The sequence below is a fragment of the Isoptericola jiangsuensis genome (assembly GCF_048320105.1).
GTDB lineage: Bacteria > Actinomycetota > Actinomycetes > Actinomycetales > Cellulomonadaceae > Isoptericola > Isoptericola jiangsuensis_A.
The window spans coordinates 624,216-851,651 of record NZ_CP182942.1 but is presented as its reverse complement, the minus strand read 5'-3'; the positions used below and the strand labels follow the sequence as shown (position 1 = coordinate 851,651).

Sequence of the window (227,436 nt, the reverse complement as noted above, 5' to 3'; positions counted from 1 at the left end):
GGTGGCACCGGGGTCACCTCCCACGTCACCAGGTGACCGGGCTCGAGCTCGCTGCCGAACAGCGTGATCCGTGGCACGACGGCCCACGAACCGGCGGACGTCGTGACCAGCACGCACTCGCCGGCCTCGGTGGCCGAGGCGGCCGACGGCGCCGGGACCCCGGAGGGGTCGCCCGGCGAGGGCAGGACGGCGCAGACCTCGCGCGGTCCCGCCGTGAACAGGGAGACCAGGTCCGCCAGCGCGCTCGCCTCCGGCAGCCCGACGACGGAGTGGGGCTCGTCGTCGTCCGTCACCGAACGCACCGCGAGACCGTGCGAGGCGCCGGTGGCCTGCAGCCACAGGGCCAGCACGACGCTGCGTGGCAGTGCGCTGATCTGGCTCATCACGTGCACGATAGACGCCGTGGCGTCCTGGGCGCGCGCCGGACCGATGCGTGAACGGGTGCCGTCGGCCCCGTCGGGCTCCGGTAGGGTCGGGCACCATGAGCGCGGTTCTCGACCTGCAGGGTGTCACCGTCCGTCGTGGACGGTCGACCATCGTCGAATCGATCGACTGGACGGTGTCGGAGGGGGAGCGCTGGATCGTCCTCGGTCCCAACGGGGCGGGCAAGACGACGCTCCTGAACATCCTCGCGGGACGCTCGTTCCCGTCGGACGGCACCGTCGACCTGCTGGGCGAGCGGCTCGGCAAGGTGAACGTCTTCGAGCTGCGTCCGCGCATCGGGTTCTCGTCGGCGGCGCTCGCGGACAACATCCCCGCCGGTGAGAGCGTCCTCGACGTCGTGCTCACGGCCGCGTACGGCGTGACGGGCCGGTGGCGCGAGGAGTACGAGCTCCTCGACGAGCAGCAGGCGCGCAACCTCCTGGCGGCGTTCGACGTCGCGGACCTCGCCGACCGGCACTACCGCACCCTGAGCGAGGGGGAGCGCAAGCGCGTCCAGATCGCCCGTGCACTCATGACCGACCCCGAGGTGCTGCTCCTGGACGAGCCCGCCGCGGGCCTGGACGTGGGCGGGCGCGAGGACCTGGTCGGCGCGCTGGCCGAGCTGGCGGGCGACCCCGCCTCGCCGGTCCTCGTGGTGGTCACCCACCACGTCGAGGAGATCCCGCCGGGCTTCACCCACCTGCTCCTGCTGGGTGACGGCAAGGTCGAGGCGGCCGGTCCGATCGAGGAGGTCCTCACCGCGGAGAACCTGTCGCGGGCGTTCGGCATCGACCTGCTCGTGGCCCACGGCGGCGGGCGGTGGCTCGCCCGCGCGGCACGTCCCTCCGCCCGCTGACGGACCGCGGAACGGCCGACGGGCGACGCCTGTGCGGCTGCCGGGCGGCATCTGGGTGACCGGGTGAGCGAGCGCAGCGCGCACGGCGGGACGGTATCCCCGAGGTGTGTTCTTTGGTAGTTTTTGACCGAAGAGCAGACGGCGTTGTCGAAGGGGGACCATGGACGGCTGGTTGTGGTGGATCGGCGGGGCTCTCGTCCTCGCCGTCATCGAGATGCTCACCCTCGACCTCGTCTTCATCATGCTCGCCGGCGGCGCTGTCGCCGGGGGTGTCACGGCCGCCGCGGGCGGTCCCGTCTGGCTCCAGATCGTCGTCGCCTGCGTCGTGGCCGTCCTCCTGCTGGCGGGGCTGCGCCCCTGGCTGCTGGCCAACCTGCGCCGGCGTGAGCCGCTGGTCGAGACCAACGCCGCCGCCCAGGTGGGTCGCCTCGCGGTCGTCCTCGCCGAGGTGACCGAGACCGGTGGCCGCGTGAAGTTGGCCGGCGAGGTCTGGTCGGCCCGGCTGCCGGACGACGGCGTCGTCAACAGCTCGGGCCGCGTACCCGTCGGCGCGGAGGTACGGGTCGTCGCGATCGACGGTGCCACGGCCGTGGTCCAGCCTGCGGCCGCTCCGGACACCACGACCACCGACGACGGCGGTCGCGTGGTCTGACGACCCGTCCGCCCCCTCCCGACCGACAACAGGAAGAGCACCTCGCTGTGGAACTGGAACCAGGAACGATCGTCCTCTGGATCGTCCTCATCGCCTTCGTCATCTTCGTGGTCACGGCCCTGTTCAAGATGGTGCGGGTCGTGCCGCAGGCCACCGCGCTCATCATCGAGCGGCTCGGCCGGTACCAGAAGACGTTCGACCCCGGCCTGCACTGGCTGGTCCCCTTCATCGACAAGGTGCGCGCCGGGGTGGACCTGCGCGAGCAGGTCGTCTCGTTCCCGCCGCAGCCCGTGATCACCTCGGACAACCTCGTGGTGAGCATCGACACCGTCATCTACTTCCAGGTGACCGAGCCCAAGTCCGCGGTCTACGAGATCGCGAACTACATCACCGGTATCGAGCAGCTCACCGTCACCACGCTGCGCAACGTGGTGGGTTCGATGGACCTCGAGCAGACGCTGACCAGCCGTGACCAGATCAACGGCCAGCTCCGCGGTGTGCTGGACGAGGCGACGGGCCGGTGGGGCGTACGCGTCAACCGGGTCGAGCTGAAGTCGATCGAGCCGCCGGCATCGGTGCAGGGCGCGATGGAGCAGCAGATGCGCGCCGAGCGGGACCGTCGCGCCACCATCCTCACGGCCGAGGGTGTCAAGCAGTCGCAGATCCTCACCGCCGAGGGTGAGAAGCAGTCCCAGATCCTGCGGGCCGAGGGCGACGCCCAGGCGGCGATCCTCACCGCCGAGGGCGAGGCGCGCGCGATCCTCCAGGTCTTCGGCGCCATCCACGAGGGCAACCCCGACCCCAAGCTGCTGGCCTACCAGTACCTGCAGATGCTGCCGCAGATTGCCAACGGCAACTCGTCCAAGCTGTGGGTCGTGCCCACGGAGTTCACCGCGGCCCTCGGCTCCATCGCGAAGGGCTTCGGCGGCACGCCGGGGACGCCGGGCATCCCGGCCGACCCGACCGACGACGACCCGAGCGACAGCACCGGCGCCCGGTCCGCGCTGGCGGAGGCGCTGCGGGGCTCGGGTCTGCAGGACCCGGGCGAGGCGCTCGCCGAGGCGCGTCGTCAGGCCGAGGCGGCCACTGCCGACGCCACGAGCTCGGGCACCCGTTCGGGCGCGCCGTTCAACCCGTCGGTCGAGCAGGGCCAGCGCCCGGCGGGGAGCAGCCGCCGGCGCCCCCGGCCACGCCGCAGCCGCGCACCTTCGGCGAGGACGACGTCCCGCCGGCTCCGCTGCAGCAGTAGGCGGGCGCGCCGTCGTCGCGCACCGCACCACGCGGGGATCTGAGTACGCGGGGATCTGAGTACGCGGGGATCCCGGTGCGCGGGATCTCGGCGCCTCACACGACGCAGGACGCTCAGCACGCAGGGCCGTCACCTCCGGTGGCGGCCCTGCGTCGTGCCCGCGCCGCCCCGGTCGTGCCCTCGCGGCCCGCGTCGGTGGCCCGACGTGCCCTCCGGTTGCGGAGTGAGTGCTCACTCACTTAGTGTGCGACCGTGCCCGTCGACATCGCGGCCCCCGGCCGCGCCGCGCCCCTGAGTCCCGACGACCGCCGCGCCGCGATCGTGGAGGCCGTGCTGCCGCTCGTCGCCGAGCGAGGCACCGAGGTGACCACGCGCCAGCTCGCCGACGCCGCCGGCGTGGCCGAGGGCACGCTCTTCCGTGCCTTCGGCGACAAGCCCTCGCTGGTCGGCGCCGTCGCGATGGAGGGTCTGCATCGCGCCTCGGGCCCGGACGAGACCCGCGCGGAGCTCGCCGCCATCGATCGGTCGCTGCCCCTGGAGGTGCGGCTCGCCGCCGTCATCGAGCTCGGCCGGCACCGGATGGCGGACGTGGTGCGCTGGATGACCGTCCTGCGCCACCTGCACCCGCACACCGGTCCGGGGGACCTCTCCGGTCCCGGCCAGACCCTGCGCGTGAAGCTCCTGCAGCAGCGGGACGAGCAGCGGGCGGCCACCATAGAAGGCCTCACCGACGTGCTCCGCCCGGACGCGGACCGCCTGCGGGTCCCGCTCGACGTCGCCGTCGCGCTCGTGGAGTCCGCGATCGCCGGCACCCACGGACGTATCGACCACCTGCTGCCCGCTCCCTCGGCGACCGTGGTGGCGGACGTCCTCGTCCACGGGCTGGCCGGCGACGCGCCGCCACCACCGACCGACGACCCGCGCCCCTGACCTGCGTACCTCGTCCCGACCCCGACCCCGACCCCGACCCGGCACCGAACCCGGACCGACACCGACCACCGCTCGAACCTCCCGGACCCTGACCCGGCACCCCGCAAGGAGCCCAAGATGCTCGTCTCCCTGGCGCGGAGATACCTGCGCCCCTACCACGTGCCCGTCGCGCTGCTGCTCGTGCTGCAGGTCGTCGCCACCCTCGGCTCGCTCTACCTGCCGTCCCTCAACGCCGACATCATCAACGACGGCGTCACCCAGGGCGACACCGCCTACGTCATGCGCGTCGGCGGCTGGATGCTCGCCGTCAGCCTCGTCCAGGTGGTGTGCGCCGTCGGAGCCGTGTTCCTGGGCGCGCGCGTGGCCACCGCGCTCGGGCGCGACCTGCGCCGGGACCTCTTCGACTCCGTGCAGGGCTTCTCCGCCCGCGAGATCGGCTCGTTCGGCGCCCCCACCCTCATCACCCGCACCACCAACGACGTGCAGCAGGTCATGATGGTGGTGCTCATGACCTTCACCATCCTGGTCGTGGCGCCGATCATGATGATCGGTGGGTTGTTCATGGCGCTGCGCGAGGACCCGTCGCTGTCGATGCTCCTGCTCGTCGTGGTGCCCGTGCTCGGTGTCGCCGTCGGGCTGCTGATGTGGCGCATGGTGCCGTACTTCCGCGACATGCAGCGACGCATCGACTCCGTCAACGGGGTGCTGCGCGAGCAGATCACCGGCCTGCGGGTCGTGCGCGCGTTCGTCCGTGAGCGCCGCGAGGCCGAACGCTTCGACGTCGCCAACACGCGCCTCTACGACGTCTCGCTCGGTGCCGGCAAGCTCATGGCCCTCGCCTTCCCCCTCGTCATGCTGATCATGAGCCTGTCCCAGGTCGCGGTGCTCTGGTTCGGGGCCGGGGAGGTCTCGGCCGGGGAGTTGCAGGTCGGGTCCCTCATCGCCTTCCTGTCCTACCTGATGTTCATCCTCATGGCCGTGATGATGTCGACCATGATGGTGATGATGATCCCGCGCGCCTCCGTGGCGGCGGGGCGCATCGACGAGGTCCTCCGGACCGAGACGTCCGTGGTGGAGCCCGCCGCGCCCGTCTCGCTCGTCGCCCTGTCCGACGGCGCCGGCCCGCGCGGACGCATCGAGCTGCGCTCGGTCGAGTTCGGCTACCCCGGAGCCGACGAACCCGTGCTGCACGACCTGTCGTTCGTCGCCGAACCGGGCAAGGTGACCGCCGTCGTCGGCTCCACCGGGTCCGGCAAGACGACCCTGCTGAACCTCGTGCCCCGCCTCTTCGACGCCACCGGTGGGCAGGTCCTCGTCGACGGCGTCGACGTGCGTGACCTGCGCACCGGCGACCTCGGCTCGCTCCTCGGGCTCGTGCCGCAGAAGGCCTTCCTCTTCTCCGGCACCGTGGCCGACAACCTGCGCTACGGCAAGGCGGACGCCACCGAGGCCGAGATGTGGGAGGCCCTGGAGGTGGCGCAGGCGCGCGAGTTCGTCGAGGCGCTCCCCGACGGGCTGCAGGCACCGGTCGCCCAGGGCGGCACCACCTTCTCCGGTGGACAGCGCCAACGGCTCGCGATCGCTCGCGCCGTCGTCCGCCGTCCGCGGGTGTACCTCTTCGACGACTCGTTCTCCGCCCTGGACTACGCCACGGACGCCCGGCTGCGTGCCGCCCTGCGACCGCGGACCGCGGACGCCGCCGTCATCGTCGTCGCCCAACGGGTGGCGACCATCCGCGACGCCGACCAGATCCTCGTCCTGGAGCACGGCCGGATCGTCGGACGCGGCACCCACGCCGAGCTGCTCGAGAACAACGAGACCTACGCCGAGATCGTCACGTCCCAGATGTCGCTGGAGGAAGCCGCATGAGCGCGCGCCAGGCCCCGCCCCGCCCCGCCGGACCCCGTCCGGGCGGCCCCGGCGGCGGCACGGGCATGCCCGTCGCCAAGCCGATGGACTTCGCGGGATCGCTCAAGCGGTTCGCCACGACCATGCGGCCCGAACGCGCCCGGGTGGTGGTCCTCACCCTGTGCGGGATCGTCTCCGTGGCGCTGACCGTCATCGGCCCGAAGATCCTCGGCCAGGCGACCGACGTCATCTTCACCGGGGCCGCCGGCATCATGCTCGGCGGGCTCCTCCCGCCGGGCACCACCGCCGAGCAGGCGATCGACGGCCTGCGCGCCGCGGGGGAGGTCGAGCAGGCCAACCTGCTCAGCACCCTCGACGGGCTCGTGCCGGGCCAGGGCGTCGACACCGGCCAGCTCGCGCAGGTGCTCGGCCTCGCCGTGGCCGTGTACCTCGGGGCCTTCCTGTTCGGGTGGCTGCAGTCGCGGATCATGACCATCGCCGTGCAGAACACCGTGCGGCGCCTGCGCGACGACGTCGAGGAGAAGCTGCACCGCATCCCCCTCAGCCACGTCGACAAGCAGGCGCGAGGAGACATCCTCTCCCGCGTCACCAACGACATCGACAACGTCGCCCAGAGCACCACCCAGACCCTCGCCCAGCTCATCACCTCTCTGCTGACCGTCGTGGGCGTGCTCGGGATGATGTTCTGGATCTCCTGGGTGCTCGCCCTCGTGGCCCTGGTGACCGTGCCGCTGTCGATCATCGTCACGATGGCGATCGCCAAGCGCTCCCAGCCCCAGTTCGTCGCCCAGTGGGCGGCCACCGGACGGCTCAACGCGCACGTCGAGGAGATGTTCACCGGGCACGCCCTGGTGAAGGTCTACGGACGCCAGGCCGACGCCGCCGAGACGTTCGCACGCGAGAACGACGCCCTCTACGACGCCTCCCGGCGCTCGCAGTTCATCTCGGGCACCATCCAGCCCTCGATGGGGTTCCTCGCGAACCTCAACTACGTGCTGGTCGCCGTCATCGGTGGCCTGCGCGTGGCGTCGGGGCAGATGTCCATCGGTGACGTGCAGGCGTTCATCCAGTACTCGCGCCAGTTCACCCAGCCGCTGACGCAGATCGCCTCGATGATGAACCTGCTGCAGTCCGGCGTGGCCTCCGCCGAGCGCGTGTTCGAGCTGCTCGACGCTCCCGAGCAGGAGCCGGACCCCGTGCCGGGGCGCCGGCCCGAGCACACCGACGGTCGCGTGGAGTTCGCCGACGTGTCGTTCTCCTACGTCGCCGACGAGCCGCTGATCGAGCACCTGGACCTCGTCGCCCAGCCCGGTCAGACCATCGCGATCGTCGGCCCGACAGGGGCGGGCAAGACCACGCTGGTGAACCTGCTCATGCGCTTCTACGAGATCGACGGCGGGCGGATCCTGCTCGACGGGCTGGACACCCGGGAGATGACGCGGGACGCGCTGCGCTCGCGCATCGGCATGGTCCTGCAGGACACCTGGTTGTTCGAGGGCACCATCGCCGAGAACCTGCGCTACGGCGTGCCCGACGGCGTCGTGGTGAGCGACGAGCAGTTCCTCGCCGCGACCCGCGCGACGTCGGTGGACCCGTTCGTCCGCACCCTCCCGGACGGCTACGACACGATGCTCGACGACGGCGCCGAGGCGCTGTCCGCCGGGGAGAAGCAGCTCCTGACGATCGCCCGGGCGTTCCTCGCCGACCCGGACATCCTCGTCCTGGACGAGGCGACCAGCTCCGTGGACACCCGCACGGAGGTGCTCGTCCAGGAGGCGATGAACGCCCTGCGCTCGGGGCGCACGTCCTTCGTCATCGCGCACCGGCTCTCCACGATCCGCGACGCGGACGTCATCGTGGTGATGGAACAGGGGCGGATCGTCGAGCAGGGCGACCACGAGACGCTCCTCGCGGCGGGCGGCGCCTACGCCCGTCTCTACGCGAGCCAGTTCGCGGCACCGATCCAGGACCCGGACGACCAGCCCGTGGGTGCGTGAGCGACGTGGTGCGTGCCACAGTGTCCCGGTGAACGCGCACCCGCCCCACCACGCCGCGGTCCCGGCCGAGAGAGTACCCGGGCCGGTGCGGGACGCGGGCGGTCGTCGCAGCGTCACGGTCGGCGTCCTCGTCGGCCTGGCCGCGGTCCTGCTCCTTCTCGCCGTGGGCATGGTGGCCACGCAGGTGCCCGGGCTCGGGCAGGCCGGGGCGTACGTGTCGGCGTGGGCGGTGTGGGTGGTGGTCGCCGGGTTCGCCGTGGCCGCGGCGGGCAGCGTCGCGCTGCTGCGTCGCGGCACTCTCACCCGGCTGGCCGTCACGGCGGTGGGGCTCGTCGTCGTGGCGATCTCCTTCACGGTGCTCACCCAGCAGCTGCGGGTCGCCCAGGAGCACGGGGTCGGCGTGCGCATCGCCGAGCTGTTCCGCGTCGGCCGGGGCGACGTCGCCCCCGACCAGGACGACACCTACGGCGACCACGACGGCGAGGCCCAGGGGATGTCGATCTGGCTGCCCGACGGTGCGGACCGGGGGTCGCAGGACGGTGCACCGGTGGTCGTCCTCGTGCACGGTGGTGGCTGGGTGGCGGGGGAGCGGTCCCAGACGACGACGGCGTCGCACGCGGCCTGGTTCGCGTCCCAGGGCTACCTGGCCCTCAGCGTCGACTACCCGCTGTCGACCACGACGGAGCACCGCTGGGACGTCGTCGAGCCGCAGGTGGCGTGCGCACTGGCGTGGGCCGGCGCGCACGCCGCCGACCACGGCGGAGACGCGAGCCACGTCTTCCTCGTGGGCGACTCGGCGGGCGGGAACATCGCGCTCGACGTCGCCTACCGGACGGCGTCGGGCACGCTGGAGGCGGCGTGCGGCGGCGAGGTGCCCCCGGTGGCGGCCGTGAGCACCCTCTACCCGGTGGCCAACCCGATCGACTTCCACGACAACCCCGACCTCCTGCTCGGCGACCGGTCCCGCTCCATGATCGAGCGGTACACGGGCGGCACCCCCGACGAGGTCCCGGAACGCTATGCGGCGGTCTGGCCGGCGGAGCACGTCAGCGCCGCCGCGCCGCCGACCCTGATGGTGCTCGGGACGGCCGACCACATGGTCCCCACCACCGGCGCGGACGACCTCGTGGACGTGCTGCGCGCCAACGCGGTGACCCACGACCTGGTGCGGATCCCGCACGGTGAGCACGTCTTCGACGCCGCACCGGGAGGGGTGGGCACCCAGGTCTGGCGCGAGCTGACGCTGCGGCTCTTCACCGCGGCCGGCTGAGAGAATCCCCGGATGAGTCCTTCGTCCGTCGTTCGCGTGACCGACCCCACCGACCCGCGCCTGCACGACTACACCGGCCTGACCGACATGAAGCTGCGTGCCGTCCGGGAGCCCGCGGAGGGGCTGTTCATGGCGGAGTCGTCGAACGTGATCCGCCGTGCGCTGGAGGCCGGTCACCGGCCGCGCTCGTTCCTCATGGCGGAACGATGGCTCGAGTCGATGGCGGAGGCGCTGGCCGCGCACCCCGACGCCCCGGTCTTCGTGGCCGACGAGGTGGTCCTGCAGCAGATCACCGGGTTCCACCTGCACCGTGGTGCGCTGGCCGCGATGCACCGCCCGCAGGCGGCGGACGTCCACGAGCTGCTGGCGGGCGCCCGGGACGGGGCCGGCGCGCGGCGGGTCGCCGTGCTGGAGGACCTCGTCGACCACACCAACATCGGGGCGGTCTTCCGGTCCGCCGCGGCGCTGGGGGTCGACGCGGTGCTGGTCACGCCGCGGTGCGCGGACCCCCTCTACCGGCGCAGCGTGCGGGTCTCCATGGGCACGGTCTTCCAGGTGCCGTGGACCCGGATCGACGACTGGCCGCGGGCCGCCGCGCCGACGGGCCGCACCGGCGGGGTGGACCTGCTGCGCGAGCTCGGGTTCACGGTGGCGGCGCTCGCGCTGAGCGACGACGCCGTGAGCCTCGACGACCTCGCCGCCGACCCGCCCGAACGTCTCGCCCTGGTGCTGGGCACGGAGGGCGACGGGTTGAAGCCCCGCACCGTGGCCGCCGCCGACGTCGTGGTGAAGATCCCCATGGCCGGCCAGGTCGACTCGCTCAACGTGGCCGCGGCGTCGGCCGTGGCCTTCTGGGCGACGCGGACGGCGTGACCCGGACGCGCGATCAGGCGCGGACGCGGATCCAGGAGCACCCGTGCGCCGACACGACGGTCCCGCCGGGCCGTTCGACCACCACGACCAGCACGCCGGCGCACCTGGAGCACCGCACGACGGTTCCCATCGCGGAGCGGAAGACGGAGGCTGTCGCGAGGACGGCGGCGACGCCGCACCCGGAGCAGCAGGCGACCGCGAGGGTGGCGTCGCCCGTCAGCACGGCGGACAGAGGGCCGGCCGCGGCGTTCCCGTCGAGCGGGGCGGGTCCTGGTGCGGGAGTCATCGTGCTGTCCCTCCGAAGCGTTCCGTGCGTATCCGCGCCGCCGGGTGGCCGAGCCCGGTGAGCAGGGACGAGGCGTGCTCGACGAAGCCGGTGGGTCCGCACACGAACACGTCGGGTGCGTCGTCCGGCCCGAATCCGGGGGCGGCGAGGTCGGCGGCCGCCAGGCGTCCGGCCGGTCGGGCGCCCGCGGCCTCGCGGGTGAGGACCCGGTGCACCGTGACGCCGTCGCCAGGAGCCGCGAGCTCGTCGGAGAACATCACGTCGGCCGCGGTGCGAACGGACAGCACCAGCCGGAACGGGGCGGCGACGTCGGCGGCCGCCCGGGCGCGCAGCATCGCGACGAGCGGCACGACGCCCGATCCGCCTGCGACGAGGAGCACCGGCGCAGGGGAGGCCGGGTCCCAGACGAAGTGGCCGCCGAGCGGCCCGCGGACCTCCATCGCGTCTCCCGGGCGCGCGACCTCGACGAGATACGGCGAGACCTCGCCGTCAGGCACGACCGCGACGGCGAGCTCGACCCGTTCGTCCTGTCCGGTCGCCGCCAGGGAGTAGGACCGCGACGCCTGGTATCCGTCGGGTGCGGTGAGCCGGACGTCGACGTGCTGGCCGGGCCGTGCCCCGGAGAAGCCCGGGACGGCCAGCACGAGGGTGCGCGACGCGGGGGTGAGGTCCTTGGTTCCCACGACCGTGCCCACGTGCCAGGGGGTCATGCGTACCGCTGCTCGAGCCAGGGGTCCCCGTACGCGTGGTACCCGTTGACCTCCCAGAACCCGAGGTCCTCCTGGACCGTCAGCTCGAGCTCGCGCACCCACTTCGCGCTCTTCCAGAAGTACAGGTGCGGCACGAGGAGCCGGGCCGGACCGCCGTGCACGGGGTCCAGGGGCTCGCCCTCGAACTCGTAGGCGATCCACGCCCGGCCGTCGGTGAGGTCCTCCAGCGGTACGTTCGTCGTGTACCCGCCGAAGGAGTGCGCCACGACGAAGTCGGCGGACGTCTCGACGTCGCCCAGCAGCGTGTCGACGGACACGCCGCGCCACGTCGTGCCGAGCTTGGACCAGTGCGTCACGCAGTGGATGTCGGTGGTGACGTCCTCGGCGGGCAGCGCCGTCAGCCCGGCCCAGTCCCAGTGGTGGACGACGCCCGTCTCGGTGCGGACCTCGAGCGTCCAGCTCGTCTCGTCGACGTTCGGGGTCGGCCCGGTGGAGAGGACGGGGAAGTCCTCGGTGACGTACTGGCCGGGCGGGACGTGCGGGTCCGCCTGGCGGCGTCCGCCGAAACCGCGTGTGACGATCCCCATCGCGCACCCCTGTCCGTCGTGGTGCTCCGATCAGATCAGGTAGCCCGCGGGGTCGCCAGCGCAAGGGCGTCGGACCTGGCCTCGTCGTGCCCGGCCGGCGACGCGGGCAGCGCACAGACGTCGCCCTCGCACAGGGCTGCCGTGTCACCGACGAGGGTGAACGGTGACCGGGCGCCGTCCCCCGATGCCGCGGCCCGGCCGTCGAGCGGGGCGCTCACGCGGCGTCCTCCTCGCCGGCCGCCTGGGCGAGCGCCTGGGCGAACACCTCCGGGGGCTGCGCGCCGGAGACGGCGAGCCGGGCGTCGAGGACGAAGAACGGCACGCCACGGATCCCGTACGCCGCCGCCCGGGCCACGTCCTGGGCGACGTCGTCGGCGTACGCACCGGAGTCGAGGGCCTCACGCACGACGTCGGGGTCGAGCCCGACCTCGCCGGCGATCTCGACGAGCTCCTCGGTGCGCCCCACGTGGCGACCGTCGGCGAAGTAGGCGGCCATGAGCCGCTCCTTCATCTCGCCCTGCCTGCCGTGCGCCTTGGCCAGATGAAGCAGCCGGTGGGCGGCCAGCGTGTTGGCCGGGTGGACGGCGTCGTAGTCGAAGTCGAGACCGACCTGCTCGGCGAGGCCGGCGGTCCGGGCCTCCATGCCGCGGGCCTCCTCGACGCCGACGCCCATCTTGGCGGCGAGCATCTCGGCGTGGCTGCCGGCGGCGTCGTCGGGCATGTCGGGGGAGAGCTGGAACGAGCGGTAGGTGACCTCGACGTCGAGGTCGCTCGCGGCGACGGCCGACTCGAAGTTGCGCTTGCCGATGTAGCAGAACGGGCAGGCGATGTCGGACCAGATGTCGACGTGGACGGTAGTCATGATCGTGCCAACCCGGCCTCGGGGGCCGGTGTTCCGCCGTCGGCGGAGGCTCTGCTGTGAGCCGGGTCACGGTGCTTGCGAACCACCCGGCAGGGAAGGTTAGGCTGGCCTGCATGAGTGTGACCGCGACCCGGACCACGACGCCCTTCCGCATGTTCGACGTGCAGGTCCGGCGCGTGGTGCGACTGTGCCCCTCGTTCGTGCGGGTCACGTTCACCGGCGCCGACCTCGACCAGTTCGCCGACAACGGCCGCGACCAGCGCATCAAGTTCCTGCTCCCCGCCCCGTGCGGTGGCTGGGAGTACCTGGACCGGCAGAACCCGGACTGGTACACCGCCTGGCGCGAGCTGCCGGAGGAGCGTCGCAACCCGCTGCGCACCTACACGGTGCGGTCCGTGCGCCACGACCTGCGCGAGGTCGACGTCGACATCGTGCTCCACGGCGACACCGGGCCGGCCTCGCGGTGGGCGAACGGCGCGAAGCCGGGCAGCCCGCTGGTCATCCTCGGCCCGAACGCCGCGCACGAGGGTCCGCACCGTGGGCTGGAGTTCGCCCCGCCCGCCACCAGCCACGCGCTGCTCCTGGCAGGCGACGAGACCGCCGTGCCGGCGATCGCCTCCATCTGCGAGAGCCTGCCCGCGGACGCCGTCGGCGAGGTGTTCCTCGAGGTGCCGCACCGCGAGGACCGCTGGACGCTCGCCGCACCCGCCGGGGTGCGCATCACCTGGCTGGCCCGTGAGGACCGCGAGCACGGGGACCTGCTGGTCCCCGCGGTCCAGGACGCCGCCGACCGCATGCTCGCGCTGGGCGTGCGCGCGTCGGCGCAGGACTCCGCCGTGGCGGTCGACCCGCTGCCCGAGCTCGCCGACGTCGACATCGACACGGAGACCCTCTGGGAGGTGCCGGTCGACGTGGACGGGCGCCCCCTGGTCCAGGACGCCGTGCTGTACGCGTGGCTCGCCGGCGAGGCCGGCGTCATCAAGACGCTGCGCCGTCACCTCGTGACGCACCGCGGCGTCGACCGCAAGGCCGTGGCCTTCATGGGCTACTGGCGCCGCGGCCGCTCGGAGTGCTGAGGCACCTCAGACGCGGTCGACGCCCAGGCCCTCGACCACCTCGACCCCGGGCATCGCGCAGAGCAGCGGTCCCGGCATCAGCAGCTTGGACCGCCGCAGCCCGGACCCCATGAGGGCCAGGCTGCCCGGCGCGGCGAAGCGGGCGTCGACGAGCACCCGCCAGTCGGCGGGCAGCCCGACGGGCGTGATGCCGCCGTACTGCATGCCCGACTCCGTGGTGGCGCGGTCCGTCGGCAGGAACGACGCCTTGCGGGCGTCGAGCATCCTGCGCACCAGGGAGTTGACGTCGGCCTGGGTCGTGGCCGGGACCACGCAGGCGGCCACCCGCTCGGCCTGGCCGCGGCGGCCGGCGACGAGCACGCAGTTCGCCGAGGCTGCCGCCGGTAGCCCGTGCACCTCGTTGAGGGTCGCGGTGTCCGCGTGGTCGGGGTCGATCTCGGCGACGGCGATGCTCGTCGTGGCACGCTCGTCGACCCCGGACCAGGCCGTCAGCGCGGCCGCGACCGGGTCGGCGAGCAGGTCGGACCGCCCGAGCGCCGGCTCCCACGCGAGGTCGCCGAGGGTGGGCAGCAGCGGTGCGGCGGCGTCGTTCACCGCTGGTACGTCCCGGTGAGCGTGGCGCGGGCCAGGGTGTGGAAGTAGACGTTGAACGCCGCGTGCACGTTCGTGTTGTCGGTGGTCAGGTCCAGGGACTCCACGTCGAGCGCGTGCACGGCGAACACGTACCGGTGGGCGTGGTCGCCCGGGGGCGGACCCGCACCCTCGAAGCCGACCTGACCGCCGTCGGAGGCGAGCTGGAAGGCGCCGGCGGGCAGGCCGGAGCCGTCGGCGGCGCCTGCGCCTCGCTCCAGGTGGTCCACGGAGGCGGGCAGGTCGAGCACGTGCCAGTGCCAGTACCCGGACGGCGTGGGCGCGTCGGGGTCGAAGCAGCTCACGACGAACGACCGGGTCGCCTCCGGGTAGCCGGACCAGGCGAGCGCCGGCGACGTGTTCCCGCCGTCGACGGCGTGGTCGGCGCTCATCGGCTCCCCCGCGGTGACGTCGGGGCTCGTCAGGGTGAACGTCGCGGGGACCGGGAGCAGGGAGTACGGGTCGGGGGGCAGCGGTCGCGTGAAGTCCATGCCCCCACTCTGTCGCGGACGGCGACGTCGGGCAACGGCGAGGGGTGAGACGGCGTCCGCGACGGGACCGCGGCGCGGGTCGGACGGCCGGTGCTAGGGTGAGAAGAACAAACCGACCATCCGGTACGTCGTCACGACGGGCCGGCTCGACGACGTGCGGGGGACAGGTGCGCAGGTTCGAGGACAGGGTTGCGGTGATCACCGGCGGGAGCCGAGGGATCGGCCTCGCGATCGCCCGGCGGATCGTGGACGAGGGCGGCCGGGTGGTCGTCACGGGACGCAACGCCGACGCGCTCGCCGAGGCCGTCGACACGCTCGGGCCCGAGCAGGCCCTGGGCGTGGCCGGACGGGCGGACGACGCCGAGCACCGGGCCGCGGTGCTGAGCGCCACCGCGGAGCGCTTCGGCCGGATCGACCACCTGGTGAACAACGCGGGCATCAACCCCGCCTGGGGGCCGGCGCTCGAGGTCGAGCCGTCGATGATCCGCAAGATCATCGACGTCAACCTCGTCGCCGCACTGGAGTGGACGCGCGACGCCGTGGCCGCGGGCCTGAGCAGCTCCGTGGTGAACCTCGCCTCCGTCGCGGGGACCACCGCCAGCCCGCACATCGCCTTCTACGGGGTGTCCAAGGCCGCGCTCATCAACCTCACCGTCCAGCTCGCCCACGAGCTCGCGCCCGCCTTGCGCGTCAACGCGGTCGCGCCCGCCGTGGTCAAGACGCGCTTCGCCGAGGCGCTGTACGCCGACGACGAGGCCGCGGCCGCCGCCGGATACCCCCTGCGCCGCCTCGGCGAGCCGGCCGACGTCGCCGGGCCGGTGGCCTTCCTGCTGTCGGACGACGCCGCCTGGGTGACGGGGCAGACACTCCGGATCGACGGTGGCGCGTCGATCGCGCCCGTCGGGTGAAGGATGGTGCCATGAAGACCACCAACGTCGCCGACGCCGTGCTGAAGGCCGCCCTGGACCTGTTCTCGACCCAGGGCTACGCCACGACGAGCGTCCAGCAGATCGTCGAGTCCGCCGGCGTCACCAAGGGCGCCATGTACCACTACTTCCAGTCCAAGGACGACCTGCTCTTCGCGATCTACGACCGGATGCTGACGCTGCAGAAGCGCCGCCTGGACGAGATCGTGACGCAGGGCGGAGCGACCATCGACGTGGTCCGCGCCGTCTGCGTGGACGTCGTGGAGACCTCGATCGACCTGCTGCCCGAGGGCACGGTGTTCTTCCGCAGCATGCACATGCTCACCCCTGACCGGCACCAGGAGGTCACGAGCCGTCGCCGGGAGTACCACGACGAGTTCGCGGCCCTGATCGCCCAGGGTCAGGCCGAGGGTGTCGTGCGCACCGACGTCCCGCGCTCGGTGCTGATCGCGCACTTCTACTCCGACGTGCACTACCTGTCGTACTGGTACTCGCCGTCGGGTCCCGAGACCAAGTCCGAGGTCGCGAACCAGCTCGCGGACCTCTTCCTGAGAAGCATCACCGTGGAGGACAGATGACGGCCACCCTGCGCGCCTGGCGCGTGCACCGCAACGGCGAACCGACCGAGGTCATGAGCCTCGACGACGTCGAGGTACCCCGGGTGGGGCCGGGCGAGGCGCTGGTCCGGGTGCGTGCCGTGGCGGTGAACTTCCCCGACGTGCTGCTGGCCCGTGGCCAGTACCAGGTGCGGCCGGAGCCGCCCTTCGTGCCCGGCATCGAGCTGTGCGCCGACGTCGTCGAGGTCGGCGAGGGAGTGGAGCGCGTGCGCGTCGGCGACCGGGTCGTCGGGTCGCACATCGGTGTGCTGGCGGAGCAGGTCGTGCTCCCGGCGGCGCTGCTGCACCGCGCACCCGACTCGCTCGACGACGCCCGGGCGGCTGCCCTCACGGTCGCCTACCAGACCGCCTGGTTCGGGCTGCACCGCCGTGCCGGGCTGCGTGCCGGGGAGACCCTCCTCGTGCACGCCGCGGCGGGAGGCGTCGGCACGGCCGCGTGCCAGCTGGGCGCTGCCGCCGGAGCGAGGGTCATCGGGGTGGTCGGCAGCGAGGCCAAGGCGGAGGTCGCCCGTGCCGCCGGCGCGGAGCACGTGCTGCTGCGGTCCGACGACGTCGCCGCGCGGGTCAAGGAGATCACCGGCGGCGCCGGCGCGGACGTCGTGTTCGACCCCGTGGGAGGGCCGTCCTTCGAGGCCTCGACCAAGTGCATCGCCTTCGAGGGGCGCATCGTCGTCGTCGGCTTCGCCAGCGGGGAGATCCCGCCGGTGCGCGCCAACCACGCGCTGGTCAAGAACTACAGCGTCGTCGGCCTGCACTGGGGTCTGTACGCCCAGAAGGACCCCGACCTCGTCGACGCCGCCCACGCCGAGCTCGTCCGGCTCGCCGACGCCGGCGTGCTGCGCCCGGTGGTGGCCGACGCGGTCCCGTTCGAGAAGGCACCCGAGGCGATCGAGCTGCTGGCCACCGGGACCACGACGGGCCGGCTCGTCGTCCAGGTGGCGTCGTGACCGCCGACTCGTCCACCGGTCTCTTCGACCTCACGGGCCGCGTCGCCGTCGTCACCGGGGGCGCCCGCGGCATCGGTGCGGCGTACGCCCGGGCGCTGCACGACGCCGGTGCCCACGTCGTCGTCGCCGACCTGATGGAGGCCGAGGGGCGGGCCGTCGCGGCCGAGCTGGGTGGACGGGCCCGGTTCGTGCCCCTCGACGTGACGGACGAGGAGGCCTGGGCGGCTCTCGTGACGGACACCGTCGAGACCTGGGGGGCGCTCGACGTCCTGGTCAACAACGCCGGGATCGCGAACGCCGGTCCCATCGAGCACTACCCGCGGGCCAAGTGGGACGCCGTCATCGCGGTGAACCTCACGGGCGTCTACCTCGGGTGCCGCGCCGTCGCGGCGACCATGCGGACGCAGGGTCGCGGGTCGATCGTGAACATCTCGTCCGTCGAGGGCATGCGGGGGAGCACCCACCTGCACGGCTACGTGGCCTCCAAGTTCGGCGTGCGCGGTCTCACCAAGTCCCTGGCCGTGGAGCTCGGGCAGCACGGTGTGCGGGTGAACTCGGTCCACCCCGGCTGGATCGCCACCGACATGACCGCCAGGATCGACCCGTCCGGTCTGCCGATCCCGCTGCGTCGCGGCGGCGTGCCCGGTGACCTCACGGGCACGGTGGTCTACCTGGCGAGCGATGCGTCGGCCTACGTCACCGGCGCGGAGCTGGTGGTCGACGGCGGCATGATCAACGGCGTCGGGCACCTCTGAGACATCGGGCGACCAGCCCCGCCCCCCTGCATCGTCACAACCGTGCAACATCTACGAATATGACATACCAACTAGTCGGTTTACCCGCTAGAGTGTGACCATCCGACACGAAGAGGTGCCGATGTCCAGCACAGCCCCACGACTCGAGGTCGACGGGCTCACCGTCAGGTTCGGTGGGCTCACCGCCCTCGACGACGTCAGCTTCACCGTCGGCGACGGCCAGACCGTCGCCCTGATCGGCCCCAACGGGGCCGGCAAGACCACGGTGTTCAACGCCGTCTGCTCCCTGGTCCGACCGACCGCCGGGACGATCCGCATCGCCGGGCACCGCGCGCCGGCCTCACCCACCGGCCTCGTGGCGGCCGGGGTGTCCCGCACGCTGCAGGGCCTCGGTCTCTTCGACGCGATGAGCGTCGTCGAGAACGTGCTCGTCCCCCTCACCGGCCGCAAGGGCGGGACCGACGCGCACGTCGCGGCCGCCATGGCCGTGCTCGACAGGCTCGGACTCGCCCAGCACGCCACGACCCTCGTCGCGGCACTGCCCTACCCCGAGCGCAAGCGCGTCGCGCTCGCCCGCGCGCTCGTCACCACGCCGCGCCTGCTGCTCCTCGACGAACCCGCCGGCGGCCTCGGCACCGAGGACATCGGCGAGCTCTCCCTCGTGGTGCGCGAGCTCGCCGACGAGGGCTGCTCGGTGCTCCTGGTCGAGCACCACGTCGACTTCGTCATGGGGCTCGCCGACCAGGTCGTCGTCCTGGACTTCGGCAGGAAGGTCGCCGGCGGCACCCCGGACGAGGTCCGCGCCGACCCGGCGGTCGAGGCCGCCTACCTCGGGCTGGAGGTCGCGGCATGACCACCTCCACCGACCCCGTCACCACCACCCGGACGATGCTCGCCGTCGACGGCCTCACCGTCGGCTACGCCGGCGCGCCCGTCCTCGACGGCCTCGTCCTGGACATCGCGCCCGGCGCCGTCGTCGCGCTGCTCGGCGCCAACGGTGCGGGCAAGACCACCCTGCTGCGCTCGATCTCCGGGCTGGTCGCCCCCCGCTCCGGCACGATCCTGCTCGACGGCCAGGACCTCACGGGCATCAGCGTCGAGGACCGCGCCCGTCGCGGCCTGGCCCAGGTGCCCGAAGGGCGCAGCGTCGTCGCCGAGCTCACCGTGGAGGAGAACCTGCACCTCGGCGCGCTCTGGAAGATCCCCGGACGCCGGGCCCGCCGCACCGCCGTCGCCGAGCTCTACGACCAGTTCGAACCGCTCGCGCGCCGACGCCGGTCCCTCGGCCACCAGCTCTCCGGCGGGGAGCGGCAGATGCTCGCCCTCGCCCGGGCGCTCGTCGCCCGCCCGCGCGTCCTGCTGCTGGACGAGCCCTCCCTGGGCCTCGCCCCGCGTGTCGTCGCACAGCTCATGACCACCCTGCGCGACACCGCGCAACGGACCGGGCTCACCGTCCTGCTCGCCGAGCAGAACGTCACCAGCGCCCTGTCGATCGCCGACCGCGGCGTCGTCCTCGGACTCGGGGAGGTCGTCGCCGACGCCCCCGCCGCCGCGATCGCCGCCGACCCCGCCCTCCGGCACGCCTACCTGGGGTTCTGATGGACCGTCTCGCCTTCCTCCTCGCCACCGGTGTCGCCCGTGGCCTCGTCATCGCACTCTTCGCGCTCTCGCTGGTCATCATCTGGCGGGCAGCACGCATCGTGAACTTCGCGCAGGCCGCCATGGCGGTCGTCGCCGCCTACCTCGCCTTCGCCGTCACCGGACTGACCGGGTCGTTCTGGCTCGGCCTCGTCGTCGCGGTCGTCACCGGCGCGCTCGTCGGGTTCGCCGTCGAGCGGTGGCTCATCCGGCTGGTGCCCGCCACCAACCCCCTGCCCGGGATGATCGTCGCGATCGGGCTGGTCATGGTGCTGCAGTCCGCCATCGGGATCGCCTTCGGCCCCCAGCACCGGCCCCTGCCCGCGCCTCTGTCGAAACAGCCGTTCGTCATCGGGTCCGTGCCCGTGCTCTCGCCCTACGACCTGTTCGTCCTGGTCGTGGCGCTCGCCGTCGTCGTCGGGCTCGCCGTGCTCTTCAACGCCACCACCCTCGGGCTGCAGATGCGGGCCTCGGCGATGGCGCCGGAAGTCTCCCGGCTGCTCGGTGTCCGCGTACCGCGCATGGTCACCCTCGGCTGGATGCTCTCCGCCGGCGTCGCCGCGCTCGCCGTCATGCTGCTCATCCCGACCGAGCTCGGTCTGAACGCCCACACCGGCGACATCCTGTTCGTCCACGCGTTCACCGTGGCCGTGCTCGGCGGGCTCGACTCGCCGGTCGGCGCGCTCGTCGGCGGGATCGTCGTGGGCGTCCTCATCAGTCTCGTCACCGGGTTCCTCGGCGCCGGCTTCGCACCCCTGGCGGTGCTCGCCCTGCTCACCCTCGTCCTGCTGGTGCGACCCGGCGGGATCTTCGCGGTCAAGGAGGCCCGGACAGCATGACCACCGATCGACAGCGGGTCCGCGCCATCGTGCTGCGCGCCCTGCTGTTCACGCTCCTGGCCGTCGGCGCGACCTTCGTGCTGGACGACTACCGCAACTACCAGCTCGCCGTCGTCGCCGCCACGTTCTGCGCCACCGCCGGCCTCACGCTGCTGGTCGGCCTGTCCGGCCAGCTGTCCCTCGGGCACGCCGTGCTGATGGCCGCGGGCGGCTACGGCTACGCCCTCACCGCAGCCCCCGCCGCCGAGGCCGGACTGGGCGGACCGGCACGGTTCGGTCTCGGCATCGCCGGTGCGCTCGTCCTGGCGGGTGCCGTCGGCGTGCTGCTCGGCCTCGCCGGCGCCCGCCTCAAGGGGCCCTACCTCGCGGGCCTCACCCTCGCGCTCGTGATCGCCCTGCCGGCCATCACCACCGAGGTCCCCGGCCTCGGCGGGGGACAGGGGGTCGGCGTGCCGTTCGAAGGCGTGCCCGACGCCCTGCGCGGCGTCGTCGGCGTCGAGCAGTGGCACGCCTGGATCGCCGTGGTGATCGCCGCCGTCGCCGTCACCCCCCTGGCGCTCATGCGCTCCGGGCGCTCCGGCACCCGGATGCGGGCCGTGCACGGCGACGAGACCGCCGCGCGGCTCGCCGGGATCTCCCCGGCGCGGGTCAAGACGAAGGCGTTCGTCGCCGGAGCGCTCTCCGCCGGGCTCGGTGGCGCCGTCCTGGCGATCGTCACGCAGAACGTCAGCCACGGCGCCTACGACCTCGCCTTCTCCCTGCTTCTGCTCGTCGCCGTCGTCCTGGGCGGCCTCGGCAGCATCGGCGGCGCCGCCGTCGGTGCGGTGCTCGTGGTCCTGCTGCCCTGGCTCATCGACACCGTCGTCGCCGGCGTGGGCCTGCCCGCGGACCTCGAGCAGCGCCTCGCCGGCAACGTCGCCGTCCTCGTCTTCGGTGTGCTGCTCGTCGCGGTCACCGTCGCGTGGCCAGGAGGGCTCTCACACGCCCTCGGTGGTCGCGTCAGCTCCCTCACCCACCGGCTCCGGCCGACCCGGCAAGCCCCGCAATCGCTCACAGAGAGGTGACCTCCATGCGGACCACCACCACCACCCGGCGCACCCGTGCACGCGCCACCGTCGCCGCGCTCGGCGCCACGACCCTCACCCTGACGCTCGCCGCCTGCGGCGGTGCCGACGAGGCGGTGCCCGGCGTCACCGCCGACACCATCACCATCGGCACCCACCAGCCCCTCACGGGACCTGCCGCCGCCGGGTACTCCTCGATCTCCGCGGCGACGAAGGCCTACTTCGACCACGTCAACGCCGACGGAGGCGTCCACGGGCGTCAGATCGAGTACCTCGTCAAGGACGACGGCTACAACCCGGCCAACACCCAGACGGTGGTGCGCGAGCTCGTCCAGCAGGACGACGTCTTCGCGATCGTCAACGGTCTGGGCACCCCGACCCACTCGTCCGTCCTGGACTTCCTCAACCAGAACGAGGTGCCGGACTTGTTCGTGTCGTCCGGATCGACCGCCTGGAACGACCCGGAGGAGTATCCCTACACCTTCGGCTACAACGCGGACTACCACGTCGAGGGCTCCGCGCTCGGGCAGTACGCCGCCGACGAGCACGCCGGCAAGAAGGTGTGCGTCCTCGGGCAGAACGACGACTACGGCGAGACGTTCCTCGAGGGGGCCGAGATCGCCCTCGGCGAGGACGGCATCACCGCCTACGAGACGTACGAGACCTCCAACCAGGACGTGACCGCCCAGATCGGCGCCCTCCAGGCCGCCGGGTGCGAGGTCGTCATGCTCGGCACCGTCAACGGATTCACCGCGCTCGCGGTGGGCACCGCCGCGCAGATGGGCTTCATGCCGACCTGGATGGCCGCCTCTGCGGGCGGCGACTACCCGACCCTGGTCGGATACCTCGGCGAGGACGTCGCACCGCAGCTCCTGCAGAGCTTCGTGTCCGTCAACTACCTGCCGTTCAACCCGGACAGCGACTGGGTGGAGCTCTTCACGACCATCAACGAGGAGCACAACGGCGGTGCGCCGTTCGACGGGAACACCGTGTTCGGCATGAGCGTCGGCTACACGTTCGTCGAGGCCCTGACCAAGGCGGGCGAGGACCCCACGCGCGAGTCGATCGTGGAAGCGCTGGAGTCCGGTGACGTGACGGGCAACGGTCTCGCACCGCTCGGCTACTCGGCGGACAACCACGCCGGCTACACGACCGCCGGCATCACGATCGTCGACGACGGGGTGCAGGACTTCGTCGGCACCACCTACGTGCTCGAGGGCGACGCCGTGGCACCCGCCGAGCCGGCGGCGCCCGCGGTGGAGAACGAGGGCATCCCCGCCGAGTGATCGACCGCCGGCCGGGCGATCCCGGCCGGCCCGCAGACCGACCGGACCCGGCGCGCCCCCCACGCGCCGGGTCCCGTCGTGCGTGCCCGGGCATCCCGCTGTCGCGTGGTGGACGGGGGAGAGCCGCCGGGGGTCGCCCGGGGCTGCCCGGGCAGGTCGGACGAGCCCGCCGGTGCGCGCGGGACGGGGGCCTCAGCGGACCTGACGGACCGAGACGATGCCGTGGCCGGCGTCGACGTGGCGTGGGCAGTCGGGCAGGAACCCCGTTGCGCTGGTAGAAGCGTGGGGCTCGCCGGCTTCCCTCGGCGACGGTCACCGCCGCACCGTCGACGGGTCGGGACCGCCAACGGTTCGTGCGTCCGTCGAGGGTGTCCCGCTCCCAGGCGCAGCAGCGGTACCACCCCGCGGGAGCGGAAGGGTCAGCGGCGCAGCTGGGCGCGCCCGAGGGACGCGAGGTGAACCTCGTCCGGGCCGTCCGCGATGCGCAGCGAGCGGATGCCGGCGAACATCTCCGCCAGGGGCTGGTCGCCGGAGACGCCGGCTGCCCCGAAGAGCTGGATGACACGGTCCAGGATGCGTTGCACGGCTCGCGGCACCGCGATCTTGATCGACTGGATCTCGGTCATCGCCGCACGGTTGCCGACGGTGTCCATGAGCCAGGCGGTCTTGAGCACGAGCAGTCGCAGCGCCTCGATCTCGACGCGAGCCTCGGCGACCCACTGGCGGATCACGCCCTGCTGCGACAGGGGCACCCCGAACGTGGACCGGTCGTGCGCGCGCTCGACGGCGAGCGACAGCGCGCGCTCGGCCGTGCCGAGGGCGCGCATGCAGTGGTGGATGCGTCCCGGGCCGAGCCGCGCCTGGGCCATGGCGAAACCGCCGCCCTCGGTGCCGAGCAGGTTCGTCGCCGGCACGCGGACGTCGTCGAACACGATCTCGGCGTGTCCGCCGTGGTCACGGTCGTCGTAGCCGAACACCGTCAGCGGGCGTAGGACCCGCACCCCCGGGGTGTCGCGAGGCACCAGGATCATCGACTGCTGGTGGTGCCGGTCGGCGTCCGGGTCCGTCTTGCCCATGACGATCAGCAGCGTGCAGTCGGGGCTCATCGCCCCGGTGGACCACCACTTGCGCCCGGAGACGACGTACTCGTCGCCGTCGCGGCGGATGCGGGTGCCGATCTGGGAGGCGTCCGAGGACGCGACGTCGGGCTCGGTCATGGAGAAGGCGGACCGGATGCGTGCGTCCAGCAGCGGCTCCAGCCAGCGTTCCTGCTGCTCGGGTGTGCCGAACTCGGCGAGGAGCTCCATGTTGCCGGTGTCGGGCGCGGCACAGTTCATCGCCACCGGGGCGAGGCGGACGCTCCAGCCCGTCGCCTCGGCGAGCGGCGCGTACTGCAGGTTGGTGAGCCCTGCCCCGCGCTCTGACGGCAGGAAGAGGTTCCACAGTCCTGCGGCGCGGGCCTCGGCCCGCAGCTCGTCGACGACGGGGCGGAAGCTCCAGTCCTCGGGTGCGGCGGCGAGCTGCTCGTCCAGGACGGGTTCGGCAGGCAGGACGTGGTCGTGCACGAAGGCCCGCACCGACGAGGTGAGCTCGGTGGTGCGGGCGTCGGGGGCGAAGTCCATGTCAGGCGCTCCTGGGTCGGGCGGCCGCGCGGGCGAGCCCGTCGGCCGCGAGGGGGGCGACGAGGTCGCCGATGGTGTCGAACCCGTCGCCGACGGTCTCGCCGGCGCGGTAGCGGAAGTGGATCCCCTCGAGGATCACGGCCAGCTTGTACGCGGCGAAGGCGCGGTACCACCACAGGTCCGGCACGCTCGTGCCGGACCGCGCGGCGTAGGCGTCGACGATCTCGTCGAACGCCGGGTACCCGGCATCGGGCACGACGGCGGAGACGACGGGGCCGCTGCCGGTGAGCTCGCGGATGTCCCAGTAGAGGCCGAGCAGCCCGAGGTCGACCAGAGGGTCCCCGAGGGTGGCCATCTCCCAGTCGAGCACGGCCTCGACGGTGGGCCGGTCCGCGGTGCCGCCCACGAGGGCGTTGTCCAGGCGGTAGTCGCCGTGCACGATGCCGGTGCTCAGGGTGGCAGGCACGCTCGCGCCGAGGCGGTCCTGCAGCTCGTCCAGCTCGGGCAGGTCGCGGGAGCGGGACGCGTCGTACTGGCGCCGCCAGGTGGTGAGCTGGCGTTCCAGGTAGCCGTCGGGGCGCCCGAAGTCGGCGAGGCCGACGTCGTCCGGGCGCACGGCGTGCAGGTCGGCGAGCGTCGTGGCCAGGCTGATCCCGAGGCGGTGCAGCCCGGTCGCGCTGTAGTCGCCGTTCTGCTCGGGCCGGGCGAGCACGGTCCCGCTGACGCGTTCCATGACGAAGAACGTGGTGCCCGTGACCTCCTGCGCGGCGCCGTCGTCGACCACGTCGACGGCCTCGGGCACCGGTACGCGGCTGGGGCCGAGGGCGGAGATGACGCGGTGCTCGCGCTGCATGTCGTGGGCGCTGGAGAGCACGTGGCCCAGGGGTGGGCGCCGGAGCACCAGGGGGCGTCGAGCGCCGTCCACCCGGTAGGTGAGGTTGCTGCGGCCGCCGGCGATGACCTGCGCGGTGAGCGTCGTCCCGTCCTGCGGGGCGAGCTCGGGGTGCTCGCGGGCCAGCCAGCGGGTCAGGCCGGCGCAGTCCAGTCCGGGCACGTCGGTCATCGATGACCTCACCTTCTTCCTCGGGACCGGCGTCGGTGCCGGGCCCCAGGAGCATACCGCGCGGTCGGTATGTGGAGCGAATCGTGCAGCCCGACACACTGCCTCAGCTCACCCGGTGGTGTCCGGGTTCGTGCGCCCGCACCTGCGCCCCTCACCAGCGCCGGCGCCGGCGTGCGTGCCGGGAGCAGCGGGCCGCGGGCGGGGGACGTCAGGCGACCGGCGTGCCGAGCTGCTGCTCGACGGCGGAGCGGATCGGGTCCGGGACCGCGACCGGCCGTTGCGTGGTCGCGTCGACGAAGACGTGCGTGAAGCGGCCGACGGCGACCGGCTCGTCGGTGCCGGTACGCACGATGGGCAGGTCCCAGGTGATGCTCGTGGTGCCCACACGGTGCACACCGATGACGACCTCGAGGTCGTCGGCGGGGTAGGAGACGGGGGCGTGGAACTCGCAGGAGGACGCGACGCAGTAGCCGCGCACCGCGCCGGCGGGGTCGAGCCCGGCCTCGCGGATCATCCACGTGTTCACGGCGGTGTCCATCGCCTGGTAGTAGACGGTGTTGTTGACGTGGCCGTACTGGTCGTTGTCGTTCCAGCGCAGGGCGAACGGGTGGCGGGGCCTGGTCATGGTGTCCTCTCGGTGCGCTCAGACGCGCAGCAGGTGCCGGAACGCGGAGCGCGCCGTGTCGGGGCTGGGGGTCTCGCCGGCGATGAGGTCGGCGTAGGTGAACGACTCCGACACGCGCACCAGGAGGTAGGCCAGGGCGTGCGGGTCGATGGCGCCGTCGAACGGCGTCGGTCCCAGGTGGGTGCGGACGAGGTGCTCGACCGTCGCGACGTAGCGGTGCTGGATCGGGCCGGCGGTCGTGGTGAGCAGCCGCAGGGCGCGCGCGGGTTCGCGCGCGAGGAAGGTGCGGAAGTAGTCGGCCCGGATGAGGTCGGCGGCGAAGTGGGTGAGCAGGGTGGCGACGTGCTCGGCGCCGTCCTGGCCGGCGTCGACCGCAGCCCGGCGGGCCTGGACCAGGGTCGGCACCGCGAGGGACCACAGCACCTCCGCCAGGAGCGCGTCACGGTTGCCGACCCAGCGGAAGACGGACGTCCGGTCGACGCCGAGGTCGGCGGCCAGCGCCCCCATGTCGATCCGTCGACCTGAGACGAAGGTCTCACGTGCGGTCTCGAACGCCCGCAGGGCGTCCGGATGGACGCCGGGTGCCAGGCGGGCTGAGAGCCTGGTCGGTACGGCCCGCAGGCCGATGTCGGCGATCTCGCCGGTCACGGTGAGCATGGGGGCAGCCTAGCCGTGATCGTCCCGACGGGTGCAACAAATACAAAAATGATGCAACACTGGGATCACGAGATCGACGAGGATCGGAGCGAACATGACTCTCACCACCCCGGCGGCGCCTGCCGCCCCTGCGGTACCCGACCGGCTGGACGCCGACTTCTACGGCTTCCAGGACCTCCTCACGCCCGTGGAGCAGGAGGCCGTCGGGCGCGTCCGTGACTTCATGGAGCGCGAGGTGCGCCCCCTGGCGGACGACTACTGGGAGCGGGCCGAGTGCCCCGTGCACCTCTTCAAGCCCTTCGCCGAGCTCGGCTCCGTCGGGGCCGCCTGGGACGAGACCGCGAAGTTCGAGAACTCCGCGGTGTTCCGGGGATGGGTCGGCATGGAGCTCGCCCGCGTGGACTCCTCCTTCTGCACGTTCATCGGGGTGTCCAGCGGGCTCGCGATGAGCTCGATCGGCCTCGGGGGCTCGCCCGAGCAGCGCGCCCAGTGGCTCCCCGCCATGGCCTCCGGCGACCTCATCGGGGCGTTCGGGCTCACCGAGCCGCTGTCCGGGTCGGACACTGCCCGCGGCCTGCGCACCACCGCCACCCGCACCGGGGACACCTGGGTCCTCAACGGCGCCAAGCGCTGGATCGGCAACGCCACGTTCGCCGACCTCGTCGTCATCTGGGCCAAGGACACCGCGGACGACCAGGTCAAGGGTTTCATCGTGCGCCAGGGCGCGCCCGGTTTCACCGCCACGAAGATCGAGCGCAAGCAGTCGCTGCGGATCGTGCAGAACGCCGACATCACCCTGACCGACGTCGAGGTCGCCGAGTCCGACCGGTTGCAGAACATCAACAGCTTCCGCGACCTGGCGAACGTCCTGCGCGTCACCCGCGACGGCGTCTCCTGGCAGGCGCTCGGCACCATGATCGGTGCCTACGAGGCTGCCGTGAAGTACACCAGGGAGCGCGAGCAGTTCGGCAACCCGATCGCCTCGTACCAGCTCGTCCAGGACAAGCTCGCCACCGCGCTCGGCAACGTCACCGCCAGCGTCGGCATGTGCGTCCGCGTGGCGCAGATGCAGGACGCCGGGACCCAGCGTGACCAGCACGCCGCGCTGGCCAAGGCGTTCGTCACGACCCGGATGCGCGAGACCGTCGCGCTCGCCCGCGAGGTCTGCGGGGGCAACGGCATCACCCTCGACACCGGGGTGGCGCGCTACTTCGCCGACGCCGAGGCCGTCTACACCTTCGAGGGCACCCGTGACATGAACCACCTCATCGTCGGTCGGACCATCACGGGCCACGCGGCCTTCGTGTGACCCGCCCCTACACCTCAGGAGGACTTTCATGACCGAGGCCTACATCGTGGCCATGGCGCGCTCGCCGATCGGGCGCGCGTACAAGGGGTCGCTGCGCGGCCTGCGTGCCGACGACCTCGCCGCCCGGATGGTGCGCGCGGCGCTCGACAAGGTGCCGTCGCTGGATCCCGAGCGGATCGACGACCTGATCCTCGGCTGCGGCCTGCCCGGCGGCGAGCAGGGGATGAACATGGGCCGCGTCGTGGCGGTCGCCCTCGGGCTCGACCCGGTCCCGGGGACCACCGTGACCCGCTACTGCTCGTCCAGCGTGCAGTCCACCCGGATGGCCTTCCACGCCATCAAGGCCGGCGAGGGCGACGTCTTCGTCTCGGCCGGTGCCGAGTCCGTGAGCCGCATGGTCAAGGGCTCGTCGGACTACATCGAGGGCCAGGACCTCGAGAACCCGCGTTTCGCCGGGGCGACCGAGCGCACCGCCAAGCGCGCCGTCGGCGGCGCGCCGGTGTGGACCGACCCGCGCGCCGACGGCCACGTGCCCGACCCGTACATCGCCATGGGGCAGACGGCGGAGAACCTGGCGTCGGTCTTCGGGATCACGCGCGACGAGCAGGACGCGTTCGCCGCCCGCTCCCAGCAGCGCGCCGTGCAGGCGATCGAGGACGGCTTCTGGGCCCGGGAGATCACGCCGGTCGTGCTCGACGATGGCACGGTGGTCTCCGCCGACGACGGCCCGCGCGCCGGGACCACCGTCGAGAAGCTCGCCGGCCTCGACCCCGTGTTCCGCCCGGACGGTACGGTCACCGCCGGCAACGCCTGCCCGCTGAACGACGGTGCCGCGGCACTGGTGATCGTCTCGGGCCGCGTGGTCGAGGAGCTCGGCCTGCAGCCGATCGCGCGGATCGTGTCCACGGGCGTCACCGGGCTGTCCCCGGAGATCATGGGCCTCGGTCCGGTCGGGGCCAGCAGACAGGCCCTGGACCGAGCCGGCCTGACGATCGACGACATGGACCTGGTGGAGATCAACGAGGCCTTCGCCGCGCAGGTCATCCCGTCGGCGCGCGAGCTGGGCATCGACGAGGACAGGCTCAACGTGCACGGCGGGGCCATCGCCGTCGGGCATCCCTTCGGCATGACCGGGGCGCGCATCACCACCACGCTGCTCAACGGCCTGGAGACGACCGGCGGTCGCTACGGGCTCGAGACGATGTGCGTGGGCGGTGGCCAGGGGATGGCGATGGTGCTCGAGCGCCTCTGAGCCCCACCTCTCGAACCACCGGACGACGACGGATCAGGTCGGCACCTCGGGATCTGGTCGGCAGTTCAGACTGCCGACCAGATCCCGAGGTGCCGACCTGATCGAGTCCGCGGCTAGGCCGCGGGGACGTAGAGCGCCAGCGTCTGCGCGACGAGCGCCGGCTTCTCGGCTCCCTCCAGCTCGACGGTGACCGTGGAGGCCAGCCGCACGCCCTGACCGGCGGGTTCGGCGCCGGTGATCTCCACCGTGGCACGCACCCGCCCGCCGGCGGGCACCGGGGTGAGGAACCGGACCTTGTCGAGCCCGTAGTTGACGGCCATCGCGGTGCGCCCGACCTCGACGAGCTCGCCGGTGAGCCTCGGCAGCAGCGACAGCGTGAGATACCCGTGGGCGATGGTGCCGCCGAACGGGCCGTGGGCGGCCCGGTCGGCGTCCAGGTGGATCCACTGGTGATCCTCGGTGGCGTCCGCGAACGCGGTGATGCGCGGCTGCTCGACGGCGAACCACTCGCCGGTGGCCCGCTGGCCGACGGCGTCTGCCAGCTCTGCGGGGCTCTCGACGACGATCCGCTCACCCGTCCTCGCGCTCATGCGCGCGGCCCGCCCGCCACGTAGAGGACCTGGCCGCTGGTGAAGCCGGCCTCCTCGGAGCAGAAGAACGACGCCGCCGCGGCGATGTCCTCCGGCTGCCCGACGCGGCCCACCGGCACCTCCTTGGCCATGTGGGCCAGGAAGTCCTCCAGCGGCACACCGACCCGCCGGGCTGTCTCGGCGATCATGTCGGTGGCGATCACCCCGGGGGCGATCGCGTTGGCGGTGACGCCGAACTTGCCGAGCTCGATCGCCAAGGTCTTGGTGAAGCCCTGCATACCGGCCTTGGCCGCGGAGTAGTTGGCCTGGCCGCGGTTGCCGAGCGCCGAGGTGCTGGACAGGTTGACGATGCGGCCCCACGTGGCGTCGATCATGTGCTTCTGCACCGCCCGGGTCACCAGGAACGCGCCGCGCAGGTGGACGCCGAGCACGGCGTCCCAGTCGTCCGTGGACATCTTGAACAGCAGGTTGTCGCGCAGGATGCCGGCGTTGTTGACCAGGATGGTCGGCGCGCCGAGCTCGGCGACCACGCGTTCGACGGCGGCTGCCACTGACTCCTCGTCGGCGACGTCGACGCCGACGCCGATCGCGCGGTGGCCGTCGGCGGTGAGCTTCGCGGCGGTCTCGGCGGCGCCGTCCTCGAGCAGGTCGAGGACGGCGACGGCGTGGCCGTCGGCGGCGAGGCGGGCGGCGACGGCGGCGCCGATGCCGCGGGCGCCTCCGGTGACGATCGCGACGCGGCTGGTGGAGGCTGTCATGCGGGGTTCCTCTCGTCGAAGGTGATGAGCTGGCGCAGCTCCTCGCCGGCGGCGAGGCGGTCCAGCGCGCGGGGCAGCTCGTCCAGCCCGATGCGGGCCGAGACGAGTCGTTCCAGCGGCAGTCGTCCTGCACGCCAGAGTTCCACGTAGCGGGGGATGTCGCGGCTCGGGACGGCCGAGCCGAGGTAGGAGCCGACGACGGTACGAGCCTCGGCGGTGAGGCTCAGCGGGGAGATGCTCGCCCGTGCGTCCGGGCCGGGCAGCCCGACGGTGACGGTGCTGCCGCCGGGTGCGGTCAGGGCGTAGGCGGTCTCGAAGGCGCGGGCGTTCCCGGCGGCCTCGATGACGACGGGGGCGCGGACACCGGCATCGGTCGCCCCGGCGGGGGTGAGTGCCCGCACGGCGCCCAGCTCGCGGGCCAGGTCCAGTTTGCTCGGCACGGTGTCGACGCCGATCACCTCGTGCCCGAGCGCGATCGCCACGAGCAGCGCGGCCATCCCGACGCCACCGAGGCCGACGACGGCGACGGTGTCGCCGGTGGCCGGGCGGCCGGCGTTGAGCACGGCGCCCCCACCGGTGAGCACGGCGCAGCCGAGCAGGGCGGCGACGTCCGCGGGGACGTCGTCGGGCACGGGCACGACGGACGTGGCCGAGACGACGGCGTGGGTGGCGAAGGCGCTCACGCCGAGGTGGTGGTGGACGTCGTGGCCGTCGCGGTGCAGGCGCCGGGCGCCGCCGACGAGCTCGCCGACGGCGTTCGCCGCCGAGCCGGGGCTGCACGGCAGGCGACCGTCGGTGGCGCAGGCGGCGCACTGCCCGCAGCGGGGCAGGAACGTCATGACGACGCGGGCTCCGACGGGGATCTCGACGCCCGCGCCGGCGGTCTCGACGATGCCGGCGGCTTCGTGACCGAGCAGCATCGGGGTGGGGCGCACCCGGTTGCCGTCGACGACGGACAGGTCGGAGTGGCACAGCCCGGCGGTCTCGATCCGCACGGCGATCTCGCCGGGGCCGGGCGCGTCGAGCTCGAGCGGGCCGATGGTCAGCGGGCGGGACTCGCTCCAGGGCGCGGGTGCGCCGCAGCGTTCCAGCACGGCACCGGTGATCTGCACGGGTACGACCTCCTCGTCGTCGGACTGTGCGATCAGCATACCGACCACGCGGTATGCCGGGAAGCCGGACGCCGTCGCAACCGTCGGGGCGTCCGTCCGGCAGGGGTGGGCCCAGGGCGGTCGCGCGCCGGTCGCGAGGGTCGATCAGGGGGTGTCGCGAGGCGCAGGAGGCGGTCGCCGCGCCCCTGAGCAGCCCGGTTGACAGCCGATGACGGCGGGCGTGTACTAGAGGTGTTCGAACAGGTGTTCGAACAGTAGCGCCGGTCAGCCCGACCGACAGCACCACCGCCGGGAGGAGGGCCGTGTGAGCGTCGTCCCCGAGGTCCCGACCCGGACCGCCCGGACCGGCCGCGCGGAACGGCACGCGCAGGCGCTCGCGGCACTGCGCAGCGCCGAGCACGGGTACCGCCGCGGTCCGCTCCCGGACCGAGGTGCTGCCGAGCCCCCCGATGCGGTCCGGGTGGCGCCGCCGCGGACGGAGGCACCGGCGCCCCGGCCGCGTCGCTCCGTCGCCGAGTCGTCCCGGGACGGGACGGTGGCGCGTCCGGTCCATCCCGCGCTGGCGTCCCTCCTGCCCGGCGGGGTGCTGCCGGTCGGGGGAGTCCTCGCCGTCCAGGGATCCACCAGCCTGCTGCTCGGCCTGCTCGCCACGCCCTCGCACGAGGGCGCCTGGACCGCCCTGGTCGGCGCGCCCGCCGTCGGGCTGCTCGCCGCCGCCGACGCCGGTATGGCGCTCGGGCGCACCGTCGTCGTCCCGGCGCCCGGCCCGGATGCTCCCGTCGCGCTCGCGGCGCTGCTGGACGGCATGGACGTCGTCGTCGTCGGTCCGGCCGCCGTGCTCGACGACGTCGACCGGCGCCGGCTCTCCGCCCGCGCCCGTCAGCGTGACGCCGTCCTCGTCTCGACCGTGCGCTGGCCCGGCGCGCACGTCACGCTCGACGCCCGCGGCGGGAGCTGGTCCGGCGCGGACGCCGGGGCCGGCTGGCTGCGCCGGCGGACGCTCAGCGTGCTGCGCACCGGGCGGGGTGCGGCAGCACGACCCGTCGAGATCGACGTCGAGGTGCCGCTCACGGTGTCCCGCACCACGGTCGCCAGCACGGTCGCCAGCACGGGTGCGGCAGCCCCTGCCCGGGCGAAGCCGACCGGACAGCACCTGAGGATCGCATGAACGGCCGTGCGCCACGGAGCGTCCCCGCCGCGACCCGCACCGCGGTGCTGTGGGTCCCCGACTGGCCGGTGGTCGCCGGCCTCGCCGAGGCAGGGCTCGACGCCCACGTCCCCGCCGCCGTCCTCGGCGCACCCTCCGGCGGCGGGACGCGCGCCGGACGCAGCGTCGTGGCCACCTCCGCCGTCGCCCGCACCGCCGGGGTGCGCCGCGGCATGCGACGGCGCCAGGCCCAGGAGACGTGCCCCGACCTGGTGCTCCTCGAGGTGGACGACGCCCGGGACGCCCGGACCTTCGAACCGGTGGCCCTCGCCGCCGAGACCGTCGTCGCCGGGCTGGAGATCGCCCGCCCCGGCCTGCTGCTCCTGCCCGCCGACGGCGCCACGCGCTACCACGGCTCCGAGAGGGCCCTCGCCGAACGGCTCGTCACGGCCGTCGCCGACGCCGGGCACGAGTGCCAGGTGGGCGTCGCGGACGGTCTGCTCGCCGCCGTCCTGGCCGCACGGGAGGACGCCGTCGTACCGCCGGGCGGCTCCGCGGCCCGGCTCGCCGGACGTCCCGTCGCCGACCTCGTGCACGCCGTCTGCGACCCCGGTGTCGTCACCGCCGTCCGCGAGGCCGTCGGCCTGTGGGGGCGTCTCGGGCTGCACACCCTCGGCGACCTCGCCGCGCTGCCCGCCCCGAGCGTGACCGCACGCTTCGGGGACCTGGGCACGTGGGCGCACCGGCTGGCGCGCGGCCAGGACGAGCGCCCGCCCGCCCGACGGCGCATCGACGCCGACCTCGCCGTGGCCACCGACCTGGACCCGCCCGCCGACCGGGTCGACGTCGCCGCCTTCGCCGCCCGGCGTCTCGCCGAGGAGCTCCACACCCTGCTGGTCGCCCACGGCCTGGCCTGCGCACGCCTGCGCATCACCGCCCGCACGGCCTCCGGCGAGCTGGAGCGCCTGTGGCGCACCGACGCCGCGACCGGTGGGCTCGACGCCGGGCGCATCACCGACCGGGTGCGCTGGCAGCTCGAGGGCTGGCTCACCGACGCCGCGCTGCGCCGCACCGGCACCGGCGTCTCCCCGCACGTCGAACCGGTGGTGCACCTGGCCCTCGCCGCCGAGGACGTCGCTCCGGCAGGGACGCACCAGCCGAGCCTGTGGGGGCCGGACGCCGGCGGGGACACCCGTGCGCGCCAGGCGCTGGACCGCGTGCAAGGACTCCTGGGCGGCGACGGCGTGCTCGCCGTCCGACTCCAGGGCGGGCGCGACGCCCGCTCCCGCGTCCGGCTCGCGCCCTACGGCGAGGAGGACGTCCTCGCCCGGGACCCCGACCTGCCGTGGCCGGGCGCGCTGCCCAGCCCCGCACCCGCCGTCGTCCTGCCGGACCCGAGCCCGGCCGTCGTGGTCGCCGCGGACGGACGCGCCGTCGTCGTCGACGCCCGGCTCGCCCTGAGCGGCGCCCCCGACCGCGTGCGCTGGGGCGAGGGGGAGCGCGCGGTGGTCGGCTGGGCCGGTCCGTGGCCGCTCGCCGAGCGCTGGTGGACGCCGGACCCGGTGCGTCGTGTCCACCTGCAGGTGGTGCTCGACGACGGCCGCGGGCTGCTGCTCGCCCAGGTCGGCGGCGTGTGGCAGGTGGAGGCGCTCTATGACTGAGACGCCGCGGTACGCCGAGCTGCACGCCCACTCGGCGTTCAGCTTCCTCGACGGCGCGTCCCACCCCGCCGAGCTCGCCGCGGAGGCGGACCGGCTCGGGCTGGAGGCGCTCGCCCTGACCGACCACGACGGGCTCTACGGCGTGGTCCGGTTCGCCGAGGCGGCGCGCGCCGTCGGGCTGCCCACCGTGTTCGGCGCGGAGCTGCACCTGCCCGCCCCGACACCCGGGGGACTGCCCGTGCTCGACGAGCCCACCGGCGTCCCCGACCCGCGCGCCACCCACCTGCTCGTCCTGGCCCGCGGCGCCGACGGCTACCGGAACCTGTCCCGTGCCATCGCCACCGCCCACCTCGAGGCGGGGGTCAAGGGCAAGGCGCGCTACGACCTCGACCGGCTGGGCGAGGAGGCCGGCGGGCAGTGGCTCGTCCTGACCGGCTGCCGCAAGGGGGCGGTGCGGCGCGCGCTCGACGGCCCCGGACCCGATCCGTGGCGTGCGGCGCGCACCGAGCTGGACCGGTTGACCGACGTCTTCGGCCCGGACAACGTCGCCGTGGAGATCACCGCCACCGCCGACCCGCGCGACGCCGGACGGCACGACGCCCTGGCCGACCTGGCCCGCCAGGCCGGCCTGCCGCTCGTGGCCACCACCGCCGCGCACTACGCCCGTCCTCGCGACGCCGACCTGGCCGGTGCGCTCGCCGCCGTGCGGGCGCGTTCCTCGCTGGACGACCACGACGGCTGGCTGCCCGGAGCGCCGACGGCGCACCTGCGTTCGGCCGGCGAGATGGCGCGGCTGCACCACCGGCATCCGCAGGCCGTGCCCACCGCGGCGGACCTGGCCGCCGAGTGCGCGTTCGACCTGCACCTCGTGGCCCCGAACCTGCCGCCCTACCCGGTGCCCGGCGGGCACGACGAGGCGAGCTGGCTGGCCGAGCTGGTGCGCCGCGGCGCCACCGAACGGTACGGCCCGCGGCCCGGTCCGGGACAGGCGGAACGGGTGCCCGGCGCGTGGGCGCAGATCGACCACGAGCTGCGCGTCATCACCCAGCTCGGGTTCCCGGGGTACTTCCTGGTCGTCTACGACCTGGTGGAGTTCTGCCGTCGCGAGGGCATCCTGTGCCAGGGACGGGGGAGCGCGGCCAACTCGGCGGTCTGCTACGCGCTCGGCATCACCGCCGTCGACGCCGTGACCCACGGGCTGCTCTTCGAGCGGTTCCTGGCGCCGGAGCGGGACGGGCCGCCCGACATCGACGTCGACATCGAGTCGGTGCGCCGTGAGGAGGTCATCCAGCACGTCTATGCGCGGTTCGGCCGCACCCATGCCGCACAGGTCGCCAACGTCATCTCCTACCGACCACGCTCGGCGGTGCGCGACGCCGCCCGGGCGCTCGGGTACGACGTCGGGCAGGCGGACGCGTGGAGCAAGTCGATCGAACGGTGGGGGTCGCTGCGCGGGCCGGACCCGGCGAGCCCGGCCGCGGACCGTGCGGTCGGGGCTGCGCGCGCCGTCGGAGGAGCCCCGGAGCCCGTGACGCGCCGGTCCCTCAAGGAGGCGCACGTCGCGGAGCTCTGGGAGGGGCAGCCGGTGGACGGCCGCGTCGTCGACCCCCTGGCCGCCGACGCGGAGGGGCGAGACGCGCCACGGCGTGCCGACGACGCGCACGACGTCGTCCCCGCCCGGACCCCGCCGTCGGCCGAGCAGGAGGGCACGATCCCCGCCGCGGTGGTGGACCTGGCCGACCGGTTCCTGCGGCTCCCGCGGCACCTGGGCATCCACTCGGGCGGCATGGTGATGTGCGACCGGCCGGTGATCGAGGTCTGCCCCGTGGAGTGGGCGCGGATGGAGGGCCGCACGGTGCTGCAGTGGGACAAGGAGGACTGTGCGGACGCCGGTCTGGTGAAGTTCGACCTGCTGGGGCTCGGGATGCTCACGGCGATCCGGTACGCGTTCGAGGCCGTCGAGGCCCGTGGCGGCCGGCGCCTGGAGCTGCACACGCTGCCGCCCGAGGACCCGCGCGTGTACGACCTGCTGTGCGCCGCCGACACCGTGGGGGTGTTCCAGGTGGAGTCCCGCGCCCAGATGGCGACGCTGCCGCGGCTGCGGCCCCGCACCTTCTACGACGTCGTGGTGGAGGTCGCGCTCATCCGCCCCGGTCCGATCCAGGGACAGTCGGTGCACCCGTACATCGAGCGTTCCCGTGGCCGTGAGCCGGTCACCTACCTGCACCCGCTGCTGGAGCGGTCGCTGAAGCGCACCCTCGGCGTGCCGTTGTTCCAGGAGCAGCTCATGCAGATGGCGATCGACGTCGCCGGGTTCAGTCCGGCCGAGTCGGACCAGCTCCGCCGGGCGATGGGTTCCAAGCGGTCCGTGGAGCGCATGGAGGCGTTGCGCGAGCGGCTCTACGCCGGGATGGCCGAGCGGGGGGTCCCGCCGCGGACCCAGGAGCAGATCTACGACAAGCTCAAGGCGTTCGCCGACTTCGGGTTCCCGGAGTCGCACGCCTACTCGTTCGCGTTCCTGGTCTATGCGAGCTCGTGGCTCAAGGTGCACGCGCCGGAGGCGTTCTACGCGGGGCTGCTCGCGGCGCAGCCGATGGGGTTCTACTCCCCGGCGTCGTTGGTGGCCGACGCCCGCCGGCACGGCGTGCGGGTGCTGCGCCCGGACGTCAACGCCTCGGGTCCGCTGGCCGGTGTCGAACGGCTCGACGGCGCGGACGGTGTGGACGGTGCGGTGCCTGGTGCAGCGCCCAGAGCGGGCGGGGACGAGGGCGGGAGAGAGGAGGATCACGGCGGGGTGGGGTTGGTGGGCCTCGACGTCGACACGTCCCTGGCGGTGCGGCTCGGGCTGGGCGCGGTCCGCGGGCTCGGGTCAGACGTCGCCGAGGCGATGGCGGCCGAACGGGAGGCGAACGGTCCGTTCGGCGACCTGCACGACCTGGTCCGCCGGGTCGACCTGTCCACCGCACGGTTGGAGGCGCTGGCCACGGCGGGCGCGCTGGAGTCCTTGGGGGTGAGTCGCCGTGCGGGCCTGTGGGCGGCCGGCGCGCTCGGTCAGGAAGGCCCGGACACGTTGGCGGGCGTCAGCGTCGGCGTCGAGGCCCCGCCGCTGCCGGACATGGACCCGCTCGAGATCGACGTCGCCGACGCCTGGGCCACCGGCATCACGCCGGGCTCGACCTCCCCGCTGGAGCACGTGCGTGCCGGGCTCGACCGGCAGGGCGTGCTCACCGTCGACGCCGCGATGCGTACCGAGTCGGGGCGGCGGGTCGCCGTCGGGGGAGTCGTCACCCACCGGCAGCGGCCCGGCACCGCGGGCGGTGTGACGTTCCTGTCCCTGGAGGACGAGACCGGCCTGCTCAACGTCATCTGTTCGCCCGGGCTGTGGCGCCGGTTCCGCACGGTGGCGCGCGGTGCGCCCGCGCTCGTGGTGCGGGGGCGGGTCGAGCAGGCCGACGGTTCGGTCAACCTGCTCGCCGAGCACCTCGCCGTGCTGCGCCTGCCGGTGACGACCCGGTCGCGGGACTTCCGCTGACCGCGCCGTGCGCGGCCCGACGGCGTTCGCGCCGGCCGCGGGCGAGCTCGGTCGCCAGGGCGTCGGGCGGTTGGGCGAACGGGTCCTCGAAGGTCGCGAGCCAGCCACGCACGACGTCGAGCCCGCCGTCGTCGACGGCGTACAGACGGCGCGTCCCCTCGGCGCGCACCCGGACGAGCCCCGCCTCGCGCAGGACCCGCAGGTGCTGGGAGACGGCGGGCTGGGAGATGGGGGTGGTGGCCTGGACGGCGGCCACCAGGGTCCCCGCGCTCGCCTCGCCCCGGCCGTGCAGCAGCAGGAGCAGCCGACGGCGCACGGGGTCGCCGAGCGCGGCGAACACCCGGTCCGACGCCGGCAGGTCCGTCTCCCGGTCCGCCGTCACCCCGGTCATCTCACGCCTCGGGCGCGGTGGTGTAGAACGCGACGGTCCGCTCGGCGGCTGCCGTCGCCGCCTCGTGGTCGTCGCCGTCCGCCGTCGCCGCCGCAGCCCAGCCGTGCGCCGCGGCGCGCACGAACGCGACGCCGTCGGGCGACAGCGTCCAGGCCTCGGCGGCGGCCGGATCCGTCGGTTCGCCGGAGCCCAGGTGCATGCCGAGGCCCATGATCGCCAGGTCCCAGCCCACGCCGACGGCTCCCGGACCGTACTGCTCGGCGAACTCCGGCAACACCGGTGACTCGTGGACGAGCTCGAGGGTCGTGCCGCCGTCGTGCGGGCGAAGCGCGATGCTCACCCACGACGTCCCGCCGCCGAACTCCCACGTGACGGCGAAGGCCTCGGGTGCCTGGCAGTGCAGCACGGTGCCGCCCGCGTTGCCCTCCAGCTGGTAGCTGCCGCCTTCGACGAGGTCGCCGGTGACGGGCATGAACCAGCGAGAGATCCGCTCCGGATCGGTCACGGCCGCCCAGACGTCCCCGCGGCTCGCGGCGTAGGAGCGTCGGGCGACGGCGATCCTCGTGGGTTCGCCGTCGCGTTCGCCGCTGCGCACCTCGCGCGTGACCAGGCCGGCGGTGGCGACGGGGTCGATGTCGATGCTCATGGGTCTCCTTAAGTAGATACTTATATATAACCACACCGGGTGGCCTCCGACTTGCGCGAAGGTGCCTTCCCGCGTTCGGATGTGGGACGTGCGCGTGCCCGGTCCGGCAGGACCGGTACCGAGCACGCCGCGACCATGAGACGCCGCGATCCCGGGACGAACCGGGAGAAGGGATGGCCCATGACCGCCACGACCGACACCACCACGGACCTGTATCCGACCCGGCTCACCGCAGCCGGCGACGTCGTCGAACGACAGCACCCCACCGTGTGGGGCACGGCCGCCGACGGGCCGTTCGGCGCCGCAGCGCTGGACGACCACGCCGCACGAGGGTTCTCGATCCTGCCGGACTTCATCACCCCTGGCGAGGTCACGCAGTACACCGCCGAGCTGGACCGGCTCGCCACCGACACCTCGCTGCGGGGCGACCCGCGCGTCGTCACCGAGAAGTCCTCGGGCGAGGTGCGCTCGATCTTCGAGGTGACCAGGCTCAGCGAGCAGATCGACCGGCTCAGCCGTGACCCGCGGCTGCTGGACCGGGCCCGCCAGCTCCTCGGCTCGGACGTCTACCTGCACCAGACCCGTGTCAACTACATGCCCGGCTACAAGGGCGCCGGGTTCTACTGGCACTCCGACTTCGAGACCTGGCACGCCGAGGACGGCATGCCCGCCCCGCGGGCGGTGAGCTGCTCCATCGCGCTCACGCCGAACTACCCCTACAACGGCGGTCTCATGGTCATGCCGGGCTCCCACCGCAGCTACGTGCCGTGCGTGGGCGAGACGCCGGAGAACTACCACGAGGCCTCGCTCAAGGAGCAGAAGATCGGTGTGCCCAGCGAGGAGGCGATCACCGAGCTCGCCTGGAAGCACGGCGTCGACCAGTTCACCGGACCCGCCGGGTCCGCGCTGTGGTTCGACTGCAACATCATGCACGGGTCGGGCAACAACATCACCCCGTTCCCGCGCTCGAACATCTTCCTGGTGTTCAACAGCGTCGAGAACACGCTGACCGACCCGTACAGCGCGCCGGCGCCGCGCCCGGAGCACATCGGCAGCCGCGACTTCACGCCGCTGCGGTAGCCCGGGAGCCGGGCTGGACCGGGCACGGCGTGCCCGGTCCAGGTCGGCCGCCGGACCACCTGGCAGGTGTGCCGCACGCCGGGCACCTGCATGCCGCGCACGACGCCGGCACGTCGGTACGGACGTGCCGGCGTCGTCGTGCCACGGAACCTCACCACGCCTGGGCGAACACCTCCGCGAACAGCTCGTCGGCGTCGACCTCGAGACCTCGGGAGGAGAACCAGGCGCAGATGTTGCGGCAGTCCCGGTGCAGCAGGTCCGCGCCGAACGGGTTGGCGACCAGGTCGACGACCTGCGGCAGGTCGATCACCACGAGGCGCTCGCCGTCGGCGAGGACGTTGTACGGCGACAGGTCGCCGTGCGCCCAGCCCAGACGGGCCAGGACGCCCATCGCGGTCCGGAGCTGGCTGAACCAGTCCGCCAGCAGCTCCGGCGCCGGCCGGGTCTGGGCGAGCCGCGGTGCGGCGACGGCCGCGCCGTCGTCGGCGACGTGACCGACGAACTCCAGCAGCAGCTCCGTGCCGTCGATCTGGACCGGGTAGGGGACCGCTGCGCCGGCCTCCCACAGCGCGCACAGCGTGGCGAACTCGGCGTCGGCCCACTGTGTCGCCCGGACCGACCGTCCCCACGCGGAGTGCCGGTCGGCCGCGGCGCGCTGGTCGCGGCTGCGGCGCTCGCGACGGCCCGCGGTGTAGGTGTCGGCCCGGTGGAACTGGCGGTGCTCGGTGTCGCGGTACCGCTTGGCGGCGAGCAGCACCGACCGGGAGGGGTCGTCCGGCACGGCGCGCTCGACGAGGAAGACGTCCGCCTCCTTGCCGGTCTTGAGCACGCCGAGCTCGGTGTCGAGGGCTGCCGCGGCGGTGACGACCCATGCCGGGCGGGGTTCCGGGCCGCGCAGGCCCTTGGCGACGCTCGGCCAGGTCGACCACCGCGGGTCGGGTCCCGGGCCGACCGCGTCGCTGCCGGCGTCGAGGGTGAGGATCTGGCGGGAAGGGGTGTGCTGAGGCACGATCAGGCTCCAAGGAAGGACGAGGAGCCGTCGCGGCCCCTCAGATCGGGGTGGTCGTGGCCCGTCCCGTGGGGAGGGCTCGGTCGACGAAGACGTCCATCTCGCGTGCTCCCTTCCTCGTGCCGACCCGCCCGGTGCGCGTCCTCGGGACGATCCTGCGTCGTCGCCCTCCGCGAGGTCCAGGGATTATTCGCCAGGCGCCGTCGTACGGTGGTCGCGTGAGTCTCGAGACCGTCGCCGACGGCGTCCTGGTCGCCACGAGCCGACGGCTCGCCACCACGACGACGCTGGTCGTCGGCGGCGCGGGCCCGACCGGGCGGGCGGGACTGCTGGTCGATCCCGGGTGGGAGCCGCACGAGCTGGTCGCACTGGCGGACGACGTGCGCGACCTCGGCGTCGAGGTGGTGGCAGGCTTCGCGACCCACGCCCACCACGACCATCTCCTGTGGCATCCGCTGCTGGGTGACGGGCTGCGGTGGGCGACGGCGACGACGGCGGCGACCGCCGTCCGGGACCGGGAGGGCCTGCTCGGCGAGGCGCGGCTCGACGCCGCACGGTACGGCGGTGCCGAGCACCCGCCCGAGGTGCTGGCGCTGCTGGGCCGAGTGCGTCCGCTCGGACCCGGATCGGTGCGGATCCCCGACGACCAGGGCCTGCTGCCCGAGGTGGAGGTGGTCGAGCACGACGCGCACGCACCGGGCCACGCGGCGCTCTGGCTGCCGGGGCCACGGGTGCTGCTCGCCGGTGACCTGCTCAGCGACGCGGAGCCCCCGCTGCCGTTCGACGAGATCACCGGCACCGGTGACGTGGCGGGTTACCGGGCCGGCCTGGAGCGGCTCGCTCCCTTCGTCGCCAGGGCCGAGGTGCTGGTGCCGGGGCACGGTGCGCCGACGCGGCGGCCCGCCGACAGGTTGGCCGCCGACCTGCGCTACCTGGACGCCGTCGCGGCCGGTCGCGTGCCCGACGACCCGCGGGTCAGCCCGTGATGCCCTCGACGGCTCCCGCGACGAGTGCCGTGGCACCGTCCCAGACGCTCAACGTGTCGAATCCCATCTGGTCGAGCACAGCCCAGGCGACACCGACCAGGGCGTAGATGCTGACGGGCGTCATCAGGGCCCACTCGCGCCACGACCCGGCGTCGCCCAGGAGCGGCACCGAGAGGTTGCCCTTCGGGCTCCACATGTCGTCGAACGGCAGCCAGCGGTGGCGGCGCACCCAGCGCGGGGAGCGGAACCGCAACGGCCACAGCAGCGGAACGCCGCGGGTGGTGAGGAAATCGCCCAGGATGTGCACCGCGCAGCCGAGCCCTACGCAGAACGGCATCCAGTACCACTCCTCGGGTGCGAAGACGGCGACGAACACCGCCAGGGAGACCGACAGGGTCCAGGTCCACCAGCGGCGCTGTCCCGTGATCTTCAGCGCCCGCACCGCGAACGCGATGAGCAGCACGGCCATGATGCCCGGGCCCACGAGGACGTCGCCGAAGGTCTCGGTGTGGAACGACAGCCTGCCCGCGAGCCAGGCGATCGCGGTGAACACGGCGACACCGATGATCGAGTGGGTGCCGTTGCGGTGCCCCCCGGACACCGCCGAGACGGCCTTGGTGAGGGCCTCCGAGACGGGGGGCAACGAGTGGGAGATGGTGCCGTTGTGGTGGTCGGCGTCCGGAAGCAGCGCGGCGCCCGCACAGACCAGCGCGCCCGTCATGATGCCCACGTCGGAGACGGGGTACCAGCCGAAGGCGATCGGGGTCGAGGCGGTGACGGCCACCCAGGCGGCAGCTCCGGAGGCGGCGTGGTGCCCACCCATCATCGGCGTTCGAGCTCCTTCGTGCGGTCCCTGACCTGACCGTTTGGTCCGGTTCGCACCGAACGCTACACGTCGGTGCCGACGTCCCGGGTGCGTGCCCGCGCGAGGACGCCGGCCACGTCGGGCGGCCGCCACCCGGCGGGCTTGAGCACCTTGCCGTCCGGACGTCGCAACGCCACGCCGTCCGGACCGAGCTTGGCCATGTTGGACGCGTGGATCTCGGTGAAGACCTCGTCGCCGGGGATGCCGCACTCGAGCTCGAGACCGAGCAGGACGTACCGCAGGTCCCCGGTGGCGTCCGCGGTCTCGACGAGGTCCGCGTCGTCCAGCGGTCCGTCGACGACGTCCTCGATCGCCTGCTCGACCACCAGCCGCGCCTGCGCGCCCAGGAGCGCCCCGGTGAGCTCGGCGAACTCCTCGGCGACGAGGCGGTAGCGCATGCGCAACCGGTCGTCCGGCAGCGCCAGGTCGGGTGGTCCGTCGCCCACCCGGACGTCGAACGCCGCGTGGAACTGCCGGACCAGCTCTCGTTCGTCCACCATGGCGCCGACGTCAGCCGATCTCGACGACGACCTTGACGTCGTCGGGCCGTGCCTCGAAGGCCTCGGCTGCCCGTTCGAGGGGGACGCGGCGGGTGATGATCCGAGCGAGCCAGTCCGTGTCCGCCCGGGCGAGGACGTCCGCGCCCGCCTCGTAGTGGCTCATGTTGGCGTTGACCGACCCGACGATGACGTCGTTCTCCAGCACGACCGAGCGGTTCGTCGCGCCGGCGTCGACGGGGATGTGGCGGCCCGACGACGACACCCCCGTGAGCACGGTGATGCCGTACGGCTTGGTGGAGGTGAAGGTGTCGACCACGACCGCCGGAGCGCCGGTGCACTCGATGATGATGCCGGGGTGGACCTCGTCGGCGACCTGGGTCAGAGGGTCGGCGTGGTACGTCGCGCCGAGGTCGCGCACCAGACCCGGCTTGGGACCGTCGGTCACCCGGTCGAGCACGTGCACGTCCAGTCCCCGCTGGACGCCGATGAGCGCCGCGAGCAGGCCGATCGGTCCCGCGCCGGTGACCACCACCGTCTGCGGGTCGAACCAGCCGCGGGCGCCGATCTTGTCGACCTGGTCCCAGGCCTTCGCCACGACCGTCGTCGGCTCAAGCAGCACCCCGACCTGCGCGAGCGCCGGGTCCAGGCGCACCACACGGTCGGGCTCGATCGTGTGGTGCTCGGAGGCGAACCCGTCGACCTCCTTGATCCCGTGCTCCGTGAACCGGCCGTTGCGGCACATGTCCCACTCGCCGTGTGCGCACGCGCCGCATGGCACGGGGTCGGGGCGGCGCACGACCCCGACGACGAGGTCGCCGGCCGAGAAGCCGGACCCTGCGGGCGCCGTCCGGACGCGCCCGAGGGACTCGTGGCCGATGACGAGGCGTTCGTGCCCGGGCGGGGCGGCGCCGTACTCGCCCGCGGCGATCTCCTTGTCGGTGCCGCACACGCCGACGGCGACGCCGTCGACCAGCAGCTCGCCGGGACCGGCGACGCGGTCCTTGACGTCGGTGACGGCCAGCGACCCGGCCTGCTCGGGGACGACTGTCAGTGCGCGCACGATGGTTCCCTCATTCCTCGGGGTGCTCCTTCATGCCGGCGGTCCGCGTACCGGGGCCGCGGATGCCGGACAGGATGCGGGCGGAGTTGACGAGCCCGACGTGGCTGAACGCCTGCGGGACGTTGCCGAGCTGGCGCCCGGCGGTGACGTCGTACTCCTCGGCCAGCAGGCCGAGGTCGTTGCGCAGGCCGAGCAGCCGCTCGAACAGGGCTCGTGCCTCGTCGTCGCGCCCGATGCCGTGCAGCGCGTCCACGAGCCAGAAGCTGCAGATGAGGAAGGTGCCCTCCTCGCCGGGCAGCCCGTCCACGCGGTCGTCGGCGTGGGTGTGGTATCGCAGCAGGAGACCGTCCTGGCTCAGCTCGCGCTGGACCGCCTCGACGGTCCCGACGACGCGGTGGTCGTTCCAGGGCAGGAACCCGACCCGGGGGATCAGCAGCAGCGAGGCGTCCAGCCCGTCGGACCCGTAGAACTGGGTGAACGTGTTCCGCTCGGCGTCGTAGCCGCGGGTCAGGACGTCGGTGCGGATGGTCTCGCGCAGCGATCGCCACCGGTCGACGGGTCCTTCGAGGCCGAACTTCTCGGAGGCCCGGATCATCGCCGCGACCCCGGCCCAGGCCATCACCCGTGAGTGCACGAACGGCTGGCGTGGCCCGCGCACCTCCCACAGCCCGTTGTCGACGTCGTCCCAGTGACCCTCGAGGAAGTCGAGCATCGCCCGCTGCAGGTTCCAGGTGTCGACGTCCTCCTGCACCCCGTTGGACCGTGCGAGGTGCAGGGCGACGAGGGTCTCGCCCCACACGTCGAGCTGGAGCTGGTCGGCGGCGCCGTTGCCGATGCGTACCGGCGCGCTGCCCTCGTAGCCCGGCAGCCAGTCGAGGGTGGTCTCGGGCAGGCGCCGTCGGCCGTCGAGCCCGTACATGATGCGCAGCTGCGACGGGTCGCCCGCCACGGTGCGCAGCAGCCACTCGCGCCAGGCGCGCGCCTCGCTCGTGTGGCCAGTGCCCAGCAGGGCCAGCAGCGTGAACGAGGCGTCCCGCAGCCAGCAGTACCGGTAGTCCCAGTTGCGGACTCCGCCGACGAGCTCGGGAAGCGACGTCGTGGCCGCGGCCGCGATGCCCCCGGTGGGGGCGGAGGTGAGGGACTTGAGAGTGATCAGCGAGCGGCGCACCGCCTCCGGCCAGTCACCGTCGTAGGCGGTCTGGCCGACCCAGTCGCTCCAGAAGTCGAGCGTGTCGGCCAGGGTGCGGTCGGGGTCGACGGGAGGCGGCTCGGGCTCGTTCGAGGGGTGGTGCGACAGCACGAAGGCCACGCGGTCCCCCGCAGCGACCTCGAACCGGGAGCGGACGATGCCCTCGGTGGCGGACACCTCCTGCGGCACCGACGTGGACAGGCTCAACGCGTCGGGGCCCCCGACGGCGCCGACGGTGTCGCTGCGGCGGCTGCCGAGGAGCGTGTCGGCCCGCGTGATCCAGGGCACGACGTGGCCGTAGTCGAAACGGGGCACGAACTCGCTGAGCATCGACACCCGACCCCGTAGGCCGTCGACGATGCGCACGAGGTCCGGGGTGCGTCCGCGGGGCGGCATGAGGTCCGTGACGCGCACGTGCCCCTCGGGCGTCTCCCACTCGGTCTCCAGCACGAGGGTCTCGCCCCGGTAGCTGCGGCGAGTGCAGCCCCCGCCCGACGACGGCGCCACGCGCCAGTGGCCGTGGCTCTCGTCGCCGAGCAGGGCGGCGAAGCACGCCGGGTCGTCGATGTCGGGCAGGCACAGCCAGTCGACCGAGCCGTCGCGCCCGATCAGAGCAACGGTCTGCAGGTCACCGACGATGCCGTAGTCCTCGATACGCAGTGTCATCGCCCCTCACGCTAGGTCAGGGCCGTGACCTGCGCCACGGCGCAGCGGTTTGCAGGTCGGGGGCCCTGGCGTGCTATGTTTTTCCCCGCACCCCAGCGAGGAACTACGCCTTGCGAGGGTCCACCTGTCCGGGTGGCGGAATGGCAGACGCGCTAGCTTGAGGTGCTAGTGCCCTTTATCGGGCGTGGGGGTTCAAGTCCCCCTCCGGACACTCGTTGAGACAGCGACGACGAAGACCTCCTGGGTCCACAACCAGGGGGTCTTCTGTCGTTCCCGGCTGGAACCTCGGTGCGAGATGTTCCCGTGGTGCTCCCACGGGGAACGCTTCCAGTTCCCGCGGGTGTTCTCATCGGCGTTCGCGTTGGCCCGGCGGGCGTCGTTCACCCAGGTGGGAGGCGCGTCCGGAGGGGGACAGGTGCCCCGGTGCAGATGTCTGGCGCCGAAGCCTGCGATTGGCCGCAACATCGAGCAGCACCCAGGTCGACGACGAGCACACGACCGTGCGACGAGGCGTGCCGCGGAGGTGCGTCCCGACTCACCTACAGCGAGTAGCTGGCACCGGTCGGACTCCCTTGCGGGTGACGATCGGGCGCATGACCGAGGAGTACTACCGTCGCGACGGCGCTCCGACCACAGTCGAAGCGTCAGTTCCGAACCGCCACGGAACTCCGGTGCGCAACACCTCGCCCTCGGGGGCATCACCGGTGCCGTGCGTTTCGAACACGACGAGCCCCTTGCTCGGGCCGGGGCGTGCAGGGGACATCTTGGGGTGGCGCGGGCTGGCCACTCGCTGCGACAAGCATGCCGTCGTCTACCGTGCTGGCGCCGTCCTCGCCGCGATCATCACTTGGCTGCGGAGGTCCTAAGCAAGGAATTCTGTGACCCCCTAGACCCCGGCCGAGTACGCACCGTCCGCGTCCTGGAACTCGTGACAGAAGGTGTAGACCTCGAGACCGACCAGATACCCGACGTCGGCCCAGCCGCCCGCGTCGACGGCGAGCATCCTAATTCGATCGCCGCCGGCGGACTACGGCGCAACAATCCGGGGCAGGTGCTCCGCGACAGTGCTGGCAGCCTCGTCGTCCACCGGAATCTCGACTCTCTGCGGCAGTTCGAGGACCGACGCGGCGGCCTCATCGAGCTCGAGGCTGAGCATGCCGCCCTCAAGGGAGAACCGTGCCAGGCCGCCGTAGTGGACGGGGCCGCCTCGCACGATGGCGTAGGAGTCCATGCCCACCTGCACGTCTTGCGCATAGTGGATCAACGCCCGCTGGAACTCGATCGAGTCCGCTGAGGGTTCATCCAGCAGAACAAGCGCCTCGTAGTTGTCTTCAACGCTGCGACAGAAGCCGACCCTGATCACGCGCCCGATCCTCTCGTGCCCCGCGGCTCAAGTCGCCCCGACTTGGGAGACACGCCTAGCCGTCTTGGGCAGCTGCCCCAATCACGTCGCCAAGAACGATGGTGATCGCACGGACGGCCTCCCGGGTCGCCGCATCGACCCAGACCTGGATTGGATAGTCGCCGCTCTGCAAGGCGACCTCGACGCACAGTCTGGGCGCCTCGGGGTCGTACGGCCCCGTTCGTTGTCCCATCGCTGCGTAGATGCCGTCGTACACGTACAAGACCGATTCGAGGACGAGGCGCCAGTGGACGCCGGGCGGAGCCTCATGCCCTACGTCCACCCTCGCGGACTCACCCTTTGGAATATCCAACCAGACCTTCACGGACGGGTACGGCGGGTCAGCCGGGTCGCCGATGTAGAAGTCTGGATTCCAGACGGTGGTCCAGTAGTTGTCGGGGTGCCACTCCGGACCGATCTGGACAGTGCGGTCTTCGATGACGAACTCGCCGACCGGGCCGCGGAGTTCAAGAACAGCCGGGAGGTCGCTGAGAGGTGGTGTTCTCACGTGACCCCATCGTGCCACCCTCGACACGCCTGTTCACACCCCGCCACCGTGGCACGTTGGAGACCGGCACACCGCCGCGCCCGCGACATCCGCCCTTGGCAGCGGGCGCGCGACCGCCCGCACGTTGGCGCTGCTGGTGCTGCGCTGGTTTCGGGACGGCGCGCCTGCGCCTGCGGGGATTTCGACCGCGACGTCACTCTGAACCGTCCGGGGTTCTGTTCCTCCCGGAATTCTTGACCGGCGTGGTGTTCCCGTCGGGAACGGTGGCGTACCACTGGGGACCCGCGGAGGACCAGCGGCCACGGGGTCTGCGCAGGTCAACGACTGTTCCTGCTGGTCAGGGGGATGTCGGGGCGGGTTTCAAGTCCCCCTCCGGACACTCGTTGAGACAGCGACGACGAAGGCCTCCTGGGTCCACAACCAGGGGGTCTTCTGTCGTATCCGGCCAATGCGCCGGTCCGAGATGTTCCCGAGAGTGTTCCCACGGCTGTGCCCCCGCGTTCCCTTGGGTGTTCCCAGGCGCCGTCGGCGGTCGGCGTTGGCCCAGGTGGGAATTGTGTCCGGAGGGGGACTGGCACCCCTACGGGAAGGGGTTCAGCGCCTGCGTCCTCAGGCCGGCGCGCCGCTGCGAGGCGAGGAAGTCTCGCCGACTGTGTCCGAGCTGGTCGGTCCCGCCGGCAGCACGCAGGTCGAGGCGGACTGCCGGTCGACGCACCCGAGGGTCGTGAGCTCGACGCCCCAGGGGCCCGCCACGGCTCTGACTCCGCGGGCTCGCGGACCAGTTGGGAGTACCGTGGCTGCACCCCGAGGGGCACCACACGTCGGGAGTCACCTATCCGTGCAGCAGTCCCTTACTATTCATCAACGAAATGGGGTGGTCTCCGATTGCTCGGGGCGCCTCAATGAGTGTGTGCAGTGAAGTATGTGCTCCGCTCATACGGGCGGGCGGTGGTCGCAAAACTGGCCGCATCTTCCAGAGCAAATCGGGGACCAAGGTTAGGACTTTCGAATGGTAAGAATCGAGACATCGATCCACGAGTTCTCGAAGAGTGCGAGCCCAGGCCAAGTAGCAATGTTTGTCGCCTCGTGCGCAGAGCGAATGGCTCAACTCTTCACTGGACTGGTATGCGGAAGCGCCGAGCGAACTCAGGATATCGAGTTCACTATTCGCAGCATGGATCTACTCTGGCAAGCCGACACCCAGACTTCTTGGGATGAAATCGCCGCGCGTTTCAGGTCTTTGCCAGAGCTGACGGGTGACGAGGAACCGCCTGGCTTGCTGGCGTACGCCTACGACGCGGCCGCCACGTTGTACTACGCCGCACTGTATCGGGCCACTGGGAGTCTGACGGATGTGACTAGTTGCTCAAACCGTGCACTCAACTCGACCGGGTTTATTTCGGACAAACTTGGCGATGATGTGAATAGGTATGAAATCGAACTTCAGAACCAGATAGCCGATATCGCACTGCTGTCGCGGGTCGGCAACTCTGCTAGATGCGACGTCATTGAAGCTATGAGGGCTCATGCACAAAGCCTTGGACGCGCAAGATTGGCCGAACTGACTTCACGGTGACTGGGGCGGCCGTGTAATTCGGATCAGACATTGCTCCTTCTCGCCGGAAGGACGGGTTGGCGCCATAGGGTGTTGGCAACAACCTGGTCCGAGGGCCGACGAGGTCGTCCACCCGCTTCGGGAGCGGCCCGATCTGAATCGCCCTGAGTTTCGTTCCTATGCGTTCCCTTGGCCAGCGAGGGCTGGCCGGGGTGATTCTTGGGCAGCGTAGTACGCCGCCTCGACCTCGAGCGGGGTGCGCATGTCGAGCTCGCCGTGGAGGCGCTGGTTGTTCCACCACCACACGTACTCCAGGGTGGCGAGCTCGACCTGCTCGATCGTGCGCCACGTCCCGCGTCGGCGGATCAATTCGGTCTTGTAGCGCCCCTTGACGGCCTCGGCGAGGGCGTTGTCGTAGCTGTCACCGACGGTCCCGGTGGACGGCTTCGCGCCGAGCTCGCCGATGCGGTCGGTGTAGACGATCGAGAGGTAGTTCGACCCGTGGTCGGCGTGGTGGACCAGCCCGGTCAGATCGACCGCGCCCTCACGTCGGGCGTCCCAGGCAGCCATGTCGAGTGCCTGCAGCGGCAGGATGTCGGCCGGCAACGTCGCTGCGACGTTCCAGCCCACGATCCGCCGGGAGTGCACGTCGGTCACGAACGCGACGTAGGCGAAGCCGGACCACGTCGCGACGTAGGTGATGTCCGCGACCCACAGCCGGCGCGGCGCGGACGCGTGGAAGCGTCGTTGCACCAGGTCGGCCGGCTTCACGGCGCCCGGGTCGGGCCTGGTGGTGAACACCTTCTTCGAGCGTTTCACCCCGCGGACGTCGGCGATCTTCATCAACCGGGCGGTCTGGTCGCGGCCGACGTCCCAGCCCTGACGTCGCAGCAGGGCGTGCATCTTCCGCACGCCGTAGACGCCGTAGTTCTGCGCGTGCAGGCGGACGATCTCGGGCACCAGCAGACCGTCCTTCAACGATCGCGCCGACCGCGGTCTGGTCTTCGCGGCACGGTAGCCGCGAGAGGTGATGAACCCACGAACTCCCCGGGCGCAGCACCCGGCAGATGGCCTCGACCCCGAAACGATCCTTGTGCTCGTCGATGAACCGGATCATTTCGTCGTGGGGCGGTCGAGCTCCTTGGCGAAAAACACGCTCGCCGCCTTGAGAATCTCGTTCGCACGCCGCAGCTCGGCGACCTCGCTCTTGAGACGCTTGATCTCCGCGGCGGCTTCGGTCGTCACTCCGGGCCGCTGCCCGGAGTCGACCTGTGCGCGCCGCTGCCACAACCGCAGCGTCTCCGGACTCATCCCGAGCAGGCCCGCGACATGCCTCGCCGCCGCGGTCGGGTTCGGGTGGTCACCACGGGCCTCGGCGAGCATCCGCAACGCCCGCTCCCGCATCTCAGGTGTGTACTTGGCCATCAGGTTCCATCCTTACAGTTCGGACGGAACGAAACCCAGGGCGATTCACAGTCGCGGTTGACCACACGTACTATGTTCTCGCGGGGAACTACCCCGTCCTCGTCCACAACGACAGTTGCCCGACCGCGTACGCGCTGTCGCTAAAGACTGGTTCGCCGAAGGGAACTGGCGCGAGTCAGTCTTATCAAATCAGCCAGGTGGGCTCGACAGAGTATCTTGCGACAGGCGGGGGAAGCAAGTCTGGGCTGACGGTCTCGATTTTGCGACGTCTGAGCTTCTGGACGCAAAGTTCGTCGCTTCAGCCGGACGAAGCCCTTTTGTTGCTGGCGGGCAGGTTCCGGACTTCATCCAGGCGAAGATCGACGCAAAGATTGGTGATGAGTTTGCGAGATACTCCGCAGTTATCGGTGACTCAGGAAATCCTCTTAGAGGTCTCCGTGTAATCACAAACGAGCCAGGAGCCGTCCCATACTTTAAAGCCATGATGGAAAAATATGGAGTCCCCGGCGTTGCAACCTTAGGAAATTAGGAGGCTGAAACATGACATTCATGTTGCTGTTTGACGACGACCGTTACACTTTGAGCGTCGATCAAATGGCAGAGGTGCTGATCCGGGACTGGCCTACTGTTGATTTGCACAAAAGCGCGGATGATCTGTACCAGCAGACACGCGCCCTGGTTTGGTCGGACGTCGTCGCCAGAGAGGAGGTGGAGGGCTCCTTTCATGTCGATGGGACCTGCGTGTATTTGGAATCTACGTCGTCTGCGGCGGCCAACTTCGCAGCGTGGTACCGAGGCCTTTTTCCGGCCGAGGTGGATTTGGTAATGTGCGACGACATCTATAGCTTTTCCATTCACATAACCTCGGGAGCTTCAGCTTCAGAGATCTATCGCAATATCGAAGGGGCCTAGCCTCGATCTTTGATCGGCCTGGTGATCGCGCTCGAGGCGGCGTCGTTGCCGTTGTTCGGGCGTGATTCTGACATGTGGGTGTGACAGGGTGCCGCAGGTCGTTGCCGGCCCAGCCTGGAGCTTTCGTTCGGTGAAATAATCGACCGGCCGAATGAAGGGGTGATTGAATCCGCGGTCCGGGGGATGATGGCAGACGAATGGTACGTGATACTTGAGATTGCTGGCGGATGCTTTATTCAGGCCAGTAAAGGGGTTGAGGCTGGCGTCTTGTCTGGTCAGTTTGCAGTGGAGTACAGAAAGGCGCGCGAGAGCGGGCAGTATCGTTTGGTCTTTGAATCAATCGAAGGCGTGATAGAAGCGTTCGCTGAGTTCTTTAGGGACTCGAACGAATGGCAGCCTTCCGGAACCGCCGTGCGAGTGCAACTTTGATAGCTGTAGTAGTACTACAGGGCGGAGCTAAAGAGGCTCTTCGCCGATCCGGTGGGGAGTGACGATCCCGTCCCGCCAGCAGAAGGCCATCGTGCCCTGGCACTCGTTGCCGTCGCCGACGGTCTGGAGCTCCAGGGGCCGGTGAGCCCCGAGAGTGTCGCCATGGGAGCCCGGACCGGTGCATTCTGGTCGGTCCTGGAGGCAGGACGTCGCTCGTCTCGGAGCGTCTGATGCGGGGGACTGCCACACCGGCGAACGACGCCGAGGCAGCGGTGGTGGGTCACTGTCGACGTGGCGAGTCGTCAGTGATCTGGTGTTCCCGTCGGGAACGGTGGCGTACCACTGAGGGCCCGCGCAGAACCGGTGGGCACGGGGTCTGTGCAGGTCATCGGTTGTTCCTGCTGGTCGAGGAGGTGTCGGGTCGGGTTTCAAGTCCCCCTCCGGACACTCGTTGAGACAGCGACGACGAAGGCCTCCTGGGTCCACAACCAGGGGGTCTTCTGTCGTATCCGGGTGCTTCCTCGGTTCGAAATGATCCCGAGAGTGTTCCCACGGTCGTGCCTCCGCGTTCCCCTGGATGTTCCCAGGAGCGGTCAAGCCCCTGGAAGTGGTGTAGCGCGTCGTGATCCGTCGTTGGTTAAGCGCTGAGTTCGAGGACGGGGTCGGTGGGCACCTCCGTTCCGGGGTTGGTGACCGGGGTGAGGCGGCATCGGGTCAGGAGGTCGAGGCCGAGGTAGCGGCGTCCTTCGGCCCACTCGTCGGTCTGTTCTGCCAGCACTGCACCGACGAGGCGCACGATCGCGTCGCGGTTGGGGAAGATGCCGACGGAGTCGGTGCGGCGGCGGATCTCCTTGTTCAGTCGTTCGGCGGGGTTGTTCGACCAGATCTGGGTCCAGACGTCCTTCGGGAAGCCGGTGAACGCCAGGATGTCGGCGCGGGCGGCGTCGAGGTGTTCGGCCACCGCGGGGAGCTTGCCCGCGACGTAGTCCAGCAGGCGGTCGAACTGGGCGTTCACGGCGGTGGCGTCGGGCTGGTCGTAGACCGAGTGCAGCATCGCCTTCACGGCGGGCCACAGGCTCTTCGGCGTGATGGCCATGAGGTTCGCGGCGTAGTGGGTGCGGCATCGCTGCCAGGTGGCGCCGGGCAGGTTCGCCGCGACGGCCTCGACCAGCCCGGCGTGCGCATCGGAGGTGACGAGCCGGACTCCCCGCAAGGCCGCGGGCGACCAGGTCGGCGAAGAACTCGTTCCACGCGGTCCTGGTCTCGGCGGTCGCGACGCGCATGCCCAGGACCTCGCGGTGCCCATCACCGTTGACCCCGGTGGCGACCAGCACGACGGCGTTGATCACCCGGCCTGCCTCGCGGACCTTCATCGTCAGGGCGTCGGCGGCGACGAACGTGAACGGGCCGGCGTCGTCCAGGGGGCGGTGGCGGAACGCTTCGACCTGCTCGTCCAGGTCGGCGGCCATGCGCGAGACCTGCGACTTACTCAGCGAGTTGATGCCGAGGGTCTTGACGAGCTTGTCCATCCTCCGGGTGGACACACCGGCCAGATAGCAGTCCGCGATGACCGTGATCAGCGCGGACTCGGCCCGCTTACGGCGCTCCAGCAGCCAGTCGGGGAAGTAGGTTCCCGTGCGCAGCTTCGGGACCGCGACGTCGATCGTGCCGGCTCGGGTGTCCAGGTCGCGGTGCCGGTAGCCGTTGCGCTGCGCAGTCCGGGACGCGGACCGCTGGCCCCACTCGGCGCCCACGACCGCGTCCGCATCGGCGCTGAGGAGGGCGTTGATCACCGTCTGCAACAGCGATCGCATCAGATCGGGCGAGGCCTCGCTCAGGGCCTCGCCAAGCAGGCCGGCAGGGTCGACAATGTGTGGTGCGGTCATCGTGATGCTCCGTTCGAGGGTGCTGTGAAGGGTTCACTCGAAGGATCACGCGGTGGCCGCACTACGTCTCGCCGAAGATCTCGACAACGACCCTGGCGACCGCGCTACACCACTATCAGGGACTCAACTCCAGGAGCCTCGGTGGGTGGCGTTCTCCCAGGTGGGGGCGGTGTTCGGAGGGGGACGGGCGATCCGGTGCAGATGTCTGCCGCCGACGCCTGCACCCGGCGCGAACCATCGAGCAGCACCAGGACTGCCGCGACCGTCACGACGCCGCTGCGACGAGCGAAGCGGCGGTTCCGAACGCCACGGGACCGGGGCGCGACAGTGCGGTCCCGCGCAGGGGGTCGCCCTGCAGGTCGGCGACCTCTTCGTGTCGCCCGACCGGCGCGGCCGAGGCCGCCGGTCTTCCGGGTCACGCGGTGAAGCCGGTGTCCCGGATACGTCGAGCGGGCACTCCGGCGACGATGGTGTCGGCGGGGACGTCCCGCGTGACGACGGCGCCGGCCCCGATGACGGCTCCGTCGCCGACGGTGACGCCGGGTAGGACGGTGGCGGACGCGCCGATCCAGACCTTGCGTCCGATGGTGACGGGGGCGGGGATCATGTCGCCGCGTCGGGTGGGTTCGAGGTCGTGGTTGAGGGTGACGATGGTGCAGCCGTGTCCGATGAGGGTGCCGTCGCCGATGGTGATGCCGCCGGTGTCCTGGATGCGGCACCCCATGTTGATGAACACGCCGCGGCCGAGTGAGAGGTTCTTGCCGAATTCGCAGTGGAACGGCGGGAAGAGGGTGACTGATTCGTCGATCGCGCGACCGGTGAGGCGGGTCAGTAGCGCACGGACGTCCTCGGGGGTCCGGTAGCCGGTGTTGAGCTCGGTGGTGGTGCGCAGCGCGTCCTGCGCGGCGCGGTGCATGACGGCGTGTGCCGGAGAACCGGCCCGGATGCGCTCACCTCGGTGGACGTGGTCGAGGAACTCCGGCAGGTCCATCACTGCTCCATCGGTGCGGTGGAGGCCGGGTCGGCCTCGGCGGCCCACGACGCGAGCAGGTTCAGTCGCACGGCGGACGGCGAGCCGGGTTCGGCGGTGTAGACCATGAGGATCTGGCCCGGTTCGGCGGTGATCGCGAGCTCCTCGTAGGCCAGGGTGAGCTCGCCGACGACCGGGTGACGGAACCGCTTCGTGCCGGAGCCGTGGGTGCGGACGTCGTGCGCGGCCCACAGCCGACGGAACACCTCGCTGCGGGTCGAGAGCTCGCCGACGAGGTCCTGCAGGCCCTTGTCGTGCGGGTCGCGGCCGGCCTCGGCGCGCATGATTGCCACGCACATCTCGGCGAACAGGTCCCAGTCGGGGTAGAAGTCGTGGGCGGCGGGGTCGAGGAACTGGAAGCGGGCGAGGTTGGGGGTGCGGCCGCCGTCCCCGATGACGGGGGAGTAGAAGGCACGGCCGAGCGCGTTGGTCGCGAGCAGGTCCTGGTGCTGGTCGCGGACGAACGCGACGCCGTCGGTGAGGGCAGCCAGGGTCCACTCGAGACTGGCCCGGGGCGCCCCGGGGCGGGTCGAGCGGCGGCGGCTGCGTCCCGACGTCGGTACCCCGTCGGCCGCCCTCGCCAGGTCGAACAGGTGGGCACGCTCGGTGTCGTCGAGGTGCAGGGCGCCCGCGACGGCGTCGAGCACGGAGGCGGATGCGCCGCCGATGGCGCCGCGCTCGAGCTTGGCGTAGTACTCCACGCTCACCCCCGCCAGAGCCGCGACCTCACTGCGTCGCAGGCCCGGCACCCTGCGGTTGCTCCCGCCGACGACGCCTGCGGCCTCCGGTGTGACCTTGCCGCGCCGCGTCATGAGGAACTCGCGTACCTCTGCTCGGTTGTCCATGCCTCCACGGTAGGCCGCTCGTCCCCGCGAGGGAGTCCGTGACGAGAGGTGTACTGCTGGTACACCCCTTCACGAGGACTCCCGCGCAGGGGGAACGAGAACGATGCTGGAAGGACCAACAACGAAGGAGAGCACGATGCGTGGAGTGATCATGCACGGCCCCGGCGATGTCCGGGTGGAAGAGCGCGAGGACCCGCGGATCGTCGACCCGACCGACGCAGTGATCAGCCTGGCAGCGACCTGCATCTGCGGGTCGGACCTGTGGCCGTATCGCGGGGCAGACCAGGTGGACCACGCCACGATGGGGCACGAGTACGTCGGGGTCGTGGAGGAGGTCGGGGCCGAGGTCACGACCGTCAAGCCGGGGGACTTCGTCGTCGGCTCGTTCGTCATCTCGGACGGCACGTGCGAGATCTGCCGGGCCGGTTTCCCGTCGAGCTGCGTGCACCGGATCTTCGTCGACGGCGCCATCGGCACCCAGGCGGAGAAGGCGCGCATCCCTTACGCCGACGGCACCCTCGTCGCAACACCGGGACCGCCCGACCCGGACCTGATCCCGCACCTGCTGGCCGCCTCCGACGTGCTGGGCACCGGCTGGTTCGCTGCCGTAGCCGCTCAGGCAGGCCCGGGTAAGACCGTGGCCGTGGTGGGCGACGGTGCCGTGGGTCTCATGGGCGTCCTTGCCGCCAAGCAGCTCGGCGCCGAGCGCATCATCGCCATGTCGCGTCATGCGGACCGTCAAGAGCTCGCGCGGCACTTCGGCGCCACCGACATCGTCTCCGAGCGCGGCGAGGCAGGAGTCGCGCGGGTCAAGGAGCTCACCGACGGTCTCGGCGCCCACTCCGTCATCGAGGCCGTCGGGACCCAGGAGTCCATGGTCCAGGCCATCAGCTCGGCCCGCCCCGGCGGCAACGTCGGGTTCGTCGGCGTCACCCATGACGTCCAGCTGCCCGGCGAGCTGCTGTTCTTCTCCCAGGTCCAGGTCCTCGGCGGGCCAGCGCCGGTGCGCCGGTTCCTGCCCGAGCTCATCCAGCTCATCTGGGACCGCAAGATCGACCCGGGCAAGGTCTTCGACCTCACCCTGCCGCTCGAGCAGGCCGCCGACGGCTATCGGGCCATGGACGAGCGCCGCGCCACCAAGGTGCTCCTCACACTCTGACTCATCGACCGAGGAGAAAGGCCGAATCATGAAGCTAACTCGAAGCGGCGGCCGGACGGCCGCGGGCCCGGCGGACTGGTTCACCGGAACCGTCTACATCGACCCCATCCGCGATCCGGACGACCAGTCCGCCGTCGGATGCGCCCATGTGCGCTTCGCCCCGGGGGCGCGCACCGCCTGGCACCACCACCCCAAGGGGCAGACGCTCTACGTCACCGACGGCATCGGCTACGTGGCCCGGCGTGGCGGCGAGGTGCAGGAGATCCGTCCCGGTGACGTCGTCTACATCGAGCCGGGCGAGGAGCACTGGCACGGCGCCACCGCCGACCGGTTCATGGCCCACGTCGCGATCCAGGAAGCCGACGAGAACGGCCAGGTCGTCACCTGGCTCGAACACGTGACCGACGACGACCAGACCTGACCGCGGCTGACCGGACACCGGTGATGACCCACCGTCGAAGCCCCAGGCGTCGTCGAGACGCCTGGGGCTTCGTCGTTTCCGGTCATGCTTCGGTCCGTCTCGACGAACCCGCGTCCAGGCGCCGTGCCCCTGGACGAGCGCGCCGCCGCTGGGCCAGGCACGACGTGAGACGCCACACCCGCGGACGCAAGCTGATCGAGCATCCCGAGGTAGGGCGGCTCGACCTGGAGTACAACGACTTCGCCTTGCCCAGGGACCCGCACATCACCATTCCCACGTACACGGCCGCGCCGGCCAGCTCGAGCGCCGACGGCCTGGCTCTTCTGGCGGCCTGGGCGGGAACCGAGGCGAACGAAGCGCACCCGATCGATCAGCCCTCCGCCGACCGTGGAGGTCGCTGAGGAGGACTCACGCGCTTACGGGAGCACCTCGACCGCGATCTCGCCCTCGAGACGGTCGAGATGATCGCGCGCGGCGTCATAGGTGCCCAGGTGCAGGGTGTCGTCGGAGTACCCGGTTCCTTCGGTGTCGTAGTAGAAACCGAGATTGCCCCACGGCACGTAGTAGATGAGGTCGCCGTCCTCCGGGTCCGACCCGGGCGAACCGTCATGCTCCAGCTCGCGCGGCAGGTAGGCGATCTTCTCCCGGTCGTTGAACTCCTCGAGGTCCAGGGTCAGCGGCAGCATGCTCAAGAAGTCGCGGGTGGCGGGGGAGTCCTCGCCGATCGTGACCTCGACCGACTCGCCGTCGCCCGAGAATCGGACGACCGTGCCCACGACGTCGTCGCCGCTGTCGTCGCTCGCGTCCGCGCTCTCGGTGTGGGGCGTCGACGGGGAAGGGGGAGGAACGGATCCGGAGGTTCGCAGGCCGCCCCTCTGGACCTCGTCGGCGGCCGGCCCGCACGCGGCGAGGGCGAGGGACAGCGCGACGGCTGTCGCAGCGGATGCACCGGTGGGCGAGAGTCTCATCGTGCGCGATCCTGTCGTTCGGGAGGGGTCGTGGCCGTTCGTCAGGCCATCACATCCCAGTTCAGCGCGACGGGGGACACCCCATCGATACACGCCTTCTGAGGGACCCCGTCGGCGCAGCTTCGAGGTAGAGCGCGTGACCCCGTCCACTGGACGCACGGGGCGTCCGGGGGACAGGGTCACGGCGCTCAGGCGAACACTGGCAGCGTCACTCCGCCCGTGGTCAGGCGTTCGCGGAAGCCGACTGCTCGAGCCCGGTACGGCGGGCGCTCTCGGCCCACAGAGCCGTCGCGAGGGCGGCGTCGTTCTGCTGCGGGTTGGGACGCTTGGGGAGCTTGCGGTGCTCGTCGTAGTACTCCCCGGACTGCCAGGTGGCACCCGGGGTACCGTCCATCGCCCAGAGGAGGTTGTCGGCGCCGGACTCGGGCGTCGACAGCATGCGGGCCAGGGGGCTCTTGTAGATGAACTTCATCATCCCGTTGCCGGTCTCCTTGCCGAAGTTCGACGCGATGTTGCCGGGGTGCAGCGCGACGGCGCTCAGGCCCTGGTCGTGATAGCGGGCGTGCAGGCCCTTGGCGAACAGGATGTTGGCGAGCTTGGAGTCGCCGTAGGCCTTCATGGTCTTGTATTTCTTCGTGGCGTCGAGGTCGGCGAGGTCGATCTTGCCGAACGCGTGCGCACCGACGCTGGAGGTGTTGACGACCTTCGCGTCGCTGGCGAGCAGGACGTCGATCAGCAGGTTGGTCAGCAGGAACCCTGCGTAGTGGTTGACCTGCATGGTGCGCTCGTTGCCGTCCGCGGTGACGACGCGCTCGGCGAAGACGCCACCGGCGTTGTTCGCCAGGACGTCGATACGGTCCGTGCGCTCGCGGATCTGCTGGGCGAGAGTGCGTACGTCGGACAGGCGCTCGAAGTCCGCGACGAAGGTCTCGGCGCCCAGCGGTCGGGCGACGGCGTCGAGCTTGTCCCGTCGTCGGCCGACGAGCAGGAGGCGTTCGCCCTGCTCGGCGAGCTTCTTCGCGGCGGCCGCGCCGATGCCGTCCGAGGCGCCGGTGATGACGATGGTGCGCTGGCTCATGTGCTGGTGCTCCTTCTGCCCGAGGGCGGTTCAGTGGCCGTCGGCCTCGATGGACAGCGGCTCCCACTGCTTCCACTCGTCGAGGCGCTGCTGGTAGACGTGCGGGGCGATCTGGGTGGGGGCTGTGCCGAAGAACACGCGCAGCGGCGGCTGCTCGGCGTCGACGACCTTGAGGATGGCTGCGCCGGCGGCGACCGGGTCACCCATCGAGGTGCCGCTGTCGGCGATCATGGCGGACATCTGCTCACGCAGGGGGTCGTACTGCGGCTGCGGGGTCGCGTGGACCGCGCTGCTACCGCCCCAGTCGGTGCTGAACCCGCCGGGCTCGACGAGGGTGACCTTGATGCCGAACCCGGCGACCTCCTGCGCGAGCGCGTCGGAGAGACCCTCCAGAGCCCACTTGGAGGCGTGGTAGCCGCCGAGGTTGGGGAACGCGGTGATGCCCCCGATGGTCGAGATCTGGATGATGTGCCCCGAGCTTTGGGCGCGCAGGATCGGCAGCACGGCCTGGGTGACGTGCAGGACGCCGAACAGGTTGACCTCGATCTGGTCTCGCAGCTGTTGCACGGTCAGCTCTTCGACCGCTCCGAAGAGCCCGTACCCGGCGTTGTTCACCACGACGTCGAGGCGACCGAAGCGCTCCTCGGCCGCCGCGACCGCGGCGAAGACGCCGTCACGGTCGGTCACGTCCAGCTTCAGCGGGAGCACGTCGTCACCGAACTGCTCCGCCAGTTCTGTCAGTGCGGCGGTGTCACGGGCGGTGGCGGCGACCTTGTCGCCGCGACCCAGCGCATTCTTGGCGAACTCCTTGCCGAAGCCGCGTCCCGCGCCGGTGATGAACCAGACCTTGCTCATTGCTCTGCTCCTCGTGTCGATGGCTTCGACAACACCATACGCCTTTCGTGGCACTGAGTGTCAAGCATGACGCTCGTGGGCTACTCTGAGGACATGACCTCGACCACCGACCGCGAGACACTGCGCGACCGCACCCGTCGAGCCGTGCGCTCGGAACTGATCGACGCCGCCCAGAAGCTGTTCTCCGAGCTGGGCTTCGAGGCCGTGACCGTCGACCAGATCGCCGCCGCGGCCGGCATGTCCAGACGCAGCTTCTTCCGCTACTTCTCCAGCAAGGAGGAGGTCGTGCTGGGCAAGGTCGACCGGCATGGGGAGGCGTTCGTCCGCGCGCTGTCCGAGCGCCCAGACGACGAACCGGCGTGGGTCGCGTTGCGGCGCATGTTCGACGACGCCGTCGCCTATGGCAGCGACCCCGCTCTGGGACAGCACGCAGCCGAGATGGACCGTGTGATCCAGAGCTCTGAGACCCTGCGGACCGGCTACCTGCAGCGCATGCAGCACGCGCAAGATCTCGTGGCCGAGGAGCTGCGTCGACGCGAGGAGCGCCGCGGCACCACCGGCTGGGGTGACGTCGACGCCGCCGCCCTCGTCGCTGCGGCGTTCGCCGCGCTCCTGACCTCTCACGCGCATTCCCAGGCGAGCGGGGCAGCATTCGCGACCACACTCGACGAGGCTCTGGCGGCCATCGCACGGGAGAGCAACGCCAACGGCGAGGCTTGATCCGCCCGGACTTCACAGAAGACCTGGCACACGACCGAGCGCCCGGCGATGGTGGGTGTCGTCAGTCGGTCTGCAGGAGTCTCGAGATGCGCCAGAGCGTCCAGGCGTTGGCGGCGCGCAGGCGACCTTCGGGAGTGCGAAGTGCGAACCCCGCCTGCGCTTCGAGCCATTCGAGGCGGTCCTGCAGCGTGGAGTGGTGGATCTGCAGGGCCTGCGCGGCCTGACGCAACGTGGCGCCGGAGGCCAGGTGGTAGAAGGTCTCCGGGACCCATGGTCGTCGTGCACGCAGGGTCTCGAGCATGACGATCTCAGGGTCCGCGGCGGCGGCCTGCGGGGTGAGCCGTTCGCTGATCAACCGTGCCGCACCGAGCTCCTCGAACCGCACGACGGTCGGTCCACCGTGGGCTGGTGCGACGGCCAGGTTCAGCGCCGCCACCGCTCGGTCGCACGCGCCGGGGACATCGCCACCGTGCGAGCGAGCCAAGCCGGTACGGACGGTGGGCGCACGGCGCTCCGGCGTCACTGCCTCGTCGTCGGGCAGGAGCCCGATCCACCCGCCCGCGACGTGGGCACGTGCAGCGACCTCGGGAGGCACGTCCGGGGGAGTCGCCATGACGACGGGGTCTGCCGGCAGGCCGAGCACGGTCAGCGCCGCGCCGCGTTCGGCAGCCGGCGCGGTCGGATCGCAGGCGGTGTACGCGAGCTCCTCGGGCGTCAGGGGGCCGGTGACCGGGCGGATCCTGACACGCAGGGCCTGCGCGCAGCGCTCGAGGATAAGTTCGTCGAGCGGACCCGTGGAACCGTCACGCTCGAGCCATACCGACGTCGCCCGGCTCCGGTCGACCACGACCGACGTACCGGGCGAGGCCGCTGGCGGACCTCCGACGGTGTTTCCCGCCGGGTCCACACGCATCGTGATTCCGGACGCACTGTCGCGGAATCCCGCCGCAACGCCAGCCAAGGCCGCGGCCGCGCGCAGGATGGCCTCGCGCGGCGCAGCGCCCTCCACGAGGTTGTCAAAGTGTGCGATCACACGCAGTGCAGACGCCGCATCGGCATCCGTGACCGTCAATCGGCCGATGAGTTCACGCATCCAGACTCCCCTTCGAGCTCCCCGCCAGCCTAAGCCCCCGCCAGGTGGCGGGTGCCGCCCTGAGATGGCCGCCGATCTGCGGATACCGGCAGCGCTCCCGGGCCGCCAGGATGGCTCCACCTTCCAAGGATGCGAGGAGTAGCTCATGACTGAAGACCCTGTCGCCCAGCCGTTCCAGGCCGAGCTGGCGGCCGTGCTCGCCGCCGGCCCCCTGGCCCCGACGGTCAGTGCCGAGACCCTCGACGGGCTGCGCACCATGATGCGCGAGCAAGCCGACGCCAACCCCGTCGACCTGACCCTCGGAGGCACCGTTCGTGTCGAGGCGCTCACCGTGCCCGGCCCGGACGGCGCGCCCGACATCACTCTGCATCTCTTCCGACCGGCCACGGGGCACGGTCCGTGGCCCGTGCTCTACAACACCCACGGCGGCGGGATGATCTCCGGCAGCGCGCTGGGAGAGGTGGCGCTGTACCTCCCGTACGTCGCCGAGGGGCTCGCCGCGGTGGTCTCGGTGGAGTACCGGCTCGCGCCCGAGCACCCCGATCCCGCCCCGATCGAGGACTGCTACGCCGGTCTGGCCTGGACGGCCCGGCACGCCCACGAGTACGACCTCGACGCCGACCGGCTGATGCTGATCGGCGCGAGCGCCGGCGGCGGCCTTGCGGCCGGGCTCGGCCTGCTCGCACGGGATCGTGGGTTCCCGTCGATCACCCACCAGATCCTCATCTGCCCGATGATCGACGACCGCGAGGTCACGCCCAGCAGCCGCATGCTCGACGGGAAGGGCGTGTGGGATCGCAACAGCAACCACTTCGGCTGGACCTCGCTGCTGGGAGATCGCCGCGGCGGTCCCGATGTCAGCATCTACGCCGCACCCGCACGTGCAACGGACCTGTCCGGGCTGCCGCAGACCTACGTCGACGCCGGCGGCGCGGAGACCTTCCGCGACGAGGCCGTCGACTACGCCCAGCGACTGGCCCAGGCCGGCGTCCTGGTCGACCTCCACGTGTGGGGTGGCGGATTCCACGGCTTCGACATGCTCGTCCCGCAGGCCGCGATCTCCCGCGCCGCCATCGCCGTACGCGACGAATACATCCGCCGGGCGCTGGCCCGCTGATCCGTTCCGGGGCCGTAGCCCCGGGTGCGCTACCCAAGGAGCAACAGGCATGACTGACAAGAACATCTCGATCGTCGAGCACGACGTCCGGGACAAGGTGATCCTCCTGGCCGGCGCCGGAGGTCTCGCGACCGCCACGGCAGCTCGACTCGGGGCCGCTGGAGCGCGGCTGGTGATCGGCGACCTCAGCATCGCCGCGGCGGAGAGCGCGGCGGACGCCGCACGCGCGCACGGAGGCGAAGCGATTGCCCAGGAGCTGGACATCTCTGACGAAACTGCCGTCAACGCATTCGTCGCGCACGCCATCGCAGAGCTCGGCCGCATCGACGGCCTGCTCAACATCGCCGCGGACATCCGCCCACAGAACATGGGCCGGGACACCGACGCGGTCGAGATCCCGCTCGAGATCTGGCAGCACACGCTCGAGGTGAACCTCACGGGCTACCTGCTCACAAGCCGCGCCGTCATCCCGCACATGCTGGAGGCCGGCGGCGGATCGATCGTCAACGTGATCTCGGGCGCCGTCTACATCGGCGAGCCGCTGCGCCTGGCCTACGCCGTCAGCAAGGCCGGGGTCACTGCGCTGACCCGGCACATCGCCAACCGATGGGGTCGCGAGGGGATCCGCGCGAACTCCCTCGGGCCCGGCGGGGTCCTCACCGACACCATGCAGGCCAACGTCGACCCCGCACAGCGCGAGAAGTCCCTCTCCGTGCTTCCCCACACCCGCCTCGGCAAGCCGGACGACATCGCAGCCATGGCGATCCACCTGCTCTCCGACGACGGCGCCTGGATCCAGGGGCAGACGATCATGGTCGACGGCGGCCTCACCATGCGTCCCTGACGGGGTCGACGACGTTGGCGTGTCCCTGACTCACTGCCTGTCGGAGATTGCGCCAGCGTGTTTGCGTCTCGACTTCACCAGCTGGCGGTGACCCTCTTGGGGCCGGAAGAGGCGCCGCTGCACGGCGGCGATCACGGCTGCGCGACGTTGTTCCCGTCGGGAACGGTGGAGGACCACTGAGAACCAGGTAGGAGTTGTCAGCCACCGGGTTCGGGTCCACCCGGGTTCAACAGGCACCGGAAGAACGCGGCGCTGGCCCCGCCGAAGCAGGGCTGCTCAGAGTGTTCCCGTCGGGAACGGTGGTGGACCACTGGGGGCCCGCAGGGAACCAGCGGCCACCGGGTCTGTGCAGGTCAGCGGCTGTTCCTGCTGGTCACGGGGAGGTCGGGGCGGGTTTCAAGTCCCCCTCCGGACACCACGCTGACCAGCGGAAACGCTGGTTCTCGGTTCCCTTGGGAACACTCCATGGGAACATCAGCGCACAAGACAGCACGCAAAAGCCCCTCTCCACGGTTCGTGGAGAGGGGCTCTTGTCACATCCAGGGGCGGCCTGGCCGCCTGTCACCGCCTAGTTCTCGTCCCCGCGCGGGCACGCCGCGCGGAGAGCGAGGTCGGCACCATCAGGTCACCGCTGGACCGGGGGGCTTGGATCGGCGACACCGGATGGAACGTCTGCTCGCGGTACAGGTCGACGCAGTGGTCGTCGTAGCGGACGGACTCGCCGATCGTGTGGTGCGGCAGCCCAGTGCGGTGCTTGCGACACCACTGCGCCGACTTCCCGATTTGCTGGGCGAACCACTCCTCGTCGCGGAGCGGGTTGAATCGCCCTGGGTTTCGTTCCGTCCGAACTGTAAGGATGGAACCTGATGGCCAAGTACACACCTGAGATGCGGGAGCGGGCGTTGCGGATGCTCGCCGAGGCCCGTGGTGACCACCCGAACCCGACCGCGGCGGCGAGGCATGTCGCGGGCCTGCTCGGGATGAGTCCGGAGACGCTGCGGTTGTGGCAGCGGCGCGCACAGGTCGACTCCGGGCAGCGGCCCGGAGTGACGACCGAAGCCGCCGCGGAGATCAAGCGTCTCAAGAGCGAGGTCGCCGAGCTGCGGCGTGCGAACGAGATTCTCAAGGCGGCGAGCGTGTTTTTCGCCAAGGAGCTCGACCGCCCCACGACGAAATGATCCGGTTCATCGACGAGCACAAGGATCGTTTCGGGGTCGAGGCCATCTGCCGGGTGCTGCGCCCGGGGAGTTCGTGGGTTCATCACCTCTCGCGGCTACCGTGCCGCGAAGACCAGACCGCGGTCGGCGCGATCGTTGAGGGACGGTCTGCTGGTGCCCGAGATCGTCCGCCTGCACGCGGAGAACTACGGCGTCTACGGCGTGCGGAAGATGCACGCCCTGCTACGACGTCAGGGCTGGGACGTCGGCCGCGACCAGACCGCCCGGTTGATGAAGATCGCCGACGTCCGCGGGGTGAAACGCTCGAAGAAGGTGTTCACCACCAGGCCCGACCCGGGCGCCGTGAAGCCGGCCGACCTGGTGCAACGACGCTTCCACGCGTCCGCGCCGCGCCGGCTGTGGGTCGCGGACATCACCTACGTCGCGACGTGGTCCGGCTTCGCCTACGTCGCGTTCGTGACCGACGTGCACTCCCGGCGGATCGTGGGCTGGAACGTCGCAGCGACGTTGCCGGCCGACATCCTGCCGCTGCAGGCACTCGACATGGCTGCCTGGGACGCCCGACGCGAGGGCGCGGTCGATCTGACCGGGCTGGTCCACCACGCCGACCACGGGTCGAACGGCGGGTTCAACCGGTCGAAGCAACACCGGGTTGTTGGAGCGAGAGTAGCTGCTCGGCGAAGACCTCGGCGGGGGTCTTCCAGCCGAGAACCTTGCGGGGCCGGTTGTTGACCGCCAGGGCGACGGCTTCGAGATCGTCGGCCGACCACCGCGACAGATCGGTGCCCTTGGGGAAGTACTGGCGCAGCAGCCCGTTGGTGTTCTCGTTCGTGGGCCGCTGCCACGGCGAGTGCGGGTCGGCGAAGAACACCTTCGTCCCGGTCTCGAGAGCGAACAGCGCGTGCCCGGCCAGTTCCTTGCCACGGTCCCAGGTCAGCGTCTTGCGCAGCTGCTCAGGCAGTGTCGTCATCGACGCGGTCAGTGCGGCGTTCATCGCAACGGCGCCGTAGCCGCCGAGCGAGGGACCATTCTTCACCGCGGGCTGCTCACCCCATCCCTCCAGCCGGGGCAGATGCACCAAGATCGTGGAGCGGCTCGAGCGTTCGACCAGCGTGCCGATCGCGGACCGACCGGTCCCGATGATCAGGTCTCCTTCCCAGTGCCCCGGGACGGCGCGGTCCGCGGCCTCGGCGGGCCGCTCGGCCAGCACGACATCGGCGGTGACGTGTCCCTGGGGCTTGTTGCGTGACCGGGAGCGAGGTTCTCGCAGTGCCCTGCCGGTGCGCAGGCAGGTCACCAGTTCACGCTTGAGCGCGCCACGGCCTTGGATGAACAGCGATTGGTAGATCGCCTCGTGGCTGATGCGCATGGACTCATCATCGGGGAAGTCGATCTTCAGCCGGTGCGAGATCTGCTCCGGGCTCCACGCTGTCGCCCACCGTCTGTCACGTCGGCGGGGTGTGTTGAGACCCTTCCACGCCGGCGGGCGGGGACCCGGCACCACGGCCCCGTCGGGACGACGAATCTCACCTGCCAGTCGTTGCTGGACGTAGTCGTGCAAGCGCTTGTCCTGGACCAGCTTCGCGGTCTTCGGGCGGCGGGCGATCAACTCGGCCTTCCACTGGGCCACTGACGCTCGGTACTCGAGCTTCCCGCCTCGGGTGGCTGCGTTGCGACGTAGTTCGCGAGAGACGGTCGACGGTGATCGCCCGATCGATCGGGCGATCGCGCGAGGACCGTGTCCCTGCGCCTTCAACAGGGCGATCTCTTCACGCTCGGCGAAGGAGAGGTAGCGTCCCGACGACGGGCCGAGGCTGAACGGCGGCATGCCGCCACCCTGACGGAACCAGCGTGATCCAACGGCCTGCGATACACCGACGGCGATTCCAGCCTCCTCACTGGACAGCCCATCGGCGATCCGCGACCAGAACGCGCGGCCGACCTCCCGACGTATCGGGGGCCGCCCAGGAGAACGCATCGCTGGCCGGCCTGTCTGCGTCACCATCCAGTCCGGATGACGTCCCATCAACACCTCCGAGATCGGGGTGTTGCTTCGACCGGTTGAACCCGCCAACTACCTCTCGATCGTCTACACCGACCGCATCGGCGAGCTCGGCGCGAAGCCGTCCACCGGGACCGTCGGTGACAGCTACGACAACGCCCTCGCCGAGGCCGTCAACGGGCTCTACAAGACCGAATTGATCCGCCGACGCGGGCCGTGGCGCACGATCGAGCAGGTCGAGCTCGCCACCCTGGAGTACGTGTGGTGGTGGAACAACCAGCACCTCCACGGCGAGCTCGACATGCGCACCCCGCTCGAGGTCGAGGCGGCGTACTACGCTGCCCAAGAATCACCCCGGCCAGCCCTCGCTGGCCAAGGGAACGCATAGGAACGAAACTCAGGGCGATTCAGTTTCGTTCCTGGCACGCTCGTTCTATTGGCGGACGGGTCGACTAGACCGATCGAAGATGTCCAGCTTGGCGACCGGGTTCTCGCTGCAGGTGAGGACTCTGGTGTAGTCACTGAAGGGCGCGAGGTCACCCGGCTCATCACTGGCTCCGGAGACAAGACACTCGTGGCAATCTCCGTGACTAACGCCGACGGAGATGTCTAGCCGATTGTCGCGACCGCAGAACACCCGTTCTGGGTGCCTGAGCGAAGGGAGTGGGTCGACGCCATTGACCTGCGCGCGGGGGAGTGGCTTCAGACAGCTGCCGGTACCTGGGTACAGGTCGGAGCCGTCGACGTGCAGCGTCGAGCGGCGACGGTGCACAACCTCACAGTCGCGGTCGACCACACGTACTATGTCCTCGCGGGGAACCAACCCGTACTCGTCCACAACGACAGCTGCCCGACGGGCAGGGCACCACGGACTCCGGATGGCAAGTTCTCGAAGTGAAATGGCGAGGCAGGAAATGATGGGGCACTCGACGAACGAACGGTACTTGATCAACTTGAGATCGACGGGGCGCAAGTAATTCGTGGCCAAGTCGGCGTACGAGTACCAGGTTTTCCGTTGCGAAAGTACGATGGCGCGGTCAAGTTGGACGGCGTGTGGCTGGGTATCGAGACCAAGGGTGGATCCTCCCCGTTGACGGGCCAGCAGCGGGTATTCGACAATTGGCTCAATACCGCAGGAAACGCGGTAATAACCAAGTTCGGGGTGAAGCTTGAAGGGACCTTTCGTGCATGGGTGCCACGATAGCCCGGTATAGCGGTGAAGAAATACGAAACGGTCTGGATGGAGACGTTGTCTGGTGAGCTTTGACATCGGATTCTGGAGAAGTGGATCGGTCATTCGTTCGGATGGCCTACTCGATACGTACGGAACTATCGCTGATTCAGAGCCGGCTTCCATCACTGCCCTCCCCGTCGAACTGCGCGTATTCTATGATCTCGTGGTTTCGGAATATCCGGACCTAACGGAAGAGAACTTTGAATCGTCGCCGTGGTCGGCACCAATTCATCTTTGCGCGGAAGGCATCGTGGTTTCAGTTGAGTTCGCCCAATCGGACGAAGTGGCCAGGTCGCTTCTCGGCTACGCAAGCCAGTGCGGCCTGGACATGTTCGACCCGCAGTCTGGGGCACTTTACTCGGCGACCAATGGGCCCAGTCTGGAGTTTTCGTCCGGTGAAATAGTTGAATGGCCGAATGAAGAGTCGATTGAATCCGCGATCCGAGGGATGACGGCAGACGAATGGTATGTGATACTTGAGATTGCCAGTGGGTGCTTTATTCAAGCCGGTAAAGGGGTTGAGGCTGGCGTTTTGTCTGGTCAATTTGCAGTGGAGTACAGAAAGTCGCGCGAGAGCGGGCAGTATCGTTTGGTCTTTGAATCAATCGAAGGCGTGATAGAGGCGTTCGCTGCGTTCTTTAGGGACTCGAACGAATGGCAGCCTCCGGGAACTGCCGTGCGGGTGCAACTTTGATATCTGTGTAGCACTACAGGGCGGAGCTAAAGAGGTTCTTCGCCGATCCTGTGGGGAGTGACGATCCTGTCCCGCCAGCAGAAGACCAGGATCGTGCCTTCGATTCTGGCGCTTGTCGCCGTCGCCGACGGTCTGCAACTCCAGGGGCTGTTGAGCCCAGGGAGTGTCACCTTGGGATCCTGGACCGGCGCATTCTGGTCAATCCTGAAGGCAGGACGTCGCCGGTCCGAGAGTGTTTGATGCGGGGACTGCCACACCGGTTAACGACGCTGAGGCGGCAGTGGGCGGTCGCTGTCAACCGGGGTGAGTTGATCTGTCGCTGATGCTCCCGTCGGGAACGGAGGCGTACCACTGAGGGTCTGCGGAGAACCTGCATGAACTGCGTTTGTGCAGGTCAGCGGTTGTTCCTGCTGGTCGAGGGGGTGTCGGGGCGGGTTTCAAGCCCCCCTCCGGACACTCGTTGAGACAGCGACGACGAAGACCTCTTGGGTCCACAACCAGGGGGTCTTCTGTCTTATCCGGATGCTTCCGCGGTTCGAGATGTTCCCGAGAGTGTTCCCACGGCTGTGCCTCTGCGTTCCCCTGGGTGTTCCCAGGTGCCTCAGCGGGCGGCGTTTGCAAAGGTGGGAGCGGTGTCCGGAGGGGGACTGGCGCCCCTACGGGAAGAGGTTCAGCGCCTGCGTCCTCAGGTCGGCGCGCCGCTGCGAGGCTCGGAGGTCTCGCCGACTGTGTCCGAGCGGCTCGGTCCCGCCGGCAGCACGCAGGTCGAGGCGGACTGCCGGTCGACACACCCGAGGGTCGTGAGCTCGACGCCCCAGGGGCCCGCCACGGCTCTGACTCCGCGGGCTCGCGGGCCAGTTGGGAGTACCGTGGCTGCACCCCGAGGGGCACCACACGTCGGGAGTCACCTATCCGTGCAGCAGTCCCTTACTATTCATCAACGAAATGGGGTGGTCTCCGATTGCTCGGGGCGCCTCAATGAGTGTGTGCAGTGAAGTATGTGCTCCGCTCATACGAGCTCATACGGGCGGGCGGTGGTCGCAAAACTGGCCGCATCTTCCAGAGCGAATCGGGGACCAAGGTTAGGACTTTCGAATGGTAAGAATCGAGACATCGATCCACGAGTTCTCGAAGAGTGCGAGCCCAGGCCAAGTAGCAATGTTTGTCGCCTCGTGCGCAGAGCGAATGGCTCAACTCTTCACTGGACTGGTATGCGGAAGCGCCGAGAGAACTCAGGATATCGAGTTCACTATTCGCAGCATGGATCTACTCTGGCAAGCCGACACCCAGACTTCTTGGGATGAAATCGCCGCGCGTTTCAGGTCTTTGCCAGAGCTGAGGGGTGACGAGGAGCCGCCTGGCTTGCTGGCGTACGCCCACGACGCGGCCGCCGCGTTGTACTACGCCGCACTGTATCGGGCCACTGGGAGTCTGGTGGATGTGACTAGTTGTTCAAACCGTGCACTCAACTCGACTGGTTTTATTTCGGACAAACTTGACGATAATGTGAATAGGTATGAAATCGAACTTCAGAACCAGATAGCCGATATCGCACTGCTGTCGCGGGTCGGCAACTCTGATAGATGCGACGTCATTGAAGCTATGAGGGCTCGTGCACAAAGCCTTGGGCGCGCAAGATTGGCCGAACTGACTTCACGGTGACTGGGGCGGCGGTGTAATTCGGATCAGACATTGCTCCTTCTCACCGGAAGGACGGTTTGGCGCCATAGGGTGTTGGCAACACCCTGGTCCGAGGGCCGACGAGGTCGTCCACCCGCTTCGGGAGCGGCCCGATCCGTGACCCGCGAGCTCGGGGCCGGGTGGCTCGGCCTGTGCCTGCGGGTCGCGGCGTGCGCGGTGGCATGCTGGTGGGCCCGCGCGATCGTGGTGACGATGGTCAGATCCCACCCGATGAATCCGGCACTGTCCGCGATCGTGCGCAACCCGTCGCAGACAGCGACCCACGTTCCGTCGCGCTGCCACTCCCCGAACCGGCGATACATACTGGACCACGGTCCGTACTGATCCTGCGGCAAGTCCCCCCAAGAGCAGGACGTAGATCCTGTCACGCGCGAAGTGAATCGGCCTGGGTTCTGTTCCTGTCGAATTCTGAGCCGGCGGGGTGTTCCCGTCGGGAACGGTGGCGCACCACTGGGGGCCCGCCGAGGACCAGTGAGCACGAGGTTTGTGCAGGTCAGCGGCTGTTCCTGCTGGTCGAGGGGAGGTCGGGGCGGATTTCAAGTCCCGCTCCGGACACTCGTTGAGACAGCGACGACGAAGACCTCCCGGGTCCACAATCGGGGGGTCTCTTGTCGTTCCCGGGGCGGGTGTCGTGGCCTGGCCAGGTAGTGCTCGGTTCACTTCTCGGCGTGCGCCTGCTGTCGTTCGGTACTGCCGCCGGCCGCGACGAGGTGTCCATCGTCTCCGAGGTGCCGCTCAAGACCACCTGACTCAGTGACGAAGACCCCCAGGGGACTACACCCATCGAGGCGTTTTCGCTGCCGCCTGACAAGGTGGGAGAGTTTCCCCGTGGATTCTCGGAAGATCATCGCGACCGCTCGGCACTGGGCCCTCAGCTACTCGCAGGTGGAGGCGCGCCGCACCGTGGTGCGCCTCGACGCCGAGCACGCACTCGACGCGCTGAAGGGGAATCTTGTTGCGGTGAGCCTCGGGGGTGAGGTCGTGTGGCGCGTGCTCCCTCTCGGCGCGAACGACGTTTCGGCGCTGTGTGCCGTGTCCCGTGCTGTGACGCTCGCGCCGATCGAGGCGGAAGACCGCGAGGCAGTGCGGCAGCTCGCCGACGAGGTGCCCGAGGCGCTGGCCGAGGCGGACGCGGTGTCCGGCGCGCGCCGGCTGCTGGCGACACCAGCGGTGCGGCAGGCTGGCGCAGAAGCCCTGGAGTTCCTCACCGAGTACGTCACCTGGGGGCTGGAGTCCGGGCTGCCCAGTGTTCTGCGTCGCCTGGAGCCTGGCGCCGAACCGGAGGACATCACGGTCACCGACGCGCTGTCCCCGCGGGTGGGACTGGGGTCGATCTGGCACGGCCTGGGCGCCGCCGAGCTGATCGATGCGAGCGCGCTCCCTGCTGCGAGCGGCGCGACGGTGTCGGCCGCCGGTGCTGACCTCTCCCGGCTGCTCCCGGTGCTCGTCAGCGGTACCGCGACCCATCTCGTCGTCTTCAGCACCGCGCCGCACCGCGCGGCCGATCTGATCGCGGCCCTGCAGCCCTGATGTAGGGGCAGACCCTGTCGTGGTACCGGATCTTGACGTCCATGTACCTGCGCATCCAACGTGCGGCGGCGTGATGGATGTCGTCCTCGTCAGGTCATGACGGATCCCCTCCGTAGGCGTGCAGGGTCCGAGTGTCCAGCGAGTGGCGGGTGCGAGCAAGAAGATCCGACGTCGCTCGGGATCGAGGCGTGAGAGCAGCATGGTTCGACGTAGTCGCGATGAATCCTCGATCCTCGACTGCGCACTCGACTACTGTCGCGGCCCCGTGTCGACTGTTGTCGACGCGTGAGTTTCGAGTCTTCACCCACCCCGGGGCACCAGCGCGCACGTCATCCGGTGAGAGCGGCGAGCGCGGCGCGCGTCTTCGTCTCCTGGGGCGCGCCCAGGTCGATGCCGTGGGAGGCGAGAAGCACCTTGGTCTCGGCGGCCGCCTGGAATGCCTGGGCGGGTGGCGCCTTGGTGGACAGCTCCAGGATGCGCGAGCCGTCCGGCAGGAACCACAGCTCCGCGGTCATGGCCCGGGCGCCGTCGGGGGCGAACTTGGCCTTCAGCAGGGTGACCGGGCCGAGGGCGGCCACGTCGTCGAGCCTGGTGCCGGCCGGCAGGTGGTCGTCGACGACGGCCCGCTGGGCGGATCCCAGGAGCTTGCGCAGCAGGCCGGACTCGCCGCCGATCAGTGCACGGACCTTGCGGTCGGCCACCTGGGTGGTCAGGGAGCACGAGCAGGTGAACCCGGCGGGGGAGGCGTCGAGCTCGACCTTGGAACCTTCCCGCCCACGCATCGCGGCCGGCCCGTCGGCGGGCATCATCGGCCGGAGCTTGACCGTGACGTCGCCGTCGCGGCCCTGGGTGCGGCGCGCACGGATCACCAGCCCCGCGGCCGACAGCCGCAGGTCGGTGGTGTCGAGGAACACGACCTGACGGATCCTCGCGGTGAGCACGTCGATACCGAGCGCTGCGACGACACGGTGGTGGTCGGCGCCGGGAACCGTCAGCTTGAGCTCCACGGAGTCCACGTCGGGCAGCATCCCGAGCACCTGTGCGAGCTGGTCGGCGTCGTAGGTCGGCAGTGCGGTCATGGCGTCCTCCCCGGAGGTCTTGGTCCGATGATGGGGCAGGCCAGGGCCGCACACCCGCCGGAGCGGTCGCCTCGGTCGTGATCCGCCTCTCAGGCGAGGACGACGAGCTCGGCGGTGGCCCGCGTCATCGCGACGTAGCGGTCGACGGCTCCGGTGACCCCGTCGCCGAACGACTCCGGGTCGACGAGCACCACGAGGTCGAACTCGAGGCCCTTGGTGCGCGCGGGAGGCAGGGACCGCACACGAGGATCCGCCACGGGGGCGGGCGCGCCGACGACGCACACGGTGCCGGTCCGGTGAGCGGCGAGCCACGCCGTCACCACGGCCGCCAGGTCGGCGACGGCGCCGTGCCGCACGGCGGTCCCGGTGCTGCGGACCGACGTGGGGACGTTGGCGTCGGGCAGGGCCGCACGGATGACGGGCGTCGCCTCGGCCATGATCTCCGCGGGGGTCCGGTAGCTGATGGACAGCTGCGACCGGCGTACGCGCGACACCCCGACCCGCGCCAACCTCTCCTCCCACGTCTCGGTGAACCCGAGTCGCGCCTGGGCGCGGTCGCCGACGATCGTCAGGCTGCCCGAGGGGCACCGCGCCAGGATCGTGCGCCACGTCGCGTCCGACAGCTCCTGGGCCTCGTCGACGACGACGTGGGAGAACGGTCCGACCAGCTCGTCGACCTCGGCCGCCGGCACGTCGACCTCGGTGTCCAGCGCAGAGCGCAGGTCCTGACCACGGAGCATCGACATCACGCCCAGATCGGAGTCGTCCGTGGCGAGCAGGTGCTCGACGACGTCGTCCATGCGGTCCCTGGCCGCGGTCCGTGCCGCGGCGCGACGCCGGCGCCGTCGTGCCGCCTCCGGGTCGCCGGTCCGACGTCGGACGGCGTCCAGGATCGGCAGGTCGGCGACCGTCCAGCGCTGCGGCTCGTCGCGCTGGAGCAGGTCGACCTCGTCCGGCGTGAGCCACGGCGCGCACCGGCGCAGATAGGCGGGAACGGTCCACAGGTCGCCGACGACGTCCCGCGGATCCAGCAGCGGCCACGCCCGTCCGAACGTGCCCACCAGCTCCTCGCTCGTCTCCAGCGCCCGGCGCAGGTCCCCGGTCGGGTCGGCGCTCGCGGTGCCGTACGCGTCGAAGTCGTCGTCGGGACCGACCGGTCCGCCCTCGCCGTCGAGGTCGTCGCCCTCACGACCGACGACGTCGAGGTCGTCGTCAGACCACGTGCCGGGCTCTCGGCCCCAGCCCTCCTCGTCGGCCGCGGGGACCGCACCGCCGTCGAGGTCCACCTTGTCGACCAGCAGGTCGAGCAGCGCGGACCAGATCTCCTGGCGGGCGTCGTCGTGCGGGGTGCCCGGGTCGGGCGCGGCGAAGGCCTCGGCCCAGTCGCCCGGCGTCACCGTCACGTCGGCCCACGGCGTGGACACGGCCAGCGTGGTCGTGGGCGGGTTCTCGTGGAGCGCGACCGCGGGCTCCACCGCGTCGATCATCCGGGCGTCACCCTTGAGCGCCGCGACCCGCGGGTCCGCCTCCGGCACGGCGCCGGCTCCCTCGGGGACCAGGGCCGTCGGCGTCGCGAGGCGCACACCGTCCTCGCCGAGGCCGGGCAGCACGTCGGCCACGTAGGCGAGGTACTGCTCCGTCGGTCCGACGACGAGCACCCCGCCGTGCCGGCCGCCCACGGCGGGGTCCACGGCCAGCAGGTACGCGGCCCGGTGCAGGGCGACCACCGTCTTGCCGGTGCCCGGCCCGCCGTCGACCACCAGGGCGTCGCGCGCGCCGGCGCGCACGATCGCGTCCTGGTCCGCGGCGAGCGTGCCGAGCACGTCCCGCATCCGTTCCGAGCGGCTGGTCGCGAGACTCGTGACGAAGGCGGAGTCGTCGTCCGGGACCAGGCCGTCGGTCGGGTCGCCGAGGGTCAGCACCTCGTCCCAGTAGTCGACGACGCGGCGGTCCTGCCAGCGGTACCGGCGTCGGCTCGACAGACCTCGGGGGTCGGCGTGCGTGGCGGCGAAGAAGGGTTCGGCGGCGGGCGAGCGCCAGTCGACCAGGAGCGTCGACCCGTGCCCGTCCACCAGGCCCAGGCGACCCACGTACACCGGGGCGGAGCCGTCGGCCGGGACCATGCGGCCCAGGCACAGGTCGACGCCGAACCGGTCGAGCAGACGCAGACGACCGCTGAGGCGATGGACCTCCTGGTCCCGGTCGAACGCGGCCTGTCCACGGCCACCGGGTCGCCGTCGGGCCTCGGCGAGGCGCTCGCGGACGTCGGCGGTGGCGGCGACCAGGTGGGCGGAGACGGCGGTGAGGTGCGTGTCGTCGGCGGCGACGAGGCGTCGGTCGCCCTTGGCTGCGCGGTCGCCGACCAGGTCGAAGACGCTGGGGATGTGCTGGGGCAAGGGGCGCTCCGTCCTCGGGAACGGCGAGCCGGGGTGGGTCTGCTCGTCCTGACGAGGATCGATGATGCGCTCCCCGGGGGCCCTTGCCGCAAGACCCCCCGTGCGCTATATGTTGAGAGTGGCAGGGAGCGAGCGCTCCGTGCCTTTCGCCTGTCCCGTGTCCGGCCCTTGCCGACGACGTCGTCAGGCGGCGGGCCCCACCAGCGGGTCGATCGTCCCGAGGGGGACCTCCCGGGTGCAGCGACGCACCCGGCTCACGGCCATCCGGGAGCCTGCGACCAGCCCGTACTCGCGCACGGCGTCCAGCCCGTAGCCGCTGCACGTCGGTACATACCGGCAGCGGGCCGGACGGCGGGCCGAGACCAGCCGCTGGTAGGTGCGGATCGCCGCGATCCCGAGGTGGCGCGGCAGCGCCCACCGGTGCAGCGGACGCGCGGCCGGGCGAGCCGCCACGGTCGCCGCGAAGGACGCACTCTCCGGCCTCGCCGCATCCGGCCCCGATCCCTGGGGCCCGGACCCCTCCGGCCCCGCCACACCGTTCGCCGGTGCCGAGGTGGGCGACCCGTCGACATCGTGTCCGCCTCCGCGGCGCGAGGGGCGGTGCTTCTTCGCGCGTCGCCGGTCCGGCCAGTCGCAGCCGGGGACCTCCAGGCAGGCCGCGCCCGTCCGGCAGGCGGAGCCCCCGCCGCGGCCGTTCCCGCCGTCGCCGCACCCGTTCATGTCGCACCCGTCGCACCCGTCGATCACGGCGGCACTGTAGCGTCCGGCGGACCGGGCCCGTCGCGCTGTCCTAGGCTGCACCGATGGGCTATCTCGACGACCTGTTCTCCCTGGCCGGACGCACCGCGGTGGTGACGGGCGGCAGCTCCGGGATCGGCCGTGGGATCGCCACGGCGCTCGCCCGGGCGGGCGCCGCCGTCGTGCTGGTGGCCAGGGGCCGCGAAGCGTTGGACGACACCGCGCGCGAGCTGGCCGCCCTCGGCTGTCGCACCGCCGTCGTCGTCGGTGACCTGTCCACCCGTGCCGGCGCGCGGCAGGCCGCCGACGACGCGGCCGGGCCGTTCGGCGAGCCCGACGTCGTCGTCTCCAGCGCGGGGGTCAACCTGCGCCCGCCCCTGGGGAGCGTCGACGCGGAGGTGTGGGACACGACGATGGCGGTCAACCTGGAGGCCCCGTTCTGGTTCGGGCAGCGGTTCGGCCCCGGCATGGCCGAACGCGGCCACGGACGGCTCATCCACGTCAGCTCCCAGCAGGCCCACCGCGCGTTCGTCTCCAGCGGCGTCTACGGCGTGTCCAAGGGCGGTCTGGAGTCCCTGGCACGCTCCCAGGCCGAGGCGTGGTCGCCGCACGGCGTCACCGCCAACACGCTGGTCCCGGGCTTCGTGCTCACCCCGCTGAACCGACGCCTCCAGGACGATCCCGCGCGGGTGGCCGCGCTCGCCGACCGCACGCTCGTGGGCCGCAACGGCCTGCCCGACGACTTCGCCGGGGCGGCGGTGTTCCTCGCCGGGCCCGCGTCCGGGTACGTCACCGGACAGGCGATCCACGTCGACGGCGGGTTCTCCGTGCACTGAGGCCCTCCCGGCAGCACACTGGCAGCACCGGGACGGAAGGAGCGGCCGTGGTCGAGGCGAGGGAGAACGTCCCGCAGTGGTTGCGCACGTCCGCGGGCTGGTCGTGGCGCCTGGTGGCCCTGGTGGTCGGCCTGTCCCTGGTCGTCTACGCCACCGCTCAGGTGGAGCTCGTGTTCGTCGCCGTCTTCCTCGCGCTGGTGCTCACCTCGGTGTTCCGGCCCCTGGCGGACGTCTACGACCGGATCATGCCGCGACCGATGGCGACGGTGCTGTCGCTGCTGACCGGCGTCGTGGTCTTCGGCGGGCTGATGACGTTCGTGGTGGCGTCCGTGGCCGGGCAGTGGACCGAGCTGGCGGGCCAGTTCGACACCGGGCTGCAGCAGATCCTCGACTCCTTGCAGAACCTGCCCTTCGGGCTGTCGGTGTCGGGGGAGCAGCTCAACCAGTGGATCGACAACGGCCGCCAGTGGATCTCCGACAACTCGGAGAACCTCGCCGGGCAGGCTGCGGAGTCCGCCGGGTCGGTGTTCGAGGGGTTCATGGTGATCGCGCTGGCGATCTTCTGCACCATCTTCTTCGTCAACTCGGGCGACCGGATGTGGCGCTGGTTCACCCGGCAGGTCCCCACCCGCAACCGGGGTCGCCTGCGCGACGCCGCGGCCGCCGGCTGGTACACGTTCTCCGGCTTCGCCCGCGGCACCGTCATCATCGCGTTCATCGACGGCATCCTCGCGTTCGTGCTGCTGAGCATCCTCGGCGTCCCCCTGGCCGCGCCCCTGGCGGTGCTGGTCCTGATCGGCGCGTTCATCCCGATCATCGGTGCGCCGCTGGCGATGATCGTCGCGGCGGTCGTCGCGCTCGCCGCCCAGGGCATCGTCACGGCGCTGATCGTCACGATCGGCATCGCGCTCATCGGCCAGCTCGAGGGCCACGTCCTGCAGCCGCTCATCATGGGCAAGCAGGTCTCCCTGCACCCCGTGGTGGTGGCCGTCGCGGTGTTCTCCGGCACGGTGCTGTCGGGGATCCTGGGCGCGGTCGTCGCCGTGCCGCTCGTCGCCGTCGTCTGGACGGTGTTCTCCACGCTCCGGGGCGAGGTTCCGGTCCCGTTGCGGCACGGGGCGCAGGACAGCCCGTCCGGCCCCGACGGCGAGCGGGCCGACGGCGGGGGTCCTGACGGCGGGGGTCCTGACGGCGGTGACTCCCACGGGCGCGGGGCCGACGGTGCGGGAACCGGCCGGGCGGTGGCGTCCGACGACAGCGGTGCGGGGCCGGGGGACGGGCGCGGAGTGACGACGCCGCAGAAGTCCTGACCCGCGCACGGCACCCTGGCAGGATCGGCCCATGGAGCCGTTCGTCCTGCGCAGCAGCGCCGTCACCCTGTCGGTCCCGACCCTCGCCGACGTCGAGCAGGTCGCCGAGATCTGCAGCGACCCGGCGATCCAGGAGTGGACCGTCGTGCCGTCCCCCTACGCGGTCGAGGACGCGCAGGGCTTCGTGGAGGAGTTCGTCGCCCCCGGGTGGGCCGCCGAGCACCGCTTCACCTGGGCGGTGCGCGCGCCGGGCGAGGTCGACGGGAGGGTGCTCGGCATGGTCGGCATGTCGTGCGAGGGCGAGCCGGGCACGCAGCGGCGTGGCGAGGTCGGCTACTGGACCGCTCCCGTCGCGCGCGGCCGCGGTCTGACGACCCAGGCGGCACGGCTCGTCGTGGACTGGGCGCTCGACCCCGACGGCCTCGGCCTGACCCGGGTGCAGTGGCAGGCGTTCGTGGGCAACTGGGCCTCGCGGCGCGTCGCGTGGAAGCTCGGCTTCCGGTTCGAGGGCACCCTGCGCGCCTACGGTCAGCAGCGGGGCGCGCTGCGCGACGCGTGGATGGCGTCGCTTCTGCCCGGCGACCCACGTGAGCCGACCGAGCCCTGGCCCGCCGAGGCGCCTGGCGCGGGAAGTGCTGTGGCGCCTGGCGCGGGCAGCGCGGTCTGACGTCGTGCCGACCGGCGCGTCCGTGACGTGCGCCATATCTGTTGCACGGTCCGTTCGGCCGGTGCGAGGGTGGACGTCGTCCCCGCGGGCAGGCCGCAGGTGAGAGGGGACGGACGAAGGGAGCAGCAGGTGACGGACACGACGGTCGGTCCGACCCTGCGCTGACCCTGCCCACCCGCACCCGGACCGGTGCACCCCTGGTGGACGGACGTCGTCGGCGCACCGACCTCGTTCCCCGGAGCACCATGCCTGCCCCCACCCCTTCCTCTCCCGCGGTCGTGCTGCGCGACCTCACGTTCTCCTGGCCCGACGGCGCCACACCGATCGCCGGCGTGTCCGGCACGTTCGGCGCCGGGCGCACCGGTCTCGTCGGCGACAACGGCACCGGCAAGTCGACCCTGCTCCGCCTCGTCGCGGGGCACCTGGCGCCCACGGCGGGCAGCGTGTCCGTCGCGGGTGCCGTCGCCGTCGTCCCCCAGCGGCTCACCCTCGACGTCGGCGCCACCGTCGCGGACCTCCTCGGGGTGCGGGCCCCGCTCGACGCCGTGCGCGCCATCGCCGACGGCGACGTCCGGCCCGAGCTGTTCGACGTCGTCGGTGCCGACTGGGACGTCGAGGAGCGTGCCGTCGCGGCGCTGGCTGCCACGGGCCTGCCCAGCACGCCGGGGATCCTCGACCGCACCGTCGGCACGCTGTCCGGTGGAGAGGCCGTGCTGACGGCCGTCACCGGAGTCCGGCTGGGTCGTGCCGACGTCGCGCTCCTGGACGAACCCACCAACAACCTCGACGGCGCCGCGCGCGAGCGCCTGACCGAGCTGGTGCGCACCTGGCGCGGCGCCCTGGTGGTGGTGTCCCACGACCGGGCGCTCCTGGAGCTCGTCGACGCGACGGCCGAGCTGCGCACCGGCTCCCTGACCACCCACGGCGGACCGTACTCGGTGTACGAGGAGTGGCTCGCCGTGCAGCAGGAGGCTGCGCAGCGCGCCGTGCGTGACGCGGAGCAGACCTGGCGCCGGGAGCGGCGCGAACGCCTCCGGACCGCCGAACGGATCGCGCACTCGCAACGTCGGGGACGCACCGACGCGGCGAACAGCAGGTACGTCAAGGCCGTGGTCGACGACCGACGCAACTCGGCCGAGAAGTCCCAGGGCAGCCGGCGTGGTGCTGCCGACGCGGCGGAGGCCGCCGCCCGCGCCGCGGTGGACTCCGCGCAGCGCGCGGTGCGCGACGACGACCGGATCGTGGTCGACCTGCCCGACGCCGACGTCCCCGCCGGACGGCGGATCGCCGTGCTGCACGGGGCGGACGGGCGCGAGGTGATCCTCGCCGGGCCGCAGCGGGTCGCCCTCACCGGCGCGAACGGCGCCGGCAAGACGACGCTGCTGGAGCGGCTGCTGGCCGGGCCGTCGGCGGCGGGCGAGCTGTGCACCGACCGGGTCGGGTACCTGCCCCAGCGCCTGGACGACCTCGACGACGACGCCACGGTGCTCGACGCGGTCCGCGCCGGGGCGCCGCAGGTGGCACCGGGCGAGCTGCGGAACCGGCTCGCGCGGTTCCTGGTGCGCGGCGACCAGGTCGACCGGCCGGTGTCGACGCTGTCCGGCGGCGAGCGGCTGCGGGTCCACCTGGCACGGATGCTGCTGGCGGACCCGCCCGCCCAGCTCCTCGTGCTGGACGAGCCCACGAACAACCTGGACCTGACGAGCACCGACCGGCTCGTGGAAGCGCTGCGCGCCTATCGCGGGGCGGTGCTGGTCGTGAGCCACGACCGCGAGTTCCTGGCACGGATCGGCGTCGACACCGTCCTCGCGCTCGGTCCGGCGGGCGTGCGGCCCGCGGGCTGACGACCCTCGGACGCGCCGCGGGGCGCCGACCGGGTCTCCCCGGCCGGCGCCCCGTGGCCCTCGTGGGAACGGCTCAGGCGCAGGTCGCGCCGTTGAGCGTGAACGAGGTGGGCTCCGGGTGCCCGGAGCCCGTCGTCGCCCCGTTGAATCCGAAGGTCGCCGACTGTCCCGCCGCGATGGTCGAGGACCATCCCGGGTGGGTGGCCGTCACGGTGGTGCCCGACTGTGTCAGGGCCGCGCTCCAGCCCGGGACGTCGACCCGCTGACCGCCCGGGTACTCGAACTGCAGGACCCAGCTCGTCACGGGGGCGTCCGAGGTGTTCGTCACCGTCACGCTGGCCGTGTACCCGGCGTTGCCGCCGCCCCAGTGCGAGGCCCGGTAGTCGACCTCGCACGCCCCGGCCGGCTCGGCGGTCGGGGTCGGTGTGGGCGTCGGGCCGGGATCGACGTCGTCCGCCAGCGTCGTGAAGGTCAGCACGGCGGTCTCGGCCGACACCTCGCCGGTGTTGTCGTTGCGGGCGCGGACCGTGACCGCGTACTCGGTCTCCGGCTGGAGCCCGGTGAGGTCGACCATCGGTGAGCCGTCGGTGGACGCGAGCACCTCGCCGTCGGCGGCGTCGAGGACGTCGTACCCCGTCACGCAGCCCGAGCGCGACGGTGCCCACATGACGTGCGCCGAGGTGGCCTTCACCGCCGAGGCCATCGCGGGGTCGGGCGTTCCGGGAGCCTCGTCGGGGCACACCGGGTCGGCGGTCGGGGTGGGGCTCGGGTCCGGGCCGTCACCGCCCAGGCCGGTCACCTCACCGTTCCCGCCGTCGAACACCACGTCGGAGCAGGAGTAGAAGTTCTCGTTGCTGTCCGAGCGCACCCAGTGCGTGAACACGATGTGCCGTCCGGTGCGGTCCGCCGGCAGGGTCACGTCCCAGTAGTAGTAGTTCAGGTCGCCGGGACCTCCGGTGTCCGGCGGGTTCACCACGGAGTCGATCAGCTCCAGGTCGTCCCAGCCGAGCTCGGCGGTGGGGTCGAACCCCTCGGTGGTGACGTAGACGTCGAACCGGCCGGGGTGCTGGGCCCAGTTGTTGTGCTGGAACTCGTAGGTCTCGCCCGCGGTCAGGTGCGTCGTCGGCCAGTCGGTGCGCGGCGCGTTGTACGGCTCGAAGTCGTACGGGCCGTTGCCGCCGCCGTCGCAGATGCGCCCGTCGGGGACGTAGCCGACGGTGCGGCCGGCACCGTTGGAGTCGAGGTTCCCGAACCAGTTGTACAGCGGCGACTTGCCGCTGGCTGCGACCGCGTCGGCGCAGGCCGGGTTGTTCGGGACGATGTCGCCGCCGGCCGAGGTGCCGTCGAGCCAGCAGAAGTACTGGCGGCTCCCCGGGAAGACCTCGGCGCCGTGGGCCTCGGCCGGTGCCGGCGCCGTCGCCACCACCAGGCCCGTCGCGCCCAGGACAACGGCGGCGGCCAGTGCTGCAAGTCGTCGCATGTCGAACTCCTTCGTTCGTGGACAGTTCCCTCAACAGTGGGCCGTGGCACGGTGGTGGTGCGACCGTGCGAAACGTTTCGTGCAGCACCCCGGGGATGCGGTTGGATGGCGTCATGACCCTCGACCTCGCCCCGGACAACCCGCTCCGCGCGCCCTCGACACTGCCGTACGGGCTGCCCGACTTCACCGCGCTCACGGTCGAGCACCTCGAACCGGCGCTGCTCGCCGGCATCGAGCAGCAGCGCGCCGAGATCGAGGCGATCGCGACCGCGACCACGCCCGTCACGGTCGAGAGCACCCTCCACGCGCTGGAGCGGTCCGGGCAGCTGCTCGACCGTGCGGCCACGGTGCTGTTCACCCTGGTGAGCGCGGACGCCACCGCCCAGGTCGAGGACGCCCACGCCCGCGTCGCGCCGGTGCTGGCCGCCCACCACGACGCCGTCCACCAGGACGCGCGCCTGCACGCGCGCCTCACGACGCTCCACGAGCGTGCCGCCGGCGGGGAGATCACCCTGCGGCCCGACGAGACGTGGCTGCTGCGCACCTGGCTCGACGCGCTGCGCCGCAACGGGGTCACCCTGCCCGGCCCGGAGCAGGAACGGCTGCGCGAGCTCAACGCCCGCCTGTCGGAGCTGTCCGCCGAGTTCGGGCGCCGCCTCCTCGCAGGGGAGAAGGCCTCCGGCGTGCTCCTCACCGACCCCGCCGACCTCGACGGCCTCGCCGCCGACGAGATCGCCGCCGCCGCCCGCGCAGCCACCGACGCCGGCCACCCCGGCGCGTGGCTGCTGGTGCTCCAGCTCCCGACCCGCCAGGACGTCGTGGCGTCCCTCGCCCGCCCCGCGGTGCGAGAACGGGTCCAGCGGGCCAGCGAGACGCGCGGCACCCACGGCGACGACCACGACACGCGTGCCGTGCTGCTGCAGATCGCCCGCCTGCGGGCCGAGCGCGCCCAGCTCCTCGGCTACCCCCACCACGCCGCGTACGTCGCCGAGGACTCCACCGCCCACGACGCCGACGTCGTCGGAAGGATGCTCGCCCGCCTCGCACCGCCCGCCGCCGCGAACGCCCGCGCCGAGGCGGACGAACTCGCGGCGCACCTGCACCGCACCGCTCCCGGTGCCGAGCTGCGGGCCGCCGACTGGGCGCACCTCGCCCAGCAGGTGCGCGGCGAGCGCCGCGCCCTGGACGCCGCCGACCTGCGGCCCTACCTCGAGCTCGAGCGCGTCGTGCACGACGGCGTCTTCGAGGCCGCCCGGCGGCTCTACGGGCTGTCGTTCGCCGAACGTCACGACCTGATCGGCTACCACGAGGACGTCCGCGTCTTCGAGGTGTTCGACGCACCGGAACCCGGCACGCCCGGCGACGGGCTCGGCCTGTTCCTCGCCGACTGGTACACCCGGCCCACCAAGCGGGGCGGCGCCTGGATGAACAGCCTCGTCGAGCAGAACCACCTGCTCGGGCGGCGACCCGTCGTGCTCAACAACCTCAACGTCGTCAGACCGGAGGACGGCCGCCCCACGCTGCTGTCCTGGGACCAGGTCATCACCCTGTTCCACGAGTTCGGGCACGCCCTGCACGCACTGCTCTCCGACGTCAGGTTCCCCTCGCAGTCCGGCACCAACGTGCCGCGCGACTTCGTGGAGTTCCCCTCCCAGGTCAACGAGATGTGGGCGTGGGAACCGCAGATCCTGCGGTCCTACGCCGTCCATCACCTCACCGGCGAACCGATGCCCGACGCATGGGTGGACACCCTGCTCGCCGCCCGCGCCGACGGCGAAGGGTTCGCCACCACCGAGTACCTCGGCGCGGCCCTGCTCGACCAGGCGTGGCACCGACTGGCACCCGCGGACGTCCCGACCCGCGTCGAGGACGTGGCGACCTTCGAGACGACGGCGCTCGCGGACGCCGGGATCGACCTCGCGGCGGTCCCGCCCCGCTACCGCACGACGTACTTCAACCACGTGTGGGGCTCGGGGTACGCCGCCGCCTACTACAGCTACGTCTGGTCGGAGGTGCTCGACGCCGACACCGTCGAGTGGTTCCGCGAGAACGGTGGCCTCACCCGCGCGAACGGGGACACGTTCCGCCGGCTCCTGCTGGCACGCGGCGGCTCGCAGGACCCGCTGGTCTCGTTCCGCGACCTGCGGGGGCGTGACGCCGAGATCGGTCCGCTCCTGGCACGCCGCGGCCTGGGTACGGTGGCGTCGTGAGCATCCCCACCGACCCGCGCCCCGAGACCACCGCCGCCGACGAGGTCGTCGGCATCTGCCGCGACCTGCTGAGGATCGACACCTCGAACTTCGGTGACGACTCCGGACCGGGGGAGCGCAAGGCCGCCGAGCACGTGGCGGCGCTGCTCGCCGAGGTCGGACTGGAACCGCAGGTCTTCGAGTCCGCGCCCGGGCGCACCTCCGTCGTGGCCCGGTGGGAGGGCACCGACCCCTCCCGGGGTGCGCTGGTGCTGCACGGGCACACCGACGTCGTGCCCGCCCAGGCGGCGGACTGGACCGTGGACCCCTTCGCCGCCGAGGAGATCGACGGCATGCTGTGGGGCCGCGGCGCCGTCGACATGAAGGACATGGACGCGATGATCCTGGCGGTCGTGCGCCAGATGGTGAGGGAGGGTCGCCGGCCTGCGCGAGACGTCGTCATCGGGATGTTCGCGGACGAGGAGGCCGGGGGAGTGCTGGGCGCCCGGTGGCTCGTGGACCACCACCCCGAGCTCTTCGACGGGGCCACGGAGGCGGTGAGCGAGGTCGGCGGCTTCTCCGTCGAGGTCGCAGGGCGGCGCGCCTACCTGGTCCAGACGGCCGAGAAGGGCCTGGCGTGGTTGCGCCTGGTCGCCGACGGACGTGCCGGGCACGGCTCGCAGGTCAACGCCGAGAACGCGGTGACCGAGCTGGCCGCCGCGGTCGCGCGGGTCGGGCGGCACGCGTGGCCCTACACCCTGACGCCCACCGTCGAGCGGCTCCTGCGCGGCGTCGCGGACCTCACCGGACTGCCGTTCGACCCCGACGGCGGTGCGGACCCCGGCCAGGTGGACGCCCTGGTGGCGGCCCTCGGACCGGCCGCGAAGTTCGTCGGCGCCACCGTGCGCCACACCACCAACCCCACCCAGCTCGCGGCGGGCTACAAGGCCAACGTCATTCCCGGCACGGCGTCGGCGACGCTGGACGTGCGGACCCTGCCGGGCCACGAGGACGAGGCGCACCGCACGCTCGCCGAGCTCGTCGGACCGGAGGTGCGGATCGAGACGATCCACGCCGACCAGGCCCTCGAGGTGCCCTTCTCCGGCGGTCTGGTCGACGCGATGGTCGACGCCCTGCACGCCGAGGACCCGGGCGCCGCCGTGCTGCCGTACACGCTGTCCGGCGGCACGGACAACAAGTCGCTCGCACGCCTGGGCATCACCGGCTACGGGTTCGCGCCGCTGCAGCTGCCCGCGGACCTCGACTTCGCGGGCATGTTCCACGGCGTCGACGAGCGGGTGCCCACCGACGCCCTGAAGTTCGGCACCCGGGTGCTGGACCGCCTGCTGTCGACCTGCTGAGACAGGTGCGGGCTGCGGCGCCCGCTCAGCGGTGCGCCAGGGACTCCAGGAGCCGGCGGACCTGGTCCACGTAGCCGCCGCCGAACAGCACCGCGTGCACCGCCAGCGGGTAGAGCTGGTGCAGGTCAACGCGGTCTCGCCAGCCGGGCGCCAGCGGGTGGGTCTCGTCGTAGGCCGCCAGGATCACCTCGAGGTGCGGGGCGCCGAACAGTGCCAGCATCGCCAGGTCGGCCTCGCGGTGCCCGCCGTGCGCCGCCGGGTCCACCAGCACCGCGGCGACGCCGTCGGGCTCGTCCCCGCCGTCGTCCCCTGCGCTCCCACCGGCGTCCGGGGCCGCCGCGCGCGTCCACATCACGTTGCCCGACCACAGGTCCCCGTGCAGCCGCGACGGCGGCTCGGCGGGGCCGGCGAGAGCGCCGAGCCGTGCGCACACCGCGTCCACGGCCGCGGCGTCGTCGCGGTCGAGGACGCCGCGGTCACGCCCCTGCTCGACGACGGGCCGCAGCCTGGCCTGCGCGTAGAAGGTGGGCCAGTCGTCGAACGCCCCGTCGACGAGGACCAGGGGGTCGTCGAGCGGGCCGAAGAAGCCGCGCCGGGCGCCCGGAGCGAGGACCCCGAACGCCGGGGCCCCGGCGTCGTGCATGGTGGCGAGACGGCGTCCGAGGTCGCGCGCAGCGGCGCGGGTCGGTGCCGCGGAGCCGATCCGCTCCAGGTCGAGGTGCGTGGGCCCGGTGCCGAGCACCCGGGCCACCCGCGGGCCGCCGACGACGTCGAGCCAGCGCAGCCCGGCCGCCTCGGTCTCGAAGAACCCGGCGGGGGCGTCGGCGCGGGCCTTGCGGAAGGTGCCCACTCAGAGGGTGGACCGTGCCTTGATGATCTTGCGGCGCAGCCACACCCGCCGCTCACCGCCGAGGTAGAGCCGGCTGCGGGCCAGCTCCCAGCGGCCGTACTCGGCCTCCTCGGTGAGCATCTTGCGGGCGTCCGGGACGGAGACGTCCCGGTCGATCGTGACCACCCGGTACTCGTACTGCCCGTGCCTGCGCCAGCTGGATGCCATCGACTCGCCTCCTGGTGCCCCAGTTCACCATTTTCGTGTGCCCATTGTGCCCCTCTTGGCGCTAACGTCAGAGCATGACCGCTGACCCGCGCGCCGCGTTGGACCGCTTCGTCGCCGCACTCGAGGGACACCTCCACGCCGTGGCGACCCGGCGGGGCGACGACGACCCTGCCGTCGACGACGCCTACGAGGTGCTCGCCGACGCCTTCGAGGTCTACGAGGACTCGCTCGCCCAGGTGTACACCGAGGTGACGCCGTTCTACCTCGACGACGACGGAGACGACGACGAGGACGACGAGGACGACCTCGACGACGAGCTGGACGACGTGGAGGTCAGTGCGAGCTGACCCTCACCAGCGCTCGGGGTAGCCGACCTCGACCGCGGAGACGTCGTCCAGGGCGGCGTGCACCTCGCCGGGCAGCACCAGGTCCGCGGCCGCGAGCGCTCCCTTGAGCTGCAGCGGCGTGCGGGCCCCGACCACCGCGCAGGCGACGGCCGGGCGGGCGAGCAGCCAGGCCAGCGCCACCTCCAGGGGCGCGCGTCCGAGCCCTTCGGCGGCAGTGGCGACCGCCTCCACGATCGCCGCCGACGCGGCGTCCTCCAGGTACTGCCCGACGAAGCCCGCCAGGTGGTCCGACGCCGCCCGGGAGTCCACGGGGACCGAACGGCGGTACTTGCCGGTCAGGACGCCGCGTCCGAGCGGTGACCAGGCGAGGACGCCGAGCCCGAGGTCGAGGGCGGCAGGCACGATCTCCCGTTCCAGGCCCCGTTGCAGCAGCGAGTACTCGAGCTCCAGGGCCGCGAGCCCGGTGCCGTCGGACTCCAGCAGCGTCGCCGCGCGGGCCGAGGCCCAGGCAGGGTGGTTCGACAGCCCCACGTACCTCGCCCGACCCGAGGAGACCGCCAGGCGCAGCGCCGAGACCGTCTCCTCGAGCGGCGTCGTCGGGTCGGGACAGGCGACGAGGAAGAGGTCGACGTGGTCGGTGCCGAGCCGACGCAGCGAGGCGTCGAGCTCGCCGAGCAGCCCCCCGCGCGAGGCGTCCCGGCGAGGACCGGCCGGACCGTTGCGCACGCCCGCCTTCGTGACGAGCACCACGTCGTCGCGGGACACCTGCCCGTCCAGCGCCTCCCCGAGCACCTGCTCGGCGTCACCGTCGCCGTAGGAGGCCGCGGTGTCGACCAGCGTGCCGCCCCCGTCCAGGAAGGTGCGCAGGATGTCCGCCGCGTCGGCCCTGTCGGTGTCGCGTCCCCAGGACATCGTGCCCAGCCCCAGCGCCGAGACGCGCAGTCCCGCCGAGCCCACCTGCCGTCTTTCCATGCGCCGGAGCCTACCGGCGGCGCGTGGGCCGACGACGGTACCGCGCCGGGTAGTGTGACCGATCGTGAGTTCCTGGGAAGCGATCCTCCTCGGCCTGGTGCAAGGCCTCACCGAGTTCCTGCCGATCTCGTCGAGCGCGCACCTGCGCATCGTCGGGGAGCTGATCGGTGGCCAGGACCCGGGGGCGCTGTTCACCGCGGTCTCCCAGATCGGCACCGAGACGGCCGTGCTGCTCTACTACCGCCGCACCATCAAGGCCGTGTGCATCGGGTGGTGGACCTCGCTGCGCGGCGACCACGGCGCCGACTGGCGCTCCCGGATGGGCGCGCACGACTCGGATGCGCGCATGGCCTGGTACATCGCGCTCGGGTCCATCCCGATCGTCGTGCTGGGCCTGCTGTTCCAGGACGCCATCGAGACGTCGCTGCGCAACCTGTGGATCACCGTCGTCATGCTCGTCGTCTTCGCCGTCCTGCTGGACGTCGCCGACCGCTACGGCGCACGCGTGCGGCACATCGCCGAGCTCAACCCGAAGCGCGCGATCGGCTTCGGGCTCGCGCAGTCGCTCGCCCTCGTGCCCGGCGTGTCGCGCTCGGGCGGCACCATCACGGCCGGCCTGGCGATGGGCTTCACCCGCAAGGCGGCCGCCGACTACTCGTTCCTGCTCGCGGTGCCCGCCGTTCTCGGCTCGGGGTTCTACCAGATCGCCAAGGCGGCCGCGGGCGACGCGGCACCCGGGTCCGCGGACGCCGTGGACATCGTGCTGGCCACCCTGATGGCGTTCGTCGTCGGCTACGTCGTCCTCATCGGATTCCTCAAGATCGTCTCGACCTATTCCTACCGCCCGTTCGTCTACTACCGGTACGGACTGGCCGCCGTCGTGGTCGTGCTCCTCCTGACGAACGTGATCGACGCGAGCTGAGGACCCGCGGCGCCGGTACCCTGAGGCCGTGCGTTCCTGGCCCTCCCCGCAGATTCCCGAGCTCCCCGCCCCCCTCGACGGCCGCCGTCCGACCGTGCTGGTGCACGACACCACCACCGGCAGCCTCCTCGACGCGGCGCCCGGCGACACCGCCCGCACCTACGTGTGCGGCATCACCCCCTACGACGCGACCCACCTCGGCCACGCCGCGACGTACATCACGTTCGACCTGCTGCACCGGGCCTGGATCGACGCCGGCAAGCAGGTGACCTACTGCTCCAACGTCACCGACGTCGACGACCCGCTCCTGGAGCGGGCCACCGCCACCGGGGTGCGGTGGCGCGACCTCGCCGCCGACCAGATCGCGCTGTTCGCCGAGGACATGACGGCCCTCGGCGTCGTCCCGCCCCAGCCGTGGACGGGCGTCGTGGAGCACATGGAGCCGATCGTGGCGGCCGTGACGCAGATGCTCGCGGACGGGACCGCCTACCGGGTCCCGGTCGAGCCCGGCGCCGGCGGCGCCGATCCCGACCTCGGTGACGTCTACGCCGACCTCGGCGCCGACGAGGCGTTCGGCACCGTCTGCGGGTACGACGGCGACACGATGGCCGCGCTGTTCGCCGAGCGCGGGGGCGACCCGGACCGCGAGGGCAAGAAGAACCCCCTCGACCCGCTGCTGTGGCGCCGCGAGCGGCCGGGAGAGCCCACCTGGGACGCCGGCGAGCTGGGCACCGGACGGCCGGGCTGGCACGTCGAGTGCGCCGTCATCGCCCAGGACGGGATCGGTCTGCCCTTCGACCTGCAGGGCGGGGGAGCAGACCTCGTGTTCCCCCACCACGAGATGTCCGTGTCGCACGGGCGGATGCTCGCCGGTCCCACCAGCGCACCGCGCGCCCACACCCACGCCGCGCTCGTGTCCTACGAGGGGCACAAGATGAGCAAGTCGCGCGGCAACCTCGTGCTCGTCTCCGCACTGCGCCGCGACGGCGTCGACCCGATGGCGATCCGCCTCGGGGTGCTCGCGAACCACTACCGCACCGAGTGGGAGTGGACCGACGCCACGCTGCACGACGGCGTCGCCCGCCTCGAGCGGTGGCGTGCGGCAGTCTCCGGCAACGGCGGCCCCGCTGTCGACGCGCTCCTGGCAGAGCTGCGTGCGGCGCTCGCCGACGACCTCGACGCGCCGCGGGCGCTCGCCGCGGTGGACGGGTGGGCCGACGTCGCCCTCCGTGACGGACGGGACACGTCGGACGACACCGAGGGCGCCCCGGGTGTGGTCGCGCGTGCCGTGAACGCCCTGCTCGGCGTCCGACTGTAGGGCTCAGCCCTTCTCGGGGCTGCCCGCCGGTCCCGGTCCGCCGCGACCGGTGCCCGGGTCACGTCGGCGCAGGTAGCGCTCGAACTCGCGGGCGATCGCCTCCCCGGAGGCCTCCGGCAGCTCGGCGGCGTCCTTGGCCTCCTCCAGCTGGTGCACGTACTCGGCGATCTCGGCGTCCTCGCCGGCGAGCTCGTCGACGCCCAGCTGCCAGGCCTCGGCGTCCTCGGCGAGGTCCCCCAGGGGGACGGCGGCGGACACCAGCTCCTCCACCCGCGCCAGGATCGCGAGCGTGGCCTTCGGCGACGGCGGGTTGGCGACGTAGTGCGGCACCGCCGCCCACAGGGACACGGACTGGAACCCGCGTGCGGCGGCCTCGTGCTGCAGGACGCCGACGATGCCCGTCGGCCCCTCGTAGGTGCTGGGCTCGACGTCCAGGACGGCCTGCAGGCCCTCGGACTCCGTGGTCGCGGAGATCGGGATCGGACGGGTGTGGGGCACGTCGGCGAGCAGCGCACCGAGCGTGACGACGGTGCGCACCTCCATCTCGTCCGCCAGCTCCAGGAGCTCCTCGCAGAACGACCGCCAGCGGAACGACGGTTCGATGCCGTGCACCAGGACGATGCGGCGGTCCGGCAGGTCCGCGACCGAGACGGTGGTGGTGGGCCACGCGACGACCCGACGGCCGTCCTCGCCCGGCGTGATGGTGGGGCGGTTCACCTGGAAGTCGTGGTAGTCCTCCGGGTCGAGCTCGCGCACGAGAGAGGCCTCCCAGACCTCGGTCAGGTGCTCGAGCGCCCCGCTCGCGGCTCCGCCGGCATCGTTCCACCCCTCGAAGGCAGCGATCATGACGGTCTGACGTGCGGCGTGACGGCCGACCGAGGGATCCATGCTCATCTGGTCACCCTATACAGCGCCGAGGGATCGGCCAGGGCGTCGGCCCCCCGTCCGCGGCGGGGTGGGAGGCACTGATCGGGGGACGCGCGTCACGATCACCCCCTGGTTGACACGCCTTCTCGGACTCGCCCGATCAGGAACGCGTCGCGAGTGGCTTCGTCCAGGTCCTCCCGGTGGTGTCGAACCCGGCGTCGGCCGGTCCGGAGTTCCCGGTCGAGGTGTCCGAAGGGCTGGAGGCGGCCGCGACGGCAGTGGTCAGGCGGCCCACGCCATGTCACCCGACGCTGGCCACGGCCGAGGGGTAGTCCGGTCAGGGGTGGACCGGTCCGATCGACGATGTCGCGGCGGGTAGCCTCGAGGTGCCCGAACCCCGCACACGCCACGCCTGGAGTACCCGCTGAACACCGCCGCTTCCCACGCATCAGGCCCGGACGTCCCGGCCGCCGCCGACCACCTGCCCGCCGCCGTCCTGTGGGACATGGACGGCACCCTGGTGGACACCGAGCCGTACTGGATCCGCGCGGAGTTCGACCTGGTCGCCGCCCACGGCGGGGAGTGGTCCCACGAGCAGGCGCTGCAGCTCGTGGGCAACGAGCTGACCGTCTCGGCCGGGCGGTTGCAGGAGGCGGGTGTCGACCTGCCGGTGCCGCGCATCGTCGACCACCTGCTCGGCAAGGTGCGCGCCCAGGTCGCCCACGAGGTGCCGTGGCGTCCAGGTGCGCTCGACCTGCTCGACGCCGTCGTCGCCGCCGGTGTCCCGTGCGCGATGGTGACGATGAGCTACTCCGTGCTGGCCGACGCCGTCGCCGCCCAGGTGCCCGGAGCGTTCACCACGCTCGTCACCGGGGACCAGGTCAGCCGCGGCAAGCCGGACCCCGAGCCCTACCTCGTCGCCGCCGCCCGCCTCGGCGTGCCGATCGGGGACTGCGTCGCCATCGAGGACTCGGCCACCGGGATCACGTCCGCCCTGGCGTCCGGAGCGCGGACGCTCGGCGTCGAGGCGGTGCTCCCCGTCGAGCCCCGCCCGGGCCTCAGCCGTGCGCGCAGCCTCACCGACGTCGACCTCGGGGTGCTGCGACGCCTCGCCGGCGGCGAGGTCGTCGACCTCCTGCGGTGACGTCGCTCAGACGTCGACTCCCAGACGCTCGCGCAGCTGCTCCGGCGTGACCACCGGGGGAGTGCCGCCGAACTCCGGGCAGACGGCCTGGTGGGCGCACCAGCCGCACAGCTTGCTGCGCCTCGGGGCGAACTCACCGCGCCGCGCCGAGGTGGTGATCGCGTCCCAGATGCCGCGCACCTTGGTCTCCGTGACCTCGAGCTCGCGCTCGGTCGGCTGGGCGCGCAGCACCTGGCCGTCGCCCAGGTAGACGAGCTGCAGCATCGCGGGCAGCACACCACGCTCACGCCACACCACGAGCCCGTAGAAGCGCATCTGGAACAGTGCGGACGCCTCGAACCCGGGACGCGGGGACCGACCCGACTTGTAGTCGACAACCCGCACCATGCCGTTCGGGGCGACGTCGATCCGGTCGATGATCCCGCGCAGCAGCGGGCCGCCCTCGAGCTGGCTCTCCATGCGCAGCTCACGTGCCTGCGGCTCCAGACGGTTCGGGTCCTCCAGCGTGAAGTAGGTGCCGAGCAGCTTGCCCGCGGTGCCCAGCCAGTCCTCGACGGAGGTGCCCGCGGCGTCTCCACCCGAGGTGAAGAGCTGGGCGTAGCGCGGCTCGGTCTCCACCAGCCGCTCCCACTCGCCCGGCAGCAGGTCGAGCGCAGCCTGCGGCGTCCGCTCGCCCAGCGGCGCGTCGTAGAGGCGTTCCAGCACGGAGTGCACCAGGGTGCCGCGGGCCGCGGCCGACGACGGCGGTTCGGGAAGCCGGTCAACGGTCCGGAACCGGAACAGCAGCGGGCACTGCAGGAAGTCGTTCGCACGCGAGGGAGAGATCGCCGGACGCCGCGGCGCATCCGCAGCCACCGGCGAGGGGAGGGTGCCGGGCCGGCTCCTCGCGTCGGGGGTCGCCCCAGCCATCTCCTCAGCCGTCGTGATCATGGGCGTCACCCTACGGTCCGCCGCCGACACCCCGCGGTTGCGCACCGGGCCACCGCCCCGCCCGGATAGCCTGGTCGGGTGCCCCCACGCTCTCGCGGATGGACCATCGGCCGGCTCGCCGGCGCCCCGGTGATCCTCACCCGCTCCTGGTTCCTCGCAGCGCTCGTGCTGACCCTGCTGTTCGCGCCGACGGTGCGATCCGTCGCGCCGCTGCTCGAGATGGCCGGCGTCCTGGTGGTGTCCTTCTCCTTCGTGCTGCTGCTGTTCGGCTCCGTGTTCTGCCACGAGGCCGCCCACGCCCTGGTGGCGCGCGCCCGGGGGTACCGCGTCGACGAGCTGGCGCTCACGCTCTGGGGCGGGCACACGGCCTACTCGGGCAGCGACCGGCGTCCTGGTGACAGCGCGCTGGTCGCCGTCGTCGGCCCTCTGACGAACCTCGCGCTCGCGGGGGTGTTCTGGCTGGTGTTCAGCGCCCAGGACCAGATGTCCGTGCCGGCGCTGCTGCTGTACGCCGGAGCGTTCTCCAACGCCTTCGTCGGGCTGTTCAACCTGGTTCCCGGGCTGCCGCTCGACGGTGGGCAGGTCCTGGCCTCCGCGGTGTGGTCCGCGACCGGGTCGCGACCGACGGGCACGCTCGTGGCGGGGTGGGCCGGACGCGTCGTCGGCGTCGGGATCGTCGCCGTCGCGGTCGCCTGGCCTCTGCTCCAGGGACGGCAGGCCTCGATCTTCACCGTCATGTGGGCGGCCCTCATCGGTGCCTTCCTGTGGTCCGGGGCGGGGGAGGCGATCCGTTCGAGCCGCCGCCAGGAGCGGGTCGACCGGCTCGACGTGCGCTCCCTGGCGACCGCAGCCGTCGTCGTGCCTGCCGGGTCGGGCGTCGACGTCGCGGCGCGGGCCGTGGCGGGCCGCGGCGAGAGCGCCGTGGTGGTCGTCGACGCCGACGGCGTGCCCGTCGGGTGGGTGGACGCTCGCGCGGCGGCGGCCGTGCCGCCGGACCAGGCCGCCGTCACGCTCGTCGACGCCGTCCTGGTCCCGTTCGCCGCGGGTTCGGCGGTGCAGGTGCACGACGCCGGCCCCCAGCTCCTGGACCACCTGGCACGGACCTCCGGCGGGGCGCGCGTCGTGCCGGTGCTCGACGGCGGCCGGGTGACCGGCGTCCTGGACGTCGCCCGGGTGGCCGCCGCGATCCGTCCGCCGGGACGAACGTAGACTGGCGGACCGTGACTTCCTCCTCCGCCACCGGCGCCGACGTCCGCCGTGGTCCGCTGCGCGTCGGCGACAAGGTCCAGCTCACCGATCCCAAGGGTCGGATGCACACGATCACGCTCGCCGAGAACGCCACGTTCCACACCCACAAGGGCTACTTCCGCCACGAGGAGCTCATCGGGCGCCCCGAGGGGTGGGTGGTGACCAACACCGCCGGGATCGAGTACCTGGCGCTGCGCCCCCTGCTGAGCGACTTCGTGCTGTCCATGCCGCGCGGTGCCGCGGTGGTCTACCCGAAGGACGCCGGGCAGATCGTCCAGATGGCCGACATCTTCCCCGGCGCCCGCGTCGTGGAGGCCGGCGTCGGGTCGGGCGCGCTGACCATGTCCCTGCTGCGCGCCGTGGGCGACGCGGGCGAGCTGCACTCCATCGAGCGCCGCGAGGACTTCGCCGCGATCGCGCGCGGCAACGTCGAGACCTTCTTCGGCGGCGAGCACCCCGCCTGGCAGCTGCACGTCGGCGACCTCGCCGACCGTGTCGACGACGTCGTGGAGCCCGGCTCGGTCGACCGCGTGGTCCTGGACATGCTCGCCCCGTGGGAGAACATCGACGCCGTGGCCCGCGTCCTCGCACCCGGCGGCGTGCTGGTCTGCTACGTCGCCACGGCCACCCAGCTGTCCCGCACCGCCGAGGACCTGCGGGCCGACGGACGCTTCGCCGAGCCCACCGCCTGGGAGTCCATGGTGCGCGGCTGGCACCTCGAAGGCCTGGCGGTGCGTCCGCAGCACCGGATGATCGGGCACACCGGCTTCCTCGTCAGCGCGCGGCGCCTGGCCGACGGCGTCGAACCGCCGGAGCGCAAGCGTCGTCCCGCCAAGGGCGCCCACCCGGCGCCGGAGGACACCTGGACCGAGGAGGATCTCGGGGAGCGTCCCGTCTCGGACAAGAAGATCCGCAAGGTGCGTCGCGAGGTGGGCCAGGCGCCCGACTGAGGTTTCGACGAGGTCACGGTCCGGTCTGGATCCTGTGAACGTCGCGACCGGTCCGTGAAATCATCGGCACGTTGTCGCCGCCTGCCCTTATGGTGCTGTCTCCGGGGGTTCCTCCTCGACAGCGGAGGTGCGTCACCCGGGCCGTACGAGAGGGGACGCGATGACCGACCACCCTGTCCGCCCGGAAGGTTCGACCGCGCCGTCAGGCCGCGACGCCCAGGCCGCGCTGCTCGCGGCGAAGAACGAACGGCTCGCCGAGGCCCTCCGTGCCGCTCGTGACCAGATCGTCGAGCTGAAGAAGCAGATCGACGACCTGTCCAAGCCTCCGGGCACCTACGCCGTCTTCCTCGGCGCCCACGACGACGGTTCGGTCGACGTGATGTCCGCCGGGCGCAAGATGCACGTCCAGGCGAGCCCGTCGCTGGAGCTGGACACGTTGGCGCCGGGCCAGGAGGTCAAGCTCAACGAGGCCATGACCGTGGTGTCCGCCGGAGGGTTCGAGCGCACCGGCGAGCTCGTCACCGTCAAGGAGGTCCTCGACGACGCGCGCGTCCTGGTGGTCGGTCGCGCCGACGAGGAACGTGTCGTGCGGCTGGCCGGCTCGGTGCTCGACGCGCCCCTGCGCGTGGGCGACGCCCTGACGGTGGACGTGCGCAGCGGCTTCGTGTTCGAGGTCGTGCCCAAGTCCGAGGTCGAGGAGCTCGTCCTGGAGGAGGTGCCCGACATCGCCTACGAGGACATCGGCGGTCTCGGCCCCCAGATCGAGGCGATCCGGGACGCCGTCGAGCTGCCGTTCTCCCACCCGGACCTGTTCCGCGAGCACGGGCTGCGCCCGCCCAAGGGGGTGCTCCTGTACGGGCCGCCCGGCTGCGGCAAGACGCTCATCGCCAAGGCGGTGGCCGCCTCGCTGGCGAAGATGGTGGCGGACAAGCGCGGCGGCGACCCGAACGCCAAGAGCTTCTTCCTCAACGTCAAGGGTCCCGAGCTGCTCAACAAGTACGTCGGCGAGACGGAGCGGCACATCCGGCTGATCTTCGCCCGGGCCCGCGAGAAGGCGTCGCAGGGCATGCCCGTGGTCGTCTTCTTCGACGAGATGGAGTCCCTGTTCCGCACCCGTGGCACCGGGCTGTCGTCGGACGTCGAGACGACGATCGTGCCGCAGCTCCTGGCGGAGATCGACGGGGTGGAGAGGCTCGACAACGTCATCGTCATCGGTGCCTCGAACCGTGAGGACATGATCGACCCGGCGATCCTGCGGCCCGGACGGCTCGACGTGAAGATCAAGATCGAGCGTCCGGACGCCGAGGGCGCCAAGGAGATCTTCGCGAAGTACCTCACCGCGGACCTCCCCATCCACGCGGACGACCTCGCCGAGCACGGCGGCAACCGCCGTTCCGTGGTGGAGGCGATGATCCGGTCCGTGGTGGAACGGATGTACGCCCAGGACGACGACAACCAGTTCCTCGAGGTCACCTACGCCTCCGGGGACAAGGAGGTCCTGTACTTCAAGGACTTCAACTCCGGTGCGATGATCCAGAACGTCGTCGACCGTGCCAAGAAGTCCGCCATCAAGGACTTCCTGTCCAGCGGCAACCGCGGCATCCGGGTCGAGCACCTGCTGACCGCCTGCGTGGACGAGTTCCAGGAGAACGAGGACCTGCCGAACACGACCAACCCGGACGACTGGGCGCGGATCAGCGGCAAGAAGGGTGAACGGATCGTCTTCATCCGCACGATCGTGAAGAAGAAGGGCGAGAACGGGGCGCCGCGGACCATCGACACCGTCAGCTCGACCGGCCAGTACCTGTAGTCAGGCGGGGCGGTAGACCACCAGCGCGACGTCGTCGCGGGCGCCGTCGGGCAGCATCCCCTGCAGGAGGCGGTCGGGAACGTCCTCCAGCCTGGTGGTGAGGCTGACCCGGCGGGCCACGTCCTCGAGGCGGTCGAGGCCCGCGGCGAGGCTCTCGTCGCGTCGCTCGACCAGCCCGTCGGTGTACATCAGCACGGTGTCGCCGGCCGACAGCGACGCCTTGTGCTCGGGTCGTCGTCCGCTCGGCAGGGTCAGCGGCATGCAGCGGGCCTCGTCGAGCCGGCTGCACGTGCCGTCCGCCTGCACGAGCAGGCCGGGCGGGTGCCCGGCGCTGGAGTACGTCAGCGTCATGGTGCGGGTGTCGACGACCCCGCAGAAGACGGTGGTGAACTCGGCCCCGGGCACCGTGCGGGCGAAACCGTCGAGCTGCTCCAGCGTCTCGGCGGGCCCGGACCCGGCCATCATCAGCGCGCGGCCGGCACTGCTGAGCCGGCCCATGGCGGCGGCGGCGCCCACCCCGTGGCCGACGCAGTCGCCCACGACGAGCCCGAACCTGTCACCCGGCAGCTCGACCACGTCGAACCAGTCGCCCCCGACGGCGAGGTTGTCGTCGGCGGGCCGGTAACGCGTCTGCCAGTGCGGGGAGTCCAGGGTGACCGGCACCATCGCGCGCTGCAGGGCGTCGCTGACCGTGCGCACGCTCGTGATCCGCCGCCGGTGCTCGGCGGCGTCGCTCAGTGCCGTGCCGATGGTGCGTGCGAGCAGGTCGAGGAACGCGCGCTGGCCGTCGTCGTACGGGCGACGAGGGTTCCCGTGCAGCACCAGGACGCCGGGTTCCGGCCCGTCGCCCACCCTGGTGACCAGCACTCCGTCGCGCCACGACGGCACGCCGTGGCGCCGGACCCTGGCGACGGCCTCGGGGGCGACGGCCAGGTCGCCCCCGGTCGTGGAGGTGCGGGCGCCGTCGAGGTGCAGGTGCGCGGCGGAGACGTCCTCGCTGTCCGCGAGGACGTCCATGGCGATGCGGGCGACGTCGCTGGTGAGGTCCCGGTGGCCGTGCAGGGCGCCGGCGAGCCGGCCGAGGGTGGCGAGGCGACGGCGGTCGACCACCTGGTCGGTGGTCTCGGTGGCGATGTCCATGACACCTCGCACCGTGCCGTCGTCGTCCCGCAGCGGGCTGTAGGAGAAGGTGAACCGGGTCTCCTCGACGAACCCGGAGCGGTCCATCCACAGCAGCATGTCCACCGACCAGGTCGGCCGGCCGGTGTCGACGACCTCGTCGAAGAGGGGGCCGATGTCCTCCCAGATGTGCGCCCACAGCTCTGGTGCCGCGGCGCCCATGGCGCGGGGGTGCAGGTCCGTGCCGAGCATCGCGCGGTAGCCGTCGTTGTAGATCATCGTCAGCTCGGGCCCCCACGTCACCAGCACGGCGAACCGGGTGCTGAAGCAGAGCTCGACGGCACTCCGCAGCGGCGCGGGCCACGTCTGCGGATCCCCCAGGGGGGTCTGCGACCAGTCGACCTCGCGCGCGAGGGAAGCGCACTCGCCCTCACGGAGAGCGGAATCGAACCAGTCGGGCACGACGACGATTCTAGAACCGGTGGGGGGCGGGTGCTCACGCGCCCTCACCGCGCCGTCCGCGGCGGGTCGGTGCCGCCGGGCCTGCGGGCCGGACGCATAGGGTGGCGTCGTGACGGTGCGACGCGTGATGGGAATCGAGACCGAGTACGGGGTGCTGTCCCCGGGACGACCGATGGCGAACCCCATGCTGATGAGCTCGCAGGTGGTGACCACCTACCGGGCGTCCGTCCAGGGCGGTCGCCCGGGGCACCCGCCGGCCCGCTGGGACTACGTCGACGAGGACCCGCTGGCGGACGCCCGCGGGTTCCACCTGCAGCGCGCCTCCGCGCACCCCTCCCTGCTCACCGACGACCCTGACGCCCCGGCGCCGGCAGGGCCCACCGCGGGCTCGGCCACCGAGGACCTCGCCCGGCCCGACGTCGAGGAGTACGACGACCCCAGCGCGGCCAACTGCATCCTCACCAACGGGGCCCGGCTGTACGTCGACCACGCCCACCCGGAGTACTCCTCGCCCGAGGTCACCAACCCGCGCGACGCGGTCGTCTGGGACGTCGCCGGTGAACGCGTCATGCTGGCCGCGACCCGCCGCCTCGCGGGTGTGCCGGACGCCACGGTCGTGCTGTACAAGAACAACGTCGACGGCAAGGGCGCCAGCTACGGCACCCACGAGAACTTCCTCGTCGACCGTCGCCTGCCGTTCGTCACCCTCGTCGACCTTCTCACCCCGTTCCTCGTGACCCGGCAGGTGTTCACCGGGTCCGGGCGGGTCGGTCTCGGGCCGACCGGCGAGGACGCCGGCTTCCAGCTGTCCCAGCGCGCCGACTACATCGAGGCCGAGGTCGGCCTGGAGACGACGCTGCGCCGTCCCATCGTCAACACCCGTGACGAGCCGCACGCCGACCGCAGCAGGTGGCGCCGGCTGCACCTGATCATCGGGGACGCCAACCACCTCGAGGTCGCCACCTACCTCAAGCTCGGGACGACGTCGCTGGTGCTGTGGGTGCTGGAGAACCTCGACGCCCTCGCCGCGGCCGGGGTCGACGCCCGGGCGGAGCTCGGCGCGCTGCGGCTGGCCGACCCGGTCGCCGCCGTGCAGCACGTCTCGCGCGACCTCGGTCTCGCACGCCCCCTGGAGCTGGCCGACGGCACGTCCGCGACGGCGCTGCAGGTGCAGCAGCGCTACCTCGACGTCGTCGCCCGTGGCTTGGCGGCGCTCGGCAGCGACACGGACTCCGACGCCGTGCTGCGGCGCTGGCGCTCGGTCGTGGGACGGCTCGCCCAGGACCCGGCGTCGTGCGCCCGCGAGGTCGAGTGGGTGGCCAAGCTGCGACTCCTGGATCGGATGCGAGAGCGTGACGGTCTCGACTGGGACCACTCCCGGCTGCGCGCGCTGGACCTGCAGTGGTCGGACGTGCGGCCCGAGCGCGGGATCTACCACCGACTGCTCGCGGCGGACGCCGTCGAGCGGCTCGTCGCCGACGACGAGGTGGACCGCGCGGTGCACCACCCGCCGGTGGACACCCGTGCGTGGTTCCGCGGCGAGGTGATGGAGCGCTACGCCGACGAGGTGTCGGCGGCGAGCTGGGACTCGGTGATCTTCGACGTGCCCGGGGCGGACTCGTTGCAGCGGGTCCCCATGCCGGACCCGCTGCGCGGGACCGAGCAGCACATCGGGGCGCTGCTGGACGCGAGCCCCGACGCGGCGACGCTGCTGGCCGGGCTGCGCGGCGACACGTGAGCATCCCGGCGCGCACGGCGGGCCGGACGACATAGGCTGACCACACCCGCACGGGGTACGACGAAGGAGGCGGACCATGGCCGGTCAGGAACGGATCTCGGGGCAGCGCGACGACCGCACGCCCGACGACGACGCCCAGGACCCGCCCCCGGCGGCGCCGCAGTCGTCCGAGCGGGACGCGGAGGTCGACTCGCTGCTGGAGGAGATCGACGAGGTGCTCGAGTCGAACGCCGAGTCGTTCGTGCGCGGTTTCGTGCAGAAGGGCGGGCAGTGAGTGCCTACGCCATCCGCTGACGCCACGGGCAGGCTGCCGGACGCGTTCCTGCGGCCGGGGTCGAGCTCGTTCATGGAGTTCCTCGCCGAGCACTCCCCGGAGCTGCTGCCCGGTCGGCGGAACCTGGGTCCGGCGTCCGCGGCGGACCTGGCACCGCACGCCACCACGATCGTCGCGCTGACCTTCGGCGACGACGAGCAAGGGCGCGGAGTGGTGCTCGCCGGGGACCGGCGCGCCACGATGGGCCACATGATCGCCTCGCGAGAGATCGAGAAGGTCTTTCCCGCCGACGACTACTCGGCGGTGGGGATCGCCGGCTCGGCGGGTCTGGCGGTGGAGCTCGTGCGGCTCTTCCAGCTCGAGCTCGAGCACTACGAGAAGATCGAGGGCTCCCTGCTGTCCCTGGACGGCAAGGCGAACCGGCTGGCCACGATGATCCGCGCCAACCTCCCTCTGGCGATGCAGGGTCTGGCCGTGGTGCCGCTGTTCGCCGGGTACGACCTCGACCGCGGCACGGGTCGGCTGTTCAGCTTCGACGTCACCGGCGGGCGCTACGAGGAGCACGAGCACCACTCGGTGGGTTCCGGATCGGTGTTCGCGCGCGGTTCGCTCAAGAAGCTCTGGAGCCCGGGGCTCGACGCCGCGGGTGCGGTCGCGGTGGCCGTGGAGGCGTTGTACGACGCCGCCGACGACGACAGCGCGACCGGCGGACCCGACACGGTGCGCCGGATATGGCCGGTGGTCACCACCGTGACCGCGGCAGGGTATGCCCGGGTCGACGACGACGCCCTCGCCAGCGTCGTCGAGCAGATCGTCGCCGCCCGGCGTGGCCACGCCGGAGGTGGTCGCGCATGAGCATGCCGTTCTACGTCTCGCCCGAACAGCTGATGAAGGACCGGGCGGACTTCGCGCGCAAGGGCATCGGCCGGGGCCGCTCGGTCGTCGTGCTCGCCTACGACGACGGGATCGCCTTCGCCACGGAGAACCCGTCGCGGGCGCTGCACAAGATCTCCGAGATCTACGACCGCATCGCGTTCGCCGCGGTCGGCAAGTACAACGAGTTCGAGAACCTGCGGGTGGCGGGGGTGCGGTACGCCGACCTGCGGGGCTACTCCTACGACCGGGCCGACGTCGCGGCGCGCGGCCTCGCGAACGCCTACGCGCAGACCCTCGGCACCGTCTTCACGACCGAGTCCAAGCCGCTCGAGGTCGAGCTCGTCGTGGCACAGGTCGGCGACTCCCCGGCCACCGACCAGCTGTACCGGCTCACGTACGACGGCTCGGTCGCGGACGAGCACGGGTTCGTGGTGATGGGCGGTCAGGCCGACCAGCTCAGCTCGCGGGTGCGCCAGGAATGGTCGGAGGGGATGGACCTCGCCGCGGTGCTGCGCCTGGCGGTGCGCACCCTCGGGGCGGTGTCCTCGGACGGCACGGTCGGCGCCGAGGTCGAGCGCGAGATCCCCGCCTCGGGACTCGAGGTGGCGGTCCTGGACCGCCGGCGTCCACGGCGGGCTTTCCGCCGACTGCAGGGCGAGGTGCTCGCCGGCCTCCTGGCCGACGGCGACGAGTGAGGGAGCAGTCCATGGACCGACGGATCTTCGGGCTCGAGACCGAGTACGGCGTGACGTGCGCCGCGGACGACGGGCGCGGCCTGAGCGCCGACGAGGTGGCGCGCTACCTGTTCCGCAAGGTCGTGGCGTGGGGCAGGTCGTCGAACGTGTTCCTGCGCAACGGGTCGCGGCTCTACCTGGACGTCGGTTCCCACCCGGAGTACGCGACGGCGGAGTGCGACGACGTGCGCCAGCTCGTCGCCTACGACCGCGGCGGCGAGCGGATCCTGGAGGGGCTGGTCGCCGACGCCCAGCAGCGCCTCGAGCACGAGGGCCTGCCCGGCAAGGTGCACCTGTTCAAGAACAACACCGACTCGGCCGGCAACTCCTACGGCTGCCACGAGAACTACCTGGTGCGCCGCCAGGGTGACTTCTCCCGGCTCAGCGACGTGCTGGTGCCGTTCCTCATCACACGTCAGGTGCTCACCGGCGCGGGCAAGGTGCTGGCCACTCCCCGGGGTGCGACGTACTGCCTGTCGCAGCGTGCCGACCACATCTGGGAGGCCGTCTCGAGCGCGACGACGCGCTCGCGTCCCATCATCAACACCCGTGACGAGCCGCACGCCGACGCCGAGCACTACCGCCGCCTGCACGTGATCGTCGGCGACTCGTCGATGTCGGAGACCACGACGATGCTGAAGGTCGGCGCCACCGACCTGGTGCTGCGGCTGGTCGAGGCGGGCGTGCCCGTGCGCGACCTGTCGTTGGAGAACCCGATCCGGGCGATCCGCGAGATCAGCCACGACTCCACCGGCCTGCACCCGGTGCAGCTCGCGAACGGCCGCACGGCCACGGCGGTCGACCTGCAGGGCGAGTACTACCAGCGCGTGCGTGAGCACGTCGAGGCCCACCTGGACCAGACCCCGCAGATCAAGGCGACGCTCGACCTGTGGGAGCGGGGGCTGCGGGCCCTGGAGTCCGGTGACCTGACGCTGGTGGAGCGCGAGCTCGACTGGGTGATCAAGCTGCGGCTCATCGAGCGCTACCGTGCCAAGCACGGCCTGGAGATGGACGACGCGCGCGTGGCCCGGCTCGACCTCGCCTACCACGACATCTCGCGCACCGAGGGGCTCTACAACCTGCTGGCGGCGCGCGGCATGGTGGAGCGTGTGGTGACCGACCTCGAGGTGTTCGAGTCGACGGCGATCCCGCCCCAGACGACGCGGGCGAAGCTCCGCGGTGACTTCGTGCGCGCGGCGCAGGACGCCCGCCGGGACTACACCGTCGACTGGGTTCACCTCAAGCTCAACGACCAGGCGCAGCGCACCGTGCTGTGCAAGGACCCGTTCCGCAACGTCGACGAGCGGGTCGAGCGGCTCATCGAGTCCATGTGATCCGACGGCGACCCGGTCGTGCCGGGTCGCGGTCGGCCCGTGGCAGACTGTCCGGGTGCCAGCCCGCCTGAGACCGCTCGCCGCGCTGTGCGCGGTGCTCATGGTCGCCGGGTGCACGGGCCCCCTCGCGGACCAGCTGGGCGCCTCCGCGGTCCCGACGCAGGCGCCGGTCGCGGTGACGGGCCCGCAGGGCACGGTGCCGGAGCTGGAGTACAGCCGGCCCTTCGACGTGGTGCGGCCCGGTTCGCGGACGCTGCGTCCGGGGACGGGAGAGGTGCTCGCCGAGGGTGAGGACGTGCTCCTGGACATGTACGCCGAGGACGGCCGCGACGGCAGCGTCATCACGTCGACCTACCAGGACGCCCCGTCCTGGCACACGTTCTCCGCGGAGTCCCTGGGGCCGAACGTCTACGAGTCGCTGCGGGGCAAGCGGGTCGGTGCGCGCGTGCTGGTCACGGACATGGACGACGGCGTGCCGGTGGTGCTGGTGATCGACGTGCTGCCCACCCGTGCGGACGGCGAGGACGTCACGATCCCCGAGGACCTGCCGCAGGTGCTGCGGTCCCAGGACGGCGAGCCGGCGGTGGTGGTGCCCGACGGCGACCCCCCGACCGAGCTGGTGGTGCAGCCCGTGGTGCGCGGGGACGGGCCGCAGGTGGCCGTCGGTCAGGTGGTGACCGCCCGGTACGTCGCGGTGCGCTGGAGCGACGGCTCGGTCGTGGACTCGAGCTGGGTGCACGGGGTGGCGCCGCAGTCGGAGACCATCGGCATCGGCCGGCTCGTCGAGGCCTGGGACCAGGGGCTGCTGGAGCAGTCCGTGGGGACCCAGGTGATGCTGGTCGCGCCACCGGGGCTTGCCCACGGCGGCACCAGCAGCGAGCTGGCGGACGACACGATCGTGTACGTCGTCGACATCCTCGACGCGCGCTACCAGGCGGCCGAGGAGGCCCCGCCCGACGAGTCCATCGAAGGAGAGTGAGCACCGCATGGCAGTGTCAGTCCGGGTGATCCCGTGTCTCGACGTCGACGCAGGTCGCGTCGTCAAGGGGGTCAACTTCGTCAATCTCCGCGACGCCGGTGACCCCGTGGAGCTGGCGTCCCGCTACGACGCGGAGGGCGCCGACGAGGTCACGTTCCTCGACGTGTCGGCGTCGTCGGGAGAGCGCGCCACCATGGTGGACGTCGTGCGTCGCACCGCGGAGCAGGTGTTCGTCCCGCTCACGGTCGGGGGCGGGGTGCGCTCGACCGACGACGTGGACCGGTTGCTGCGTGCGGGTGCCGACAAGGTCGGGGTGAACACCGCGGCGATCGCCCGGCCCGAGCTCATCGCCGAGATCGCGGCGCGGTTCGGCAACCAGGTCCTGACGCTGTCGGTGGACGCCCGCCGCACCGCCCCCGGGACCACCACGGCGTCGGGCTTCGAGGTGACGACCCACGGCGGGCGGCGCGGCACTGGGATCGACGCCGTCGAGTGGGCCGAGCGTGCTGCGGGGCTGGGCGCGGGGGAGATCCTGCTCAACTCGATGGACGCCGACGGCACGACGGGCGGTTTCGACCTGGAGATGCTGGCCGCGGTGCGCGAACGGGTGTCCGTCCCGCTGATCGCCTCGGGCGGGGCCGGGACGCCGGAGCACTTCGTCGAGGCTGCCCGTGCCGGTGCCGACGCGCTGCTCGCGGCGAGCGTCTTCCACTTCGGTGCGCTCACGGTCGGGCAGGTCAAGGACGCGATGCGCGAGGCCGGCGTCGAGGTGCGCTGAGGCGTCCTTGCAGCGTCTAGGATCGATTCGATCCTGACGACTGCGAGGTCCTGCTGTGCCCGGTACTGCCCGACCCTCCGCCCTTTCCGGGTCCCGTCTGCGGCGCAGCGCGGCGCTGATGTGGCGCGGGATGCGCACCGAGCCGCGTCTGTCGGCGCTCGCCGTGCTGGCCTCGGCGGTCTTCGGCGCGACGACGGTCGCGGTCAGCCGGGCCGTCGGGTGGGCCACCGACACCGTCGTGGTGCCCGCCGTGGCGGGGGACGTCGACGCGCGGGCCGACATCTGGGTCGCGGGCGCGGTCCTCGCCGCCGTCGCCCTCACGCTGGCCGTGTCGGTGGCGGCCCGCCGGATCTGGGCCGGCTGGGCGTTCGTCGGGATCCAGGCGGCGCACCGGCGCGGCCTGACCCGGCAGTACCTGCGCCTGCCGATGACGTGGCACCGGGCTCACCCCGCCGGTCAGCTGCTGTCGAACGCCAGCGCGGACGTCGAGGCGGCCACCGGGGTGTTCAACCCGCTGCCGTTCGCGCTCGGCGTCGTGGTCATGATCGGCGTGGCCACGGTGATGCTCCTGGCCATCGACCCGTGGCTCGCCGCGGCGGCGCTCGTGGTCATCCCGGCCACCGTCGTCGCCAACCTGGTGTTCCAGCGGTACATGGACCCGGTGGCCACCCGCGCCCAGCAGCTGCGGGCCGACGTCGCCGACGTCGCGCACGAGTCCTTCGAGGCGGCACTCCTGGTGAAGTCGCTCGGGACGGCCGACCGCGAGGAGGCCCGCTTCGCGGAGCGGACCGACGCGCTGCGCCGCGCGAACGTCCGGGTCGGGACCGTCCGCGCCGTGTTCGACCCCGTCATCGAGCTCCTGCCGAACCTCGGCACCCTGCTCGTGCTGGGGGTCGGTGCCTGGCGGGCGTCCACGGGCGCCGTGGGGGTGGGTGACGTGGTGACCGCGGCCTATCTCCTGACCCTGATGGCCGTCCCGGTCCGAGCCTTCGGCTGGGTGCTCGGCGAGCTGCCCCGCGGGCTGGTCGGCCACGACCGCATCTCCCGGGTGCTGGACGCGCGCGGCTACCTGGTCAGCGGGCACGAGCGGCTGGAGCGTCGTCCGGTGGGGCTGGAGGTCCGGCTGGAGGGCGTGGGCGTCGCCGTCGAGGTCGGGGGCCGGCGGACCACCCTGCTGGACGGGATCGACCTCGCCGTCGAGCCCGGCTCCACGGTCGCCGTCGTCGGGCCCACCGGGTCCGGCAAGACCACGCTGGTCTCCCTGCTGAGCCGGCTCGCCGACCCGACCTCCGGCACGGTGCGCCTCGACGGGACGGACCTGCGCGACCTCGCCCCCGGCGAGGTGCCCGGCCAGGTCGCCCTCGTCGCGCAGCAGACGTTCGTCTTCGAGGACACCGTGCGCGCGAACGTCACCCTCGCCGACGACGTCTCGCCCGAGGTCGACGCCGCGGTGTGGGAGGCGTTGCGCCTCGCCCGTGCGGACGACGTCGTGCGGGCGCTGCCCGACGGGCTGGACGCGATGCTGGGGGAGCGCGGGTCCAACCTGTCCGGCGGGCAGCGTCAGCGCCTCGCGATCGCTCGCGCGCTCGTGCGGCGCCCCCGCCTGCTCGTGCTCGACGACGCCACGAGCGCGGTGGACCCGCGCGTCGAGCAGGAGGTCCTCGCCGGTCTGGCGACCACCGCGGACGGTCCCCGCGCGACGACAGTGGTGATGGTCGCCTACCGGATGTCGTCGGTGACGATGGCCGACGTGGTGGTGCACCTCGACGGCGGCCGGGTCGTCGACGTCGGTACCCACGCCGAGCTGCTGGACCGGGACGCGGGCTACCGCGAGCTCGCCACGGCGTACGAGGCCGAGACCGAGCGTCGGCGTCGGGAACGGGCCGACGAGGCGGCCGTGGAGAACGAGGAGGCCGTGCGGTGAACGACTCGCGGATCGCCGCCACCAGCGACCTGGGGGTGCTCGACACGCTGCGACGCGGGGTGCAGATCTCCCCGCAGATCGTCCGTGGGCTGTGGCTCACCCTGGCGGTGGCCGTGCTCGCCGCCGCCGGCCGGGTGGTGGTGCCGCTGGCCGTGCAGCGCACCGTGGACGACGGTCTCCTGGCCGACGGCGGCCCGGACCCGCAGCGCATCCTGCTGCTCACGGGCGTCGCGGCGGGCGCGGTGGTGCTCGCCGGTCTGTGCACCGCGGTGGTCAACATCCGTCTGTTCCGGTCCACGGAGGCCGGGCTGGCCACGCTGCGCGTGAAGGCGTTCCGGCACGTGCACGACCTGTCGACGCTCTCGCAGGGGTCCGAGCGGCGCGGGTCGCTGGTGTCCCGCGTCACCAGCGACGTCGACACCATCTCCCACTTCGTGCAGTGGGGCGGGATCATGCTGCTCGTCTCGTGCCTGCAGATCGCCGTGGCGACGGTGCTCATGACGCTGTACTCGCCGGCGCTGACCGTGGTGGTGTGGGTGTGCTTCGTGCCGCTCTTCCTGATCCTGCGCCGCGCGCAGGGCGGCGTCGGACGGCGGTACGCCAGCGTGCGGGCGAAGGTCGGCTCGATGCTGGGTGCGGTGTCCGAGGCGGTCGTCGGTGCGGAGACGGTGCGGGCCTACGGCGTCGCCGGACGCACGGGCCGGCGCATCGAGGAGGCGGTGGAGGAGGCGCGGCGGGCGCAGGGCCGGGCGCAGGTCCTCGTGGCCACCGTGTTCTCCTCGGGCACTCTGATGGCCAACCTGGTGCTGGCGGTCGTGGTGGTGGTCGGGACGTACCTCGGGATCGGGGGCGGGCTGACCGCCGGCCAGCTCGTCGCCTTCCTGTTCCTCGTCCAGCTCTTCACCGGGCCCGTCCAGATGGCCACGGAGATCCTCAACGAGCTGCAGAACGCGGTGGCAGGCTGGCGGCGTGTGATCGCCGTGGTCGACACCCCGCTCGACGTCGTCGACGCCGCCGACGGGCAGGGTCCGCCGCGCGGTGACGCGCGCGTCGTCCTGCGGGGGGTGCGGTTCGGCTACCCCCAGGGTCCGGAGGTGCTGCACGGCATCGACCTGGACCTGCCGGCACGCCGCAAGATCGCCGTCGTGGGCCAGACGGGCTCCGGCAAGACCACGATCGCGAAGCTGGTCACGCGCCTCATGGACCCGACGGCCGGAGCGATCGAGCTCGACGGCGTCGACCTGCGCGACATCCCGCTCGCCCGGCTGCGAGAGCGCGTCGTGCTCGTGCCGCAGGAGGGGTTCCTGTTCGACGGCACCGTGCTCACCAACGCGGCCTACGGCCTGCGCCCGGCGGACGAGGGCCCACAGGTCCGCGACCGGGTGACCGCCGCGTTCGAGGTCCTCGGCCTCAGCGACTGGGTGGCCGGCCTGCCCGCAGGTCTGGACACCGACGTGGGTCAGCGCGGCGAGGCGCTGTCGGCCGGGGAGCGCCAGCTCGTCGCGGTGGCACGCGCGTACCTGGCCGCGCCCGACCTGCTCGTCCTCGACGAGGCGACCTCCGCCGTCGACCCCGCCACGGAGGTGCGCATCGCCCGCGCCCTGGACGCGCTCACCTCGGGACGCACCACGCTCACCATCGCGCACCGGCTCTCCACCGCCGAGGCGAGCGACCTCGTGGTGGTGGTCGACGACGGTCACGTCGTCGAGGTGGGCCACCACACGGCGCTCGTGGACCAGGGCGGCACCTACGCGCACATGCACGCGAGCTGGGTGGCCCAGACCCGTTGAGACGGGGATCGGACGGCTCTCCGTGGCGTGAAAGGATGCACGGGTGCAGAACCGCAGCGCCCTGGACCCCGCCATCGCCGACCGCCTCAAGCGCGACGACCACGGTCTCGTCGCCGCGATCGTGCAGCAGCACGACACCGGTGAGGTGCTGATGCTCGGCTGGATGGACGACGAGGCCGTGCACCGCACCCTCACGCAGGGTCGGGTGACCTTCTGGAGCCGTTCGCGCGGGGAGTACTGGCGCAAGGGCGACACGTCCGGTCACGTGCAGTACGTGCGGTCCGTCGCCCTGGACTGCGACGGCGACGCCCTGCTGGTGCGCGTCGACCAGGTCGGCGCGGCCTGCCACACCGGCACCCGCACCTGCTTCGAGGCCGGCGGCACGCTGCCCGCGGCCGTCGGCACCCGCCCCGAGACCTCCGAGGAGAACCGGTGACCACGTCCCCCGCCACCGACCCGGCCGCCCCCGCCGTCGCACCGACGGCCGAGGACCTCACCTGGGGGCGGACGTGGCCCACCCTGCCCACCTTCCGGACGCTGGCCCGCACCCGCCGGGTCGTGCCCGTCGTGCGCCGCGTGCTGGCCGACGACGTCACCCCGGTCGGCCTCTACCGCGCGCTGGCGGACGGACGTCCCGGGACGTTCGTGCTGGAGTCCGCCGAGGTCGGTGGCGCGTGGGCGCGCTGGTCGTTCGTCGGCGTCGACTCGCGCGCCACCCTGCTGTCCGACGACGGCCAGGCCCTCTGGCGCGGCGACGTGCCGGCGGGCATCCCCCGCGAGGGCGACGTCCTCGACGTGCTCGGCGCCGCGCTGGAGGCGTTGCGCACCGAGCCGATCGACGGGCTGCCGCCGCTCACGGGCGGGTTCGTGGGCGCGATGGGCTGGGACGTCGTGCGGCACTGGGAGCCGACCCTGGCACGGACGTCCCCGGACGAGCTCGACGCTCCCGAGGTCGCGCTGTCGCTCGCCACCGATCTCGTCGCCGTCGACCACCACACCGGGTCGGTGTGGCTGGTGGCCAACGCGATCAACGCCGACGACACGGACGAGCGGGTCGACGAGGCGCACGCCGACGCCGTGGCCCGCCTGGACGCGATGGCGCGACGGCTGGCGGCGCCGGCGTCGGCCGTGCGGACCGTCGTCGCCGACGACGCCGTCGAGCCGGGCCTCGAGTTCCGCTCGACCCGCGACGAGTTCGAGGACGCCGTGCGCGCCGGCCAAGAGGCCATCCGCGACGGCGAGGTGTTCCAGGTCGTCCTCTCCCAGCGCCTCGACCTGGACTGCCCGGCCGAGCCGCTGGACGTGTACAGGGCGCTGCGCACCATCAACCCGAGCCCGTACATGTACTACTTCCAGCTGCGCGACCACCGGGACCGCGACTTCGCCGTCGTCGGTTCCAGCCCCGAGACCCTGGTCAAGGTCGACGGCGACCACGTGACCACGTACCCCATCGCCGGGTCGCGCCCCCGTGGCGCCACGGTGGAGGAGGACGTGGCGCTCGCCGAGGAGCTGATCGCCGACCCCAAGGAGCGCGCCGAGCACCTGATGCTCGTCGACCTGTCGCGCAACGACCTGGTCAAGGTGTGCGAACCGACGTCGGTCGAGGTCGTGGAGTTCATGGCCACGCGCCGGTTCAGCCACATCATGCACCTGTGCTCGACGGTGGTGGGCCGCCTCCGACGCGGCGCGACCGCCCTGGACACGCTGCGGGCGACCTTCCCGGCCGGGACGCTGTCGGGTGCGCCGAAGCCGCGCGCGATCGCCCTGATCGACGAGCTCGAGCCCGCCTCGCGGGGGATCTACGGCGGCACCTGCGGGTACCTCGACTTCGGCGGCAACCTGGACATGGCCATCGCGATCCGGACGGCGTTCCTGCGCGACGGCCGCGCGTCGGTGCAGGCCGGCGGCGGCATCGTGGCGGACTCGGTCCCGGCCCTGGAGTACGCCGAGTCGCGCAACAAGGCGGCCGCCGCCGTCCGGGCCGTCCAGCTCGCGGCCCGGTTCGCCGACCTGGGGGCCGCGACGTCGGAGCACGGGCGATGATCCGCTCCCGGTCGCGCGCCGTCGTGGCGCTCCTCGCCCTCGGCGGGGCGCTCTTCGCCGTGACCGCTCCGGTGTGGCTGCGGACCTCCGTGGCGACGGCGCTCGAGCCCCAGGTGACGATCGAGGTCACGGGGACGACGGCGGCACCCGCGGTCACCGCCGCGGCGTTCGTGACGATCGCCTGCGCGCTGGCGACCACCCTCGCGGGCCGGTTCGCCCGTCGGTTCGCCCTGGCCGTCGCGCTCCTGGCCGGGCTCGTGGCCGTGGCGGGAACGGTCGGCGTGCTGCTCGACGCCGAGGGACCGGCGGTGGCCGGCGCGGCGGACGCGGCCGGGGTGACGACGCTCGTCGCCCCCGTCGAGGTCACGCCGTGGCCGTGGGTCACGCTGGTGGTCGGGGCCGCCGTCGTGGTGGTCGGTGCGCTCGCGCTGGGCGGGGCCGGCTCGTGGGCCGCCGCCGGAGGCCGCCACGAGCGCTCCGGCGGCGTCGCAGGAGCCGTCGACCCGTCGTCCGAGCCCGACGCGCAGGCGGACTGGGACGCCCTGTCCGGCGGCGCCGACCCCTCCGCGGAACGGTAGTGTTGTCCCAGCATCACGCGACGAAAGGCTTTCCCTGATCATGACCGAGAACCGCACCACCGAGGTTTCCTACCTGCCCGAGGCGGTCCCGCCGACGAACCACGGCCACACCGTCGCGGCCTGGACCGCGATGATCGGCGTGATGCTCGGTGCGGCGATCTCGTCCGTGGGCTGCCTCCCCGGGGTGCCGTTCGCGCTGTTCTGGGTCGGGATCGTCGTCGCCGTGGCGGCCTGCGTCGTCGGCCTGGTCCTGCGGAACATGGGCTACGGCCAGGCGAAGGCCGGCGTCGAGCCGCGGCGGACCGGTTCCGGGCACTGACCGACCTCACGACGCCCGCGTCCCGGCCGGGACGCGGGCGTCGTGCTGTGCGCGGGCGGGCCGGGCATCTCGGTCGGGCAACGATGTGCTGCGGGGGCGCCCCACGGTGCGCGACGGCACGGTGCGGATCGACGGCGATCGGCCCCGACGCCGCGCCGGCGGGGCGTCTCGCACCGCGGGCGGTGGTCAAGCGCAGCTCCCGACCGGCCTACCATGGCAGGACACGACCGGGGGAGGGGAGAAGCATGACAGTCCTGGAGGACATCGTCGCGGGAGTCCGGCAGGACCTCGCCGTACGGCAGGAACGCACCTCGCTCGACGAGCTCAAGGAGCGCGCCGCCCGCGTGCCCGGTGCTCTCGAGTGCTGCGGCCGCCTGCTGTCGGAGGACAAGGTCGCCGTCATCGCCGAGGTGAAGCGTTCGAGCCCGTCCAAGGGGGACCTCGCGCCCATCAGCGACCCGGCGGCCCTCGCGGCCGAGTACGCCGCGGGTGGCGCGAGCGTGATCTCGGTGCTGACCGAGCAGCGCCGCTTCGGCGGCAGCCTCGCTGACCTCGACGCCGTGCGTGCCCGGGTCGACGTGCCGGTCCTGCGCAAGGACTTCGTCGTCACGCCCTACCAGGTCTGGGAGGCGCGGGCCCACGGGGCCGACGTCGTCCTGCTGATCGTCGCCGCGCTGGAGCAGACGGTGCTGACCTCCCTGATCGAGCGCGTCCACTCCCTCGGGATGACGGCGCTGGTGGAGGCGCACACGGCCGACGAGGTCCGCAGGGCTCTCGACGCCGGTGCTCGCGTGGTCGGCGTCAACGCCCGGGACCTGAAGACCCTCGAGGTCGACCGGGGCACGTTCGCCCGGCTCGCCCCGCTCATCCCCGACGACGTCGTCCGCGTCGCCGAGTCGGGTGTGCGTGGTCCGCACGACGTCATGGAGTACGCCCGCTCCGGCGCCCACGCGGTGCTGGTCGGCGAGGCCCTGGTGACCGACGGCGCCCCGCGCCGGTCGGTGGCCGACCTCGTGGCCGCGGGCCAGCACCCCTCCCTGTGGTCGGTGCGCCCGGCCGCGCAGCCCTGACCCGCTCCCGACGCCGCCCTCCGGCGACCGCCGGACGTCTCGACCCTGCCGCCCCAGTCCACGAACCCCCCGCACCCGAGGAGCGACCGTGCCCGACCAGCCCGTGCGTGACGCGCTGACGCAGACCCTGGCCGACCAGGTCGCCGGCAAGCTCGCCGACGTCCAGGGGCCGTACTTCGGTCAGTTCGGCGGCCGGTACGTGCCCGAGGCGCTCATCGCCGCGCTCGACGAGCTCGAGACCGAGTTCCGCAAGGCGCAGGGCGACCCCGCCTTCGCCGCCGAGCTGATGCGGCTGCACCGCGACTACACCGGCCGGCCCTCGCCCCTGACCGAGGTGCCCGGCTTCGCCGCGCACGCGGGCGGCGAGGAGGGCGCGGTGCGCGTGTTCCTCAAGCGGGAGGACCTCAACCACACCGGCTCGCACAAGATCAACAACGTCCTGGGTCAGGCGCTGCTGGTCAAGCGCATGGGCAAGACGCGCGTGATCGCCGAGACGGGCGCCGGCCAGCACGGTGTCGCCACGGCGACCGCCGCTGCGCTGCTCGGGCTCGAGTGCGTCGTGTACATGGGCGAGGAGGACACCCGGCGCCAGGCGCTGAACGTCGCGCGCATGGAGCTCCTCGGCGCGACGGTCGTGCCGGTCGCCATCGGCACGCGGACGCTGAAGGACGCGATCAACGAGGCGCTGCGCGACTGGGTCACCAACGTGGACCACACGCACTACCTGCTGGGCACGGTGACCGGGCCGCACCCCTTCCCGGAGATGGTCCGGGAGTTCCACCGCATCATCGGCGAGGAGGCGCGCGAGCAGGTCCTCGACCGGGTCGGACGCCTGCCCGACGCCGTGGTCGCGTGCGTGGGCGGCGGGTCGAACGCCCTCGGCCTGTTCAACGCGTTCCTCGACGACGACGGCGTCGACCTGTTCGGCTTCGAGGCCGGCGGCGAGGGCATCGAGAGCGGTCGGCACGCCGCCCGCTTCTCGGGCGGCGCACCCGGGGTTCTCCACGGGGCACGGTCCTACCTGCTGCAGGACGACGACGGCCAGACCCGCCCGAGCCACTCGGTCTCCGCCGGGCTCGACTACCCGAGCGTGGGCCCGGCCCACTCGTGGCTGCACGACATCGGTCGTGCCACGTACGAGCCAGTGACGGACACCGAGGCGATGGAGGCGTTCCGCCTGCTGTGCCGCACCGAGGGGATCATCCCCGCGATCGAGTCGGCGCACGCGCTGGCCGGAGCCCTGCGCGTGGGGCGCCGGCGGGTGGCCGAGGGGCGCGCCGACCAGGTGGTCCTCGTGAACCTGTCCGGGCGGGGCGACAAGGACGTGGCGACCGCCGCCCGGTGGTTCGGGCTGCTGGAGGACGACGGCGAGGGAGACCGGTGAACATCATGACCGCTTCACGGACGGAGGCGCGCCTGGACGCCCTGCGGGCCGAGGGACGGGCCGCGCTCGTGGGCTACCTGCCCGTCGGCTACCCGGACGTGGCGCGCTCGGTCGAGGCCGTCGTCACGATGGTGGACGCCGGTGTCGACGTCGTCGAGATCGGCGTGCCCTACACCGACCCGGTGATGGACGGTCCGGTCATCCAGGAGGCTGCCGAGGCGTCCCTCGCCGCGGGCACCCGGGTGCGGGACGTCCTGGCGGTCGTGGAGGCCGTCGGCGACCGCGTGCCGACGCTGGTCATGTCCTACTACAACCCGCTGCTGCGCTACGGGGTCGAGGCCTTCGCCCGCGACCTCGCCGCCGCCGGTGGCGCCGGAGTCATCACCCCGGACCTGATTCCCGACGAGGCGGCCGAGTGGACCGCCGCGGCGGACACCCACGGGCTCGACAAGGTCTTCCTCGTCGCCCCCAGCTCGACCCCCGACCGTCTGCGGCTGACGGCCTCCGCGTCGCGCGGCTTCGTGTACGCGTCCTCGACCATGGGCGTCACCGGCACGCGCGACACCGTCGGCCTGCGGGCCGAGCAGCTCGTGCAGGACACCCGGGCCGCCGGCGCGCAGCACGTCTGCGTCGGGATCGGGGTCTCCACCGGCGACCACGCCGCCGAGGTCGGCAGGTACGCGGACGGGGTGATCGTGGGCTCGGCCCTCGTGCGCACCCTGCTGGCCGACAGCCCGTGGTCCACGCGGCTGGACGACCTGGGTAAGGTGACCGGCGAGCTCGCGGCAGGTGTCGCGCGCGCCCGTACCAGCGCCGGAGGATCCTCGTGACCGTCATGACCTCGCTCGCGACCTCGATCCCGAGCCCGCCGGAGCACACCTGGTACGTCGGTCCGCTCCCGGTCCGTGCGTACGCGCTCGCCATCCTCGTGGGCATCGTGGCGGCGGTCTGGCTCACCACGAAGCGGTGGAAGGCTCGCGGGGGCGACCCCGACGACGTCCTGGACATCGCGTTCTGGGCCGTCCCCTTCGGGATCGTCGGCGGACGCCTCTACCACGTCTTCTCCACGCCGGACCCGTACTGGGGCGAGAACGGCGACCCCGTGCGGGCGCTCTTCATCTGGGAGGGCGGACTGGGGATCTGGGGCGCCGTCGCCCTGGGAGCCGTCGGCGCCTGGATCGGTTGCCGGCGCAAGGGCGTGCGGCTGTCGTCCTTCGCGGACGCCCTCGCCCCGGGGCTGCTGGTCGCCCAGGCGATCGGGCGTCTCGGCAACTGGTTCAACCAGGAGCTCTTCGGTGCGCCGACGACCCTGCCGTGGGGCCTGGAGATCGATCCCGCCTACCTGCCGATCGACCCGGCCACCGGTGCGCAGTACGCCGAGGGCACGCTGTTCCACCCGACGTTCCTGTACGAGATGCTCTGGAACCTCGCGGCGGCCGCGCTGCTCATCTGGCTCGACCGCCGGTACAGGCTCGGTCATGGAAGGGTATTCTGGGCCTACGTCGCGTTCTACACCCTGGGCAGGGTGTGGATCGAGATGCTTCGCATCGACACCGCCGAGATGGTGCTCGGATTGCGGCTGAACGTGTGGACGTCGATCCTCCTGGGCCTCGGTGCCCTGGTCGCCTTCGTCGTCATCGGTCGGCGGCACCCCGGTCGCGAGGACGGTGTCTGGCTACCGGGCCGTGCTCCGCAGGACCCGGAGGCCGTCGAGGCGGAGACCGAGACCGACGACGTTCGCGACGGCTCGGACGACGCCTCCGAGCCCGATGCGGACGAGCTCGCACAGACCGACACGGATTCGCGTCCGGTCGGGTCCGACCAGGACCCGGCACCGCGCTCCTGACGGTACGTCCCCGGACACCCACCGGGGACGCGCCGCAGGATTGTCCCGACGGGCCGACGACGTCCCGAACCACCCTTGAAAGAAGTCGCGCCCGCCCGCGGGCGCGCAGGAGGACGGTGTTGATGACCACGCCGCAGCACTGGGTCGCGCCCCCCGAGGCGCAGGGCCTCTACGATCCCGCGTCCGAGCACGACGCCTGCGGGGTAGCGTTCGTCGCTACCCTGCGCGGGACCCCCGGGCGCGACATCGTCGACGCTGGCCTGACCGCCCTGCTCAACCTCGACCACCGCGGTGCGGTGGGTGCCGAGGAGGACAGCGGCGACGGCGCGGGGATCCTCACGCAGATCCCGGACGCCTTCGTGCGCGACGTCGTCGACGCCGAGCTGCCGTCCGCCGGCCAGTACGCCATCGGCATGGCGTACCTGCCCCAGGACCTGGCGGAGGCCGACGCGGTGGCCCGCCGGTTCGAGGCGATCGCCGTGGAGGAGAAGCTCGAGGTGCTCGCCTGGCGCGACGTGCCGGTGACGGCGGACCTGGTCGGGCCGACGGCCCGGGCCTCGATGCCCACGTTCCGCCAGGTCGTCGTCGTGGACCCCGAGCGCGAGCTCGGCGGCATCGAGCTCGACCGCCGCACGTACCGACTGCGCAAGCGTGCCGAGCACGAGCTGGACCTGTTCCTCGCCTCGCTGTCCGCGCGCACCATCACCTACAAGGGCATGCTGACCACGGCACAGCTCGAGCCGTTCTTCCCCGACCTGTCCGACCCGCGGTACGCCTCGGAGCTGGCGCTCGTCCACTCGCGGTTCTCGACGAACACCTTCCCGTCGTGGCCGCTCGCGCAGCCGTTCCGGCTCATCGCGCACAACGGCGAGATCAACACCGTCAAGGGCAACCGCAACTGGATGGCCGCCCGCGAGGGGACCCTGGCGAGCGACACCCTCGGCGACCTCGGCCCGCTGCTGCCGGTCTGCAGCGAGGGTTCGAGCGACTCCGCCAGCTTCGACGAGGTGCTGGAGCTGCTGCACCTGTCGGGCCGGTCGCTGCCGCACTCGGTGCTGATGATGATCCCCGAGGCGTGGGAGAACCACGCCGAGATGGACCCGGCGCGCCGCGCGTTCTACCAGTACCACGCGAACCTCATCGAGCCGTGGGACGGCCCCGCCTGCCTGACCTTCACCGACGGGACCCTCATCGGGGCCGTGCTCGACCGCAACGGACTGCGGCCGGGTCGGTTCTGGGTGACCGAGGACGGGCTGGTCGTGCTCGGCTCCGAGGCCGGCGTCCTGGACCTCGACCCGGCCACCGTCGTGCGCAAGGGTCGCCTCGAGCCCGGCCGGATGTTCCTGGTGGACACCGCCCAGGGCAGGATCGTCGAGGACGACGAGGTCAAGTCCCAGCTCGCCTCGCAGCGCCCCTACGCCGAGTGGATCGAGCAGAACTCGATCGACCTGTCGTCGTTGCCCGAGCGTGAGCACGTGGCGCACTCGCCCGCCTCGGTGCAGCGCCGCCAGCGGGCCTTCGGGTACACCTCCGAGGAGCTCAAGATCATCCTGTCGCCGATGGCGAACGCGGGCGCCGAGCCCCTGGGTGCCATGGGGTCCGACACACCCGTCGCCGTGCTCTCCAGCCGGCCGCGGCTGCTCTTCGACTACTTCACCCAGATGTTCGCCCAGGTGACGAACCCGCCGCTGGACGCCATCCGCGAGGAGCTGGTCACCTCGATCGGCGGGGCGATCGGTCCGGAGCCCAACCTCCTGGAGGACTCCCCGGCGCACGCCCGCAAGCTGCTGCTGCCGTTCCCCGTCCTGGACAACGACGAGCTCGCGAAGATCGTGCGCATCGACCGCGACGAGCGGCTCGAGGGCGAGTTCCGCGCGGTGATCGTGCGTGGTCTGTACGACGTCTCCGGCGGCGGCCGTGCCCTGCAGGAGCGCCTCCAGGCGATCTTCGAGCAGATCGACGCCGAGATCGAGACGGGTGCGACGCACATCGTGCTGTCGGACCGCGACTCGGACGCCGAGCGCGCGCCGATCCCGTCGCTGCTGCTCACCAGCGCGGTGCACCACCACCTGCTGCGACGCCAGACGCGCACGCGCATCTCGCTGGTCGTGGAGGCCGGGGACGTCCGCGAGGTGCACCACGTCGCGCTGCTCATCGGCTACGGGGCGGCCGCGGTCAACCCGTACCTCGCAATGGAGACCGTGGAGGACCTGGCACGCCGGGGCTACCTGCAGGTCGACCCGGACCAGGCCGTGAAGAACCTCATCAAGGCGCTCGGCAAGGGCGTCCTGAAGGTCATGTCCAAGATGGGCATCTCGACGATCATGTCGTACCGCGGCGCGCAGGTGTTCGAGGCGGTCGGGCTCTCCCAGGAGCTGGTGGAGGACTACTTCACCGGGACCACGAGCCGGCTCGCCGGCATCGGCCTGGACGTCATCGCCGCCGAGACCGCCGCGCGCCACACCGAGGCGTACCCGGCGTCGGGCAACCACATCCCGCACGAGCGGCTCACCACCGGCGGCGAGTACCAGTGGCGCCGGGACGGCGAGGAGCACCTGTTCGACCCGGAGACGGTGTTCCGGCTGCAGCACGCCACCCGCAGCCGCCGCATGGACATCTTCCGCCAGTACACCCACCGCGTCGACGAGCAGTCGGAGCGCCTCATGACGCTGCGCGGACTGCTGCAGTTCGCGCCGCAGCGGGAACCGGTGCCGCTCGACGAGGTCGAGCCGGTCAGCGAGATCCTCAAGCGGTTCAACACCGGTGCCATGTCCTACGGCGCGATCAGCCAGGAGATGCACGAGACCCTCGCGGTCGCGATGAACCAGGTGGAGGGCCGGTCGAACTCGGGAGAGGGCGGCGAGGACCCGGAGCGTCTCTACGACCCGCAGCGCCGCTCCCGCGTCAAGCAGATCGCCTCCGGACGCTTCGGCGTGACCAGCGAGTACCTGACCCAGGCCGACGACATCCAGCTCAAGCTCGCCCAGGGCGCCAAGCCCGGTGAGGGCGGCCAGCTTCCCGGCCCGAAGGTGTACCCGTGGGTCGCGCGGACCCGGCACTCCACGCCCGGCGTGGGCCTCATCTCGCCGCCGCCGCACCACGACATCTACTCCATCGAGGACCTCGCCCAGCTCATCCACGACGCCAAGAACGCGAACCCGTCCGCACGGGTCCACGTCAAGCTCGTCTCGGAGTTCGGCGTCGGCACGGTGGCGACGGGCGTGTCCAAGGCGCACGCGGACGTCGTGCTCATCTCCGGGCACGACGGCGGCACGGGCGCGAGCCCGCTGACCTCGCTCAAGCACGCGGGCACCCCCTGGGAGATCGGTCTGGCCGAGACCCAGCAGACCCTCGTGCTCAACAACCTGCGCGACCGCATCACGGTCCAGGTGGACGGGCAGATGAAGACCGGCCGCGACGTCGTCGTGGCGGCCCTGCTCGGCGCCGAGGAGTTCGGCTTCGCGACCGCTCCCATGGTCGTCTCGGGCTGCATCATGATGCGCGTGTGCCACCTCGACACGTGCCCGGTGGGCGTGGCCACCCAGAACCCCGAGCTGCGCCGGCGCTTCACCGGCAAGCCGGAGTTCGTCGTGAACTTCTTCGAGTTCATCGCCACCGAGGTGCGCGAGCACCTCGCCTCCCTCGGCTTCCGCTCGATCGAGGAGGCCGTCGGGCAGGTCCGTGCGCTCGACACCCGCAGGGCCGTCGACCACTGGAAGGCGCAGGGTCTCGACCTGGCGCCGGTGCTGGAGTTCGTCGAGCCGCCCGCCGGGTCGTCGCTGCACCGCACGCAGGCCCAGGACCACGGCCTCGACAAGGCGCTCGACCAGGAGCTCATCGCCCGGGCGAAGGAGGCCCTCGAGGACGCCCGTCCGGTGCGCATCGAGGTCCCCGTCCGCAACGTCAACCGCACGGTCGGCACGATGCTCGGCCACGAGGTCACCAAGCGGTACCGGGGCGAGGGGCTGCCCGACGGGACGATCGACGTCGAGCTGACCGGGTCAGCCGGTCAGTCGTTCGGCGCGTTCCTGCCCCGCGGGATCACGCTGCGTCTCTTCGGCGACACGAACGACTACGTCGGCAAGGGTCTGTCCGGCGGCCGGATCGTCGTGCGACCGGACCGAGCCGCGGTGCTCGAGGGTGCCGCGAACGTCATCGCCGGCAACGTCATCGGCTACGGCGCGACGTCGGGCGAGATCCTCCTGCGCGGGCGTGTCGGCGAGCGCTTCGGCGTGCGCAACTCCGGTGCGACGCTGGTCGTCGAGGGCGTGGGGGACCACGGCTGCGAGTACATGACCGGCGGCGAGGTGCTCCTCCTGGGCCCGACCGGCCGCAACTTCGGTGCAGGCATGTCCGGTGGTGTCGCCTACGTGCTCGACCTGCGTGACACGGCGATGAACGGCACGTCGGTCGCCTCCGGCGAGCTCGTCGTCGGACCGCTCCAGGACGACGACTGGGAGCGGGTGCGGGCACTGCTGGAACGGCACCGCGACGAGACCGGCTCGCCGGTCGCCGGCGCGCTGCTCGACGACGAGGCGACCCGGGGACGGTTCAGCCGGATCCTGCCGCCCGCGTGGGCGAACGTGCGCGCAGCGCTGGCAGAGGCCGACGCGGCGGGGACGCCGCTCGGCGAGGGCGACGACTTCGACCCGTCGCTGTGGGAGCGAATCATGGAGGTGGCCCGTGGCTGATCCCCGCGGATTCCTGAAGGTGCGGGAGCGCGAGCTCCCGCCGAGCCGTCCGGTCGAGGTGCGTCTGCACGACTGGAAGGACACCCACGCGCTGCGCGAGGACGGCCAGCCGTACCTCAAGGAGCAGGCCGGGCGCTGCATGGACTGCGGCATCCCGTTCTGCCACCAGGGCTGCCCGCTCGGGAACCTCATCCCGGAGTGGAACGACCTCGTGCGCACCGGCCAGTGGGCCGACGCCATCGAGCGGCTGCACGCGACCAACAACTTCCCCGAGTTCACCGGTCGTGTGTGCCCGGCGCCGTGCGAGTCGAGCTGCGTGCTCGGCATCAACCAGCCGGCGGTCACGATCAAGAACATCGAGGTCTCGATCATCGACGAGGCGTTCGAGCGCGGGCTCGTGGTGCCGCAGGTCCCGCAGCGCCTCACGGGGTCGACGGTCGCGGTCATCGGGTCCGGTCCCGCCGGCCTCGCCGCGGCCCAGCAGCTCACCCGCACCGGTCACACCGTCGTGGTGTACGAACGTGACGACGCGATCGGCGGGCTGCTGCGCTACGGCATCCCCGACTTCAAGCTGGAGAAGGTGCACGTCGACCGCCGGCTGGCCCAGATGGAGGCCGAGGGCACGCGGTTCCGCACCGGGGTGGAGATCGGCAAGGACATCACCTGGGACGCGCTGCGACGTCGGTTCGACGCCGTCGTGGTCGCGACCGGGGCGACCGTCCCGCGCGAGCTGCCGGTGCCGGGCCGCGACCTGGACGGCGTCCACTTCGCGATGGACTTCCTCACCCCGGCCGGCAAGGCCGTCGCCGGTCGTCCGGTCGAGGGTGCGCCGTCGGCGCAGGGCAAGCACGTCATCGTCATCGGTGGTGGCGACACGGGCTCGGACTGCGTCGGCACGTCGCTGCGCCAGGGGGCCGCGAGCGTCACCACCCTGGCGATCGGCAAGCGGCCGCCGTCGGAGCGTCCCGCGCACCAGCCGTGGCCCACCGACCCGATCCTGTTCGAGGTCTCCTCCTCCTACGAGGAGGGCGGCGAGCGACGCTTCCTGGCCTCCACGGTCGAGTTCGTGGCGAACGAGGACGGCGCCGTGCGTGCGCTCAAGGTCGCGGAGACGGAGTATCTTGAGGACGGACGACGGGTTCCCAAGGCCGGCACCGAGCACGAGATCCCTGCCGACCTGGTGCTGATCGCCATGGGCTTCACGGGTCCCGAGACCCCGGAGCTGGTCACCCAGACCGGTGTCGCGACGACGAGCCGAGGCCTGGTGGAGCGCGGGGACGACTACGCCTCGACCGTGCCGGGTCTCTTCGTGGCCGGTGACGCGGGCCGTGGGCAGTCGCTCATCGTGTGGGCGATCGCCGAGGGCCGGGCCGCCGCCGCGGCGGTGGACACCTACCTCCAGGGCACGACCGAGCTCCCCGCACCGGTGGGCCCGCGGACCGTCGCTCTGAGAGGATGAGAACGAACCCGGGCGCCGTGCGGCGCCCGGGCCTGGTCCCGGTCGCGCCGGGACCGTACGACGACGAGGCTGGAGACATGCGCAGAGCGAAGATCGTGTGCACCATCGGACCCGCGACGGCGTCCCCGGAGAAGCTCCGGGAGCTGGTCGACGCGGGCATGGACGTGGCCCGGATCAACCGGAGCCACGGCGAGAAGTCGGAGCACGAGGCCGTCTACCACGGTGTGCGCACGGCGGCGAAGGACGCCGGCCGCAACGTCGCCGTCCTGGTGGACCTGCAGGGCCCGAAGATCCGGCTCGGCCGGTTCGCGAACGACGAGAAGCACTTCCTGAACGAGGGTGACACGTTCACCATCACCACCGAGGACGTCGTGGGTACCCGCGAGCTGGTCTCGACCACGCACGAGGGCCTCCCGGGCGACGCCCGTGTGGGCGACCCGATCCTCATCGACGACGGCAAGGTCCGCGTCCGCGTCACCGCCGTCGAAGGCCCCCGCGTCGTGACGACGGTGGAGATCCCCGGCCCGGTGTCGAACAACAAGGGCCTGAACCTGCCCGGCGTGGCGGTCTCGGTCCCCGCCCTGAGCGACAAGGACACCGACGACCTGCGGTGGGCGCTGAACCTGGGCGCCGACATCATCGCGCTGTCGTTCGTGCGCAACGCCGCCGACTACGACGACGTCCGCCGGATCATGGAGGAGGAGGGGCGCATCGTGCCCGTCGTCGCCAAGATCGAGAAGCCGCAGGCGGTGGAGAACCTGGAGGAGGTCGTCGCCGCGTTCGACGGCTTCATGGTGGCGCGGGGCGACCTGGCGGTGGAGATGCCGCTCGAGCAGGTGCCGCTGGTCCAGAAGCGCATCGTGGAGCTGGCCCGCCGCAACGCCAAGCCGGTGATCGTGGCGACCCAGGTGCTCGAGTCGATGACCACGAGCCCGCGTCCGACGCGTGCGGAGGCCTCCGACTGCGCCAACGCCGTCCTTGACGGTGCGGACGCCGTGATGCTGTCGGGCGAGACGTCGGTGGGCGACTACCCGATCGTCACGGTGCAGACCATGGCCTCGATCATCGAGTCGACCGAGGAGATGGGCCGGGAGCGCATCGCGCCCCTGGGCTCGACGCCGCACACCCGCGGTGGCGTGATCACCCGTGCGGCCGCCGAGATCGGCAACTCGCTCGGCGTGAAGTACCTCGTGACGTTCACCCAGTCGGGCGACTCCGCGAAGCGGATGGCCCGCCTGCGCTCGGGCATCCCGCACCTGGCGTTCACCCCGGAGGAGTCGGTCCGCCACGTGCTGGCGCTCACCTGGGGCACGACGTCGTACCAGGTTCCCAAGGTCGAATCGGTCGACGCGATGGTTTCCCAGGTCGACCAGACCCTGCAGGCCAACGGCCTGGCCGAGGTGGGCGACCGAGTCGTGATCGTGGCGGGCGCACCGGTCGGCGTGCCGGGGACGACCAACTCGATCCTGGTGCACAAGGTCGGCAGCAGCTCGGACGCCCACACGATCGCCGAGTGAGTCCGGCGGCGTCGCGGCGGACCTGAGCCGCCGCGACGCCACCGACCACGAAGGGCCCGTCCACGGACGGGCCCTTCGTCGTGTCGCGGTGCCCCGGGTGGGACTCGAACCCACACTGGATCGGGTTTGAGCCGATTGCCTCTGCCGATTGGGCTACCGGGGCGCGAGGCTGGCCCAATCGAACCACATCGGCGCCGCTTGGTCCCAACCCGGGCGTCGTGCGGCCGGGGGTCCGTCCGGGGTGCGGACGGTCACACCTCCGTGGGGGGTGAAGTGCGCGCGACCAGCGCCTGCGGGGTCTACGATGGCAACCGTGACCGACGAGAAGCTGCCGCTCGACCTGCCCCCGCTGATCGACCAGGAGCCTGCCGCGACGCCTGAGGCGCCGGCCAAGCCCTCTCGACGCGCGGTGGTCGCCGAGGACGAGGCCCTGATCCGCATGGACGTCGTCGAGACCCTCCGGGAGGCCGGCTTCGACGTCGTCGGCGAGGCGGGCGACGGTGAGACGGCCGTCCAGCTCGCGGTCGACCTCAAGCCGGACGTCGTCGTGATGGACGTCAAGATGCCCGAGCTCGACGGCATCTCGGCCGCGGAGCGCATCGGCAAGGCGCACGCCGCGCCGGTCGTGCTGCTGACGGCGTTCTCGCAGACGGAGCTGGTCGAGCGTGCCCGGGATGCGGGCGCCATGGCCTACGTCGTCAAGCCGTTCACCCCCGCCGACCTGCTGCCGGCCGTCGAGATCGCCATCTCCCGCTACCAGCAGATCGGCGCGCTGGAGTCCGAGGTCGCCGACCTGCAGGAGCGTTTCGAGACCCGCAAGCGCGTGGACCGCGCGAAGGGCCTGCTCATGACCAAGATGGGTCTGAGCGAGCCGGAGTCCTTCCGCTGGATCCAGAAGACGTCGATGGACCGCCGTCTCACGATGCGCGAGGTGGCCGACGCCGTCATCGACCAGGTGGGCGGAGCCTGACCGACGTTGTGCTACTCCCTGGCGGGCGCTATGGTCACCAGGGAGTCGTGATCGTTTCGTGACCTGTCGGTCGACAGTCCGACGTCCGTCGAGGGAGTGTTCATGCGCGCTGGGATCGAGGTGCGGTCCGCGAACGAGGGTGATCTCGCCGTGGTCGCCGAGCTGGTGGCGAGCCAGGGGCCCGAGGGTGGTACCGCTGCCACGGCGGACCCGCGCCGGATCTGCGAGCACCTCAGCGTCCTGATCGCCTCCGGGGGCGACGTCCTGGTGGCTGTGGACGACGACGTGCCGATCGGCTTCCTCCTGGCCCGTGTCCTCGGCCCTCGCCTCTACGCCACGACCCCCAGCCTGTACGTCGACGCGATCATGGTCGCCCCCTCCGCGCGGCGGCAGGGTGCGGGGCGCGCGCTGCTGGTGGAGGTCCTCGACCTCGCCCGGTCGACCGGCGCGGAGAACATCTACTGCGCGCCCGCACCGGGTGCCCGCGAGATGCACCGGTTCCTGGCCCAGCTCGGCTTCGCGCCGGCCGCAGGTCACCGCGTGGTCGCCACCTCCGCCCTGGAACGCCGCCTCGCGCAGGAGCCGGCCGGCGGACCCACGGTGGTCCGCCGTCGTGACGGCGTGCGTCGCCGTCGCGACGCGACACGGGCCGCCATCGAGGACCTGGTGGCGCGTCGACGTCGGGCCCGCGAGGCCGGTCTGCCGACGGGGCCCGTCGATCTGCGTGCGTTCCAGGCGCAGCACGCCGCCGAGGAGGCCGCCGCCGCACAGCTCTCCGCGCAGCGGCGCGAGCCCAGCTCGTCGGCCTCCTGAGGCGGACCTGCCCGCGGCGTCGTCAGCCGGCGTCGAGGATCATGCAGGTCAGTCGGGCCGTGGCGATGCGTCGGCCGTCGTCGTCCACCACGACGATCTCGTAGGCCGCGGTCGAGCGTCCGCGGTGGATCGCGGTCGCCGTGCCGTGCACGTGGCCGTCGCGCAGCCCCCGGTGGTGGGTGATGTTGAGCTCGATGCCCACCGCGTTGCGACCCGTACCGGCGTGGACCTGTGCAGCCACCGAGCCGAGCGTCTCGGCCAGAGCGGCGGTCGCCCCGCCGTGCAGGAGACCTGCGGGCTGGGTGTTCCCCGCGACCGGCATGCTGCCGCTCGTGCTGTCCGCCGTGACGGCCGTCAGCTCGATCCCGGTCCGTTCCAGGAGCGTCCCGGAGGCGGCGTGGCGCCAGTCGTCGACGGTGCGGGGGCGGCTCGGCGTGGTGTCGGTCATGCGGGATAGGTTGGCACCCGTGACCACCACAGCGCGAACCGAGCACAGCCCTGCCGCACGACCCCGGCTCCTGCTCGTCGACGGACACTCGATGGCCTACCGGGCGTTCTACGCCCTGCCGGACACCCTCGTGACCACCAGCGGGCAGGTCACCAACGCCGTGTACGGGTTCACCTCGATGCTGACGAACCTGCTCCGTGACGAGGCGCCGACGCACGTCGCCGTCGCCTTCGACGCCGGGCGGGTCACGTTCCGCACCGAGCGCTACGCCGAGTACAAGGCGACCCGCGCGTCGACGCCGGACATCTTCCGCAGCCAGGTCCCGCTGATCAAGGAGGTGCTCGAGGCCCTGCGCGTGCCGGCGATCCAGCGCGACGGCATCGAGGCGGACGACATCCTGGCGACCCTGGCCCGTCAGGGCTCCGAGGCGGGCATGGACGTGCTGGTCTGCTCCGGCGACCGTGACTCGTTGCAGCTCGTCACCGACGACGTCACCGTGCTCTACCCGAAGAAGGGCGTCTCGGAGCTGGCGCGGATGACACCGCAGGCCGTGGTGGAGAAGTACAAGGTGCGCCCGGAACGGTACCCCGACCTGGCCGCGCTGGTGGGCGAGACGAGCGACAACCTGCCGGGGGTCCCCGGCGTCGGCCCGGGTGTGGCGGCGAAGTGGATCGACCAGTTCGGCGACCTGGACGCGTTGCTGGAACGGCGGGACGAGGTCACCGGCAAGCGCGGCGAGGCCCTGCGCGAGCACGCCCCCCAGGTGCGGCTGAACCGGGAGCTCAACGCCCTGCTCACCGACGTCGAGCTCCCGCTCGCGGTCACCGACCTGGCGGTGGCGGGCTTCGACCGCGAGGCGCTCCACCGGGTCTCGGACACCCTGCAGTTCGGCACGCTGCGCGACCGGCTCCTCGCCGTCGACCCGGCCGGCGCCCCCGTCGAGGAGGGAGCCGGGGAGGGTCTGCGCGTCACCGTGCACACCGACCCGTTGGCCGACTGGCTCGCCGGGGTCACCGGACGCATCGGCCTGGACGTCACCGGCACGCCGCGCCCCGGGGTCGGTGACGCCTGGCAGGTGGCGCTCTGCGGTCCGAGCGTCGACGGCGCCGCCGTCGGCGTCGTGGTCGACCTGGCCGAGATGAGCGACGACGACGAGCGGACGCTGAGCACCTGGTTGGCGGACCCTGCGGCCCCGAAGGTCGTGCACGGGGCCAAGGCGGCGTCGCACATGCTCTCGCCGCGGGGGCACGAGCTCGCCGGCGTCGTCTTCGACACCGAGCTGGCCGCCTACCTGTGCTACCCGGACCAGCGGGGCTACGAGCTCGGCGACCTGGTGGTGCGCCATCTCGGGCGGGAGCTGGAGGTCGCCGACGACGGCGCGCAGGGCTCGCTCGACCTCGAGCTGACGGCGGACGTGCCGGGCGCCGAGGCGGTGGCACGGGCCGCGGGTGTGGCGGACCTCGCCGACGCGCTCGACGGCCACCTGGCCGACCGCGGGGCACGGAGCCTGCTCGACGACGTCGAGCTGCCGCTGTCGGGCGTGCTGGCGCGCATGGAGGCGACGGGGATCGCCGCCGACACGCAGTTCCTGACGGACCTCGAGAAGCACTTCGCCGACGCGGTGGCACGCTCGGCGGCCGAGGCCTACGCGGTCATCGAGCGCGAGGTCAACCTCGGCAGCCCGAAGCAGCTGCAGGAGGTCCTCTTCGACCAGCTCGGCATGCCGAAGACGAAGAAGATCAAGACCGGCTACACGACCGACGCGGCGTCGCTGCAGGACCTCTTCGCCAAGACCGAGCACCCGTTCCTGGCCCACCTGCTGGCGCACCGCGACGCCGCCAAGCTGCGCACCACCGTCGAGGGCCTGCTCAAGGCGGTGCAGCCCGACGGACGCATCCGCACGACGTTCCAGCAGACCATCGCCGCCACCGGCCGGTTGAGCTCGACCGACCCGAACCTGCAGAACATCCCGATCCGCACCGAGGCGGGTCGGCGGATCCGGCGGGCCTTCCGGGTCGGTGACGGGTACGCCGAGCTGCTCACCGCGGACTACAGCCAGATCGAGATGCGGATCATGGCCCACCTGTCGGGCGACGAGGGGCTCATCGCCGCGTTCCGGTCGGGGGAGGACCTGCACCGGTACGTCGGCTCACGCGTGTTCGACGTCGACCCGGCGGACGTGACGCCCGAGATGCGGGCCAAGGTCAAGGCGATGAGCTACGGGCTGGCCTACGGTCTGAGCGCCTTCGGCCTGTCCCAGCAGCTCGGGATCGCCACGGGCGAGGCCCAGGGGCTGATGGACGACTACTTCACCCGGTTCGGCGGCGTACGGGACTACCTGACCGGCGTGGTCGAGGAGGCGCGGTCCACCGGGTACACCGCGACGATCCTCGGACGCCGTCGCTACCTGCCGGACCTGACGAGCGACAACCGCCAGCGCCGCCAGATGGCCGAGCGGATGGCGCTCAACGCACCGATCCAGGGCAGCGCCGCGGACATCATCAAGCTCGCGATGCTCGGGGTGCAGCGCGACCTGGACGACCGGGGCCTGCGCTCGCGCCTGCTGCTGCAGGTCCACGACGAGCTCGTCGTGGAGGTGGTCGAGGGGGAGCGGGACGTCGTCGAGCAGGTGCTGCGCACCCAGATGGGTGCCGCGGTCGCGCTCGACGTGCCGCTCGACGTCTCGGTCGGGTCGGGGGAGACCTGGCACGACGCCGGGCACTGACCGACGCCGCCCGGCACCCGCCGGTGGCGCCCGCTCAGTCCTTGGTCGTGACGAACACGGCGGTACCCGGCAGCTTGGCGCCGCGCAGCGGTCCCCATCCTCCCCACACCTGGGTGTTCCAGGTCGGCCACTGCGGCTCGACGACGTCGCGGAGGCGGAGGCCCGCCCCGGCGATCTCGCGGACGTGGTCGCCCAGGGTGCGGTGGTACTCGGCGTACTCGACCCGCCCGGACGCGTCGCGCTCGACGTAGGGGCGCCGGTCGAAGTAGGAGCGGTGGGCCGTGAGCCCGCGCGTCCCGGGGTCGTCGGGGAACCCCCAGCGCACGGGGTGCGTCACCGAGAAGACCCACCGCCCGCCGGGGCGCAGCACGCGGGCGGCCTCGGCGTGCACCCGCTGCGCGTCGGGGACGAACGGGATCGCGCCGTAGGAGCTGAAGACGACGTCGAAGGTGCCGTCGGCGAACGGCAGCTCGCGGGCGTCCGCCTCGACCACGGGCACACGGACGCCGGACCTGCGGTCCAGCGTGGTCGCGGCGGTGAGCATCGCGTGGGCGACGTCGCACGCGACGACCCGTGCCCCGCGCCCCTGCAGCCAGCGCGAGCAGTGCGCGGCCCCGGCTCCGACCTCCAGGACGTCGGAGCCCCGGACGGGGCCCAGGAGCCCGGCCTCGGCCTCGGTCAGGCCCTCCGGTCCCCACCGGAAGCCTGCGTCCCCGAGGAACGCGCCGTGCTCGTCGAGGTACTCCTGGGCATGGGCGTCCCACCAGGTGCGGGCGGCGGTCCCGCCCTCGTCGTGGGGGACGTGGTGGTATCCGGAGCGCTCGTCGGTGGTCACGTCCACATCGTGTCACCCGTCACCTGGACGACACGTGGTGCCGCTAGCCTCGGGCTCGCGGGAACGTATCGACCGAGGAGGACACGTGCGCGTAGGACTGTTGACCGGTGGCGGGGACGTACCGGGCCTGAACGCGGCGATCCGCGCCGTCGTCAAGCGGGCCGAGGGCGAGCACGGGCACACGGTGGTCGGGTTCCGGCACGGCTGGCGCGGGCTCGTCGACGGTGACGTCATGCCTCTGACGCGACCGCACATCCGCAACGTGCTGCCCACCGGGGGCACGCTCCTCGGCACGGCGCGCTACCACCCGCACGCGGACGACGGCGGCCTGGACGCGGTGCTGGCGACGCTCGAGCAGGAGCGCATCGAGGCTCTCATCTGCATCGGCGGGGACGGCACGCTGCACGCCGCCAGCAAGGTCGCCGAGGCGGGGGTGCGGATCGTCGCGATCCCCAAGACCATCGACAACGACGTGTGGGGCACCGACCGGTCGATCGGGTTCGACACCGCGGTGACCATCGCGACCGAGGCGGTGGACCGGATCCACACGACCGCCGAGTCGCACAACCGCGTGATGATCATCGAGGTGATGGGCCGTCACGCTGGTTGGATCGCCGCGTCGGCGGGCATCGCCGGCGGTGCCGAGCTGGTGCTCGCCCCCGAGGAGCCGTTCGACATCGACCGGATCGTGCGGTTCCTGCGCCATCGCCACCGCGCCCACGCCAGCTTCTCGATCATCGTCGTCGCCGAGGGTGCTGTCCCGGCCGAGGGCACCTCGATGACGTACCGCACCCAGCTGGGCAAGTTCGGGGAGATCGTCGCCGGCGCGATCGGTGAGCGTCTGGGCGCGGAGATCGGCGAGCGCACCGGCTTCGACACCCGCGTGACGGTGCTCGGTCACGTCCAGCGCGGCGGGACGCCGACACCGGCCGACCGCATCCTGGGTTCGCGGTTCGGGGTGGCGGCCGTCGACGCGGTGACCGCTGGGCAGTCGGCCGTGATGACGGCGCTGGTCGGGGACGAGGTGGTGCTCGTGCCGCTCGCGGAGATCGCGGGCAGGGTGAAGACCGTGCCGATGGACCTGCTCGGGGTGGCGGGGGCCCTCGCCTGAGCACGGGTCGCGCCCGCGGGCACCAGGTGATCGGTGGGGGATCGGGTGCGGGGGGCCGGGTGACGGGGATCTCCTGGCGTGGCGCGCCGGCGCGTTGACCCTCCTCGGCGACGCCGATAAGATGGTCCGCGGTGCAGTGGGCCTGTGCGCCCGCCGGATCCGGCGTCGAGACCTGGTCGTCGCGACGTGCTGTCGTCAAGACTCGCTCGTCCAGACCTCGTCCCGGCCGTTCCTGCAGCCGCACGATACACCCGCACCATGACCCTGTACGCACTACGTCCTGTCCGCATCGGAGCAACTACTCAATGACCATCTCCACCACGAAGTCCGCCCCTCAGGTCGCCGTCAACGACATCGGCACCGAAGAGGACTTCCTTGCCGCCGTCGACGCCACCATCAAGTACTTCAACGATGGTGACATCGTCGAAGGCACGATCGTCAAGGTCGACCGCGACGAGGTCCTCCTCGACATCGGCTACAAGACGGAGGGCGTGATCCCGTCTCGTGAGCTCTCCATCAAGCACGACGTCGACCCGGGCGAGGTCGTCGCCGTCGGTGACGCCGTCGAGGCTCTCGTCCTCCAGAAGGAGGACAAGGAGGGGCGTCTGATCCTGTCCAAGAAGCGCGCACAGTACGAGCGCGCCTGGGGCACGATCGAGAAGATCAAGGAGGAGGACGGCGTCGTCACCGGCACCGTCATCGAGGTCGTCAAGGGCGGCCTCATCCTCGACATCGGCCTGCGTGGCTTCCTCCCCGCCTCGCTGGTGGAGATGCGCCGCGTCCGCGACCTCGCGCCGTACGTCGGCAAGGAGATCGAGGCCAAGATCATCGAGCTCGACAAGAACCGCAACAACGTGGTCCTGTCGCGCCGCGCCTGGCTCGAGCAGACCCAGTCCGAGGTGCGCTCCACCTTCCTGCAGACCCTGCAGAAGGGCCAGGTGCGCCCGGGTGTCGTGTCCTCGATCGTCAACTTCGGTGCGTTCGTCGACCTGGGCGGCGTGGACGGCCTCGTGCACGTCTCCGAGCTGTCCTGGAAGCACATCGACCACCCGTCCGAGGTCGTCGAGGTCGGTCAGGAGGTCACCGTCGAGGTTCTCGACGTCGACTTCGACCGCGAGCGCGTCTCCCTGTCGCTGAAGGCGACGCAGGAGGACCCGTGGCAGACCTTCGCCCGCACGCACGCCATCGGCCAGGTCGTGCCCGGCAAGGTCACCAAGCTCGTCCCGTTCGGCGCGTTCGTGCGCGTCGAGGACGGCATCGAGGGTCTCGTGCACATCTCGGAGCTGGCCGTGCGCCACGTCGAGCTGCCCGAGCAGGTCGTCACCGTGGGTGCCGAGGTCTTCGTCAAGGTCATCGACATCGACCTCGAGCGTCGTCGGATCTCGCTGTCGCTCAAGCAGGCCAACGAGGGCATGGACCCGGAGTCCGAGGACTTCGACCCCGCGCTCTACGGCATGGCTGCCGAGTACGACGAGAACGGCGAGTACAAGTACCCGGAGGGCTTCGACCCCGAGACCAACGAGTGGCTCGAGGGCTTCGAGACCCAGCGCGAGTCCTGGGAGGCGGAGTACGCCCAGGCGCACTCCCGCTGGGAGTCGCACCGCGAGCAGGTGCGTGCGGCCCTGTCGGCCGACGCCGACGCCGCAGCGGGCGACGTCGTCTCCGGCGGCAGCAGCTCCAGCTCCGGCTCGAGCTCGTCGTACTCCTCGGCGCCCGCGCCGCAGGAGGACGCCGGTGGCACGCTGGCTTCGGACGAGGCGCTCGCCGCGCTTCGTGAGAAGCTGACCGGCAACTGATCCGGACGTCGGCGGGTACGTCCCGCCGGCGACGCCAGGAGGCCCGTCACCCCTCGGGGTGGCGGGCCTTCGCCGTGCTCGACGACGGCGGCGCGCGGGGCGGCCGCGGCCGCGTCGTGGCGTCCCGGTGGCCCGCCGTGCAGGATGGGGGCATGTTCCGTATCGGCCTGACAGGTGGTATCGCGTCCGGGAAGTCCGTGGCCGCTCGGCGGTTCGGGGAGCGGGGGGCGGTGGTGCTGGACCACGACGTCCTCGCTCGCGAGGTGGTGGCCCCCGGCACTGTGGGCCTGGAGCAGGTGGTCGAGGCGTTCGGGAGATCCGTGCTGCTCGCCGACGGCAGCCTCGACCGGCCCGCTCTGGGGCGACGGGTTTTCGGCGACGACGACGCCCGGGCCCGCCTCGAGGGGATCATCCACCCCGAGGTCCGGCGGCTGTCCGCCGAGCGTGAGGCTGCGGCCGCAGCGGCGGTGCCGGACGCCGTGGTCGTCCACGACATCCCGCTGCTGGTGGAGACCGGGCAGGTGGGCGGCTTTCATCTCCTCGTCGTGGTGCACGCACCGGCGGACCTCCGCGTCCGGCGGCTCGTGCAGGGTCGTGACCTCGCCCCCGAGGACGCCCGCGCTCGCCTGCGGGCCCAGGCGAGCGACGACGAGCGGCTGCAGGTGGCGGACGTCGTGCTCGACGGCAGCGGCAGCGTGGCCGATCTGAACCGTCAGGTCGACGATCTGTGGGTGCGGGTCCGTCAGGAGGTCGCCGAGGAGCTCGCCGCCGACGAGCTGGAGGGCTGACCTCACCCGGTGGGGCCGCTGTCGGTGGGGCGACGTACCGTGGTGCCATGCGACCTGTGACCGACCTGCAGCGGACCGTGGCCCCGTTCGAGGTGGTCTCGGAGTTCCGGCCGAGCGGCGACCAGCCCGGCGCGATCGAGGCGCTCTCGGGAAGGATCCGCGCCGGCGAGAAGGACGTCGTGCTGCTGGGTGCGACCGGCACGGGCAAGAGCGCGACGACGGCCTGGCTGATCGAGCAGCTCCAGCGCCCGACGCTCGTCATGGCCCCGAACAAGACGCTCGCGGCACAGCTCGCCACCGAGTTCCGCGAGCTGCTGCCCAACAACGCGGTGGAGTACTTCGTCTCCTACTACGACTACTACCAGCCCGAGGCGTACATCGCGCAGACGGACACCTACATCGAGAAGGACTCGTCGATCAACGACGAGGTCGAGCGGCTGCGCCACTCCGCGACGTCGTCCCTGCTGACCCGTCGCGACACCGTCGTCGTGGCGTCGGTGTCCTGCATCTACGGGCTGGGCACGCCGCAGGAGTACGTGGACCGCATGGTGCGCCTCGACGTCGGCGACGTCGTCGACCGCGACGACCTGCTGCGCCGTTTCGTGCAGATGCAGTACACGCGCAACGACATGTCCTTCACCCGCGGCACGTTCCGGGTGCGTGGCGACACGGTCGAGATCATCCCGGTGTACGAGGAGCTCGCCGTGCGCATCGAGATGTTCGGCGACGAGATCGAGGCGATCCAGACGCTCCACCCGCTCACCGGTGAGGTGCTGCGCAGCGAGCAGAGCGTGTACCTGTTCCCGGCGACCCACTACGTCGCCGGCCCGGAGCGGATGGAGCGCGCGATCTCGGGGATCGAGGCCGAGCTCGAGGAGCGGCTCGCCGACCTGGAGCGGCAGAACAAGCTCCTGGAGGCCCAGCGCCTGCGCATGCGCACCACCTACGACATCGAGATGATGCGCACGATCGGCACGTGCAACGGCATCGAGAACTACTCGCGGCACGTCGACGGCCGGGCGGCGGGCACGGCGCCGAACACCCTGCTGGACTACTTCCCCGAGGACTTCCTGCTGGTGATCGACGAGTCGCACGTCACCGTCCCGCAGATCGGTGCGATGTTCGAGGGCGACATGTCCCGCAAGCGGTCCCTGGTCGACCACGGCTTCCGCCTGCCGAGCGCCATGGACAACCGTCCGTTGCGGTGGGAGGAGTTCGTCGAGCGCATCGGTCAGACGGTCTACCTCTCGGCGACGCCCGGCGACTACGAGATGTCGATGTCCGACGGCGTGGTCGAGCAGATCATCCGACCCACCGGTCTCGTCGACCCCGAGGTCGTGGTCAAGCCCACCACGGGGCAGATCGACGACCTGCTGGGGGAGATCCGCGACCGGGTGGACCGGGACGAACGCGTGCTCGTGACCACCCTGACGAAGAAGATGGCCGAGGACCTCACCGACTACCTGCTCGGCAAGGACGTGCGGGTGCGGTACCTGCACTCCGAGGTCGACACGCTGCGCCGGGTCGAGCTCCTGCGCGAGCTGCGGATGGGGGAGTACGACGTCCTGGTCGGCATCAACCTGCTGCGCGAGGGCCTCGACCTGCCCGAGGTCTCGCTGGTGGCGATCCTCGACGCGGACAAGGAGGGCTTCCTGCGGTCCGAGCGCTCGCTCATCCAGACCATCGGTCGCGCGGCGCGCAACGTCACCGGTCAGGTGCACATGTACGCCGACAAGATCACCCCGGCCATGCGCTTCGCCCTGGACGAGACGGACCGCCGGCGGGCGAGGCAGCAGGAGTACAACCGGGAGCGGGGCATCGACCCGCAGCCCCTGCGCAAGCGCATCGCCGACGTCACGGACATGCTCGCGCGCGAGGACATCGACACCGCGGAGCTGCTCGCCGGCGGGTACCGCAAGGCGACGGGGGAGTCCGGGCGGTCGAAGGCCCCCGTGCCGGGCTCGCCCAAGGAGGCCTCGACGTCGGGCAACCGGTTGGCCGGGCTGGCCGCGGGCGAGCTCGCCGAGCTCATCCAGGAGCTCAGCGACCAGATGCACGCCGCCGCCGCCGAGCTGCAGTTCGAGGTGGCGGCCCGGCTCCGGGACGAGATCGGCGGGCTCAAGAAGGAGCTGCGGCAGATGCAGGCGGCGACCGCCTGAGGTCCGTGGAGTTCACCCGCGCCTACCCTCGGTGCCGTATGCTGGCACCTCGTTGAAGGGGAGTATTCCTCTCGCGGTGACGTCGTCATCACGGCCCGCACGGATGTGGGCCCGGCGTCATCGGCCTCGCTGGCGACCGACCACCACCGGTGGGGTGCCGCGCGGCGGAAGAGACCTTCGGTCACAATGCTGCGTACCGGAGGACCTTCATGGATGTCGCCCCGTGGATCTGGATCGTCACGATCGTCGTCATCGTGGCGATGCTCGCCGTCGACTACGTCGGGCACGTGCGCACCCCGCACGCTCCCACCCTCAAGGAGTCGGCCATCTGGTCGGCGGCCTACGTCGCCGTGGCCGTCGTGTTCGGGTTCATCGTCCTGGCCGTGTGGGGCGGGACGTACGGCGGTGAGTACTTCGCCGGCTACATCACCGAGAAGTCGCTGAGCGTCGACAACCTGTTCGTCTTCGTGCTCATCATGACGAGCTTCCGCGTCCCCCGCGAGCACCAGCAGCGCGTGCTGCTCATCGGCATCACCATCGCGCTGGTGCTGCGGACGATCTTCATCTTCGTCGGTGCCGCCCTCATCGAGAACTGGGCGTGGATCTTCTACATCTTCGGGGCGTTCCTGATCTGGACCGCGATCTCCCAGGCGCGTGCCGGGACCGGTCACGAGGAGGAGTACTCCGAGAACGGCATCCTGCGACTGACCCGCAAGATCTTCCCCACCACGGACGACTACGTCGAGCACCACATGGTCACGAAGATCGACGGCAAGCGCTACATCACCCCGATGCTCATCGTCATGATCGCCATCGGCAGCGCGGACCTGCTGTTCGCCGTCGACTCGATACCGGCGATCTTCGGCCTGACGCAGGAGACCTACCTGGTCTTCACGGCCAACGCGTTCTCGCTGCTCGGCCTGCGCCAGCTCTACTTCCTCGTGGACGGCCTGCTGGACCGCCTCGTGTACCTGAACTACGGTCTGGCCGCGATCCTCGGCTTCATCGGGATCAAGCTCGTCATCCACGCGCTGCACACCAACGAGGTGCCGTTCATCAACGGAGGTGAGCACGTCGAGGCGATCCCCGAGATCTCCACGATGGTGTCGCTGAGCTTCATCGTCGTGGTGCTGACGATCACGACGCTGGCATCGTTGGCCAAGACCCGCCACGACAAGAAGGTCGCCGAGTCGACCGGTTCGGAGAGTGCATGACCCACGAGCTGCCCTTCTGGTTCGAGGCGGCGTCGCTCGCCGTCATGGGCGTGGTGCTGGTCGTCGACCTCCTCATCGTCGGTCGGCGGCCGCACGTCCCCTCGATGAAGGAGGCCGGCACGTGGGTGGCGTTCTACGTGGGACTGGCCGTCGTGTACGGCCTGGTCGTGTGGATGGTCGGCGGCATCCAGCCCGCGGGTGAGTTCTACGCGGGCTGGCTCACCGAGTACTCCCTGAGCATCGACAACCTGTTCGTCTTCGTCATCATCATGAGCAGGTTCGCCGTCCCGCGCGAGCACCAGCAGAAGGTGCTCATGGTCGGCATCATCATCGCCCTGGTGCTGCGGGCGGGCTTCATCCTGGCAGGAGCGGCGCTCATCGAGCAGTTCACCTGGATCTTCTACTTCTTCGGCGCGTTCCTCGTGTACACCGCGATCAAGCTGGTGGCGGGGGACGACGAGGAGGAGGAGTTCAAGGAGAACATCGCGATCCGGGCGCTGCGCCGTGTCCTGCCCGTCAGCGACGGGTACGACGGCGCCAAGGTGCGCACGGTCGTCGACGGGCGCCGGCTGTGGACCCCGATGCTCGTGGTGTTCGTGGCCATCGGCACCACGGACCTGCTCTTCGCCCTCGACTCGATCCCGGCGATCTTCGGCCTCACGCAGGACCCGTTCATCGTGTTCGCGACCAACCTCTTCGCCCTCATGGGGCTGCGCCAGCTCTACTTCCTGCTGGGAGGTCTGCTGGAGCGGCTCGTGTACCTGCCCATGGCGCTCGCGGTGATCCTGGGCTTCATCGGGGTCAAGCTCGTGCTCGAGGCGATGGCGGAGAACTCGCTGCCGTTCATCAACGGCGGCGAGCCCATCGGCTGGGCGCCGCACATCCCGGTCTGGGCGTCGTTGGCCGTCATCGTCGGTTCGTTGGCGGTCGGCACGGTCGCGAGCCTGCTCGCCACCCGGGGCCGTGACGGAGCGGGCGCCCGGACGGCCGGCGGTGACGTGGCCGAGGACCACGCCGCCGACGGTCGCGACTGAGGTCGGTCAGTCCAGGGAGCCGATCACGGGCACCCATTCGCGCGCGGTGCACGCCTCGATCAGTCCGGCGACCTGGAACGGATCGTCCTGCAGGGTCCGCAGCGCGTCGTCGGCGTCGTCGGCGCGCAGGATCAGCAGCGCCCCGGCGCGGTGGTCGGACGAGGCGGGCAGCGGTCCGGAGACGACGACGGTCCCCGCCTCGTGCAGCCGGCCCAGGTACGCGCGGTGCTCCGGGCGGGTCTCGTCGAGCCGTTCGGGGGCGTCGGCATAGGTGTAGGTGACAGCGATGAAGGCCATGCCTCATCCAAGCACGGCAGCCCCGGGAACCGTGCGGGTCGGCCGTCGAGCTCGCCTGGACGGGAGAGGCGGTGCCGGCCCCGCTACTCTCCCCTCAACCGACCCGACGGACACAGGAGCACCGATGACGACGACCGGATCAGCGAAGCAGACCTCGACGACCGCCGCGGCGTGGGTCGCCGTCGTCGCGGTCCCCGTGATGTTCGTCATCGGGCTGGGGGGTGCCTACGTGATCGAGGGCCTCGTCGCTCCCGACCTGATGGGCGACGACCGCTCCTTCCTGGCGGACCTGCTGGGAGCGATCCTGATCATCGTGCTGGTCCTCGTCCCCGGGATGCTGGCGTGGCGGCTCGGCGGGCGTGCGCTGCGGCAGGGTGACCAGCGCGGCGGGGTGCCGCGGGTCGTGGGGCCCGCCCTGGCGGCGGTGGCGGTCCTGTTCGTCGTCGTGCAGATGATCGTGAACGCCGCGTCCGGCTCGTACTGACCCTCTGCCGCCCGGCCGGGCCGCGGCGCTGAGGCTGTCGGCGTCGACCACCTGTCGGGTCGCGTGAGGCCGACCAGGTGTGAGATGGAACGCCTGTACGAATGTCGGAGGCGGCAACTACCATGACGCGGTGAGCAATCGTCTCGTCGTCTCGGGTGCCCGAGAGCACAACCTGCGCAACGTCGACCTCGACCTGCCGCGTGATCGACTGATCGTCTTCACGGGCCTGTCGGGGTCGGGCAAGTCGTCGCTCGCCTTCGACACGATCTTCGCCGAGGGGCAGCGACGGTACGTCGAGTCGCTGTCGGCCTACGCGCGCCAGTTCCTCGGTCAGATGGACAAGCCCGACGTCGACTTCATCGAGGGTCTGAGCCCGGCGGTGTCGATCGACCAGAAGTCGACCAACCGCAACCCGCGCTCGACGGTCGGCACGATCACCGAGGTGTACGACTACCTGCGTCTGCTCTTCGCACGGGCGGGCACGCAGCACTGCCCGGTGTGCGGTGAGAAGGTGCAGGCGCAGACCCCGCAGCAGATCGTCGACAAGATCCTCGAGCTGCCCGAGGGCACCCGGTACCAGGTGCTCGCGCCGGTGGTCCGGGGACGCAAGGGCGAGTACGCCGAGCTCTTCTCGGACCTGCAGTCGCAGGGCTTCGCCCGGGCGCGGGTGGACGGCGAGGTCGTCCAGCTCGCGTCCCCGCCGGTGCTGGAGAAGAAGCTCAAGCACGACATCGAGGTGGTGGTGGACCGCCTCGTCGCGCGCGACGGCGTGCAGCGGCGGCTCACGGACTCGGTGGAGACGTCGCTGGGTCTGGCCGGTGGCCTGGTGATGATCGAGCTGGTGGACGTCGGGGACGACTCCGACGAGCCGCGGGTCCGCAAGTTCTCCGAGAAGCGTTCCTGCCCCAACGACCACCCGCTGAGCCTCGACGAGATCGAGCCGCGGACCTTTTCGTTCAACGCCCCCTACGGCGCGTGCCCGGAGTGCACCGGGATCGGCTTCCGTCTGGAGGTCGACCCCGACCTCGTCGTCCCGGACGTCGAGCGGACCTTGCGCGAGGGCGCCGTCGCACCGTGGGCGCAGACGTCCTCGGAGTACTTCGAGCGGGTCCTGACTGCGCTCGCCGAGGAGATGAAGTTCTCCATGGACGTGCCGTGGCGTGCGCTGCCGCAGCGAGCCCGCGACGCCGTGCTGCACGGTCGCAACCACGAGGTCCACGTGCGCTACCGCAACCGGTGGGGTCGCGAACGGCAGTACTCCACGGGGTTCGAGGGCGCGATCACGTTCATCGAGCGCCGGCACACCGAGACGGAGTCGGACTGGTCGAAGGACCGCTACGAGGCGTTCATGCGCGAGATCCCGTGCCCGGCGTGCTCGGGCGCGCGGCTCAAGCCGGAGGTCCTGGCCGTCAAGGTCGGCAGCAAGTCCATCTGGGACGTGTGCCGGCTGCCCATCGGCGAGGCCAAGGAGTACCTCGACGCGCTGGAGCTCGGCACGCGCGAGGCCGCCATCGCCGGCGAGGTCCTCAAGGAGATCCACGCCCGGCTGGGGTTCCTGCTGGACGTCGGCCTGCACTACCTGACCCTGGAGCGTGCGGCCGCCACGCTGTCCGGCGGGGAGGCACAGCGCATCCGGCTGGCCACGCAGATCGGCTCCGGTCTGGTCGGGGTGCTGTACGTGCTGGACGAGCCGAGCATCGGGCTGCACCAGCGGGACAACCGGCGGCTCATCGACACGCTCACCCGCCTGCGGGACATGGGCAACACCTTGATCGTCGTCGAGCACGACGAGGACACGATCAAGGCGGCGGACTGGATCGTGGACGTCGGTCCGGGCGCTGGTGAGCACGGGGGCCAGGTCGTGCACTCCGGCGACTACGCCGGTCTGCTGGCGTCGGAGGACTCCATGACCGGCGCCTACCTCTCGGGCCGACGGCGCATCGCCCTGCCCGCCGCTCGGCGTGGCGTCGACCCGGCCAGGATGCTGACCGTCGTCGGCGCCCGAGAGAACAACCTGCGCGACGTCGACGTCTCCTTCCCGCTCGGGGTCCTCACCGCCGTCACGGGGGTGTCCGGGTCGGGCAAGTCCACCCTGGTCAACTCGATCCTGCACACGGTGCTGGCCAACGAGCTCAACGGGGCGCGCCAGGTGGCAGGGCGGCACACGCGCGTGACGGGCACCGAGCACCTCGACAAGGTCGTGCACGTCGACCAGGGGCCGATCGGACGGACCCCGCGGTCCAACCCCGCCACGTACACGGGGGTGTGGGACCGGATCCGCAAGATCTTCGCCGAGACCGAGGAGGCCAAGGTCCGCGGTTACGGCCCGGGCCGGTTCTCCTTCAACGTCAAGGGCGGGCGCTGCGAGGCGTGCTCCGGCGACGGCACCCTGAAGATCGAGATGAACTTCCTGCCCGACGTCTACGTGCCCTGCGAGGTCTGCCACGGCGCGCGGTACAACCGCGAGACCCTGGAGGTGCACTTCAAGGGCAGGACGGTCGCCGACGTCCTGGACATGCCCATCGAGGAGGCGGCGGAGTTCTTCGCGGCGTTCCCCGCCATCTCGCGCTACCTGACCACGCTGGTGGAGGTCGGCCTCGGCTACGTGCGCCTCGGCCAGCCGGCACCCACGCTCTCGGGGGGCGAGGCGCAGCGCGTGAAGCTCGCCAGCGAGCTGCAGAAGCGGTCGACCGGTCGCACGGTGTACGTCCTGGACGAACCCACCACGGGCCTGCACTTCGAGGACATCCGCAAGCTTCTCGGCGTGCTGCAGTCCCTGGCGGACAAGGGCAACAGCGTGCTGGTCATCGAGCACAACCTGGACGTGATCAAGTCCGCAGACTGGATCATCGACATGGGCCCCGAGGGCGGGTCTGGCGGCGGCACCGTCGTCGCGGAGGGGACGCCGGAGCACGTGGCGACCGTGGCCGCCAGCCACACCGGTCGCTACCTCTCCGAGGTCCTCGACGGCGACGTCCCGGTCGACCCGCCGGTCGCGGCGGCCGCCCCGGCCAAGCCGGCAGGTCGGCGTCGCAGCACGTCCAAGGCGCGCGCCACCAAGCACGACGCCGCCTGAGGCCCTAGCGTGTGGGCATGGGAGCCCACCACTCGTACGCCGTGACGGTCCGCTGGCCCACCGAGACGGTGGAGGCGTCCAGCCCCGTCGCGGCGACGACGTCGTACACCGCGTACACGCGCGACCACGACGTCGTGGTGCCCGGGCGCCCCGTCCTGCCGGGCAGCGCCGACCCCGCCTTCCGTGGCGACCCGCAACGCTTCGGCCCCGAGGACCTGTTCGTCGCCAGCCTGTCCCAGTGCCACATGCTCTGGTTCCTGCACCTGGCGGCCGAGAGCGGGCTGGTGGTGCGCGAGTACCGGGACGAGGCGACGGGGTCGATGCGGGTCGAGGCGCGCGGCGAGGGCCAGTTCACCGATGTGACGCTGCACCCCCGGATCGTGGTCGACGCGTCCGAGGTCGCCACGGACGAGCACGTCGAGGAGCTGCACCGGCGGGCGCACTCCCTGTGCTTCCTGGCCCGCAGCGTGAACTTCCGCATCCTGGTCGAACCGGCCCCGATCCACCTCGCCGACCCCGTGGGCTGACGGCGGTGTCGGTGCGCTGACCTAGTCTGGGCGCATGGCCGACCCCTCGACCTACCGTCCTCGCGCCGGAGAGATCCCCACGTCACCGGGCGTGTACCGGTTCCGTGACCCGCACGGCCGGGTCGTCTACGTCGGCAAGGCCAAGAACCTGCGCCAGCGGCTCTCGAGCTACTTCCAGGACGTCGCGCACCTGCACCACCGCACCCAGCAGATGGTGACCACCGCCGCGTCGGTGGAGTGGACGGTCGTGGGCACCGAGGTGGAGGCGCTCGCCCTGGAGTACTCCTGGATCAAGGAGTACGACCCCCGGTTCAACGTCAAGTACCGCGACGACAAGTCCTACCCCTACCTCGCGGTCACCCTGGGCGACGAGATCCCGCGCGCCCAGGTGATGCGGGGGACCAAGCGGCGCGGCACCCGGTACTTCGGACCGTACGGCCACGCCTGGGCGATCCGCGAGACCCTCGATCTGCTGCTGCGCGTCTTCCCGGTGCGCACCTGCTCGTCCGGCGTCTACCGGCGGGCGCAGCAGACCGGCCGGCCCTGCCTGCTGGGCTACATCGACAAGTGCTCGGCGCCATGCGTCGGGCGCGTCTCCCCGGCGGAGCACCGGGCCCTCGCCGACGACCTGTGCGACTTCATGGCGGGCGACACGGGGCGCTTCGTGCGTCGGCTCGAGCGCGAGATGACCGAGGCCGCCCAGAGCCAGGAGTACGAGCGGGCCGCCCGTCTGCGCGACGACCTCGCCGCTCTGCGCCGGGTCACGGAGAAGAACGCGGTCGTCCTCTCCGACGACACCGACGCCGACGTGTTCGGCCTGGTCGGCGACGAGCTGGAGGCGGCGGTCCAGGTCTTCCACGTGCGCGGTGGACGCATCCGTGGCCAGCGCGGATGGATCGTCGAGCGCGTCGAGGACGTCACGGACGCCGAGCTGGTGGAGCACCTGCTGCAGCAGGTCTACGGGGCCGTGGAGGACGTCCGTGACCCGGAGGCGAGCGACGCCCAGGCCCGTGCCGCGGCACGCGACGCCGTGCCCCGCGAGGTCCTGGTCCCCGTCCTGCCGCCCGACCTGCCCGAGGTGACGGCATGGCTGCGCGGGCTGCGCGGCTCCCAGGTCGACGTGCGGGTGCCGCAGCGCGGCGACAAGAAGGAGCTGGCAGCCACCGTGCGGCAGAACGCGGAGCAGGCTCTCGCCCTGCACCGCACCCGCCGTGCCGGTGACCTCACCACGCGGAGCCAGGCGCTGGCCGAGATCCAGGAGGCGCTCGCCCTGGAGGAGGCTCCCCTGCGGATCGAGTGCTACGACGTCTCCCACACCCAGGGCACGTACCAGTCGGCCTCGATGGTGGTGTTCGAGGACGGTCTGCCGCGCAAGGGCGAGTACCGCTCGTTCTCCGTGCGCGGGCCCGACGGCGACGGCGCCGCCGACGACACCGCCGCCATGTACGAGGTGGTCCGGCGGCGTTTCAAGCGCTACCTCGCCGACCAGCACGCGCACGGGTCCGTCGACGCCGGGGGGTCCGGGGCCGTCGACGCCGAAGCCGAGGAACGTCCCGCCCGGTTCGCCTACCCGCCGAACCTCGTCGTGGTCGACGGCGGACCGCCCCAGGTGGCCGCGGCCGCGCGAGCGCTCGCCGACCTCGGGATCACCGACGTGGCGCTGTGCGGTCTGGCGAAGCGGCTGGAAGAGGTGTGGCTGCCCGACGACGACTACCCGGTGATCCTCCAGCGGGCCTCCCAGGGCCTCTACCTGATGCAGCGGGTCCGTGACGAGGCGCACCGGTTCGCGATCGCCCAGCACCGGCGACGCCGCAGCAAGGGGATGACGGTGTCCGTGCTGGACGACGTCCCCGGGCTCGGTCCCGCCCGGCAGCGCGCGCTGCTGGAGGTCTTCGGCTCGGTGAAGCGGCTGCGCGCCGCGACCGTCGAGGAGATCGCCCAGGTCAAGGGGGTGGGTCCGCAGACGGCCCAGGCGGTCGTGGACGCGCTGGTCCGGACGACGGCGGGGGAGTCCGAGCCTTCGGTGTCGCCCGGTGCGGCGTCCGACCGGAGCGACGCCGGTGCTGGCATGCTGGGACCATGAGCGAACCGTCGCCCATCACCGTCCCGCAGGGCATCCCCGAGATCGAGGCGGCCACGCACGCCCCCGACCGCAGCGACCCCGAGGTGCTCATCATCACCGGCATGTCCGGTGCCGGTCGCACCCGGGCCGCCGGGGTCCTGGAGGACCTCGACTGGTTCGTCGTCGACAACCTGCCTCCGCTGATGATCGTGCCCCTGGTCGACCTGATGACGAAGGCCGGCTCGTCCGTCGAGCGTCTCGCCGTGGTCGTCGACGTCCGCGGGCGCGAGTACTTCTCGGAGCTCGCCCAGGCGCTCGACCACCTGCGCAGCGGCGGCGTCAGCTACCGCATCCTGTTCCTCGACGCCAGCGACGAGGTGCTCGTGCGCCGCTTCGAGAGCGTGCGGCGTCCGCACCCCCTGCAGGGCGACGGCCGGATCCTCGACGGCATCGGCTCCGAGCGCCGCATGCTCGCCTCGATCGCCGAACGGGCCGACGTCGTCATCGACACCTCGGACAAGTCGGTGCACGCGCTCGCGCGCGAGGTCCGTGACGCCGTGGCCGGCGCCGCCACCGACGCGCTGCGCATCAACGTGGTCGCCTTCGGCTTCAAGTACGGGCTCCCGCTCGACGCCGACCATGTCGCCGACGTGCGCTTCCTGGCCAACCCCTACTGGATCTCCGAGCTGCGTCACCTCACCGGACGGGACGACGCCGTGCGCGACTACGTGCTGGGCCGCCCGGGGGCGCTGGAGTTCGTCGACCGGTACGTCGACGCCCTCGCGCCCGTGCTCGCCGGCTACCTCGCCGAGGAGAAGCGGTACGCCACCATCGCGGTCGGGTGCACCGGAGGCAAGCACCGGTCTGTGGCGATGGCGGGGGAGATCGCGGAGCGCCTGCGCGCCACCGGGCAGCGCGTGACCGTCACGGCGCGGGACCTCGGCAAGGAATGACCCCGAGCGACGACCTGCCCACGCAGACGGGCGGTGGCACCGGCCCGGTCGAGGCGCGCCCCGGGGGACCCTCCGTCGTCGCCCTCGGCGGAGGGCACGGGCTGTCCTCGTCGTTGAGCGCGCTGCGGCTCCTCAGCGACCACCTGACGGCCGTGGTGACCGTCGCGGACGACGGCGGCTCCTCGGGACGCCTGCGCGACGAGCTCGACGTGCTGCCGCCCGGGGACCTGCGCATGGCGCTCGCCGCCCTGTGCGACGACTCGGAGTGGGGGCGCACCTGGAGCGAGCTCCTGCAGCACCGGTTCACCTCCGGCGGGGAGCTCGACGGGCACGCGATGGGGAACCTGCTCATCGTGTCCCTGTGGGAACGCCTCGGTGACACGGTGTCCGGCCTGGACTGGGTGGGCAGGCTCCTCGGCGCGCGCGGACGGGTCCTGCCGATGGCCTCCGTGCCGCTGGTGGTCGAGGCGGACGTCGCCCGGGCCGGCGAGCGGGTCACCGTCGTGGGCCAGAGCCGTGTCGCGGTCCCGGACGGCCGGATCGAGCAGCTCCGCGTCGTGCCGCAGGACCCGCCGGCGTGCCCGGAGGCGGTGAGCGCCGTGCTCGACGCCGACTGGGTGGTCATGGGGCCCGGGTCCTGGTACTCGTCGGTGCTCGTGCACCTGCTGGTCCCGGGGCTCGCCGCCGCGCTGCACTCGACGACGGCGCGGCGCTGCGTGACGCTCAACCTCAGCGCCGAGCAGGGCGAGACCTTCGGCCTGTCGCCCGCGGAGCACCTGCACGCGTTGGCCGCGCACGCCCCGGGCCTGCGCGTCGACGCGGTGCTGGCCGACCCGTCCGGGATCGGGGACCGGGAAGCGCTCGTGGACGCGGCCGCGGCGCTCGGCGCCCGGCTCGTCGTGCGACCGATGCGGCGCAGGGACGGCACCGCCCGCCACGACCCGCTGCTGCTGGCCGCGGCGTACCGCGACGTCTTCGAGGACGCCGGGCGTCCGGGCCGGTGACGGGTCCGTCACGTCGGGCCCCGCTCGCGTGGTCGCGCGTCCAGGGCGTGGCAGGATGACGCCATGGCGCTGACGGCAGAGGTGAAGGATGAGCTGGCCCGGTACTCCGTGACCAGGACGTCGTGCCGGAAGGCCGAGGTCTCGGCGATGCTGCGGTTCTCGGGCGGGCTGCACATCATCTCGGGCCGGGTCGTGATCGAGGCGGAGCTGGACTCCGAGGCGGCGTCGGCCCGGCTGCGGCGTGCGATCGCCGATCTCTACGGCCACGCGAGCGAGCTGATCGTGGTCCGGGCCGGTGGGCTGCGCAAGAACGACCGCTACGTGGTGCGGGTCGTGCGCGAGGGGGAGTCGCTGGCGCGCCAGACCGGCCTCCTCGACAGTCGCGGGCGGCCGGTGCGCGGGCTCGCGCCCGAGGTGGTCTCGGGCGGGGTGGACGAGGCCGAGGCGGTGTGGCGCGGGGCGTTCCTCGCGCACGGGTCCCTGACCGAGCCCGGGCGCTCGATGGCCCTGGAGGTCACGTGCCCGGGGCCGGAGGCGGCGCTGGCGCTGGTCGGTGCCGCACGTCGTCTCGGGGTCCAGGCCAAGTCGCGCGAGGTGCGCGGCGTGGACCGCGTGGTGGTGCGTGACGGGGACGCCATCAGCTCCATGCTGCGCCGGATCGGCGCCGTGACGACCCGGGCCACCTGGGAGGAGCGGCGAGCGCGCCGGGAGGTGCGCGGGACGGCGAACCGGCTCGCGAACTTCGACGACGCCAACCTGCGGCGCTCGGCCCGGGCGGCCGTCGCGGCCGGTGCGCGGGTCGACCGTGCCTTCGAGATCCTCGGCGACGAGGTCCCGGACCACCTGCGCCAGGCCGGCGAGCTCAGGCTCGCCCACAAGCAGGCGTCGTTGGAAGAGCTGGGTCAGCTCGCCGACCCGCCGTTGTCGAAGGACGCGGTGGCCGGGCGCATCAGGCGGCTGCTCTCCACGGCGGACAAGCGGGCCATGGAGCTCGGCATCCCGGACACCGAGGCGGGACTCAGCCCGGACCTGCTCGACCTGTGACGGGACGGGCGGGTCACTGGTCCGCCCACCTGTCTCATCAGTCACGAACCTCGGCGTTCGGCAACGGATGGGTATAGGCTCGAACCTGTCAGGTGACGACGGTGTGACCCTTGGACTGCGTCCGGGACTGCTGAGTCGCGTACGTTCCGGGGTTGCATCGCGAGCATCAGCGCGCCACGGGGCGCGCGAGAGATTTGGCATCTACCGTGTGCGCCGGACCCGATCCGGCGCGCCCTGAGGAGGGCAATCGTGACCATCCGCGTCGGCATCAACGGCTTCGGTCGTATCGGACGTAACTTCTACCGGGCTCTCGTGGAGTCCGGTGCAGACATCGAGGTCGTGGGCGTCAACGACCTGACGGACAACAAGACGCTCGCCCACCTGCTCAAGTACGACACCGTGCTGGGCCGCTTCGGCAAGACGGTCGAGTTCGACGACGACAACATCATCGTCGACGGCACCAAGATCCGGGCCCTCGCCGAGCGCGACCCCGCGAACCTGCCGTGGGGCGAGCTGGGTGCGGACATCGTCATCGAGTCCACCGGCTTCTTCACGGACGCCACCAAGGCCAAGGCGCACATCGACGCCGGCGCCAAGAAGGTCATCATCTCCGCCCCGGCGAAGAACGAGGACGCGACCTTCGTCATGGGCGTCAACAACGACCAGTACGACGCCGACGCGCACCACGTGATCTCGAACGCGTCGTGCACGACGAACTGCCTCGCCCCCCTGGCCAAGGCGCTCAACGACGCGATCGGCATCGAGCGCGGTCTGATGACGACCATCCACGCGTACACGGGTGACCAGAACATCCAGGACGGTCCGCACAAGGACCTGCGCCGTGCGCGTGCCGCCGCGCAGAACATCGTGCCGACCACGACGGGTGCCGCCAAGGCGGTCGCCCTCGTGCTGCCGGAGCTCAAGGGCAAGCTGGACGGCTACGCCCTGCGCGTCCCGGTCATCACCGGCTCGGCCACCGACCTCACCTTCGAGGCGCCCAAGGAGGTCACGGTCGAGGAGGTCAACGCCGCGGTCAAGGCCGCTGCCGAGGGCCCCCTCAAGGGCGTGCTGGAGTACGTCGAGGACGACATCGTCTCGACGGACATCGTCACCAACCCCCACCAGAGCATCTTCGACGCCAAGCTCACCAAGGTGATCGGCAACCAGGTCAAGGTCGTCTCCTGGTACGACAACGAGTGGGGCTACTCCAACTCGCTGGTCGCGCTGACGGTCTTCGTCGGCGAGAAGCTCTGACGACCCGCACCACCCCAGCGTGACCACGACGTCCGCGGGTGCGCGTCCCGTCCGTCCCTGTGACGCACGGGCGCCGCGCCCCGCGGACGTCGTCGTGCCACCACCTTTTCCCACCGTTCGAACGACCTGCACGAGGTGAGCTCATGAAGACGATCGACTCCCTGGGGGACCTGCGCGGCAAGCGCGTCCTGGTCCGCTCCGACTTCAACGTGCCGCTGGACGGCACCACCATCACCGACGACGGCCGCATCCGGGCCGCGCTCCCGACGCTGACCCGGCTGGTCGACGCCGGTGCGCGCGTCGTGGTGACCGCTCACCTCGGCCGTCCGAAGGGCACGCCCGACCCGCAGTACTCCCTGGCCCCGGTGGCGGCACGCCTCGGCGAGCTCCTCGGCCAGGACGTCGCTCTCGCCGAGGACGTCGTCGGGCAGTCCGCCCGCTCCACGGTGGACGCCCTGGACGACGGGCAGGTCGCACTCCTGGAGAACGTCCGCTTCGACGGCCGCGAGACCTCGAAGGTGGACGCCGAGCGTGCCGAGATGGCCGCGGAGCTCGCCGCGCTGGCCGACGCGTTCGTTTCCGACGGCTTCGGCGTCGTGCACCGCAAGCAGGCGTCGGTGTTCGACGTCGCCCAGCTGCTGCCGTCCGCGGCCGGCGACCTGGTGCTCAAGGAGGTCGAGTCGCTCTCGCGCGCGACCACCGACCCGCAGCGGCCGTACGCCGTCGTGCTGGGCGGGTCGAAGGTCTCCGACAAGCTCGGCGTGATCGCCAACCTGCTCTCCAAGGCCGACCGTCTGCTCATCGGCGGGGGCATGGTCTTCACCTTCCTCGCCGCCAAGGGGTACTCGGTGGGCAGCTCGCTGCTCGAGGCGGACCAGATCGACACGGTCAAGGGCTACCTCGCCCAGGCCGAGGAGAACGGCGTGGAGATCGTGCTGCCGACGGACATCGTCGCCGCCGACTCGTTCGCCGCGGACGCGCCGCACACCACGGTGGCGGCCGACGCCATCGCCGACGGCACCATGGGGCTCGACGTCGGGGCCGCGTCCGGCGAGCTGTTCGCCGCGAAGCTGGCCGACGCGCGCACCATCGTCTGGAACGGCCCGATGGGCGTGTTCGAGTTCGAGGCGTTCGCCCAGGGCACCCGCGCCGTGGCGCAGGGCATCGTCGACGCCACCGCCTCCGGAGCGTTCTCCATCGTCGGTGGCGGCGACTCCGCCGCCGCGGTGCGCCTCCTCGGGTTCGACGAGGACGGCTTCAGCCACATCTCGACCGGTGGCGGCGCCAGCCTCGAGCTCCTCGAGGGCAAGGAGCTGCCCGGACTGACCGTCCTCGGCGACTGAGCCGACGGCCCCACCCGACCCCGCACACCTCCGAACGAAGGACACGAACGTGGCCACCACCCGCACGCCGCTCATGGCGGGCAACTGGAAGATGAACCTGGACCACGCCGAGGCGATCGCCGCGGTCCAGAAGCTGGCGTGGACGCTCAAGGACGCCTCGCACGACTACGACGCGGTCGAGGTGGCGGTCCTCGCACCGTTCACCGACCTGCGGTCGGTGCAGACGCTGGTCGACGCCGACAAGCTCGACCTCCGCTACGGCGCGCAGGACGTCTCGCAGCACGAGTCCGGCGCCTACACCGGCGAGATCTCGGGCGCGATGCTCGCTCGCCTCGGCTGCTCCTACGTCGCCGTCGGTCACTCCGAGCGCCGTGAGTACCACGCCGAGGACGACGCGGTCGTCAACGCCAAGGTGAAGGCGGCGTTCGGCAAGAAGATCACGCCGATCCTGTGCGTCGGCGAGGGGCTCGACATCCGCAAGGCGGGCGACCAGGTGGCGTACACGCTGGCGCAGGTCGACGGCGCCCTCGAGGGCGTCGCCGCCGACCAGGCCAAGGACGTCGTCATCGCCTACGAGCCGGTCTGGGCCATCGGCACCGGCGAGGTCGCCACCCCTGAGGACGCCCAGGAGGTCTGCGGCGCCATCCGTGGTCGGCTCGCCGAGCTGTACGACGGCGAGCTCGCGGCGGGCGTCCGCGTCCTGTACGGCGGGTCCGTGAAGTCGGGCAACGTCGCACAGATCATGGCGCAGCCCGACGTCGACGGTGCGCTGGTCGGCGGTGCGAGCCTCGACCCGCAGGAGTTCGCCAAGATCGCGCGGTACCAGTCGCACGTCGGCTGAGCGTCGACGGCGCCGCCGTCACCCGCACCCCCTGTGGTGGACCTCTTGAATCGTGAGAGGGGTTCGCCACAGGGGGTGATCTTCACCTAGTCTTGACCCCGCCGGGCAACCCCGGTGCCGACAGCACGCCGAGAGGCGACCGAGAGTCGAGGACACATGTTCGACGCGTTGATCATCTTTCTGGAGGTCGTGCTGGTGCTCACCAGCGCCTTCCTGATCCTGCTCATCCTCATGCACAAGGGGAAGGGCGGAGGAATGTCCGACATGTTCGGAGGAGGGATCTCCAGCGCGGCGGGCAGCTCCGGCGTCGCCGAGCGCAACCTGAACCGCATCACCGTGGCGATCGCGCTGGTGTGGACCGTGGTCATCGTCCTCCTCGGCCTGGCCGTGAAGGTGAGCTGACGGCACACAGGACACAGTGCCCGGTCGCCTGACCGCACCGGGCCGTAGCTCGTCCGTGGGAGCACTCCCACTGAGTCGAAGGTGAGGACGACACGTGGTATCTGGCGGACATGCCATCCGTGGCTCGCGCGTCGGTGCGGGGCCGATGGGGGAGCAGGAGCGCGGCGAGATCGCACCCCGGACCGTGGTCTCGTACTGGTGCCTGAACGGGCACGAGACGCGGCCGAGCTTCGCGGTGAGCACCGAGTTCACACCACCCGAGCAGTGGGACTGCCCGCGCTGCGGGTTCCCCGCGGGTCAGGACCGGTCGACCCCGCCGGCTCCCTTGCGCAACGAGCCCTACAAGACGCACCTGGCGTACGTGAAGGAGCGTCGCTCCGAGGAGGACGGCGCCGCCCTCCTCGAGGAGGCGCTCGCGACGCTGCGGTCGCGGCGGCAGGGATTCGCGGCCAGCAGGTCCTGACGGACGACGGCGGGGGTGGTGCTCACCGCACCACCCCCGCCGTCGTCGTGTCCTGTGGTCCTGCGGATCAGGCGCCGGCGGCCGCCGAGTCCAGGAGCCAGAGGGTCCGGTGGACGCCCACGGCCCGCACGGCGGGCACTTGTGTCACCGGTCCGCCCGCGAGGGCGGCTGCGGCCTGGTCGGCCTTCTCCGCGCCGGCCGCGACGACCCACACCTCCTGAGCCCCACCGATCGTCTCGAACGTCAACGAGACCCGCTCGGGCGGAGGCTTGGGCGAGCCGTGCACGCCGACGGTGGCGCCGGACGCGTCCAGCCCGGGGTGACCGGGGAACAGGGACGCGACGTGACCGTCTGGCCCCATGCCGAGCAGGAGCACGTCGAAGGCCGGTGCGGGCTGCCCGGCCGGAGCGTGGACGGCCAGCTCACGGGCGTACGCGTCCGCGGCCTCCTCGGGGCTCGACGCCTCGCCCTCCTCGTCCCCCAGCGGTGCCATCGGGTGCACGTGGGCCTCCGGCAGCCCGGAGCGCGCGACGAGGTCGTCGAGGAGCGCGGTGCGCGCCTGGGTCTCGTTGCGGTCCTCGTGACCGACCGGCAGGAACCTCTCGTCGCCCCACCACACGTGCACGCCGGACCAGTCGACGGCACCGCGCAGCGGGCTGGCCGCGACCTCGGCGAGGGTCTTGATCCCGACGGTGCCACCGGTGAGCACGACGTGCGCCGGGCGACGGACCGACTGCACGTCCAGCAGCCGCGTGAGCAGGCGTGCCGCGGTGGCCTGGGCCAGGACGTCGGGGTCGGGGTGGACGACGACCAGACGCTCGCTCATGCTCCGACCTCGACGGTGGAGATGCGCTCCAGCCCGCGTTCGAGGACCTGCCCGTAGATCTCGTCCGGGTCGAGGCGCCGCAGCTCCTCGATGATGGCCTCGGGCAGGGCCCGGATGGGCAGCGCCATGTGCCGTTCGGGCTTGCCGGGCTCGGTGATCGTCACGACGCGGCCGTCCGGACGGTCCAGGACGATCGATCCGCTCTTGCGCTCCAGGACGACGCGCGTGATGGCGTCGTTGCCGTCGGTGCGCACGACGGTCGCCGGGCACCGGAGCTTGAGCCCGAGCCAGGCGGCGAGCAGGTTGAGGGACGTGTGCTGGCTCTGGCCCTCGACGCGCACGGAGGTGACGGGCTCGAACGGGGGCTGGTCCAGCGCCGCGGCGATGAGTCCGCGCCACAGCGTGACGCGGGCCCACGCCAGGTCGGTGTCGCCCTCGGTGAAGGACTCGGCGAGCCGGTCGAGCATGCCGACGGGGTCGGCGCAGGTGGTCGTGTCGGTGATCCGGCGCTGCGCCATGGCACCGAGCGGGTCCGCCGACGGGTTGTCCGGTCCGCCCGTGGGCCACCAGACGACGATCGGGGCGTCGGGGAGCAGCAACGGCATGACGAGGGTGTCGGGGTGGTCGAGCAGCGGGTCGGTGCAGCGCAGGACCACCACCTCCGAGGCCCCGGCGTCGCCACCCACGCGGATCTGGGCGTCGACGCGTCCGTCGGTGCCGCGCTGGTCGAGCGGCGCGACCACGACGACCCGGCAGGGGTGCTCGTGGCTGGCCTCGTTGGCGGCCTCGACCGCTGCCTCGACGTCGGCCTCGAAGGCCACGACGACGAGCGTCAGGACGCGTCCGAGGGCGACGGCGCCGCCCTCGTCGCGCATCTGGTCGAGCCGCTTGCTCACCGCGTTGGTCGTGGTGTCCGGCAGGTCGATGATCATGAACGTGCTCCTTCGTGCCGGAGGGTCAGGGTCGGCGCCACGTGCGGCCGTCGCGGGCCATCATCGCGTCGGCCGACGGCGGGCCCCAGGTGCCCGCGGGGTACGGCTCGGGACGGCCCTTGCCGGCCCAGTGGGCGATGACGGGGTCGAGGATCTTCCACGACAGCTCGACCTCCTCGCGCGTGGGGAAGAGCGGCGGGTCGCCGAGCAGCACGTCGAGGATGAGGCGCTCGTACGCCTCGGGCGAGGACTCGGTGAAGGAGTGCCCGTACCCGAAGTCCATCGTGACGTCCCGGACCTCCATGGCCGTGCCGGGGACCTTGGCGCCGAAGCGCAGGGTCACGCCCTCGTCAGGCTGCACGCGGATCACCAGGGCGTTGCTGCCGAGGTCGGAGGTCAGGGAGGACTCGAAGGGCAGGTGGGGTGCCTTCTTGAAGACGACGGCGACCTCGGTGACGCGGCGTCCGAGCCGCTTGCCGGAGCGCAGGTAGAAGGGCACGCCGGCCCAGCGTCGGTTGTCGATGTCGAGCCGGACGGCGGCGTAGGTCTCCGTGGTGGACTCGGGGTTGAAGCCCTCCTCCTCCAGGAAGCCGACGACCTTCTCGCCGCCCTGCCACGCACCGGCGTACTGCCCGCGGGCGGTGTGGCGCGACAGGTCGCGGGGGAGCCGCACGGACGAGAGCGCCTTGATCTTCTCGGCACGCAGCGCGTCCGCGTCGAAGTCGACAGGCTCCTCCATGGCGACGAGCGCCAGGAGCTGCATCAGGTGGTTCTGGATGACGTCGCGGGCGGCGCCCACCCCGTCGTAGTAGCCGGCGCGGCCACCGATGCCGATGTCCTCGGCCATGGTGATCTGCACGTGGTCGACGTAGTGGCTGTTCCACAGCGGCTCGAAGAGCTGGTTCGCGAACCGCAGGGCCAGGATGTTCTGGACCGTCTCCTTGCCCAGGTAGTGGTCGATGCGGAAGACGGACTCGGGGTCGAAGACCTTCGAGACGACGCCGTCGAGCTCGCGGGCCGACTCGAGGTCGTGGCCGAAGGGCTTCTCGATGACCACGCGGCGCCAGGCGTCCGGCTCCGACTGGGACAGCCCGGACTTGGAGAGCTGCTCGCACACCAGGGGGAACGCGCTGGGGGGAACCGACAGGTAGAAGGCGTGGTTCCCCCCGGTGCCGCGGTCGGCGTCCAGGTGCTCCACGGTGCGCCGCAGCTCCTCGAACGCCTCGGGGTCGTCGAAGGAGCCCTGCACGAACCGGATCCCCTCGGCGAGCTGCTGCCAGGTGGCCTCGCGGAAGGGCGTGCGGGCGTGCTCCTTGACGGCGTCGTGCACCACCTGGGCGAAGTCCTCGTCCTCCCAGTCCCGCCGGGCGAATCCCGTCAGGGCGAAGCCGGGGGGCAGCAGGCCCCGGTTGGCGAGGTCGTAGACCGCCGGCATGAGCTTCTTGCGCGACAGGTCGCCCGTGACACCGAAGATCACGAGACCACAGGGGCCTGCGATCCGCGGGAGACGCAGGTCGAGCGGGTCGCGCAGAGGGTTCTGCTCGGCGGTGATCTTGGCCGGTCTCACGGTTGCCCGTCTCCTCGGTGGTGCGGTGGTGCAGGGGTGGGTGGGTGCAGGCTCAGGCGCCTGCGGCGTCGAGGCCGTTCTTCGTGGTGGTGAGGAGCTCGTCCCAGCTCACCTCGAACTTGCTGACGCCCTCGGCCTCGAGCCGGGCGGTCACCTCGTCCATCGAGATGCCCTGCGCCTCGACCGCGGCGATCGTGTCCGCGGCCTCCTGGGCACGGCCGGACACGGTGTCCCCGGCGATCTCGCCGTGGTCGGCGACGGCGTCGAGGGTGGCCTGCGGCATGGTGTTGACGACGCCGGGAGCGACCAGCTCGGTGACGTAGAGGGTGTCGGGGTAGTCCGGGTTCTTCACACCGGTGGAGGCCCACAGCGGACGCTGGGGCTGTGCACCGGCGTCGCGCAACGAGCTCCAGCGCTCGGAGCTGAAGACCTCCTCGTAGGCGGCGTACGCCAGACGTGCGTTGGCGATCGCCGCGGTGCCGCGCAGGGCGCGAGCCTCGTCGGTGCCGATCTCGTCCAGGCGCGCGTCCACGGCCGCGTCCACGCGGGAGACGAAGAAGGAGGCGACCGAGCCGATCGGCGCGAGGTCGTGCCCGTTCGCCCGCGCCTGCTCCAGTCCCGTCAGGAACGCGTCCATCACGGCGCGGTAGCGCTCCAGGGAGAAGATCAGCGTGACGTTGACGCTGATACCTGCCGCGAGCGTCGCGGAGATGGCGGGCAGACCCTCGAGGGTGGCGGGGATCTTGATCATGACGTTGGGCCGGTCGACGGTCGCCCAGAGCCGCCGCGCCGTGGCCGCCGTGGCGTCGGTGTCGTGCGCCAGGCGCGGGTCGACCTCGATGGACACCCGCCCGTCCACGGTGCCGGTGGCGTCGTAGACGCCCCGCAGGACGTCGGCCGCGCGGCGCACGTCGTCGGTGGTGATCCGCTCGACGGCGTCCTCGACGTCGGTGCCGGCGAGCTCGGCGAGGGTGCCGTCGTAGGCGTTCCCGGCGGACAGCGCGCCGGCGAAGATCGTGGGGTTGGTGGTCACGCCGACGACGTCGTGGGACTCGACGAGCGCGGCGAGGTTGCCGGTGTCGAGGCGTTCGCGCGACAGGTCGTCGAGCCAGATGGACACACCGGCGTCCGAGAGGCGGCGGGTGGGGCGGTCGGTGGCTTGCGTCATCAGAAGTCCTCCTCGTACCTAAGGCTGTCCCGGCCTGCCGCCGCAGCGGCTCGGAGTGATTCCGAGGTGGGGCGCCGGGACGGCCCCACCTCGGAATCTACGAGCGGTCAGGCGATGTCGCCAGCGCCGCCCGCGGTCTGGCCGGCGGGACCGCCGGGGGCGTCGTCGCCGCGCGCGGCGGCGATCGACTCGTGCGCCGCCTTCGCGACGGCCTCGGCGGTGATGCCGAACTCGCGGTAGAGCGTCTGGTAGTCGGCCGAGGCGCCGTAGTGCTCGAGCGCCACGCAGCGACCGGCGTCGCCGACGATGTCGCGCCAGCCCTGGGAGATGCCGGCCTCGACCGAGACCCGCGCCTTGACCCCGGCGGGCAGGACGGACTCGCGGTAGGCGGCGTCCTGCTTGTCGAACCACTCGCGGCTCGGCAGCGACACGACCCGTGCCGCGACGCCGTCGGCGGCCAGGAGGTCGCGCGCCTCGACGGCGAGCTGCACCTCGGAGCCGGTGCCTACGAGGATGACGTCCGGCGTGCCGTCCGTGTCCAGGAGCGTGTAGCCGCCCTTGAGGGTGCCCTCGGCTCCGGCGAAGCCCTCGGTGCCGCGCGGGTAGGTCGGCACGTTCTGACGGGTCAGGACGAGGCCGGCCGGGTTCGCGGTGTTCTCGATGATGCCCCGCCAGGCCCAGGCGGTCTCGTTGGCGTCCGCCGGGCGGACGACGTCGAGACCGGGGATGGCGCGCAGCGCCGCCAGGTGCTCCACGGGCTGGTGGGTCGGACCGTCCTCCCCGAGACCGATCGAGTCGTGGGTCCACACGAACGTCGTGGGGATCTCCATGAGCGCCGCGAGCCGGACCGAGGCGCGCATGTAGTCGGAGAACTGCAGGAAGGTTCCGCCGTAGGGGCGGGTGAGCCCGTGCAGGACGATCCCGTTGAGGATCGAGCCCATCGCGTGCTCGCGGATGCCGAAGTGCAGGGTGCGCCCGTAGGGGTGGCCCGGGAACTTCTTGGTGGCGTGCTCGAGCGGGATGAACGACGGCTGGCCGTCCATCGTCGTGTTGTTCGAGCCCGCGAGGTCGGCGGAGCCGCCCCACAGCTCGGGCAGGACGTCGGCCAGCGCGGACAGCACCTTGCCGGAGGCCGCGCGGGTGGCGACGCCCTTGGCGGAGGCCTCGAACTCGGGCAGCGAGTCGGTCCAGCCCTGCGGCAGCTCGTGGGCGGTGAGGCGCTCGAGCAGCGCGACGCCGTCCGGGTTGGCGGTCTTCCACGCGGTGAACGAGGTCTCCCAGGCCTCCCGTTCGGTGGCCTGGTGCTCGGCGACGGCACGGGTGTGGGCCAGGACGTCGTCCGCGACGGCGAACGTGGCCTCGGGGTCCAGGTCGAGAGCCGTCTTGAGGCCGGCGACCTCGTCGCCACCCATGGCCGACCCGTGGATGCCACCGGTGTTCTGCTTGGTCGGCGCGGGCCAGCCGATGATGGTGCGCAGGGCGATGATCGAGGGCTTGCCGGTCTCGGCGCGGGCGGCGTCCAGGGCCGCGGCGAGGGCGTCGACGTCCTCGGCGTAGCCGGTCCCGCCCTCGGTCCAGTCCACGCGCTGCGTGTGCCAGCCGTACGCGGCGTAGCGGCCGAGCACGTCCTCGGTGAAAGCGATCTCGGTGTCGTCCTCGATGGAGATCTTGTTGTCGTCCCAGATCACCACGAGGTTGCCGAGCTGCTGGGTGCCGGCGAGGGACGAGGCCTCCGAGGTGACGCCCTCCTGGAGGTCGCCGTCGGAGGCGATCACGTACACGTGGTGGTCGAACGGCGAGGTGCCGGGTGCGGCGTCGGGGTCGAGCAGACCCCGCTCGCGGCGCGCGGCGAACGCCATGCCGACCGCGCTGGCCAGACCCTGGCCGAGCGGGCCGGTGGTGATCTCGACACCCTCGGTGTGGCGGAACTCGGGGTGGCCCGGGGTCTTGGAGCCCCAGGTGCGCAGCGCGGCGATGTCGTCGATCTCCATGCCGTAGCCGGCGAGGAAGAGCTGCAGGTACAGCGTGAGCGACGAGTGGCCGGCCGAGAGGACGAACCGGTCGCGTCCGACCCAGTGCGGGTCGGCCGGGTCGTGGCGCATCGTCTTCTGGAAGAGCAGGTAGGCGGCGGGCGCGAGGGAGATCGCGGTCCCGGGGTGGCCGTTGCCCACCTTCTCGACGGCGTCGGCGGCCAGTGCCTTGATGGTGTTCACCGCGCGCGCGTCGAGGTCGTTCCACTCGAGCGGGCTCAGTGCGGGGTCGAAAGCGTTCACGAATGCCTCTTTCCTGGTCCGAGGCGGCGCCCCGGGTGCTTGCTGCTGTACGGGTGCCGGGCGCAGCCTCGCCCGTGGCGGGGCCTCGCCGGACGCAGCCTGCGGCCCGGTGCGCGCGACGGCACCAGTGCCCTGCGGTGTGCACCCTCCACACTAGCGGGGGGCGCCAGGTCCGCGTTCACCATCGCGCAACGTCCCACGATGTGGTCGCGGTTCGCCCCCGTCCCGTCCCCGGCCGGGGCGGGCGATTCTCACAGTGCCGGACCGTGTCCGGGGCGGTGCGGGCCTCGCCGTCGTCGTACGATGGTCCAGCCCCTCGACCACCCCCGCGAACGGAAGTCAGCACGCGCGTGAGCATCTCCAGCCACCCGACGTCCGCCTCGTCGTCGCCGACCCGAGCCTCGGCACGACGTGCCGCCGACCCCGCGCCGGGTGCCTGGCGGGACAAGGTGGGTGCCTATGTCGCCCTGACGAAGCCGCGCATCATCGAGCTGCTGCTGGTGACCACGGTCCCCACCATGATCCTCGCCGAGGGCGGGCTGCCCGACCTGTGGCTGGTGGTCAAGACGCTGATCGGCGGCGCGCTCGCCGCGGGTTCGGCCAACGCCTTCAACTGCTACCTCGACCGGGACATCGACGAGGTGATGAACCGCACCAAGCGGCGTCCGCTCGTCACCGGTGAGGTCACCCCCCGCGAGGCCCTGGTCTTCGCCACCGCGCTCGGCGTCGTCTCGCTGGTGTGGTTCGCCTGGCTCGTCAACGTCCCGGCCGCCTGGCTGACGTTCGGGGCGATCGCGATCTACGTCGTCGGCTACACGATGATCCTCAAGCGGCGCACCCCGCAGAACATCGTCTGGGGCGGGATCGCCGGTTGCATGCCGGTGTTCATCGGCTGGGCGGCGGTGCAGGGGAGCCTGAGCTGGGCGGCGGTCGCGCTGTTCGGCGTCATCTTCTTCTGGACGCCGCCGCACTACTGGCCCCTGTCGGTCAAGTTCAAGAAGGACTACGCCAAGGCCGGCGTCCCGATGCTGCCCGTCGTGGCTTCCGACCGTCGGGTCGCCGCGGAGATGCTCGGCCACACGGTCGCGATGGTCGCCTGCTCCCTGGCGCTGGTGCCGCTCGCCGACATGTCGTGGGTGTACACCCTCGTCGCGGCGGGCCTCGGCGGCTGGTTCGGCTGGCTCACCTGGTCGATGCTGCGCAAGGCCCAGGGACGCACCCGGCGCGGCCCGGGCGCGATGAAGGTCTTCCACGCCTCGATCACCTATCTGACGCTGCTGTTCGTCGCCGTCGCCGTCGACGTGTTCCTGCCGTTCTGATCCCGGCAGGGGGCATGATGGGCGCGTGACCGCCCCCATCCAGCGCAGCGACCTCCAGGTGGCCGCCACCACGGCCACCACGGCCACCCCGCACGGTGCGGGGGAGACCGTCCGGGTCGCTCCCCTGCTGGACGCCGTGCTGTCGGACTACCTCGCGCACCTGCGCGTGGAGCGCGGCCTGTCGGTCAACACCACCGCGGCCTACCGTCGCGACCTGGCCCGGTACGCCGCCTACCTCACCGCCGCGGGACGCGACTCGCTCGCCCACGTCACCGAGGCCGACGTCGACGCCTACCTGGGCGCCGTCCGCGAGGGCGAGGACGGTGGACGGCCGCTGTCGCCGTCCTCGTGCGCGCGCGCCCTGGCGGCCGTGCGCGGCTGGCACCGGTTCGCCCGCGCCGAAGGGTTGACCGACGTCGACCCGTCCGCGGAGGTCGCCGCGCCGACGCAGGTGCGACGCCTGCCGCACGCCCTGAGCATCGACGCCGTCGCACGGCTCCTCGCCGCGGCCTCCGGCGGCGAGGAGCCCGTCGCCCTGCGGGACCGGGCGCTGCTGGAGCTGCTCTACTCCACCGGCGGTCGCATCAGCGAGGTGGTCGGCCTCGACGTGGACGACGTGGCGGACGGCGACGCCGTGCGGCTCTTCGGCAAGGGCGGCAAGGAACGCGTCGTCCCCGTGGGGTCGTACGCCGGCGACGCCGTGTCGGCCTACCTGGTGCGGGCCCGGCCGTCCCTCGTCTCCGCAGGTGCCGCGCGGGGGCGCAGCACGCCGGCACTGTTCCTGAACACCCGCGGCAACCGGCTCTCCCGGCAGAGCGCCTGGGCGGTGCTGCAGCGCGCCGCCGAGCGTGCCGGGCTCGCCGAGCACGTCTCGCCGCACACGCTGCGGCACTCGTTCGCGACCCACCTGCTGGCGGGCGGTGCGGACGTGCGCGTCGTCCAGGAGCTGCTCGGGCACGCCTCGGTCACCACCACGCAGATCTACACGATGGTCACCCCGGACGCCCTGCGCGAGGTCTACGCGGCAGCCCACCCGCGGGCCCTGTGAGGCAGGTCCCGTCGGTGCCGCCGCGCGGGTCGTGACGAAGAGGCGGCGCGCCGGGACCGCACCCGGTCGGCCCACAGGTCCCGGTGTAGCGTGACGGGCGTGACCGACTCACCCGGGGGGAGCGCACGATGACGCAACCGGCGACCGCCGAGAGCACGCTGCCCGGCATTCCGGGCCGCCAGGCTACCGAGGACGGACCGGCGACCGACGTCGTCGGCCGCGAGCTGCCGTTCTACGCAGAGCCCGCACCCAGGACCACCCACGGTCCCGCGCGGATCGTGGCGATGTGCAACCAGAAGGGTGGCGTCGGCAAGACGACCACCACGATCAACCTGGGCGCCGCCCTGGCCGAGTACGGGCGCAAGGTGCTGCTGGTCGACTTCGACCCGCAGGGCGCCGCGTCGGTCGGGGTCGGGGTCAGCCCGCACGAGCTCGACCTGAGCGTCTACAACCTCATCATGGACCGAGGCGTCGAGCTGTCCGACGTCGTGCGCAGCACGGCGATCGAGGGCCTCGACGTGGTGCCCGCCAACATCGACCTGTCCGCCGCCGAGGTGCAGCTCGTGGGGGAGGTGGCGCGCGAGTCCGTGCTGTCGCGGGCGCTGCGACCCGCGCTCGACGACTACGACGTCGTGCTGGTCGACTGCCAGCCCTCGCTCGGGCTCCTCACCGTCAACGCGCTCACCGCCGCGCACGGGGTGCTGATCCCGCTCGAGTGCGAGTTCTTCGCCCTGCGCGGCGTGGCGCTGCTCGTCGAGACCATCGAGAAGGTCCGTGACCGGCTCAACCCCGACCTCGCCGTCGACGGCATCCTGCCGACCATGTACGACTCGCGCACCCTGCACTCCCGCGAGGTCGTGCAGCGTGTCTACGAGGCGTTCGGCGACACCCTGCTGCACACGGTGATCGGGCGCACCGTGAAGTTCCCCGACGCGTCGGTCGCCGCGGAACCCATCACCGCCTACGCACCGTCCCATGCGGGCGCCGCCGCCTACCGTCACCTCGCCCGCGAGCTCGTCGCCCGTGGCTGCTCCGCCTGACACCACCGCCCGCCCGGCCCAGCGGACCGGGGCCTTCGAGATCCACCTGGACAACTTCGACGGCCCGTTCGACCTGCTGCTGTCCTTGATCAGCGCCCGCGAGCTGGACGTCACCGAGGTGGCGCTCGCCGCCGTGACCGACGACTTCGTGGCGCACATCCGCGCCTCGGAGTCCGCGTCCCGCGAGGCACGCGACCGCGGCGAGGAGCACCCCTCCTGGGACCTGGGCACGGCCAGCGAGTTCCTCGTCGTGGCGGCGACCCTGCTGGACCTCAAGGCGGCACGACTGCTGCCCGGTCTGGTCGAGGAGGACGCCGAGGACCTGGAGCTGCTCGAGGCGCGCGACCTGCTGTTCGCCCGTCTCCTGCAGTACCGGGCCTACAAGGAGGTGTCCGTCATCCTGGCGGAGCGCCTCGCGACCGAGGGTCGTCGGGTGCCCCGCACCGTGCCCCTGGAGCCGCAGCTCGCGGCGTTGCTGCCGGAGCTCGTGTGGACCCTCGACGGAGAGCGTCTCGCCGAGCTCGCGGCCCGGGCGCTGGAGCCTCGCACCCCACCGGTGGTGGGGCTGGCGCACCTGCACGGCTCGGCCGTGAGCGTGCGGGAACAGGCCGGCATCGTCGTCGAGCGGCTGCGGCGCGAGCACGTCCTGACCTTCCGCGCACTGAGCGCCGGCGAGGAGCGACTGGTCGTGGTCGCCCGGTTCCTGGCGCTGCTCGAGCTGTTCCGCTCGGGCCAGGTCTCCTTCGACCAGGTCGTGGCGCTGGGGGAGCTGACCGTCCGCTGGACGGGAGCCTCGGACGACGAGCTGGGCGAGGTCGAGGAGTTCGACGGCACCGTGGAGGGAGCTTCATGAGCACGACGGGACCGGGTGCGGGGAGCGCAGCGCGCGGGGACCTTCCGGAGACGACGGACGGGGCCGCCACGACGGACGTGATCGGCGGGGGACCGCCCGACGAGGACGGCGCCGCGCGCCCCGCGCCCCCCGAACCGTTGGAGCCCGCGGTGCCCGCGGCGCCGGTGGAGGTCGACGTCGACGCCCTGCCCGGCGGCCTGCCGGCGGCGCTGGAGTCGATCCTCATGGTGTCCGAGGGATCGGTCCCGGTGGAGCGGCTCGCCGCGGCCGTGGAGCGCACGACCGCCGAGGTGGCCGGCGCGCTCGCGGATCTGGCGGCCGAGTACCGGGGTGAGACGGGGGCCCGCCCGCGCGGCTTCGAGCTGCGCGAGGGGGCCGGCGGGTGGCGGATCTACTCCGCGGCCGCGCACGGTGACGTGGTGGGACGGTTCGTGCTGGAGGGGCAGTCGTCGAGGCTGAGCCAGGCCGCGCTGGAGACCCTGGCGGTGATCGCCTACCGGCAGCCGGTCACGCGGGGGCAGGTGTCGGCCGTGCGGGGGGTGAACGTCGACGGCGTCGTGCGCACCCTGCTGGCGCGCGGGCTGGTGGCGGAGCTGGGGCAGGACCCGTCCAGCGGGGCGGTGCTGTTCGGCACCACGGGGGAGTTCCTGGACCGGATGGGGTGGAGCTCGCTGGCGGAGCTGCCGCCGCTGGCGCCTCATCTGCCGGGCGTCGAGGCGGTCGGGGCGCTGGACCCGTCGGGCGGGTTGTCGGGACTCACCGTCGACTGAGGTCGTCGAGGTCGTCGAGGTCGTCGAGGTCGTCGGCCGGGCGGCCCGTCATCTCTTCCCTCGGTATGTACATCGATGTACAGTGCTCTTGACTACATCGATGTAACGCCCGATCCCCGCCATGCCGGGGCCGGCCACGTTCGACGACGAACCAAGGAGCCGCCATGACCCCGAGACGGTCACGCCGCATCGCCGCCCTGACAGCCGCCGCTCTTGCGCTGCCGCTCGTGGTCGGCGCCACCACGACGGCCACCGCCGCGCCGCGCGCCGCGGACCCGGAGCCGCCGGTCTTCGCCGAGGCGTCCGTGCACGACCCCTCGCTGGTCGTGGCCGACGACGAGTACTGGGTCTTCGGGTCGCACCTGGCCGCCGCCCGGACCGACGACTTCGTGAGGTGGGAGCAGACCGCGAACCTCGTCACGCCCGAGAACCCGCTGTTCGACGACGTCACCACCGAGCTCGCCGAGACGTTCGAGTGGGCGGAGAGCGACACCCTGTGGGCCGCCGACGTGATCCGTCTGGAGGCGGACGGGCGCTACTACATGTACTACAACGCCTGCCGGGGCGACTCCCCGCGCAGCGCGCTCGGAGTGGCCGTGGCGGACGACGTCGACGGCCCGTACGAGGACCTCGGCATCCTGCTGCGGTCGGGGCACCGCGAGGGGGAGGGGCCGAGCGAGGACGGGACCTCCTACGACGCGCGGATCCACCCCAACGCCGTCGACCCCGACGTCTTCTACGACGACGACGGCGCGCTGTGGATGGTCTACGGCTCGTACTCCGGGGGGATCTTCATCCTGGAGCTCGACCCGGACACCGGCATGCCGCTGCCCGACCAGGGTTACGGCGAGCACCTCACCGGCGGCAACCACAGCCGTATCGAGGGTCCGTCGGTCATGTACAGCGAGAAGACGGACTACTACTACCTGTTCACCTCGTTCGGCGGGCTGGACGCCGACGGTGGATACAACATGCGCGTGATGCGGTCGAAGAACCCCGACGGGCCCTACCGGGACGCGCAGGGTCACGACATGCGTGAGGTGCGGTCCGACCCCGACCTGCCGATCTTCGACGACGCCTCGATCGAGCCGTACGGCGTGAAGGTGATGGGCGGCTACCTGTTCCAGCGGGAGGTCGGCGACCCCGGCACCGGTGTCGGCGACGGCAAGGTCTCGCCCGGGCACAACACCACCTACGTGGATCCGAGGACCGGCCAGATGCTGCTGATCTTCCACAGCCGGTTCCCCGAGCAGGGCGAGCGGCACGAGATCCGGGTCCACGAGATGTCGATGAACTCCCTGGGCTGGCCCGTGGCGGCGCCCTACCGGTACGGCGGAGACACGGAGGTGGAGAAGTTCTCCCGCTCCGACGTCGCGGGGGACTACCGCCTGATCGAGCACGACAAGGCGCTCACCGCCGACGTCCGCGAGGCGAGCACCGTCACCCTCGGCAAGCACGGTGCCGTGCGCGGGGCCCTCCAGGGCGTCTGGTGGAGCTATGGCAAGAACAGGCTGTCGATCCTGGCCGACCGACAGCTCTACGACGGTGTCGTCACCCGCGAGTGGGACCCGACCTCCGAGCGCTGGGTGACCACGTTCTCCGTGCTGTCGTCCCAGGGCGAGCCGCTGTGGGGCAGTGCACTGGCGCCGATCAGCGACCGTCAGGTCGTCGACGCCGTGCGCGGGGACCTCACGGTGGCCGGCACGGCGGTCGCGGACCTCGACCTGCCCACCACGGGCACGCACGGCTCGACCATCGTCTGGACCTCCGGCGCGCCGCAGGTGGTGTCCGCGACCGGCGAGGTCGTCCGGCCCGCAGCGGGGGAGCCTGATGCGAAGGTGACGCTGACCGCACGGGTCGCCAGCGGCACGGCTCGCGCCACGCTCACGTTCGAGGTCGTGGTGCCCGCCCGTCCGCAGGCCGGTCTCGTCGCCCGCTACGCCTTCGACGGGGACCTCGCCGCCGCCGGTGACGTGGCCGCAGGCACCGTCACCGGGGACCGGATCGACAGCACCGGGGGTCAGGTGTCGTTCACGGCCGGCGTCCACGGCGACGCCGTCGTCCTCGACGGCGCCAGCGGTGTGCGGCTCGCCGACGGGCTGATCTCCTCCGACGAGTACACCGTCGGGCTGTGGCTGCGCCCCGAGCGTCTCACCGCCTTCACGACGTCGTTCTTCGGCGCACGGCAGTCCACCTCCTGGGTGAGCCTGCTGCCGCAGGGGCACGGCGGCGTCGGCGGCGACACGATGCTGTGGTCCGGCTCGAGCCCGTCGTACTACGACGGCGGCACGGGTGCGCAGATCCCCGTGGGGGAGTGGACGCACCTCGCGTTCACCGTCGACGGCGGTGACGTCACGATCTACGCCGACGGCGAGGCCGTGCACACCGGCACCGGCTTCCCCGACGTCTTCACCACGTCCGACGGCGTCTTCGCCCTCGGGGTGAACTGGTGGGACGTGCCCTTCCAGGGCGCGATCGACGACCTGCAGGTGTACTCCGGCGCACTGAGCGCCGAGCAGGTCGCCGCCGTGGCCGACGGCCAGGTCGTCGACCTCGGCTGAGTCGACCGCACCACGGGGGTCCGGTGGCCGCGCCGGGGGCGCGGCCACCGGACCCCCGCCGTACGTGCCGTCGTCGGGGAGCGCGGCGCCCGGAGGTGCTGCGACAATGGTCCCCATGCCCACCTCACGCCGCGGCGGGAGCCGCCGCCCTGCGCGCCGCCCCCAGCCCGCCACCCCGCCCGTCGACGTCCACGTCCCCGACGGTGTCCGACTCCAGAAGGTCCTGGCCCAGGCGGGGCTGGGATCCCGCCGCGCCTGCGAGGACCTCATCTCCGAGGCTCGCGTCGAGGTCGACGGTCACCTGGTCACCGAGGTGGGCGTCCGGATCGACCCGTCGACCGCCGTCGTGCACGTGGACGGCATGCGCGTCCAGCTCGACCCGACCCGGATCACCCTGGCGGTGAACAAGCCGCTCGGCACGATCTCGGCGATGACCGACCCCGAGGGTCGGCCCACCCTGACCGACCTGGTCAAGGACCGCGACGAACGGCTCTTCCACGTCGGGCGCCTCGACGCCGACTCCGAAGGGCTGATCCTGCTCACCAACGACGGTGAGCTCGGCAACCGGCTCGCGCACCCCAGCTACGAGATCCCCAAGACCTACCGCGTGCAGGTCGACGGGCCGGAGTTCTTCCCCCGTGTCGCCAAGAAGCTCACCCAGGGCGTCGAGCTCGAGGACGGCGTGGCGCGGATGGACGCGGTGCGTGTCGTCGACGCCGTCCCCGGGCGCACCATGCTCGAGGTCGTGCTGCACTCCGGGCGCAACCGGATCGTGCGCCGCATGCTCGACGAGGTCGGCTACCCCGTCCAGCGCCTGGTGCGCACGAAGATCGGCCCCGTCGCCCTCGGCGACCTCAAGGTCGGGCGCACGCGCGTCCTGGGCCGGGTCGAGCTCGGCACGCTGATGCGCGCCGTCGAGCTGTAGACGCCTCCCTCGCAGCACCGCAGCACCCGTACCCCCGCAGAACCCGCACCCAGCGTCCCCCGCAACAGAGAGCGAGCCACCGTGGTCACCATCGCCGTCGACGGACCTTCCGGGTCCGGCAAGTCCAGCGTCTCCCGGGCCGTCGCCGCCCGTCTGGGCCTGGCCTACCTGGACACCGGCGCGATGTACCGCGCGGCGACGCTGTGGTGCGTGCGCAGCGACGTCGTCCTGGAGGACACCGAGGCGGTCGCGGCAGCGGTGCGGGCGATGCCGCTGGACATGGGCGTCGACCCGTCGGGTCCCACGGTCGTGCTCGACGGGGACGACGTGGCCGAGCCGATCCGCGCCACCGAGGTGTCGGCCGTCGTGTCGAAGGTCGCCACCAACCTCGAGGTGCGGGCCGAGCTGCGGCGACGCCAGCGCGAGATCATCGAGACCGAGGCCTCCGGCGGGTTCTCGGGCGGGCGCGGCGTCGTCGCCGAGGGGCGCGACATCACCACCGTCGTCGCCCCGGACGCGGACGCGCGGGTGCTGCTCACGGCGAGCGAGGAGGCGCGCCTGCGCCGACGCTCCCTCGAGGTGCACGGCGCGGCGGACACCGCGGCGGTCGAGGCGACCAAGGACCAGGTGCTGCGCCGCGACCGCGACGACGCCACCGTCAGCGACTTCCTCGTGGCGGCCGACGGTGTGGCCACCGTCGACTCCAGCGACCTCGACCTCGACCAGACGGTCGAGGCGGTGCTCGCCGTCGTCGAGCACGTGGCCGCACGGGGGGCGTGACGCGGCTCTCGTCGCACCTGCGCCGCCGTCGTCGTGCCGAGGCGTCGGCACCTGGGACAATGACACCCATGACCATCCCCGCCGACAGCCCGCAGGGCTCACCCGCCGACGTCCAGCCCGAGGCGGACGTGCCCGTCGCCGACGAGTCCGGTGTCGCGCAAGCCGCCCCCGCAGAGCTCGAGGACGACGTCGACGACGGTTTCGTGGACGACGCCGACCGGGAGCGTGCCCTGCGCGCCGGCCTGGAGGACTTCGAGCTCGACGACGAGGACCGCGCGCTGCTCGACGCCGAGTGGGCCGACGGTGACGTCGTCCCCGCCGAGGAGGCGCTGCCGGTGCTGGCCGTCGTGGGACGGCCCAACGTCGGCAAGTCGACGCTCGTCAACCGCATCCTGGGCCGACGCGAGGCCGTCGTGGAGGACAAGCCCGGCGTCACCCGCGACCGCGTGAGCTATCCCGCGGAGTGGGCGGGGCGCGACTTCACCCTCGTGGACACCGGCGGGTGGGAGGTCGACGTCGCCGGCATCGAGTCGAAGGTGGCCGAGCAGGCGGAGGTCGCCATCTCCCTGGCCGACGCCGTGGTGTTCGTGGTCGACGCCCAGGTCGGCGCCACCGCCAGCGACGAGCGCGTCGTCGAGATGCTGCGCCGCTCGGGCAAGCCCGTGGTGCTGTGCGCCAACAAGGTCGACGGACCCTCCGGCGAGGCGGACGCCTCCTACCTGTGGGCGCTCGGCCTCGGTGAGCCCATGCCGGTCTCGGCCCTGCACGGCCGCGGACTCGGCGAGATGCTCGACGCGGTCATGGAGGCGTTGCCCGAGCACTCGGAGCACGGCACGCTGCGTCCCGAGGGTCCGCGTCGCGTCGCCCTCGTGGGCCGACCCAACGTCGGCAAGTCGTCCCTGCTCAACAAGCTCGCCGGCGCCGAGCGCGTGGTCGTGGACGAGGTCGCCGGGACCACCCGCGACCCCGTCGACGAGCTGGTCGAGATCAAGGGGATCCCCTACTGGTTCGTGGACACCGCCGGCATCCGGCGCCGCGTCCACCAGACCCGTGGGGCGGACTTCTACGCCTCGCTGCGCACGCAGGCCGCCATCGAGAAGGCGGAGGTGTCCGTCGTGCTGGTGGACGCCTCGGTGCCGCTGACGGAGCAGGACACCCGGGTCATCTCCCAGACGGTCGACGCCGGCCGGGCGCTCGTCATCGCCTACAACAAGTGGGACCTGATGGACGACGACCGCCGCCCCTACCTGGAGCGTGAGATCGAGCGCGACCTGGTCCAGGTGACCTGGGCGCCCCGCATCAACGTCTCCGCCCGGACGGGCTGGCACACCGACCGCCTGGTGCGCGCGCTCGAGACCTCCCTGGAGTCGTGGGACACGCGCGTGCCCACCGGTCGTCTGAACGGGTTCCTCGGCGAGCTGGTGGCCGCCCACCCGCACCCGGTGCGCGGCGGCAAGCAGCCCCGCATCCTGTTCGCCACCCAGGCGACCACGCGTCCGCCGCGGTTCGTCATCTTCGCCACCGGGTTCCTCGAGCAGGGGTACCGGCGGTTCATCGAGCGCCGCCTGCGCGAGGAGTTCGGGTTCACGGGCTCGCCGATCCGCATCAGCGTGCGGGTCCGCGAGAAGCGTCGCCGCTGATCGCAGGTCCGGGTCCCGCAGCAGCACCTGTGTCGCGCCGGCCGCCGGAGTGTGACGGTCGTCTCGTCCCGCCCGGCAGGGCAGAGGTGTAGTGTCGGGCGCGAACGAGCAGAAGCTCGCGTGCTCTGGGGTCGGTGAAACTCCGAACCGGCGGTGAAAGTCCGCGACCCGGTCACCTCGGTGACCGGTTGACCAGGTGGAACTCCTGGACCGACGGTCAAAGTCCGGATGGGAAGACGCACGCGCCGGCCTTCGCCCGCTCACCGGTCCGCCGACCCTCGGGTCCGCCGGGGCGCCGTCTCGCGCCCGTGACCGGTGCGCGGCGACGACGCCGTGCACCCCCGGAGTCCGTGACCGGACGAAGGGGCAGGACCATGACCACCGCCACGGCGGGACCCGGGGTGCGACCGGCCGAGCGCGACGCGATGGAGCGTGCGCTGGCACTCGCCGGCACCGACCGTCTCGTGCTCGGACCCAACCCGCGCGTCGGCTGCGTGCTGCTGGACGGTGACGGCGTCACCCTCGCCGAGGGCTTCCACCGTGGAGCGGGCACGCCGCACGCGGAGACGGTGGCGCTGACCAACGCCCGCGCGGCCCTCGGACCCGACGCCCTGCGCGGCGCCACCGCCGTGGTGACCCTGGAACCCTGCGCCCACACCGGGCGCACCGGGCCGTGCGCCCAGGCGCTGGTCGACGCCGGCGTCCGCCGGGTGGTGTTCGCACAGCGCGACCCGAACCCGGCAGCGGCGGGCGGTGCCGACGTCCTCGGCGCCGCGGGGATCGACGTCGTCCACGCCCAGCCCGTCATGGACGCCGACCTGATGGCGCGGGTGCACGACCTCAACCGCGTCTGGGCGGCGGCGACGACCCTCGGGCGCCCGTACGTGACCTGGAAGGTCGCGCTCACCCTCGACGGCCGCAGCGCCGCCCCCGACGGCACGTCCCGCTGGATCACCACCGCCGCCGCCCGCCGCGACGTGCACCTCCTGCGCACGCGGGTCGACACCGTCCTGGTCGGCACCGGCACGCTGGCCGACGACGACCCCGCCCTCACCGCCCGGGACGTCCCCGGCCCGCAGCCCCTGCGCGCGGTCATGGGACTGCGCGACGTCCCCGCCACGGCGCGGGTCGCCGCCCCCGGGCCCGACGGCGCACCGGGGGTCCACCTGCGCACCCGTGATCCCCGCGCGGCGCTGGAGGACCTCTGGCAGCGCGAGCGGAGGCACGTCCTGCTGGAGGGCGGTGCCACCCTGGCCGCCGCGTTCTGGCGGGCGGGGCTCGTCGACGAGGTCGTGGCCTACGTCGCGCCCGTCCTGCTCGGCGCGGGCACGCCCGCCGTCGCCGACCTCGGCATCACCACGATCACCGGCGCCGCACGCCTGGACGTCACCGACGTGGCCCTCATCCATCCGGACCCCCACGACGACGGGCCCGACGAGACGAACGTGCGGCTCACCCTGCGGCCGCGGAAGGAGCACTGATGTTCACCGGCATCGTCACCGAGCTCGGCACCGTGGAGTCCCTGGAGCGTTCCGCGGACGCCGCCCGCCTCACCGTCCGGTCGCCCCGGGCGCTCGACCGCGTCCGCACCGGGGACTCCGTCGCCGTGAACGGCTGCTGCCTCACCGTGGCCGACCACGACGCCGAGACCTGGACCGCGGACCTCATGGCCGAGACCCTGGACCGCACCACGCTCGGCGCCCTGCGGCCCGGGGACGCCGTCGACGTGGAACCTGCGCTCGCGCTCGGGGACCGGCTCGGCGGACACCTCGTCCAGGGCCACGTCGACGGCGTCGGCACCGTGCTCGCCCGCACGCCCGGGGAGCGCTGGGACGTCGTGGAGATCTCCCTGCCCGCCGCGCTGGCTCGCTACGTCGTCGCCAAGGGGTCGATCGCGGTCGACGGGGTGTCCCTCACCGTCGTCCACGCGGGGGAGTCGGCGTTCACCGTGAGCCTCATCCCCGAGACGCTCGCCCGCACCACCCTCGGCGCCCGCGCCGTCGGCGACCGCGTGAACCTCGAGACCGACGTCCTGGCCCGCCACGTCGAACGCCTCCTCGCCGCCGGGGTCCGCACCGCCGACCTCGCCCCGACCACGGAGGTGGGCCCGTGAACGCCGGACCGGAGCTGATCGCCCGCGTGGAGCGCGCGATCGCCGCCGTCGCCGCCGGGCAGGCCGTCGTCGTCATGGACGACGCCGACCGGGAGAACGAGGGCGACCTCATCCTCGCGGCCGAGGCCGCCACCCCCGAGCTCGTGGGGTTCGTCGTCCGGCACACCAGCGGGCTGGTCTGCGTCGCCGCCGACGGCGCCACCCTGGACCGGCTGGCACTGCCCCTGATGGTCACGGAGAACCGCGACGCGTTCCGCACCGCGTACACCGTCACCGTGGACGCCGCCCACGGCGTGACCACCGGCATCTCCGCCGCCGACCGGGCCTTGACGGCCCGCACGCTCGCAGACCCCGGCTCGACGCCCGGGGACCTCACCCGACCCGGTCACGTGCTGCCCCTGCGGGCCCGCGACGGCGGGGTCCTCGCCCGCCGTGGGCACACCGAGTCCGCCGTCGACCTCGCCCGCCTCGCCGGACGCGGCACCGCCGGCGTGCTGGCCGAGCTCGTCCACGACGACGGCACCATGATGCGCCGCCCCGCGCTGGAGGACTTCGCCGCCGAGCACGGGCTGGAGATCATCAGCGTCGCCGACCTCGTCACCTACCGGCAGGCCACCGAGACCCTCGTCGACCGGGTCGCCGTCACCCGCCTGCCCACCCGGCACGGCGACCTCACCGCCGTGGGCTACCGAGACACCCTCACCGGCGTCGAGCACGTGGCGCTCGTCGCGGGGGACCTCGCGGCGCTCGCGGACCCGGAGCCCGTGCTGGCCCGGGTGCACTCCGAGTGCCTCACCGGGGACGCCTTCGGGTCGCTGCGCTGCGACTGCGGCCCGCAGCTCGACGCCTCGCTGCGTGCCGTGGTCGAGGCCGGCCGCGGCGTCGTGGTGTACCTGCGCGGCCACGAGGGGCGGGGGATCGGCCTGGGCGCGAAGCTCACCGCCTACGCGCTGCAGGACGCCGGCCGCGACACCGTCGACGCCAACCTCGACCAGGGCCTGCCCGCCGACGCCCGGGAGTACACCGCCGCGGCGCACGTCCTGCGCGACCTCGGCGTCGCCGCCGTGCGGCTGCTCACCAACAACCCCGCCAAGGTGGACGGGCTGCGCGCCGGGGGAGCAGACGTCGTCGAACGCGTCCCCCTGGCCATCCACCCCGCTCCCGACAACGTCGCCTACCTGCGGACCAAGCGGGACCGGATGGGCCACGACCTGCCCGACCTCGACCTGGACGACCCCGACCTGCCCGACCTCGACCTGGACGACCCCGATCTGGACGACCTCGACACCGAAGGAGAGACCGTGAACGCTGCCGGACTGACGGAGGCCGCCCGATGAGCGGCGCGGGAGCGCCGGACGCCCGCCCGGTCGACTGCTCGGACCTGCGCGTCGCCGTCGTCGCGGCGTCGTGGCACACGGCCGTCATGGACGGGCTGCTCGACGGGGCGCGGCGGGCGTGCGCCGACCACGCCGTCACCCCCGACGTGCTGCGGGTGCCGGGCTCGTTCGAGCTGCCCGTCGTCGCGCAGGCATGCGCCCGGGCCGGTTACGACGCGATCGTCGCGCTCGGCGTCGTCGTCCGCGGCGGCACCCCGCACTTCGACTACGTCTGCTCCGCCGCCACCGACGGCCTGAACCGCGTCGCGATCGACCACACCGTGCCGGTCGGGTTCGGCCTGCTCACCTGCGACGACGACGCTCAGGCGCTCGATCGTGCCGGCCTCGAGGGCTCCCGGGAGGACAAGGGGTACGAGGCCGCCGCCGCGGCCCTGGCCACGGCCCGGGTGGTGCGGTCCGTGGTGGACCGGTCGCCGGTGACTCTCGCGTGAGACGTGCGGTGACGCCGGACACACCGCCCGGACGGGGTGCACGACCAGCGCCCGGTCTGGGGTAGTATTTCGGTCGGCCCTTCGGGGTCGGACCGGTCTCGTGCGGGACGCCTTTGGGCGTCCTCGTGAGCGTCGTCGTCAGACGTCGTGGGACCGGACGGGCTGTGGCGCAGCTTGGTAGCGCACTTGACTGGGGGTCAAGGGGTCGCAGGTTCAAATCCTGTCAGCCCGACCGTCGAAGGCTCGGACCCGCTCTGCGGGTCCGAGCCTTTCGTGTTCTTCGGCGGTGATCCGGCGGTGATCGAGTGGCCGTCCGACCGCCGGTTCAGCCGATCTCCTCGAAGGCCGCCAGCACGCGGACGGTCACCGTGGTCGCCTCGAGGTTGGCGAGGATCAGCCCGAGCGGTCCGCCAGGGACCAGCCCGGCGACGACGTCGGCGTTCGCCATCAGCAGCGATCCCAGGACGTTCAGGACAGGACCCGTCTCGTCGGCGTGCGCCGGGACGACCCGCACCACTGCCGGGCTGCCGGTCGGGCCCGCCGCCGAGACGGCCAGGAACGTGAGCACGACGTCCGGCGGGACGAGACCGACGGTCACCTCGGCGCCGGCCCTGCCCTGAGGTGCGAGCAGCGCCTCGGAGACGACGTAGGCGTCCGGGTCCAGCACGAGCTCCAGCGGCAGGGTCGGGCCCCCGGTCACGCTGACGTCCGCGCTGACCGAGACCTGGACCATCATGACCTCCACCGCGTGGGCCCCCGCTGGCTCCCCAGGCTCGACCGCCGCCGTCACGTCCGGGTCACCGACACGTCATCGACCGGCCGGTCCTGGCGCTCGAGACCCTCGTCGTGGCAGGGCCGACGGGACCGGTGATCGCTTGACGTGCCGGTGACGAGAGGGTGACGCAGCCGGAGGAACGTCGTCGTCGCAGGGTCCTGCAGCACCGGCGAAGGAGTCCCCATGAGCATCACCACCGCCTATCCCGGCGTGTACATCAGCGAGCCGCCGAGCGGGAGCCGAACCGTGACCGGGGTCGCGACGTCGATCACGGCCTTCCTCGGGCCGGCGCGGCGCGGCCCGGTCGACCATCCCGTCGCCGTCTCGAGCTTCACCGACTTCGAACGGTCCTTCGGCGCGCTGTCGCGCACCAGCGGCCTCGGCTACGCCGTGCGGGACTTCTACCTCAACGGCGGCGGACCGGCGATCGTCGTGCGGGTCGCCCGCCACGACGACGACCCGACCGTCGGGGCGGTCGCGGCGCGCCTGGTGGTCGGCGGCGCCGACCTGGTGGCCCACGGTCCGGGGGAGTGGGCGAACGGCCTCGAGGCCGTCGTCACCCACCCCGCCGACGCCGACGCCGACGACATCGCCGACGCCCAGGGAGTGGCCGCCCAGGACATCTTCACCCTGACCCTCACCCTCGGCGAGGAGACCGAGGTCTTCCGGAACGTGACGCTCGGGGACGGTCCGGCACGCCTGTCGAACATGCTGGAGTCGTCCCGACTGGTCCGCCAGGTGGCCACCACGTCCACGGACCGACCGACCGAGGGGACCTTCGTCGTCACCGGCGAGGGCTCCGACGGCGAGCCGGTGGAACCCGCCGACTACACCGGCGGGGGCCACGGACTGCACGCCCTCGACACGGTGGACCTGGTCAACATCCTGGTGATCCCCCCGCCGACGCCGGGCGGTTCCCTGGACTCCACGATCTGGTCCGTGGCCGCGGCCTACGCCCGGGACCGCGACGCGTTCCTGCTCGTCGACCCCGATCCCGGGGAGACCGTGGAGACGTTCATGTCCTGGGTCGCCGCGCTCGGCATCGCCGGTGACGCCGCCCGCAACGCCGCCGTGTACTTCCCGCGGGTCCGGCACGCCGACCCGCTGCGAGGCGGACAGCTCGACACCTTCGCCCCGGGCGGTGCGGTCGCCGGCGTCCTGGCCCGGACCGACAGCGCTCGCGGCGTGTGGAAGGCGCCGGCGGGGCTCGAGGCGGGGCTCACCGGTGTCGTCGCACTCGAACGAACCCTCACCGACGACGAGAACGGCAGGATCAACCCGGTCGGCTACAACGCCCTGCGCACGTTCCGCGATGCCGGTTCGGTGGTCTGGGGAGCCCGGACGCTGCGCGGCGCCGACGTGCTCAGCGACGACTACAAGTACGTACCCGTACGCCGCCTGGCGCTGTTCCTCAAGCAGAGCCTGTACCGCGGCACCCAGTGGGTGGTGTTCGAACCGAACGACGAACCGCTCTGGGCACAGATCCGGCTGAGCGTCGGCGCCTTCATGCAGGACCTCTTCAGGCGGGGGGCGTTCCAGGGCACGAACCCCCGCGAGGCCTTCTTCGTCCGGTGCGACGGCGACACCACCAGCCAGTACGACATCGACCGCGGCATCGTGAACATCCAGGTGGGGTTCGCCCCGCTGAAGCCGGCCGAGTTCGTCGTCGTGTCGATCCAGCAGAAGACGGCCGCGGCGCTGTAGCGCCCGACGTGACCGAGGAGGAGTCCTGATGGCCGAGTTCGCGGTGAACGCAACCCGCTTCGACCCGTACAAGAACTTCAAGTTCCGCGTGAAGTGGGACGGGAAGTACGTCGCCGGCGTGTCGAAGGTGAGCGCGCTGAAGAAGACGACCGAGGTGGTCAAGCATCGCGTCGGGGGTGACCCGTCGTCGAGCCGGAAGTCGCCGGGACGCACCGAGTACGAGCCGATCACGCTGGAGCGCGGTGTCACGCACGACGTCGAGTTCGAGCAGTGGGCGAACAAGGTGTGGAACTACGCTGCCGGCCTGGGTGCGGAGGTCTCGCTCAAGGACTTCCGCAAGGACCTCATCATCGAGCTGTACAACGAGGCCGGCCAGGTCGTCCTCTCCTACAAGGTCTATCGGGCGTGGGTCTCGGAGTACCAGCCGTTGCCCGAGCTGGACGCCAACGCCAACGGCGTCGCGATCCAGTCGATCAAGCTCGAGAACGAGGGCTGGGAGCGGGACGTCGCCGTGACGGAGCCGACCGAGCCCTCGTTCGTCGAGCCGTGACGTGATGGGCGTCGGCGGGACCCTCGAGCTGTGGGAGGCCCTCGAGCAGACGGCACCTCCCGCCCGGGGGGCGGCGGTGCTGGTCGCCCGTGGGCTCGCCCCGGACCGCACGGTGGCCCTCGCCATGCCCCTGGCCGTCGCGGCCCGGGAGTCGCTCGCCGAGCTGCGGGCGCGTGTGGGCGCCGAGCTCGACGCCGTGGTGGTGTGCCCGGCGTGCGAGGCGCTGCTCGACGTGCCGCTTCCCCTGGACGTCCTGCTGGCCGACGCGGACGTGCCGCGCACCGCGGATCTGGTCGACGACGTCGAGGTACGGGGGCCGACGACGAAGGACGTGCTGGCGGCGCTCGCCTCGCCCGACCCGGCCCGGACGCTGCGTGCCCGCTGCACCCGATGGCCGACGGGCGTCGAGCCTGCGGCGCGACCAGGACTCGCGGCGCGGGTCGCTGCCGCCGCCGAACGGCTGTCCGGGGCGGCAGGTGTCACGGTCCGGCTGGACTGCCCGGAGTGCGAGGGCGACGTGCTCGCCGACGTCGACGTCGTGGGGCTGCTGACGGAACGGGTGGCCGCGGACGCCCAGGCGGCACTGGCCGACGTCGCGGTCCTGGCCGCCGCCTTCGGCTGGGACGAGCGGGCGATCCTGGAGCTGTCGACGGCGCGCTTCGAGGCCTACCTGGGGCTCGCACGGGCGAGGGTGTGAGCGAGGTGGGCGACGTGTTCGACCGCATCGCGGCCCGGGCGACCGGTGGGCGGCCCGGAGCCCTGGGCCCGTCCGGAGGCGCCCGTGGCGGGGTGTTGCGCGCCCGGCTCGACCCGGACCTCGCCGACACCGCTCCGGGCCGGGGCCCGGACCGCGGCCCGCGTGCGCCGCGGTCCGCGAGCGTCGGGCCGGCCGCCGGGACGCCCGTCCCGGGGCACCTCCAGGCCGCGCCCGACGTCGGACCGGGTGGCTCCGACGTCGCACCGGGACGGGGGCGCGGTCGGCGTGCGTCGGACGCCGATCAGGACCCGGACCGTCCCGCACCCGGCGACGCGCCCGGCGACGTGCCGGACGCCGTGCAGGAGATCCCGGCACTGCCGGCGGTGGCGGGTCCACCGGCCTCGGCAGCGGTCGACGCCGCGCCGGTCCCCGGGGTGGGGCTCCTGGAGGCCGCTCCGGCGCCGGTCCGCAGGCGACCGCGGCACGTCCCGGGACGAGAGGTCCCGGGCGCCACCACGCTCGCCGCGACGACCGGACGACCTACCCGTCCACCGGCGGAACCGGGGGAGGACCTGGCGCGGACCGCCACCGCGGCGCGTGCGCCGCAGCCCGGGCCGGGGTCCCCGGCTCCCCGACCCGCGACGGTGTCACCGCGGCCGGCGGCACCGAGAGCACCGACCGCACCCGTCGTCCCGGCGTCGCACCTGGTCGGGACCGCAGAGCTGCTGCGGGAGCACGTCGCTCCAGCGCTCGTCGCGCACGGCGCCCTGGCCGCCCGGGACACCCTGGACCTCCTCGCCCAGGGTCTGGAGCCCGTCGAGGTCCCGGACGGCCGGGACGTGCACGTGCACATCGGCCGGGTCGAGGTGCAGCAACCGCCGCGCCGGCAGGACCCTGCGCCGCCCGTCGTCGCCCCCGCCACCCCACGGGTCGACCACACCGACTACCTCGAGCGGCAACGTCGTCGGTGGCGGCCATGAGCAACACCCACGCCATCGCTGCCGTCACCTCGACGGTGCGCTACGTGCTGCAGAGGGCGCTCGAGGAGGAGCCCGACCCGGTGCCCGGGCACAAGGTCACCACGCTGCGACCTGCCCAGGTCGCCGACCTCGGGTCGGACGACAACCCGGCCCGTGGCCTCAACGTGTTCCTGTACCAGGTCACCCCGAACCACGCGTGGAACCTCACCGACCTGCCCACCCGGCACGGCGACGGCTCCCTCGCCCGACGCCCCCTGGCGGCGCTCGACCTGCACTATCTGGTCACGGCGTACGGGGACGACGCCGCTCTCGAGCCGCAGCGGATGATCGCCCGGGCAGGTCTCGCCCTCGCGACGACCCCCGTGCTCACCAAGGACGTCGTCGAGGACGCGATCGCCGTCTTCGGCGCCCAGACGCCGACCGCGTTCCTCGACCGGGCCGACCTGGCCGGACAGCCCGAGGCGGTCAAGCTCAGCCCGACCCCGCTGTCCCTGGAGGAGATGGCCCGGCTCTGGGGCGTGCTCGGCACCCCCTACCTGCTCTCCCAGGCGTTCACCGCGACGGTGGTGCTGCTCGAGGCGGCCGTGCCGGTACGCCGTTCGCTGCCGGTGGCGACGCCCGTCGTCGACGTACGGACGTACGCGGCGGTCGAGGTCACCGGGGTCGAGGTCGTCGGCGGCGGGGCCGCGGCCACGGGTGCGACCGTGGTGCTGACCGGGGCCGGCCTCGCGTCCGCGCACACCGTCGTGGTGGTCGCACGGCAGCGTCTGCGTCCCGACCCGGGGTCGACCTCGGCACACCTCACGGTGACGCTGCCGCCCGAGGTCCCCGCAGGCGTGCACGCGCTCCGGGTGTGCCACCTGCGGCCCGCCGACGCGTCGAGCGGTGCCCCCGAACGCGTCCTCGCCCGCTCCGACGCTGTCCCGCTGCTCGTGGTCCCGACCGTCGGCACCGTGACGACGACGGCGGCGCAGGTGCGCGTGGCGGTGGTGCCACCGCTGGTCGAGGGGCAGCGGGCCACGGTCACGTTCGGCAGGCTGGTCGACGCCGGCGACGACCCGGACGTCCCGCCGCCGCTCGTCGCCGCGACGTTCGCTCCGGTCGCCGGGCCCGACGCGCCGCTCGCCCGGCTCGACGTGCCCCGCGAGCGGCTCACCCCCGGCACCTGGCTCGTGCGGGTGAGCGTCGACGGCGCCGACTCGCTTCCCACGCTGGGTGGTTCAGGCACGTACGACGCCCCGGTGGTGACGATCACGTGACCCCCGCCCCGCCCCGGGCGGACCCCGCAGCGGCGTCCGCGGAGCCGCTCACGGCCGACCGACGACGCGACCTCGTCGTCGCCGAGCTCGCCGTCCTGCGGGCGGTGCTCGCAGGACGCGACACGACGTCGTGCCGCCACGAGCTGGCCGACCGTCGAGCGCGCGCCACCGGACCGGGGCCCCTGGACGAGCTCGCCCAGGGATTCGGGCTCAGCGACCACGAACGCGCCACCCTCCTGCTCGCCAGCGGGCCCGAGCTCGTCGGCGAGGTCGCGCGTGAGCTCCTCGAGCACAGCGGCGCGCCCCGGCTGACCTTCGCCACGGCCCTCGAGAAGCTGCCCGGCGCGCACTGGGACGCCATGACCCACCGGGGTCCCCTGCGACGTTGGCAGCTCCTGCGGCTCGTCGATCCTGACGCCGTGCTGTCCAGCCCGCTCGTGACCGACGAACGGGTCGTGCACCACCTGGCCGGCGTCGACACCCTCGACGAGCAGCTCGAGCACGCCAGCACGCCGCTGGACGTGCCCGCCCGACCCGGCCGCACCCACGCCGACGTGGTGGCCGACGTCGTCGGCCGATGGCGGACCGACGGCGCCGTCGTGCTCCGCGGGTCCCAGCCGCGCACCACCCGGGCGCTCGCTGCCGCTGCCGGAGCCGCCGTCGGCCTGCGGCCCCGCCTCCTCGGCCTCGACGCGCTCATGACCACGACCGGGTCGACCCGGCAGCCGTCGGGCCTTGCCGGGGCGGTGCAGCGGCTCGCACGCGAGACGGTGCTCGCCCACGTCGTCTGGGTGATCGACCTCGACGACGCCACCGCACCGGCGACCGGCGAGCTGGGGCGTGCGCTCGCGCAGTGCGGTGTGCCGATCCTCCTGGTGGGGTCCAGCCGGCCCGGCGCGGCGTCCGTGGAACCGCTCGTGCTCCCACGGGTCGAGATCCCCCGGCTCGGGGCCGAAGAACGTCGCACGGCCGTCGCAGCCGCGCTGGAGCAGGTCGGAGTGACGGCCGACGACGCCGAGCTGGACGCCGCCGCCGGCGCGTTCGACCTCGCGATCCCCGACGTGGCCGACGCCGCCGCCGAGGTGGCGCAGGGCCGGGACCTGTGGTCCGCGTGCCGCCGGCGACCACGGACCGACGTCGGCGCGCTGGCGCGCGTGCGCACGGCCCGCGCCGCCTGGCACGAGCTGGTCCTGCCCGCGCCGCAGCTCGCCCAGCTCCGCGCGCTCACGGCGACGGTCCGGCATCGCGCGACGGTCCTGGACCGCTGGGGGCTCGGATCCGGTTCGGACCGCGGTCGTGGGACGACGGCGCTCTTCGCGGGCGACAGCGGCACGGGCAAGACCTTCGCCGCGGAGGTGGTCGCCCACGACCTCGCGCTCGACCTCGTCCACGTGGACCTGTCCCAGGTGGTCGACAAGTACCTGGGGGAGACGGAGAAGCGCCTCGGGCGGCTGTTCGACGCGGCCGAGGACGGCGGCATGGTGCTGCTGTTCGACGAGGCCGACGCGCTCTTCGGCCGACGGTCCCAGGTCAAGGACAGCCACGACCGGTACGCGAACGTGGAGGTCGGCTACCTGCTGCAACGCCTGGAGGACTTCGGCGGGCTCGCCGTCCTCACCACGAACGCGCGCAGCGCGCTCGACCCGGCGTTCACGCGGCGGCTGTCGACGGTCGTCGACTTCCCGGCACCGGACCGATCGGCCCGTGAACGCATGTGGGCCCAGGGGCTGCCCGCCGCGCTGCCACGCTCAGGTGTCGAGACGTCGATCCTCGCCGACGCGGACCTGTCCGGCGGTGCGATCCGATCGGCGGCTCTGCAGGCCGCCTACCTGGCGGCCGCCGACGGCGGCGTGCTGACGATGGAGCACCTGGGCCAGGCGGTGCGGTGGGAGCTGGCCAAGACGGGTCGGGTCGGGTCCCAGAGGCCCTCCGGCCGTCGGTGGTAGCCGAGCCTCACCCGGGCCCGACGTTGCTGAACGGCAGCTCCAGGACCGACTCCATCGTCAGCCCGTGCTCGCGGAACTCCGTCATCAGCCGCCATGCGAGCGTGTTCTTGCTGCGCTGGGACAGGACGCTCTCCGGGAGACGAGCGATGTCGTCGACCATGACCCCGTAGAGCTCGCCGACGGTGGTCGACGTCCGACCTGCGCGCCGCTGGGTCCGTGCCCAGGCCTTTCACCCGTCGAACAGTGCGTGCGACAAGGGGTCGAGCCCGGTCGTCAACGCCCCGCTCCGGCTGTAGCCCGGCTGTCCTCGCATGAAGGCGGTGGGGGCGACGTGCGCGGCGTTCGTCCGTGCGCCGGTCGTTCCCGTCGCCGCGCGCACCGTCGGAGCGCTGGAGTACGGCTGGACCGCGAGGTCGACGGTACCGGGCCGACCTGACTCGTCGACGAGGCCTGCCTCGATCGCGTCCTGGACCGCGCCACGGATCCCACCGCGCGCCCCGGTGCGGGGTGGATCGAGGGACAGCTCCGCGGTGATCTCTGCCCAGATCTCCGGGCCGCGCGCAGGCCCGGGTGCACGGCCGTGACCGCCGCCCCCGCGGCCGGTTCCGCCCCCGCGGCCGCTCCCACCCCCTGTCGTGCTGGTCGTACTCGGGGCAGCGGTGGCGCCGGGGGGCATCATCACGGCGTACGAGGCGAACCTGCTGGCCAGTGGGACGGTCGCAGGAACGTCGGTCACGACGGCGGCGCGGACGGGCCACGACACCGCACCCGGACCGACCGGGACGAGCTCTGCCGGGGCCGACGGGCGCGGACCGCGTCCTGCGCCGCGGGGAACTCCCCGGGACAGCAGCGCGATGAAGATCGCCACGCCTCCACGGGCGAGCGCACGCGCGAGTGCGGACCCCGCCTGGCGCAGCTCGTGGTCCGTCGTGGCGACGACGGCCCCGAAGTAGCGCAGGATGTCGTGGGCGATCTCGAGGACCGCCATGCCGACGAACACCACGGTGAGCGACAACATCGTGAGCACGAACGCGTCCGCGACCCATCCGGCAGGTGTGAGGTGCGAGGCGATGGCCAGGGCGGCGAACGCTGCCATGATGAACAGCGCCTGCGGGCTGAAGAGGGCATCGACCTCCCGCTGGACCGCCGGACCGATCTCCGGCCGTGCGTAGTCCCAGGCCCGGCCGAGCTTGTCCACGGCGTCCAGCGCGGCGACGTCCGTCGACCCTCGCTGCGGCGAGGGTGGGGCCGGTACCGCGGCGGCCCCCTGTGCCGCCGCGATCGCGCGCGACGACCGGGCCGATCCTGCCGGGTCGAGCTCGAGCGAGGCAGCGCGCAGTCTTTCGAGGCCCTCGGCGTTCACGGCGGCGAGAACGCCGCCGACGACGGATGCGGGCATCTCTTCCAGCGCCCGGACGGCTGTCGGCCAGTCGGCGGCGGACATCGCGGCGTTGAACGTGACGCCCAGGCCCGCCCCCGGTCCCGATGGCTCCTCCTGGAGCTGTGGGCCCCTGGCGTCGCGCCGGCCGACCTGGACGCGGCCGCCCGCGGTGACACGGTCGGCGGCCGCGTGCGCGGCGCGTTCCCCGGACCGGTCCGGTACAGCGGTGGACGGGGTGGCGTCGTCCTGCTGCACCACGTGGGCGAGCTCGTGCGCGAGCAGTCGCCGTCCGTCGGGCGTGTGAGGAGCGAACCGTCCCGGGGCGAAGTGGACGTCGCGACCGGCCGTGAACGCCAGGGCACCCATGCCTGCCGCACGGGCGCCCGACCGGGCGTCGGTGTGCACGCGCACGGCGGAGAAGTCGTGCCCGAACAGGGCGCCGTAGTGCGCTGCCGTCGCGGCCGGCAGCCGCTCGCCCGCCGCCGTCGGCGGTCGGTCGTCGCGCAGCTGCGTCGTGGCCGACGGGCGGTCCGTCCGGCTCATGGCCGTTCGCCCTTCCCGGGCGGACGTCCGAGGAGCCTGCCGAGACCGGGCACCAGCCCGGACTCGGCGAACTTGAGGAGGTCGAAGGTCACCATGAACCGGACGTCCGGCACCCCCGCCTGCTGGGGGCCCTGGGGCAGCGACTGCCTGGACTCCACGAGGCCCGAGCCGGAGGGGAACACCGCAGGAGGGCGCAGCAGGTCCGGATACGTGCCTCCGTCGACGGTGAGCCCGGGCAGGACGCCGAGCGTGCCGGTCGCTCCGGTCAGCGTGAGGTTCTCCGTCCTCGGGTCGTAGTTCCAGGTCAGGTCCGCGGTGAAGGTCAGCCCCTTCCACCCGATCCGTTCGGTGGCGTGCCCGAGGACGTCGCCGAGGTCGAAGCCCGTCGTCACCTTGTACGGCCCGACGGTCCCCGGGGCGGTGTCCAGGGGAGCGATGGTGAACGTGCTCAGGGTGGCGAAGGGGACGATGCCCAGCGGCGCGGCCAGGTTGACGCCCTCGAACAGCTTGCGGGTGCTCGGGTCGCTGAGCAGCGCACCGCCGGCGACCCCCACGGTGGACGCGCCGAACGCGACCGTCGCGACCTTCCCGCCCCCGCCGAGCGACCCCCACGCCCGGACTGCCCGCGCACCCACGACCTCGGCGAGCGGGTCGAGGACCTTCTCCTTCACCTCGGGGTTCTTGACCAGCTCCGTGCCGACCGTCTTCAGGCCGCCGGTGATCACGTCGACGGGGTCGTCGTCCGCCGTCGGAGCGGCGGGCGTGGTGCCGTCGTCGAGCTGTGGACCCGTCGCGCCGCGCACGCCGACCCGGACGCTGCCACCCGCCGCGACACGGTCCGCGGCCGCGTGCGCGGCGTGCTCCCCGGAGCGGTCCGGGGTCGTGCCCGTCGGGGCCCGGCCGTCCTGCTGCACCACGTGGGCGAGCTCGTGCGCGAGGAGGTGACGACCTGCGGCGGAGTGCGGGTCGTACCTGCCCGGCGCGAAGTGGATGTCCTGCCCGATCGTGACGGCCCGCGCGCCCAGCGCGCGGGCCGTCGCCCCGGCGCGCTCGTCGGTGTGCACGCGCACCGCGGAGAAGTCGTGCCCGAATCGCGCTCCGAGGAGTGCCGCCGTCGCCGTCGGCATCCGGCTGCCCGACGGGGCGGCCTGGCCGTCACCGGCGGTGTGCACCCCGTGCTTGGCGTGGACCGGGCCCGTCATCGCGCTCACCCCTGCGGCGAGGGGTCGGGTGCGCCGGTGGCGTGCGGAGGTGCCGGGCGTCGGGCGTCGTCGGGGAGCGTGTCCTCCGGGAGCGTTCCCGGTCGGGGTGAGGCCTGCGCCCACGCCCGCCAACGCCGCCGGAGCGTTCCCTGCTGGTCGGGTGCCACACGGGCCACGCCCGCACTCTCGACGTCCACGGCGAGACCGTTGAAGCCGGACACGGTCGAGTACTCGACACCCGAGGCCTGCGTGAGCAGGACGTGCGCGACGACGAACCGGTCGGGGTCGTCGAGCAGCTCCAGGAGCGCGTCGGTCTCGAAGGCCGCGACGTCGCCGTGCGGGTCGGCGTCCCGGTCGCCGTCCCGGTCGTCTGTCGGGTCGGTCGACGGGACCGACGGGTCCAGGCCGAACCGCGTGGTCGACCAGGTGATGTCGTCGTTCGTGGGCAGCGCACTCATGGTCGGCCCCCTCCGGGCGGCGCCGCCGGCCCCGGGGGCCGGATGACCCTGCGAACGTCGGACACCCGGTGGGTGGCGGAGTCGACGTCCCAGATGACGTCGACGGTACGCCCGTCGGGGTACCGGTAGCTCGTGGTGACGGTCAGGCCGCCCCGTCGTCGCGCGACCCGCTCGCCGGTCATGGTCGCGCCCAGCTGCCTCTCCTGCTCGGCGTAGGCGGCGCGGTGTGCCGTCGCGAAGCCTTCACCGTGCACCTGCTTGCGCTGCTGCTCGGTGAGCTCGTGGACGAGCTCGGTCACCGCGTTGTCGCCCGCACGGGCCTCGGAGCCCTCGAACCCGAAGGCTGCGACGTCGTCGAGATCGATCCGGGAGAGGGCGTAGCTGCCGACGATGACGGCGTCGTCGTCGGTGCGCGTCGAGGTGTCGCCGTGCATGAAGTCGATCGTCGTCGTGGCGCGGTCGGCGATCATCGACCGGATGCGCTCCAGCAGGGCGGACTGGTCCCGGGTGGGTGGCCCCTGGACGTCCGTGGCCACCACGGAGATCTCGCCCGACGCCGACACCTGGACCCGGTGCTGGACCGTGACGACCCGGTTGACCAGGTCGACGAAGTCCTGGGCGGACCCGGTGGCCACGAACTTCGCCTGGATCCGGGGCCCGGTGGTGGCCTGCTGGCCCACGTGCGCCAGCTCGTGGGCCAGCAGCGCGCGACCCTTCGTGGACCTCGTCTCGCGGCGGCCCGGTGCGAAGTACACGTCGTGGCCGACCGTGACCGCAGCGGCTCCCAGCCGGCCGGTGAGGGCCGCAGCGGCTGCGTCGTCGTGCAGGTCGACCCGGGAGAAGTCGTGCCCCATCCTCGCGCCGAGCTCGCGCACGACGTCCCGTTCGCCCGGCGGCCCGGTCGCCCCGGACCTCAGTGCACCCTCGGCGGCGCGGTCCGCGGCGCGCTCGTCGGCCTGCCGCCGGGCTGCCTCGGAGGCCAGGTCGGCCTGCGGCGACCGTCGAGGGCCTCCCTGCGTGCTCACGACCCTCAACCTCCCGCACCGGCGCCGCGCGAGACCCGCACGCGCAGCACGTCGCCGGGAAGCAACTCGGTGCCGAGCACCGTGTTGCGCCGGACGTCGGGTGCGTCGTCCTCGACCACGTCGAGCGTCAGCCCGGCGTCACCGGCCCTGCGCTCGACGAACCCCAGGGTGCGGCCCGGCAGCTCGTCGAGCGGCAGGGGCGTGACGGCGGCCCGTCCTGCCAGCCGTGTCAGCAGCGGCGTGAACTCGGGGGCGAACCGTCCCAGGTCGAGGCGCCCCGGGACGACCAACCGACCGGGGAACACGAAGCGGTCAGGATCGCGTCGCTCGTCCGAGACCCAGAACCACGTCTCGAACCGCCCCCCGGTGACCTCGTCCGTGCTCGGCAGCTCCTGGCGGGTCCGGCCCTCGTCGTCGATCACCGTCAGGGTGTGCCCGTTGAGGTGCAGGTCCTTGCGCTCCTCGCCGACGACGGCCCACCCGTCGATCTGGAACCGCAGCAGCAGCGGCAGCGGCGGTTCGCCGAGGAGCTGGTCGGCCGACATCGAGCGCAGGCGTTCGATCGCGGGGGAGAGCACCTCGCTCAGCGACCGCGTCGGCCACCAGACGATGAGAGCGCCGTCCGCGTTCGACTCCCCGACGATCTCCACGGTGTGCCGCGCCCACGTCGGCGACCCCCAGAGCTCGGCGTCGGCGCCCGCCGGCCACGGCAGCTCGAGCAGCATCCGCACGACCGGCTTGCCCTGGACGCTGCGCTGCTCGACCGGAAGGTCGAGGCCCACGGAGATGCCGCGGGCCGCCTCCAGGTCGTCGAGGCCGTACACCTCGTCGTTCAGCAGCTCGGTCCCGTCGAAGAACCGCAGCTCGGTGACGTGGACCCCCTCGGTGCGGACCCCCGGCGGGTCGAGCTGGGCGACCACCGACAGGGCGGCACGGTCCCGCTCGCCGTCGTCGGGGGCGAGCTCGACCCGCAGGACGTCGCTACGCGGGGTCTGGTCCTGAGCGCCCGCGAACGAGGGACGCCACGCGAGAGCGACGACCCCGTCGCCGTCGGCGACGGCGTCCACCACCTCGCCGCCGGACACCGTCGTCGGGACGGTCGAGCCGTCGTCGAGCGCCACCACCGCGCCGCCACGGCTCGTCGTCGCACGGACGGCCTGCCCTGCCGACGGCCCGCACGGGCCGTCCACCACCACCCGGACCAGCTCCGGCACCGGCCGACCCTCGGCGGCGACGCTCTGCCCGTCACCACCGAGCAGCCGCAGGGTCCGGGTGCCCACCAACCGGTCGAGAGCCCCCTGCACGGACCCCACGTCGACGAATCCCTCGCACGGCGGGGACCAGGACACCTGCGACGCCAGGCTGAGACGGCCCGTGACGACCACCTCGACGTCCGTCGGGTCGTCGACGTCGTCCAGTCGCCGGACGTGCAGCGTCTGGGTCGACGGCGCGTCCACGCCCTCGAGGAGTCGCCAGCGCACCGCCGCCACGCCGTCGGCGTCCGTGGGAACCTCGACGCTCGGGCCGGTGAGCGTCGGGTCGTCCGGCGTCGACGGCGCTCGCAGCCACCCGCCGTCGGGCGTCGTGAAGAGCACCCGAGCGCCCTCGACGGGGAGCGCGCCGTTGCGGACGACCACGCGCACCTGCCCGGGGAGCTCCTCGCCCGGCAGGGCCTCCTGGCCGTCGCCGCCCACCAGGTCGATGCTGACCAGGCCCGTCACCGGAGGGAACAGGTGTCGACAGTCGCCGACCAGGGTCCAGCCGGCGGCCGCGTGGTCGAGGACGGCCAGGGCCGCCGTGTGGTGCAGCGGACCCACCGGGGGGAGCGTCACGTTCCCGGCGGCGGACCAGGGCCACTCGATCGTGCCGTGCGTCGCGGCGACGCCGTACGCCAGGCGGGAGGTGCGTGCAGGGACGAGCCAGTAGTCCCCGACGGCGGGGGTGCCTCCCGGCGGGAAGGACACCTCGATGCCGCCCTCGAGGGCCGTGTACGCGGGTGAGGTGACGGCGCGCGGCGGGCCCTCCCAACGGCGCACCAGCGGTGTCCCGCCGACGTCGGCGAGCGTGGCGGGGTGCCCGGCGAGCCACGTGACATGGAGCTCGGTGCCGACCTGCTCGGTGACCTGGGCGAACCATCCGGGCAGACCCCGCACCTGACGTTGCGGGCTGGTCACCTCGACGAAGCTGTGCGGGGCGATCGACAGCTCGTCGTCACGACCGGTGCGGTCCACGGTGAGCCGGGCGAGGGTCCCGGTGACGGGGGAGTCGTCCAGGCCCGTCAGCCCGGCGACGACCGACCCGTTCTCCCGCGACCACACGAAGTGCGCGGTCGTCGTGCCGCCCTGGACGGACGTGTCGCAGATCTCGACCCGGTAGAGCTGGTTCTCCAGCCGCGTGTACCCGCCACCGGCGGTGATGGAGCACGGGGCGTCCGCCGCGACGGCGTCCTGGAGCCGCACGCGCAGCGAACGGGGCGTGCGGTCGCCGGCGCCGACGAGCTCGGAGCAGACCTGATCGGCCTCGGCAGGTGTCAGGCGGACCTGCCACACCGTCTGCGCACGGAAGGCGGTGTCGGGCCCACCGAGCGCCGACTCCAGCAGCTCGGGACGTTCGTCGGCGGTGACGAGGCGGTCGAACACGTCGAGGTGAACGGCCCAGCGCCCCTCGGCCGGCTCGTCGGGAAGCTCCAGGAACGGCTGGTCGGCCAGCGTCGACGGCGCTGCCGACTCCACCAGCACGCCGTCGACGTAGTAGCGCCCGGCCGTCACGGCGAGGTCGGCCCACGTCGCCCCCACGGGTGCCAGCCCCGTGGTGGCGTCGACGATCCCGAACGGGCCGACACCGCCGTCCTGCGGCGCAGGTCCACCCTCGGGCCCGACGAGGTCCGTGGTGCGCACCTCGTCGTGGTGCGCGTCGATCGAGGCCTGCTCGTTCCACTCGGCGTCCAGGAGCACCCGCCCCTGCTGCAGCACCACCGAGCGGTAGCCGTGCGCGGGGTCGAACGTCCAGCGGGTGAGATCAGCGTGCATGGTCAGCTCCCCAGGATCCGGATCTGCATCCCCGCCGGCACGTACGGCTCGACGAGGCGACGTGCTGCATCCGTCCGGAGCGGACGACGCAGGTGGTGGTGGACCCCCATCTCGGCGCCGCCCTCGCCGCCGCGACGGATCGCGAGGGGCGACGACGGCGCGAGTGCGGCGTAGTCCGGTGCGGCGGGGTCGACGGACAGGTACGACGGCGCGACGGCGCTCGCGGCGTCGCTGCCGGGCACGCAGCGGAACCGGCGGGGTGCGCGCGAACCAGGTCCGAGGTAGGAGAACCGTGCGCACCCCCGCTGCCTGTCCACGACCGTGACGACGCCGTCGCAGATGCTCGACGTGACGTCGAGCAGACGGCACCTCAGGTCACCGAGGACGGTGGACCCGGTGATGTCGGCGTGCGTGCCCTCGGCGGTCAGTGCCGGCACGTCCGGGTCCGCACCGGGGCCGCCCAGCCGCGGGTCGACGACGGTGTCCCTGACGACGAGACGGGGTACGGTCGCCGTCAGCTCGATCCCGCCGACCAGACTGCGTGTCACCACGACCTCCAGCGCCCTGTTCGGTCCGGTCGCGTCGCCGGCGACGACGATGCGCCCCGTCACCGTGCACTGGCTGACCCTCAACGACGCGAGGCCTCCGGGGCGTACGTGCACGTCGCCGAGGATCACCAGGCCGTCGAGCAGCAGGCCGGCACCGTCGCTGCCCGTGACCACGACGTCGCCCACCACGCGGGGGCGCAGCCCTTCGGCGACGTAGGTGCCGGGCACCGGGGCCGCGACGTCGCCGTCGAGCAGCCGTCGTTCCTTCCACTCGGCCGCGACCAGCACGAGACGCGAGTCCGCCGGGACCTCCAGGGTGACGTCGCCGACGTGGTCCTCGCTGTCGGCGACGGAGACGACCCGTGAGCCTCCCGGGGGCGCGGTGGACCAGCCGGCCGTCACGGCGGCGACCCCGTCGGCGATCGTCACGACCGCGGGGGCTCCGGCACCGCCCGGCACGCGCGACTGGGCGTCGAACCGGTCACGGCGGCCCTCCGGGCGCACGAACGGGTCGTCGTCCCGGGCGTCCTCGTGGCCGGACGAGCGGTCGTAGGTCCCCGCGCCGACGTCCGCCACGGCAGCGGTCGCGTGGTCGACGTGCAGCGTGTGCTCGCCGTGCACGGCGGGGTCGTAGGGGACGCCGTCGACGTACGGCTGCAGGCGTCCCTGCACCGGGTCGACGAACACCTGCCAGCCGTCCAGGGCCGGGGTCGGCTCCAGCCCGCACACACCGATCCGGGCAGGAGGCAGGGGGGCGCCGGAGTCGACGCGTACCGCCACCGGCACGTCCAGCGGAGCCGGCCAGACGGCGCGTGCCCGCCGCAGCAGGTCGAGGAGGCGGCGGGGGCGCAGCGGCACGGGCAGGTCCGCCTCGTCGGCGACGCGGTCGCTGGTGGCGGCGGAGGTCGGTGCCGCGAACCACGGGCTCGGCAGGCCGAGAGGGTGCGTCAGCCAGCCGTCACCGACCGCGTGCGCCGGAGCGTGGATCACCTCGTACACCTGCAGCGGGAAGACGAACACCACGATGTTGGCGATGCCGTAGCGGCCCTGCCCCCCGCCGGGGCCCGGGTCGACGTGTCGTGCCTCGGCGGTGTGGGCGTGCCGCGCAAGTGCGCCCCGGGCGAGCCCGGGCGCCTCCAGCTCGACGACCGCGGCGTCGCGGACCGAGGCCAGGGCGGGCCTGTCGGTGCGGACGTGGTTGACGTGCGTCGTGGTGGCGAGCCGACGGTAGGCCTCCACCGCGGTGGCGGGCCAACCGGTCACGTCCCGGACCACCTGCTCGAGCACCGCGACCGTGCCCTTGCGCTGGCGGTAGGTCACCGTGTTGGCCACGACGGCTCGTCGGCTGGCCCCCGCCCGTGAGCCCGTCCCGAGGTCGCCGGGCAGACCGACCAGCCCGACGAGGTCGGCCAGGTAGGGCACCACCCACTCCGGGGCGGTCTCCACGAACCACGAGTCGTAGAGCCGGTCCAGGTCGTCCTCCACCAGGGCGAGCTCGCCGGCGACGGCACGGAGCAGCGCGTGCAGGTGCCCGCCCGTGCCGGCGTCGCGCGCCAGCACGTGGGCGGGCAGCAGCGACGCGAGGTGCTCGGTGCGCTCGGTGCGACGCTCGTCGTCGACGGTCATGACCGCACCCCCACGGTGAGCAGGTCCGGGACCAGCCGCAGGGCCTGGGCCGGCAGCATCGCACGGGTCGCGCCGTCCCAGCGGGCCGGGGCGGCGACGAGCAGCGCGCCGTCGGATCCGGGCAGCGGCGGCGACGCGGACAGCAGCGGCATCGTCGCCGAGACGACACCGGCGACCCGCGTCGCGGCCACCAGCACCGTGGACGACGCCAGAGCAGCGCCGACGTCGGGTTCCCCGTAGGCGGTCAGCAGCGCGGTCCGGACCGCACCACGGACGTCCTGCGGCCTGTGGCGCGGGTCGACGTCGATCTCGAGGGCGACGCCGACGTCGACCACCTGAGCGGCGACCACCAGCAGCGGCGCCCGTTCGTCGCGCGACCGCTCCACGGTGGCCCGCAGGTCGGCGAGCAGCGTGTCCGACGCGGGACCGCCGTCGGCGCCCAGGACGGACACCACGACGTTCTGCCCCCGGCCGTCCCACACCAGGTCGGCGCGGGCACCCCCGACACCGGAGTAGCTGCGGGCGAAGTCCTCGTGGTCGGCCACCGACACCGCGCGGTCGAGGGTGCGGATGCGCTGTGGTGCGTTGGTCCGTGCCGGCTCGAGGTCCTCCGGCGCGGCCCAGTCGTGCGACGCGGCAAGGTTGGTGACCGTCGCGATGCCGCGCGGCTTGCGCACGGGCAGCACGATCTGGCCGGCCTCGGCGGCTCCCGGCCGGCCGATGCCGACCCGGTACGTGGCGCGGACGTTCTCCTGGCCGGAGGGCAGGCGCGCACCGTGCACGCCGTCGCCGAAGGTGACGGCGGTGCCGCCGTCGGCGTCCTGGCGCACGATGTACACCTGGTCGTGGGGACCGGCGGCGTGCAGGGTCGTCACCTCGGTCCACGCGACGTCCTCGACACGGACCTCCAGGGCGGCGACCGCCCCGCTCGGCACGGTCGTGGACCGCACATGGGTGAGCGGCGGACGGCGCAGCGCGAAGGAGGGGAACCTGACGCGCCCGTCGCCGCTGCCGAGCACCTGCTGCACGGTCTCGCCGTGGGTGGCGCTCGCGACGTTGGCCCGTACGACGACGGTGCCCGGGTGGTAGGCGTTCTCGAGCGCCGGGGAGACGACGACGCGCTGGGCGCCACCGGCGAGCGGGGCCACCGCGGTGAGGGTGACCGTCTCGACCGCCCAGGTGCCGTCGGCGGTGGTGCCGGTGACGGCGACGAGGCGACCGACCGGCAGGGGCGGCGTCGTGCCGGCGACGTCGAGCACGACGGGGCTGCTGCCTGCGGCGTTGCCGACGAGTCCCGGACGGGGCGCGCCGGAGACCGGCAGCTGCTCGGAGACCGCATGGACGATGGCGGTGCGACGCGAGAACGTGGACAGGTTCTCGCCGATGTCGAGCGCCAGCCGGGTGACCTTGCCGGCCAGGCCGTACCGGCGGGCGCCGTCGGGCGTGACGTCCTCCACCTGGTACGCCTCGGTGCTCCCGGGCTGGTCGAGCACGATCCACGAGCCGGGCACGACGTCGGGCTGGTCGCCGTCCAGCTCGATGAGGCGGTCCCCCTGCGAGTCGGCGGCGAGGTTCGCCCAGTCGCCCGTTGCCGGGACCCCGGGCGGCCGGTGCGTGGTGACGAACATCTGCGGGTCTGTCGCGTGGTGGCCGAACAGGTCGAGTCGCCGGGTGAGCCGGTGGACCGTCACGTCCGCCAGGGCGACGAGCTCGCGCCCCTGCCGGTAGCCGAGGGGCCGGTCCAGCCGCAGCCGGGTCCAGCCGGCGTGGAACGCCGGGGACACCTCCACCTCGACGACCCGGCGGAAGTCCCACTGCTCGGTGGCGGCGGAGTGCGGGTCCCCCGGGGCGACGCCGTGCCGCTCCGCTCCCACGACGAGCAGCAGGTCGTCGACGCCCGCCACCGGGTCGGTGGTGTGCAGCCACACGTCCTGGGTCCCGAAGGCCAGCTGCTGGGGGACGGCGTCCACGGCCGGCACCGCGTTCCACGCCGCGCGCGCCTCGAGGTCGCCGGAGGTCTCGAAGACCTGCGGCAGCGTGCCGGGCGCGGGCACCGTCTGGACGGGCGTCCCCGCCGGGACCGTCACCACGTCCGGTGCGCCGGGAGCCGTCTCGACGTCGACGGCGAGCTCGGCCTGCGCGGCCACCCCGGGCCGCAGCTCGTAGCCCAGGCTGCGGGCGTGCTGACGGACGGACAGCTCCTCGGTGGCGGTGCGCAGGAATCCCTCCTGGGCGATGCGCTCGGTGTAGAACGACACGACGTCGGTCACGACGGCCCACGCGTCGAGGAGCGCCACGGCGGGATCGTCCGGATCGAGGGCCGGGACGGTCCGGCGCATCCGAGCGAGTGCGCTGCCGTGGGGTGCGACGCGCCAGCGCAGCGTCCGCTGGCCCGGGGGGTTGGCGACGTCCGGCCCGGGCGGGCACCCGCAGGCGCCCCGGTCGTCGACGCTCATGTCCCCCCTCCGATCCGGACGACGACGCGGCCTGCCTCGGGGTCGTTGGCGTCGCTGTCGCAGCGGAGCAGCTCGCGCGGGGCCATCTCGAGGACGCCGTCGGCGAGGTCGGCCGCCGCCCGGGCGGGCGTGGCATCGGCCCGCGCGAACCGGTCGAGCTCCACCCAGGCCACGCCGTCCACGGACATGGCGGTCGCCACCACGTCGGACAGGTGCAACGCCTGGCCGAAGGTGAAGCGGTCGGGGTGGAAGAAGCCCTGCTGCCCGTCGGGCCGCATCCTCGAGGAGAACGCCTCGCGCAGCTGCAGCTCGACGTCCTCGCGCAGGTGCCCGGGCAGGGCGCATCCCCGGATGTCCAGCTCCAGCGGCACGTACACCGGGCGCTCCAGCTCGACGTCGACCCCTGCCATCCGGCGGGTCTCGAGCTCCGCCGTGACCTCGGCGCGCAGCGTCACGTCGTCGGCGCGGGCGACGGGGTCGAGGGTGACCTCCTGCGCGTACCAGGACCCCGTCCAGCGTCGGCGGGCCACGGCCCGCTGGGTGCCCGGGTGCCGTTCGGCGACGACGGCGTGGTCGGGGGAGGTGACGGCGCGCATCTGGGTCCGGAACGCCGCCGGTGCGAGCTGGCGCACCTGCTCCGGTCGTTCCGGGTCGGCGGCTCCGGACGCCGGAAGCGGGTTCCAGACCTGCGGGGGGTCCGTCAGGACGTCGGCGGGCCGTGCGGACGCCAGCACCCGCACCAGGCGGTCGGCGACGACCTGACCCGGCGTGCCTCCACCCAGACGGTACGTGGCGAGGAGCTCGGCACCCCCGGTGGGTCGCCGACCGTCGAACCCGTCGCCGAACCGCAGCCTGGCGACACCACCGGGTTCCGGTTCGACCACGACGTGCGGGTCCAGGCGCCCGCTTCCCAGCAGGTCGGACCGGGGCAGCCACTGGCGTCGTCCGTCCCACAGCGTCAGGGCCGCGCGGGCGCGGGTCGGGTCAGGGCGCAGCAGCGCGGTCGCGGCCGCGGCGCCGGACGTCTCCGGGTCGACGAACGCGAGCCCCGGCAGTCGGAGCCGGGGTCGGTACGGGCCCGACACGGGGACCTGGGGGGCGATCAGCGGGTCGTCCCGCACGCTCGCGCCGTGGTCGGCGACGACGACGTTGGCCAGCGCGACCGCTCGCACGACGTCGGCGTCGTCGGAGCGGACCCGGAGGGGGCCCGGCAACGCGTCGGTGCGGGACCAGACCAGCTCCCACACCCAGCAGCCCGCCAGCGTGTCGACGAACCGCCGGGCGTCCCGCACGAGTCGCACGGGGTAGCGGCGTGCGACGTCGCCGCCGCGCGGAACCTCCTCGTCGTCGGGTGCACCGCCGGCAGGCTGCTCGACGAGCACGAGCAGGTCGCCCGATCTCAGCTCGGGGTCCGTGCCGACGGGGGTCGAGACGAACGCCGCCGTCGTGCCGGCGGGCAGGCAGTGGTCGGTGTCGCCCCAGGCGTGCAGGGGCAGGGCGTTGCGCACCCTGCGTGCGGTGAGGTCGCGGACGGTCTCGAACACGGTGGCGCCCCGGTCGGCGGCCTCCAGGGGTGAGCCGGCCTCCTCCTCGGCGGGCAGGTCCGTGACGGGGGTGCCGCGAGGCACGACGACGTCGCCGGCGGCGACCGTGAAGGAGAGCAGCGTGCGGGCCGCGCACCCCTCGTGCACGTGGTAGCCGAGCAGCCGGGCATGACGTCGCACGGAGGCACGTCGGCGGGCCGTGCCCAGGTACGCCTCCACGGCGACGGCGTCCTGCCAGGCCGCCAACCGGTCGCCGAGCGCCGCGAACAGCTCGACGAGCATGATCGCGGGGTCGGCCGGGCTGGTGTCGGTCCAGTCGGGGAGCAGGGTGGACAGCCGGTCGAGCAGGCGTCCGCGGAGGGCCTCGTAGTCGCGGGCCAGGTAGTCGCCCGGCAACAGGTCCTCCGGGACCTGGGGGGCAGGATCGCCGGTCTCGCAGTCCAGGTCCGAGGGGCAGTCGACGGTGAACGTGAACGGTGCGGCACCCAGGGCGACGTCGATCCCCTCGGGGGTCCTGGCTCCGGCCGGGTCCGCCGGGTCGAGCAGCCGCACGGTGTAGGTCGACCAGTCCCCGCTGGAGGTCGTCCGGACCACGAGCGCCCGCGCCCGGGTCGCGTCGTCGGGCCGACCCTGTCGGTCCCGCAGGGTCTGGTCGACCAGGGTACGGTCACCGGCCGTGACGCCCGGGAGGTCCGCGTCGGCGGCGGGCGGCTCGGCACCGGCACCGACGATCAGGGTCGCCGGGTAGGCCCACTCGACCCCCACGGGGTTGAGCGCCGGGTCGTTGCGCACCCCGCCGTGGATCTCCACGTGCGCGGCGCGCCACCCGGCCGGGACCGGACCGTTGACCAGGTGGACCAGGAGGGTGCGCCGCTCCGGAGCCCCGGGCACGTGGCTGGTCGGACCGGTGTGGTTGGACAGCACCTCCACGAAGTCGATGCCGTCGGTACCGGTGGCGCCGCGCACCAGCGACCGCCTCGACTCGGCGTCGACGGAGGCGGCGAAGGTGCCGGTCACGGTGCGCCTCCCTCGACCGTGACGCTGCGGCGGTCCTCGGCACCGGTCGCGGTGACCGGCAGGTACTCCACGACGACCTCCAACCGGGCGTCGACGGCGGTGACCCGGACCTCCTCGATCCTGACGAGGTCGCCGAGCCAGCGCTGGAGCGCACCCTGGACGAGGGCCTGGGTCGACCGGGCGAGGGCGTCGTCGGACGGGGCGAACACGAGCCGGCCGACGCCGCTGCCGAAGTCGGGGCGGTTGACACGTTCGCCCGGCGCCGTGAACAGCACCTGTTCGACGAGCCCGCGGACGTACTCGTCGTCGTCGACCAGGGCGGTCCGGCCGCGGCCGTCCAGGTGGAGCGGAAACGCGAGGTGCCGTGGCGCCCAGGCTCGACGGGGGATGTCGGTGCTCATGCGGCACGCACCCGGGTCTGGGTCGTCGAGACCGTCATCGGGGTTCCCGTCGGCACGCACTGGCCGGGAGCCTGCTGGATCGCCAGCGGCTGGCGCATCGAGGTGACGCGCAGCGTGCCGCTGGTGAACGTCCCGGTGACGCACGGGCCGTTGCCGGCGTTGGGCGGCGGGAAGGTGCAGCCGCTGATCGTCCACGGCGGAGCGAGGAGGACGGCGGTGTCCCCGCCGAGGCGTACCCGGGCGGCCGGACCGCCCGTTCGGGCCTGACCCTGGTGGGCGCACGTGACCACCGCGGCGGTGGTGAGCAGGTGTCCGGGCATCACATCACCTCCAGCGCGCCGTCGTTGATGGACACCGAGGTCATCGTCATGGCGATCTTGTTCTTGCCCAGGGAGACCTCGACACCGGTCGAGCTCGCGGTGACGGCGATGGGTGCCGCGACGGCCGGTGAGTCGACCTGGAGGGTGACCCCTCCGGCGCCCGGCAGGTCGCTCAGCTCGAGCTTCACGGCCTCCGTGCGGAGCATCTTGACCTGCTCGACGGCGGGGGCGGCCGGCACCTCGCCCGCCGCCCAGAAGCATCCGGCCAGGATCGGCTGGTACGGGTCGCCCCCCTCGAACTCGATCCAGACGTTGGCGCCGACCGGGGGGACGAGGAACAGGCCGACCTGGTTGCCGGCGTAGGGCGTGCAGGGCATGGCCCAGCTGAGGCTGCCCTCGCCGAGCACCGCCGGGCACGACACCTGGACCCGGCCCAGCTGGAGCGGGTCGATCGTGTTCTCCACGTTGCCGCGGTACTTGCCGTAGAACGGGCGGACCTCCGTGGGCTCGGTCATCACACCCTCACCACCGGGACGGTCGAGCCCAGCCCGTCGCGGGCGAGCGAGAAGTCGGCCCCGTAGGCGCCCCGGCCGACGTGGTGGGTCACGCGACGGACGTACCACAGGCCGTCGTTCGACCATCCGGCGCCGCGCACGCCGACCAGGGCACGGGGGCGCAGCACGGCGCCGTAGGCGGCACCGTCGAGGCTGCCGTCGCAGTGGACGGCGTCGCCCGCCCGGTCGGTCGCCGCCTGCGCGCGGGCGTAGGCGGCGACCGCCCCCACCCCCGAGTCGCGGAACTGTCGGACGCGGAGGTTCTGCTGATGCATCACCGACGTGGGCACCGCCGCGAGCGGGAGCCGCAGGGCACCGACCGTCCGCACCGGGAGCGTGGTGCCGAGCCGGGCGTCCTTGACCTGGCCCTCCTGCACCTCGGGGCCCAGCACGTCCTCGCGGAACCGGAGCTGCCCGGTCACGTTCGTGACCGGGCCCAGGTCGACCGACAGGGCAGGCTGGGGCAGGCCCTGGCGGATCGGCGGACCCCAGTAGAGGGTCGAGGTGCCGGGCGCCGGGCCGGGGACGACGTAGCAGACGTACCCGTGCCGGGTCGCGAGGAGCTGCAGGTGCTCCCAGTCGGTGCCCTGCTGGGTGGGTGTGCGTTCGATGGGCAGGGGCGGGTCGACGTCCAGGGGTGGGACCACCAGGGCCACGAGGCCGTGCAGGGCGTACCGGGCGGCGATCGCCCGGACCTGGAGCGAGTCCTCCAGACCGACGTGCTCGGCGGACCGTTCGTGCCGGTCGAGCAGCAGGGAAAGGTCCTGGCCGGTGACCCGCAGCTCGGCGGCGTCGTCCTGGGTGCCCGGGACGAGCTCGGTCTCGGTGACGATGCCGTCCGCCAGGACGTGCGGCACGACGCCGACGGTCAGCACCACGACGACCCGGGCGTTGGAGCGCAGCGGCGTGAGGGCACCGACGACGGGGGAGTCGAACGCCTGGGTCGGGCCCGACCGGCCGGCGTCGAGCGTGAGGGTGAACGCCGACCGGGACCCGTCCGACTCGGTCACCGTGATCGTCCGCAGCCGGGTGGCCAGGTGCGGCGGCAGCGGCACCGGGACGGTCGGCCCGGCCAGGACGGTGACGTGGACGCCGAGGTCGAGGATCATCGGGGCACCCCCGGTCGAGGGACGACGACCTGGGTGCCCACGGCCTCGGCGGAGACCAGGTCGTCGGGGTCGAGGGCGGCGTTGGCGTCGCACAGCCGCCAGAAGCCGAGGGGGTCTCCGGTCAGGGCAGCGCTCAGCAGGTCGAGCCGGTCGCCGGGCACCACGGTGTGCAGCGCGGTCGAGGGCGACGTCGTCGGCTCGGGCGGGAACCGTCGTCGGTAGTGGCGCACGAGCCGTCGTGCACCCGTGCTCGCGGTGACCTCGAAGGTCGTCGTGGGGACGTCGTCGTAGCGGGACATCGTCAGGCCCCCTGCCCGATGGCGGCGACACCTGCGGCGCCCGCCGTGGTGGCGAGGGCCTCCTTGACGACCTGGTGCGCGACGAAGACGTAGTGCCCGGGGTCGGTGGGCGCGAGGTCGTCGTAGGTGAGCACGGACAGGGACAGGTCGACCGTCGCGCGCACGGGCTGGAGGGTGGCGGCGTCGAACGCCTGTTCCGTGACGGTGACCGAGTCGAGCCGCACCGGCACCACGAGGCCCGGCCCCCAGGCGAGGACGGCCAGGGGTGCCCGCGGCGGCAGGACCTCGATCGTCCCCGCCAGCAGCAGCGCGGTGTTCGCGACGACGCGCGCCACCGACGGGTACATGAGCATCTCCAGCACGGCGAGACCCGCCGCGACGCCTGCGGCGCTGGTGACGCCGTCGCCGACCTCGAGGCCGTCGGTCGAGTCCAGCTCCACCCTCATGGCGATCCGCTGCGTCGGAGCCCCGAACACGCGGTCCTGGTCGACGGTGCTCCCGCCTCCCGCAGGGGCGCGCGGTGTCAGGGTGCGCGTCACCTCGTCGGGGTTGTACTGGAACACCGCGACGCGGGAGAGCGCAGAGACCGGATCGACGGCGACGATCGCGCCGGGGACCGTGCGCGGGCTGCCCGGGAAGCTGCTCATGTCCCGGATGCTCCGCCCGGCACGTCACCGCGCTGTCAACCGACCGTCACCGCGCCCGCGGAGGGTGAAGAACGAGTCCTCGTCCGGCCGGTGCGGCCGGCTGGACGTATCAAGGAGGAGAGCACCTGCGTCTCTACCGGTATCCACGAGGAACGTCGACCGGCGGCCTCGTGCCCTGTCCACGGTGCGGCCGCGAGCCGTCCTCCCCTGGGGGTGGTGTGTGTCGGAGCAACTCGGGCGTCGTGAGCTGCCGCACGACCCGGCCGTGGCGATCAGGCTGCTGGGATCGTTCGTCCTCGAGGTGGACGGGGACGTCGTCGCCCTGCCGGTCGGCGCGCAGCGGCTCGTCGCGATGCTGGCGCTCCGGGGGCGCACCGGACGGAGCCGTCTGGCGGGCCTGCTGTGGCCGGACACCCTGGAACAACGTGCTCTGGCGAGCTTGCGCACCGGCATCTGGCGCGTGAACCAGTCGGCTGTCGGGCTGGTGCGGGCGGCGCACGGCGCCGTCGAGCTGGGGCTCGGCCCGGTCGTCGACGTCGACCAGCTGATCGAGAGGTCGCGGCCCCTGCTGGCCGGGCCCGAACCGGACTGCCCCGCCGAGGGCCCGGACGTCGCGTCCGGCGAGCTCCTTCCCGACTGGGACGACCAGTGGCTGGACGCCGAGCGCGAGCGGTTGCACCAGCTTCGCCTGCACGTCCTGGAGGCGACGGCGGTCCGGCTCGCCGCGCGGGGCCGGTACGGGCTGGCGCTCGAGGCCGCGTTGGCGGCGCTGCGCGCGGACGACCTGCGCGAGAGCGCGCACCGCGCGGTGATCGCGATCCACCTCGCCGAGGGGAACGTCGCCGAGGCGTGCCGGGCCTACGACGTGTGCCGTCGTACGCTGCGCACCGAGCTGGGCATCGAGCCGTCCGCCACGACGTCGGGCCTCGTCGGCACGCTCCGGGCCGCCGTGCCCTCCCCGGCGCCGCGCGTCACGGCGACGGCGGTGCCGAGCTGATGTCGAGGTCCTCCGGTTTCCGTTCCGCAGCGGGGTCGTCGGGGTCCACCTCGACGACGAGCATCGCCGCGTTCTCGGCCTCGTAGTCCTCGGACTCCTCCACGAGGTCGGAGACGGCGCGGAGGCGTGACACCGCGGCGAGGACGGCGAGGGCGGCGACCGCGACGCCGAGCGCGGTGGCGGCCAGTGCCCGATGCCGGCCCGTGGGGCCGGTGCGTGTACCGGTGGTGAGCATGGTCATCCCTTTCGCACGAGCGCGGCGACGGTCCGGTCGCCGATGCTGGCGTCGGCGCGGACGCCGAGCCACCGCTGGATCTGCTTCCACCGGGTGGCGAAGACGGACCCGGCGACGCCGTCGACGTCCTTGCCCTTCAGGCCGGCGACCTGCTGGGCGATCTTGACCGCCGCCCCCGTGCTGCCGACCTTGACGCCGTGGGTGGAGGTGAACCAGGTTCTCGGCCCGACGACCCCGTCCGGGGTGAGCCCGGCCTTCTTCTGCCACGTCCTGGTCGCCTCGGTGAGGGAGGCGCCGAACGCCGGCCCGGTGTCACCGTCGAAGACGCCCTGTGCGCGCAGGTACTCCTTCCACAGGCGGTTCCAGGCGTGCCGTCGGCTGCGCTGCTTGATCGTGGGCGGACGCCGCGGCTTGAGGGACGGGGCCGCGGCCGTCGACGCGCCCCGTCGCCGACGCCGCGCGGGCCGCCTGCCGGCCCCCTGGTCGGCGGTCGGGTTGTAGACGAGGTGCCAGGGTTCGTTGACGCGGCGCCCCTCGGTCTCGGTCCAGCCGTGGTTCTTGAGGATCGGGTAGGCCTTGCAGCGGCGGCCGTTGCCGAACTCGCCGACACCGCCGAAGTCGTTGACGTCCACGGCCAGGCCCCAGCCGTGGTTGGAGTAGCCGGGCACGGCCGCAGCGGCGCCCCTGACCCGTCCGTACGTGGCGCCGTCGTACTTGCGGTAGTCGCGAAACGGGCTGCGTGCGCCGCGCCGGTAGCGCTGGAAGAAGAACGTCCGTTGCTCGACCAGCGTGCGCGTCCATCCGCGGACGGTGAGGCGCAGCCCGGTGTCCTCCTCGACCTGGACGACGGCACGGTTCCACGACTCCGCGGCGTCGCGGCGCAGGTACGCCCGGGATCGTCGGCTGGTGCCGTGGCAGCCCGGAGGGAGGACCTCCGCCAGGATCGACTGGGGCACCTCGCCGTTGCGGTAGGTGCGACGTCCGAACCTCATCGTGCTCATGTCAGGACCTCCCGGTCGTGGTCAGGGGCGCTGTGCCGTCCCGGGCGGGTGGCGGGGGGATGGCGACCGTGGGGTCGCCGAGGATGACGGTGCTCGCCCGATCGTGTGCGGTGATCCGGTTGTACAGGGTGGTCTCCAGCGGGACGCGGGCCGCGTCCCCGAAGGTCACCTGGTACTCCTTCTCCGCGTTGCGGTAGGCCTGCAGGAGCGAGCCGATCGGGTCGTAGTGGGGCTCCATCGAGTAGCCGACGGGCAGACCGGCGAAGAGGCGTTCGTACAGGGACCGGCGGAGCGAGTCGGTGAGCTGCGCCCGGTTGGGCGGGAACTCCAGAGTCCAGTTGAAGGTGGGTTCGACGTGACCCACGAAGGCCCGCAGCGGCTTGTCGGCGCCGAGGAGCGCACGGGGGAGCGGGGCGCAGAGCGCGCCGAGCTCCGCCACCCGGCGCAGGGTCGCCGCGAGGTCTCCGGCCACGAGACCCTCGTAGGCGGTGGGGCTGTCGGCCCCGGCCGAGCAGCACGCCTGGGCGAACCAGACGGCGCCGTCCGGCTGCCACGCCTCCAGCAGGGCGGCCGGGTCGAGGAGCGCGTGGTGATGGTCGACCGGCTTGCCGAGGTCGGCACGCATCGCCTCCAGGTCGCCCAGCGGCCCGGTCTGCCCGTGGCTGCTGGAGACGACGAGGGCGGGCCGGTGCTCGGCCAGGGCCGCGGTCAGGGTGGCGATCGTCGCCGGTGCCGAGCGGCCGTCGAGGAACGTCGGTCGCAGCTCGTGGTCGCCGGCGAACGCGTCGTGGATCGGCTGGGCGACCACGTCGCGCATGAGCGTCGTGATCTCGCCGACCTGGTGGTCCACCGCCCAGACGACCGGCGAGGACCAGCGCGCCGCGGAGTCCTTCCACTCCCCGAGGAGGGCATCGACGTAGCGGGTGAGTGCTGCACCCTCGAGGTCGAGCCGGCCGACGTAGCGCACCGGGTTGAGGATGAACTGGATGCGCCAGGGCACGAGTGCGGGGGCGCCGTAGATCAGCAGGAACATCGGCAGCTGGTCGGCTCCGGCCCCGGCCGGTGCGGCAGGCGTGAAGGGCTGCATCCCGTTGGTGTAGTCGGTGAGAGTCCAGTCCGCGTGGGTGGTGCCGGGGCGGTACCGGAAGACCCGGCCGCCGCGCGCCTCGACCAGCCGTCGCACGTCCCCGGGGAGGTCGACCAGCTCGACGAGCTCCTGGCGCGACAGCCCCTCCGGCTCCCGGGCGACCAGGGCCCACCCGACCTTCGGGCTGCGCCAGTCCCACGCGTCGTAGGGTGTCGGTCGCATGGTGCGCTCGCCGAGCACGAGATCCGTCGTGGGCCGCAGGTCTCGGGCGAACTCTCCGGCGGGCTCGCCGGCACCGGTCCAGGCGTCGGCGACCAGGGTGTAGCCCTCGACGAGTGCCGGGGCGTCGCGCGCCGGCAGGGTTGGGTCGGTCGCGTCGTCGGCGGTCACGGTTCCTCCTCCAGGGAGTCCGGGGCGAGCCCGAGACCCGGGGCGATCTCGGTGATCCGGGCCTCGACGGCGGCGCGGAACGAGGCGCCCGTGTCGGGCGGCAGCGAGGTCCGCACCGACATCAGGGCGGTCAGCTCCAGGCGTTCGAGCCGGTGGTCGGCCACCTCGGGCCCGTCGTCGACGATCTGGAGCTGGAACTCGTCCTTGCGCAGGTAGAGGGCCGGGACCGTCCACTCCCGTTCCGGTCCCGGTGCGGGTCCGTCGTTCAGCTCCCGAGCGGTGGCCAGCCTCTGCCGTGCGGTCGCGACGAGGACCGCCCAGTCGACGGGGGTCGCGGTCGGGGACGGGGCGTCGATCCGCGCACCGAGATCGTCCAGGAGCGTGCCGTAGAGGCTCTTGGTGACGTTCTGGGCGAGCAGGGAACGGATCGGTGCGCGCATGCCGACGACGGCGTGGGCGCTGCCCTTGCTCACCAGCTCCCGGGCGAGCGAGGTGAGCCCTGCCTCCTCGTCGACCGCGGCGCTCGCGCAGCAGTTCAGGACGACGAGCCAGAACCCGCCGTCGGTGTTGCGCGTCAGCTCGGCGACCTGTTCCTTGTCCAGCGCGAGACCAGGTCCGGGAGTGGCCGCTCCCCAGTCCGTCCTGAGCGCGAGCCGCACCGTGCCGTCCGGCGAACCGTGGGCGAACAGGTGCAGGACGTGGGGCCGGAAGTCGCGGACGAGCTGCCTGAGGACGTGGAAGTCGGTCGGGACGAGGTGCACCCCGGCGATCTCCGGGGCCGTGCCCGCCGTGCGCTCCGCCTCGAGGCCGACGGCGAGGTCGGCCTCGCCGAGGACGAAGAGGATGCTCATCCGCGGTCCGTGGGCGGCATCGGGGGGCATCGCCGCCCGACGGAGCTCGGCGATCTCCTGCTCCGCCGCCACCCCGAGGCAGGACAGCACGGCCACGACCCGGACCGGAGGGGCGAGCTGATAGACCGGGACGCGGGGCTGGCCCGCGGCGACCACCCGGGCGAAGGCGTACTTGGTGCTCAGCGCGAGGTACTGCTGGCCGTCCTCGTCGGGGAAGCGCAGGGTCTCCCAGGCGAGGGCGTCGGTCTTGCTCTGCGGCAGGATCTCGGCGCAGACGCCGAATCGCTCGTCGCGGCTCGTCCGGGCGCCGATCAGGTGGTCCCGGAGGACCGTGTTGACCGACAGCGCGTCGTAGAGCCGACCGCCGTAGTCGGCCTCGGCGTCGCTCGCCGGCGCAGCCATGGCGACGGCCGGGCAGGTGAACTCCTCGTGGTAGGTCTTCGGGTCGGTGGGTTCCACCAGGCTGACCAGGGGGACGGCGCTGCGTCCGAGAGCGGAGATCTGGAAGACGACGCGGTTCATCGGGACCCTCCAGCAGACGACTGCTCGGTGCTCCCGCCCGCCGGGGTCGGCGGCAGGTGCTCGTCGAGCAGCCGTGCGACCCGGGACAGCGCCTCGACCGCTGCCGCGTCCGCCGGGCGGTCGGCCGTGGCAGGGAGCCAGGCCATCTGGAGCTGCTCGATGCTCCGCACGGCGGAGGCGACCCACGCGTCGGTCTGCTCGACCGCGGCGAGGCGGGTGGTCTCCGGCAGGAAGGCGGAACCGCCGTCGTCGAGAAGCCTCATGCGGCCGGCCCACGTCGGTGCGGAGTCCTCGCCCGTCGCGCCGGGCTCGGGCACAGGATCGAGGAACAGCGGGTTCAACCAGGCGGTCATCGCCGGGAGCACGGCCGCTTCGTCCGACGGCGAGAGCACCGTGCGCAACGCTGCGGCGAGCTGGACGGCATCGGGGTCCTGCGAGAGGTCGTGCACCGCGGTGAGCCCGGGCCGCAGCCGCGCGACGTCGTCGGCGAGCTCTCGGAGCCCGGCGGCACCGTGGACGGTGCCCGGGGTCGCGAGCGTCAGCCCGATCGCGCCGACACGGGTGAGCAGCTCGACGATCTCGACCGACTCGACCAGCCCCGCCTCGGCCCCGGCGGGGTCCGACGGGTCGGGCAGGGCGAGCGAACCGCGCCCGTCCTCGAGGCACCCGGGAGCGACGATGTGGACGATGTCGAGCCGGTCTCCGTCGGCGGCGTCGAGCAGCCATCGGAGCCACGGGTTGGTGACGAGCTCGGAGCCGGTGGCGTGCGCCGAGCCGTGCGTGTCGCCGGGCACGTGCACGACGACCTCTCCGGGCGCGCCGTGGCGGACGAGCGTCTCCTGCACCGCCGGGCACGACGCGGAGTCGGTGAAGACGTGCACCACGACCTGGGGGACGTGGTGCCGGTACTGCTCGACCACCGCGCGCGCCGTCCGGGCGACGGCGCCAGGGACGGACGGCGTGCTGACGACGAGCGCCACCGCGAGGCCTCCGGCCGGACGGCGAGGGCGCACGGGATGGAACGGCAGCCGGTACAGCGGACGCCCGAGCGGGGCGAGCAGTCGCTCCCACGGCACGACCGGCAGGAGTCCACGGGGCGCGGGGATCTCCAGCCACAGCGCGTTGTACGGCCGGACCGGAGAGGCCCCGAGTGCGGTGACGGTCTCGGTCAGCCGGCCCACGAGGGGTGCCGGGACGTCCAGCACGGCGTCCTCGACCCGGTCGAACACGGACCGGGTGAGCCCGAGGTCTTCGACGGGGCAGCGCCCCGCCTCCCGGAGCCCGTCGCGCCCGCGCACGGTGCTGAAGACGACGGCGGACGTCGCGAGGTCGAGCGAGATGCGCAGCGTCGGCAGGTCGATCTCCGTCCGCAGTGCCATCGCCATCGGGTCCTCCTGACCGCAGGGTGGTGGGTCGAGTCAGGGCTGACGGATCTGGCTGAGCAGGGCCCAGGCCGTCTGGTCGCACTCGACGTCGCCGTGGCTCGGGATGAACCGGGTGCCGTCGACCCCGACGACGCGGTGCTCGCCCTGGAGCGGGTAGGCGGCCCCGACGTCCGGCATCGGCACGACGTCGACGAGCTCCGCGCGGGCGAGGCCCTGCGGACCGACCCCACCGAGGGCGGCGAACCTCGACGGGCCGCCGGCGATCGCGGCGTCGCCGAGGTCGGACCGCCGGCGCAGCGCGAGGTGGAAGACGCGGGTCAGCGGCATGTCGTGCGCGGAGCGGGTCGTGACGATCGGCTGGCGCACGCGGTCCAGTGCACTGCGGTACCCGCCGGGTCGTCCGCCGACGGACCCGGCGAACGCGAGGGCGGACAGGGCCGGCTGGAGCAGCAGGACCGAGTCGACCTTCGGTCGCGGCGGTGCGCCGTGGCTCACGGCGGACAGCACCACACGGCAGCCGTAGGAGTGCCCCACGAGGTGGACCCGCGCCCCGGTTGCGACGATCCGGCGCAGGACTGGCCCGAGCCCTCGCGCCCCGACCCTGCCGGCGCGGTCCTTCATCTGGCGGACGGTGGCGAGGCGGATCCCTTCGCGCAGCAGCTCGAGCGGGTTGAACCCGGCGACGTCGGGTGTCGTGACCGGTGCGTCGTCGTCGATGATGCCGCCGCGCCGGGTGGTCGGTTCGGTCACGAGGCCGGCGCGCGCCTCCTGCCACGTCTCGACCAGCGCGGTGCCGTCGCCGGGCTCGGGCGGTGCGCCCGACTCGTCGTCGGGGTCCACGGGAAGGTCGGCGAGGATCGTGGCAGCGCGCCGCAGCCCCGTCGTCCCCGTGCCGGGATCGGCCAGGATCTGGCGGATCTCCGCCACCTGGCTCGGATCGAGCACGTCGGCGAGCGCGTCGAGCTCGGCGGCGAGGTCGTCGGCCGGCCCGCCGGCGATGTCGGGGCCGCGCTCGGACGGCATGACCAGGACGATGCTGGGCCAGGTGACACCGACGTAGACCGGACGGAACTCCCGCTGCGGTGCGCCCTTCGACCGCAGGACCCGGTCGAGATGGTCGAAGAACCGGTCGTAGCGTGACGTCGCGGCGCGGAAGTCGTTGTTCCACCCGTGGGCGAACACGACGACGTCGGTGGCGTCGGCGGCTGCCCCGACGAGCGCCTCGAGGGACTTCGGCGAGGTGACGGTGCCGTCCTTGTCGAGCTCGAGGAGGTAGACGGGCGCCGGTACGAGGTCGGTCGTCCGGATCGTCCAGGGGATGTGCTGTGCGGACATGGCGTCGTCGATTCGTCGTTGCCGGTGGTGCCCGATGGTGTCGACCGAAGGTCGGTGGTCTCGCTGCCTCACCTGGACGGAGCGCGACGGACGCGGGTTGATACCTTCGCATCGATTCTGGGCACGGTCCTGCGGGCTCGCACCACGTCGGGCGTGCGCGGCGACCGGCCGGCGGGTGAATCCTCGGTCGGGCGTCGGTGAGGCGTCGGTGCGTTCGCGGCTGCGTTTTCTTGACTCGTTCCAGAAAAGGGGCCAGAGTGGGGGCATGACTTCGGCCCTCGACGCACGGCAGGTGCTGCGTGGGGCGTCCCTGCGGGTGACGCGCCCGCGTCTGGCGGTGCTGGAGACGGTGGAGGCCCTGCCCCACGCCGACACCGACTCGATCATCGCCGCCGTCCGCCAGGACCTGCCCGACGTCTCCCACCAGACCGTCTACGACTCCCTGCGCACGCTGACGGCGTCGGGACTGGTGCGCAAGATCCAGCCCGCCGGGTCGGTCGCCCGCTACGAGACGCGGGTCGGCGACAACCACCACCACATGGTGTGCCGCGCGTGCGGCACCGTCGTCGACGTCGACTGCGCCGTCGGGGAGACGGTCTGCCTCACGCCGTCGGACGCCCACGGCTTCCAGATCGACGAGGCCGAGGTCGTGTACTGGGGCCTGTGCCCCGACTGCCGGGCGCCGTCCGGCACCGCTTCCCTCTGAACCGACAAACCCCCCATCCCTTCGGAAGGACCTTGATGACCCACGAATCCCACGGCGTCGTCCCCGTCAGCGAGGACACCGAGCCCATCGGCGGCACCGGCGGCGAGGCCGCCGAGGCGGCCGAGGCGGCCGAGGCGGCCGGCCAGTGCCCGGTGATCCACGGTGAGCGTGCCCCGCACCCCACCGAGGGTGGCGGCAACCGCAGCTGGTGGCCCAACCAGCTCAACCTGCGGATGCTCGCCAAGAACCCGGCGGTCGGCAACCCGCTCGACGCGGACTTCGACTACCGTGCGGCGTTCCTCGCCCTGGACCTCGCGGCCGTGAAGGCCGACGTGCAGGCCGTCCTGCACGAGTCCCAGGACTGGTGGCCGGCCGACTTCGGCAACTACGGCCCGTTCATGATCCGCATGGCGTGGCACTCGGCGGGCACCTACCGCTCGCACGACGGCCGTGGCGGTGGCGGCGAGGGCCAGCAGCGGTTCGCGCCGCTGAACTCGTGGCCCGACAACGTCAGCCTCGACAAGGCCCGCCGCCTGCTGTGGCCGGTGAAGAAGAAGTACGGCCAGAGCCTGTCGTGGGCCGACCTGATGATCCTCGCCGGCAACGTCGCGCTGGAGGACATGGGCCTGGAGACCTTCGGGTTCGGTGGCGGTCGCGCCGACGTCTGGGAGGCCGACCAGGACGTGTACTGGGGCCCGGAGACCACCTGGCTCGACGACAAGCGCTACACCGGTGAGCGCGACCTGGAGGAGCCGCTCGCGGCCGTCCAGATGGGTCTCATCTACGTCAACCCCGAGGGCCCCAACGGCAACCCGGACCCCCTGGCGTCCGCCGTGGACATCAAGGAGACGTTCCGGCGCATGGGGATGGACCTGGAGGAGACGGTCGCCCTGATCGCCGGCGGCCACACCTTCGGCAAGACCCACGGTGCGGGCTCCGACGAGCACCTGGACGCCGACCCCGAGGCGGCCGGCCTGGAGATGCAGGGGCTCGGCTGGAAGAACGGCTACGGCACCGGTGTCGGCGACGACACCACGACGTCGGGCCTGGAGGTCACCTGGACCTACCACCCCACCCGCTGGGACAACGAGTTCTTCCACATCCTGTTCGCCTACGAGTGGGAGCTCATGGAGTCCCCGGCCGGTGCCAAGCAGTGGCGCCCGACCGACGGCGGCGGGGCGGACATGGTGCCGCTCGCGCACTCCGACGGACGCCGCGAGCCCCGCATGCTCACCTCCGACCTCGCGCTGCGCGTCGACCCGGAGCTCGAGCCCATCTCCCGGAGGTTCAAGGACGACCAGGCCGCGTTCGCCGACGCGTTCGCCCGCGCCTGGTTCAAGCTCACCCACCGCGACATGGGGCCCAAGGTCCGCTACCTCGGCCCCGAGGTCCCCGCCGAGGACCTGCCCTGGCAGGACCCGCTGCCCGCCCGCACCGCCGCCGACCTGAGCGACGAGCAGATCGCCGCCCTCAAGGCCGCGATCGCCGGGTCGGGCCTCACGGTCGCCCAGCTCGTCTCCACCGCCTGGGCGGCGGCGTCGTCCTACCGTGACTCCGACAAGCGCGGAGGCGCCAACGGCGCGCGCATCCGGCTCGAGCCGCAGCGCTCCTGGGCCGTCAACAACCCCGACCAGCTCGGCACCGTCCTGCCCGTCCTGGAGGACGTGCAGCGGTCGTTCACCCAGCAGACCGGCGCCGAGGTGTCCCTGGCCGACGTCATCGTCCTCGCCGGAGGCGTGGGCGTCGAGCAGGCGGCCGACGCCGCCGGGGTCCAGGTCGAGGTGCCCTTCGCCCAGGGCCGTGTCGACGCGACCCAGGAGCAGACGGACCTCGACCAGTTCCGCTGGCTCGAGCCCTTCGCCGACGGGTTCCGCAACTACTCCGGCAAGAGCCCGCTGCCGGCGGAGTACAGCCTGGTCGACCGCGCCAACCTGCTCGGTCTGTCCGCGCCGGAGATGACCGTGCTCCTCGGTGGTCTGCGGGTGCTCGGCACCAACCACGACGGCTCCGACCACGGCGTGTTCACCGACACCCCGGGCGTGCTGACGAACGACTGGTTCGCCAACCTGCTCGACATGGGCACCGAGTGGAAGGCGCTCGACCCGGGCAAGCACGCCTACGTCGGCGTCGACCGCGCCACCGGCGAGAAGAAGTGGGTCGGCACCCGCTCCGACCTCGTCTTCGGATCCAACTCCGAGCTGCGCGCGCTGGCCGAGGTCTACGCCTCGGACGACGCCCGCGAGAAGTTCGTGGCGGACTTCGTCGCGGCGTGGGTCAAGGTCATGAACGCCGACCGCTTCGACCTGCGGTACGCGGACCTCACGGCCTGAGCCGCACCGCCCCGGCGACGCCCGGGCCACCCGTCGTGGTGGCCCGGGCGTCGACGACACGTCGCCACCGTCCGACACGAAGCCCGATATGATCGGCACCGAGGAGCCCAGTCACCAGCTCCCCGGCAGCCCGTCGTGAGCACCGCGGTCCCCAGGACCGCCCACGACGGCCGAGCACCGCCAGGAACGCACGTTCCACCTTCAGGGGACGCCGTGACTCGCAGACCGCGAGTCGTCGCGAAACATGAGGGAGGCAACATGGCGACCATCCAGGACGCCCCCGCGCACGACGACAGCGCCACCGACCCCAGAGTCCCCAGCGGCACCTTCCGGGCGGACCTCGCCCGCAGCTCCTGGCAGTGGTCCGACGAGATCTACGCGCTGCACGGACTCCAGCCGGGACAGATCGTGCCCACCACCGCCGCGCTGCTCGCGCACGTCCACCCCGCGGACCGGGCCGGCGTCGAACGGACCCTGCACGAGGCGGACGACCACGGCGTGGTCAGCACGCTGCACCGCGTCGTGGCCGCCGACGGCAGCGAACGCGTCGTGTGCCTCGTCGGCCAGGCCTTCGCCGCCGGGCCCGAGGGCGCGCCCCAGATCGTCGGCCACCTCGTGGACCTCACCCACCCGGTGAAGCGCACGGCGGCGGCGCTCGCGGACGCCTCGATCCGGGCCGCCGCGCGCAGCCGGGACGACATCGAGCGCGCCAAGACCGTGGTGGGACTGGTCCTCGGCGTCGACGACGACGGCGCCTTCGACGTCCTGCGTCGGCGGTCCAACACGACCAACGTGCCGGTGCGGCTGGTGGCCAGGGCCCTGCTGGGCGAGGCGCGACGTCGGACCCTGGACGCCGGGCTCTCCGCCGCGTGGCTCGAGGCGTACCTCGCGTCGGACCCCGTGGCGCACGACGCCTGATCGCGCGCAGCGGACACCGGTGCGGTCCGGTGCCCGGTGCGCGTGGCACCATGGGTCGAGGACCTCACCACCGATCTGGAGGCGACACGTGGCCGGGCACCGCATCTTCGCGATGAGCTTCGCGAGCATCTATCCGCACTACGTCACCAAGGTGGAGCGCAAGGGGCACACCGTCGCCGAGCTCCACGAGGTGATCACCTGGCTCACGGGCTACGACGACGCCGCCATCGCCCGCGTCGTGGCCGACGAGATCACCGTCGAGGAGTTCTTCGCGGGCGCGCCGGCCTGGAACCCGCACGCAGGTCTCATCACCGGCGTCATCTGCGGGCACCGGGTGGAGGACATCGAGGACCCGCTGATGCAGAAGGTCCGCTACCTCGACAAGCTCGTCGACGAGGTCGCACGGGGCAAGAAGATGTCGTCGATCCTGCGGGGCAGCGCGCCGACCCGCGCGGTCTGAGCCGGGCCCTGCCGGGCCGGAGCCTCACGGGTCCGGTCCTGCCGGGCCGGTCTCGTTCAGGCCGGGTTCGCACTGGCCGCTTTCTCACAGGCCGGCGAGGAGCCCCAGGATCCGTCGGGTCGCGAGTCCCGCGGCCCCGGCGTCGTACGCCGGGTCGTCGGGCTCGGCGAACAGGTGCCCCGCCCCGGGGTACCGGAACAGCTCACCGTGCGGGACGTCGGTGACGTACTCGGCCTCCGCCTCGGGTTCGCGCCACGGGTCCCGCTCGGTGACGTGCACCTGGGACGGCACGTCGCGGGGCCACGTGGCGGACCACCACGACGGCGCGACCGCGCCGTACAGGAAGAACGCCCCGCGCGCGCCGGGACGCGTGAGGACCCCTTCGGCGGCGCGAGCGGCCCCCATCGACAGGCCGCCGTACACGAGCGCGGTCGGCAACGCCGCGGTGGCCTGCGCCGCCCTGGCCGCCAGGACGTCCTCACCGATCGACGACGCGTGCGCCACGCCGTCGTCCACCGTGTCGAAGACGCGCCCCTCGAACAGGTCGGGCGTGTGCACGGTGTGCCCGTGGGACCCGAGCACGTCCGCGAGGTCCCGCACACCCGCGGTGAGGCCCCGGGCGTGGTGGAAGAGCACGATCTCGGTCACCCTCGACAGCGTAGAGGCCGGGAGCCGACCCGCACGCGGTGACGTCAGGCGCAGGTGTCGCAGACCCCCGTGCCGGGGAGCGCCATGTGGCACGTGGGGCACATCGCCGGCGGCGTCTCGGGTTCGGCGACCTTGCGGGCGCGGGGGACCGCCGCCTGTCGTGACGGGGTGCGCGAGGCGATGCGGCGCGCCGGCGCCGAGGGGCGGCCGCCGGAGACCTCGAACCCGCGCTTGGCCAGGATGGTGCCGACGGCGACCTTGCCGGCCGTCATCTCCTCCGGGAGGGCGGCACGTCCGGTCGCGTACCGGTGGGCGACGGCCAGGAGCGCCGTGGCGTCGTAGGACCTGCCCTCGTGCGTGAGCGTGACGCCTGCGGTGGGCGTGAACCCGTAGACGCCGAGGAACGCCTGCGCCCCGCGGTCGTCGTGCTCGGCGATCGCCGAGAGGACGTGCTGGGGCGTGACGGAGGAGAAGGTGGCCATACCGCGAGACTAGGCCACGCTCCGGGCGGTTCGGCAAGGTTGTGCGCTGCTGGGCCCCCACGGGAGTGCGACGTTCGTCTCAGTGGACGCCGCGTCGCGTGCTCGACCGACCCGTGCGGCGCAGGGACCTGGGACGGGGCATCCTGGCCGGGTGCCACCGTGCCTGGCTCGCGCGCACGGGCTCCGCCGTCCTGGGGGTCGCCGTGCTGGTCCTGACGGTGGGCCGGGCGGCGACCTGCAACCCGGTCGCCCGGGCGTCCCACGGCGTCTACGGCACGGCGACGGTGCTCCTCGCGCTGTTCTCGCCGCTCGCGTGGGACGGGCGTCCGGGGAGCGCCGCGGAGGCGACCTGGCACGCCGTGCTCGCCGCGGTGGCGGTCGCCGCCTACCTCGCCGGTGTGGCCGCGGTGCGTGTCGGCCACGGGCCGCGCCCTGGCCGCGCCGGGGCGTTCGACGTCGTCGTCCTCGCGGCGTCGTGCGTGCTCGTGGCGGCGACACTGACGATGCCCTCGACCGCCGGCCTCACCGAGAGGCTGCTGCACGCCGCCGCGATGGCCTGGTACGGCCTGCAGACGGTGTCCGCGGACCGCAGCGCCTGAGGCTCAGTAGCCGGTGTCCGGGTCGACCACCCCGACCAGCGGGTGCCCGGCGACGAAGCGGCCGAGGTTCGTCTCGATGCGACCCCGCAGCAGCGGATCGACCATCTCCGGGGTGTCCGCGGTGTGCGGGGTCACCAGCGCCGTCGGCAGGTCCCACAGCGGATGCCCGTCGGGCAGCGGTTCGGGGTCCGTGACGTCCAGCGCCGCGCCACCGAGCCGACCGGACGCCAGTGCCGTCACGAGCGCACCGGTGTCGACGATGCCGCCGCGCGCGATGTTGACCAGGACCGCGCCGGGGCGCATCGCCGCGAGCTCGGGCGCCCCGACGAGGGCACGCGTCCGGGCCGTCAGGGCCGCGGCGAGCACCACGACGTCGGCCCCGGGGAGCTCGTCGTGCAGGTGCTCCACGGTCACGACCCGCCGGGCACCCGGCACCGGCTCGGGCCGCCGGCGGACCACCACGACCTCGCAGCGGAACGGCACCAGCAGGTCGACGAGGGCGCGTGCGATGCCACCGGCTCCGAGGACGAGCACCCGCGCCCCGTACAGGGTGCTCCCGGCCTCCTCGCCCCAGGAGCGGGCGCGGGCCCTCTCGGGAAGTCGCCGCAGCACCGCGAGGGTCAGGGCGAGGGCGTGCTCGGCGACAGGCTCGGACAAGGCACCCTTCGCCGACGTCCACGTCACGCGTCGGTCGGCGAGCAGCCCGGCGTCACCGTAGGCGTCCACGCCGGCCGACGGCAGCTGCACCCAGCGGGTGCCCGGTGCCGCGTCGAGCGTCGTCCTCAGGTCGGCGACCTCACCCCCGAACCACAGCAGCGCCTCGGTGCGAGGTCCGGCGGGCACCAGGGTCGCCCCGACGGCCTCGGCCGCGTCGTGCACCCAGGACGGTCCGGGGCCGGCGACGCTGATGCCGGGGCCTGCGACGGGCGCGCCCTGGGTCGGGGCGGGATCGGGTCGCGAGGTCATGGCGGCCATCCTGGCACGGGTGCTCGTGGGCGGACCGCGAGCGGTCGTCAGGCTCCGGGTCGGTGCACGTGCACCGGCGCATGCTCGGAGCGCAGGTGCAGCTCGTGGCACAGCAGCTCGACGTCGGTGCTGGTCGTGCAGCCGATCCACAGGGCGTAGGGGCCGGAGCAGGCACACTGGTCGTCGGTGAGCCACTCCTGGGCCCACGCCGACAACGCGGCCGCGAGGACCTCGCCGTGGCGGCGCGCGGGCGGGCCGTCGAGCGGCGCGGAGAGCTCGCGACGCAGGATCGTCCAGCCGAGGCCGCCGGGGGAGCGGGGCGGACCGACGAGGTCGGCGGGGACGTCGTCGGTGCTGTCGAGCTCCAGGAGGACCTGGCCGTAGGTGCACGCCGGGGCCGCCTCCACGAGGCGGCGCAGGTCCGGCAGGTCGGCGGACCCGCCGGCGAGGAGCAGGTGCTGACCGCACCCGTGGGCCTCGGGCGGGCAGGGCAGCACGTGGCTGCGGCGGGTACGGCGACCGCCGGCGTCGTAGGTCACGAGGAGTCCTCTCGATGCAAGGTAAGGCTAACCTCATCACGATTCGGCGACCGTGGCAAGGGTCGTTACCCTGGCGACGGCGCACCACCCCGCGCCGACGCCCGTGCCGGCGCCCGTGCCGGCACCGGTGCCGCCATCGAGTCCCCACCCGGACCGTCGACCTCCGGGGCCACCCGCCCCGCACTGGAGCCATGACCGCACCTCGCCCGGCCGACCCGGCCGACCAGTCCTCCGGCGTCAAGCACTCCCTCGCCGAGGACACCCTCGGCATCCTCACCGGGACGTTCGTCATCTCGCTCGGCCTCTACCTGCTCAAGTCGGTCTCGGCCGTCACCGGCGGCACGGCCGGACTGTCGCTCCTGGTGAGCTACGTGGCCCCCGTGCCGTTCCCGCTGCTCTTCGCCCTGGTGAACCTGCCGTTCTTCCTCCTGGCGATCCGGATGAAGGGCTGGGACTTCACGATCCGCACCGGGGTGTCGATCGCGCTGGTCTCCGGGTTCAGCGTCCTGCACCCGGCGATGCTCGGCGACCTCGACGTGATCCCGGTGTACGGGGTCGTGGCGGGCAACGTGCTCGCCGGCGTCGGGCTGCTCATCGTCTTCCGGCACCGCGCGAGCCTCGGCGGGTTCAACATCGTGGCCCTGATCGCCCAGGAACGGTTCGGCTGGCGGGCCGGCTACGTCCAGATGGTGCTCGACTCGTTCGTGGTGCTGTCGGCCTTCGTCGTCGTCGCGCCCGCCACGGTGCTGCTCTCCGTGCTCGGTGCGGTGCTGCTCAACATGATCCTCGCGATGAACCACCGGCCGGGTCGCTACACCGGGTACTGAGCGTCCTCGACCTGCGCCTCTGCCCGGCAGCGCTGCGGGGCAGAGGCGGCATGGCGGAGCTGTCCTGCGGAATCGGCCCGGCGAGGGCTGCGGTCCGGCGCCCCGGTGAGGGTTCGCCGTCGGCACGATGGGATCGATACGATCGAGCCATGCCACGGAAAGCCCTTGCCGACCTCGCCCACGAGTCCCTCCTCGACGCGGCTCACCCCGTGCGCTCCCTGGTCCGCCTGCTCGCCCTGGAGCCGCGCCGGCTGACGGTGGCGCTGCTCGCCTTCGTCGCCAAGGAGATCCCGCTGTGGTTCCTGCCGGTGATCACCGGCGCGGTGATCGACATCGTCGCCGACGGCGGGTCGACCACGACGGTCCTGGTCTGGTTCGCCGTCGCGGTGGTGCTCCTGGCGCAGAACTACCCGAACCACCTGGTCTACACGCGCAACTTCATGACCGTCGTGCGCAGCACCGGCGCCGCGCTGCGCAACGCCCTGGTCGAGAGGCTGCAGGCGCTCTCCATCGGCTACTACGCCCGGTCCAGCGCCGCGCTCGTCCAGAGCAAGGTCGTCCGTGACGTGGAGAACGTCGAGATGATGCTCCAGCAGGTCACCCACCCGCTGCTGTCGGCCGCGATGGTGCTGGTCGGCGCCGTGACGATGACGGCGATCAAGGTGCCGGAGTTCCTGCCGGTGTACGCCCTGGCGATCCCTCTGGCCCTGCTCATCCGCCGCACGATGGCGAACCGCTCGCGCGACCGCAACGAGCGGTTCCGTCGGGAGATGGAGGGGTTCGCGACCCAGGTGGGGGAGATGGCCTCGCTGATCCCCGTCACGCGCGCGCACGGGCTGGAGCGGACGGCCACGGCGCGGGTGGCGACCGGTGCCGACGACGTGCGCCGCGCGGCGCTCGACCTGGACATGCTCAACGGCCGGGTGAACTCGGTGTCGTGGGTGACGATGCAGTTCCTCGGCGTGTTCTGCCTCGTGCTGGCCGCCCTCGTCGCCCTCAGCGGCGTGGTGCCGATCACCCCGGGCGAGGTCGTGCTGCTCTCGACGTACTTCGGCCTGCTGACCCAGGGGCTCACCCAGGTGCTGAACCTCGTCCCCGTCACCGCCCGCGGCCTGGAGTCCGTCCGGTCCATCGCCGAGGTGCTGACCGAACCGGACCTCGAGCAGAACGAGGGGGGTCGGGTCGTCGACGAGGTCCGGGGGCACCTGCGGCTGGAAGGCGTGTCCCACCGCTACGCCGACGCGACCGAGGACGCGCTGGCCGGCGTCGACCTCGACGTGCCCGCGGGCCGGACCGTGGCGTTCGTCGGCTCGTCGGGATCCGGCAAGTCGACGCTGCTCAACCTCGTCCTGGGCTTCGTGCGCCCGACGGGCGGGCGCATCCTGCTGGACGGTCAGGACATGGCCGAGCTCGACCTGCGCACGGTGCGTCGCTCGGTGTCGGTCGTGCCCCAGGAGTCGGTGCTGTTCGAGGGCACCGTCCGCGACAACGTCGCCTACGGTCTGGACGACCCCTCCGACGAGCGGGTCCGAGCGGCGCTGCGGGACGCGAACGCGCTGGAGTTCGTCGAGTCGATGCCCGAGGGCTGGGACACGGTCGTGGGCCAGCGTGGCGCCCGGCTGTCGGGTGGTCAGCGTCAGCGGCTGGCGATCGCGCGCGCGCTCGTGCGCGACCCGCGCATCCTCTTCCTCGACGAGGCGACGAGCGCCCTGGACCCGGAGGCCGAGGCCACGGTGCGCGACGCCCTGGCCCGCTTGATGCGCGGCCGCACGACGCTCGTTGTCGCGCACCGGCTGTCCACCGTCCGTGGGGCGGACCGCATCGTCGTCCTGGACCGAGGTCGGGTGGTGGAGTCCGGGACGCATGCCGAGCTCCTGGCGCGCTCCGGGCGGTACGCGCGGCTGCACGCCGTCCAGGAGGGTGGCCTGCCGGCCTGATCGACCTGCGCGCCGCGGCAGGCCGGAGGGGCGACCGCCTCCGGCATATCGGTTGCGCACAACTCAATGGTGCGCAACAGTAGGCACGTGCCTGATGCCGGAGCCGCCAAGACCCTCGACCCGCTGCTCTGCTTCGCCGTCTACTCGCTGGAGCGGCGGATCACGCGGCTCTACCACGAGCTGCTCGCCCCGTGGGGGCTGACGTACCTGCAGTACGTCGTGCTGATCGCGCTCGGCGGGAACCGCGGCACGCCGATGTCGGTCGGCGAGCTCGGCAGTCTGCTCGACCTGGACTCGGGGACGCTCTCGCCCCTCGTGAAGCGCCTGGACGCCCGCGGCCTCGTGCGGCGGGAGCGGTCCGCGCGCGACGAGCGGGTGGTGGTCGTCTCCCTGACCCCCGCCGGGGAGGCGGTGCACGGGGAGCTGGGCGACGTCCAGCGCTGCCTGGCCGAACGGATGCCGCCCGACCAGGCGGCTGCCGTCGAGCTGCGGGAGCAGCTGCGGCAGGCCAACGACTTCCTGACCGGTCATGTCGGACCCTGACGCGACCGCACGGCGACGAGAGGAGAGCACGATGATCACCACGATCGGCTACACCGCAGAGGCCCTGTCCACCGGAGGTGGCCGCGACGGGCACGTCCGGTCCGACGACGGACGTGTCGACCTGGAGATGGCCCCGCCGAAGGGGCTGGGCGGCTCGGGTGAGGGATCCAACCCCGAACAGCTCTTCGCGGCCGGCTACGCCGCCTGCTTCCACTCGGCGCTGCAGGGGGTCGCCCGGTCGCAGAAGATCACGCTCGCCGACACCTCCGTGGGTGCTCGGGTGCACATCGGGTCGAACGGTGACGGAGGGTTCGAGCTGGCCGTCGAGCTCGAGGTGGTCGTGCCGGGCGTGCCCGCCGACCAGGCCCGGGCGCTGGCGGACGCGGCGGAGCAGGTCTGCCCCTACTCCAACGCCACCCGCGGCAACATCGACCTCAAGGTCACCGTCGTCGACGGCTGAGGATCCGGCGCGCGGTGGTGGGCACAGGCGGTGCCCACCACCTTGCGTGTGCGCCGGGGCGGCGCCCAGGTCGGGGTCCCGGAGCGGTGCCGCGGGCACCGGGGGCGCCGCGGCGGACCGTCGGCGCACGGGAGCAGGCGAGATGCTGGCGCCGACCGCGGGCGCGTACAGTACGGGTCGTGAATGAACGTGGAGCAGGAATCGGCCAGGTCGACAGCACGGACCAGCTCGCGCAGGGGCGCGTGCAGCTGCAGTCCACCGACACCTGGATCCCGGACGGTCTGGCGGAGGTCAGTCGTCGCGCCGCGGCCGAGGGCATCGTGCTGCTGAAGAACGACCACGAGGTCCTGCCTCTGGGTGGTAGCGCTCCCATCGCCGTTTTCGGTCGGGTCCAGCAGGACTACTTCACGGTGGGTTACGGCTCCGGCGGCGACGTGCGCCAGCCCTACCTGTGGAACCTCGTCGACGCGCTGCGGGCCGACCCCGGGGTCCGGATCGACACCGCCCTCGCGGACCGCTACGCGGCGTGGTGCGAGGAGAACGCCGTCGAGGCCGAGCCCGAGTGGGGCACGTGGCCGCGGTCGCACCCCGAGATGCCGCTCACCGACGCCGAGGTGGCCGAGGTCGCCGGCCGCGCCTCCGTCGCGCTGGTGGTCGTCGGGCGCGCCGCCGGAGAGGCCCGTGAGCAGGCGCTCGAGCCCGGCAGCTTCTACCTCACCGACGACGAGCGCACGCTGCTCTCGCAGGTCACGGGCGCGTTCGAGCGCACCGTCGCGGTGATCGACACGGGCAACGTCATCGACCTGGGCTGGACGCACGAGTACGACCTGGACGCCGTGGTGCTGGCCTGGCAGGGCGGCATGGAGTCCGGCCGCGCCGTCGTGGACGTGCTCACCGGCGCGGTCCCCGCCGGCGGCAAGCTCACCGCCACGATCGCCGACACCTACGACCACTACCCGAGCGCCGGTCACTTCGGTGACGAGGAGTTCAACGAGTACGTCGAGGACGTGTTCGTCGGGTACCGCTACTTCGAGACCTTCGCCCCGCAGCACGTGCTCTACCCGTTCGGGTTCGGGCTCGGCTACACGACGTTCGACGTGCGCGACGTCGCCGTGACGCACGACGGCCGTGCCGTCGTCGTGCGGGCCGAGGTGACGAACACGGGGGACAGGCACGCCGGGACCGAGGTGGTCCAGGTCTACGTGCGTGCCCCGCACGGGCTCCTCGGGCGTGCGACGCGCCACCTCGTCGCGTTCGCCAAGACCGCCGAGCTCGCCCCGGGCGCCTCGGAGCAGGTCGAGATGTCGTTCGACCTGGCCGACGTCGCAGCGTACGACGACGCGGGCGTGACCGGGCACCGGTCCGCCTACGTCCTCGAGGCGGGCGACTACGAGGTCCTCGTCGGCACCGACGTCCGCTCGGCGGCGGGTGCCGGCGTCGTGGCCGTGCACGAGCTGCAGGTCGTGCGCCGGCTGACCGAGGTCGCCGCACCCCACCCCGAGCGGCTCTTCGAACGGCTCGTCGCCCGGCCGGGGGACGCCGGCACGACGGAGCGCGGCTACGAGAAGGTGCCCGCGGCGACCGTCGAGCGGCGTGACCGGGTGCAGGCGGCGATGCCCGCCGCGGTCGCGCGGACGGGCGACGTCGGCACGACGCTGGCGGACGTCGCGGCGGGGCGCGCCGAGCTCGACGACTTCGTGGCACAGCTCGACGACGACGAGCTCGAGGCGCTGTCGCGCGGCGACTTCACGATGGACTCCCCGCTGGGTGCACCGGGCAACGCGGGTGCGCTGGGCGGCACGATCGAGTCCCTGCGTGCCAAGGGCGTGCCCGCGCTCACCACGACCGACGGACCCGCCGGCATCCGGCTCGCGACGCACACCGCGCTGCTGCCGAGCGGGACGGCCCTCGCCGCGACGTGGAACCCGGCACTGGTCGAGGAGCTCAACGAGCTGCTCGCGGTCGAGATGGCGGCCAAGGGCTCGGACGTCCTGCTCGCGCCGGGCATGAACATCCAGCGCGACCCGCTCTGCGGGCGCAACTTCGAGTACTTCTCGGAGGACCCGCTGGTGACGGGCGTGATGGGTGCGGCGACCGTCCGCGGCATCCAGAGCGGGGGACTGGCGGCGTGCCCCAAGCACTTCGCGGCCAACAACCAGGAGGCCAACCGTGAGTACAACGACTCGCGGGTGTCCGAGCGGGCGCTGCGCGAGATCTACCTGCGGGGCTTCGAGATCTGCGTGGCCGAGGCCGCACCGCGCACCATCATGACGTCGTACAACAAGGTCAACGGGGTGTGGATGCACTACCACCACGACCTCGTGACCACGGTGCTGCGCGGCGAGTGGGGATTCAGCGGCGCCGTCATCACCGACTGGTGGATGCGCGAGGCCGTCGACCCCGACTTCCCCGCCCTGAGCAACGACGCCTACCGGGTGCGCGCCCAGGTGGACGTGCACATGCCCGGCGCCTGGAACCGGGACGACCGGCACGGTGACGGCTCGTTGCTCGCCTCGTTGCGCTCGCCCGACGGCGTCACCCTCGGCGAGCTGCAGCGCACGGCCCGCAACGTGCTGCGGCTCGTGCTGTCGAACCCACGCCTGGACGCCGCCCGCTGACGCACGGGCCCGACGCCGACGGCGCCCGACCGGACCATCCGGTCGGGCGCCGTCGGCGTGTGCGGGCCCCCGCCCGGTTAAGATCGTGCCCCCGACCCCCCTGCTGGAGGCGTGAACAGCACGTGAGCGCGACCCGGTCGTCCGACGACGACCACCGTCACCGTCAGAGGCACCGTCACCGTCACTGTCACTGTCACCGTCACGGGCACCGTGGCAGTCGCCGTCCGGCGCCGCGACGGAGGGCGGGGACGTGCTGACGACCTGGCTGACGCTCCTCGCCGGGCTCGTGGCCATCGCGGTGATCATCGCCGCGAACGGCTACTTCGTGGCCCAGGAGTTCGCCTACATGTCCGTGGACCGCTCACGGCTGGGCTCGAAGGCGGCCGCGGGCGACGCCACGGCGCGACGTGCGCTGGCCGTGACGCGCCGGACGTCGTTCATGCTCTCCGGCGCGCAGCTCGGCATCACGGTGACGGGCCTGCTCGTCGGCTACGTCGCCGAGCCGCTCGTCGGGGAGTCGCTCGGCGAGCTCCTCGGCGTCGTGGGTGTCCCTGCCGGGGCGAGCATCGCGGTCGGCACGGTGCTGGCGCTCGCCGTCTCGACGGTCGTGCAGATGATCTTCGGTGAGCTGTTCCCCAAGAACCTCGCGATCGCCTCGCCCGAGCCCCTCGCGCTCGGGCTGGCGCGGTCGACCCAGGTCTACCTGGCGGCGTTCGGCTGGTTGATCACGGTCTTCGACCGGTCGGCGAACGCGGTGCTGCGGCTGGTGCGGATCGAGCCCGTCCACGACGTCGACTCCAGCGCCACGGCGGCCGACCTGGAGCACATCGTGGCCGACGCCCGATCCAGCGGCGACCTGCCGGCAGACCTGTCGATCCTGCTGGACCGCATCCTGGACTTCCCGCACCGCGACGTCGAGCACGCCATGGTGCCCCGGTCGCGCGTCGACGTGGTCGCCCCGCGGTCCCGCGTGGGGCAGGTGCGCCGCATGATGGCGACCGCCCACACCCGGTACCCGGTGCTGCACGACGACGAGCCCGTCGGCGTCGTGCACCTCCTCGACGTGCTGGACGCCGACGACGACCTCGAGGTGGCGCAGGTGATGCGCCCGGCGGTCGTGGTGCCGACGCTCATGCTCCTGCCGGACGCGCTCGGCGAGCTGACGCGCGTGCGCCAGCAGCTCGCGTGCGTGATCGACGAGTACGGCGGGTTCGTGGGCGTGCTCACCGTCGAGGACATGGCGGAGGAGGTCGCCGGGGAGATCACCGACGAGCACGACCACGGCGCGGTCGACGAGGTCGTCCCGGACGGCGACGACGCCTGGCGGACCTCCGGCGACATCCATCTCGACGAGGTCGAGCGAGCGCTCGGCCACGCCCTGCCCCGGGGCGACTTCGAGACGCTCTCCGGGCTGCTGATCTCGCACGCGGGTGGTCTGCCGGCGTCGGGCGACGTCGTGGACGTCCTGCTGCCGGTCGACCCGGCCGACCTCGCGCTGGAGGAGCCGCCGCGACGCGTGCTGCGTGCCGAGGTGCTGGCGGTGCGCCGGCGCGTGCCCGCCGCGGTGCGGCTGACCGTCGTGGACCTGGCGCCGGAGGACGTGGCCCTTCTCGCGGACGACCCGGACGACAGGAGCGGACGATGACCGAACCCTGGGTCGTGGTGCTGGTCACCATCGCGCTCATCGTGCTGAGCGCGTTCTTCGTCGTCATCGAGTTCGCCCTGCTGGGCGCCAGGCGGCACCGGCTCGAGGAGGCCGCGGCGACGAGCCGGGGCGCCCGGTCCGCGCTGCGTTCCATGAACGAGCTCACGGTGATGCTCGCGGGCGCGCAGCTCGGCATCACGGTGTGCACCTTCGCGCTCGGTGCCGTGACCAAGCCCGCGGTCGACGCCTGGCTGACGCCGCTGCTGGAGGCCGTGGGCCTGCCCGCGTGGCTCGCGGACTCCCTGGCGTTCGCGCTCGCCCTCTTCGTCGTGACGTTCCTGCACCTGGTGGTGGGGGAGATGGCGCCCAAGTCGTGGGCGATCGCGCACCCCGAGCGGTCCGCCGTCCTGGTCTCGCCGCCGGCGCGGGCCTTCGTGTGGGTGTTCCGGCCGCTGCTGCACTTCGCGAACTCGGTCGCCAACCGGCTCGTGTCCGCCGTCGGTGTCGAGCCGGTGGAGAGCGCGGCCGTGGGCGGGCAGGACGCGGAGACGATCCGCCACCTGGTCGAGCACTCGGCGCAGGTCGGCGCCCTCGACGCGGCGGTGCACTCGCCGATCGCCGGGGCACTCGACCTCACCACGCGGACCGTCCGGTCGTTCGTCGTCCCGGAGGCCGTGCCGACGTCGGTGACCCGCAACGCGACGGTCGCCGACGTCCAGCAGGCGGCGCGTCGCAGCGGGCACCTGCGGATCGTCGTCGAGCCGGACGGGACCGGCGAGCCGGGCGTGGTCCACGTCCGCGACACGCTCCTGGAGCCGGCGGACCGCCTCGTCGGCGCGCTCGCCCGCCGGGCCCACGTCGTCGGCCCCGACGATCCGGTGCACGCGGCTCTGGCAGGGATGCGCCGGGCGAGCGAGCAGCTCGCGGTGGTGATGGAGGACGGGCGGGTCCTGGGTGTCGTCACGCTGACTGACGCGCTGCACACCGTCATCCCGCGGTCGTCGCGCTGACGGAGGGCACCTCCGACGGTCGGGCACCTCCGACGGTCGGGCACCTCCGATGGTCGGGCACCTCCGATGGTCGGGCACGTCGTGGTTCTCGGGCACGTGCCGGCGCCGGCGGTGGTTCAGTGCCGGGTGCGCGCGGCCCCCGTGGCCTGCAGGGCGAGGGCGAGGTCGACGAGGTCGCGCGGCCGGTCGGTGCTGCGGCCCGTGAGCTGCTCGAGCCGGTGCAGCCGGTTGGTGACGGTGTTGCGGTGGCAGCCGAGCACGGCGGCGGTGGCGGCGGCGTTGCCGTCCGCGTCGAACCACGCGCTCAGCGTGCCCAGCAGGACGTCGCGTTCCTCGGGCGGCCCGGCCAGCACCGGGCCCAGCACCCGGAGGGCGAGCGCACCGGCGAGGTCGTCGCCGCGGTGCACGATCGCCTCCGGGAGCCGGTCGGCGAGGCGGACCGACCCGCCGGTCGGCGCCGTCATCGACAGGGCGAGGTCGGCGAGGCGGCGCGCCTCGTCGACGCGGGCGAGCGAGGTGACGGGCAGTCCCACCCCGGCGCGCACCGTGGGGGCGGCGGCCGACGTCAGGTCGACGTCCACCTCGCGGTCGTCGTCCACGCGCACGATGCCGTGGTCCACCGTGGTGGTGGTGTGCCAGTGGGCGCTGCCGGGCGCGGTCAGGGCGGCGCGGACGCCGACGCGCTCCGCCGGCGTCGCTCCGGCGACGGCGACGACCAGGTACGTGCCGTGCGCGGGGCTGCCGAGCAGGACGGCGAGGCGGGGCACGTCCGCGAGGCGGCACGTGCCGTCGAGCAGGGCCCCGACCAGGTCGTGCCGGGTGGGACCGGCGTCCTCGACGGGCGCGACAGGTCCAGTCGCGGCGGTGGCTGGCACGGCGGTGAGCGTGGATCGAGGCATGGGTCCCTCCCGGCGGGTGCGACGACGGTGGCGCACCCGCCATCGTGACATACCGGCCAGTCGGTCTCTAGTCGGGTGCTGGGACGAGCCTCGCCAGCTCGGTGCGGGACCGCACCTGCAGGGCGGCGAAGATGTTGCGCAGGTGGCAGTCGACCGTGCGCACGCTCACCCCGAGACGGTCCGCCACGTCCCGGTTGGTGTCACCCGCGGCCACGTACCGGGCGATGCGCCGCTGGTGCGGCGTCAGACGTCCCAGCGCGGCGCCCGGCGCGCCCTCGTCGTCCGTGGTCGCCGCCCCGGCCGAGCGCAGCTCGGTGCGGGCGACCGTCGCCCACGCCGGCGCGCCGCACCGCTCGAAGAGCACGACCGCGGCGCGCAGACGCTCGCGGGAGTCGACCGGACGCCGGGCGCGTCGCAGCCACATGCCGTGCAGCAGCGCGGTGCGGGCACGCTCCAGGTCGGCGTCCGGCCCCACGTGCGCCGCGTCCGCGGCGCGGAAGAGGTCGTCGCCGTCGTCGCCGTCGGTCACCAGGGCCCGGCAGCGCAGCACCAGGGCGGGGCCGTGCGGGTCGTCGGCGGCGCTCGACCACGCCGCGAGCTCGTCCACCAGGGTGGTCGCCCCGTCCAGGTCTCCCGCGAGCCACCCGGCCTCCACGCACGTGGGGATCACCAGCCCGCGCAGGGCGAAGTGGGCGTTGCCGTCGCCACGCAGCAGCGAGGTCAGCCTGGTGCGGGCGTCGGCGAACCGTCCCTGGCCGACCTCCGTGCGGGCGCGCGCCCACTCGGCGAGCGTCACCGGCTGGCACAGTCCGTGGCGTCGCGCGATGTCGGCAGCCGCCGCATGGCGGACCGCCACGTCCCACGGCCCCTGCACGGAGGCGACCAGCGCGAGCACCGCGTGGTGGTGCGCCGCGGCGTTGACCTGCCCCGCCTGCCACGCGGCACGCAGGCCGGTGGTCGCGTGCTCGCGGGCCATGGCGTGCCGGCCCGCGCGCAGCTCGGCGTACGCCAGGCGCTCGCTGGCCCGGGCGCGGGCCGGACCGTCGTCCGCGGACCGGGCGACGGCGAGCGCGCGGGCAGCGATGCGGCCCGCCTGCCGTACCTCGCCGAGCAGCAGCGCGGAGTCGCAGGCCGTCAGCAGGTCGGCGGCGCTCTCGCGCACGGCTCCCTC

204 protein-coding genes, 3 tRNA genes, 5 pseudogenes and 1 riboswitch (2 of these 213 running past the window's edge) are annotated in these 227,436 nt (G+C 72.4%); of the genes and pseudogenes, 131 read left to right on the top strand and 81 right to left on the bottom strand.

Annotated features, from left to right (window positions below; genetic code table 11):
• On the bottom strand, positions 1-383 hold the 5' portion of the coding sequence (locus ACNHYB_RS04010) for a hypothetical protein (RefSeq protein ID WP_418277088.1). The gene continues 373 nt to the left of window position 1, outside the view; 383 of the gene's 756 nt are visible here — the first part of the coding sequence; its start codon is at positions 381-383; its stop codon lies off the left edge, out of view.
• A 98-nt stretch (positions 384-481) separates the two neighbouring features.
• Here ACNHYB_RS04010 and ACNHYB_RS04005 point away from each other — a divergent pair, with 98 nt between their 5' ends.
• The 8 genes and pseudogenes from ACNHYB_RS04005 to ACNHYB_RS03970 all read left to right on the top strand — a co-directional run bounded on the left by ACNHYB_RS04005 (position 482) and on the right by ACNHYB_RS03970 (position 10,119).
• Positions 482-1,279: an ABC transporter ATP-binding protein gene (locus ACNHYB_RS04005; RefSeq protein WP_418277087.1), complete on the top strand. Its 798-nt coding sequence runs from the start codon at positions 482-484 to the stop codon at positions 1,277-1,279.
• A 160-nt stretch (positions 1,280-1,439) separates the two neighbouring features.
• The gene (locus ACNHYB_RS04000; protein ID WP_418277086.1) at positions 1,440-1,931 is read left to right on the top strand and encodes an NfeD family protein; all 492 of its coding nucleotides are present in this window, start codon (positions 1,440-1,442) and stop codon (positions 1,929-1,931) included.
• Between the two features lie 128 nt (positions 1,932-2,059).
• Positions 2,060-3,180 (top strand): annotated as a pseudogene (locus ACNHYB_RS03995) (SPFH domain-containing protein).
• Positions 3,181-3,432: 252 nt separating this feature from the next.
• Positions 3,433-4,110 (top strand): TetR/AcrR family transcriptional regulator, encoded by a 678-nt coding sequence (locus ACNHYB_RS03990; RefSeq protein WP_418277085.1) that lies wholly within the window; start codon positions 3,433-3,435, stop codon positions 4,108-4,110.
• A 117-nt stretch (positions 4,111-4,227) separates the two neighbouring features.
• Entirely contained in the window at positions 4,228-5,979 is a 1,752-nt protein-coding gene (locus ACNHYB_RS03985) for an ABC transporter ATP-binding protein (RefSeq protein ID WP_418277084.1), read from the top strand.
• The gene (locus tag ACNHYB_RS03980) at positions 5,976-7,976 is read left to right on the top strand and encodes an ABC transporter ATP-binding protein (protein ID WP_418277083.1); all 2,001 of its coding nucleotides are present in this window, start codon (positions 5,976-5,978) and stop codon (positions 7,974-7,976) included. Before ACNHYB_RS03985 ends, ACNHYB_RS03980 begins: the two co-directional genes overlap by 4 nt.
• A 28-nt stretch (positions 7,977-8,004) precedes the next feature.
• On the top strand, positions 8,005-9,246 hold the full coding sequence (locus ACNHYB_RS03975) for an alpha/beta hydrolase (RefSeq protein WP_418277082.1): 1,242 nt from the start codon (positions 8,005-8,007) through the stop codon (positions 9,244-9,246).
• A gap of 12 nt (positions 9,247-9,258) precedes the next feature.
• Complete coding sequence (locus tag ACNHYB_RS03970) at positions 9,259-10,119, top strand: TrmH family RNA methyltransferase (protein ID WP_418277081.1); 861 nt, start codon at positions 9,259-9,261, stop codon at positions 10,117-10,119.
• A 13-nt stretch (positions 10,120-10,132) separates the two neighbouring features.
• Here the strand turns inward: ACNHYB_RS03970 and ACNHYB_RS03965 are convergent, their stop codons facing one another.
• Genes ACNHYB_RS03965 through ACNHYB_RS03945 form a run of 5 tightly spaced genes read right to left on the bottom strand, consistent with a single transcriptional unit; the run spans position 10,133 to position 12,564 of the window.
• Complete coding sequence (locus ACNHYB_RS03965; protein WP_418277080.1) at positions 10,133-10,405, bottom strand: DUF6510 family protein; 273 nt, start codon at positions 10,403-10,405, stop codon at positions 10,133-10,135.
• The gene (locus ACNHYB_RS03960) at positions 10,402-11,115 is read right to left on the bottom strand and encodes an FAD-binding oxidoreductase (RefSeq protein WP_418277079.1); all 714 of its coding nucleotides are present in this window, start codon (positions 11,113-11,115) and stop codon (positions 10,402-10,404) included. The genes ACNHYB_RS03965 and ACNHYB_RS03960 overlap by 4 nt, the downstream gene beginning before the upstream one ends.
• Positions 11,112-11,702, bottom strand: a complete 591-nt coding sequence (locus ACNHYB_RS03955; protein ID WP_418277078.1) for a molybdopterin-dependent oxidoreductase — start codon at positions 11,700-11,702, stop codon at positions 11,112-11,114. The genes ACNHYB_RS03960 and ACNHYB_RS03955 overlap by 4 nt, the downstream gene beginning before the upstream one ends.
• 35 nt (positions 11,703-11,737) lie before the next feature.
• On the bottom strand, positions 11,738-11,920 hold the full coding sequence (locus ACNHYB_RS03950; RefSeq protein WP_418277077.1) for a hypothetical protein: 183 nt from the start codon (positions 11,918-11,920) through the stop codon (positions 11,738-11,740).
• Complete coding sequence (locus ACNHYB_RS03945; RefSeq protein WP_418277076.1) at positions 11,917-12,564, bottom strand: DsbA family oxidoreductase; 648 nt, start codon at positions 12,562-12,564, stop codon at positions 11,917-11,919. Before ACNHYB_RS03945 ends, ACNHYB_RS03950 begins: the two co-directional genes overlap by 4 nt.
• A gap of 113 nt (positions 12,565-12,677) precedes the next feature.
• Here ACNHYB_RS03945 and ACNHYB_RS03940 point away from each other — a divergent pair, with 113 nt between their 5' ends.
• Positions 12,678-13,640: a siderophore-interacting protein gene (locus tag ACNHYB_RS03940; protein WP_418277075.1), complete on the top strand. Its 963-nt coding sequence runs from the start codon at positions 12,678-12,680 to the stop codon at positions 13,638-13,640.
• A 6-nt stretch (positions 13,641-13,646) separates the two neighbouring features.
• On the opposite strand, the gene ACNHYB_RS03935 is transcribed toward ACNHYB_RS03940, so the two are convergent.
• Both ACNHYB_RS03935 and ACNHYB_RS03930 read right to left on the bottom strand, forming a co-directional pair.
• A complete protein-coding gene (locus ACNHYB_RS03935; protein ID WP_418277074.1) occupies positions 13,647-14,234 on the bottom strand; it encodes a YbaK/EbsC family protein in 588 nt (195 codons plus the stop codon).
• Positions 14,231-14,761 carry a YbhB/YbcL family Raf kinase inhibitor-like protein gene (locus ACNHYB_RS03930; protein WP_418277073.1) on the bottom strand — a complete coding sequence of 177 codons (531 nt, stop codon included), beginning with the start codon at positions 14,759-14,761 and terminating at the stop codon, positions 14,231-14,233. Before ACNHYB_RS03930 ends, ACNHYB_RS03935 begins: the two co-directional genes overlap by 4 nt.
• A gap of 167 nt (positions 14,762-14,928) precedes the next feature.
• Here ACNHYB_RS03930 and ACNHYB_RS03925 point away from each other — a divergent pair, with 167 nt between their 5' ends.
• From ACNHYB_RS03925 to ACNHYB_RS03885, 9 genes are all read left to right on the top strand, one after another.
• Entirely contained in the window at positions 14,929-15,669 is a 741-nt protein-coding gene (locus ACNHYB_RS03925; RefSeq protein WP_418277072.1) for an SDR family oxidoreductase, read from the top strand.
• Between the two features lie 11 nt (positions 15,670-15,680).
• Positions 15,681-16,265, top strand: coding sequence for a TetR/AcrR family transcriptional regulator (locus ACNHYB_RS03920; RefSeq protein ID WP_418277071.1), 585 nt, complete (start codon positions 15,681-15,683; stop codon positions 16,263-16,265).
• Positions 16,262-17,251, top strand: a complete 990-nt coding sequence (locus ACNHYB_RS03915; protein ID WP_418277070.1) for an NADPH:quinone oxidoreductase family protein — start codon at positions 16,262-16,264, stop codon at positions 17,249-17,251. Before ACNHYB_RS03920 ends, ACNHYB_RS03915 begins: the two co-directional genes overlap by 4 nt.
• Positions 17,248-18,006, top strand: coding sequence for an SDR family NAD(P)-dependent oxidoreductase (locus ACNHYB_RS03910; protein WP_418277069.1), 759 nt, complete (start codon positions 17,248-17,250; stop codon positions 18,004-18,006). The genes ACNHYB_RS03915 and ACNHYB_RS03910 overlap by 4 nt, the downstream gene beginning before the upstream one ends.
• A 121-nt stretch (positions 18,007-18,127) precedes the next feature.
• A complete protein-coding gene (locus ACNHYB_RS03905; protein ID WP_418277068.1) occupies positions 18,128-18,859 on the top strand; it encodes an ABC transporter ATP-binding protein in 732 nt (243 codons plus the stop codon).
• Positions 18,856-19,605 carry an ABC transporter ATP-binding protein gene (locus tag ACNHYB_RS03900; protein ID WP_418277067.1) on the top strand — a complete coding sequence of 250 codons (750 nt, stop codon included), beginning with the start codon at positions 18,856-18,858 and terminating at the stop codon, positions 19,603-19,605. The genes ACNHYB_RS03905 and ACNHYB_RS03900 overlap by 4 nt, the downstream gene beginning before the upstream one ends.
• Positions 19,605-20,483 (top strand): branched-chain amino acid ABC transporter permease, encoded by an 879-nt coding sequence (locus tag ACNHYB_RS03895; protein ID WP_418277065.1) that lies wholly within the window; start codon positions 19,605-19,607, stop codon positions 20,481-20,483. Before ACNHYB_RS03900 ends, ACNHYB_RS03895 begins: the two co-directional genes overlap by 1 nt.
• Positions 20,480-21,547: a branched-chain amino acid ABC transporter permease gene (locus ACNHYB_RS03890; protein ID WP_418277064.1), complete on the top strand. Its 1,068-nt coding sequence runs from the start codon at positions 20,480-20,482 to the stop codon at positions 21,545-21,547. Before ACNHYB_RS03895 ends, ACNHYB_RS03890 begins: the two co-directional genes overlap by 4 nt.
• A 5-nt stretch (positions 21,548-21,552) precedes the next feature.
• Positions 21,553-22,833, top strand: a complete 1,281-nt coding sequence (locus ACNHYB_RS03885) for an ABC transporter substrate-binding protein (RefSeq protein WP_418277063.1) — start codon at positions 21,553-21,555, stop codon at positions 22,831-22,833.
• Positions 22,834-23,252: 419 nt separating this feature from the next.
• Here the strand turns inward: ACNHYB_RS03885 and ACNHYB_RS03880 are convergent, their stop codons facing one another.
• From ACNHYB_RS03880 to ACNHYB_RS03865, 4 genes are all read right to left on the bottom strand, one after another.
• Positions 23,253-24,455: an acyl-CoA dehydrogenase family protein gene (locus ACNHYB_RS03880; protein ID WP_418277062.1), complete on the bottom strand. Its 1,203-nt coding sequence runs from the start codon at positions 24,453-24,455 to the stop codon at positions 23,253-23,255.
• Position 24,456: 1 nt separating this feature from the next.
• Positions 24,457-25,518, bottom strand: a complete 1,062-nt coding sequence (locus ACNHYB_RS03875; RefSeq protein ID WP_418277061.1) for a phosphotransferase family protein — start codon at positions 25,516-25,518, stop codon at positions 24,457-24,459.
• 208 nt (positions 25,519-25,726) lie between these two features.
• Positions 25,727-26,143: an acyl-CoA thioesterase gene (locus tag ACNHYB_RS03870; RefSeq protein WP_418277060.1), complete on the bottom strand. Its 417-nt coding sequence runs from the start codon at positions 26,141-26,143 to the stop codon at positions 25,727-25,729.
• Between the two features lie 18 nt (positions 26,144-26,161).
• Positions 26,162-26,800 carry a QsdR family transcriptional regulator gene (locus ACNHYB_RS03865; RefSeq protein ID WP_418277059.1) on the bottom strand — a complete coding sequence of 213 codons (639 nt, stop codon included), beginning with the start codon at positions 26,798-26,800 and terminating at the stop codon, positions 26,162-26,164.
• A gap of 94 nt (positions 26,801-26,894) precedes the next feature.
• Between ACNHYB_RS03865 and ACNHYB_RS03860 the strand changes: the two genes are divergently transcribed.
• A complete protein-coding gene (locus tag ACNHYB_RS03860; RefSeq protein ID WP_418277058.1) occupies positions 26,895-28,109 on the top strand; it encodes an acyl-CoA dehydrogenase family protein in 1,215 nt (404 codons plus the stop codon).
• Between the two features lie 28 nt (positions 28,110-28,137).
• Positions 28,138-29,361: an acetyl-CoA C-acetyltransferase gene (locus ACNHYB_RS03855; protein ID WP_418277057.1), complete on the top strand. Its 1,224-nt coding sequence runs from the start codon at positions 28,138-28,140 to the stop codon at positions 29,359-29,361.
• A gap of 113 nt (positions 29,362-29,474) precedes the next feature.
• Here the strand turns inward: ACNHYB_RS03855 and ACNHYB_RS03850 are convergent, their stop codons facing one another.
• The 3 genes from ACNHYB_RS03850 to ACNHYB_RS03840 are packed head-to-tail and all read right to left on the bottom strand — an operon-like array spanning position 29,475 to position 31,821.
• Complete coding sequence (locus ACNHYB_RS03850) at positions 29,475-29,951, bottom strand: MaoC family dehydratase (RefSeq protein WP_418277056.1); 477 nt, start codon at positions 29,949-29,951, stop codon at positions 29,475-29,477.
• Positions 29,948-30,709: a 3-oxoacyl-ACP reductase FabG gene (fabG, locus tag ACNHYB_RS03845; protein ID WP_418277055.1), complete on the bottom strand. Its 762-nt coding sequence runs from the start codon at positions 30,707-30,709 to the stop codon at positions 29,948-29,950. Before fabG ends, ACNHYB_RS03850 begins: the two co-directional genes overlap by 4 nt.
• Positions 30,706-31,821, bottom strand: coding sequence for a zinc-binding dehydrogenase (locus tag ACNHYB_RS03840; protein ID WP_418277989.1), 1,116 nt, complete (start codon positions 31,819-31,821; stop codon positions 30,706-30,708). The genes fabG and ACNHYB_RS03840 overlap by 4 nt, the downstream gene beginning before the upstream one ends.
• 304 nt (positions 31,822-32,125) lie before the next feature.
• Between ACNHYB_RS03840 and ACNHYB_RS03835 the strand changes: the two genes are divergently transcribed.
• Genes ACNHYB_RS03835 through ACNHYB_RS03825 form a run of 3 tightly spaced genes read left to right on the top strand, consistent with a single transcriptional unit; the run spans position 32,126 to position 38,161 of the window.
• Positions 32,126-32,989 (top strand): hypothetical protein, encoded by an 864-nt coding sequence (locus ACNHYB_RS03835; RefSeq protein WP_418277054.1) that lies wholly within the window; start codon positions 32,126-32,128, stop codon positions 32,987-32,989.
• A complete protein-coding gene (locus ACNHYB_RS03830; protein ID WP_418277053.1) occupies positions 32,986-34,629 on the top strand; it encodes a DNA polymerase Y family protein in 1,644 nt (547 codons plus the stop codon). The genes ACNHYB_RS03835 and ACNHYB_RS03830 overlap by 4 nt, the downstream gene beginning before the upstream one ends.
• Positions 34,622-38,161: an error-prone DNA polymerase gene (locus tag ACNHYB_RS03825; RefSeq protein ID WP_418277052.1), complete on the top strand. Its 3,540-nt coding sequence runs from the start codon at positions 34,622-34,624 to the stop codon at positions 38,159-38,161. Before ACNHYB_RS03830 ends, ACNHYB_RS03825 begins: the two co-directional genes overlap by 8 nt.
• Here ACNHYB_RS03825 and ACNHYB_RS03820 read toward each other — a convergent pair.
• Together ACNHYB_RS03820 and ACNHYB_RS03815 are read right to left on the bottom strand one after the other, a co-directional pair.
• Positions 38,091-38,543, bottom strand: coding sequence for an ArsR/SmtB family transcription factor (locus ACNHYB_RS03820; protein ID WP_418277051.1), 453 nt, complete (start codon positions 38,541-38,543; stop codon positions 38,091-38,093). The two genes, ACNHYB_RS03825 and ACNHYB_RS03820, sit on opposite strands and share 71 nt — an antisense overlap.
• Positions 38,544-38,553: 10 nt before the next feature.
• Entirely contained in the window at positions 38,554-39,198 is a 645-nt protein-coding gene (locus tag ACNHYB_RS03815) for an SRPBCC family protein (protein ID WP_418277050.1), read from the bottom strand.
• Between the two features lie 180 nt (positions 39,199-39,378).
• Here ACNHYB_RS03815 and thpD point away from each other — a divergent pair, with 180 nt between their 5' ends.
• Positions 39,379-40,278 carry an ectoine hydroxylase gene (thpD, locus tag ACNHYB_RS03810; protein ID WP_418277049.1) on the top strand — a complete coding sequence of 300 codons (900 nt, stop codon included), beginning with the start codon at positions 39,379-39,381 and terminating at the stop codon, positions 40,276-40,278.
• Between the two features lie 151 nt (positions 40,279-40,429).
• On the opposite strand, the gene ACNHYB_RS03805 is transcribed toward thpD, so the two are convergent.
• Positions 40,430-41,287, bottom strand: coding sequence for a serine protein kinase RIO (locus ACNHYB_RS03805; RefSeq protein WP_418277047.1), 858 nt, complete (start codon positions 41,285-41,287; stop codon positions 40,430-40,432).
• A 218-nt stretch (positions 41,288-41,505) separates the two neighbouring features.
• On the opposite strand from ACNHYB_RS03805, the gene ACNHYB_RS03800 reads away from it, so the two are divergent.
• Entirely contained in the window at positions 41,506-42,273 is a 768-nt protein-coding gene (locus ACNHYB_RS03800) for an MBL fold metallo-hydrolase (protein ID WP_418277046.1), read from the top strand.
• On the opposite strand, the gene ACNHYB_RS03795 is transcribed toward ACNHYB_RS03800, so the two are convergent.
• From ACNHYB_RS03795 to ACNHYB_RS03780, 4 genes are all read right to left on the bottom strand, one after another.
• Positions 42,263-43,099 carry a metal-dependent hydrolase gene (locus ACNHYB_RS03795; RefSeq protein WP_418277045.1) on the bottom strand — a complete coding sequence of 279 codons (837 nt, stop codon included), beginning with the start codon at positions 43,097-43,099 and terminating at the stop codon, positions 42,263-42,265. The two genes, ACNHYB_RS03800 and ACNHYB_RS03795, sit on opposite strands and share 11 nt — an antisense overlap.
• Before the next feature lie 62 nt (positions 43,100-43,161).
• Positions 43,162-43,638, bottom strand: coding sequence for a phosphoribosyl-ATP diphosphatase (locus tag ACNHYB_RS03790; protein WP_418277044.1), 477 nt, complete (start codon positions 43,636-43,638; stop codon positions 43,162-43,164).
• A 10-nt stretch (positions 43,639-43,648) separates the two neighbouring features.
• Positions 43,649-44,698 (bottom strand): glucose 1-dehydrogenase, encoded by a 1,050-nt coding sequence (locus ACNHYB_RS03785; RefSeq protein WP_418277043.1) that lies wholly within the window; start codon positions 44,696-44,698, stop codon positions 43,649-43,651.
• A 10-nt stretch (positions 44,699-44,708) separates the two neighbouring features.
• Positions 44,709-46,553: a glycoside hydrolase family 15 protein gene (locus ACNHYB_RS03780; RefSeq protein WP_418277042.1), complete on the bottom strand. Its 1,845-nt coding sequence runs from the start codon at positions 46,551-46,553 to the stop codon at positions 44,709-44,711.
• Positions 46,554-46,679: 126 nt separating this feature from the next.
• Between ACNHYB_RS03780 and ACNHYB_RS03775 the strand changes: the two genes are divergently transcribed.
• Positions 46,680-46,764 (top strand) — tRNA-Leu (locus ACNHYB_RS03775).
• Positions 46,765-47,580: 816 nt separating this feature from the next.
• Here ACNHYB_RS03775 and ACNHYB_RS03770 read toward each other — a convergent pair.
• Complete coding sequence (locus ACNHYB_RS03770; protein ID WP_418277041.1) at positions 47,581-47,916, bottom strand: Imm10 family immunity protein; 336 nt, start codon at positions 47,914-47,916, stop codon at positions 47,581-47,583.
• A 55-nt stretch (positions 47,917-47,971) separates the two neighbouring features.
• The gene (locus tag ACNHYB_RS03765; RefSeq protein ID WP_418277040.1) at positions 47,972-48,463 is read right to left on the bottom strand and encodes a hypothetical protein; all 492 of its coding nucleotides are present in this window, start codon (positions 48,461-48,463) and stop codon (positions 47,972-47,974) included.
• Between the two features lie 1,099 nt (positions 48,464-49,562).
• Here ACNHYB_RS03765 and ACNHYB_RS03760 point away from each other — a divergent pair.
• Entirely contained in the window at positions 49,563-50,039 is a 477-nt protein-coding gene (locus ACNHYB_RS03760; RefSeq protein WP_418277039.1) for a hypothetical protein, read from the top strand.
• 156 nt (positions 50,040-50,195) lie between these two features.
• On the opposite strand, the pseudogene ACNHYB_RS03755 reads toward ACNHYB_RS03760, so the two are convergent.
• A pseudogene (locus ACNHYB_RS03755) lies at positions 50,196-51,443 on the bottom strand (IS3 family transposase).
• 115 nt (positions 51,444-51,558) lie between these two features.
• Here ACNHYB_RS03755 and ACNHYB_RS03750 point away from each other — a divergent pair.
• The 3 genes from ACNHYB_RS03750 to ACNHYB_RS03740 all read left to right on the top strand — a co-directional run bounded on the left by ACNHYB_RS03750 (position 51,559) and on the right by ACNHYB_RS03740 (position 52,784).
• On the top strand, positions 51,559-51,972 hold the full coding sequence (locus ACNHYB_RS03750) for a restriction endonuclease fold toxin-2 domain-containing protein (RefSeq protein WP_418277038.1): 414 nt from the start codon (positions 51,559-51,561) through the stop codon (positions 51,970-51,972).
• 11 nt (positions 51,973-51,983) lie between these two features.
• A complete protein-coding gene (locus ACNHYB_RS03745; RefSeq protein WP_418277037.1) occupies positions 51,984-52,355 on the top strand; it encodes a hypothetical protein in 372 nt (123 codons plus the stop codon).
• A 159-nt stretch (positions 52,356-52,514) separates the two neighbouring features.
• Entirely contained in the window at positions 52,515-52,784 is a 270-nt protein-coding gene (locus tag ACNHYB_RS03740; RefSeq protein WP_418277036.1) for a hypothetical protein, read from the top strand.
• A gap of 637 nt (positions 52,785-53,421) precedes the next feature.
• Here ACNHYB_RS03740 and ACNHYB_RS03735 read toward each other — a convergent pair.
• From ACNHYB_RS03735 to ACNHYB_RS03725, 3 genes and pseudogenes are all read right to left on the bottom strand, one after another.
• Positions 53,422-54,670, bottom strand: a pseudogene (locus tag ACNHYB_RS03735) (IS256 family transposase).
• A 415-nt stretch (positions 54,671-55,085) separates the two neighbouring features.
• Positions 55,086-55,661: a sugar O-acetyltransferase gene (locus tag ACNHYB_RS03730; RefSeq protein WP_418277035.1), complete on the bottom strand. Its 576-nt coding sequence runs from the start codon at positions 55,659-55,661 to the stop codon at positions 55,086-55,088.
• Positions 55,661-56,545 carry a helix-turn-helix transcriptional regulator gene (locus tag ACNHYB_RS03725; protein WP_418277034.1) on the bottom strand — a complete coding sequence of 295 codons (885 nt, stop codon included), beginning with the start codon at positions 56,543-56,545 and terminating at the stop codon, positions 55,661-55,663. The genes ACNHYB_RS03730 and ACNHYB_RS03725 overlap by 1 nt, the downstream gene beginning before the upstream one ends.
• A gap of 136 nt (positions 56,546-56,681) precedes the next feature.
• Between ACNHYB_RS03725 and ACNHYB_RS03720 the strand changes: the two genes are divergently transcribed.
• From ACNHYB_RS03720 to ACNHYB_RS03710, 3 genes are read left to right on the top strand one after another with little or no spacing between them, the layout of a single operon-like run.
• Positions 56,682-57,704, top strand: a complete 1,023-nt coding sequence (locus ACNHYB_RS03720; RefSeq protein WP_418277032.1) for a zinc-dependent alcohol dehydrogenase family protein — start codon at positions 56,682-56,684, stop codon at positions 57,702-57,704.
• A gap of 28 nt (positions 57,705-57,732) precedes the next feature.
• Positions 57,733-58,125, top strand: a complete 393-nt coding sequence (locus ACNHYB_RS03715) for a cupin domain-containing protein (protein WP_418277031.1) — start codon at positions 57,733-57,735, stop codon at positions 58,123-58,125.
• A gap of 23 nt (positions 58,126-58,148) precedes the next feature.
• Positions 58,149-58,526, top strand: coding sequence for a hypothetical protein (locus ACNHYB_RS03710; RefSeq protein ID WP_418277030.1), 378 nt, complete (start codon positions 58,149-58,151; stop codon positions 58,524-58,526).
• 15 nt (positions 58,527-58,541) lie between these two features.
• On the opposite strand, the gene ACNHYB_RS03705 is transcribed toward ACNHYB_RS03710, so the two are convergent.
• From ACNHYB_RS03705 to ACNHYB_RS03695, 3 genes are all read right to left on the bottom strand, one after another.
• Entirely contained in the window at positions 58,542-59,093 is a 552-nt protein-coding gene (locus ACNHYB_RS03705) for a cyclophilin-like fold protein (RefSeq protein WP_418277029.1), read from the bottom strand.
• 223 nt (positions 59,094-59,316) lie between these two features.
• Positions 59,317-60,171 (bottom strand): SDR family NAD(P)-dependent oxidoreductase, encoded by an 855-nt coding sequence (locus tag ACNHYB_RS03700; RefSeq protein ID WP_418277028.1) that lies wholly within the window; start codon positions 60,169-60,171, stop codon positions 59,317-59,319.
• A gap of 30 nt (positions 60,172-60,201) precedes the next feature.
• Entirely contained in the window at positions 60,202-61,026 is an 825-nt protein-coding gene (locus ACNHYB_RS03695) for an SDR family oxidoreductase (protein ID WP_418277026.1), read from the bottom strand.
• A gap of 93 nt (positions 61,027-61,119) precedes the next feature.
• On the opposite strand from ACNHYB_RS03695, the gene ACNHYB_RS03690 reads away from it, so the two are divergent.
• Positions 61,120-61,746 carry a TetR/AcrR family transcriptional regulator gene (locus ACNHYB_RS03690; RefSeq protein ID WP_418277025.1) on the top strand — a complete coding sequence of 209 codons (627 nt, stop codon included), beginning with the start codon at positions 61,120-61,122 and terminating at the stop codon, positions 61,744-61,746.
• 61 nt (positions 61,747-61,807) lie between these two features.
• Here ACNHYB_RS03690 and ACNHYB_RS03685 read toward each other — a convergent pair whose 3' ends face one another.
• Positions 61,808-62,839 carry a helix-turn-helix domain-containing protein gene (locus ACNHYB_RS03685; protein WP_418277023.1) on the bottom strand — a complete coding sequence of 344 codons (1,032 nt, stop codon included), beginning with the start codon at positions 62,837-62,839 and terminating at the stop codon, positions 61,808-61,810.
• A gap of 145 nt (positions 62,840-62,984) precedes the next feature.
• On the opposite strand from ACNHYB_RS03685, the gene ACNHYB_RS03680 reads away from it, so the two are divergent.
• From ACNHYB_RS03680 to ACNHYB_RS03665, 4 genes are all read left to right on the top strand, one after another.
• Complete coding sequence (locus tag ACNHYB_RS03680) at positions 62,985-63,956, top strand: alpha/beta hydrolase (protein ID WP_418277022.1); 972 nt, start codon at positions 62,985-62,987, stop codon at positions 63,954-63,956.
• Between the two features lie 49 nt (positions 63,957-64,005).
• Positions 64,006-64,800, top strand: a complete 795-nt coding sequence (locus ACNHYB_RS03675) for an SDR family NAD(P)-dependent oxidoreductase (protein WP_418277021.1) — start codon at positions 64,006-64,008, stop codon at positions 64,798-64,800.
• Positions 64,801-65,666: 866 nt separating this feature from the next.
• A complete protein-coding gene (locus ACNHYB_RS03670) occupies positions 65,667-65,978 on the top strand; it encodes a transposase (protein ID WP_418277020.1) in 312 nt (103 codons plus the stop codon).
• Positions 65,979-66,131: 153 nt separating this feature from the next.
• On the top strand, positions 66,132-66,710 hold the full coding sequence (locus ACNHYB_RS03665; protein WP_418277019.1) for an IS3 family transposase: 579 nt from the start codon (positions 66,132-66,134) through the stop codon (positions 66,708-66,710).
• On the opposite strand, the gene ACNHYB_RS03660 is transcribed toward ACNHYB_RS03665, so the two are convergent.
• A complete protein-coding gene (locus ACNHYB_RS03660) occupies positions 66,607-67,983 on the bottom strand; it encodes an IS30 family transposase (RefSeq protein WP_418275469.1) in 1,377 nt (458 codons plus the stop codon). The two genes, ACNHYB_RS03665 and ACNHYB_RS03660, sit on opposite strands and share 104 nt — an antisense overlap.
• Positions 67,984-68,047: 64 nt before the next feature.
• Between ACNHYB_RS03660 and ACNHYB_RS03655 the strand changes: the two are divergent.
• The 4 genes and pseudogenes from ACNHYB_RS03655 to ACNHYB_RS03640 all read left to right on the top strand — a co-directional run.
• Positions 68,048-68,368: pseudogene (locus ACNHYB_RS03655) on the top strand (integrase core domain-containing protein); the annotation flags it as partial.
• 228 nt (positions 68,369-68,596) lie between these two features.
• A complete protein-coding gene (locus ACNHYB_RS03650; protein ID WP_418277988.1) occupies positions 68,597-68,878 on the top strand; it encodes a polymorphic toxin-type HINT domain-containing protein in 282 nt (93 codons plus the stop codon).
• 358 nt (positions 68,879-69,236) lie between these two features.
• A complete protein-coding gene (locus ACNHYB_RS03645) occupies positions 69,237-69,908 on the top strand; it encodes a hypothetical protein (protein ID WP_418277018.1) in 672 nt (223 codons plus the stop codon).
• Positions 69,909-71,093: 1,185 nt separating this feature from the next.
• A complete protein-coding gene (locus tag ACNHYB_RS03640) occupies positions 71,094-71,570 on the top strand; it encodes a hypothetical protein (protein ID WP_418277017.1) in 477 nt (158 codons plus the stop codon).
• A gap of 23 nt (positions 71,571-71,593) precedes the next feature.
• On the opposite strand, the gene ACNHYB_RS03635 is transcribed toward ACNHYB_RS03640, so the two are convergent.
• On the bottom strand, positions 71,594-71,977 hold the full coding sequence (locus ACNHYB_RS03635; protein ID WP_418277016.1) for a transposase: 384 nt from the start codon (positions 71,975-71,977) through the stop codon (positions 71,594-71,596).
• Positions 71,978-72,437: 460 nt separating this feature from the next.
• On the opposite strand from ACNHYB_RS03635, the gene ACNHYB_RS03630 reads away from it, so the two are divergent.
• Positions 72,438-73,139 (top strand): hypothetical protein, encoded by a 702-nt coding sequence (locus tag ACNHYB_RS03630; protein ID WP_418277015.1) that lies wholly within the window; start codon positions 72,438-72,440, stop codon positions 73,137-73,139.
• A gap of 329 nt (positions 73,140-73,468) precedes the next feature.
• On the opposite strand, the gene ACNHYB_RS03625 is transcribed toward ACNHYB_RS03630, so the two are convergent.
• From ACNHYB_RS03625 to yidD, 3 genes are all read right to left on the bottom strand, one after another.
• Positions 73,469-74,218 (bottom strand): hypothetical protein, encoded by a 750-nt coding sequence (locus ACNHYB_RS03625; RefSeq protein ID WP_418277014.1) that lies wholly within the window; start codon positions 74,216-74,218, stop codon positions 73,469-73,471.
• An 89-nt stretch (positions 74,219-74,307) separates the two neighbouring features.
• Positions 74,308-76,614 (bottom strand): HelD family protein, encoded by a 2,307-nt coding sequence (locus ACNHYB_RS03620; protein ID WP_418277013.1) that lies wholly within the window; start codon positions 76,612-76,614, stop codon positions 74,308-74,310.
• A 183-nt stretch (positions 76,615-76,797) separates the two neighbouring features.
• Complete coding sequence (yidD, locus tag ACNHYB_RS03615; RefSeq protein WP_418277987.1) at positions 76,798-77,334, bottom strand: membrane protein insertion efficiency factor YidD; 537 nt, start codon at positions 77,332-77,334, stop codon at positions 76,798-76,800.
• 83 nt (positions 77,335-77,417) lie between these two features.
• Between yidD and ACNHYB_RS03610 the strand changes: the two genes are divergently transcribed.
• The 5 genes and pseudogenes from ACNHYB_RS03610 (at position 77,418) to ACNHYB_RS03590 (ending at position 82,009) form a co-directional block, all read left to right on the top strand.
• Positions 77,418-78,188, top strand: coding sequence for an SDR family NAD(P)-dependent oxidoreductase (locus ACNHYB_RS03610; RefSeq protein ID WP_418277012.1), 771 nt, complete (start codon positions 77,418-77,420; stop codon positions 78,186-78,188).
• 47 nt (positions 78,189-78,235) lie between these two features.
• Positions 78,236-79,498 carry an AI-2E family transporter gene (locus ACNHYB_RS03605; protein WP_418277011.1) on the top strand — a complete coding sequence of 421 codons (1,263 nt, stop codon included), beginning with the start codon at positions 78,236-78,238 and terminating at the stop codon, positions 79,496-79,498.
• A 31-nt stretch (positions 79,499-79,529) separates the two neighbouring features.
• Complete coding sequence (locus tag ACNHYB_RS03600; RefSeq protein ID WP_418277010.1) at positions 79,530-80,165, top strand: GNAT family N-acetyltransferase; 636 nt, start codon at positions 79,530-79,532, stop codon at positions 80,163-80,165.
• A 347-nt stretch (positions 80,166-80,512) separates the two neighbouring features.
• Positions 80,513-80,932 (top strand): annotated as a pseudogene (locus ACNHYB_RS03595) (ATP-binding cassette domain-containing protein); the annotation flags it as partial.
• 51 nt (positions 80,933-80,983) lie between these two features.
• Positions 80,984-82,009, top strand: a complete 1,026-nt coding sequence (locus ACNHYB_RS03590; protein WP_418277986.1) for an ATP-binding cassette domain-containing protein — start codon at positions 80,984-80,986, stop codon at positions 82,007-82,009.
• Between the two features lie 73 nt (positions 82,010-82,082).
• On the opposite strand, the gene ACNHYB_RS03585 is transcribed toward ACNHYB_RS03590, so the two are convergent.
• Complete coding sequence (locus ACNHYB_RS03585) at positions 82,083-83,489, bottom strand: lytic polysaccharide monooxygenase (protein WP_418277009.1); 1,407 nt, start codon at positions 83,487-83,489, stop codon at positions 82,083-82,085.
• Positions 83,490-83,602: 113 nt separating this feature from the next.
• Between ACNHYB_RS03585 and ACNHYB_RS03580 the strand changes: the two genes are divergently transcribed.
• The gene (locus ACNHYB_RS03580) at positions 83,603-85,699 is read left to right on the top strand and encodes a M3 family metallopeptidase (RefSeq protein ID WP_418277008.1); all 2,097 of its coding nucleotides are present in this window, start codon (positions 83,603-83,605) and stop codon (positions 85,697-85,699) included.
• Positions 85,696-87,039: a M20/M25/M40 family metallo-hydrolase gene (locus tag ACNHYB_RS03575; protein ID WP_418277007.1), complete on the top strand. Its 1,344-nt coding sequence runs from the start codon at positions 85,696-85,698 to the stop codon at positions 87,037-87,039. Before ACNHYB_RS03580 ends, ACNHYB_RS03575 begins: the two co-directional genes overlap by 4 nt.
• Before the next feature lie 25 nt (positions 87,040-87,064).
• Here the strand turns inward: ACNHYB_RS03575 and ACNHYB_RS03570 are convergent, their stop codons facing one another.
• Positions 87,065-87,889, bottom strand: a complete 825-nt coding sequence (locus ACNHYB_RS03570; RefSeq protein WP_418277006.1) for a fructosamine kinase family protein — start codon at positions 87,887-87,889, stop codon at positions 87,065-87,067.
• On the bottom strand, positions 87,890-88,096 hold the full coding sequence (locus tag ACNHYB_RS03565) for a DUF5703 family protein (RefSeq protein WP_418277005.1): 207 nt from the start codon (positions 88,094-88,096) through the stop codon (positions 87,890-87,892).
• Between the two features lie 74 nt (positions 88,097-88,170).
• Between ACNHYB_RS03565 and ACNHYB_RS03560 the strand changes: the two genes are divergently transcribed.
• The gene (locus ACNHYB_RS03560) at positions 88,171-88,443 is read left to right on the top strand and encodes a primosomal protein (RefSeq protein ID WP_418277004.1); all 273 of its coding nucleotides are present in this window, start codon (positions 88,171-88,173) and stop codon (positions 88,441-88,443) included.
• A gap of 3 nt (positions 88,444-88,446) precedes the next feature.
• On the opposite strand, the gene ACNHYB_RS03555 is transcribed toward ACNHYB_RS03560, so the two are convergent.
• A complete protein-coding gene (locus ACNHYB_RS03555; protein WP_418277003.1) occupies positions 88,447-89,415 on the bottom strand; it encodes an aldo/keto reductase in 969 nt (322 codons plus the stop codon).
• A 64-nt stretch (positions 89,416-89,479) separates the two neighbouring features.
• Between ACNHYB_RS03555 and uppP the strand changes: the two genes are divergently transcribed.
• Positions 89,480-90,337 (top strand): undecaprenyl-diphosphatase UppP, encoded by an 858-nt coding sequence (gene uppP / locus ACNHYB_RS03550; protein ID WP_418277002.1) that lies wholly within the window; start codon positions 89,480-89,482, stop codon positions 90,335-90,337.
• Positions 90,338-90,365: 28 nt separating this feature from the next.
• A complete protein-coding gene (gene mshC / locus ACNHYB_RS03545; protein ID WP_418277001.1) occupies positions 90,366-91,655 on the top strand; it encodes a cysteine--1-D-myo-inosityl 2-amino-2-deoxy-alpha-D-glucopyranoside ligase in 1,290 nt (429 codons plus the stop codon).
• Between the two features lie 3 nt (positions 91,656-91,658).
• Here the strand turns inward: mshC and ACNHYB_RS03540 are convergent, their stop codons facing one another.
• A complete protein-coding gene (locus ACNHYB_RS03540) occupies positions 91,659-92,543 on the bottom strand; it encodes a PAC2 family protein (RefSeq protein ID WP_418277985.1) in 885 nt (294 codons plus the stop codon).
• A gap of 391 nt (positions 92,544-92,934) precedes the next feature.
• Here ACNHYB_RS03540 and ACNHYB_RS03535 point away from each other — a divergent pair, with 391 nt between their 5' ends.
• On the top strand, positions 92,935-93,666 hold the full coding sequence (locus tag ACNHYB_RS03535) for an HAD family hydrolase (RefSeq protein WP_418277984.1): 732 nt from the start codon (positions 92,935-92,937) through the stop codon (positions 93,664-93,666).
• A 6-nt stretch (positions 93,667-93,672) separates the two neighbouring features.
• On the opposite strand, the gene ACNHYB_RS03530 is transcribed toward ACNHYB_RS03535, so the two are convergent.
• Complete coding sequence (locus tag ACNHYB_RS03530) at positions 93,673-94,596, bottom strand: RecB family exonuclease (RefSeq protein WP_418277000.1); 924 nt, start codon at positions 94,594-94,596, stop codon at positions 93,673-93,675.
• 78 nt (positions 94,597-94,674) lie between these two features.
• Here ACNHYB_RS03530 and ACNHYB_RS03525 point away from each other — a divergent pair, with 78 nt between their 5' ends.
• The 3 genes from ACNHYB_RS03525 to arc all read left to right on the top strand — a co-directional run bounded on the left by ACNHYB_RS03525 (position 94,675) and on the right by arc (position 98,604).
• Positions 94,675-95,805 (top strand): site-2 protease family protein, encoded by a 1,131-nt coding sequence (locus ACNHYB_RS03525; RefSeq protein ID WP_418276998.1) that lies wholly within the window; start codon positions 94,675-94,677, stop codon positions 95,803-95,805.
• 11 nt (positions 95,806-95,816) lie between these two features.
• The gene (locus ACNHYB_RS03520) at positions 95,817-96,794 is read left to right on the top strand and encodes a tRNA (adenine-N1)-methyltransferase (protein ID WP_418276997.1); all 978 of its coding nucleotides are present in this window, start codon (positions 95,817-95,819) and stop codon (positions 96,792-96,794) included.
• A 160-nt stretch (positions 96,795-96,954) separates the two neighbouring features.
• On the top strand, positions 96,955-98,604 hold the full coding sequence (gene arc, locus ACNHYB_RS03515) for a proteasome ATPase (protein WP_418276996.1): 1,650 nt from the start codon (positions 96,955-96,957) through the stop codon (positions 98,602-98,604).
• On the opposite strand, the gene ACNHYB_RS03510 is transcribed toward arc, so the two are convergent.
• A complete protein-coding gene (locus ACNHYB_RS03510; protein ID WP_418276995.1) occupies positions 98,605-100,185 on the bottom strand; it encodes a PP2C family protein-serine/threonine phosphatase in 1,581 nt (526 codons plus the stop codon). It abuts the gene before it with no gap.
• 127 nt (positions 100,186-100,312) lie between these two features.
• On the opposite strand from ACNHYB_RS03510, the gene dop reads away from it, so the two are divergent.
• The 20 genes from dop to pyk all read left to right on the top strand — a co-directional run bounded on the left by dop (position 100,313) and on the right by pyk (position 125,519).
• Complete coding sequence (gene dop / locus ACNHYB_RS03505; protein WP_418277983.1) at positions 100,313-101,923, top strand: depupylase/deamidase Dop; 1,611 nt, start codon at positions 100,313-100,315, stop codon at positions 101,921-101,923.
• Positions 101,924-101,999: 76 nt separating this feature from the next.
• Positions 102,000-102,197 carry a ubiquitin-like protein Pup gene (locus tag ACNHYB_RS03500; protein ID WP_418276994.1) on the top strand — a complete coding sequence of 66 codons (198 nt, stop codon included), beginning with the start codon at positions 102,000-102,002 and terminating at the stop codon, positions 102,195-102,197.
• 72 nt (positions 102,198-102,269) lie between these two features.
• Positions 102,270-103,052 (top strand): proteasome subunit beta, encoded by a 783-nt coding sequence (gene prcB / locus ACNHYB_RS03495; RefSeq protein WP_418277982.1) that lies wholly within the window; start codon positions 102,270-102,272, stop codon positions 103,050-103,052.
• Positions 103,049-103,768: a proteasome subunit alpha gene (gene prcA / locus ACNHYB_RS03490; RefSeq protein ID WP_418276993.1), complete on the top strand. Its 720-nt coding sequence runs from the start codon at positions 103,049-103,051 to the stop codon at positions 103,766-103,768. The genes prcB and prcA overlap by 4 nt, the downstream gene beginning before the upstream one ends.
• An 11-nt stretch (positions 103,769-103,779) precedes the next feature.
• On the top strand, positions 103,780-105,141 hold the full coding sequence (pafA, locus tag ACNHYB_RS03485) for a Pup--protein ligase (RefSeq protein WP_418276992.1): 1,362 nt from the start codon (positions 103,780-103,782) through the stop codon (positions 105,139-105,141).
• A 55-nt stretch (positions 105,142-105,196) separates the two neighbouring features.
• Positions 105,197-106,120, top strand: a complete 924-nt coding sequence (locus tag ACNHYB_RS03480) for an FKBP-type peptidyl-prolyl cis-trans isomerase (protein WP_418276991.1) — start codon at positions 105,197-105,199, stop codon at positions 106,118-106,120.
• 7 nt (positions 106,121-106,127) lie between these two features.
• On the top strand, positions 106,128-106,898 hold the full coding sequence (hisF, locus tag ACNHYB_RS03475) for an imidazole glycerol phosphate synthase subunit HisF (RefSeq protein ID WP_418276990.1): 771 nt from the start codon (positions 106,128-106,130) through the stop codon (positions 106,896-106,898).
• Between the two features lie 130 nt (positions 106,899-107,028).
• Positions 107,029-108,822, top strand: a complete 1,794-nt coding sequence (locus ACNHYB_RS03470) for an ABC transporter ATP-binding protein (RefSeq protein WP_418276989.1) — start codon at positions 107,029-107,031, stop codon at positions 108,820-108,822.
• Complete coding sequence (locus ACNHYB_RS03465) at positions 108,819-110,612, top strand: ABC transporter ATP-binding protein (RefSeq protein ID WP_418276988.1); 1,794 nt, start codon at positions 108,819-108,821, stop codon at positions 110,610-110,612. Before ACNHYB_RS03470 ends, ACNHYB_RS03465 begins: the two co-directional genes overlap by 4 nt.
• Before the next feature lie 43 nt (positions 110,613-110,655).
• A complete protein-coding gene (gene hisI / locus ACNHYB_RS03460; protein WP_418276987.1) occupies positions 110,656-111,048 on the top strand; it encodes a phosphoribosyl-AMP cyclohydrolase in 393 nt (130 codons plus the stop codon).
• The gene (locus ACNHYB_RS03455; protein WP_418276986.1) at positions 111,045-112,655 is read left to right on the top strand and encodes an anthranilate synthase component I; all 1,611 of its coding nucleotides are present in this window, start codon (positions 111,045-111,047) and stop codon (positions 112,653-112,655) included. Before hisI ends, ACNHYB_RS03455 begins: the two co-directional genes overlap by 4 nt.
• Entirely contained in the window at positions 112,652-113,233 is a 582-nt protein-coding gene (locus ACNHYB_RS03450) for a Trp biosynthesis-associated membrane protein (protein ID WP_418276985.1), read from the top strand. The genes ACNHYB_RS03455 and ACNHYB_RS03450 overlap by 4 nt, the downstream gene beginning before the upstream one ends.
• A gap of 40 nt (positions 113,234-113,273) precedes the next feature.
• Positions 113,274-113,552, top strand: a complete 279-nt coding sequence (locus ACNHYB_RS03445) for an HGxxPAAW family protein (protein WP_418276984.1) — start codon at positions 113,274-113,276, stop codon at positions 113,550-113,552.
• A gap of 245 nt (positions 113,553-113,797) precedes the next feature.
• On the top strand, positions 113,798-114,622 hold the full coding sequence (trpC, locus tag ACNHYB_RS03440; RefSeq protein WP_418276983.1) for an indole-3-glycerol phosphate synthase TrpC: 825 nt from the start codon (positions 113,798-113,800) through the stop codon (positions 114,620-114,622).
• An 88-nt stretch (positions 114,623-114,710) separates the two neighbouring features.
• A complete protein-coding gene (trpB, locus tag ACNHYB_RS03435) occupies positions 114,711-116,006 on the top strand; it encodes a tryptophan synthase subunit beta (RefSeq protein WP_418276982.1) in 1,296 nt (431 codons plus the stop codon).
• 5 nt (positions 116,007-116,011) lie between these two features.
• Positions 116,012-116,836, top strand: coding sequence for a tryptophan synthase subunit alpha (trpA, locus tag ACNHYB_RS03430; RefSeq protein WP_418276981.1), 825 nt, complete (start codon positions 116,012-116,014; stop codon positions 116,834-116,836).
• Positions 116,837-116,841: 5 nt separating this feature from the next.
• Positions 116,842-117,852, top strand: a complete 1,011-nt coding sequence (gene lgt / locus ACNHYB_RS03425; protein WP_418277981.1) for a prolipoprotein diacylglyceryl transferase — start codon at positions 116,842-116,844, stop codon at positions 117,850-117,852.
• A gap of 122 nt (positions 117,853-117,974) precedes the next feature.
• A complete protein-coding gene (gene gltB / locus ACNHYB_RS03420) occupies positions 117,975-122,543 on the top strand; it encodes a glutamate synthase large subunit (protein WP_418276980.1) in 4,569 nt (1,522 codons plus the stop codon).
• Positions 122,536-124,002 (top strand): glutamate synthase subunit beta, encoded by a 1,467-nt coding sequence (locus ACNHYB_RS03415; protein ID WP_418276979.1) that lies wholly within the window; start codon positions 122,536-122,538, stop codon positions 124,000-124,002. The genes gltB and ACNHYB_RS03415 overlap by 8 nt, the downstream gene beginning before the upstream one ends.
• 77 nt (positions 124,003-124,079) lie before the next feature.
• Positions 124,080-125,519, top strand: coding sequence for a pyruvate kinase (gene pyk / locus ACNHYB_RS03410; RefSeq protein WP_418276978.1), 1,440 nt, complete (start codon positions 124,080-124,082; stop codon positions 125,517-125,519).
• 89 nt (positions 125,520-125,608) lie between these two features.
• Here the strand turns inward: pyk and ACNHYB_RS03405 are convergent.
• Positions 125,609-125,682 (bottom strand) — tRNA-Leu (locus tag ACNHYB_RS03405).
• Positions 125,683-125,823: 141 nt separating this feature from the next.
• Between ACNHYB_RS03405 and ACNHYB_RS03400 the strand changes: the two genes are divergently transcribed.
• Entirely contained in the window at positions 125,824-126,489 is a 666-nt protein-coding gene (locus ACNHYB_RS03400) for an ANTAR domain-containing response regulator (protein WP_418276977.1), read from the top strand.
• Between the two features lie 102 nt (positions 126,490-126,591).
• The gene (locus ACNHYB_RS03395) at positions 126,592-127,302 is read left to right on the top strand and encodes an N-acetyltransferase family protein (RefSeq protein WP_418276976.1); all 711 of its coding nucleotides are present in this window, start codon (positions 126,592-126,594) and stop codon (positions 127,300-127,302) included.
• A 22-nt stretch (positions 127,303-127,324) separates the two neighbouring features.
• On the opposite strand, the gene ACNHYB_RS03390 is transcribed toward ACNHYB_RS03395, so the two are convergent.
• On the bottom strand, positions 127,325-127,750 hold the full coding sequence (locus ACNHYB_RS03390) for a hotdog fold thioesterase (RefSeq protein WP_418276975.1): 426 nt from the start codon (positions 127,748-127,750) through the stop codon (positions 127,325-127,327).
• On the opposite strand from ACNHYB_RS03390, the gene polA reads away from it, so the two are divergent.
• Positions 127,749-130,475, top strand: coding sequence for a DNA polymerase I (polA, locus tag ACNHYB_RS03385; RefSeq protein ID WP_418276974.1), 2,727 nt, complete (start codon positions 127,749-127,751; stop codon positions 130,473-130,475). The two genes, ACNHYB_RS03390 and polA, sit on opposite strands and share 2 nt — an antisense overlap.
• Before the next feature lie 34 nt (positions 130,476-130,509).
• Here polA and ACNHYB_RS03380 read toward each other — a convergent pair whose 3' ends face one another.
• Positions 130,510-131,310, bottom strand: coding sequence for a class I SAM-dependent methyltransferase (locus tag ACNHYB_RS03380; protein WP_418276973.1), 801 nt, complete (start codon positions 131,308-131,310; stop codon positions 130,510-130,512).
• A gap of 85 nt (positions 131,311-131,395) precedes the next feature.
• Between ACNHYB_RS03380 and ACNHYB_RS03375 the strand changes: the two genes are divergently transcribed.
• From ACNHYB_RS03375 to ACNHYB_RS03350, 6 genes are all read left to right on the top strand, one after another.
• Positions 131,396-132,421 (top strand): 6-phosphofructokinase, encoded by a 1,026-nt coding sequence (locus ACNHYB_RS03375; RefSeq protein ID WP_418276972.1) that lies wholly within the window; start codon positions 131,396-131,398, stop codon positions 132,419-132,421.
• Positions 132,422-132,726: 305 nt separating this feature from the next.
• Positions 132,727-134,217 (top strand): 30S ribosomal protein S1, encoded by a 1,491-nt coding sequence (rpsA, locus tag ACNHYB_RS03370; protein ID WP_418276971.1) that lies wholly within the window; start codon positions 132,727-132,729, stop codon positions 134,215-134,217.
• A 152-nt stretch (positions 134,218-134,369) separates the two neighbouring features.
• A complete protein-coding gene (coaE, locus tag ACNHYB_RS03365) occupies positions 134,370-135,005 on the top strand; it encodes a dephospho-CoA kinase (RefSeq protein ID WP_418276970.1) in 636 nt (211 codons plus the stop codon).
• A 47-nt stretch (positions 135,006-135,052) separates the two neighbouring features.
• The gene (uvrB, locus tag ACNHYB_RS03360) at positions 135,053-137,164 is read left to right on the top strand and encodes an excinuclease ABC subunit UvrB (RefSeq protein WP_418276969.1); all 2,112 of its coding nucleotides are present in this window, start codon (positions 135,053-135,055) and stop codon (positions 137,162-137,164) included.
• A gap of 209 nt (positions 137,165-137,373) precedes the next feature.
• Positions 137,374-138,378, top strand: coding sequence for a TerC family protein (locus ACNHYB_RS03355; RefSeq protein ID WP_418276968.1), 1,005 nt, complete (start codon positions 137,374-137,376; stop codon positions 138,376-138,378).
• Positions 138,375-139,412: a TerC family protein gene (locus tag ACNHYB_RS03350; RefSeq protein ID WP_418276967.1), complete on the top strand. Its 1,038-nt coding sequence runs from the start codon at positions 138,375-138,377 to the stop codon at positions 139,410-139,412. Before ACNHYB_RS03355 ends, ACNHYB_RS03350 begins: the two co-directional genes overlap by 4 nt.
• 6 nt (positions 139,413-139,418) lie before the next feature.
• Here ACNHYB_RS03350 and ACNHYB_RS03345 read toward each other — a convergent pair whose 3' ends face one another.
• On the bottom strand, positions 139,419-139,709 hold the full coding sequence (locus tag ACNHYB_RS03345; protein WP_418276966.1) for a YciI family protein: 291 nt from the start codon (positions 139,707-139,709) through the stop codon (positions 139,419-139,421).
• A gap of 124 nt (positions 139,710-139,833) precedes the next feature.
• On the opposite strand from ACNHYB_RS03345, the gene ACNHYB_RS03340 reads away from it, so the two are divergent.
• From ACNHYB_RS03340 to ACNHYB_RS03285, 12 genes are all read left to right on the top strand, one after another.
• On the top strand, positions 139,834-140,193 hold the full coding sequence (locus ACNHYB_RS03340; RefSeq protein ID WP_418276965.1) for a hypothetical protein: 360 nt from the start codon (positions 139,834-139,836) through the stop codon (positions 140,191-140,193).
• 130 nt (positions 140,194-140,323) lie between these two features.
• Complete coding sequence (gene uvrA / locus ACNHYB_RS03335) at positions 140,324-143,269, top strand: excinuclease ABC subunit UvrA (RefSeq protein ID WP_418276964.1); 2,946 nt, start codon at positions 140,324-140,326, stop codon at positions 143,267-143,269.
• Between the two features lie 17 nt (positions 143,270-143,286).
• Positions 143,287-143,796: an OsmC family protein gene (locus ACNHYB_RS03330; RefSeq protein WP_418276963.1), complete on the top strand. Its 510-nt coding sequence runs from the start codon at positions 143,287-143,289 to the stop codon at positions 143,794-143,796.
• A gap of 34 nt (positions 143,797-143,830) precedes the next feature.
• Positions 143,831-145,879 carry an excinuclease ABC subunit UvrC gene (gene uvrC, locus ACNHYB_RS03325; RefSeq protein WP_418276962.1) on the top strand — a complete coding sequence of 683 codons (2,049 nt, stop codon included), beginning with the start codon at positions 143,831-143,833 and terminating at the stop codon, positions 145,877-145,879.
• Positions 145,876-146,811 (top strand): RNase adapter RapZ, encoded by a 936-nt coding sequence (rapZ, locus tag ACNHYB_RS03320; protein WP_418276961.1) that lies wholly within the window; start codon positions 145,876-145,878, stop codon positions 146,809-146,811. Before uvrC ends, rapZ begins: the two co-directional genes overlap by 4 nt.
• On the top strand, positions 146,808-147,815 hold the full coding sequence (locus ACNHYB_RS03315; RefSeq protein WP_418276960.1) for a gluconeogenesis factor YvcK family protein: 1,008 nt from the start codon (positions 146,808-146,810) through the stop codon (positions 147,813-147,815). Before rapZ ends, ACNHYB_RS03315 begins: the two co-directional genes overlap by 4 nt.
• Positions 147,816-147,878: 63 nt before the next feature.
• A complete protein-coding gene (whiA, locus tag ACNHYB_RS03310; protein WP_418276959.1) occupies positions 147,879-148,859 on the top strand; it encodes a DNA-binding protein WhiA in 981 nt (326 codons plus the stop codon).
• Positions 148,860-149,108: 249 nt separating this feature from the next.
• A complete protein-coding gene (gene gap, locus ACNHYB_RS03305) occupies positions 149,109-150,113 on the top strand; it encodes a type I glyceraldehyde-3-phosphate dehydrogenase (RefSeq protein WP_418276957.1) in 1,005 nt (334 codons plus the stop codon).
• A gap of 143 nt (positions 150,114-150,256) precedes the next feature.
• On the top strand, positions 150,257-151,456 hold the full coding sequence (locus ACNHYB_RS03300) for a phosphoglycerate kinase (RefSeq protein WP_418276956.1): 1,200 nt from the start codon (positions 150,257-150,259) through the stop codon (positions 151,454-151,456).
• A gap of 73 nt (positions 151,457-151,529) precedes the next feature.
• Positions 151,530-152,297 carry a triose-phosphate isomerase gene (gene tpiA, locus ACNHYB_RS03295; protein WP_418277980.1) on the top strand — a complete coding sequence of 256 codons (768 nt, stop codon included), beginning with the start codon at positions 151,530-151,532 and terminating at the stop codon, positions 152,295-152,297.
• A 156-nt stretch (positions 152,298-152,453) separates the two neighbouring features.
• Entirely contained in the window at positions 152,454-152,699 is a 246-nt protein-coding gene (gene secG / locus ACNHYB_RS03290) for a preprotein translocase subunit SecG (protein WP_418276955.1), read from the top strand.
• Positions 152,700-152,793: 94 nt separating this feature from the next.
• Positions 152,794-153,162 carry an RNA polymerase-binding protein RbpA gene (locus tag ACNHYB_RS03285; RefSeq protein ID WP_418276954.1) on the top strand — a complete coding sequence of 123 codons (369 nt, stop codon included), beginning with the start codon at positions 152,794-152,796 and terminating at the stop codon, positions 153,160-153,162.
• 67 nt (positions 153,163-153,229) lie between these two features.
• Here ACNHYB_RS03285 and pgl read toward each other — a convergent pair whose 3' ends face one another.
• The 5 genes from pgl to tkt all read right to left on the bottom strand — a co-directional run bounded on the left by pgl (position 153,230) and on the right by tkt (position 159,928).
• On the bottom strand, positions 153,230-153,988 hold the full coding sequence (gene pgl, locus ACNHYB_RS03280; protein WP_418276953.1) for a 6-phosphogluconolactonase: 759 nt from the start codon (positions 153,986-153,988) through the stop codon (positions 153,230-153,232).
• Positions 153,985-154,920: a glucose-6-phosphate dehydrogenase assembly protein OpcA gene (gene opcA, locus ACNHYB_RS03275; protein ID WP_418276952.1), complete on the bottom strand. Its 936-nt coding sequence runs from the start codon at positions 154,918-154,920 to the stop codon at positions 153,985-153,987. The genes pgl and opcA overlap by 4 nt, the downstream gene beginning before the upstream one ends.
• A gap of 25 nt (positions 154,921-154,945) precedes the next feature.
• On the bottom strand, positions 154,946-156,487 hold the full coding sequence (zwf, locus tag ACNHYB_RS03270) for a glucose-6-phosphate dehydrogenase (protein WP_418276951.1): 1,542 nt from the start codon (positions 156,485-156,487) through the stop codon (positions 154,946-154,948).
• Positions 156,488-156,539: 52 nt separating this feature from the next.
• Complete coding sequence (gene tal, locus ACNHYB_RS03265) at positions 156,540-157,655, bottom strand: transaldolase (protein ID WP_418276950.1); 1,116 nt, start codon at positions 157,653-157,655, stop codon at positions 156,540-156,542.
• 107 nt (positions 157,656-157,762) lie between these two features.
• Positions 157,763-159,928, bottom strand: coding sequence for a transketolase (gene tkt, locus ACNHYB_RS03260; protein WP_418276949.1), 2,166 nt, complete (start codon positions 159,926-159,928; stop codon positions 157,763-157,765).
• Positions 159,929-160,278: 350 nt separating this feature from the next.
• Here tkt and ACNHYB_RS03255 point away from each other — a divergent pair, with 350 nt between their 5' ends.
• The 14 genes from ACNHYB_RS03255 (at position 160,279) to ACNHYB_RS03190 (ending at position 175,037) form a co-directional block, all read left to right on the top strand.
• The gene (locus ACNHYB_RS03255) at positions 160,279-161,247 is read left to right on the top strand and encodes a heme o synthase (RefSeq protein ID WP_418276948.1); all 969 of its coding nucleotides are present in this window, start codon (positions 160,279-160,281) and stop codon (positions 161,245-161,247) included.
• 127 nt (positions 161,248-161,374) lie between these two features.
• Positions 161,375-162,295, top strand: coding sequence for a site-specific tyrosine recombinase XerD (gene xerD / locus ACNHYB_RS03250; protein WP_418277979.1), 921 nt, complete (start codon positions 161,375-161,377; stop codon positions 162,293-162,295).
• Between the two features lie 128 nt (positions 162,296-162,423).
• Positions 162,424-163,335, top strand: a complete 912-nt coding sequence (locus tag ACNHYB_RS03245; RefSeq protein WP_418276947.1) for a ParA family protein — start codon at positions 162,424-162,426, stop codon at positions 163,333-163,335.
• Complete coding sequence (locus ACNHYB_RS03240; RefSeq protein ID WP_418276946.1) at positions 163,271-164,188, top strand: segregation and condensation protein A; 918 nt, start codon at positions 163,271-163,273, stop codon at positions 164,186-164,188. Before ACNHYB_RS03245 ends, ACNHYB_RS03240 begins: the two co-directional genes overlap by 65 nt.
• Positions 164,185-164,958, top strand: a complete 774-nt coding sequence (gene scpB, locus ACNHYB_RS03235) for an SMC-Scp complex subunit ScpB (protein ID WP_418276945.1) — start codon at positions 164,185-164,187, stop codon at positions 164,956-164,958. The genes ACNHYB_RS03240 and scpB overlap by 4 nt, the downstream gene beginning before the upstream one ends.
• A gap of 164 nt (positions 164,959-165,122) precedes the next feature.
• Complete coding sequence (locus tag ACNHYB_RS03230; protein ID WP_418276944.1) at positions 165,123-167,519, top strand: LamG-like jellyroll fold domain-containing protein; 2,397 nt, start codon at positions 165,123-165,125, stop codon at positions 167,517-167,519.
• Positions 167,520-167,634: 115 nt separating this feature from the next.
• On the top strand, positions 167,635-168,444 hold the full coding sequence (locus ACNHYB_RS03225; protein WP_418276943.1) for a pseudouridine synthase: 810 nt from the start codon (positions 167,635-167,637) through the stop codon (positions 168,442-168,444).
• A gap of 81 nt (positions 168,445-168,525) precedes the next feature.
• Positions 168,526-169,224, top strand: a complete 699-nt coding sequence (gene cmk / locus ACNHYB_RS03220; RefSeq protein ID WP_418276942.1) for a (d)CMP kinase — start codon at positions 168,526-168,528, stop codon at positions 169,222-169,224.
• A 68-nt stretch (positions 169,225-169,292) separates the two neighbouring features.
• Entirely contained in the window at positions 169,293-170,864 is a 1,572-nt protein-coding gene (gene der / locus ACNHYB_RS03215) for a ribosome biogenesis GTPase Der (RefSeq protein ID WP_418276940.1), read from the top strand.
• Positions 170,865-170,980: 116 nt separating this feature from the next.
• Positions 170,981-171,110: riboswitch (FMN riboswitch) on the top strand.
• A 128-nt stretch (positions 171,111-171,238) separates the two neighbouring features.
• Complete coding sequence (gene ribD / locus ACNHYB_RS03210) at positions 171,239-172,345, top strand: bifunctional diaminohydroxyphosphoribosylaminopyrimidine deaminase/5-amino-6-(5-phosphoribosylamino)uracil reductase RibD (RefSeq protein ID WP_418276939.1); 1,107 nt, start codon at positions 171,239-171,241, stop codon at positions 172,343-172,345.
• The gene (locus ACNHYB_RS03205) at positions 172,345-172,977 is read left to right on the top strand and encodes a riboflavin synthase (RefSeq protein WP_418276938.1); all 633 of its coding nucleotides are present in this window, start codon (positions 172,345-172,347) and stop codon (positions 172,975-172,977) included. Before ribD ends, ACNHYB_RS03205 begins: the two co-directional genes overlap by 1 nt.
• Positions 172,974-174,314, top strand: coding sequence for a bifunctional 3,4-dihydroxy-2-butanone-4-phosphate synthase/GTP cyclohydrolase II (locus tag ACNHYB_RS03200; protein ID WP_418276937.1), 1,341 nt, complete (start codon positions 172,974-172,976; stop codon positions 174,312-174,314). Before ACNHYB_RS03205 ends, ACNHYB_RS03200 begins: the two co-directional genes overlap by 4 nt.
• The gene (gene ribH / locus ACNHYB_RS03195; RefSeq protein WP_418276936.1) at positions 174,311-174,805 is read left to right on the top strand and encodes a 6,7-dimethyl-8-ribityllumazine synthase; all 495 of its coding nucleotides are present in this window, start codon (positions 174,311-174,313) and stop codon (positions 174,803-174,805) included. The genes ACNHYB_RS03200 and ribH overlap by 4 nt, the downstream gene beginning before the upstream one ends.
• Positions 174,806-174,963: 158 nt before the next feature.
• Positions 174,964-175,037, top strand: a tRNA-Pro gene (locus ACNHYB_RS03190).
• Between the two features lie 93 nt (positions 175,038-175,130).
• Here the strand turns inward: ACNHYB_RS03190 and ACNHYB_RS03185 are convergent.
• Positions 175,131-175,541, bottom strand: a complete 411-nt coding sequence (locus ACNHYB_RS03185; protein WP_418276935.1) for a hypothetical protein — start codon at positions 175,539-175,541, stop codon at positions 175,131-175,133.
• Between the two features lie 222 nt (positions 175,542-175,763).
• On the opposite strand from ACNHYB_RS03185, the gene ACNHYB_RS03180 reads away from it, so the two are divergent.
• From ACNHYB_RS03180 to ACNHYB_RS03155, 6 genes are read left to right on the top strand one after another with little or no spacing between them, the layout of a single operon-like run.
• Positions 175,764-177,284 (top strand): phage tail sheath family protein, encoded by a 1,521-nt coding sequence (locus tag ACNHYB_RS03180; RefSeq protein ID WP_418276934.1) that lies wholly within the window; start codon positions 175,764-175,766, stop codon positions 177,282-177,284.
• Between the two features lie 28 nt (positions 177,285-177,312).
• Positions 177,313-177,834, top strand: coding sequence for a phage tail protein (locus tag ACNHYB_RS03175; RefSeq protein ID WP_418276933.1), 522 nt, complete (start codon positions 177,313-177,315; stop codon positions 177,832-177,834).
• A 1-nt stretch (position 177,835) separates the two neighbouring features.
• Complete coding sequence (locus ACNHYB_RS03170; RefSeq protein ID WP_418276932.1) at positions 177,836-178,531, top strand: hypothetical protein; 696 nt, start codon at positions 177,836-177,838, stop codon at positions 178,529-178,531.
• 14 nt (positions 178,532-178,545) lie between these two features.
• The gene (locus ACNHYB_RS03165; protein WP_418276931.1) at positions 178,546-179,511 is read left to right on the top strand and encodes a hypothetical protein; all 966 of its coding nucleotides are present in this window, start codon (positions 178,546-178,548) and stop codon (positions 179,509-179,511) included.
• Entirely contained in the window at positions 179,508-180,770 is a 1,263-nt protein-coding gene (locus tag ACNHYB_RS03160; protein ID WP_418276930.1) for a DUF4255 domain-containing protein, read from the top strand. The genes ACNHYB_RS03165 and ACNHYB_RS03160 overlap by 4 nt, the downstream gene beginning before the upstream one ends.
• Entirely contained in the window at positions 180,767-182,716 is a 1,950-nt protein-coding gene (locus ACNHYB_RS03155; protein ID WP_418276929.1) for an ATP-binding protein, read from the top strand. The genes ACNHYB_RS03160 and ACNHYB_RS03155 overlap by 4 nt, the downstream gene beginning before the upstream one ends.
• 7 nt (positions 182,717-182,723) lie before the next feature.
• Here the strand turns inward: ACNHYB_RS03155 and ACNHYB_RS03150 are convergent, their stop codons facing one another.
• The 15 genes from ACNHYB_RS03150 to ACNHYB_RS03080 all read right to left on the bottom strand — a co-directional run bounded on the left by ACNHYB_RS03150 (position 182,724) and on the right by ACNHYB_RS03080 (position 200,875).
• Positions 182,724-182,876 (bottom strand): hypothetical protein, encoded by a 153-nt coding sequence (locus tag ACNHYB_RS03150; protein WP_418276928.1) that lies wholly within the window; start codon positions 182,874-182,876, stop codon positions 182,724-182,726.
• Between the two features lie 69 nt (positions 182,877-182,945).
• A complete protein-coding gene (locus ACNHYB_RS03145; protein WP_418276927.1) occupies positions 182,946-184,640 on the bottom strand; it encodes a DUF4157 domain-containing protein in 1,695 nt (564 codons plus the stop codon).
• A complete protein-coding gene (locus tag ACNHYB_RS03140) occupies positions 184,637-185,842 on the bottom strand; it encodes a DUF4157 domain-containing protein (RefSeq protein WP_418276926.1) in 1,206 nt (401 codons plus the stop codon). The genes ACNHYB_RS03145 and ACNHYB_RS03140 overlap by 4 nt, the downstream gene beginning before the upstream one ends.
• Positions 185,843-185,847: 5 nt before the next feature.
• On the bottom strand, positions 185,848-186,300 hold the full coding sequence (locus ACNHYB_RS03135) for a hypothetical protein (protein WP_418276925.1): 453 nt from the start codon (positions 186,298-186,300) through the stop codon (positions 185,848-185,850).
• The gene (locus ACNHYB_RS03130; protein ID WP_418276924.1) at positions 186,297-187,325 is read right to left on the bottom strand and encodes a DUF4157 domain-containing protein; all 1,029 of its coding nucleotides are present in this window, start codon (positions 187,323-187,325) and stop codon (positions 186,297-186,299) included. Before ACNHYB_RS03130 ends, ACNHYB_RS03135 begins: the two co-directional genes overlap by 4 nt.
• A 5-nt stretch (positions 187,326-187,330) precedes the next feature.
• Positions 187,331-190,354, bottom strand: coding sequence for a DUF6519 domain-containing protein (locus ACNHYB_RS03125; RefSeq protein WP_418276923.1), 3,024 nt, complete (start codon positions 190,352-190,354; stop codon positions 187,331-187,333).
• 2 nt (positions 190,355-190,356) lie between these two features.
• Positions 190,357-192,528 carry a phage tail protein gene (locus ACNHYB_RS03120; RefSeq protein WP_418276922.1) on the bottom strand — a complete coding sequence of 724 codons (2,172 nt, stop codon included), beginning with the start codon at positions 192,526-192,528 and terminating at the stop codon, positions 190,357-190,359.
• A complete protein-coding gene (locus tag ACNHYB_RS03115) occupies positions 192,525-194,984 on the bottom strand; it encodes a baseplate J/gp47 family protein (RefSeq protein WP_418276921.1) in 2,460 nt (819 codons plus the stop codon). Before ACNHYB_RS03115 ends, ACNHYB_RS03120 begins: the two co-directional genes overlap by 4 nt.
• Positions 194,981-197,545, bottom strand: a complete 2,565-nt coding sequence (locus ACNHYB_RS03110; RefSeq protein ID WP_418276920.1) for a hypothetical protein — start codon at positions 197,543-197,545, stop codon at positions 194,981-194,983. The genes ACNHYB_RS03115 and ACNHYB_RS03110 overlap by 4 nt, the downstream gene beginning before the upstream one ends.
• Positions 197,542-197,946: a GPW/gp25 family protein gene (locus ACNHYB_RS03105; RefSeq protein WP_418276919.1), complete on the bottom strand. Its 405-nt coding sequence runs from the start codon at positions 197,944-197,946 to the stop codon at positions 197,542-197,544. The genes ACNHYB_RS03110 and ACNHYB_RS03105 overlap by 4 nt, the downstream gene beginning before the upstream one ends.
• Positions 197,943-198,266 carry a hypothetical protein gene (locus tag ACNHYB_RS03100; RefSeq protein ID WP_418276918.1) on the bottom strand — a complete coding sequence of 108 codons (324 nt, stop codon included), beginning with the start codon at positions 198,264-198,266 and terminating at the stop codon, positions 197,943-197,945. Before ACNHYB_RS03100 ends, ACNHYB_RS03105 begins: the two co-directional genes overlap by 4 nt.
• Positions 198,266-198,781: a phage baseplate assembly protein V gene (locus ACNHYB_RS03095; RefSeq protein WP_418276917.1), complete on the bottom strand. Its 516-nt coding sequence runs from the start codon at positions 198,779-198,781 to the stop codon at positions 198,266-198,268. Before ACNHYB_RS03095 ends, ACNHYB_RS03100 begins: the two co-directional genes overlap by 1 nt.
• Positions 198,781-199,929, bottom strand: a complete 1,149-nt coding sequence (locus ACNHYB_RS03090; protein WP_418276916.1) for a hypothetical protein — start codon at positions 199,927-199,929, stop codon at positions 198,781-198,783. Before ACNHYB_RS03090 ends, ACNHYB_RS03095 begins: the two co-directional genes overlap by 1 nt.
• A complete protein-coding gene (locus tag ACNHYB_RS03085; protein WP_418276915.1) occupies positions 199,926-200,228 on the bottom strand; it encodes a hypothetical protein in 303 nt (100 codons plus the stop codon). Before ACNHYB_RS03085 ends, ACNHYB_RS03090 begins: the two co-directional genes overlap by 4 nt.
• Positions 200,229-200,230: 2 nt before the next feature.
• A complete protein-coding gene (locus ACNHYB_RS03080; RefSeq protein ID WP_418276914.1) occupies positions 200,231-200,875 on the bottom strand; it encodes a hypothetical protein in 645 nt (214 codons plus the stop codon).
• A 220-nt stretch (positions 200,876-201,095) separates the two neighbouring features.
• Here ACNHYB_RS03080 and ACNHYB_RS03075 point away from each other — a divergent pair, with 220 nt between their 5' ends.
• Positions 201,096-201,872, top strand: coding sequence for an AfsR/SARP family transcriptional regulator (locus ACNHYB_RS03075; RefSeq protein ID WP_418276913.1), 777 nt, complete (start codon positions 201,096-201,098; stop codon positions 201,870-201,872).
• Here ACNHYB_RS03075 and ACNHYB_RS03070 read toward each other — a convergent pair.
• Genes ACNHYB_RS03070 through ACNHYB_RS03045 form a run of 6 tightly spaced genes read right to left on the bottom strand, consistent with a single transcriptional unit; the run spans position 201,847 to position 208,678 of the window.
• The gene (locus tag ACNHYB_RS03070; RefSeq protein WP_418276912.1) at positions 201,847-202,107 is read right to left on the bottom strand and encodes a hypothetical protein; all 261 of its coding nucleotides are present in this window, start codon (positions 202,105-202,107) and stop codon (positions 201,847-201,849) included. The genes ACNHYB_RS03075 and ACNHYB_RS03070 overlap by 26 nt on opposite strands.
• Before the next feature lie 2 nt (positions 202,108-202,109).
• Positions 202,110-203,108 (bottom strand): peptidoglycan-binding protein, encoded by a 999-nt coding sequence (locus ACNHYB_RS03065; RefSeq protein ID WP_418276911.1) that lies wholly within the window; start codon positions 203,106-203,108, stop codon positions 202,110-202,112.
• Between the two features lies 1 nt (position 203,109).
• A complete protein-coding gene (locus tag ACNHYB_RS03060) occupies positions 203,110-204,585 on the bottom strand; it encodes a hypothetical protein (RefSeq protein ID WP_418276910.1) in 1,476 nt (491 codons plus the stop codon).
• Positions 204,582-205,958: a CHAT domain-containing protein gene (locus ACNHYB_RS03055; protein WP_418276909.1), complete on the bottom strand. Its 1,377-nt coding sequence runs from the start codon at positions 205,956-205,958 to the stop codon at positions 204,582-204,584. The genes ACNHYB_RS03060 and ACNHYB_RS03055 overlap by 4 nt, the downstream gene beginning before the upstream one ends.
• Positions 205,955-207,343 (bottom strand): hypothetical protein, encoded by a 1,389-nt coding sequence (locus ACNHYB_RS03050; RefSeq protein ID WP_418276908.1) that lies wholly within the window; start codon positions 207,341-207,343, stop codon positions 205,955-205,957. Before ACNHYB_RS03050 ends, ACNHYB_RS03055 begins: the two co-directional genes overlap by 4 nt.
• A gap of 33 nt (positions 207,344-207,376) precedes the next feature.
• Positions 207,377-208,678, bottom strand: coding sequence for a hypothetical protein (locus ACNHYB_RS03045; RefSeq protein WP_418276906.1), 1,302 nt, complete (start codon positions 208,676-208,678; stop codon positions 207,377-207,379).
• A gap of 265 nt (positions 208,679-208,943) precedes the next feature.
• On the opposite strand from ACNHYB_RS03045, the gene ACNHYB_RS03040 reads away from it, so the two are divergent.
• The 4 genes from ACNHYB_RS03040 (at position 208,944) to ACNHYB_RS03025 (ending at position 213,092) form a co-directional block, all read left to right on the top strand.
• On the top strand, positions 208,944-209,384 hold the full coding sequence (locus ACNHYB_RS03040; RefSeq protein ID WP_418276905.1) for a Fur family transcriptional regulator: 441 nt from the start codon (positions 208,944-208,946) through the stop codon (positions 209,382-209,384).
• Between the two features lie 35 nt (positions 209,385-209,419).
• Positions 209,420-211,714 carry a catalase/peroxidase HPI gene (katG, locus tag ACNHYB_RS03035; RefSeq protein ID WP_418276904.1) on the top strand — a complete coding sequence of 765 codons (2,295 nt, stop codon included), beginning with the start codon at positions 209,420-209,422 and terminating at the stop codon, positions 211,712-211,714.
• Positions 211,715-211,972: 258 nt separating this feature from the next.
• Complete coding sequence (locus tag ACNHYB_RS03030; RefSeq protein ID WP_418276903.1) at positions 211,973-212,632, top strand: PAS and ANTAR domain-containing protein; 660 nt, start codon at positions 211,973-211,975, stop codon at positions 212,630-212,632.
• A gap of 112 nt (positions 212,633-212,744) precedes the next feature.
• Positions 212,745-213,092, top strand: coding sequence for a DUF2200 domain-containing protein (locus ACNHYB_RS03025; protein ID WP_418276902.1), 348 nt, complete (start codon positions 212,745-212,747; stop codon positions 213,090-213,092).
• 84 nt (positions 213,093-213,176) lie between these two features.
• Here the strand turns inward: ACNHYB_RS03025 and ACNHYB_RS03020 are convergent, their stop codons facing one another.
• Both ACNHYB_RS03020 and ACNHYB_RS03015 read right to left on the bottom strand, forming a co-directional pair.
• Positions 213,177-213,740 (bottom strand): dienelactone hydrolase family protein, encoded by a 564-nt coding sequence (locus tag ACNHYB_RS03020; protein ID WP_418276900.1) that lies wholly within the window; start codon positions 213,738-213,740, stop codon positions 213,177-213,179.
• 44 nt (positions 213,741-213,784) lie between these two features.
• Complete coding sequence (locus ACNHYB_RS03015) at positions 213,785-214,222, bottom strand: hypothetical protein (protein WP_418276898.1); 438 nt, start codon at positions 214,220-214,222, stop codon at positions 213,785-213,787.
• A 98-nt stretch (positions 214,223-214,320) separates the two neighbouring features.
• Between ACNHYB_RS03015 and ACNHYB_RS03010 the strand changes: the two genes are divergently transcribed.
• Positions 214,321-214,821 (top strand): hypothetical protein, encoded by a 501-nt coding sequence (locus ACNHYB_RS03010; RefSeq protein ID WP_418276897.1) that lies wholly within the window; start codon positions 214,321-214,323, stop codon positions 214,819-214,821.
• 3 nt (positions 214,822-214,824) lie between these two features.
• Here ACNHYB_RS03010 and ACNHYB_RS03005 read toward each other — a convergent pair whose 3' ends face one another.
• Together ACNHYB_RS03005 and ACNHYB_RS03000 are read right to left on the bottom strand one after the other, a co-directional pair.
• Positions 214,825-215,787 carry an NAD(P)-dependent oxidoreductase gene (locus ACNHYB_RS03005; RefSeq protein WP_418276896.1) on the bottom strand — a complete coding sequence of 321 codons (963 nt, stop codon included), beginning with the start codon at positions 215,785-215,787 and terminating at the stop codon, positions 214,825-214,827.
• Between the two features lie 47 nt (positions 215,788-215,834).
• Positions 215,835-216,326 carry a hypothetical protein gene (locus ACNHYB_RS03000; protein ID WP_418276895.1) on the bottom strand — a complete coding sequence of 164 codons (492 nt, stop codon included), beginning with the start codon at positions 216,324-216,326 and terminating at the stop codon, positions 215,835-215,837.
• A gap of 191 nt (positions 216,327-216,517) precedes the next feature.
• Here ACNHYB_RS03000 and ACNHYB_RS02995 point away from each other — a divergent pair, with 191 nt between their 5' ends.
• From ACNHYB_RS02995 to ACNHYB_RS02965, 7 genes are all read left to right on the top strand, one after another.
• Entirely contained in the window at positions 216,518-217,153 is a 636-nt protein-coding gene (locus ACNHYB_RS02995; protein ID WP_418276894.1) for a YitT family protein, read from the top strand.
• Between the two features lie 149 nt (positions 217,154-217,302).
• Positions 217,303-219,090, top strand: a complete 1,788-nt coding sequence (locus ACNHYB_RS02990) for an ABC transporter ATP-binding protein (protein WP_418276893.1) — start codon at positions 217,303-217,305, stop codon at positions 219,088-219,090.
• Between the two features lie 87 nt (positions 219,091-219,177).
• On the top strand, positions 219,178-219,633 hold the full coding sequence (locus ACNHYB_RS02985; protein ID WP_418276892.1) for a MarR family winged helix-turn-helix transcriptional regulator: 456 nt from the start codon (positions 219,178-219,180) through the stop codon (positions 219,631-219,633).
• Positions 219,634-219,664: 31 nt separating this feature from the next.
• Positions 219,665-220,093, top strand: a complete 429-nt coding sequence (locus ACNHYB_RS02980; RefSeq protein WP_418276891.1) for an organic hydroperoxide resistance protein — start codon at positions 219,665-219,667, stop codon at positions 220,091-220,093.
• A 179-nt stretch (positions 220,094-220,272) separates the two neighbouring features.
• Positions 220,273-222,711, top strand: a complete 2,439-nt coding sequence (locus ACNHYB_RS02975; protein WP_418276890.1) for a glycoside hydrolase family 3 protein — start codon at positions 220,273-220,275, stop codon at positions 222,709-222,711.
• A 250-nt stretch (positions 222,712-222,961) separates the two neighbouring features.
• The gene (locus ACNHYB_RS02970; RefSeq protein ID WP_418276889.1) at positions 222,962-224,356 is read left to right on the top strand and encodes a hemolysin family protein; all 1,395 of its coding nucleotides are present in this window, start codon (positions 222,962-222,964) and stop codon (positions 224,354-224,356) included.
• The gene (locus ACNHYB_RS02965) at positions 224,353-225,366 is read left to right on the top strand and encodes a hemolysin family protein (protein ID WP_418276888.1); all 1,014 of its coding nucleotides are present in this window, start codon (positions 224,353-224,355) and stop codon (positions 225,364-225,366) included. Before ACNHYB_RS02970 ends, ACNHYB_RS02965 begins: the two co-directional genes overlap by 4 nt.
• A 116-nt stretch (positions 225,367-225,482) precedes the next feature.
• Here the strand turns inward: ACNHYB_RS02965 and ACNHYB_RS02960 are convergent, their stop codons facing one another.
• Together ACNHYB_RS02960 and ACNHYB_RS02955 are read right to left on the bottom strand one after the other, a co-directional pair.
• Positions 225,483-226,241 carry a PucR family transcriptional regulator gene (locus ACNHYB_RS02960; RefSeq protein ID WP_418276887.1) on the bottom strand — a complete coding sequence of 253 codons (759 nt, stop codon included), beginning with the start codon at positions 226,239-226,241 and terminating at the stop codon, positions 225,483-225,485.
• A gap of 91 nt (positions 226,242-226,332) precedes the next feature.
• Positions 226,333-227,436, bottom strand: the 3' portion of a protein-coding gene (locus tag ACNHYB_RS02955; RefSeq protein WP_418276886.1) for a helix-turn-helix transcriptional regulator. Its footprint extends 327 nt past the window's final position; the window shows 1,104 of its 1,431 coding nt (coding positions 328-1,431); its start codon lies off the right edge, out of view — the gene reads right to left on this strand; the stop codon is at positions 226,333-226,335.

What these genes read in the sequence shown, in the direction of transcription:
- ACNHYB_RS04005 (WP_418277087.1), top strand. Translation starts at nt 482, where the DNA reads ATGAGCGCGGTTCTCGACCTGCAGGGTGTCACCGTCCGTCGTGGACGG.
- ACNHYB_RS04000 (WP_418277086.1), top strand. Translation starts at nt 1,440, where the DNA reads ATGGACGGCTGGTTGTGGTGGATCGGCGGGGCTCTCGTCCTCGCCGTC.
- ACNHYB_RS03985 (WP_418277084.1), top strand. Translation starts at nt 4,228, where the DNA reads ATGCTCGTCTCCCTGGCGCGGAGATACCTGCGCCCCTACCACGTGCCC.
- ACNHYB_RS03980 (WP_418277083.1), top strand. Translation starts at nt 5,976, where the DNA reads ATGAGCGCGCGCCAGGCCCCGCCCCGCCCCGCCGGACCCCGTCCGGGC.
- ACNHYB_RS03970 (WP_418277081.1), top strand. Translation starts at nt 9,259, where the DNA reads ATGAGTCCTTCGTCCGTCGTTCGCGTGACCGACCCCACCGACCCGCGC.
- ACNHYB_RS03965 (WP_418277080.1), bottom strand. Translation starts at nt 10,405, where the DNA reads ATGACTCCCGCACCAGGACCCGCCCCGCTCGACGGGAACGCCGCGGCC.
- ACNHYB_RS03960 (WP_418277079.1), bottom strand. Translation starts at nt 11,115, where the DNA reads ATGACCCCCTGGCACGTGGGCACGGTCGTGGGAACCAAGGACCTCACC.
- ACNHYB_RS03955 (WP_418277078.1), bottom strand. Translation starts at nt 11,702, where the DNA reads ATGGGGATCGTCACACGCGGTTTCGGCGGACGCCGCCAGGCGGACCCG.
- ACNHYB_RS03945 (WP_418277076.1), bottom strand. Translation starts at nt 12,564, where the DNA reads ATGACTACCGTCCACGTCGACATCTGGTCCGACATCGCCTGCCCGTTC.
- ACNHYB_RS03940 (WP_418277075.1), top strand. Translation starts at nt 12,678, where the DNA reads ATGAGTGTGACCGCGACCCGGACCACGACGCCCTTCCGCATGTTCGAC.
- ACNHYB_RS03930 (WP_418277073.1), bottom strand. Translation starts at nt 14,761, where the DNA reads ATGGACTTCACGCGACCGCTGCCCCCCGACCCGTACTCCCTGCTCCCG.
- ACNHYB_RS03920 (WP_418277071.1), top strand. Translation starts at nt 15,681, where the DNA reads ATGAAGACCACCAACGTCGCCGACGCCGTGCTGAAGGCCGCCCTGGAC.
- ACNHYB_RS03915 (WP_418277070.1), top strand. Translation starts at nt 16,262, where the DNA reads ATGACGGCCACCCTGCGCGCCTGGCGCGTGCACCGCAACGGCGAACCG.
- ACNHYB_RS03905 (WP_418277068.1), top strand. Translation starts at nt 18,128, where the DNA reads ATGTCCAGCACAGCCCCACGACTCGAGGTCGACGGGCTCACCGTCAGG.
- ACNHYB_RS03900 (WP_418277067.1), top strand. Translation starts at nt 18,856, where the DNA reads ATGACCACCTCCACCGACCCCGTCACCACCACCCGGACGATGCTCGCC.
- ACNHYB_RS03895 (WP_418277065.1), top strand. Translation starts at nt 19,605, where the DNA reads ATGGACCGTCTCGCCTTCCTCCTCGCCACCGGTGTCGCCCGTGGCCTC.
- ACNHYB_RS03890 (WP_418277064.1), top strand. Translation starts at nt 20,480, where the DNA reads ATGACCACCGATCGACAGCGGGTCCGCGCCATCGTGCTGCGCGCCCTG.
- ACNHYB_RS03885 (WP_418277063.1), top strand. Translation starts at nt 21,553, where the DNA reads ATGCGGACCACCACCACCACCCGGCGCACCCGTGCACGCGCCACCGTC.
- ACNHYB_RS03880 (WP_418277062.1), bottom strand. Translation starts at nt 24,455, where the DNA reads ATGGACTTCGCCCCCGACGCCCGCACCACCGAGCTCACCTCGTCGGTG.
- ACNHYB_RS03875 (WP_418277061.1), bottom strand. Translation starts at nt 25,518, where the DNA reads ATGACCGACGTGCCCGGACTGGACTGCGCCGGCCTGACCCGCTGGCTG.
- ACNHYB_RS03870 (WP_418277060.1), bottom strand. Translation starts at nt 26,143, where the DNA reads ATGACCAGGCCCCGCCACCCGTTCGCCCTGCGCTGGAACGACAACGAC.
- ACNHYB_RS03865 (WP_418277059.1), bottom strand. Translation starts at nt 26,800, where the DNA reads ATGCTCACCGTGACCGGCGAGATCGCCGACATCGGCCTGCGGGCCGTA.
- ACNHYB_RS03860 (WP_418277058.1), top strand. Translation starts at nt 26,895, where the DNA reads ATGACTCTCACCACCCCGGCGGCGCCTGCCGCCCCTGCGGTACCCGAC.
- ACNHYB_RS03855 (WP_418277057.1), top strand. Translation starts at nt 28,138, where the DNA reads ATGACCGAGGCCTACATCGTGGCCATGGCGCGCTCGCCGATCGGGCGC.
- ACNHYB_RS03850 (WP_418277056.1), bottom strand. Translation starts at nt 29,951, where the DNA reads ATGAGCGCGAGGACGGGTGAGCGGATCGTCGTCGAGAGCCCCGCAGAG.
- fabG (WP_418277055.1), bottom strand. Translation starts at nt 30,709, where the DNA reads ATGACAGCCTCCACCAGCCGCGTCGCGATCGTCACCGGAGGCGCCCGC.
- ACNHYB_RS03830 (WP_418277053.1), top strand. Translation starts at nt 32,986, where the DNA reads ATGAACGGCCGTGCGCCACGGAGCGTCCCCGCCGCGACCCGCACCGCG.
- ACNHYB_RS03825 (WP_418277052.1), top strand. Translation starts at nt 34,622, where the DNA reads ATGACTGAGACGCCGCGGTACGCCGAGCTGCACGCCCACTCGGCGTTC.
- ACNHYB_RS03815 (WP_418277050.1), bottom strand. Translation starts at nt 39,198, where the DNA reads ATGAGCATCGACATCGACCCCGTCGCCACCGCCGGCCTGGTCACGCGC.
- thpD (WP_418277049.1), top strand. Translation starts at nt 39,379, where the DNA reads ATGACCGCCACGACCGACACCACCACGGACCTGTATCCGACCCGGCTC.
- ACNHYB_RS03795 (WP_418277045.1), bottom strand. Translation starts at nt 43,099, where the DNA reads ATGATGGGTGGGCACCACGCCGCCTCCGGAGCTGCCGCCTGGGTGGCC.
- ACNHYB_RS03790 (WP_418277044.1), bottom strand. Translation starts at nt 43,638, where the DNA reads ATGGTGGACGAACGAGAGCTGGTCCGGCAGTTCCACGCGGCGTTCGAC.
- ACNHYB_RS03780 (WP_418277042.1), bottom strand. Translation starts at nt 46,553, where the DNA reads ATGACACTGCGTATCGAGGACTACGGCATCGTCGGTGACCTGCAGACC.
- ACNHYB_RS03760 (WP_418277039.1), top strand. Translation starts at nt 49,563, where the DNA reads ATGGCTCAACTCTTCACTGGACTGGTATGCGGAAGCGCCGAGCGAACT.
- ACNHYB_RS03745 (WP_418277037.1), top strand. Translation starts at nt 51,984, where the DNA reads ATGACATTCATGTTGCTGTTTGACGACGACCGTTACACTTTGAGCGTC.
- ACNHYB_RS03730 (WP_418277035.1), bottom strand. Translation starts at nt 55,661, where the DNA reads ATGGACCTGCCGGAGTTCCTCGACCACGTCCACCGAGGTGAGCGCATC.
- ACNHYB_RS03725 (WP_418277034.1), bottom strand. Translation starts at nt 56,545, where the DNA reads ATGGACAACCGAGCAGAGGTACGCGAGTTCCTCATGACGCGGCGCGGC.
- ACNHYB_RS03720 (WP_418277032.1), top strand. Translation starts at nt 56,682, where the DNA reads ATGCGTGGAGTGATCATGCACGGCCCCGGCGATGTCCGGGTGGAAGAG.
- ACNHYB_RS03715 (WP_418277031.1), top strand. Translation starts at nt 57,733, where the DNA reads ATGAAGCTAACTCGAAGCGGCGGCCGGACGGCCGCGGGCCCGGCGGAC.
- ACNHYB_RS03710 (WP_418277030.1), top strand. Translation starts at nt 58,149, where the DNA reads ATGACCCACCGTCGAAGCCCCAGGCGTCGTCGAGACGCCTGGGGCTTC.
- ACNHYB_RS03705 (WP_418277029.1), bottom strand. Translation starts at nt 59,093, where the DNA reads ATGAGACTCTCGCCCACCGGTGCATCCGCTGCGACAGCCGTCGCGCTG.
- ACNHYB_RS03700 (WP_418277028.1), bottom strand. Translation starts at nt 60,171, where the DNA reads ATGAGCCAGCGCACCATCGTCATCACCGGCGCCTCGGACGGCATCGGC.
- ACNHYB_RS03695 (WP_418277026.1), bottom strand. Translation starts at nt 61,026, where the DNA reads ATGAGCAAGGTCTGGTTCATCACCGGCGCGGGACGCGGCTTCGGCAAG.
- ACNHYB_RS03690 (WP_418277025.1), top strand. Translation starts at nt 61,120, where the DNA reads ATGACCTCGACCACCGACCGCGAGACACTGCGCGACCGCACCCGTCGA.
- ACNHYB_RS03685 (WP_418277023.1), bottom strand. Translation starts at nt 62,839, where the DNA reads ATGCGTGAACTCATCGGCCGATTGACGGTCACGGATGCCGATGCGGCG.
- ACNHYB_RS03680 (WP_418277022.1), top strand. Translation starts at nt 62,985, where the DNA reads ATGACTGAAGACCCTGTCGCCCAGCCGTTCCAGGCCGAGCTGGCGGCC.
- ACNHYB_RS03675 (WP_418277021.1), top strand. Translation starts at nt 64,006, where the DNA reads ATGACTGACAAGAACATCTCGATCGTCGAGCACGACGTCCGGGACAAG.
- ACNHYB_RS03670 (WP_418277020.1), top strand. Translation starts at nt 65,667, where the DNA reads ATGGCCAAGTACACACCTGAGATGCGGGAGCGGGCGTTGCGGATGCTC.
- ACNHYB_RS03660 (WP_418275469.1), bottom strand. Translation starts at nt 67,983, where the DNA reads ATGGTGACGCAGACAGGCCGGCCAGCGATGCGTTCTCCTGGGCGGCCC.
- ACNHYB_RS03640 (WP_418277017.1), top strand. Translation starts at nt 71,094, where the DNA reads ATGGCTCAACTCTTCACTGGACTGGTATGCGGAAGCGCCGAGAGAACT.
- ACNHYB_RS03625 (WP_418277014.1), bottom strand. Translation starts at nt 74,218, where the DNA reads ATGACCGCACTGCCGACCTACGACGCCGACCAGCTCGCACAGGTGCTC.
- yidD (WP_418277987.1), bottom strand. Translation starts at nt 77,334, where the DNA reads ATGAACGGGTGCGGCGACGGCGGGAACGGCCGCGGCGGGGGCTCCGCC.
- ACNHYB_RS03610 (WP_418277012.1), top strand. Translation starts at nt 77,418, where the DNA reads ATGGGCTATCTCGACGACCTGTTCTCCCTGGCCGGACGCACCGCGGTG.
- ACNHYB_RS03600 (WP_418277010.1), top strand. Translation starts at nt 79,530, where the DNA reads ATGGAGCCGTTCGTCCTGCGCAGCAGCGCCGTCACCCTGTCGGTCCCG.
- ACNHYB_RS03585 (WP_418277009.1), bottom strand. Translation starts at nt 83,489, where the DNA reads ATGCGACGACTTGCAGCACTGGCCGCCGCCGTTGTCCTGGGCGCGACG.
- ACNHYB_RS03580 (WP_418277008.1), top strand. Translation starts at nt 83,603, where the DNA reads ATGACCCTCGACCTCGCCCCGGACAACCCGCTCCGCGCGCCCTCGACA.
- ACNHYB_RS03565 (WP_418277005.1), bottom strand. Translation starts at nt 88,096, where the DNA reads ATGGCATCCAGCTGGCGCAGGCACGGGCAGTACGAGTACCGGGTGGTC.
- ACNHYB_RS03560 (WP_418277004.1), top strand. Translation starts at nt 88,171, where the DNA reads ATGACCGCTGACCCGCGCGCCGCGTTGGACCGCTTCGTCGCCGCACTC.
- ACNHYB_RS03555 (WP_418277003.1), bottom strand. Translation starts at nt 89,415, where the DNA reads ATGGAAAGACGGCAGGTGGGCTCGGCGGGACTGCGCGTCTCGGCGCTG.
- ACNHYB_RS03540 (WP_418277985.1), bottom strand. Translation starts at nt 92,543, where the DNA reads ATGGATCCCTCGGTCGGCCGTCACGCCGCACGTCAGACCGTCATGATC.
- ACNHYB_RS03530 (WP_418277000.1), bottom strand. Translation starts at nt 94,596, where the DNA reads ATGATCACGACGGCTGAGGAGATGGCTGGGGCGACCCCCGACGCGAGG.
- arc (WP_418276996.1), top strand. Translation starts at nt 96,955, where the DNA reads ATGACCGACCACCCTGTCCGCCCGGAAGGTTCGACCGCGCCGTCAGGC.
- dop (WP_418277983.1), top strand. Translation starts at nt 100,313, where the DNA reads ATGGGAATCGAGACCGAGTACGGGGTGCTGTCCCCGGGACGACCGATG.
- ACNHYB_RS03500 (WP_418276994.1), top strand. Translation starts at nt 102,000, where the DNA reads ATGGCCGGTCAGGAACGGATCTCGGGGCAGCGCGACGACCGCACGCCC.
- prcB (WP_418277982.1), top strand. Translation starts at nt 102,270, where the DNA reads ATGGAGTTCCTCGCCGAGCACTCCCCGGAGCTGCTGCCCGGTCGGCGG.
- prcA (WP_418276993.1), top strand. Translation starts at nt 103,049, where the DNA reads ATGAGCATGCCGTTCTACGTCTCGCCCGAACAGCTGATGAAGGACCGG.
- pafA (WP_418276992.1), top strand. Translation starts at nt 103,780, where the DNA reads ATGGACCGACGGATCTTCGGGCTCGAGACCGAGTACGGCGTGACGTGC.
- hisF (WP_418276990.1), top strand. Translation starts at nt 106,128, where the DNA reads ATGGCAGTGTCAGTCCGGGTGATCCCGTGTCTCGACGTCGACGCAGGT.
- ACNHYB_RS03470 (WP_418276989.1), top strand. Translation starts at nt 107,029, where the DNA reads ATGCGCACCGAGCCGCGTCTGTCGGCGCTCGCCGTGCTGGCCTCGGCG.
- ACNHYB_RS03450 (WP_418276985.1), top strand. Translation starts at nt 112,652, where the DNA reads ATGATCCGCTCCCGGTCGCGCGCCGTCGTGGCGCTCCTCGCCCTCGGC.
- ACNHYB_RS03445 (WP_418276984.1), top strand. Translation starts at nt 113,274, where the DNA reads ATGACCGAGAACCGCACCACCGAGGTTTCCTACCTGCCCGAGGCGGTC.
- trpC (WP_418276983.1), top strand. Translation starts at nt 113,798, where the DNA reads ATGACAGTCCTGGAGGACATCGTCGCGGGAGTCCGGCAGGACCTCGCC.
- trpA (WP_418276981.1), top strand. Translation starts at nt 116,012, where the DNA reads ATGACCGCTTCACGGACGGAGGCGCGCCTGGACGCCCTGCGGGCCGAG.
- lgt (WP_418277981.1), top strand. Translation starts at nt 116,842, where the DNA reads ATGACCTCGCTCGCGACCTCGATCCCGAGCCCGCCGGAGCACACCTGG.
- gltB (WP_418276980.1), top strand. Translation starts at nt 117,975, where the DNA reads ATGACCACGCCGCAGCACTGGGTCGCGCCCCCCGAGGCGCAGGGCCTC.
- pyk (WP_418276978.1), top strand. Translation starts at nt 124,080, where the DNA reads ATGCGCAGAGCGAAGATCGTGTGCACCATCGGACCCGCGACGGCGTCC.
- ACNHYB_RS03400 (WP_418276977.1), top strand. Translation starts at nt 125,824, where the DNA reads ATGGCAACCGTGACCGACGAGAAGCTGCCGCTCGACCTGCCCCCGCTG.
- ACNHYB_RS03395 (WP_418276976.1), top strand. Translation starts at nt 126,592, where the DNA reads ATGCGCGCTGGGATCGAGGTGCGGTCCGCGAACGAGGGTGATCTCGCC.
- polA (WP_418276974.1), top strand. Translation starts at nt 127,749, where the DNA reads ATGCGGGATAGGTTGGCACCCGTGACCACCACAGCGCGAACCGAGCAC.
- ACNHYB_RS03390 (WP_418276975.1), bottom strand. Translation starts at nt 127,750, where the DNA reads ATGACCGACACCACGCCGAGCCGCCCCCGCACCGTCGACGACTGGCGC.
- rpsA (WP_418276971.1), top strand. Translation starts at nt 132,727, where the DNA reads ATGACCATCTCCACCACGAAGTCCGCCCCTCAGGTCGCCGTCAACGAC.
- coaE (WP_418276970.1), top strand. Translation starts at nt 134,370, where the DNA reads ATGTTCCGTATCGGCCTGACAGGTGGTATCGCGTCCGGGAAGTCCGTG.
- uvrB (WP_418276969.1), top strand. Translation starts at nt 135,053, where the DNA reads ATGCGACCTGTGACCGACCTGCAGCGGACCGTGGCCCCGTTCGAGGTG.
- ACNHYB_RS03355 (WP_418276968.1), top strand. Translation starts at nt 137,374, where the DNA reads ATGGATGTCGCCCCGTGGATCTGGATCGTCACGATCGTCGTCATCGTG.
- ACNHYB_RS03350 (WP_418276967.1), top strand. Translation starts at nt 138,375, where the DNA reads ATGACCCACGAGCTGCCCTTCTGGTTCGAGGCGGCGTCGCTCGCCGTC.
- ACNHYB_RS03345 (WP_418276966.1), bottom strand. Translation starts at nt 139,709, where the DNA reads ATGGCCTTCATCGCTGTCACCTACACCTATGCCGACGCCCCCGAACGG.
- ACNHYB_RS03340 (WP_418276965.1), top strand. Translation starts at nt 139,834, where the DNA reads ATGACGACGACCGGATCAGCGAAGCAGACCTCGACGACCGCCGCGGCG.
- ACNHYB_RS03330 (WP_418276963.1), top strand. Translation starts at nt 143,287, where the DNA reads ATGGGAGCCCACCACTCGTACGCCGTGACGGTCCGCTGGCCCACCGAG.
- uvrC (WP_418276962.1), top strand. Translation starts at nt 143,831, where the DNA reads ATGGCCGACCCCTCGACCTACCGTCCTCGCGCCGGAGAGATCCCCACG.
- rapZ (WP_418276961.1), top strand. Translation starts at nt 145,876, where the DNA reads ATGAGCGAACCGTCGCCCATCACCGTCCCGCAGGGCATCCCCGAGATC.
- ACNHYB_RS03315 (WP_418276960.1), top strand. Translation starts at nt 146,808, where the DNA reads ATGACCCCGAGCGACGACCTGCCCACGCAGACGGGCGGTGGCACCGGC.
- whiA (WP_418276959.1), top strand. Translation starts at nt 147,879, where the DNA reads ATGGCGCTGACGGCAGAGGTGAAGGATGAGCTGGCCCGGTACTCCGTG.
- ACNHYB_RS03300 (WP_418276956.1), top strand. Translation starts at nt 150,257, where the DNA reads ATGAAGACGATCGACTCCCTGGGGGACCTGCGCGGCAAGCGCGTCCTG.
- tpiA (WP_418277980.1), top strand. Translation starts at nt 151,530, where the DNA reads ATGGCGGGCAACTGGAAGATGAACCTGGACCACGCCGAGGCGATCGCC.
- secG (WP_418276955.1), top strand. Translation starts at nt 152,454, where the DNA reads ATGTTCGACGCGTTGATCATCTTTCTGGAGGTCGTGCTGGTGCTCACC.
- pgl (WP_418276953.1), bottom strand. Translation starts at nt 153,988, where the DNA reads ATGAGCGAGCGTCTGGTCGTCGTCCACCCCGACCCCGACGTCCTGGCC.
- opcA (WP_418276952.1), bottom strand. Translation starts at nt 154,920, where the DNA reads ATGATCATCGACCTGCCGGACACCACGACCAACGCGGTGAGCAAGCGG.
- tal (WP_418276950.1), bottom strand. Translation starts at nt 157,655, where the DNA reads ATGACGCAAGCCACCGACCGCCCCACCCGCCGCCTCTCGGACGCCGGT.
- ACNHYB_RS03245 (WP_418276947.1), top strand. Translation starts at nt 162,424, where the DNA reads ATGACGCAACCGGCGACCGCCGAGAGCACGCTGCCCGGCATTCCGGGC.
- ACNHYB_RS03240 (WP_418276946.1), top strand. Translation starts at nt 163,271, where the DNA reads ATGCGGGCGCCGCCGCCTACCGTCACCTCGCCCGCGAGCTCGTCGCCC.
- scpB (WP_418276945.1), top strand. Translation starts at nt 164,185, where the DNA reads ATGAGCACGACGGGACCGGGTGCGGGGAGCGCAGCGCGCGGGGACCTT.
- ACNHYB_RS03230 (WP_418276944.1), top strand. Translation starts at nt 165,123, where the DNA reads ATGACCCCGAGACGGTCACGCCGCATCGCCGCCCTGACAGCCGCCGCT.
- ACNHYB_RS03225 (WP_418276943.1), top strand. Translation starts at nt 167,635, where the DNA reads ATGCCCACCTCACGCCGCGGCGGGAGCCGCCGCCCTGCGCGCCGCCCC.
- der (WP_418276940.1), top strand. Translation starts at nt 169,293, where the DNA reads ATGACCATCCCCGCCGACAGCCCGCAGGGCTCACCCGCCGACGTCCAG.
- ribD (WP_418276939.1), top strand. Translation starts at nt 171,239, where the DNA reads ATGACCACCGCCACGGCGGGACCCGGGGTGCGACCGGCCGAGCGCGAC.
- ACNHYB_RS03205 (WP_418276938.1), top strand. Translation starts at nt 172,345, where the DNA reads ATGTTCACCGGCATCGTCACCGAGCTCGGCACCGTGGAGTCCCTGGAG.
- ribH (WP_418276936.1), top strand. Translation starts at nt 174,311, where the DNA reads ATGAGCGGCGCGGGAGCGCCGGACGCCCGCCCGGTCGACTGCTCGGAC.
- ACNHYB_RS03185 (WP_418276935.1), bottom strand. Translation starts at nt 175,541, where the DNA reads ATGATGGTCCAGGTCTCGGTCAGCGCGGACGTCAGCGTGACCGGGGGC.
- ACNHYB_RS03180 (WP_418276934.1), top strand. Translation starts at nt 175,764, where the DNA reads ATGAGCATCACCACCGCCTATCCCGGCGTGTACATCAGCGAGCCGCCG.
- ACNHYB_RS03175 (WP_418276933.1), top strand. Translation starts at nt 177,313, where the DNA reads ATGGCCGAGTTCGCGGTGAACGCAACCCGCTTCGACCCGTACAAGAAC.
- ACNHYB_RS03160 (WP_418276930.1), top strand. Translation starts at nt 179,508, where the DNA reads ATGAGCAACACCCACGCCATCGCTGCCGTCACCTCGACGGTGCGCTAC.
- ACNHYB_RS03150 (WP_418276928.1), bottom strand. Translation starts at nt 182,876, where the DNA reads ATGGTCGACGACATCGCTCGTCTCCCGGAGAGCGTCCTGTCCCAGCGC.
- ACNHYB_RS03145 (WP_418276927.1), bottom strand. Translation starts at nt 184,640, where the DNA reads ATGAGCCGGACGGACCGCCCGTCGGCCACGACGCAGCTGCGCGACGAC.
- ACNHYB_RS03140 (WP_418276926.1), bottom strand. Translation starts at nt 185,842, where the DNA reads ATGACGGGCCCGGTCCACGCCAAGCACGGGGTGCACACCGCCGGTGAC.
- ACNHYB_RS03135 (WP_418276925.1), bottom strand. Translation starts at nt 186,300, where the DNA reads ATGAGTGCGCTGCCCACGAACGACGACATCACCTGGTCGACCACGCGG.
- ACNHYB_RS03125 (WP_418276923.1), bottom strand. Translation starts at nt 190,354, where the DNA reads ATGCACGCTGATCTCACCCGCTGGACGTTCGACCCCGCGCACGGCTAC.
- ACNHYB_RS03120 (WP_418276922.1), bottom strand. Translation starts at nt 192,528, where the DNA reads ATGACCGTCGACGACGAGCGTCGCACCGAGCGCACCGAGCACCTCGCG.
- ACNHYB_RS03115 (WP_418276921.1), bottom strand. Translation starts at nt 194,984, where the DNA reads ATGAGCGTCGACGACCGGGGCGCCTGCGGGTGCCCGCCCGGGCCGGAC.
- ACNHYB_RS03105 (WP_418276919.1), bottom strand. Translation starts at nt 197,946, where the DNA reads ATGAGCACCGACATCCCCCGTCGAGCCTGGGCGCCACGGCACCTCGCG.
- ACNHYB_RS03100 (WP_418276918.1), bottom strand. Translation starts at nt 198,266, where the DNA reads ATGCCCGGACACCTGCTCACCACCGCCGCGGTGGTCACGTGCGCCCAC.
- ACNHYB_RS03095 (WP_418276917.1), bottom strand. Translation starts at nt 198,781, where the DNA reads ATGACCGAGCCCACGGAGGTCCGCCCGTTCTACGGCAAGTACCGCGGC.
- ACNHYB_RS03090 (WP_418276916.1), bottom strand. Translation starts at nt 199,929, where the DNA reads ATGATCCTCGACCTCGGCGTCCACGTCACCGTCCTGGCCGGGCCGACC.
- ACNHYB_RS03085 (WP_418276915.1), bottom strand. Translation starts at nt 200,228, where the DNA reads ATGTCCCGCTACGACGACGTCCCCACGACGACCTTCGAGGTCACCGCG.
- ACNHYB_RS03080 (WP_418276914.1), bottom strand. Translation starts at nt 200,875, where the DNA reads ATGAGCAGCTTCCCGGGCAGCCCGCGCACGGTCCCCGGCGCGATCGTC.
- ACNHYB_RS03070 (WP_418276912.1), bottom strand. Translation starts at nt 202,107, where the DNA reads ATGCTCACCACCGGTACACGCACCGGCCCCACGGGCCGGCATCGGGCA.
- ACNHYB_RS03065 (WP_418276911.1), bottom strand. Translation starts at nt 203,108, where the DNA reads ATGAGCACGATGAGGTTCGGACGTCGCACCTACCGCAACGGCGAGGTG.
- ACNHYB_RS03055 (WP_418276909.1), bottom strand. Translation starts at nt 205,958, where the DNA reads ATGAACCGCGTCGTCTTCCAGATCTCCGCTCTCGGACGCAGCGCCGTC.
- ACNHYB_RS03050 (WP_418276908.1), bottom strand. Translation starts at nt 207,343, where the DNA reads ATGGCGATGGCACTGCGGACGGAGATCGACCTGCCGACGCTGCGCATC.
- ACNHYB_RS03045 (WP_418276906.1), bottom strand. Translation starts at nt 208,678, where the DNA reads ATGTCCGCACAGCACATCCCCTGGACGATCCGGACGACCGACCTCGTA.
- ACNHYB_RS03040 (WP_418276905.1), top strand. Translation starts at nt 208,944, where the DNA reads ATGACTTCGGCCCTCGACGCACGGCAGGTGCTGCGTGGGGCGTCCCTG.
- katG (WP_418276904.1), top strand. Translation starts at nt 209,420, where the DNA reads ATGACCCACGAATCCCACGGCGTCGTCCCCGTCAGCGAGGACACCGAG.
- ACNHYB_RS03030 (WP_418276903.1), top strand. Translation starts at nt 211,973, where the DNA reads ATGGCGACCATCCAGGACGCCCCCGCGCACGACGACAGCGCCACCGAC.
- ACNHYB_RS03025 (WP_418276902.1), top strand. Translation starts at nt 212,745, where the DNA reads ATGAGCTTCGCGAGCATCTATCCGCACTACGTCACCAAGGTGGAGCGC.
- ACNHYB_RS03015 (WP_418276898.1), bottom strand. Translation starts at nt 214,222, where the DNA reads ATGGCCACCTTCTCCTCCGTCACGCCCCAGCACGTCCTCTCGGCGATC.
- ACNHYB_RS03005 (WP_418276896.1), bottom strand. Translation starts at nt 215,787, where the DNA reads ATGACCTCGCGACCCGATCCCGCCCCGACCCAGGGCGCGCCCGTCGCA.
- ACNHYB_RS02995 (WP_418276894.1), top strand. Translation starts at nt 216,518, where the DNA reads ATGACCGCACCTCGCCCGGCCGACCCGGCCGACCAGTCCTCCGGCGTC.
- ACNHYB_RS02990 (WP_418276893.1), top strand. Translation starts at nt 217,303, where the DNA reads ATGCCACGGAAAGCCCTTGCCGACCTCGCCCACGAGTCCCTCCTCGAC.
- ACNHYB_RS02980 (WP_418276891.1), top strand. Translation starts at nt 219,665, where the DNA reads ATGATCACCACGATCGGCTACACCGCAGAGGCCCTGTCCACCGGAGGT.
- ACNHYB_RS02965 (WP_418276888.1), top strand. Translation starts at nt 224,353, where the DNA reads ATGACCGAACCCTGGGTCGTGGTGCTGGTCACCATCGCGCTCATCGTG.